At 60.1% G+C, this 228,604-nt stretch carries 204 protein-coding genes, 1 tRNA gene, 2 pseudogenes and 1 riboswitch (2 of these 208 cut by a window edge); of the genes and pseudogenes, 131 read left to right on the top strand and 76 right to left on the bottom strand.

The window, feature by feature from the left end; translation table 11 throughout:
• The 36 genes from rpoC to ACX3M4_RS02025 all read left to right on the top strand — a co-directional run.
• Positions 1-2,781: the 3' portion of a DNA-directed RNA polymerase subunit beta' gene (gene rpoC, locus ACX3M4_RS01850; protein ID WP_459356902.1), read on the top strand. It extends 1,419 nt beyond the left edge of the window; only the last 2,781 of its 4,200 coding nucleotides appear in the window; its start codon lies off the left edge, out of view; it ends in the stop codon at positions 2,779-2,781.
• Positions 2,782-2,857: 76 nt separating this feature from the next.
• Positions 2,858-3,151, top strand: coding sequence for a regulator (locus ACX3M4_RS01855; RefSeq protein WP_459356903.1), 294 nt, complete (start codon positions 2,858-2,860; stop codon positions 3,149-3,151).
• 662 nt (positions 3,152-3,813) lie between these two features.
• Positions 3,814-4,185 (top strand): 30S ribosomal protein S12, encoded by a 372-nt coding sequence (gene rpsL, locus ACX3M4_RS01860; RefSeq protein WP_006936459.1) that lies wholly within the window; start codon positions 3,814-3,816, stop codon positions 4,183-4,185.
• A 12-nt stretch (positions 4,186-4,197) separates the two neighbouring features.
• On the top strand, positions 4,198-4,668 hold the full coding sequence (rpsG, locus tag ACX3M4_RS01865) for a 30S ribosomal protein S7 (RefSeq protein WP_459356904.1): 471 nt from the start codon (positions 4,198-4,200) through the stop codon (positions 4,666-4,668).
• A gap of 25 nt (positions 4,669-4,693) precedes the next feature.
• Positions 4,694-6,769 (top strand): elongation factor G, encoded by a 2,076-nt coding sequence (gene fusA / locus ACX3M4_RS01870; RefSeq protein ID WP_459356905.1) that lies wholly within the window; start codon positions 4,694-4,696, stop codon positions 6,767-6,769.
• A gap of 47 nt (positions 6,770-6,816) precedes the next feature.
• A complete protein-coding gene (gene tuf, locus ACX3M4_RS01875; RefSeq protein ID WP_459356906.1) occupies positions 6,817-8,007 on the top strand; it encodes an elongation factor Tu in 1,191 nt (396 codons plus the stop codon).
• Between the two features lie 72 nt (positions 8,008-8,079).
• Entirely contained in the window at positions 8,080-8,388 is a 309-nt protein-coding gene (rpsJ, locus tag ACX3M4_RS01880; RefSeq protein WP_006936455.1) for a 30S ribosomal protein S10, read from the top strand.
• Between the two features lie 21 nt (positions 8,389-8,409).
• On the top strand, positions 8,410-9,120 hold the full coding sequence (gene rplC / locus ACX3M4_RS01885) for a 50S ribosomal protein L3 (RefSeq protein WP_459356907.1): 711 nt from the start codon (positions 8,410-8,412) through the stop codon (positions 9,118-9,120).
• The gene (rplD, locus tag ACX3M4_RS01890) at positions 9,120-9,740 is read left to right on the top strand and encodes a 50S ribosomal protein L4 (RefSeq protein ID WP_459356908.1); all 621 of its coding nucleotides are present in this window, start codon (positions 9,120-9,122) and stop codon (positions 9,738-9,740) included. Before rplC ends, rplD begins: the two co-directional genes overlap by 1 nt.
• Positions 9,737-10,030 (top strand): 50S ribosomal protein L23, encoded by a 294-nt coding sequence (locus ACX3M4_RS01895; RefSeq protein WP_459356909.1) that lies wholly within the window; start codon positions 9,737-9,739, stop codon positions 10,028-10,030. The genes rplD and ACX3M4_RS01895 overlap by 4 nt, the downstream gene beginning before the upstream one ends.
• Positions 10,031-10,048: 18 nt before the next feature.
• Positions 10,049-10,882, top strand: coding sequence for a 50S ribosomal protein L2 (rplB, locus tag ACX3M4_RS01900; RefSeq protein WP_459356910.1), 834 nt, complete (start codon positions 10,049-10,051; stop codon positions 10,880-10,882).
• A 12-nt stretch (positions 10,883-10,894) separates the two neighbouring features.
• On the top strand, positions 10,895-11,173 hold the full coding sequence (rpsS, locus tag ACX3M4_RS01905) for a 30S ribosomal protein S19 (RefSeq protein WP_029061775.1): 279 nt from the start codon (positions 10,895-10,897) through the stop codon (positions 11,171-11,173).
• Positions 11,174-11,175: 2 nt separating this feature from the next.
• Positions 11,176-11,556 (top strand): 50S ribosomal protein L22, encoded by a 381-nt coding sequence (gene rplV / locus ACX3M4_RS01910; RefSeq protein ID WP_094071098.1) that lies wholly within the window; start codon positions 11,176-11,178, stop codon positions 11,554-11,556.
• Positions 11,556-12,284: a 30S ribosomal protein S3 gene (gene rpsC, locus ACX3M4_RS01915; protein ID WP_459356911.1), complete on the top strand. Its 729-nt coding sequence runs from the start codon at positions 11,556-11,558 to the stop codon at positions 12,282-12,284. Before rplV ends, rpsC begins: the two co-directional genes overlap by 1 nt.
• Positions 12,285-12,331: 47 nt before the next feature.
• Positions 12,332-12,745 carry a 50S ribosomal protein L16 gene (gene rplP / locus ACX3M4_RS01920; protein ID WP_459356912.1) on the top strand — a complete coding sequence of 138 codons (414 nt, stop codon included), beginning with the start codon at positions 12,332-12,334 and terminating at the stop codon, positions 12,743-12,745.
• A 21-nt stretch (positions 12,746-12,766) separates the two neighbouring features.
• Positions 12,767-12,967 (top strand): 50S ribosomal protein L29, encoded by a 201-nt coding sequence (gene rpmC / locus ACX3M4_RS01925; protein WP_006936445.1) that lies wholly within the window; start codon positions 12,767-12,769, stop codon positions 12,965-12,967.
• A 10-nt stretch (positions 12,968-12,977) separates the two neighbouring features.
• A complete protein-coding gene (gene rpsQ / locus ACX3M4_RS01930) occupies positions 12,978-13,208 on the top strand; it encodes a 30S ribosomal protein S17 (protein ID WP_459356913.1) in 231 nt (76 codons plus the stop codon).
• Between the two features lie 69 nt (positions 13,209-13,277).
• Positions 13,278-13,646, top strand: coding sequence for a 50S ribosomal protein L14 (gene rplN, locus ACX3M4_RS01935; RefSeq protein WP_006936443.1), 369 nt, complete (start codon positions 13,278-13,280; stop codon positions 13,644-13,646).
• A complete protein-coding gene (gene rplX / locus ACX3M4_RS01940; RefSeq protein WP_459356914.1) occupies positions 13,646-13,963 on the top strand; it encodes a 50S ribosomal protein L24 in 318 nt (105 codons plus the stop codon). The genes rplN and rplX overlap by 1 nt, the downstream gene beginning before the upstream one ends.
• The gene (rplE, locus tag ACX3M4_RS01945) at positions 13,956-14,513 is read left to right on the top strand and encodes a 50S ribosomal protein L5 (protein ID WP_459356915.1); all 558 of its coding nucleotides are present in this window, start codon (positions 13,956-13,958) and stop codon (positions 14,511-14,513) included. Before rplX ends, rplE begins: the two co-directional genes overlap by 8 nt.
• 21 nt (positions 14,514-14,534) lie before the next feature.
• Entirely contained in the window at positions 14,535-14,840 is a 306-nt protein-coding gene (gene rpsN, locus ACX3M4_RS01950; RefSeq protein WP_459356916.1) for a 30S ribosomal protein S14, read from the top strand.
• Between the two features lie 12 nt (positions 14,841-14,852).
• Positions 14,853-15,251, top strand: a complete 399-nt coding sequence (gene rpsH, locus ACX3M4_RS01955; RefSeq protein ID WP_459356917.1) for a 30S ribosomal protein S8 — start codon at positions 14,853-14,855, stop codon at positions 15,249-15,251.
• Between the two features lie 41 nt (positions 15,252-15,292).
• The gene (gene rplF / locus ACX3M4_RS01960; protein ID WP_459356918.1) at positions 15,293-15,826 is read left to right on the top strand and encodes a 50S ribosomal protein L6; all 534 of its coding nucleotides are present in this window, start codon (positions 15,293-15,295) and stop codon (positions 15,824-15,826) included.
• A 12-nt stretch (positions 15,827-15,838) separates the two neighbouring features.
• A complete protein-coding gene (gene rplR, locus ACX3M4_RS01965) occupies positions 15,839-16,201 on the top strand; it encodes a 50S ribosomal protein L18 (RefSeq protein WP_459356919.1) in 363 nt (120 codons plus the stop codon).
• A 41-nt stretch (positions 16,202-16,242) separates the two neighbouring features.
• Positions 16,243-16,809 carry a 30S ribosomal protein S5 gene (gene rpsE / locus ACX3M4_RS01970; protein WP_459356920.1) on the top strand — a complete coding sequence of 189 codons (567 nt, stop codon included), beginning with the start codon at positions 16,243-16,245 and terminating at the stop codon, positions 16,807-16,809.
• Positions 16,810-16,850: 41 nt separating this feature from the next.
• On the top strand, positions 16,851-17,048 hold the full coding sequence (gene rpmD, locus ACX3M4_RS01975) for a 50S ribosomal protein L30 (RefSeq protein ID WP_459356921.1): 198 nt from the start codon (positions 16,851-16,853) through the stop codon (positions 17,046-17,048).
• Positions 17,049-17,071: 23 nt separating this feature from the next.
• Positions 17,072-17,539, top strand: a complete 468-nt coding sequence (rplO, locus tag ACX3M4_RS01980; protein ID WP_459356922.1) for a 50S ribosomal protein L15 — start codon at positions 17,072-17,074, stop codon at positions 17,537-17,539.
• Between the two features lie 47 nt (positions 17,540-17,586).
• Complete coding sequence (gene secY, locus ACX3M4_RS01985; RefSeq protein WP_459356923.1) at positions 17,587-18,918, top strand: preprotein translocase subunit SecY; 1,332 nt, start codon at positions 17,587-17,589, stop codon at positions 18,916-18,918.
• A complete protein-coding gene (locus tag ACX3M4_RS01990) occupies positions 18,915-19,511 on the top strand; it encodes an adenylate kinase (protein ID WP_459356924.1) in 597 nt (198 codons plus the stop codon). Before secY ends, ACX3M4_RS01990 begins: the two co-directional genes overlap by 4 nt.
• Positions 19,512-19,691: 180 nt before the next feature.
• Positions 19,692-20,060 (top strand): 30S ribosomal protein S13, encoded by a 369-nt coding sequence (gene rpsM / locus ACX3M4_RS01995; protein WP_459356925.1) that lies wholly within the window; start codon positions 19,692-19,694, stop codon positions 20,058-20,060.
• A gap of 71 nt (positions 20,061-20,131) precedes the next feature.
• Complete coding sequence (rpsK, locus tag ACX3M4_RS02000; protein WP_006936427.1) at positions 20,132-20,521, top strand: 30S ribosomal protein S11; 390 nt, start codon at positions 20,132-20,134, stop codon at positions 20,519-20,521.
• An 88-nt stretch (positions 20,522-20,609) separates the two neighbouring features.
• Positions 20,610-21,632 (top strand): DNA-directed RNA polymerase subunit alpha, encoded by a 1,023-nt coding sequence (locus ACX3M4_RS02005; protein ID WP_459356926.1) that lies wholly within the window; start codon positions 20,610-20,612, stop codon positions 21,630-21,632.
• Positions 21,633-21,709: 77 nt separating this feature from the next.
• Positions 21,710-22,135, top strand: coding sequence for a 50S ribosomal protein L17 (gene rplQ / locus ACX3M4_RS02010; RefSeq protein ID WP_459356927.1), 426 nt, complete (start codon positions 21,710-21,712; stop codon positions 22,133-22,135).
• A gap of 186 nt (positions 22,136-22,321) precedes the next feature.
• Positions 22,322-24,499 (top strand): methyl-accepting chemotaxis protein, encoded by a 2,178-nt coding sequence (locus ACX3M4_RS02015; protein ID WP_459356928.1) that lies wholly within the window; start codon positions 22,322-22,324, stop codon positions 24,497-24,499.
• Between the two features lie 124 nt (positions 24,500-24,623).
• Positions 24,624-26,084: a DegQ family serine endoprotease gene (locus tag ACX3M4_RS02020; RefSeq protein WP_459356929.1), complete on the top strand. Its 1,461-nt coding sequence runs from the start codon at positions 24,624-24,626 to the stop codon at positions 26,082-26,084.
• Positions 26,085-26,097: 13 nt separating this feature from the next.
• Complete coding sequence (locus ACX3M4_RS02025) at positions 26,098-27,402, top strand: replication-associated recombination protein A (protein WP_459356930.1); 1,305 nt, start codon at positions 26,098-26,100, stop codon at positions 27,400-27,402.
• Between the two features lie 166 nt (positions 27,403-27,568).
• Here the strand turns inward: ACX3M4_RS02025 and ACX3M4_RS02030 are convergent.
• Positions 27,569-28,408 (bottom strand): annotated as a pseudogene (locus tag ACX3M4_RS02030) (adenylate/guanylate cyclase domain-containing protein); the annotation flags it as partial.
• 467 nt (positions 28,409-28,875) lie between these two features.
• Between ACX3M4_RS02030 and ACX3M4_RS02035 the strand changes: the two are divergent.
• The 6 genes from ACX3M4_RS02035 (at position 28,876) to ACX3M4_RS02060 (ending at position 35,500) form a co-directional block, all read left to right on the top strand.
• Positions 28,876-31,287, top strand: a complete 2,412-nt coding sequence (locus ACX3M4_RS02035) for a patatin-like protein (protein WP_459356931.1) — start codon at positions 28,876-28,878, stop codon at positions 31,285-31,287.
• Positions 31,288-31,420: 133 nt separating this feature from the next.
• Positions 31,421-32,200: a sterol desaturase family protein gene (locus ACX3M4_RS02040; protein ID WP_459356932.1), complete on the top strand. Its 780-nt coding sequence runs from the start codon at positions 31,421-31,423 to the stop codon at positions 32,198-32,200.
• Positions 32,200-32,979 carry a sterol desaturase family protein gene (locus ACX3M4_RS02045; RefSeq protein WP_459356933.1) on the top strand — a complete coding sequence of 260 codons (780 nt, stop codon included), beginning with the start codon at positions 32,200-32,202 and terminating at the stop codon, positions 32,977-32,979. The genes ACX3M4_RS02040 and ACX3M4_RS02045 overlap by 1 nt, the downstream gene beginning before the upstream one ends.
• 59 nt (positions 32,980-33,038) lie before the next feature.
• Positions 33,039-33,827, top strand: coding sequence for a sterol desaturase family protein (locus ACX3M4_RS02050; RefSeq protein WP_459356934.1), 789 nt, complete (start codon positions 33,039-33,041; stop codon positions 33,825-33,827).
• Between the two features lie 144 nt (positions 33,828-33,971).
• Positions 33,972-34,355, top strand: coding sequence for a fluoride efflux transporter CrcB (crcB, locus tag ACX3M4_RS02055; RefSeq protein ID WP_459356935.1), 384 nt, complete (start codon positions 33,972-33,974; stop codon positions 34,353-34,355).
• A gap of 125 nt (positions 34,356-34,480) precedes the next feature.
• Positions 34,481-35,500 (top strand): RluA family pseudouridine synthase, encoded by a 1,020-nt coding sequence (locus tag ACX3M4_RS02060; RefSeq protein ID WP_459356936.1) that lies wholly within the window; start codon positions 34,481-34,483, stop codon positions 35,498-35,500.
• 16 nt (positions 35,501-35,516) lie between these two features.
• On the opposite strand, the gene ACX3M4_RS02065 is transcribed toward ACX3M4_RS02060, so the two are convergent.
• The 4 genes from ACX3M4_RS02065 to ACX3M4_RS02080 form a co-directional block, all read right to left on the bottom strand.
• Positions 35,517-36,011 carry an AAA family ATPase gene (locus ACX3M4_RS02065; RefSeq protein ID WP_459356937.1) on the bottom strand — a complete coding sequence of 165 codons (495 nt, stop codon included), beginning with the start codon at positions 36,009-36,011 and terminating at the stop codon, positions 35,517-35,519.
• Between the two features lie 5 nt (positions 36,012-36,016).
• Positions 36,017-36,187 (bottom strand): hypothetical protein, encoded by a 171-nt coding sequence (locus tag ACX3M4_RS02070; protein WP_459356938.1) that lies wholly within the window; start codon positions 36,185-36,187, stop codon positions 36,017-36,019.
• 72 nt (positions 36,188-36,259) lie between these two features.
• Positions 36,260-36,868, bottom strand: a complete 609-nt coding sequence (locus tag ACX3M4_RS02075; RefSeq protein ID WP_459356939.1) for a hypothetical protein — start codon at positions 36,866-36,868, stop codon at positions 36,260-36,262.
• Between the two features lie 96 nt (positions 36,869-36,964).
• Positions 36,965-38,242 carry a DUF2778 domain-containing protein gene (locus tag ACX3M4_RS02080; protein WP_459356940.1) on the bottom strand — a complete coding sequence of 426 codons (1,278 nt, stop codon included), beginning with the start codon at positions 38,240-38,242 and terminating at the stop codon, positions 36,965-36,967.
• Between the two features lie 401 nt (positions 38,243-38,643).
• On the opposite strand from ACX3M4_RS02080, the gene ACX3M4_RS02085 reads away from it, so the two are divergent.
• Together ACX3M4_RS02085 and ACX3M4_RS02090 are read left to right on the top strand one after the other, a co-directional pair.
• Positions 38,644-39,324 carry an HAD-IA family hydrolase gene (locus ACX3M4_RS02085; RefSeq protein ID WP_459356941.1) on the top strand — a complete coding sequence of 227 codons (681 nt, stop codon included), beginning with the start codon at positions 38,644-38,646 and terminating at the stop codon, positions 39,322-39,324.
• Positions 39,324-40,097 (top strand): ATP12 family chaperone protein, encoded by a 774-nt coding sequence (locus ACX3M4_RS02090; protein WP_459356942.1) that lies wholly within the window; start codon positions 39,324-39,326, stop codon positions 40,095-40,097. Before ACX3M4_RS02085 ends, ACX3M4_RS02090 begins: the two co-directional genes overlap by 1 nt.
• A gap of 83 nt (positions 40,098-40,180) precedes the next feature.
• On the opposite strand, the gene mgtE (ACX3M4_RS02095) is transcribed toward ACX3M4_RS02090, so the two are convergent.
• From mgtE (ACX3M4_RS02095) to ACX3M4_RS02120, 6 genes are all read right to left on the bottom strand, one after another.
• On the bottom strand, positions 40,181-41,605 hold the full coding sequence (mgtE, locus tag ACX3M4_RS02095) for a magnesium transporter (protein ID WP_459356943.1): 1,425 nt from the start codon (positions 41,603-41,605) through the stop codon (positions 40,181-40,183).
• An 89-nt stretch (positions 41,606-41,694) separates the two neighbouring features.
• The gene (locus tag ACX3M4_RS02100; RefSeq protein ID WP_459356944.1) at positions 41,695-42,426 is read right to left on the bottom strand and encodes a peptidase; all 732 of its coding nucleotides are present in this window, start codon (positions 42,424-42,426) and stop codon (positions 41,695-41,697) included.
• Positions 42,427-42,498: 72 nt separating this feature from the next.
• Entirely contained in the window at positions 42,499-43,323 is an 825-nt protein-coding gene (locus ACX3M4_RS02105; RefSeq protein ID WP_459356945.1) for a transglutaminase family protein, read from the bottom strand.
• Positions 43,324-43,351: 28 nt separating this feature from the next.
• Positions 43,352-44,302 (bottom strand): alpha-E domain-containing protein, encoded by a 951-nt coding sequence (locus ACX3M4_RS02110; RefSeq protein ID WP_459356946.1) that lies wholly within the window; start codon positions 44,300-44,302, stop codon positions 43,352-43,354.
• Between the two features lie 9 nt (positions 44,303-44,311).
• Positions 44,312-45,736: a circularly permuted type 2 ATP-grasp protein gene (locus ACX3M4_RS02115; RefSeq protein WP_459356947.1), complete on the bottom strand. Its 1,425-nt coding sequence runs from the start codon at positions 45,734-45,736 to the stop codon at positions 44,312-44,314.
• 109 nt (positions 45,737-45,845) lie between these two features.
• Positions 45,846-46,850: a hypothetical protein gene (locus ACX3M4_RS02120; protein ID WP_459356948.1), complete on the bottom strand. Its 1,005-nt coding sequence runs from the start codon at positions 46,848-46,850 to the stop codon at positions 45,846-45,848.
• A gap of 279 nt (positions 46,851-47,129) precedes the next feature.
• Here ACX3M4_RS02120 and ACX3M4_RS02125 point away from each other — a divergent pair, with 279 nt between their 5' ends.
• Positions 47,130-48,662 carry an acyl-CoA carboxylase subunit beta gene (locus ACX3M4_RS02125; protein WP_459356949.1) on the top strand — a complete coding sequence of 511 codons (1,533 nt, stop codon included), beginning with the start codon at positions 47,130-47,132 and terminating at the stop codon, positions 48,660-48,662.
• 95 nt (positions 48,663-48,757) lie between these two features.
• Here the strand turns inward: ACX3M4_RS02125 and ACX3M4_RS02130 are convergent, their stop codons facing one another.
• From ACX3M4_RS02130 to ACX3M4_RS02140, 3 genes are all read right to left on the bottom strand, one after another.
• Positions 48,758-49,078 (bottom strand): hypothetical protein, encoded by a 321-nt coding sequence (locus ACX3M4_RS02130; RefSeq protein ID WP_459356950.1) that lies wholly within the window; start codon positions 49,076-49,078, stop codon positions 48,758-48,760.
• Between the two features lie 206 nt (positions 49,079-49,284).
• Positions 49,285-49,755 (bottom strand): hypothetical protein, encoded by a 471-nt coding sequence (locus ACX3M4_RS02135; protein WP_459356951.1) that lies wholly within the window; start codon positions 49,753-49,755, stop codon positions 49,285-49,287.
• 120 nt (positions 49,756-49,875) lie between these two features.
• Entirely contained in the window at positions 49,876-50,352 is a 477-nt protein-coding gene (locus ACX3M4_RS02140) for a hypothetical protein (RefSeq protein ID WP_459356952.1), read from the bottom strand.
• 223 nt (positions 50,353-50,575) lie between these two features.
• Between ACX3M4_RS02140 and ACX3M4_RS02145 the strand changes: the two genes are divergently transcribed.
• From ACX3M4_RS02145 to ACX3M4_RS02175, 7 genes are all read left to right on the top strand, one after another.
• Positions 50,576-52,588 (top strand): acetyl-CoA carboxylase biotin carboxylase subunit, encoded by a 2,013-nt coding sequence (locus ACX3M4_RS02145; protein ID WP_459356953.1) that lies wholly within the window; start codon positions 50,576-50,578, stop codon positions 52,586-52,588.
• A 106-nt stretch (positions 52,589-52,694) separates the two neighbouring features.
• A complete protein-coding gene (locus ACX3M4_RS02150) occupies positions 52,695-53,345 on the top strand; it encodes an HAD family hydrolase (RefSeq protein ID WP_459356954.1) in 651 nt (216 codons plus the stop codon).
• Between the two features lie 51 nt (positions 53,346-53,396).
• Positions 53,397-53,570: riboswitch (FMN riboswitch) on the top strand.
• Between the two features lie 87 nt (positions 53,571-53,657).
• A complete protein-coding gene (locus tag ACX3M4_RS02155; RefSeq protein ID WP_459356955.1) occupies positions 53,658-54,548 on the top strand; it encodes a DMT family transporter in 891 nt (296 codons plus the stop codon).
• Positions 54,549-54,620: 72 nt separating this feature from the next.
• Entirely contained in the window at positions 54,621-54,908 is a 288-nt protein-coding gene (locus tag ACX3M4_RS02160; protein ID WP_459356956.1) for an acylphosphatase, read from the top strand.
• A gap of 145 nt (positions 54,909-55,053) precedes the next feature.
• A complete protein-coding gene (locus ACX3M4_RS02165; RefSeq protein WP_459356957.1) occupies positions 55,054-56,274 on the top strand; it encodes an NAD-dependent epimerase/dehydratase family protein in 1,221 nt (406 codons plus the stop codon).
• A 10-nt stretch (positions 56,275-56,284) separates the two neighbouring features.
• Complete coding sequence (locus ACX3M4_RS02170; RefSeq protein ID WP_459356958.1) at positions 56,285-57,151, top strand: glycosyltransferase; 867 nt, start codon at positions 56,285-56,287, stop codon at positions 57,149-57,151.
• Entirely contained in the window at positions 57,151-58,011 is an 861-nt protein-coding gene (locus ACX3M4_RS02175; protein ID WP_459356959.1) for an NAD-dependent epimerase/dehydratase family protein, read from the top strand. The genes ACX3M4_RS02170 and ACX3M4_RS02175 overlap by 1 nt, the downstream gene beginning before the upstream one ends.
• 229 nt (positions 58,012-58,240) lie before the next feature.
• On the opposite strand, the pseudogene ACX3M4_RS02180 reads toward ACX3M4_RS02175, so the two are convergent.
• Together ACX3M4_RS02180 and lipB are read right to left on the bottom strand one after the other, a co-directional pair.
• Positions 58,241-60,052: pseudogene (locus ACX3M4_RS02180) on the bottom strand (methyl-accepting chemotaxis protein); the annotation flags it as partial.
• A gap of 373 nt (positions 60,053-60,425) precedes the next feature.
• A complete protein-coding gene (gene lipB / locus ACX3M4_RS02185; protein ID WP_459356960.1) occupies positions 60,426-61,133 on the bottom strand; it encodes a lipoyl(octanoyl) transferase LipB in 708 nt (235 codons plus the stop codon).
• 97 nt (positions 61,134-61,230) lie between these two features.
• Between lipB and ACX3M4_RS02190 the strand changes: the two genes are divergently transcribed.
• From ACX3M4_RS02190 to mgtE (ACX3M4_RS02210), 5 genes are all read left to right on the top strand, one after another.
• Positions 61,231-61,497: a FliM/FliN family flagellar motor switch protein gene (locus tag ACX3M4_RS02190; protein WP_459356961.1), complete on the top strand. Its 267-nt coding sequence runs from the start codon at positions 61,231-61,233 to the stop codon at positions 61,495-61,497.
• 142 nt (positions 61,498-61,639) lie between these two features.
• Positions 61,640-61,726, top strand: a tRNA-Leu gene (locus ACX3M4_RS02195).
• A 242-nt stretch (positions 61,727-61,968) separates the two neighbouring features.
• The gene (locus ACX3M4_RS02200; protein WP_459356962.1) at positions 61,969-62,553 is read left to right on the top strand and encodes a hypothetical protein; all 585 of its coding nucleotides are present in this window, start codon (positions 61,969-61,971) and stop codon (positions 62,551-62,553) included.
• Positions 62,554-62,657: 104 nt separating this feature from the next.
• Positions 62,658-65,402, top strand: coding sequence for a DEAD/DEAH box helicase family protein (locus ACX3M4_RS02205; RefSeq protein ID WP_459356963.1), 2,745 nt, complete (start codon positions 62,658-62,660; stop codon positions 65,400-65,402).
• Positions 65,403-65,933: 531 nt separating this feature from the next.
• Positions 65,934-67,349 (top strand): magnesium transporter, encoded by a 1,416-nt coding sequence (gene mgtE, locus ACX3M4_RS02210; RefSeq protein ID WP_459356964.1) that lies wholly within the window; start codon positions 65,934-65,936, stop codon positions 67,347-67,349.
• A gap of 170 nt (positions 67,350-67,519) precedes the next feature.
• Here the strand turns inward: mgtE (ACX3M4_RS02210) and ACX3M4_RS02215 are convergent, their stop codons facing one another.
• A complete protein-coding gene (locus ACX3M4_RS02215) occupies positions 67,520-68,305 on the bottom strand; it encodes a MarR family winged helix-turn-helix transcriptional regulator (RefSeq protein ID WP_459356965.1) in 786 nt (261 codons plus the stop codon).
• 143 nt (positions 68,306-68,448) lie between these two features.
• Between ACX3M4_RS02215 and ACX3M4_RS02220 the strand changes: the two genes are divergently transcribed.
• From ACX3M4_RS02220 to ACX3M4_RS02285, 14 genes are all read left to right on the top strand, one after another.
• Positions 68,449-68,874 (top strand): organic hydroperoxide resistance protein, encoded by a 426-nt coding sequence (locus tag ACX3M4_RS02220; RefSeq protein ID WP_459356966.1) that lies wholly within the window; start codon positions 68,449-68,451, stop codon positions 68,872-68,874.
• A gap of 143 nt (positions 68,875-69,017) precedes the next feature.
• Complete coding sequence (locus ACX3M4_RS02225) at positions 69,018-69,440, top strand: VOC family protein (protein WP_459356967.1); 423 nt, start codon at positions 69,018-69,020, stop codon at positions 69,438-69,440.
• A 54-nt stretch (positions 69,441-69,494) separates the two neighbouring features.
• Positions 69,495-70,205 (top strand): glycoside hydrolase family 25 protein, encoded by a 711-nt coding sequence (locus tag ACX3M4_RS02230; protein WP_459356968.1) that lies wholly within the window; start codon positions 69,495-69,497, stop codon positions 70,203-70,205.
• Between the two features lie 90 nt (positions 70,206-70,295).
• Positions 70,296-70,703, top strand: coding sequence for a MerR family transcriptional regulator (locus ACX3M4_RS02235; RefSeq protein WP_459356969.1), 408 nt, complete (start codon positions 70,296-70,298; stop codon positions 70,701-70,703).
• Positions 70,703-71,146, top strand: coding sequence for a PaaI family thioesterase (locus tag ACX3M4_RS02240; RefSeq protein ID WP_459356970.1), 444 nt, complete (start codon positions 70,703-70,705; stop codon positions 71,144-71,146). The genes ACX3M4_RS02235 and ACX3M4_RS02240 overlap by 1 nt, the downstream gene beginning before the upstream one ends.
• Before the next feature lie 4 nt (positions 71,147-71,150).
• Positions 71,151-71,597 carry a GNAT family N-acetyltransferase gene (locus ACX3M4_RS02245; RefSeq protein WP_459356971.1) on the top strand — a complete coding sequence of 149 codons (447 nt, stop codon included), beginning with the start codon at positions 71,151-71,153 and terminating at the stop codon, positions 71,595-71,597.
• Positions 71,598-71,617: 20 nt separating this feature from the next.
• Positions 71,618-72,790: an isovaleryl-CoA dehydrogenase gene (locus tag ACX3M4_RS02250; protein WP_459356972.1), complete on the top strand. Its 1,173-nt coding sequence runs from the start codon at positions 71,618-71,620 to the stop codon at positions 72,788-72,790.
• A 21-nt stretch (positions 72,791-72,811) separates the two neighbouring features.
• Positions 72,812-73,201: a cupin domain-containing protein gene (locus tag ACX3M4_RS02255; RefSeq protein WP_459356973.1), complete on the top strand. Its 390-nt coding sequence runs from the start codon at positions 72,812-72,814 to the stop codon at positions 73,199-73,201.
• Between the two features lie 189 nt (positions 73,202-73,390).
• Positions 73,391-74,008, top strand: coding sequence for a TetR/AcrR family transcriptional regulator (locus ACX3M4_RS02260; protein WP_459356974.1), 618 nt, complete (start codon positions 73,391-73,393; stop codon positions 74,006-74,008).
• Between the two features lie 27 nt (positions 74,009-74,035).
• The gene (locus tag ACX3M4_RS02265) at positions 74,036-74,998 is read left to right on the top strand and encodes a VOC family protein (RefSeq protein ID WP_459356975.1); all 963 of its coding nucleotides are present in this window, start codon (positions 74,036-74,038) and stop codon (positions 74,996-74,998) included.
• A 148-nt stretch (positions 74,999-75,146) separates the two neighbouring features.
• Positions 75,147-75,734 (top strand): GNAT family N-acetyltransferase, encoded by a 588-nt coding sequence (locus tag ACX3M4_RS02270; RefSeq protein ID WP_459356976.1) that lies wholly within the window; start codon positions 75,147-75,149, stop codon positions 75,732-75,734.
• A 14-nt stretch (positions 75,735-75,748) separates the two neighbouring features.
• Positions 75,749-76,153: an ACT domain-containing protein gene (locus tag ACX3M4_RS02275; protein WP_459356977.1), complete on the top strand. Its 405-nt coding sequence runs from the start codon at positions 75,749-75,751 to the stop codon at positions 76,151-76,153.
• A 111-nt stretch (positions 76,154-76,264) separates the two neighbouring features.
• Positions 76,265-77,122 (top strand): adenylate/guanylate cyclase domain-containing protein, encoded by an 858-nt coding sequence (locus tag ACX3M4_RS02280; protein ID WP_459356978.1) that lies wholly within the window; start codon positions 76,265-76,267, stop codon positions 77,120-77,122.
• A gap of 182 nt (positions 77,123-77,304) precedes the next feature.
• Positions 77,305-77,919, top strand: coding sequence for an ATP-dependent Clp protease proteolytic subunit (locus ACX3M4_RS02285; protein ID WP_459356979.1), 615 nt, complete (start codon positions 77,305-77,307; stop codon positions 77,917-77,919).
• A 64-nt stretch (positions 77,920-77,983) separates the two neighbouring features.
• Here ACX3M4_RS02285 and ACX3M4_RS02290 read toward each other — a convergent pair whose 3' ends face one another.
• The 3 genes from ACX3M4_RS02290 to ACX3M4_RS02300 form a co-directional block, all read right to left on the bottom strand.
• Positions 77,984-78,388, bottom strand: a complete 405-nt coding sequence (locus ACX3M4_RS02290) for a globin family protein (RefSeq protein ID WP_459356980.1) — start codon at positions 78,386-78,388, stop codon at positions 77,984-77,986.
• Positions 78,389-78,634: 246 nt separating this feature from the next.
• Positions 78,635-79,600: a GGDEF domain-containing protein gene (locus tag ACX3M4_RS02295; protein WP_459356981.1), complete on the bottom strand. Its 966-nt coding sequence runs from the start codon at positions 79,598-79,600 to the stop codon at positions 78,635-78,637.
• Positions 79,593-80,117 (bottom strand): methanogen output domain 1-containing protein, encoded by a 525-nt coding sequence (locus tag ACX3M4_RS02300; RefSeq protein ID WP_459356982.1) that lies wholly within the window; start codon positions 80,115-80,117, stop codon positions 79,593-79,595. Before ACX3M4_RS02300 ends, ACX3M4_RS02295 begins: the two co-directional genes overlap by 8 nt.
• Positions 80,118-80,479: 362 nt before the next feature.
• Between ACX3M4_RS02300 and ACX3M4_RS02305 the strand changes: the two genes are divergently transcribed.
• Complete coding sequence (locus ACX3M4_RS02305) at positions 80,480-81,277, top strand: YdcF family protein (RefSeq protein ID WP_459356983.1); 798 nt, start codon at positions 80,480-80,482, stop codon at positions 81,275-81,277.
• A 111-nt stretch (positions 81,278-81,388) separates the two neighbouring features.
• Positions 81,389-82,636, top strand: coding sequence for an adenylate/guanylate cyclase domain-containing protein (locus tag ACX3M4_RS02310; RefSeq protein WP_459356984.1), 1,248 nt, complete (start codon positions 81,389-81,391; stop codon positions 82,634-82,636).
• Here the strand turns inward: ACX3M4_RS02310 and ACX3M4_RS02315 are convergent.
• The 3 genes from ACX3M4_RS02315 to ACX3M4_RS02325 form a co-directional block, all read right to left on the bottom strand.
• Positions 82,555-83,277, bottom strand: coding sequence for a DUF599 domain-containing protein (locus ACX3M4_RS02315; RefSeq protein ID WP_459356985.1), 723 nt, complete (start codon positions 83,275-83,277; stop codon positions 82,555-82,557). The genes ACX3M4_RS02310 and ACX3M4_RS02315 overlap by 82 nt on opposite strands.
• A 472-nt stretch (positions 83,278-83,749) precedes the next feature.
• Positions 83,750-84,304 (bottom strand): hypothetical protein, encoded by a 555-nt coding sequence (locus ACX3M4_RS02320; protein ID WP_459356986.1) that lies wholly within the window; start codon positions 84,302-84,304, stop codon positions 83,750-83,752.
• A gap of 112 nt (positions 84,305-84,416) precedes the next feature.
• Positions 84,417-85,301 (bottom strand): NAD-dependent epimerase/dehydratase family protein, encoded by an 885-nt coding sequence (locus ACX3M4_RS02325; protein WP_459356987.1) that lies wholly within the window; start codon positions 85,299-85,301, stop codon positions 84,417-84,419.
• A 121-nt stretch (positions 85,302-85,422) separates the two neighbouring features.
• Between ACX3M4_RS02325 and ACX3M4_RS02330 the strand changes: the two genes are divergently transcribed.
• Complete coding sequence (locus ACX3M4_RS02330) at positions 85,423-85,857, top strand: DUF1489 family protein (protein WP_459356988.1); 435 nt, start codon at positions 85,423-85,425, stop codon at positions 85,855-85,857.
• 175 nt (positions 85,858-86,032) lie between these two features.
• Here ACX3M4_RS02330 and ACX3M4_RS02335 read toward each other — a convergent pair whose 3' ends face one another.
• Positions 86,033-86,638 carry a TetR/AcrR family transcriptional regulator gene (locus tag ACX3M4_RS02335; protein WP_459356989.1) on the bottom strand — a complete coding sequence of 202 codons (606 nt, stop codon included), beginning with the start codon at positions 86,636-86,638 and terminating at the stop codon, positions 86,033-86,035.
• 79 nt (positions 86,639-86,717) lie between these two features.
• On the opposite strand from ACX3M4_RS02335, the gene ACX3M4_RS02340 reads away from it, so the two are divergent.
• From ACX3M4_RS02340 to ACX3M4_RS02355, 4 genes are all read left to right on the top strand, one after another.
• Positions 86,718-87,362: a DUF2306 domain-containing protein gene (locus ACX3M4_RS02340; RefSeq protein ID WP_459356990.1), complete on the top strand. Its 645-nt coding sequence runs from the start codon at positions 86,718-86,720 to the stop codon at positions 87,360-87,362.
• A gap of 95 nt (positions 87,363-87,457) precedes the next feature.
• Positions 87,458-88,198, top strand: a complete 741-nt coding sequence (locus tag ACX3M4_RS02345; protein WP_459356991.1) for a vWA domain-containing protein — start codon at positions 87,458-87,460, stop codon at positions 88,196-88,198.
• Positions 88,199-88,307: 109 nt separating this feature from the next.
• Positions 88,308-89,573 (top strand): hypothetical protein, encoded by a 1,266-nt coding sequence (locus ACX3M4_RS02350; RefSeq protein WP_459356992.1) that lies wholly within the window; start codon positions 88,308-88,310, stop codon positions 89,571-89,573.
• Positions 89,574-89,721: 148 nt separating this feature from the next.
• The gene (locus tag ACX3M4_RS02355; protein WP_459356993.1) at positions 89,722-90,429 is read left to right on the top strand and encodes a DnaJ domain-containing protein; all 708 of its coding nucleotides are present in this window, start codon (positions 89,722-89,724) and stop codon (positions 90,427-90,429) included.
• A 17-nt stretch (positions 90,430-90,446) separates the two neighbouring features.
• Here the strand turns inward: ACX3M4_RS02355 and ACX3M4_RS02360 are convergent, their stop codons facing one another.
• Entirely contained in the window at positions 90,447-92,117 is a 1,671-nt protein-coding gene (locus tag ACX3M4_RS02360) for a D-alanyl-D-alanine carboxypeptidase (protein ID WP_459356994.1), read from the bottom strand.
• A gap of 606 nt (positions 92,118-92,723) precedes the next feature.
• On the opposite strand from ACX3M4_RS02360, the gene ACX3M4_RS02365 reads away from it, so the two are divergent.
• The 6 genes from ACX3M4_RS02365 (at position 92,724) to ACX3M4_RS02390 (ending at position 98,362) form a co-directional block, all read left to right on the top strand.
• A complete protein-coding gene (locus tag ACX3M4_RS02365) occupies positions 92,724-93,056 on the top strand; it encodes a phasin family protein (protein WP_459356995.1) in 333 nt (110 codons plus the stop codon).
• Between the two features lie 398 nt (positions 93,057-93,454).
• The gene (gene clpS, locus ACX3M4_RS02370) at positions 93,455-93,787 is read left to right on the top strand and encodes an ATP-dependent Clp protease adapter ClpS (protein WP_459359353.1); all 333 of its coding nucleotides are present in this window, start codon (positions 93,455-93,457) and stop codon (positions 93,785-93,787) included.
• A 12-nt stretch (positions 93,788-93,799) separates the two neighbouring features.
• A complete protein-coding gene (gene clpA, locus ACX3M4_RS02375) occupies positions 93,800-96,244 on the top strand; it encodes an ATP-dependent Clp protease ATP-binding subunit ClpA (RefSeq protein ID WP_459356996.1) in 2,445 nt (814 codons plus the stop codon).
• Between the two features lie 192 nt (positions 96,245-96,436).
• Complete coding sequence (locus tag ACX3M4_RS02380; protein WP_459356997.1) at positions 96,437-97,141, top strand: SDR family oxidoreductase; 705 nt, start codon at positions 96,437-96,439, stop codon at positions 97,139-97,141.
• A gap of 88 nt (positions 97,142-97,229) precedes the next feature.
• Positions 97,230-97,991, top strand: a complete 762-nt coding sequence (locus tag ACX3M4_RS02385) for an AzlC family ABC transporter permease (RefSeq protein ID WP_459356998.1) — start codon at positions 97,230-97,232, stop codon at positions 97,989-97,991.
• Positions 97,991-98,362, top strand: a complete 372-nt coding sequence (locus ACX3M4_RS02390) for an AzlD domain-containing protein (protein ID WP_459356999.1) — start codon at positions 97,991-97,993, stop codon at positions 98,360-98,362. Before ACX3M4_RS02385 ends, ACX3M4_RS02390 begins: the two co-directional genes overlap by 1 nt.
• A 51-nt stretch (positions 98,363-98,413) precedes the next feature.
• On the opposite strand, the gene ACX3M4_RS02395 is transcribed toward ACX3M4_RS02390, so the two are convergent.
• Positions 98,414-99,052, bottom strand: coding sequence for a hypothetical protein (locus ACX3M4_RS02395; protein ID WP_459357000.1), 639 nt, complete (start codon positions 99,050-99,052; stop codon positions 98,414-98,416).
• Positions 99,053-99,419: 367 nt separating this feature from the next.
• Between ACX3M4_RS02395 and ACX3M4_RS02400 the strand changes: the two genes are divergently transcribed.
• On the top strand, positions 99,420-100,070 hold the full coding sequence (locus ACX3M4_RS02400; RefSeq protein WP_459357001.1) for a glutathione S-transferase family protein: 651 nt from the start codon (positions 99,420-99,422) through the stop codon (positions 100,068-100,070).
• Between the two features lie 65 nt (positions 100,071-100,135).
• Here the strand turns inward: ACX3M4_RS02400 and ACX3M4_RS02405 are convergent, their stop codons facing one another.
• The 4 genes from ACX3M4_RS02405 to ACX3M4_RS02420 all read right to left on the bottom strand — a co-directional run bounded on the left by ACX3M4_RS02405 (position 100,136) and on the right by ACX3M4_RS02420 (position 104,118).
• Complete coding sequence (locus tag ACX3M4_RS02405; RefSeq protein WP_459357002.1) at positions 100,136-100,564, bottom strand: HIT family protein; 429 nt, start codon at positions 100,562-100,564, stop codon at positions 100,136-100,138.
• Positions 100,565-100,658: 94 nt separating this feature from the next.
• Positions 100,659-102,116: a S1 family peptidase gene (locus ACX3M4_RS02410; protein WP_459357003.1), complete on the bottom strand. Its 1,458-nt coding sequence runs from the start codon at positions 102,114-102,116 to the stop codon at positions 100,659-100,661.
• A gap of 22 nt (positions 102,117-102,138) precedes the next feature.
• On the bottom strand, positions 102,139-103,572 hold the full coding sequence (locus tag ACX3M4_RS02415) for a S1 family peptidase (protein WP_459357004.1): 1,434 nt from the start codon (positions 103,570-103,572) through the stop codon (positions 102,139-102,141).
• A gap of 198 nt (positions 103,573-103,770) precedes the next feature.
• Complete coding sequence (locus tag ACX3M4_RS02420; protein ID WP_459357005.1) at positions 103,771-104,118, bottom strand: ArsR/SmtB family transcription factor; 348 nt, start codon at positions 104,116-104,118, stop codon at positions 103,771-103,773.
• 38 nt (positions 104,119-104,156) lie between these two features.
• On the opposite strand from ACX3M4_RS02420, the gene ACX3M4_RS02425 reads away from it, so the two are divergent.
• The 4 genes from ACX3M4_RS02425 to ACX3M4_RS02440 all read left to right on the top strand — a co-directional run bounded on the left by ACX3M4_RS02425 (position 104,157) and on the right by ACX3M4_RS02440 (position 108,607).
• Positions 104,157-105,524, top strand: a complete 1,368-nt coding sequence (locus ACX3M4_RS02425; RefSeq protein ID WP_459357006.1) for a pyridoxal phosphate-dependent decarboxylase family protein — start codon at positions 104,157-104,159, stop codon at positions 105,522-105,524.
• A gap of 143 nt (positions 105,525-105,667) precedes the next feature.
• Entirely contained in the window at positions 105,668-106,864 is a 1,197-nt protein-coding gene (locus ACX3M4_RS02430) for a diaminopropionate ammonia-lyase (protein WP_459357007.1), read from the top strand.
• A complete protein-coding gene (locus ACX3M4_RS02435) occupies positions 106,854-108,023 on the top strand; it encodes a M24 family metallopeptidase (protein ID WP_459357008.1) in 1,170 nt (389 codons plus the stop codon). The genes ACX3M4_RS02430 and ACX3M4_RS02435 overlap by 11 nt, the downstream gene beginning before the upstream one ends.
• Before the next feature lie 134 nt (positions 108,024-108,157).
• A complete protein-coding gene (locus tag ACX3M4_RS02440; RefSeq protein ID WP_459357009.1) occupies positions 108,158-108,607 on the top strand; it encodes an Lrp/AsnC family transcriptional regulator in 450 nt (149 codons plus the stop codon).
• An 88-nt stretch (positions 108,608-108,695) separates the two neighbouring features.
• On the opposite strand, the gene ACX3M4_RS02445 is transcribed toward ACX3M4_RS02440, so the two are convergent.
• From ACX3M4_RS02445 to ACX3M4_RS02455, 3 genes are all read right to left on the bottom strand, one after another.
• The gene (locus ACX3M4_RS02445) at positions 108,696-112,115 is read right to left on the bottom strand and encodes an acyl-[ACP]--phospholipid O-acyltransferase (RefSeq protein ID WP_459357010.1); all 3,420 of its coding nucleotides are present in this window, start codon (positions 112,113-112,115) and stop codon (positions 108,696-108,698) included.
• A gap of 98 nt (positions 112,116-112,213) precedes the next feature.
• Positions 112,214-112,495 (bottom strand): YiaA/YiaB family inner membrane protein, encoded by a 282-nt coding sequence (locus ACX3M4_RS02450; RefSeq protein WP_459357011.1) that lies wholly within the window; start codon positions 112,493-112,495, stop codon positions 112,214-112,216.
• A gap of 15 nt (positions 112,496-112,510) precedes the next feature.
• Positions 112,511-113,209 carry a PspA/IM30 family protein gene (locus ACX3M4_RS02455; protein ID WP_459357012.1) on the bottom strand — a complete coding sequence of 233 codons (699 nt, stop codon included), beginning with the start codon at positions 113,207-113,209 and terminating at the stop codon, positions 112,511-112,513.
• Between the two features lie 104 nt (positions 113,210-113,313).
• Between ACX3M4_RS02455 and ACX3M4_RS02460 the strand changes: the two genes are divergently transcribed.
• Positions 113,314-113,901, top strand: a complete 588-nt coding sequence (locus ACX3M4_RS02460; RefSeq protein WP_459357013.1) for a TetR/AcrR family transcriptional regulator — start codon at positions 113,314-113,316, stop codon at positions 113,899-113,901.
• A gap of 9 nt (positions 113,902-113,910) precedes the next feature.
• Here ACX3M4_RS02460 and ACX3M4_RS02465 read toward each other — a convergent pair whose 3' ends face one another.
• The 3 genes from ACX3M4_RS02465 to ACX3M4_RS02475 form a co-directional block, all read right to left on the bottom strand.
• Positions 113,911-115,986 (bottom strand): M13 family metallopeptidase, encoded by a 2,076-nt coding sequence (locus ACX3M4_RS02465; RefSeq protein WP_459357014.1) that lies wholly within the window; start codon positions 115,984-115,986, stop codon positions 113,911-113,913.
• Positions 115,987-116,218: 232 nt separating this feature from the next.
• Complete coding sequence (locus ACX3M4_RS02470; RefSeq protein ID WP_459357015.1) at positions 116,219-117,700, bottom strand: protein adenylyltransferase SelO; 1,482 nt, start codon at positions 117,698-117,700, stop codon at positions 116,219-116,221.
• A 143-nt stretch (positions 117,701-117,843) separates the two neighbouring features.
• On the bottom strand, positions 117,844-118,491 hold the full coding sequence (locus ACX3M4_RS02475; RefSeq protein ID WP_459357016.1) for a TetR/AcrR family transcriptional regulator: 648 nt from the start codon (positions 118,489-118,491) through the stop codon (positions 117,844-117,846).
• 385 nt (positions 118,492-118,876) lie between these two features.
• On the opposite strand from ACX3M4_RS02475, the gene ACX3M4_RS02480 reads away from it, so the two are divergent.
• The 3 genes from ACX3M4_RS02480 to ACX3M4_RS02490 all read left to right on the top strand — a co-directional run bounded on the left by ACX3M4_RS02480 (position 118,877) and on the right by ACX3M4_RS02490 (position 122,811).
• Entirely contained in the window at positions 118,877-119,395 is a 519-nt protein-coding gene (locus ACX3M4_RS02480) for a peroxiredoxin (RefSeq protein ID WP_459357017.1), read from the top strand.
• 347 nt (positions 119,396-119,742) lie between these two features.
• A complete protein-coding gene (locus ACX3M4_RS02485) occupies positions 119,743-121,050 on the top strand; it encodes an HlyD family secretion protein (RefSeq protein WP_459357018.1) in 1,308 nt (435 codons plus the stop codon).
• Between the two features lie 132 nt (positions 121,051-121,182).
• Positions 121,183-122,811, top strand: coding sequence for a DHA2 family efflux MFS transporter permease subunit (locus ACX3M4_RS02490; protein ID WP_459359354.1), 1,629 nt, complete (start codon positions 121,183-121,185; stop codon positions 122,809-122,811).
• Between the two features lie 226 nt (positions 122,812-123,037).
• Here ACX3M4_RS02490 and ACX3M4_RS02495 read toward each other — a convergent pair whose 3' ends face one another.
• Positions 123,038-126,721, bottom strand: coding sequence for a vitamin B12-dependent ribonucleotide reductase (locus ACX3M4_RS02495; protein WP_459357019.1), 3,684 nt, complete (start codon positions 126,719-126,721; stop codon positions 123,038-123,040).
• Between the two features lie 639 nt (positions 126,722-127,360).
• Between ACX3M4_RS02495 and ACX3M4_RS02500 the strand changes: the two genes are divergently transcribed.
• Complete coding sequence (locus ACX3M4_RS02500) at positions 127,361-128,074, top strand: response regulator (RefSeq protein ID WP_459357020.1); 714 nt, start codon at positions 127,361-127,363, stop codon at positions 128,072-128,074.
• A 204-nt stretch (positions 128,075-128,278) separates the two neighbouring features.
• Positions 128,279-128,665: an NADH:ubiquinone oxidoreductase subunit NDUFA12 gene (locus tag ACX3M4_RS02505; RefSeq protein WP_459357021.1), complete on the top strand. Its 387-nt coding sequence runs from the start codon at positions 128,279-128,281 to the stop codon at positions 128,663-128,665.
• Between the two features lie 223 nt (positions 128,666-128,888).
• On the opposite strand, the gene aat is transcribed toward ACX3M4_RS02505, so the two are convergent.
• The 5 genes from aat to ACX3M4_RS02530 form a co-directional block, all read right to left on the bottom strand.
• Entirely contained in the window at positions 128,889-129,560 is a 672-nt protein-coding gene (aat, locus tag ACX3M4_RS02510) for a leucyl/phenylalanyl-tRNA--protein transferase (RefSeq protein ID WP_459357022.1), read from the bottom strand.
• A 54-nt stretch (positions 129,561-129,614) separates the two neighbouring features.
• Positions 129,615-130,961, bottom strand: a complete 1,347-nt coding sequence (gene accC, locus ACX3M4_RS02515) for an acetyl-CoA carboxylase biotin carboxylase subunit (protein WP_459357023.1) — start codon at positions 130,959-130,961, stop codon at positions 129,615-129,617.
• 15 nt (positions 130,962-130,976) lie between these two features.
• Positions 130,977-131,450 (bottom strand): acetyl-CoA carboxylase biotin carboxyl carrier protein, encoded by a 474-nt coding sequence (gene accB / locus ACX3M4_RS02520; RefSeq protein ID WP_459359355.1) that lies wholly within the window; start codon positions 131,448-131,450, stop codon positions 130,977-130,979.
• A 292-nt stretch (positions 131,451-131,742) separates the two neighbouring features.
• Positions 131,743-132,531: a DsbA family protein gene (locus tag ACX3M4_RS02525; protein ID WP_459357024.1), complete on the bottom strand. Its 789-nt coding sequence runs from the start codon at positions 132,529-132,531 to the stop codon at positions 131,743-131,745.
• Positions 132,532-132,592: 61 nt separating this feature from the next.
• Complete coding sequence (locus tag ACX3M4_RS02530) at positions 132,593-134,005, bottom strand: M48 family metalloprotease (RefSeq protein WP_459357025.1); 1,413 nt, start codon at positions 134,003-134,005, stop codon at positions 132,593-132,595.
• Positions 134,006-134,227: 222 nt separating this feature from the next.
• On the opposite strand from ACX3M4_RS02530, the gene ACX3M4_RS02535 reads away from it, so the two are divergent.
• Positions 134,228-135,391 carry a pyridoxal phosphate-dependent aminotransferase gene (locus ACX3M4_RS02535; RefSeq protein WP_459357026.1) on the top strand — a complete coding sequence of 388 codons (1,164 nt, stop codon included), beginning with the start codon at positions 134,228-134,230 and terminating at the stop codon, positions 135,389-135,391.
• Between the two features lie 114 nt (positions 135,392-135,505).
• Here ACX3M4_RS02535 and ACX3M4_RS02540 read toward each other — a convergent pair whose 3' ends face one another.
• The 5 genes from ACX3M4_RS02540 to ACX3M4_RS02560 form a co-directional block, all read right to left on the bottom strand.
• Positions 135,506-136,099, bottom strand: a complete 594-nt coding sequence (locus tag ACX3M4_RS02540) for a L,D-transpeptidase (protein ID WP_459357027.1) — start codon at positions 136,097-136,099, stop codon at positions 135,506-135,508.
• Positions 136,100-136,477: 378 nt separating this feature from the next.
• Positions 136,478-138,115, bottom strand: a complete 1,638-nt coding sequence (locus ACX3M4_RS02545; RefSeq protein ID WP_459357028.1) for a fumarate hydratase — start codon at positions 138,113-138,115, stop codon at positions 136,478-136,480.
• Between the two features lie 142 nt (positions 138,116-138,257).
• Complete coding sequence (locus ACX3M4_RS02550) at positions 138,258-138,815, bottom strand: YceI family protein (RefSeq protein ID WP_459357029.1); 558 nt, start codon at positions 138,813-138,815, stop codon at positions 138,258-138,260.
• 40 nt (positions 138,816-138,855) lie between these two features.
• Positions 138,856-139,440 (bottom strand): cytochrome b, encoded by a 585-nt coding sequence (locus tag ACX3M4_RS02555; RefSeq protein ID WP_459357030.1) that lies wholly within the window; start codon positions 139,438-139,440, stop codon positions 138,856-138,858.
• 50 nt (positions 139,441-139,490) lie between these two features.
• Entirely contained in the window at positions 139,491-140,075 is a 585-nt protein-coding gene (locus ACX3M4_RS02560) for a YceI family protein (RefSeq protein WP_459357031.1), read from the bottom strand.
• A 418-nt stretch (positions 140,076-140,493) separates the two neighbouring features.
• On the opposite strand from ACX3M4_RS02560, the gene ACX3M4_RS02565 reads away from it, so the two are divergent.
• From ACX3M4_RS02565 to ACX3M4_RS02575, 3 genes are all read left to right on the top strand, one after another.
• Positions 140,494-141,213 (top strand): glycerophosphodiester phosphodiesterase, encoded by a 720-nt coding sequence (locus tag ACX3M4_RS02565; protein WP_459357032.1) that lies wholly within the window; start codon positions 140,494-140,496, stop codon positions 141,211-141,213.
• 339 nt (positions 141,214-141,552) lie between these two features.
• Positions 141,553-142,503, top strand: coding sequence for a FecR domain-containing protein (locus ACX3M4_RS02570; protein ID WP_459357033.1), 951 nt, complete (start codon positions 141,553-141,555; stop codon positions 142,501-142,503).
• 91 nt (positions 142,504-142,594) lie between these two features.
• Positions 142,595-145,348 (top strand): EAL domain-containing protein, encoded by a 2,754-nt coding sequence (locus ACX3M4_RS02575; RefSeq protein ID WP_459357034.1) that lies wholly within the window; start codon positions 142,595-142,597, stop codon positions 145,346-145,348.
• Between the two features lie 17 nt (positions 145,349-145,365).
• On the opposite strand, the gene ACX3M4_RS02580 is transcribed toward ACX3M4_RS02575, so the two are convergent.
• From ACX3M4_RS02580 to ACX3M4_RS02605, 6 genes are all read right to left on the bottom strand, one after another.
• Entirely contained in the window at positions 145,366-146,823 is a 1,458-nt protein-coding gene (locus ACX3M4_RS02580; RefSeq protein ID WP_459357035.1) for an NAD-dependent succinate-semialdehyde dehydrogenase, read from the bottom strand.
• 299 nt (positions 146,824-147,122) lie between these two features.
• Positions 147,123-147,476: a helix-turn-helix domain-containing protein gene (locus tag ACX3M4_RS02585; RefSeq protein WP_459357036.1), complete on the bottom strand. Its 354-nt coding sequence runs from the start codon at positions 147,474-147,476 to the stop codon at positions 147,123-147,125.
• A gap of 229 nt (positions 147,477-147,705) precedes the next feature.
• Positions 147,706-152,055 carry a translocation/assembly module TamB domain-containing protein gene (locus tag ACX3M4_RS02590; protein ID WP_459357037.1) on the bottom strand — a complete coding sequence of 1,450 codons (4,350 nt, stop codon included), beginning with the start codon at positions 152,053-152,055 and terminating at the stop codon, positions 147,706-147,708.
• Between the two features lie 5 nt (positions 152,056-152,060).
• Positions 152,061-154,043: an autotransporter assembly complex protein TamA gene (locus ACX3M4_RS02595; RefSeq protein ID WP_459357038.1), complete on the bottom strand. Its 1,983-nt coding sequence runs from the start codon at positions 154,041-154,043 to the stop codon at positions 152,061-152,063.
• A 222-nt stretch (positions 154,044-154,265) separates the two neighbouring features.
• Positions 154,266-155,177 carry a bifunctional methylenetetrahydrofolate dehydrogenase/methenyltetrahydrofolate cyclohydrolase FolD gene (gene folD, locus ACX3M4_RS02600; protein WP_459357039.1) on the bottom strand — a complete coding sequence of 304 codons (912 nt, stop codon included), beginning with the start codon at positions 155,175-155,177 and terminating at the stop codon, positions 154,266-154,268.
• A gap of 116 nt (positions 155,178-155,293) precedes the next feature.
• Positions 155,294-156,490: an AGE family epimerase/isomerase gene (locus ACX3M4_RS02605; RefSeq protein WP_459357040.1), complete on the bottom strand. Its 1,197-nt coding sequence runs from the start codon at positions 156,488-156,490 to the stop codon at positions 155,294-155,296.
• Between the two features lie 236 nt (positions 156,491-156,726).
• Here ACX3M4_RS02605 and ACX3M4_RS02610 point away from each other — a divergent pair, with 236 nt between their 5' ends.
• From ACX3M4_RS02610 to ACX3M4_RS02630, 5 genes are all read left to right on the top strand, one after another.
• A complete protein-coding gene (locus ACX3M4_RS02610) occupies positions 156,727-157,857 on the top strand; it encodes a polysaccharide biosynthesis/export family protein (protein WP_459357041.1) in 1,131 nt (376 codons plus the stop codon).
• Positions 157,858-157,950: 93 nt separating this feature from the next.
• Positions 157,951-159,282 (top strand): capsule biosynthesis protein, encoded by a 1,332-nt coding sequence (locus ACX3M4_RS02615; RefSeq protein ID WP_459357042.1) that lies wholly within the window; start codon positions 157,951-157,953, stop codon positions 159,280-159,282.
• A complete protein-coding gene (locus ACX3M4_RS02620; protein ID WP_459357043.1) occupies positions 159,266-160,588 on the top strand; it encodes a capsule biosynthesis protein in 1,323 nt (440 codons plus the stop codon). Before ACX3M4_RS02615 ends, ACX3M4_RS02620 begins: the two co-directional genes overlap by 17 nt.
• A complete protein-coding gene (locus ACX3M4_RS02625; protein ID WP_459357044.1) occupies positions 160,585-162,318 on the top strand; it encodes a capsular polysaccharide export protein, LipB/KpsS family in 1,734 nt (577 codons plus the stop codon). The genes ACX3M4_RS02620 and ACX3M4_RS02625 overlap by 4 nt, the downstream gene beginning before the upstream one ends.
• Positions 162,319-162,338: 20 nt before the next feature.
• A complete protein-coding gene (locus ACX3M4_RS02630) occupies positions 162,339-163,160 on the top strand; it encodes an SDR family NAD(P)-dependent oxidoreductase (RefSeq protein WP_459357045.1) in 822 nt (273 codons plus the stop codon).
• Positions 163,161-163,194: 34 nt separating this feature from the next.
• Here ACX3M4_RS02630 and ACX3M4_RS02635 read toward each other — a convergent pair whose 3' ends face one another.
• The 3 genes from ACX3M4_RS02635 to ACX3M4_RS02645 all read right to left on the bottom strand — a co-directional run bounded on the left by ACX3M4_RS02635 (position 163,195) and on the right by ACX3M4_RS02645 (position 174,070).
• Positions 163,195-164,550, bottom strand: a complete 1,356-nt coding sequence (locus tag ACX3M4_RS02635; RefSeq protein WP_459357046.1) for an aminotransferase class I/II-fold pyridoxal phosphate-dependent enzyme — start codon at positions 164,548-164,550, stop codon at positions 163,195-163,197.
• Positions 164,551-164,576: 26 nt separating this feature from the next.
• Positions 164,577-172,178 carry an SDR family NAD(P)-dependent oxidoreductase gene (locus ACX3M4_RS02640; RefSeq protein WP_459357047.1) on the bottom strand — a complete coding sequence of 2,534 codons (7,602 nt, stop codon included), beginning with the start codon at positions 172,176-172,178 and terminating at the stop codon, positions 164,577-164,579.
• A 353-nt stretch (positions 172,179-172,531) separates the two neighbouring features.
• A complete protein-coding gene (locus tag ACX3M4_RS02645; RefSeq protein WP_459357048.1) occupies positions 172,532-174,070 on the bottom strand; it encodes a trimethylamine methyltransferase family protein in 1,539 nt (512 codons plus the stop codon).
• 328 nt (positions 174,071-174,398) lie between these two features.
• Here ACX3M4_RS02645 and bmt point away from each other — a divergent pair, with 328 nt between their 5' ends.
• Both bmt and ACX3M4_RS02655 read left to right on the top strand, forming a co-directional pair.
• Positions 174,399-175,424, top strand: a complete 1,026-nt coding sequence (bmt, locus tag ACX3M4_RS02650; RefSeq protein WP_459357049.1) for a betaine--homocysteine S-methyltransferase — start codon at positions 174,399-174,401, stop codon at positions 175,422-175,424.
• Between the two features lie 163 nt (positions 175,425-175,587).
• The gene (locus ACX3M4_RS02655) at positions 175,588-176,931 is read left to right on the top strand and encodes a ferredoxin reductase family protein (protein ID WP_459357050.1); all 1,344 of its coding nucleotides are present in this window, start codon (positions 175,588-175,590) and stop codon (positions 176,929-176,931) included.
• 49 nt (positions 176,932-176,980) lie between these two features.
• Here the strand turns inward: ACX3M4_RS02655 and ACX3M4_RS02660 are convergent, their stop codons facing one another.
• Positions 176,981-177,979 (bottom strand): hypothetical protein, encoded by a 999-nt coding sequence (locus ACX3M4_RS02660; RefSeq protein WP_459357051.1) that lies wholly within the window; start codon positions 177,977-177,979, stop codon positions 176,981-176,983.
• 121 nt (positions 177,980-178,100) lie between these two features.
• Here ACX3M4_RS02660 and ACX3M4_RS02665 point away from each other — a divergent pair, with 121 nt between their 5' ends.
• On the top strand, positions 178,101-178,559 hold the full coding sequence (locus ACX3M4_RS02665; protein ID WP_459357052.1) for a PaaI family thioesterase: 459 nt from the start codon (positions 178,101-178,103) through the stop codon (positions 178,557-178,559).
• A 15-nt stretch (positions 178,560-178,574) separates the two neighbouring features.
• On the opposite strand, the gene ACX3M4_RS02670 is transcribed toward ACX3M4_RS02665, so the two are convergent.
• A complete protein-coding gene (locus ACX3M4_RS02670) occupies positions 178,575-179,783 on the bottom strand; it encodes a GGDEF domain-containing protein (RefSeq protein WP_459357053.1) in 1,209 nt (402 codons plus the stop codon).
• Positions 179,784-180,110: 327 nt separating this feature from the next.
• On the opposite strand from ACX3M4_RS02670, the gene rplM reads away from it, so the two are divergent.
• From rplM to ACX3M4_RS02685, 3 genes are all read left to right on the top strand, one after another.
• Positions 180,111-180,578, top strand: a complete 468-nt coding sequence (gene rplM / locus ACX3M4_RS02675; RefSeq protein ID WP_459357054.1) for a 50S ribosomal protein L13 — start codon at positions 180,111-180,113, stop codon at positions 180,576-180,578.
• A 2-nt stretch (positions 180,579-180,580) separates the two neighbouring features.
• Positions 180,581-181,057 carry a 30S ribosomal protein S9 gene (gene rpsI / locus ACX3M4_RS02680; protein WP_459357055.1) on the top strand — a complete coding sequence of 159 codons (477 nt, stop codon included), beginning with the start codon at positions 180,581-180,583 and terminating at the stop codon, positions 181,055-181,057.
• 215 nt (positions 181,058-181,272) lie between these two features.
• A complete protein-coding gene (locus tag ACX3M4_RS02685) occupies positions 181,273-182,670 on the top strand; it encodes an MATE family efflux transporter (protein ID WP_459357056.1) in 1,398 nt (465 codons plus the stop codon).
• Here ACX3M4_RS02685 and ACX3M4_RS02690 read toward each other — a convergent pair.
• Together ACX3M4_RS02690 and ACX3M4_RS02695 are read right to left on the bottom strand one after the other, a co-directional pair.
• Complete coding sequence (locus ACX3M4_RS02690; RefSeq protein ID WP_459357057.1) at positions 182,640-183,260, bottom strand: hypothetical protein; 621 nt, start codon at positions 183,258-183,260, stop codon at positions 182,640-182,642. The genes ACX3M4_RS02685 and ACX3M4_RS02690 overlap by 31 nt on opposite strands.
• Positions 183,261-183,318: 58 nt before the next feature.
• On the bottom strand, positions 183,319-183,786 hold the full coding sequence (locus tag ACX3M4_RS02695; protein ID WP_459357058.1) for a helix-turn-helix domain-containing protein: 468 nt from the start codon (positions 183,784-183,786) through the stop codon (positions 183,319-183,321).
• Positions 183,787-183,855: 69 nt separating this feature from the next.
• Here ACX3M4_RS02695 and ACX3M4_RS02700 point away from each other — a divergent pair, with 69 nt between their 5' ends.
• On the top strand, positions 183,856-185,079 hold the full coding sequence (locus ACX3M4_RS02700; protein WP_459357059.1) for an MFS transporter: 1,224 nt from the start codon (positions 183,856-183,858) through the stop codon (positions 185,077-185,079).
• 33 nt (positions 185,080-185,112) lie between these two features.
• Here ACX3M4_RS02700 and guaD read toward each other — a convergent pair whose 3' ends face one another.
• The 3 genes from guaD to ACX3M4_RS02715 form a co-directional block, all read right to left on the bottom strand.
• Positions 185,113-186,417, bottom strand: a complete 1,305-nt coding sequence (gene guaD, locus ACX3M4_RS02705; protein ID WP_459357060.1) for a guanine deaminase — start codon at positions 186,415-186,417, stop codon at positions 185,113-185,115.
• Positions 186,418-186,657: 240 nt separating this feature from the next.
• Positions 186,658-187,581, bottom strand: coding sequence for a hypothetical protein (locus tag ACX3M4_RS02710; RefSeq protein ID WP_459357061.1), 924 nt, complete (start codon positions 187,579-187,581; stop codon positions 186,658-186,660).
• A gap of 137 nt (positions 187,582-187,718) precedes the next feature.
• A complete protein-coding gene (locus tag ACX3M4_RS02715; protein ID WP_459357062.1) occupies positions 187,719-188,657 on the bottom strand; it encodes a cation diffusion facilitator family transporter in 939 nt (312 codons plus the stop codon).
• A gap of 284 nt (positions 188,658-188,941) precedes the next feature.
• On the opposite strand from ACX3M4_RS02715, the gene speB reads away from it, so the two are divergent.
• Positions 188,942-189,904 (top strand): agmatinase, encoded by a 963-nt coding sequence (gene speB / locus ACX3M4_RS02720; RefSeq protein WP_459357063.1) that lies wholly within the window; start codon positions 188,942-188,944, stop codon positions 189,902-189,904.
• Positions 189,905-189,925: 21 nt separating this feature from the next.
• Entirely contained in the window at positions 189,926-190,567 is a 642-nt protein-coding gene (locus ACX3M4_RS02725; protein WP_459357064.1) for a hypothetical protein, read from the top strand.
• Positions 190,568-190,582: 15 nt separating this feature from the next.
• Here the strand turns inward: ACX3M4_RS02725 and ACX3M4_RS02730 are convergent, their stop codons facing one another.
• Positions 190,583-191,143 carry a DUF6653 family protein gene (locus tag ACX3M4_RS02730; RefSeq protein ID WP_459357065.1) on the bottom strand — a complete coding sequence of 187 codons (561 nt, stop codon included), beginning with the start codon at positions 191,141-191,143 and terminating at the stop codon, positions 190,583-190,585.
• A gap of 395 nt (positions 191,144-191,538) precedes the next feature.
• Between ACX3M4_RS02730 and ACX3M4_RS02735 the strand changes: the two genes are divergently transcribed.
• The gene (locus tag ACX3M4_RS02735; protein WP_459357066.1) at positions 191,539-193,836 is read left to right on the top strand and encodes a putative bifunctional diguanylate cyclase/phosphodiesterase; all 2,298 of its coding nucleotides are present in this window, start codon (positions 191,539-191,541) and stop codon (positions 193,834-193,836) included.
• Between the two features lie 71 nt (positions 193,837-193,907).
• On the opposite strand, the gene ACX3M4_RS02740 is transcribed toward ACX3M4_RS02735, so the two are convergent.
• Positions 193,908-195,713 (bottom strand): PHA/PHB synthase family protein, encoded by a 1,806-nt coding sequence (locus ACX3M4_RS02740; RefSeq protein ID WP_459357067.1) that lies wholly within the window; start codon positions 195,711-195,713, stop codon positions 193,908-193,910.
• A gap of 341 nt (positions 195,714-196,054) precedes the next feature.
• Here ACX3M4_RS02740 and ACX3M4_RS02745 point away from each other — a divergent pair, with 341 nt between their 5' ends.
• From ACX3M4_RS02745 to ACX3M4_RS02800, 12 genes are all read left to right on the top strand, one after another.
• On the top strand, positions 196,055-196,318 hold the full coding sequence (locus ACX3M4_RS02745; protein ID WP_459357068.1) for a hypothetical protein: 264 nt from the start codon (positions 196,055-196,057) through the stop codon (positions 196,316-196,318).
• A 162-nt stretch (positions 196,319-196,480) separates the two neighbouring features.
• The gene (locus ACX3M4_RS02750; RefSeq protein ID WP_459357069.1) at positions 196,481-197,716 is read left to right on the top strand and encodes a GGDEF domain-containing protein; all 1,236 of its coding nucleotides are present in this window, start codon (positions 196,481-196,483) and stop codon (positions 197,714-197,716) included.
• 281 nt (positions 197,717-197,997) lie between these two features.
• Positions 197,998-199,215, top strand: coding sequence for an LL-diaminopimelate aminotransferase (locus ACX3M4_RS02755; RefSeq protein WP_459357070.1), 1,218 nt, complete (start codon positions 197,998-198,000; stop codon positions 199,213-199,215).
• A gap of 21 nt (positions 199,216-199,236) precedes the next feature.
• On the top strand, positions 199,237-200,559 hold the full coding sequence (locus tag ACX3M4_RS02760; RefSeq protein WP_459357071.1) for a homoserine dehydrogenase: 1,323 nt from the start codon (positions 199,237-199,239) through the stop codon (positions 200,557-200,559).
• Positions 200,560-200,607: 48 nt separating this feature from the next.
• Positions 200,608-201,603: a class II fructose-bisphosphatase gene (glpX, locus tag ACX3M4_RS02765; protein WP_459357072.1), complete on the top strand. Its 996-nt coding sequence runs from the start codon at positions 200,608-200,610 to the stop codon at positions 201,601-201,603.
• Positions 201,604-201,613: 10 nt separating this feature from the next.
• A complete protein-coding gene (gene recJ, locus ACX3M4_RS02770; protein WP_459357073.1) occupies positions 201,614-203,431 on the top strand; it encodes a single-stranded-DNA-specific exonuclease RecJ in 1,818 nt (605 codons plus the stop codon).
• Positions 203,432-203,515: 84 nt separating this feature from the next.
• Complete coding sequence (locus ACX3M4_RS02775) at positions 203,516-203,707, top strand: hypothetical protein (RefSeq protein WP_459357074.1); 192 nt, start codon at positions 203,516-203,518, stop codon at positions 203,705-203,707.
• An 84-nt stretch (positions 203,708-203,791) separates the two neighbouring features.
• Positions 203,792-204,682: a nitrilase-related carbon-nitrogen hydrolase gene (locus ACX3M4_RS02780; RefSeq protein WP_459357075.1), complete on the top strand. Its 891-nt coding sequence runs from the start codon at positions 203,792-203,794 to the stop codon at positions 204,680-204,682.
• 114 nt (positions 204,683-204,796) lie between these two features.
• Positions 204,797-205,282, top strand: coding sequence for an NUDIX hydrolase (locus ACX3M4_RS02785; protein WP_459357076.1), 486 nt, complete (start codon positions 204,797-204,799; stop codon positions 205,280-205,282).
• A 147-nt stretch (positions 205,283-205,429) separates the two neighbouring features.
• On the top strand, positions 205,430-206,938 hold the full coding sequence (locus ACX3M4_RS02790; protein WP_459357077.1) for an inorganic phosphate transporter: 1,509 nt from the start codon (positions 205,430-205,432) through the stop codon (positions 206,936-206,938).
• A gap of 122 nt (positions 206,939-207,060) precedes the next feature.
• Positions 207,061-207,546 carry an NUDIX hydrolase gene (locus ACX3M4_RS02795; RefSeq protein WP_459357078.1) on the top strand — a complete coding sequence of 162 codons (486 nt, stop codon included), beginning with the start codon at positions 207,061-207,063 and terminating at the stop codon, positions 207,544-207,546.
• 120 nt (positions 207,547-207,666) lie between these two features.
• Positions 207,667-209,157, top strand: coding sequence for an inorganic phosphate transporter (locus ACX3M4_RS02800; RefSeq protein ID WP_459357079.1), 1,491 nt, complete (start codon positions 207,667-207,669; stop codon positions 209,155-209,157).
• Positions 209,158-209,169: 12 nt separating this feature from the next.
• Here the strand turns inward: ACX3M4_RS02800 and ACX3M4_RS02805 are convergent, their stop codons facing one another.
• The 6 genes from ACX3M4_RS02805 to ACX3M4_RS02830 all read right to left on the bottom strand — a co-directional run bounded on the left by ACX3M4_RS02805 (position 209,170) and on the right by ACX3M4_RS02830 (position 216,555).
• Positions 209,170-209,886, bottom strand: coding sequence for an endonuclease/exonuclease/phosphatase family protein (locus ACX3M4_RS02805; RefSeq protein ID WP_459357080.1), 717 nt, complete (start codon positions 209,884-209,886; stop codon positions 209,170-209,172).
• A gap of 72 nt (positions 209,887-209,958) precedes the next feature.
• Positions 209,959-211,320, bottom strand: coding sequence for an HD-GYP domain-containing protein (locus ACX3M4_RS02810; RefSeq protein WP_459357081.1), 1,362 nt, complete (start codon positions 211,318-211,320; stop codon positions 209,959-209,961).
• A 93-nt stretch (positions 211,321-211,413) separates the two neighbouring features.
• Positions 211,414-211,989 carry a sarcosine oxidase subunit gamma gene (locus ACX3M4_RS02815; RefSeq protein ID WP_459357082.1) on the bottom strand — a complete coding sequence of 192 codons (576 nt, stop codon included), beginning with the start codon at positions 211,987-211,989 and terminating at the stop codon, positions 211,414-211,416.
• Entirely contained in the window at positions 211,982-214,984 is a 3,003-nt protein-coding gene (locus tag ACX3M4_RS02820) for a sarcosine oxidase subunit alpha family protein (protein WP_459357083.1), read from the bottom strand. Before ACX3M4_RS02820 ends, ACX3M4_RS02815 begins: the two co-directional genes overlap by 8 nt.
• Complete coding sequence (locus tag ACX3M4_RS02825) at positions 214,981-215,286, bottom strand: sarcosine oxidase subunit delta (protein WP_459357084.1); 306 nt, start codon at positions 215,284-215,286, stop codon at positions 214,981-214,983. Before ACX3M4_RS02825 ends, ACX3M4_RS02820 begins: the two co-directional genes overlap by 4 nt.
• Before the next feature lie 15 nt (positions 215,287-215,301).
• Positions 215,302-216,555 carry a sarcosine oxidase subunit beta family protein gene (locus tag ACX3M4_RS02830; RefSeq protein ID WP_459357085.1) on the bottom strand — a complete coding sequence of 418 codons (1,254 nt, stop codon included), beginning with the start codon at positions 216,553-216,555 and terminating at the stop codon, positions 215,302-215,304.
• A 394-nt stretch (positions 216,556-216,949) separates the two neighbouring features.
• Between ACX3M4_RS02830 and ACX3M4_RS02835 the strand changes: the two genes are divergently transcribed.
• The gene (locus tag ACX3M4_RS02835) at positions 216,950-218,062 is read left to right on the top strand and encodes an S-(hydroxymethyl)glutathione dehydrogenase/class III alcohol dehydrogenase (RefSeq protein ID WP_459357086.1); all 1,113 of its coding nucleotides are present in this window, start codon (positions 216,950-216,952) and stop codon (positions 218,060-218,062) included.
• A gap of 104 nt (positions 218,063-218,166) precedes the next feature.
• Positions 218,167-218,994, top strand: a complete 828-nt coding sequence (fghA, locus tag ACX3M4_RS02840; protein ID WP_459357087.1) for an S-formylglutathione hydrolase — start codon at positions 218,167-218,169, stop codon at positions 218,992-218,994.
• 62 nt (positions 218,995-219,056) lie between these two features.
• Here the strand turns inward: fghA and ACX3M4_RS02845 are convergent, their stop codons facing one another.
• The 5 genes from ACX3M4_RS02845 to ACX3M4_RS02865 all read right to left on the bottom strand — a co-directional run bounded on the left by ACX3M4_RS02845 (position 219,057) and on the right by ACX3M4_RS02865 (position 224,880).
• Positions 219,057-220,133, bottom strand: coding sequence for a lysophospholipid acyltransferase family protein (locus ACX3M4_RS02845; protein WP_459357088.1), 1,077 nt, complete (start codon positions 220,131-220,133; stop codon positions 219,057-219,059).
• Positions 220,130-221,560, bottom strand: coding sequence for a cytochrome P450 (locus tag ACX3M4_RS02850; protein ID WP_459357089.1), 1,431 nt, complete (start codon positions 221,558-221,560; stop codon positions 220,130-220,132). The genes ACX3M4_RS02845 and ACX3M4_RS02850 overlap by 4 nt, the downstream gene beginning before the upstream one ends.
• 57 nt (positions 221,561-221,617) lie before the next feature.
• A complete protein-coding gene (locus ACX3M4_RS02855; protein ID WP_459357090.1) occupies positions 221,618-221,995 on the bottom strand; it encodes a DUF423 domain-containing protein in 378 nt (125 codons plus the stop codon).
• 67 nt (positions 221,996-222,062) lie between these two features.
• Complete coding sequence (locus ACX3M4_RS02860; protein WP_459357091.1) at positions 222,063-224,105, bottom strand: M3 family metallopeptidase; 2,043 nt, start codon at positions 224,103-224,105, stop codon at positions 222,063-222,065.
• A 166-nt stretch (positions 224,106-224,271) separates the two neighbouring features.
• Positions 224,272-224,880 (bottom strand): pyridoxamine 5'-phosphate oxidase family protein, encoded by a 609-nt coding sequence (locus tag ACX3M4_RS02865; protein WP_459357092.1) that lies wholly within the window; start codon positions 224,878-224,880, stop codon positions 224,272-224,274.
• A 482-nt stretch (positions 224,881-225,362) separates the two neighbouring features.
• On the opposite strand from ACX3M4_RS02865, the gene ACX3M4_RS02870 reads away from it, so the two are divergent.
• From ACX3M4_RS02870 to ACX3M4_RS02880, 3 genes are all read left to right on the top strand, one after another.
• Positions 225,363-226,709, top strand: coding sequence for a substrate-binding protein (locus tag ACX3M4_RS02870; RefSeq protein ID WP_459357093.1), 1,347 nt, complete (start codon positions 225,363-225,365; stop codon positions 226,707-226,709).
• An 89-nt stretch (positions 226,710-226,798) separates the two neighbouring features.
• On the top strand, positions 226,799-227,827 hold the full coding sequence (locus ACX3M4_RS02875; protein WP_459357094.1) for a branched-chain amino acid ABC transporter permease: 1,029 nt from the start codon (positions 226,799-226,801) through the stop codon (positions 227,825-227,827).
• Positions 227,828-227,830: 3 nt separating this feature from the next.
• Positions 227,831-228,604 carry the 5' portion of a branched-chain amino acid ABC transporter permease gene (locus tag ACX3M4_RS02880; RefSeq protein ID WP_459357095.1) on the top strand. The gene runs 363 nt beyond the window's last position, so only the first 774 of its 1,137 coding nucleotides appear in the window; the start codon lies at positions 227,831-227,833; its stop codon lies beyond the right edge, outside the window.

The raw sequence follows: 228,604 nt of genomic DNA on the forward strand, positions 1-228,604 counted from the left end.
CTGTCGCTGGAAGCCCAACTCGAAGCGCGTACGCTGATGATGTCCACGAACAACATCCTGCATCCGGCAAACGGTGGCCCGATCATCGTTCCGTCCCAGGATATCGTTCTCGGCCTCTACTATCTCTCCATCATGGCAGAGGGTGAGCCGGGCGAGGGCATGGTCTTCGGCAACACGGGTGAGATCCACCACGCGCTGGCCAACAAGGTCATCACGCTGCACACCAAGATCAAGGGCCGGTTCAAATCCGTCGATGCCGACGGCAATCCGACCTCCGAGATCAACGAGACCACTCCGGGCCGCATGCTCATTGCGGAGCTTCTGCCGAAGCACCACGAAGTGCCGTTCGAGGTCTGCAACAAGCTGATGACCAAGAAGGACATCTCCAAGATGATCGACACGGTTTACCGTGCCTGCGGTCAGAAGGAGACGGTTATCTTCTGTGACCGGATCATGCAGCTCGGCTTCAAGAATGCCTGTAACGCCGGCATTTCCTTCGGCATGGACGACATGGTCATCCCGGACACCAAGCACAAGCTGGTGGCCGAGACCTCGTCGCTCGCGACCGAATACGAGCAGCAGTACAACGACGGTCTCATCACCCAGGGCGAAAAGTACAACAAGGTTGTCGACGCCTGGGCGAAGTGCACCGACAAGATCGCCGACGAGATGATGGCCCGCATCAAGGCGGTCCAGATCGATGAGGAAACCGGACGCCAGAAGCCGATGAACTCGGTCTACATGATGTCCCACTCCGGTGCCCGTGGTTCGCCCCAGCAGATGAAGCAGCTGGCCGGCATGCGCGGCCTGATGGCCAAGCCGGACGGTTCCATCATCGAGAACCCGATCATCTCTAACTTCAAGGAAGGCCTGTCGGTTCTGGAGTACTTCAACTCCACGCACGGTGCTCGTAAGGGTCTGGCCGATACCGCTCTGAAGACCGCGAACTCCGGTTACCTGACACGTCGTCTCGTGGACGTCGCCCAGGATTCGATCATTATCGAACCGGATTGCGGCTCTACTCGCGGCATCACCGTGGCCCCGATCGTCGATGCTGGTAACGTCATCGCCTCTCTCGGCATGCGCGTTCTCGGCCGCACGACCGCGGAAGATGTCTTCAACAACCAGACCGGAGAACTGCTTGTCGCCAAGGGCAAGCTGATCGACGAGAAGGACGTTGACGCCATCGAGGCCGCCAAGGTGCAGCAGATCAAGATCCGTTCGGTTCTGACCTGTGAAACCGAAACCGGCGTCTGCGCGACCTGCTACGGCCGCGACCTTGCTCGCGGTACCCCCGTGAACATGGGCGAAGCTGTTGGTGTTATTGCCGCACAGTCCATCGGTGAACCTGGCACTCAGCTGACCATGCGTACCTTCCACATCGGCGGTACGGCGCAGGTTGTCGACAGCTCGTTCATCGAGTCCAACGTCGACGGCACGGTCAAGATCCGGAACCGCTCGGTCAACCGGGATACGGAAGGCAACCTGATTGCCATGGTCCGCAACATGTCCATCGTTGTCATCGACAGCGACGGCAACGAGCGTGCCGTGCATCGCGTGGCCTACGGCTCCAAGCTGCATGTGGACGAAGGCGATGCCGTCAAGCGCGGCCAGCGGATCGCGGAATGGGATCCCTATACCCGTCCGATGCTGGCTGAAGTCGACGGTATCGTGGACTTCGAGGACCTGGTCGACGGTGCGTCCGTTCAGGAAACGGCCGACGAGGCGACCGGCATCACCAAGCGTGTCGTCATCGACTGGCGGTCTTCCCAGCGCGGTCAGGATCTCAAGCCTGCGGTCGTCATCAAGGACGCCAAGGGTGCGATCTCCAAGACCGACCGTGGTTCCGATGCCCGCCTGATGCTCTCCGTGGACGCGATCCTGTCGGTCCAGCCGGGCGCATCGGTCAAGGCCGGTGACGTTCTGGCCCGTATCCCGCTGGAAAGCGCCAAGACCAAGGACATCACCGGTGGTCTGCCGCGCGTTGCGGAACTGTTCGAGGCCCGCCGTCCGAAGGATCATGCGATCATCGCCGAAATCGATGGCACGATCCGCTTCGGCCGCGACTACAAGAACAAGCGCCGCGTCATCATCGAGCCGGCGGAAGAGGGCGTCGAGCCCGTCGAATACCTCATCCCGAAGGGCAAGCACTTCCATCTGCAGGAAGGCGATGCCATTGAAAAGGGCGAGTATATCCTCGACGGCAACCCGGCTCCGCACGACATTCTGGCCGTCAAGGGCGTGGAGGCTCTCGCAGCTTACCTCGTCAACGAAATCCAGGAAGTCTACCGCCTGCAGGGCGTGACCATCAACGACAAGCACATTGAAGTGATTGTCCGCCAGATGCTGCAGAAGGTCGAGATTACCGATCCGGGCGATACGGAGTTCTTCTCCGGCGAGCAGATCGACAAGATCGACTTCGAGGAAGCCAACCAGAGGGCTATCGATGCTGCCCGCGACCCGGCCAAGGGCGTGCCGGTTCTGCTCGGTATCACCAAGGCCTCGCTGCAGACACGTTCGTTCTTCTCCGCCGCCTCCTTCCAGGAGACGACCCGTGTCCTTACGGACGCTGCGGTCAACGGCAAGATCGACCCGCTGGTCGGCCTCAAGGAGAACGTCATCGTCGGCCGCCTGATCCCGGCCGGTACCGGCGGGGTCATGAAGCGGATCCGCCAGATTGCGACGCATCGCGACGACCTGATCCAGGAAGCGCAGCGCCAGCAGTCTTCGGACAGTGCCGCCGAAGGCCTTCTGGAAGACATGACCGGAGCTGCCGAATAAACGGCAACTTCATGAAGCAATCGAAAGGCCGCCTCCGGGCGGCCTTTCTGTATGATGAGCGAGAAAGGATCGCGCCATGAACGACAATGAAGAAGAACTCGATCCGGTGGTCTATATCGTGATCGGCCGGGTCTGGCAGGATGAGGATGCCTCGCCGGAAGATGCCATCATCATCCATGCTCTGCTGAAGGCACCGGATGATGACGATGCCGTCCGCCGGACATTGGAGTCGCTGTCCTCGCAGGGGTTCGCAGAAGCCGAGCTGGAGCAGATCGGTGTGATGGACGGCGAGCCGGACGATCCGACCTATGAAGGCGCATACCAGGATGCGCTTGCCGGCAACGTCGCGATCGTCACCTTCGCGGAATAAGGTGGTCTGATACGCGTGGAAGGGCAGGGCGGTTGCCCTGCATTTTCCGCATGGCCGACCGCCGGAAAACGGAGGGCTTTCCGTTGGCCGGGAAGGAAGCCTCGCATTCGCGCGAATCCTTCCGGAAAATCAGGGAGACTCGCCATGCCGTATGCTTGCGGCCGGCCCCGGTTCTTCCGATTTTGACCCACCGGATAAAGGCTTGATTCATTTCTTTGCAAAGAAGTGGAATCGGCCTCGGAAATAAAATTTCAAAACTTGCGCCAGAACATTCCTGAAATTGGCGTAAGGTGCGGAAATCATGTCGAAAATTCAAATGACCGATCTGTAATCGGCGGAAATGCGGTTTTTTCGACAAAGCACTTGACGCAACAGGTGCATATGAGTAGTTTTCGCGCATCCCAAGGGCAGGCGGTAAGAGTGAACCCGTCCAGCGCCACCAAGGCGCAGGACCCAATCCTCTTAAACGCTGCCGGGTTACATAGGCGAATACGCGTCGATTGCATGACCGCGGGGCAACTCGTGGTCCTCTGGTTTTTCGCAGCGCCGGCCGCTCCTTGAGAGCGCGCGGGCGCGATTTCGTATGTCTTGTCGACATGTGAAGTCAGCGGGGGACTGCAGTTGCATACGAATTTTTGGATGGACAAGGTAAAGGGCAAAGAATGCCGACCATCAACCAGTTGATCCGCAAGCCGCGGAAAGATCCGCCGAAGCGGAACAAGGTGCCGGCCATGGAGGCCTGCCCCCAGAAGCGTGGTGTTTGCACCCGCGTTTACACGACGACGCCGAAGAAGCCGAACTCGGCTCTGCGTAAGGTGGCCAAGATCCGCCTCACCAACGGCTTCGAAGTCATCGGCTACATCCCGGGTGAAGGTCACAACCTTCAGGAACACTCGGTGGTGATGATCCGCGGCGGCCGCGTCAAGGACTTGCCGGGTGTGCGCTACCACATCATCCGTGGTGTGCTCGATACCCAGGGCGTCAAGGATCGTAAGCAGCGCCGGTCTAAATACGGCGCCAAGCGGCCGAAGTAAGGAGCACATAAGATGTCCCGTCGTCACCGCGCTGAGAAACGCGAAATCAACCCGGATCCGAAGTTCGGGGATATTGTCGTCACCAAGTTCATGAACTCGATCATGTACGACGGCAAGAAGTCGACTGCAGAACGCATCGTCTACGGTGCCTTCGACGTCGTCGAGAACAAGACCCGCGAGAACCCCATCGAAGTGTTCCACGCTGCTCTTGAGAACGTCATGCCGCAGGTTGAAGTGCGCTCCCGCCGTGTTGGTGGTGCGACCTACCAGGTTCCGGTTGAAGTTCGTTCCGAGCGCCGTCAGGCGCTGGCAATCCGCTGGCTGATCACCGCAGCCCGCAACCGCAACGAAACCACTATGGTTGACCGCCTGTCCGGCGAACTGCTCGATGCAGCCAACAACCGTGGTACCGCAGTTAAGAAGCGCGAAGACACGCACCGGATGGCAGACGCCAACCGCGCATTCTCGCACTATCGCTGGTAATAAGTGACTTCGAAGGGCTGACGCTATGGCGCGCACGCATAAAATCGAGGACTACCGCAACTTCGGCATCATGGCTCACATCGATGCCGGCAAGACGACTACGACCGAGCGGATCCTCTTCTACACCGGCAAGAGCCACAAGATCGGCGAAGTCCATGACGGCGCAGCCACCATGGACTGGATGGAGCAGGAGCAGGAGCGTGGCATCACGATCACCTCTGCTGCGACGACCGCTTTCTGGAAAGAAAAGCGCCTGAACATCATCGACACCCCGGGCCACGTCGACTTCACCATTGAAGTCGAGCGTTCGCTCCGCGTGCTCGACGGTGCCGTCGCCCTTCTCGACGCCAACGCCGGTGTCGAGCCGCAGACCGAAACTGTCTGGCGTCAGGCCGACAAGTATCACGTCCCGCGGATGATCTTCGTCAACAAGATGGACAAGCTGGGCGCGGATTTCGACCGCTGCGTCAAGATGATCAAGGAACGCCTTGGTGCGAAGCCGCTGGTCATGCAGCTGCCCGTCGGTGCCGAAAGCGAATTCGCCGGCTGCGTCGACCTTCTGGAAATGAAGGCTCTGATCTGGCAGTCCGAAAACCTGGGCGCTGCCTGGGACGTCGTCGACATCCCGGCCGATCTGGCTGACCGTGCACAGGAAGCACGCGATGCCCTGATCGAGACCGTTGTCGAAATCGACGAAGCGGTTATGGAAGCCTATCTGGAAGGCGAAGAGCCCTCCAACGAGACGCTGAAGAAGCTGATCCGCAAGGGCACCATCAGCACCGAATTCGTTCCGGTGTTCTGTGGCTCCGCGTTCAAGAACAAGGGCGTTCAGCCGCTGCTCGACGCCGTCGTCGACTACCTGCCGAGCCCGGTCGAAGTGCCGGACATCAAGGGTATCGATCCGAAGACCGAAGCAGAAGTCCTGCGCAAGTCTTCCGACGAAGAGCCGCTCGGCCTGCTGGCGTTCAAGATCGCCAACGACCCGTTCGTCGGCTCCCTGACGTTCTGCCGCATCTATTCCGGCGTTCTGAACAAGGGCGTGTCCCTGCTGAACACCGTCAAGGACAAGCGCGAGCGCGTCGGCCGCATGATGCAGATGCACTCCAACTCCCGCGAAGACATCGATATTGCCTATGCAGGCGACATCGTTGCTATCGCAGGCCTGAAGGACACCACGACCGGCGACACCCTGTGTGATCCGCTGAAACCGGTGATCCTGGAGCGCATGGAATTCCCGGAGCCGGTCATCGAGATCGCCGTCGAGCCGAAGACCAAGGGCGACCAGGAAAAGATGGGCCTCGCGCTCAACCGCCTGGCAGCCGAAGATCCGTCCTTCCGCGTGAAGACGGACGAGGAATCCGGTCAGACCATCATCGCCGGCATGGGCGAACTTCACCTGGACATCATCGTCGACCGCATGCGTCGCGAGTTCAAGGTGGAAGCCAATATCGGTGCGCCGCAGGTTGCCTACCGCGAAACCATCACCAAGACCGCCGAAGTGGACTACACCCACAAGAAGCAGTCCGGTGGTTCGGGTCAGTTCGCCCGCGTCAAGCTGGTCATCGAGCCGGCCGAGGCGAATGCAGGCTTCGTGTTCGAGAGCAAGATCGTCGGTGGTACCGTTCCGAAGGAATATATCCCGGGCGTTTCCAAGGGTATCGAGAGTGTCATGTCTTCCGGTCCGCTGGCAGGCTTCCCGATGCTCGACATCAAGGCAACCCTGATCGACGGTGCCTACCACGACGTTGACTCCTCCGTCCTCGCCTTCGAAATCGCCGGCCGTGCCGGTTTCCGCGAAGGTATCGCAAAGGCCGGCCCGAAACTGCTCGAGCCGATCATGAAGGTCGAGGTTGTCACGCCGGAAGACTACATGGGTGACGTGATTGGTGACCTGAACTCCCGCCGCGGCCAGATCGCCGGCACGGAGAACCGGGGCGTCGTTACCGTCATCACCGCAATGGTCCCGCTGGCCAACATGTTTGGTTACGTGAACAACCTGCGTTCCATGTCTCAGGGCCGCGCACAGTACTCGATGGTGTTCGATCACTACGAGCAGGTGCCGCAGGCTGTCGCCGAAGAGGTTCAGGCGAAATACGCCTGATCCCGACCTCTTAACGTCAAGAAGAAATAGAGAAACGGAGTAATCCGATGGCGAAAGAAAAATTTGAGCGCAATAAGCCGCACGTTAACATTGGCACGATTGGCCACGTTGACCATGGCAAGACGACGCTGACCGCAGCAATCACGATGACCCTGGCTGAGACCGGTGGCGCTGTTGCTAAGGCTTACGACGAAATCGACGGCGCGCCTGAAGAAAAGGCACGCGGCATCACCATCTCCACGGCACACGTTGAGTACGAGACGGAAAACCGTCACTACGCTCACGTCGACTGCCCGGGCCACGCCGACTATGTGAAGAACATGATCACCGGCGCTGCCCAGATGGACGGTGCGATCCTGGTGTGCTCGGCCGCTGACGGCCCGATGCCGCAGACCCGTGAACACATCCTGCTCGCCCGCCAGGTTGGCGTGCCGGCTCTGGTCGTGTTCATGAACAAGGTTGACCAGGTCGACGACGAAGAGCTGCTCGAGCTCGTCGAAATGGAAATCCGCGAGCTGCTGTCTTCCTACGAGTTCCCGGGCGACGACATTCCGATCGTCAAGGGCTCTGCTCTGGCAGCCGTTGAAAACCGCGACCCGGCCATCGGCCGCGATGCGATCCGCGAGCTGATGTCTCAGGTCGACGCCTACATCCCGACCCCGGACCGTCCGAAGGACCTGCCGTTCCTGATGCCGATCGAAGACGTGTTCTCGATCTCCGGCCGCGGTACGGTTGTGACCGGCCGTGTCGAGCGTGGCATCGTCAAGGTTGGTGAAGAAGTCGAGATCGTCGGCATCAAGGACACCAAGAAGACGACCGTTACCGGCGTTGAAATGTTCCGCAAGCTGCTGGACAGCGGCGAAGCAGGTGACAACATCGGTGCTCTGATCCGCGGCGTGGGCCGTGAAGAGGTTGAGCGCGGCCAGGTTCTTTGCAAGCCGGGTACCGTTACCCCGCACACGAAGTTCAAGGCTGAGGCTTACATCCTCACCAAGGAAGAAGGCGGCCGTCATACCCCGTTCTTCACCAACTACCGCCCGCAGTTCTACTTCCGTACCACGGACGTGACCGGTGTGGTGTCCCTGCCGGAAGGCACGGAAATGGTGATGCCGGGCGACAACGTCTCCGTCGACGTTGAGCTGATCGTGCCGATCGCCATGGAAGAAGGCCTGCGCTTCGCTATCCGCGAAGGTGGCCGTACCGTCGGCGCCGGCGTCGTCGCATCCATCATCGAATAATCGACAGCCGGGCCTGCCGGCAGCTTTGAACAAAACGCGGGCAGGCCCGCAGTCTTATTGGGAACAACAACAATGAACGGTCAGAATATCCGGATCCGCCTCAAGGCGTTTGACCACCGTATTCTCGACGCCTCCACCAAGGAGATCGTCAATACGGCCAAGCGGACCGGTGCTCAGGTACGGGGTCCCGTGCCGCTGCCGACGCGGATTGAGAAGTACACCGTGCTTCGCGGCCCGCATATCGATAAGAAAAGCCGCGATCAGTTCGAGATGCGGACGCACAAGCGTCTTCTCGACATCGTTGATCCGACGCCCCAGACGGTGGACGCGCTCATGAAGCTCGACCTGGCCGCTGGTGTCGACGTCGAGATCAAGCTTTAAGGCGGGCGAAGGGGACAGATCATGCGTTCTGGAGTGATCGCTCAGAAAGTGGGCATGACCCGCATCTATAACGATGCAGGCGAACATGTTCCGGTCACTGTTCTGCGGCTGGAAAACTGCCAGGTGGTTGCCCACCGGACTGACGAAAAGAATGGTTACAATGCGCTGCAGCTCGGCGCGGGTACCCGCAAGGTAAAGAATACGCCGAAGGCGCTGCGCGGCCATTTTGCCGTCGCACAGGTCGAGCCGAAGCGGACTGTTGCCGAGTTCCGCGTCACCGCGGACAACATGATCGACGTTGGCGCGGAAATCACCGCTGACCACTACGTCGAAGGCCAGTTCGTCGACGTAACCGGCACCTCCATCGGTAAAGGTTTTGCCGGTGTGATGAAGCGCCACAACTTCGGTGGTGGCCGTGCATCTCACGGTAACTCGGTCTCGCACCGTTCGCACGGTTCCACCGGTCAGTGTCAGGACCCGGGCCGCGTGTTCAAGGGCAAGAAAATGGCCGGTCACATGGGCGATGTCCGCGTGACCACGCAGAACCTCAAGGTTGTGCGCACTGATGTTGAGCGTGGCCTGATCATGATCGAGGGCTCTGTTCCGGGCGCCAAGGGCGGCTGGATCCTGGTCCGCGACGCGATCAAAAAGGCGCTGCCGGAAAACGTTCCGGTTCCGGGTGCATTCAAGGCATCCGAAGCGACTGCGGCCGCCGGGAAGGAGAGTGAGTGATGGAACTCCAGGTCAAGACCCTCGAAGGCGGGGCGGCCGGTTCGATCACGGTGTCAGACGAGATCTTCGGTCTCGAGCCGCGCACCGATTTGATCCACCGCGTGGTGCGTTGGCAGCTGGCTAAGCGCCAGGCCGGCACCCACAAGGCCCTGGGCCGTTCGGAAGTTTCCGGCACGACGAAGAAATTCGTCCGCCAGAAGGGTTCCGGCGGCGCACGTCACGGCAACAAGAAGGCCCCGCAGTTCCGCGGTGGTGGCAAGGCATTCGGCCCGGTCGTTCGTGATCACAGCCATGACCTGCCGAAGAAGGTTCGCGCCCTCGGCCTGAAGCATGCTCTGTCGGCGAAAGCCAAGGCAGACAGCATCATTGTCGTCGAAGACGCAAAGGCAGCCGAAGCAAAGACCAAGGCACTGAAGGCACAGCTCGCAAAGCTTGGCCTCACCAGCGCCCTGATCATTGACGGCGCCGAAGTCGACAACAACTTCGCACTGGCCTCCCGCAACATTCCGCATCTGGATGTGCTGCCGGTTCAGGGCATCAACGTTTACGACATCCTGCGCGCCAACACCCTGGTGTTGACCAAGGCAGCGGTGTCCGCACTTGAGGAGCGCTTTAAATGAGCAATCTTCCTCACTACGACACGATCGTCGGCCCGGTGATCACCGAAAAGTCGACGATGGCTTCCGAAGAGAACAAGGTTGTCTTCAAGGTTGCGGGTGACGCGACGAAGCCGGAAATCAAGGCCGCAGTCGAAGCGCTGTTCGGTGTCAAGGTCACGGCTGTGAACACCCTGGTCCGCAAGGGCAAGGTGAAGCGCTTCCGCGGTCGCCTTGGCCGTCAGTCCGACTACAAGAAGGCCGTCGTAACGCTGCAGGAAGGTCACGCCATCGACGTGACCACCGGGCTCTAAGACGGGGACTGAAGAACAATGGCACTTAAGACATTCAACCCGACGTCCCCAGGCCGCCGTCAGCTGGTTCAGGTTGACCGGTCGGGTCTGTGGAAGGGCAAGCCGGTCAAGACCCTGACCGAAGGCCTGTCCAAGAGCGGTGGCCGTAACAACAACGGCCGCCTGACCTCCCCGAACCGCGGTGGTGGTCACAAGCGTTCCTACCGTCTTGTGGACTTCAAGCGCCGCAAGTGGGACGTGCCGGCAACGGTCGAGCGCCTGGAATACGATCCGAACCGGACCGCATTCATCGCTCTGATCCGTTACGAAGACGGTGAGCTGAGCTACATCCTGGCGCCGCAGCGCCTGGCAGCCGGCGACACTGTCATTGCCGGTGAATCCGTCGACGTGAAACCGGGCAATGCGGCGCCGCTGGCACGCATTCCGGTCGGTACGATCGTGCACAATGTCGAGCTGAAGCCGGGCAAAGGCGCCCAAATCGCTCGCTCTGCCGGTGCGTTCGTCCAGATCGTTGGCCGCGACCAGGGCTACACCACGCTTCGCCTGATGTCTGGCGAACAGCGCCGTGTGCTCGGCACCTGCATGGCTTCCATTGGCGCCGTGTCCAATCCGGACCACGCCAACGTGAACCTGGGTAAAGCAGGCCGCTCCCGCTGGCTTGGCATCAAACCGCATACCCGCGGTGTTGCCATGAACCCGATCGACCACCCGCATGGTGGTGGTGAAGGCCGGACCTCCGGCGGTCGTCATCCGGTTACTCCTTGGGGTAAACCGACCAAAGGTAAGCGCACGCGGCGCAATAAGCAGACTGATAAGTTTATCGTCCGCAGCCGCCACGCGCGTAAGAAGTAAAGGGCAAGGATCGTGGCACGTTCGATCTGGAAAGGTCCGTTTGTCGACGGGTATCTGCTGAATAAAGCGGACAAGGTACGTGAGTCCGGCCGCAACGAGGTCATCAAGACCTGGAGCCGCCGCTCGACGATCCTGCCGCAGTTCGTCGGTTTGACCTTCGGCGTCTACAACGGTCAGAAGCACGTTCCGGTGCTGGTGTCCGAGGAAATGATCGGTCACAAGTTCGGCGAGTTCTCGCCGAGCCGGACCTATTATGGCCACGGCGCCGACAAGAAGGCGAAGAGGAAGTAACGATGGGCAAGCCGAAGAGTGAGCGGACGCTCGCTGACAATGAGGCTCGGGCGATGACGCGGATGATCCGCGTTTCCCCCCGCAAGCTGAACCTCGTTGCGGCCTCGATCCGTGGCAAAAAGGTCGGTTCCGCGATTGCGGACCTGACATTCTCCCGCAAGCGCATCGCGCAGGACGTCAAGAAGACCCTGATGTCCGCCATTGCGAACGCGGAAAACAACCATGACCTGGACATCGACAACCTCGTGGTTGCCGAAGCACATGTCGGCAAGGCATTCGTGATCAAGCGCTTCCAGGCCCGTGCACGCGGACGCGTCGGCCGGATCGAGAAGCCGTTCTCGAACCTGACGATCGTCGTGCGCGAAGTTGAGGAGACTGCCTGATGGGACACAAAACTAATCCGATCGGCATGCGCCTCGGGATCAACCGCACCTGGGATTCCCGCTGGTACGCGAACAAGAACGAATACGGCACTCTTCTGCACGAAGATTTCCGCATCCGTGAGCTGCTGCTGAAGGAACTCAAGCAGGCTGCCGTCTCCAAGGTTGTCATCGAACGCCCGCACAAGAAGTGCCGCGTGTCCATCCATTCCGGCCGTCCGGGTGTGGTCATCGGCAAGAAGGGTGCGGACATCGAGCGTCTTCGCAAGAAGATCGCCGACATCACCAATTCCGAAGTGCACCTCAACATCGTTGAAGTGCGCAAGCCGGAGATCGACGCGACCCTGGTTGCCCAATCGATCGCTCAGCAGCTGGAACGCCGTGTTGCCTTCCGCCGCGCCATGAAGCGGGCCGTTCAGTCCGCCATGCGTCTCGGCGCCCAGGGCATCCGGATCAACTGCGGCGGCCGTCTCGGCGGTGCAGAAATCGCGCGTATCGAATGGTACCGCGAAGGCCGCGTGCCGCTCCACACCCTGCGTGCCGACATCGACTACGGTGTGGCAAGCGCTCACACGGCTTATGGCGTGTGCGGTGTGAAGGTCTGGATCTTCAAGGGTGAAATTCTGGAGCATGACCCGATGGCGTCCGAACGCCGTGCGACGTCTATCTCCGAAGGTAACCAGGGTGATCGCGGCGGACGCCGGGATCGGGGCCGCGAGCGCGCAGCTTAATTCAAGCTGCCAGACGCTCGTAAGACAAGAGAGACGAGAGAAGAACGATGCTGCAACCGAAGCGCACAAAGTTCCGCAAGCAGCACAAGGGCCGCATCCACGGCTTGTCGAAGGGAGGCACCGACCTCAACTTCGGCGCGTTCGGTCTGAAGGCTGTTGAGCCGGAGCGTGTTACCGCACGCCAGATCGAAGCGGCCCGTCGTGCTATGACCCGCCACATGAAGCGTGCGGGTCGTGTATGGATCCGTATCTTCCCGGACGTCCCGGTTTCCTCGAAGCCGGCCGAAGTCCGCATGGGTAAGGGTAAAGGTTCCCCGGATTTCTGGGCTTGCCGTGTCAAGCCGGGCCGGATCATGTTCGAAATCGACGGTGTGCCGGAAGACATTGCGCGTGAAGCAATGCGTCTTGCCGCCGCCAAGCTGCCGATCAAATGCCGCTTCGTTCAGCGTATCGGCGAGTAAGGCAGGCGAGGAGTTATTGCCATGAAGGCGACCGATGTACGGGCTAAGACCCTCGACGAGCTCCGCAGTGAGCTAGAAGGCCTGAAGAAAGAGCAGTTCAACCTGCGCTTCCAGCGGGCTACGGGTCAGCTTGAAAATACTGCGCGTGTCCGGCAGATCCGCCGCGACATCGCGCGCATCCAGACGATCATGCGCGAAAAGCGCGTGTCGGCGAACGCGTAAGGAGACGGCCATGCCGAAGCGTATATTGCAGGGCACCGTTGTCAGCGACGCCAATGACAAGACGGTGACGGTGAATGTGGAGCGCCGCTTCACGCACCCGCTGCTGAAGAAGACTGTGCGCCGGACCAAGAAGTACCGCGCACACGACGAAAACAACCAGTACAAGGTTGGCGACATTGTTCAGATTGAAGAATGCGCGCCGATCTCGAAGAACAAGCGTTGGACCGTGGTCACTCAGTGACCGCGATCCACTAGGTGAGCATCAGGCGCCCGTGACCCGAGCGCCAAGAGAAGAACAAGGCAGCCAGTCATGATTCAGATGCAAACAAACCTCGACGTCGCGGATAACTCCGGCGCGCGTCGTGTCATGTGCATCAAAGTGCTCGGCGGCTCCAAGCGCAAATACGCCCAGGTCGGCGACATCATTGTCGTTTCGGTCAAAGAGGCTATTCCGCGGGGCCGCGTCAAAAAGGGCGACGTGATGAAGGCTGTCGTCGTGCGCACGGCAAAGGATATCCGCCGTCCCGATGGCAGCGTGATCCGGTTCGACCGCAATGCGGCCGTGCTGGTCAACAACAACAAGGAGCCGATCGGCACCCGTATCTTTGGTCCGGTGCCGCGCGAACTCCGTGCAAAGAACCACATGAAAATCATTTCGCTCGCGCCGGAGGTGCTCTGATGGCTGCGAAAATTAAAAAAGGCGACACGGTGGTCGTGCTGACCGGCCGTGACAAGGGTAAGTCCGGCGAAGTCATCCAGATGCTGACCAGCGACAACAAGGCCCTGGTCCGTGGCATCAACATGGTCCGCCGTCACCAGAAGCAGACCCAGACGCAGGAAGCTGGCATCGTTGCTAAGGAAGCACCGATCCACCTGTCGAACATCGCGCTGGCCGATCCGAAGGACGGCAAGGCGACCCGCGTCGGCTTCAAAGTGCAGGACGATGGCACCAAGGTCCGTGTGGCCAAGCGTTCGGGAGACCTGATCGATGGCTGAGACCACTTATGTGCCGCGTCTGAAGACGCATTATGACGAAGTCGTGCGCAAGCAGCTTCTCGAGAAGTTCCAGTACAAGAACGTTATGCAGGTTCCGCAGCTGGAAAAGATCGTTCTGAACATCGGTGTCGGTGAAGCCGTCAGCGACTCCAAGAAGGCGCGCACCGCAGCAGACGACCTGGCCCTGATCGCCGGTCAGAAGCCGGTCATCACCAAGGCAAAGAAGTCCATCGCGACCTTCAAGGTCCGCGAAGGCATGCCGCTTGGTGCCAAGGTGACCCTGCGCCGTCAGCAGATGTTCGAATTTCTCGACCGTCTCGTCACCATCGCGCTGCCGCGCGTTCGTGACTTCCGCGGTCTGAACCCGAAGAGCTTCGACGGACGCGGTAACTACGCCATGGGCATCAAGGAGCACATCGTGTTTCCGGAAATCGAGTACGACAAGGTCGACCAGATCTGGGGCATGGACGTGATCATCTGCACCACGGCGCCGAATGACGACGAAGCGCGCGAGCTTCTGCGCGCGTTCAACTTCCCGTTCACGAAGTAACGGGCAAGGAAGGGAACGACGATGGCGAAGAAGAGCGCAATCGAGAAAAACAAGCGCCGCGAGAAGCTTGTAAAGAAATACGCTGAGAAGCGCGCAGCTCTGAAGGCTCAGGCAAAAGACGAAAGCCTGTCCCTGGAAGAGCGCTATTCCGCACGCCTGAAGCTGGCAAAACTGCCGCGGAACTCCGCGCCGAACCGCATTCGCAACCGTTGCGAAGTGTCCGGCCGTCCGCGCGGTTTTTACCGCAAGCTGAAGATGTCGCGTATTGCGCTTCGTGAACTGGGCTCCCTGGGTAAGATCCCGGGCCTGGTCAAGTCGAGCTGGTAAGGAGAAACTCCGATGGCAATTTCTGATCCGTTGGGGGATATGCTGACCCGCATTCGCAACGCCCAGATGCGTCGCAAGAACAAGGTCAGTTCACCAAATTCCAAATTGCGCGCACATGTACTTGATGTGCTCGCAAAAGAAGGATACATCCGTGGCTACACCACGGTTGAATACGAGGGCGGTAAGTCCGAGTTGGAAATCGAGCTGAAGTACTTCGACGGTGAACCGGTTATCCGCACGCTTGAGCGTGTGTCCAAGCCGGGCCGCCGCGTGTACTCGTCGGTGAAAAACATCCCGCATGTCTCCAATGGCCTGGGCGTGTCGATCATTTCGACCCCGCGCGGCGTCATGAGCGACCATCAGGCGCGGGAAGAAAACGTAGGTGGTGAGGTTCTTTGCCGCGTCTTCTGATGCGGCATCCTCGCTTTTGAAACAACGACAAGGTTGGTCAAATGTCTCGTATTGGCAAAAAGCCAGTCCCCGTGCCTAGCGGGGTAACGGCATCGATCGACGGTCAGACGGTTACGATCAAGGGCCCGAAAGGCGAAAAGTCTTTCGTGCTCAATGAGCTCGTTCTGGCCGAAATGACGGATGGTGGGATCAAGATTGATCCGCGCAACGACACCAAGCCGGCGCGCTCCATGTGGGGCATGAGCCGGACCATGGTGTCGAACCTGATCATGGGTGTGACCGAGGGCTTCAAGAAGGACCTCGCCATCACCGGTGTCGGTTACCGCGCACAGGTCCAGGGCAAGAACCTTCAGCTGGCGCTCGGTTTCTCCCACGATGTCATCTACGCGATCCCGGAAGGTATTGACATCGTGTGCCCGAAGCCGACGGAAATCAGCATCACCGGTACCGACAAACAGCGCGTCGGCCAGGTTGCAGCTGAGATCCGCGAATTCCGCCCGCCGGAGCCCTACAAGGGCAAAGGCGTTCGTTATGCGGGCGAGTTCATCGTTCGCAAAGAAGGCAAGAAGAAGTAACGGACCCAGATCATGGCGAACAGCAAACAAGCTTTCGAGCGCCGCCGCGATCGCGTGCGCCGTTCGATCCAGAAAGCCGCGAACGGTCGTCCGCGCCTTTCTGTCTTCCGCTCGTCGAAGCAGATCTACGCCCAGATCATCGACGATGCGAAGGGACATACCATTGTCTCTGCCTCTACGATCGAAGCAGATCTGAAGGGCAGCCTGAAAACGGGCGCCGACGTTGCTGCAGCCGCAGCCGTTGGCAAGCTTGTTGCCGAGCGTGCAGCCGCCGCCGGCGTCAAGCAGGTCGTGTTCGACCGTGGCGGGTATCAGTATCATGGGCGCGTCAAAGCGCTTGCTGATGCAGCCCGCGAAGGTGGACTTGAATTCTGACCAGCGCCCGTTGGCGCTCTTAAGAACGGAAGACGTATAAAATGGCGAGACAGGAAAATCGCGATCGCGAAGAGCGAGACAGCGAATTCGTCGACAAGCTCGTTCACATCAACCGCGTGGCGAAGGTGGTCAAGGGTGGCCGTCGTTTCGGCTTCGCAGCCCTCGTCGTGGTTGGTGACCAGAAGGGCCGTGTCGGCTTTGGACATGGCAAGGCACGTGAAGTGCCGGAAGCCATCCGCAAAGCAACCGAAGCTGCAAAGCGCACCATGATCCGCGTGCCGCTGCGCGAAGGCCGGACTCTGCATCACGATGTGGAAGGCCGTCACGGCGCAGGCAAGGTTCTGCTGCGTGCCGCACCGGCCGGTACCGGTATCATCGCCGGTGGTCCGATGCGTGCAGTTTTCGAAACGCTCGGTGTTCAGGACGTTGTGGCCAAGTCGCTGGGGACTTCAAACCCCTACAACATGGTCCGCGCTACCTTTGCCGCGCTGACCAAGGAAGACAGCCCGCGCTCCGTCGCTGCCCGCCGTGGCCTCAAGGTCTCGGTTCTGCAGTCCCGGCGTCGTGACAACACCGATGAGGCGGCTCCGGCTGCCGCTGAGGCTTGACCTTGGCGGCTCCGGCCCCCAGCTGAAAGAGGGTAGGTTCCATGGCGAACACCGAAAAGACTGTAACGGTCGAACAGATCGGTAGCCCGCTGCGCCGTCCGAAGGACCAGCGCGCGACGCTCATCGGTCTCGGCCTGAACAAGATGCACCGCCGTTCCACACTGAAGGACACTCCTGAAGTGCGCGGCATGATCAATAAGATCCAGCATCTCGTTCGCGTCGTCGAAGACAACGCGTAAGGACGGGGTGAGGAGTAAAGAACATGAAGCTCAACGAACTTCGTGACAACGAAGGTGCCACGAAAGACCGCATGCGCGTCGCTCGCGGCATCGGGTCCGGAAAAGGCAAGACCGGCGGCCGTGGCGTCAAGGGTCAGAAGTCCCGTTCCGGCGTTGCCATCAAAGGCTTTGAAGGCGGTCAGATGCCGCTTCACCGCCGTCTGCCGAAGCGCGGTTTCACGAACATTTTCGCCAACGACTACAACACTGTGTCCATTGGCCGTGTTCAGAAGGCGATCGATGCAGGCAAGCTGAACGCGTCCGAGACGGTCACCGTCGAAACGCTGAAGGCCGCAGGCGTTGTCAAGCGGGTCCGCGACGGTGTGCGCATCGTTGCCAACGGCGAGCTCACTGCAGCCGTGGCCTTTGAAGTTGCCGGCGCCTCCAAGGGTGCTGTTGCAGCGATCGAAAAAGCAGGCGGCAAGGTAGCCGTTCTTGGAGCTCAGGCTTAACAGCCTGGGCTTCACCCATTTCCTGGGCAAGCATTCCGGAGTAGGGCATGGCATCCGCCGCCGAGCAACTGGCGTCAAATCTCAATTTCTCAGCTTTCGCCAAGGCTGAAGAACTCAAAAAGCGCATCTGGTTCACACTGGGGGCGCTTTTGGTTTATCGACTGGGCACTTACATTCCGCTGCCCGGCATCAACCCCGAAGCCTTTGCGCAGGCCTTCAACCAGGCCCAGTCCGGCATCGTCGGCATGTTCAACATGTTCGCCGGTGGTGCCGTTGAGCGCATGGCGATCTTCGCGCTTGGCATCATGCCGTATATTTCCGCCTCCATCATCATGCAGCTGATGACGACCGTCGTGCCGTCTCTGGAGCAGCTGAAGAAGGAAGGCGAGCAGGGCCGCAAGGTCATCAACCAGTATACCCGCTACGGCACGGTCATTCTGGCCGCGTTGCAGGCCTATGGCATTGCCGTCGGTCTGGAAGGCGCGTCCAACGTGGTCGCCGATCCGGGCTGGTTCTTCCGCGCCTCGACGGTCCTGACCCTCGTTGGCGGCACCATGTTCCTGATGTGGCTGGGTGAACAGATCACCTCCCGCGGCATAGGCAACGGTATCTCGCTGATCATCTTCGCCGGCATTGTCGCCGGGCTGCCGGTCGCTCTCGTCAACGTGCTTGAGCTCGGCCGTCAGGGGTCTCTGTCGACGATCCTTATCCTCGGCGTTCTGATCCTGGCTGTCGTCGTGATCGCGCTGATCGTCTTCATGGAGCGGGCGCAGCGCCGTCTGCTGATCCAGTATCCGAAGCGGCAGATGGGCAACCGCATGTTCGAGGGCAACACCTCGTTCCTGCCGCTGAAGCTCAACACCGCTGGCGTCATTCCGCCGATCTTCGCGTCGTCGCTGCTTCTGGTTCCCGCAACCATCGGCGGTTTCAGCGCTGGTTCCAGCAACGAGTGGATCACCTACATCACGGCGGCGCTCGGGCATGGCCAGCCGCTGTTCATGGTGTTCTACGCGGCCATGATCATCTTCTTCTGCTTCTTCTATACGGCGATCGTCTTCAATCCGAGCGACACGGCCGACAATCTGAAGAAGCACGGCGGCTTCATTCCGGGTATCCGTCCGGGCGAGCGGACCGCGCAATATATCGACTATGTGCTGACCCGCATTACGGTGGTGGGCGCCATTTACATCACCGTCGTTTGTCTATTACCCGAATTCCTCATTTCGGCCACGGGCGTTCCGTTCTATTTCGGGGGCACCTCTTTGCTGATTGTCGTAAGCGTGACAATGGATACCGTGTCACAGATCCAGGGACACCTGCTTGCGCATCAGTATGAAGGCCTGGTGAAAAAAGCGAAACTGAGGGGGAAACGTAGATGAGGCTTATTCTGGTAGGACCGCCAGGAGCGGGGAAGGGGACACAAGCCGCGCACCTCGTTGCGAAATACGGGATCCCGCAGCTCTCCACGGGAGACATGCTGCGGGCCGCGGTGGCCGCCCAGACCCCGGTAGGCCTCAAAGCCAAGGAAGTCATGGATGCAGGCGGACTGGTGTCGGACGAGATCGTCGTCGGCATCATCCGTGACCGGATTGCCGAGGACGATGCCAGGAAGGGCTTCATCCTCGATGGCTTCCCCCGCACGCTGGCCCAGGCCGAAGCTCTGGACGAGATGCTGGAAGCAAGTGGATTGAAGCTGAATGCGGTGATCGAACTGCGTGTCGATCAGTCCAAGCTTGTCGATCGGATCATGAAGCGGGCCGCCGATGCGGAAGCTGCAGGGCAGCCGGTGCGCAAGGACGACGACCCCGAAGTCTTCAAGCAACGCCTTGAAGCTTACAACCGCGATACCGCAGTTGTTGTTCCCTATTACGAGAACACCGGCCTGCTTTCCGTCATCGATGGCATGCAGTCAATCGATCAGGTCACGGCGTCCATAGATTCCGTTCTTCAGGGACTTGACGAAAAGGTTTAGAGCCGTTAAACGACCCGCTCTACCTTACAGTTGAGCCGGTTCCATGTAAGTGGGGCCGGCTATCTCTGTGCCGGGGCTGCCCCGGCATTTTCGTACCCGCAGGGGCCGGACTCCACCGGACGCGGGCATTACCCACTGCGGCAAGGCATCAGCCGAACCGCTCCAAACATGGAGACGAACGTGGCACGTATTGCTGGCGTTAACATCCCGACGAACAAGCGCGTCGTTATCGCGCTTCAGTACATTCACGGCATTGGCCCGAAATTCGCCCAGGAAATCATCGAGAAGAACAACATCGATGCTGCCCGCCGCGTGAATGAACTTTCCGACGCTGAAGTTCTGTCCATCCGCGAAACCATCGACCGCGATTACATCGTGGAAGGCGACCTTCGCCGTGACACCGCCATGAACATCAAGCGTCTGATGGACCTTGGCTGCTACCGCGGCCTGCGTCACCGCCGCGGCCTTCCGGTTCGCGGCCAGCGGACGCACACGAACGCCCGTACCCGCAAGGGTCCGGCTAAGCCGATCGCAGGCAAGAAGAAATAATCATCCAACCGCGATTGGTGGTGGAGCTGCCGGCATTACGGCAGTGACGAGATCAAAACAAGGATAAGAGAATGGCTAAAGACACGACGCGCGTGCGTCGCCGCGAGCGCAAGAACATCTCTTCTGGCGTTGCGCATGTGAACTCCACGTTCAACAACACCATGATCACGATTACCGATGCACAGGGCAATGCGATCTCCTGGTCGTCCGCCGGCGCACTCGGTTTCAAGGGCTCCCGTAAGTCCACTCCGTATGCGGCCCAGGTTGCTGCGGAAGATGCTGCGAAGAAAGCTGCCGAACACGGCATGCGCACCCTGGAAGTGGAAGTGCGCGGTCCGGGTTCCGGTCGCGAATCCGCTCTGCGTGCCCTGCAGGCTGCCGGTTTCCTGATCACGTCCATCCGCGACGTGACGCCGATTCCGCACAATGGCTGCCGTCCGCGCAAGCGCCGCCGCGTCTAAGGCTTTCCGGCTTTAGGTACTTGTTTCTCCAAATGGCAAAGCATGGCCTGGCCCTGGTGCCAGGCGGGATAGCCGAAGGGACGAAAACGTGACCATTCAAAAGAACTGGCAAGAACTGATCAAGCCGACCAAACTCGAGATCAAGCCGGGTGAAGATCCGCGCTTTCTGGCGACCGTCGTCGCCGAGCCTCTCGAGCGTGGCTACGGTCTGACCCTTGGCAACGCGCTGCGCCGTATCCTGCTGTCTTCTCTGCAGGGCGCTGCCGTGACCGCGGTTCAGATCGATGGGGTGCTGCACGAGTTCTCGTCGATCCCGGGCGTTCGGGAAGATGTCACCGACATCGTGCTGAACATCAAGGAAATCGCCATCCGTATGGAAGGCGAGGGCCCCAAGCGCATGGTCGTGCGCAAGCAGGGTCCGGGCGTCGTCACTGCCGGCGACATCCAGACCGTCGGCGACGTCGAGGTTCTCAATCCGGAGCTGGTGCTCTGCACGCTGGACGAAGGCGCTGAAATCCGCATGGAATTCACCGTCAACACCGGCAAGGGCTACCATTCCTCCGACCGGAACCGTCCGGAAGATGCGCCGATTGGCCTGATCCCGGTCGACAGCCTGTACTCCCCGGTCAAGAAGGTCTCCTACAAGGTGGAAAACACCCGTGAAGGCCAGGTTCTTGACTACGATAAGCTGACCCTGACCGTCGAAACCGATGGTTCCGTCAAGCCGGATGATGCCGTGGCTTTCGCAGCGCGCATTCTGCAGGATCAGCTCTCCATCTTCGTCAATTTCGAAGAGCCGCAGCGCGAAGTCGCCGAGGACAGTGTCCCGGAACTGGCGTTCAATCCGGCCCTTCTGAAGAAAGTCGACGAGCTGGAACTGTCTGTCCGGTCTGCAAACTGCCTGAAGAACGACAATATCGTGTATATTGGCGATCTCATTCAGAAGACCGAAGCAGAAATGCTGCGGACCCCGAATTTCGGCCGCAAGTCGCTCAACGAGATCAAGGAAGTTCTCGCTCAGATGGGTCTCCATCTCGGCATGGAAGTCGCCAACTGGCCGCCGGAGAACATCGACGATCTCGCCAAGCGCTACGAAGACCATCAGTATTAAGGGGCGTACGCGTCCCTACGGATCAACCGGGCAAGTGCCGCGACAGGCAGACGACCCGATAGAAAAAGGAGAGGGCAATGCGCCACGGTAATTCCGGCCGCAAGCTCAACCGGACCTCTAGCCACCGCAAGGCTATGTTCGCAAACATGGCAGCGTCGCTGATCAAGCACGAGCAGATCGTCACGACCCTGCCGAAGGCCAAAGAAATGAAGCCGATCATCGACAAGCTCATCACCCTGGGCAAGCGCGGTGATCTTCATGCACGCCGCCAGGCCATCTCGCAGATTCGCGACACGGCCATGGTTGCCAAGCTGTTCGACACGCTCGGTGAGCGTTACAAGGACCGCGACGGTGGCTATTCCCGCGTGCTGAAGGCTGGTTTCCGCTACGGCGACAATGCTCCGATGGCTGTCATCGAGCTGGTCGACCGTGACCCGGAAGCCCGCGGCGCTGAAGATCGCGCTCGCGTCGAGGCTGAAGAAGCTGCTGAAAACGCAGCATAAATTTTTGCCACTAGCGGTAAACGGGAAGGCGGGCAATTTGCCCGCCTTTTTTGTTGCCGCGGAGTTTAATCACTCTTAGTTAATTGTGCCGAATACTGAGACCGGCGATTATCAATGATTTAAGGAAAACTTCCTAGCTTTGGAGCATGCCGCCTGGAGATGTGGGCGAGGCTGGGGAGAATTACTGTGATTGGCAAAACGAAACCGGGAACCCAGAAGAGAACAGCCTCTCTTCGTCTTTCCTTCGTCATTCCGGCACTGATGATCGTAATCACGGTTGCCGCCTGTGCCGCTGTCGGCGTGATCGGCTATGTCACCGGACGCGATGGTCTTGAAAAGGCCTCCACGGCCGAACTCGGTATGGTCGTGTCGGCGCGCTCTGCCTTGTTGAACTCGGTTCTGAGATCGGCCGAAGATGAGGTCATCAACCTGGCTTCCAGCGTTTCGGATCCGCTCAGCAACCTCGGCAACGCCACGATGAACCTTGCCAAGGAAAAGGACGAGATCCTCGGACTGTTCCAGAAAGGGGCGACGCCTGAAGAGAGGGCCGTCGAAACCGGCAAGGAACAGAAGACGATGTATGCCTGGCGCCACACGGAAGCGCACCCGGCGATGTTCAACATCTGGAAAAGCGGCGGCTATGCCGACGTCTACCTGATCGATCCGGCCGGCCTTATCCTTTATTCTGTCACCAAGGATGACGAATTCCTGACCAAGCTGGGCGAGGGCAGTGTTGCCGACAACACGGGGCTGCAAACTGTCTTCTCCGAGGCGATGAAGCTGGAAATCGGCCAGGTCGCCGCAAGCGGGTTCGAAACCTATGCGCCGGCTGACGGCAAGGGGTCGATGTTCCTGGCATCCCCTGTGTTTCTGAACTCCTTCGGAACGATCAGCATCAGCGGTGTTGCCGTCATTCGCATCGACTCCGATTTTCTGAACAATGTCGTCGCCAGCCGCGACAATCTGGGTGAAACCGGCCAGGTCTATGTTGTTGCCGAGGACGGAACGGTTCTGAGCGACATGCCGCTTTCAGGTGAACCGACTGCCCTGATTGCAAAGACGAGCGCGGAACCGGCCCTGACGGCTGCCAGCGGCACCGAAGCGGCTGCGATCGTGACTGCCGAAAGTGGTGTCGACAACCTGGTCGTTGCCAAGCCGATCAGCTTCCAGGGCCATCACTGGGCCATTGTTGCGGAAAAGAGCGTCGAGGAAACACTGTCTGCCGTCACCCACATGCGGGACCAGATGTTCCTGTGGTCGCTGGCGACCATTGCGGTTGCGGCCGTGATCGCGCTGTTCTTCTCCCGCTCCATTACCGGACCGCTGACGACGCTCGTCGGCGCGCTCAACGCGATTGCCGCTGGTGATCTTGGTGCGGAGATCAAGGCGGCCAAGCGCAAGGACGAGATTGGCGACATCGGCCGGGCTGTCCTGCAGATCCGCCAGAATGCTGCTGAGGAAAACGAGCGCCGCGCCGCCGAGGAAGCCGAGGATACCCGCCGCCAGACCGAGCAGCGCCAGGAAATGCTGGCAAGCCTTGCGGGGGACTTCGAGGCAACCGTCGGCAAGGTGGTCGACAAGGTGGCGCACACGGCTGCAACCTTGCGCGAATCCGCCAACAAGATGCGCAGCATGACCGATATCGCCGGCGAGACGTCTGCAAACGCCGCCACCATGTCGGAAGAAACGCTGGCGGAAGTGGAATCGATTGCAGCGGCCTCCGATCAGCTGTCGAGCTCGATCCAGGAAATCTCCACCCTGATCGAACGCTCTTCCAGCGTCGCTGCCGAAGCAACGAAGCGTGCAGAGACCACCAACGATACGGTGCGGTCGCTGGCTGAAGCCGCAAACCGCATCGGCGAAGTGGTGACGCTGATTTCCGACATCGCCGACCAGACCAACCTGCTTGCCCTCAACGCCACCATCGAGGCGGCGCGCGCGGGCGAAGCCGGCAAGGGCTTTGCGGTCGTTGCCTCCGAGGTCAAGGACCTTGCGTCCCAGACCGGCAAGGCGACCGGTGAAATCCAGCAGCAGATCGACGCCATTCGCGGTGCCACCGACGATGCCGTCGGTGCGATCGGCGATATCCAGAAGACCATCGACGAAATCACGCGGTCGGTGAGCGAGGTCGCGGCTGCCGTGACCGAGCAGAGCTATGCGACGCAGGGCATTGCGGAGAATACCCAGCGGGCGGCCGGTGGTACCTCAAAGGTGACCGAAGACATCCGCAACGTTTCCGCGCTTTCCAACGACACCAACATGGCGGCCCAGAACTTCTCAGAAGAAGCTGCCGACATGGCGACCAAGGCCGAGGAACTCGACCGCGAGGTGCGCAGCTTCCTGACCCAGGTTCGATCGGCCTGAACTCGAAAAACGTACTGAAAAGGGCCGCCGGATCTCCGGCGGCCCTTTTGTATTTGCCTCTTTTCCTCCCTATCTGCCATGTATCGCCATTGAGAAAAGAAGATTCGAACAAGAGGCACCTGTCATGCGTCTGGCTCCCTCCAGAATTTACAGAACCCTGATCCTCGCCGGCATTGCCGGTTTGATAGGTCTCAGTCCGGTTTACGCACAGACCTCCGAGGCCACTCCGGCGGATCTCAGGCTCGTTCCCCAGTCCGATGCGCAGATCAAACTGTCTTTCGCACCAATCGTGAAGAAGGTCGCGCCGGCAGTGGTCAACGTCTATGCCAGCCGCAAGGTTGTGCAGCAGCGCCGGCAGGTGTCGCCCTTCTTCGACGATCCATTTTTCCGGCGCTTCTTCGGCCAGCCGGGTGGCGGCGGTTTGGACCAGCCGCGGCAACGCGTGGAATCTTCGCTCGGCTCCGGCGTCATCATTTCCTCCGAAGGCACCGTCATCACCAACCATCACGTGATCAAGGACGCGGACGATGTCCGGGTCGCGCTGAACGACCGGCGCGAGTTCGATGCCGATATCGTGCTGATGGACGAACGCACGGACCTGGCTGTCCTGAAGATCCGGGGCGAGGGGCCGTTCGAGAGCGTCGACTTCGCCGATTCCGACGGTCTTGAGATTGGCGATATCGTGCTGGCCATCGGCAATCCCTTCGGTGTCGGCCAGACCGTGACCCAGGGCATCGTCTCGGCAACCGCGCGCACACAGGTTGGGGTGACCGACTTCCAGTTCTTCATTCAGACGGATGCGGCGATCAACCCGGGCAATTCCGGTGGAGCGCTGGTCGACATGTCGGGCAAGCTGGTCGGCATAAACACGGCGATCTTCTCCCGCTCCGGCGGTTCCAACGGCATTGGCTTCGCAATTCCGGCACACATGGCCCGGTTCGTTGCCACGGCGGCCGACCACGGTGGCAAGGTGCAGCGGCCCTGGCTGGGGGCGACCGTGCAGCTGGTCAATGCGGAAATCGCCGAAGCGCTCAGCCTCGACCGGCCGCGCGGCGTTCTCGTGACAGCTGTCTTCGAAGGCTCGCCTGCCTTCGAGGCCGGTCTCAAGGTGAGCGATCTGGTGATCTCGGTAGACGACAGGGAAGTCTCGGATCCGAACTCCTTCGGCTACCGCTTTGCCACAAGGATGATCGGCGAAACCAGCACCTTCGTGGTGCTGCGCGACGGCCGCGAGGAGACGGTCACCGTCAACCTGAAACCGGCACCCGAAACCGTGGCGCGCGATACGCGCGAATTGAAGGACTATTCGCCCTTTGAAGGCACCACCGTGATGAATCTGTCGCCTGCCGTTGCAGAAGAGGTCGGACTTGAAGGCCTGTTCGAAGGCGTCGTCATTTCGGAAGTCCGTCGCGGCAGCACGGCAGACAGGGTGGGCCTGCGTCCGGGCGATATCATTCGCGGCGTGAACCGGCAAACCATCGAAAGCACGCGCATGCTGGAGACGATCACCCGGACACCGCCCCGGGTCTGGCAGCTCGATATCGAGCGCGACGGCAAGGTGTCGCAGCTCATTCTGCGCGGTTAGGACGGAACGGGGCGTGAGCGACCTATTTGAAGCGTCCGGTCTCGGCAAATCCGGTCCGAGGCCGCTTGCAGACAGGATGCGGCCAGCGAAGCTGGCGGACGTCGTCGGGCAGGACCATTTGCTCGGGCTGGACGGCACGCTGTCGCGCATGCTGAAGACGCGCACGCTCGGCTCGCTGATCTTCTGGGGACCGCCGGGAACCGGCAAGACCACCATTGCCCGCCTGCTGGCGACGGAGACAGATCTCGCCTTTGAGCAGATCTCGGCTATCTTTTCCGGTGTCGCCGATCTGAAGAAGGTGTTCGAGGCGGCGCGGGCCCGGCGCATGAGCGGGCGCTCGACACTGCTGTTCGTCGACGAGATCCACCGCTTCAACCGGGCCCAGCAGGACAGTTTCCTGCCGGTCATGGAAGACGGCACGATCACGCTCGTCGGGGCGACAACCGAAAATCCGTCGTTCGAGCTGAACGCGGCTCTTCTGTCGCGTTCGCACGTGATGACCTTCCAGTCGCTCTCCACCGAAGCGATCGAGAGGCTGCTCGCCCGGGCGGAGGAAACGGAAGGCCGCAAGCTGCCGCTCGACGAAGACGCCCGCCAGGTGCTGATCCGCATGGCGGACGGGGACGGGCGCTCGTCTCTGACGCTGGCCGAAGACGTCTGGCGCGCGGCTTCCGAGGACGAGGTCTTCGATGCAGTGCGGCTGCAGGAGATCGTTCAGCGGCGCGCACCGATCTACGACAAGAGCGCGGACGGTCATTACAATCTGATCTCCGCCCTGCATAAATCCGTGCGCGGCTCGGACCCGGATGCGGCGCTGTACTGGTTCTGCCGGATGCTGGATGGCGGCGAGGATCCGATGTTTCTGGCCCGGCGCCTCATCCGCATGGCGGTGGAGGATATCGGTCTCGCCGATCCGCATGCGCTGGTGCAGGCCAACGCGGCGCGGGATGCCTATCAGATGCTGGGATCGCCCGAGGGCGAACTGGCGCTTGCCCAGGCGGTGATTTATCTGGCGACCGCACCGAAATCCAACGGTGCCTATGTTGCCTACAAGGCCGCCATGCGTGATGCCAAGTCAAGCGGCTCTCTGCTGCCGCCCAAGCACATCCTGAACGCGCCGACCAAGCTGATGAAGCAGGAAGGCTATGGCGACGGCTACCGGTACGATCACGATGCGCCGGACGGCTTTTCCGGCCAGGACTATTTTCCGGAGCAGATGGGCCGCAAGACCTATTACGACCCGCCGCAGCGCGGATTTGAGCGGGACCTGAGAAAACGCCTCGAATACTGGGACAAGCTGCGCAAGGAGCGGGGCTGAGTTTCCGTCCGGAAACCCGGGGGACCAAACACTCCCTCATCCTGAGGAAGCGCGTGAGCGCTGTCTCGAAGGATGGGCGGCAAACTCCGGAACAAGTGGCCCACCCTTCGAGAGGGACCTGATGGTCCTCCTCAAGATGAGATCGCAGAGTTGAAATTGAAGGTGTTTAGGAAACCTCAGGTGCTTCCAGCCTGTCGAGTGCGCTGCGAAGCGAGGAAACGAGCCGGTCCCGATCTTCGGCGCTCATGGCTTCCGGAAGATTGAGGAGCTGCTGGGAGACCGCCGACAGATCCGCCTTTGGTTTCGGTGCCTCTTCCTTCAAGCCGACCACCTCGTAGGTGGTGACGGGATAGGCGATGCCCTTGACGCTGACTTCGCCATTTTCAGCGCAGTTGATGTGCTCCTTCACCTGGGAATAGGTTTCGAAGGAAACGAGGATGGATCCTGGCGTAGCTAGGCTCTCCAACCGGGAAGCGGTGTTCACGCCCCGGCCGATAATCGTGTAGTCGAGCCGGTCCTCGCTGCCGAAATTTCCGACCGTGCAATAGTCCGTGTGGATGCCCATGCGGCACTTGAGCGGTTTGGAGATACCGGCTTCCTGCCAGGCGCCTTGCAGTTCGGTCATGCGGGCCTGCATTTCGATCGCCATGCGCACGCAGGCAAGAGCATCTTCCGTGACGCCGCGGGATTCCGGGTCGCCAAAGAAAATCAGGATCGCGTCGCCGACATACTTGTCGATCGTCGCGCCGTGTTTCAGCGCGATGTTCGACATCTCGGTCAGGTACTGGTTGAGAATGGCGGTCAGTTCTTCCGATTCCAGCCGGTCCGCGGTTTCGGTGAAATCGGCGATGTCGGAAAAGAAGACGGTCAGCTTCTTGCGGGTGGAGGCAATCTTGACCTCCTGTCGGCCCTCGAAGATCGATTTGTAGACCTGGGGCGACAGGTATTTCGCAAGCTGACTGGAAAGCTGCTCTAGCCGGGTCGACTGGTCCGCAAGTTGATCCTCGACCGCTTCGCCGTGCTCGATGGTGGCTTCGTAAAGGACACGAAGGTCTTCCAGTTCCGAACGCAAGCTTTCGTTCTCTGCCTGAAGTGCCAGCTGTGCAGCTTTCTGGTCCGAAGTCATGTGTTCCGCAGCAGGCTGCACTGTCCTTTTGACGCTTTTTCCCATTTGATCCGCACGATATTGATCACGGCACCTGCGCAGGCTTGCTGTCACAAGCTTTTCAGGAATCACCTTTGGTTGTTCCGCCTATCTTAGCGGAATATTGCAGGTAAAGAGGGGAAAAGTGTATCGCTTTGTGCCAACCGCGGTTCGCCAGACAAGTTGAAACGGCACTGGAATGAATGCCCGGAGCTGCATGAGACGCCGCATTTGAGCGAGTACATGGCCGCGCGAAAAAACATAGACTTATAAAGAATGTAGCCACGAATCCGTGTTACGACTTTAGGACTCATCGCGGCGGTGGCACCATGAAGGAAATCGAACTCAGACTGGCGCTCGTGCTTTATGGCGGCGTTTCGCTCGCGATCTACATGCATGGCGTGAGCCGGGAGATCCTCAATCTGGTGCGCGCCTCCAGCTTCCGTCTCGACCGGAAAACAGCGAATCCAGTGCGCGAGGAACAGGAACAGGACCTGCCGCCTGTACAGGGTGCCTTCCGCGATCTTCTGGATCTCTTGTCGTCTGTGGCCGATATCCGCGTGGTGGTCGATGCGATTGCCGGGGCGTCCGCCGGCGGTGTCAACGGCATCATGCTGGCGCGGGCCATCACCCACGATCTGCCGCTCGACAGCCATAGCCGGATGTGGCTGGAAAATGCCGATGTCACCCGTCTGGCACGTCCGCAGACGGGTTTTTCCAGGTATCTGAAGATCTCGATTTCGCCGGTCCTCGACCAGTTGGTCTCCTCAAGGTTGGCAAAACAGATTGAAAGCGCCGAAACGCGGGAGAAGTTGCGTCTGTTCATGCAGGCACGCTGGTTCACGCCGCCCTTTTCAGGCGAGCGCTTCATCAGCTGGATGCTGGACGCCTGCAAGAAGATGGACAAGGAAGCGGTCCCGGGGCGCAGTCTGATACCGCGTGGACAGACGCTGGATCTGTTTGTCACCATCACGGATTACAACGGCATCAAGCGGCGCATTCATCTGGATGATCCCGACTATGTCGAAGAGTGGGACCATCGCCGCATCCTGAACTTTCACGCCGCACATCGCACGCCCGGATTCATCGACAGCCAGTTCGATACCGACGCCATTCCGGAGCTCGTTTTTGCCGCCAGGGCGACCTCGTCTTTTCCCGGCGCCTTTCCGCCCGCGACCGTTGCCGAAATGGAGCGAGTGCTTGTCGAACACAAGATGACCTGGCGGAACCGGGACAGCTTCCTGTTGCGGGGGTTCGATCTCAATCCCGAAACTGCCGGCCGGCATTGTTTTGTCGACGGCAGTGTGGTGATGAACAAGCCGTTTGCGCCCGTGATCGAGGTGATACAGGACCGTCCGGCAACGCGCGAAGTCGCGCGGCGCCTTATCTATGTCGATCCGGCGCCGGTCGAACCGGTGGAGCTTGAAGATGCGGTTGCCGATCTGCCCGGGTTCTTCCGGGTCATCCTGGCTTCGCTGGCGCATATTCCGCGCAACGAACCCATCGGCGACGATCTGAAGGAGCTGGAACAGAACAACCGGCGCAGCCGCTGGCTGGCGCAATTAATCGATGATGCCGGACCGATGGTCGAAAAGGCTGTTGCAAGCCTGCTGCCGCGCCGGCGGCTGGTGACGCCGGACATGCTTTCCCAATGCCGGAAACAGGCAACCACCGCGGCTTTCGAGCAGGCAGGCTTTGCTTTCGTCAATTACCAGTCGCTGAAACTGCATTCCCTGGCCGAGCGCCTCGCCCGGCTTGCCGCGATGCTGAGTGAGGTAGAGGGTGCGCGGGGCCTGGAAGAACCGATGCTCGGCCTCTTCACGGATCATTTTTCCAAGCTGACGACCCAGAGCAAGGATGTGCTGGGCAGAACCGATCCGCATGTTGTCGCGATGCTGCGTGGTCTTGACGTGGACTACCGCATTCGCCGGTTGCGCTTTGCGGTGCGCAAGCTGAACGGCTTTTATCACTATGTTCCGGGGACCTCGGACCTCCCGCCACCGGACACCGAAGCGCTCGATCATATGAAGGGCATGCTCTACGAACAGATCGATCATATGGGATGGCGCTGGAACGAACGCTTCTTCGGTGGCCGGAGCAGGGATCAGGCGAAACTCTTCGTCAATGCGGTTGCCGCCGGAGACCCAGCAGCAGCCGACCATGTCGAGCCTTTGTTGAAATCGCTGACCCAGATGATGGGACTGGCCGATCTCGACCGGTTACAGGATGAACTGTTTTCGGAAACCGCTCGCGATCTTCTCGACAGGGATCGGCACAACTCGCTGATGGGCACCTATATTGGTTTCGGGTTCTTCGACTTGATCACGTTCCCGGTCCTGCAGCGGAACGACTTTTCCGAAGTCACGGAGATCCTGGTCGACCGGATCAGCCCGACGGACGCCACAAGCCTTTATACGGAAGGATTTGATCTCAAGGGCAAGTCACTGAATACTTTCGGCGCCTTCTTCAACCGCGGCTGGCGGGAACATGACTACCTTTGGGGGCGACTGAACGCTGCCGACCGCCTCGTCAGCATCGTCTTGTCCGCCGCCGGCGGGCAGGCGTTGCCACAAGCTCAGGTGAACCAGGCCCAGGTAAACCAGGCACGGGCCCGGATCTTTCTGGCAATCCTGGAAGAGGAGCGGGGCAAATTGACGGAAATCCGCAGGGAACTGGAGCGTGTCGACCGGCTGGTGCGCGAGACCTATCCCGATTTTGCGCATGTGGCCGAACAAGTCTAACTTACGCGCGACCGAGAGGCGTATAGAGCCTGAACCTCAGAAAATCCGGAATCCGGCGAGACCTTTCTTGACGTGGTACCGGCTCTTTCGCTACGCACAATAGTGTGGGGCAAAGCACGCGGATTTTGGCTTTATGGATTTTGTTGCAGGACTGACCGGGACAGGGCCGGAGGCGTTTCTGGCGCTCTTTGCGGTTCTTTATGCCGCCAGCCTTGTCGTGCTGTTCGCCACCGGTCTTGTGATGACGGCATTGAACCGGCGCCATCCGGACAGGAAGATCCAGAAGCGCGCGCCGACCCATGAAGCGGTGCGGGACATCAAATCCTCCTCCAAGCAGCTGATGATCACCAGTTGCTGCCTGGCCATCGGACTTTATGCCCAGATGCGTGGCTGGACCCTGTTTGCGCCCGTGCCGCTCTCCTGGTGGTCGGTGCCGCTGTTTTTCCTTCTGTCGCTGGTGCTGCACGACACCTGGTTCTACTGGGGCCACCGGATCCTGCACACGAAACTCTTCTACCGCTTCCACAAGCCGCACCACATGACCGTGACACCGACGGTGTGGTCCAACGATGCCGGTTCCAGCGTCGATACGCTGTTTGCCCATTCCTACTACGCGCTGGTGCTTTTCGTCGTGCCGATACCGGTGCCGGTCTTCCTGGCGCATCGGCTGTTCGACCAGGTTTCGGCCGCCGTCGGCCATTGCGGGTATGAGCATTTCGCGAGCCGGAGTGCGCGCAAACCCTGGCCGATGCTGTGTACGCTCTATCACGACCAGCATCACCAGTATTTTGTCTACAATTACGCCAACTACTTCTCTTTCTGGGACCGGTTCTGCGGCACCATCCATCCGACCTATGACGAGAAGGTGGAAGGGTTCGAGGCGCTTTATGTGAGCGAGCGGGACAAGGCGTGATGGCGCTTCTCACCGACTATCTGATTGTTCTCGTGCTGACCTATGCAGCGATGGTCGCAGTCTATTTCGCGACCGGTTTCACGGTGATCGCAATCAATGCCCGTCATCCGGACCGCCGTATCCAGAAGTACCGCGACGGCCTGAAGCGTCAGGCAGAGGAAATCCGGGCATCCATGAAGGCGCTCGCGACCTCGTCCGTGCTGCTGTCCGCCGGATATTTCGCACAAGGGCAGGGCTGGACGCTGTTTGCGCCGCTCGAGCTGTCCTGGTGGTCTTTCCCGCTGATGTTTGCCGTCTGCTTCGTGCTGTTCGATGCCTGGTTCTACTGGGGCCACCGGATCCTGCACCTGCCGGCGCTCTACAGGTTCCATGTGCCGCATCACCGTTCGATCGCGCCAACAGTGTGGAGCAACGACAGCTCGACCACGGTCGATACGCTCATCGAGCATTCCTTCTATCTCGTCGTCTGGTTCGTGCTGCCCGTGCCGGCACTGAGCGTGTTTGCCCTCAGGCTCTTCGACCAGATTTCCGGCATGGTCGGCCATTCGGGCTTTGAGTATTTCGCCTCGAAATCCTCACGCTTCCCGTCGCCGCTGATCTGCACAACCTTCCATGATCTGCATCATTCGCAGTTCCACTATAACTACGGTAACTTCTTCTCGTTCTGGGACCGGGTTTGCGGCACAGTGCATCCGAAATATGATGCGCTGGTGCAGGCCATGGAAGAAACCGGCGAGATCCCCGACAGCGAAGAGACCAAGGTCAAGGCAACCGGGTAGCCAAAGCAGGTCCTTTCGGGACGTGTCCGCCAACCTGACGATTGGATGTTTGTTTCGATATGTTCGACAAGGCGCTGACAGTTCTGCTTGAGTTTCTGCCCATCTATGGCGCAGTCTACGGGATCAATCTGTTTCTTTACTTTGCGACGGGCTGGGTGCTGGTGCAGATCCAGAACCGCCATCCCGAGCGGCGTATCCAGCAGAACCGGCGCGGCGAGAAACGCAGGGCCAAGGAAATCCGAGCCAGCGTGATTTCCCTCACCGTAACCGGCGGCTGTCTTGCCGGCGGCATCTTCCTCTCGATGAAGGGCTGGACATTGGTCGCACCGCTTGAGCTGACCTGGTGGTCGGCCCTCCTGATGTTCGCCGTTTCCATCGTCGCATTCGATGCGTGGTTCTACTGGGCCCATCGCTTCATGCACACGAAGCTGATGTATCGGTTCCACGCCGAGCATCATCGCTCGGTCGCGCCGACGGTCTGGAGCACCTATTCGGACGACCTGGTCGATGCCTTCGTGATGCAGAGCTACTATCTGTGGGCGGTGATCTTTCTGCCGATCCCGATCCCGGTGCTGATCGTTCACCGGCTGTGGGATCATTTCAACGGCACCATCGGCCATTCCGGTTTCGAGTTCTGGGCCTCGCCCATGTCGCGGATGCCCTCGCCAATGGTCTGTGTCACTTTCCACGACCAGCATCATTCCAGGTTCCGCTACAACTTCGCCAATTTCTTCTCCTTCTGGGACCGGCTCTGCGGCACGATCGATCCGAAATATGACGAGCAGGTCAAAGTGTTCGAGCGGATGGGGCAGGGGCAAGATGCGAAGTCCGCGGCGCCGGGGGAATAGGCCGAAGCAGTGCAGGCCGAAGCGGCAGAACAAGGCCCCGTAATCCGGGACATTGGCGGCGCCAATTGTTACACATTCAAATTGTTTTTCCGGCTCCAGGCTGCGCTTGGCCGGGATGAGATGGACTGGAAACGGGGCATTCGTTTGAAACATCTACTTCTGGTCATGCTGGGCGGCGGTTTCGGGGCAGGCGGGCGGCACCTGGTGTCGTTGATGGCGCTGCGGCTGTTCGGGCCGGGGTTTCCCGTCGGAACGCTGACCGTCAATGTCGTCGGCTCGCTTGTCATGGGGCTTTTCATCGGCTGGCTGGTGAAGCATGAGACCGGCAATCTGCAGGACCTGCGCTACCTTGTGGCGACCGGCTTTCTCGGCGGCTTCACGACTTTTTCCGCTTTTTCCCTCGACACGTCCGTTTTGTGGGAGCGGGGCGACACGCATCTCGCCATGATCTACATCCTGGCTTCCGTCGTCCTGTCGATCCTGGCGGTCTTTGCCGGCCTTATGATCATGCGCCAGGTGGCAACCTAAGAATCCCTTCCCTTTGGGGGAGATTCCGCCTATACGCAGCGGAACGATTTGCCCGGGGTTCTGATCGCCGTGGCTGCAGGATGCGCGGGACAGGTGACTGCCCGCGCCCGAATTTTGAGAAAAACATGTCCGCGATTGAACAGAAACAAGTGTCCGCCGACGAGGCGGGCATGCGCCTCGACCGTTGGTTCAAGACCCATTATCCGGGGCTGGGCTTCGGTCATCTGCAAAAGCTGCTGCGCACCGGTCAGGTGCGTGTCGACGGCAAACGGGCGGAAACCAACACGCGCATTGCCAAGGGGCAGACCATTCGCATCCCGCCGCTCGGCGTGGAACTGCCGGCCGACGACAAGAAGAACGCCAAGCCGAAATCGACCAAGCTGATCGCCGACGACCGCAAGGCCATCGAGGAGATGCTTCTATTTGAAGACAGCCAGGTGATGGTGCTGAACAAGCCTGCCGGGCTTGCAGTGCAGGGCGGCTCGGGTCTCAAGCGCCATCTCGACGGCATGCTGGACGCCTATACGGACCGGAAGGGCAACAAGCCGCGCCTGGTACACCGCCTCGACAAGGAAACTTCGGGCATTATCCTGGTCGCACGCACGCGCCAGGCGGCGCAGGAGCTCACCAAGGCCTTCCGCCACCGCAACACCCGCAAGATCTATTGGGCAATCCTGGCAGGCGTTCCGAAGCCTTTCCAGGGACGTATCTCGACCTTCCTGGCGCGCAACGAAGGTGAGGAGCGCATGCAGATCGTGCGCCAGGGCGAAGACGAGGCCCAGCACGCGGTGTCGCTTTATTCGGTGTTTGAAAAGTCGGGCCAGAAGCTATCCTGGGTGACGATGAAGCCGGTGACCGGCCGTACGCACCAGCTGCGCGCTCATGCCGCCCATATCGGCCACCCGATCATCGGCGACGACAAGTATTTCAATATCGAGAACTGGGAACTGCCTGGCGGCATCCAGAACCGATTGCATCTGCTGGCACGCCGGATCGTGATCCCGCATCCGTCGGGTCATGGCACGATCGACGTTTCGGCGCCGCTGCCGCCACACATGCAACAGACCTGGAACCTGCTCGGCTTCGATGCGTCGGACTATGATCCGGAAGTCGATGATCCGGACGATGCCCTGAACAAGCGGTGACAGTCCCGGCAGGACTTCAATCCGTTTCGAGGTAGATCTTCAGATTGGACCCCTCGTCTGCCGAAGGCGGCTGGAAGTGACCGGTAATCCGGTCGAAGTCGGCTTCGGTGACCGAGAATTCATGCTGTCCCGTCGCGTTGCGATGCTTAAGCCTTTGCCTGCAGGTGTCGTCGGGGATATCGAGAAAGTGCAGCAGGTGACGGCAGCCCGCCGTCTCCGCCAACTCCCGCATCCAGCGCCGGCTGTCTTTCGTGTTGGCCTGGAAATCCAGAACCACAGACATGCCGGATCGAAGCAGCGCGACGATGTGCGGCGCAATCGTCTGTCTCAGCCGGGCGGAAAACCGGACATAATCCGATATGGATCGAAGGTCTTCGGCAAACAGACCGGAAAGCCAGGCGTCTTCGCTGATAACAACGGTCCTGGGCTGGGCGGCAAGCCGGGCAGCCAAAGTCGATTTGCCGGAAGCGATCTTGCCGCAAAGCAGGTGCAGGGTCGTGTCGGTCTGCATGACCCTCAAAACCCCTGGAACAAGGCCGTGACAACTACCGATGCGAAGGTGACGCAGACCACTGCCGCAACCAGTTTCCAGGCATCGGACCGCTTTTTCAGTCCCGGCCAGCCGAGCGGCTTTATGACCTGAATGGCGGCGACCAAAAACAGAAAGAATATAAAGATCTTGGTCAATGGCTTACCCGAAACGAGACTGATTTGACGGTTTTTTTTAGTGCCGGCTATCGTCAAAGTCGAGCCGGTAAGTCACGGCGTCGGCAGATCCAGCGCGTTCGGCCACTCATAGAGGATTGAGGTTTCGATTTCCTGCCCGCCGGTGAGGGTTTTCATTTGCCGTTTGACCGGAAGAGAAGTGACCGGGTCGACCCAAAAGGTGACTGTTGATACCGATTCAACCGGGACCGTTGTTTCCTGGACATACGTGTAGGTGCTGAGGTCCTTGCCGCCGACCTGTTCGCTCCCACAGGCCACATCCTTGATCGTGGCGCGCGTTTCCTCGTTACGTTTGAGGGTTTCCGTCAGCCAGGCTGGATCGCGTTTTTGACCGGCCGTCCAATTGGTGCCATCGCTCGACGTAAATTCCTGGTCGCCAAGCACCAGCCAATGCACGCCCGTTTGCTGGACGATGTGATAGAAGTGGCTGTAATCCTTATAAAGTTGCTTGCTGTTCTGAAACACTTGACCGCCCATGCTCAGTTCAACCACAAGAACGTAGTTCTCATCGGTTTCACCGGCTTTCATGATTGCCTGAATTTCCGACTTGCAGTCGGCAAGGGCTGGCTGAGCAGCGAAAACGGAAATCGACAGGGTGGTGGCAAGAATAGTTAGTGTTTTGGAAAAACGAAGGGAATACACGCGGTCCTCCAGTTAAAACTAACGGGTTAAACACCCGACAGTAACATGGAAGACCGGCAGGTAAACCGCCTGCACGGCGTCAGGATAGTACTCGTGTCAGGCGCCTGCACCCCTTTCCAGCTTTGCCATATAGGTGGGGACGTGCCGCATCGACGGGACGACGATCATCGTCTTGACCTTGCCGGCTTTGAAAGCGTTCAGGAACTTGTTGTAGTCCTTGAAGGCAACGCAGCCATGGGAGCCTATGGAATTGCGGAGCAGACGCGTATGGGTCAGCATGCCGTCACGGCCCTTCATGGCAGGAACGTCATGCGGCAGCATGCGGATTGCTTCGACACCATGGAAACGGCGCTCGCGCATGCGCAGGGTGTAGACATTCGGAGGCGTCGGTCCAAGCATCTTCACGTAGGCATATTTGGGATTGTCCATGCGGTGGCCAATGCCAGAATGAGCTTCCAGCTTGCTGCCGTCCGGCATGTGCACGGTCGCGGAGCTGATGTCATAGATGGCGACCTTGCTGCCGGGGCCGGGCATGCCTGCCTTGCCGCCGCCGAAGAGTTTGCCGATCCCGCCGAAGACGCCGTTCTCGTCGTCTTCAGGTGTTCCCGGCGTGGCGTATGCGAGGACCGGAGAGGCTTCGTCGTCCTTGCTCTTGTTCTTCGGCTTGTCTTTCGTGTGCTCCGCGCTGGCAGGCGCGCTGCGACGCGGTGGTTCCGGCTTGAGATCGGGAATACGCGGCATGATCGCACCGGGTTTGACCGGCACGGCCGGGTCGATGCTGGCGACTACAATTTCCTGCTGTCTCGCGACGACGTCGGTTTCTGCTGCCGCGGTGGCGCCCACGGCCTGCAGTGCTGCGACCACGATCGTCGGTTCAATCGCCGGCTCAGGTTCGTCCTGGGCGAGCACTGTGCCACGACTTGATATTGCCTGCTGGGCAAGAAGCGTTCGGGCCAACTGCTGACGGGCGAGTTTGGCTGCCAAAGCGACCTTGGCGGCTTTCTGGGCTTCAGCTTCGCGGGCGGCCTTCAAGGCGTTCGCTTCGGCCTCAGCGGTGAGCGAGGGCGCTGACTGATCCGGTTGCGAGGCCTTTGCAGCCGCAGTTGCAATCATTGCCCGGGGAGGAACTGCCTCGACGGGCGCCAGGCCGAGAGACGCGGCGACCGGTGGAACCTGCACCAGCGTCAGTTGATCAGGGACAGCCTTGGCGGCGGTCAAATGGGTCGAGGAGATCGACGTTCCAAGAAAAACAGCGGTTGCTGCAAGACCGGACAGGATCAGTGTCGCTCCAGCGAGCGCCGCATACAAAGTCCGGTCGTTTTTCCGGCGGGAGGCGTTTTCCGCCCGGCCGACCTTCTGTTTCTTCTGAAGCATTCAGACAAAACCACTCTTGAGCGCTGACCTTACGGCCGCGTTTCGATACCCGTATGTTTTGGTGACAAGCTTGCCCCAAACGTTCATGCCCACCCGCTCGCGCCAGTATCGTTGATCATGGTAACCAAGTTCTTTACGGCCTGGACGCGACCGGTCATGGGAGCCATAAACACCTTAAAGAGGCAATTTTCGGGCGCTTTTCCAAAATGAGCGATATCCAAAGTTTGTCGGACACTTTGCCGCTTCCTGTGGAAGTCTTTGCCTACTGACAAAAATACGAGTGATTGACGCAGAGGAGGTTGGATTCAACGTTTTGGAGGGAAAACACGGGCCGCTCTTGACCCCTGCGCGAAAACCCGGCACATGCGGGTCACATTCACTCACGCGCCTGGCGAGCCCCCATGTACCTGATCGTTTTCGATGTCGACGGCACGCTTGTGGACAGCCAGGACACCATCATGCACGGTTTGCAGGTGGGCTTCGAAGCTGCCGGTCTGCCGCTTCCCGACCGGCAGACGGCGCTGTCGATTGTCGGCCTGTCGCTACACGAAGCTTTCCAGACACTTCTGGCCCCCGAGTTTCACGACAAGATCCCGCTCATGACGGAGACCTACCGGCAGGCAAAGGTTTCACGCCGTCAGGCGGGCCTTGACAGGGATCCGCTTTATCCAGGTGCACGCGACGCGATCGACCGGCTGCACGGCCGCGAGGAAGTGTTGCTGGGCATTGCGACGGGCAAGGCCCTGCGCGGGGTCAAGCATCTGCTTGACTGCCACGACCTGCATGGACGCTTCCTCACCATCCAGACCGCCGATACCTCGCCCTCCAAACCGGCTCCGGACATGATCCTGAGAGCCATGGCGGAAACCGGTGTGGAGCCGGAAAGGACGCTGATGATCGGAGATACCGGCTTCGACATGCAGATGGCCAAGTCTGCTGGCGTGCGGGCGCTCGGTGTCTCCTGGGGCTATCACGACCCGGTCCGGCTTGCTGCCGGGGGAGCTGAGAAGATCATCGACACCTACGCGGAGCTGGATCAGGCTGTCGCGGAAATGCTTAATTTCGACAGGGAAACAATCTGATGCGTGATTTTCTTGAAGTCCTGCAGGAAGATGCAGCCAAGGATCCGGAACAACGCGCCCGGGAACTCTCCCGCCGCGAATTGCCGAAACGCTTCTACAAGGAAGCGGGCTTTGCCGCTGCCGAGGGCGGCTTTGCGATCCATCTGGACGGGCGCCCGGTCAAGACCCCGGGAAAGACGACTCTGCTCCTGCCGGTTGAGGCCTTGGCTGCCGCCGTCGCGGCCGAATGGCAGGCACAGGAGAAGGAAATCAACCCGGCGACCATGCCGCTGACACGCATTGCCAATTCGGCGCAGGATGCGGTCAGCATACGTTTCGACGAAGTTGCCGACGAGATCACGCGCTTTTCAGGCAACGACGCGCTTTGCTACAGGGCGGACGATCCACAGAGCCTGGTGGACACGCAGCGGCGTCTCTGGGACCCGGTGGTGGACTGGGCCGGCAACCTGCTTGGCGGCCGATATGTAATGATCGAGGGCGTCATCCATGCGGACCAGCCGGAGAACCTGCACGCAGCCTACCGGGCACGGATCGGCAGCGAGAGCCCGCTGCGCCTGTCGGCACTCCACACGGTGACTGTCCTGACAGGCTCTGCACTGCTCGCGCTTGCGCTCGCCGAAGGCTATCTGGATGCGGACAGCGTCTGGACGGCTGCGCATGTGGAAGAAGATCACAACATCGAACGCTGGGGCGAAGACGCGGAAGCGGCCCGCATCCGTGCCTACAAACGCAAGGAATTCGATGCGGCGGTTTTGATCCTGAAGGAGGCGTGATTGCTGGTATCTTGCTCGTCTTCGCGGTGTTAGCTGAGTGAAGTCAATTACTTCTCAATAACATTCATCTTCCAAAGCCACCTTCACCCCAGATAGAACGTCGTTGCCATCAGGAAGAAGATGAGCACGCCCAGGACGTCATTGGAGGAAGTGATGAAGACGCCGATGGCCATGGCGGGATCGATCCCGATCTTGTCGAGGAGAATGGGCACGGTGGCACCGACCATGGCGGCGAGTGTGGTGACGCATAGCAGCGAGAGGGAAGTGGCGAGCGCCAGTTTCATTGGCGCTTCCAGCGGTACGACGAGGGACGCGAGCAGCACCAATGCACCCAGGATCGTGCCGGCGATGGCGCCGTTGAAGAGTGCGGCAAGGAGTTCCTTCATCAGCCGGTAGAGGATATCGCCCGACCAGAGCGCGCCGGTCGCGAGCCCCTGGACGGCAACGGCCGAGGCCTGCAGGCCGGCGTTGCCGGCCATGGACATCGTCACTGGAATGAAGGCGGCGAGGATGGCGGCTTCCGCCAACTGGTCCTCATAGGAGCCGACGACGGTCGCCGCGACGCTGGCGCCGACAAGGCCGGCCAGAAGCCAGGGCAGGCGGCCCTTGACGATCCTGAACACCGTGTCGTCCGAACGCGCCTCCGCCGAGACGCCGCTCATCAGCAGCATGTCCTCGTTGGCCTCGTCCGAAGCGATACGGGTCAGCTGTTTCGGCGTGATGCGACCGATCAGATGCCCCTCTCCACTGACGACCGGCACAGTGCGCATGTCACGCTTGCGAGCAAGACGCAGCACTTCTTCCTGGTCCGTATCTGCGGAAACGGCAATGACGTCCCGGTTCATGATGCTCGAAAGCGGCGCATCGGCGGGTGCAAGCAGCAACTTGCCGACTTCCACTGTCCCGGTCAGCCTGCCGCCGGCGTCGGTGACATAAACGGTGAAGACCTTGCGGATGCGGCTCGCTTCTTCGCGCATCTGGGTGACGGCTTCGCCGGCGGTGCAATCTTCCGGAAGGGCAACGAATTTGCGCGCCATGACCCGGCCTGCGGTGTCATCCGCATACGAGCCGAGCGTGGCGATGTCTTCCACATCGGGAAGCCGCGCGATCAGTTCGTCGGCGACGTCGTCCGGGAATTCGTTGAGGATTTCCGTGGCGTCTTCCGGATCGAGGCCGGCGAGAATGTCGCGGAACTGCTCGAGGGTCGATTCCTCCATCAGGATGGACCGGAATTCCGGCCGGAGTTCCGCGATGACCTTGATGGACGGATTGGCCGGCAGCCACTGGAACAGCTTGCGGGCGTGTTTCAGCCGCAGCCGCGTCAAGAGCTGCATGACGTCGACCGGGTCCCAACGCTTCAGCAGTTCCACAAGCTGATTGCGGCGGCCGTCGCGGATCATGTCACGCACGGCCTTCAGGGCACCATCATTGATTTCCAGCGGTTCCTGTGCCGGTTCGCGGGTCCAGGTCACGGTGTCGAGCTCGGCAGAGGCGCTGGGATTGCTCATGGGATCTCACTTTCCGGAAGCCACCGGACCGCTTCTACCGGCCGAATGTGACGGTTGCCTGACAGCGTCGCACCACGTCAGAAAGGTCGCTAGACCTCGAATTCTTCAATATCGGCAAAGGCCTGGCGCAGCTTGTCGGACCAGCCGTGGGACAGCTTCTGGAAATAGGGATCGTCCTGCTGAATACGGACCTGGCGTGAGGTGGAGAACGTGTCCGTATTGTAGAGCAGCATGTCGATGGGCATGCCGACCGACAGATTGGACCGCAGCGTGCTGTCGAAGGAGAGCAGAACCAGCTTGGCCGCTTCTCCGAGACGCATGTCGGCACGGGTGACCCGGTCCAGAATCGGCTTGCCGTACTTGTGTTCGCCAATCTGCAGGTAGGGCGTGTCGTCGCCGACCTCGATGAAATTGCCGGCCGCATAGACCTGGAAGAGGCGCGGAGCCTCGCCCTTGATCTGACCGCCGAGAATGAAGGTGACGAAGAAATTCTCGGCGCTGGCAGCCAAGGCCTCGCCGTCGATCGCCTTGACCTCGCGCACCGCGCTGCCGACGAGACGGGCAACCTGAAACATGGTCTTGGCCGTCATCAGGGTTGCACGGTCGTTTTCGGCGGAATGGATATGCTCACTCAGAAGAGAAACCACGGCCTGGGTGACAGCGAGGTTGCCTGCGGAGAGGAGGGTAATCACCCGCTCACCGTGTTCTTCCCAGACATGAAGCTTCTTGAAGGTCGATATGTTGTCGACACCGGCATTGGTGCGCGTGTCCGCGGCGAAGACAAGCCCGCGGTCCAGTTTGATGCCGACGCAATAGGTCATTCCCCAACCCTTCAGGCTGCTGCTTACACGGTTGCCGGAGGGAAGCGCTGTTCGCGGCGCCCGGACGGGATCCTACTGCTGTTGCTGCTGCTGAAACGCCGCCTGGACGACATCCACCTCAACCTGCAGATTTTCCTCAAGCCCGCCGAAGCGGATCCCCCTGATCGGGGCAGCAGAACGGGAATCGAGGCCAACCGTCAAGCGGATATATCGGTCGGTCGGGCACATTGCGTTGGATATGTCGAACGCTGTCCAGCCGAGGCCGTTTATGAAGACCTCGGCCCAGGCGTGATGGGCCTCCGAGGCCTGCTCGTCTTCCAGCAGCAGATAGCCGGAGACATAGCGCGCCGGTACACCGATCGAGCGGGCCGCGGCAATGAATATATGGGCATGATCCTGGCAGACGCCTTCGCCCGCAGCGAGGACCGCTGCTGCCGGCGCATGGGTTTCCGTCACGCCGACCTTGTAGTCGACCTTGTCTCGGATGGCATGCATCAGAGCATGGAAGCCGGCAATCTTGTCGTGGTCCTCTGCCAAGGTGGCCAGTTTGCGGATGGCCTGGTTGGACTGGGTCAGCGGGGTTACGCGCGTGTAGATGCGTGTCGGTGCACCGGCATCGGGTTCGTGGCCAAGAACGCCGCTGGTGTCGATTGTATCAACAACGCCGGTGGCGACGATTTCCACATCCTCGATAGGCTCGCTGCGCGAAACCATGTGCACCTGGTTGCCGAAAGCATCGTGATAGGTGGTCGCGCGTTCGATGCCGGGCGCGTCGATCGACCAGTTGACGACCTTCTGCGCCGGACCGTCTTCTGGTGTGAGCCGCAACTGCTGCATGGCGTTTGCCAGTGGTGTTTCGTAGCGGTAGCGGGTTGTGTGTTTGACAGTCAGTCGCATGCGTCACCGGTTGAGCGGGGTTCCAGGATCAGGCGAAATTGTAGTCTTCGCACAGCTGATGGGCGAACAGGTTGTTCTTGCCGATGAATTCCGTCAGGAAGTCATGCAGGCCCTGCTGGTAGATCTCGTCCATCTGTTTTTCGGCCAGGTCGCGGGCGATATCGGCAGCCATGTCGAGACTGGGCTCGCGCGAGCCATAAAACTGAGCGAGATCTTCGGCCGTTTCGGCCATCCAGTCGTAGCAATGGGCGAGCGAACGAGGCATTTCCGTTCTCAGGATCAGGAACTCGGCGATATTGAAGGCCTTCAACCGGGCGTTCGGATAGGCGAAGCGGTAGCTGCGGCGGCCGGAGAGTGCGCGCAGGATCGCCGACCACTGGTAGCGGTCGATCGAGCCGTCTTCGACAATGTCGTTGTCAGGCAACAGCGTCCAGTAATGCGTGTCGAGAATGCGGGCAGTGTTGTCCGCCCGTTCGACGAAATTGCCCATCTGGCTGAAGAAATAGCCGTCGTCGCGCAGGATGGTATTGAGGAGCGCGCCGCGGAAGAGATGCGCCCGCTGGTTCACAAAGGCCAGGAAGTCGGGAAGTTTTTCCTGGGTCACGGACTGCGGATTGACATCCGTGAACTCGATCCAGGTGGTGTTGATGGCTTCCCAGAGTTCGGCGGTGATGCCGGTGCGCACGGCCCGGGCATTGTTGCGGCCGAGTTCCAGGCAATTGCGGATGCTCGACGGGTTGTCCTTGGAAAAGACCAGGAAGTTCGTCAGGTTCCGGGCGTTCAGTTCGTCGAATCTTTTCTGGAAATCGTTTTCGCATCCCGAGCAGGTCAGCGCAAAGGTCCAGTGCGTACCGTCCTCCTGGCCGGAATGGGAGATGATGGCACCCCGGCAGGCAACTTCCAGAAGGCGGGAAACATTCTGGGCGCGCTCGAAATAGCGCGACATCCAGAACAGAGAAGAGGCGGTTCTTCCGAGCATATGGTTCTCTCAGTCCTCGAGTACCCAGGTGTCCTTGGTGCCGCCGCCCTGGCTGGAATTGACGACGAGGGAGCCTTTCTTGAGCGCGACCCGGGTGAGGCCACCTGGGGTGATGCGCACCTGATCGCCGATCAGCACATAGGGGCGCAGGTCGACATGGCGCGGGGCCACACCGGAGGCCACATGTGTCGGGCAGGCCGAGAGCGCCAGGGTCGGCTGGGCGATGTAGTTGGAAGGATTCGTTTCAAGCACCTTGCGGAACTCGGCAATTTCGCGCTTGGACGCGGTCGGTCCGATCAGCATGCCGTAGCCGCCTGAGCCATGCACTTCCTTGACGACGATATCTTCCAGATTGTCGAGCACGTAGGCAAGGTCGTCCTTGCGCGAGCAATTCCAGGTCGGAACATTGTTCAGGATCGGCTTCTGACCGGTATAGAACTCGATGATGTCCGGCACATAGGCGTAGATGGCCTTGTCGTCGGCAATGCCGGTGCCCGGCGCGTTGCAGATGGTGACATTGCCGGCCCGGTAGGCATCGAAGATGCCCGGCACACCCAGCATGCTGTCCGGATTGAAGGTGAGGGGATCCAGGAAGGCATCGTCGATGCGCCGGTAGATGACGTCGACGCGCTTGGGTTCACGCGTCGTGCGCATGTAGACATGGCCGGCATCGACGAAGAGATCGCGGCCTTCAACCAGTTCCACACCCATGGAGTCGGCCAGGAAGGCATGCTCGAAGTAAGCCGAATTGTAGATGCCCGGCGTCAGCACGACAATTGTCTGTTCCGACTTGGACGGGTCCGGGGCGACGCTCTCGAGTGTCTGCAGCAGGCTTTCCGGATATTGCTCCACGGCTGCCACATGATGCGTCTGGAACAGCTCCGGGAAGAGCCGCATCATCGTTTCCCGGTTCTCCAGCATGTAGGAGACGCCGGACGGTGTGCGGGTGTTGTCCTCCAGCACGTAGAACTCGTTCTCCGAAACGCGCACGAGGTCTGTACCGATGATATGGGCATAGACCTTGCGGGCCGGGGTGAAGCCGGCCATTTCCGGAAGGAAGGCCTCGTTCTGGAGAATCAGATCGGCCGGGATGCGGCCGGCCCTCAGGATTTCCTGGCGGTGGTATATATCGTGCAGGAAAGCGTTGAGTGCGCGCACCCGCTGGTCGATGCCGGCGGAGAGGCGCCGCCATTCGGCTGCGGAAATGATGCGCGGGATCGGGTCGAAGGGAATGAGCCGTTCGGTGGCTTCTTCAGCGCCATAGACCGCGAAGGTAATGCCGAGGCGGCGGAAAATCGTTTCCGCGTCCCGGCTTTTCTTGGACAGGAAGTTGGGGGGCTTGTCGTCAAGCCATTTGGCGAGCCGGGCATATGCCTGGCGAGGCTTCCCAGCCTCGTCGAGCATTTCATTGAAGAAAGTGCGTGCGTCCGACATTGCCTCCCCTTCGCCTATGCTACCTTTGTGAGCAATCATGGCAAATTTCTGAAAGGTGTCAAAGAGCAATGTCACGGCGGACGTGCCTAGTCTTTGGGCGTATCCGTCTTTAGTCGCGGTATCCCGACGTTCCGTCCACCTTGGTGAAGCGGCCTTTGGCGTCAACGTGAACGGTCATCGTGTCGTCCGCGGACCAGTAGGGATAGTTGGTGAACTCGAAGATCCGCGGATAAATCGTAAGCTTGCCGTTTTTCTGAACTTCCTTCGTTTCAGTCACGGTAAGCATGCCGGCTTCACTGCGTCCTGCGGGTTGCAATTGGCTGAGATTTATTCCCGGCTCGGTGTTCTGGTTATGGCTCTGGTACAGCTCGCCGCTATAGACTGCACATTCGATGTGCAGATTGCTGCGGCCGACTCGGGGTCCGGATGGGGTTTGTGCCCAACGAATGTTCGGATCGATCGACAGCCATTCGTCGACACCGAAGCCGAGATGCACGGTCGAGCCATCCTTCATCGGAATGTCCTTCATGCGCATGTAGATCCCGCCCGACCGGTTCTCGACCGCGTATTTGGGCGAGATGTAGTTCCAGCCGATCTTGCCGTCGAGCACATGCAGCGTCTGCCACTCGTAGAAGATGCCGGCACCTGCGGAGAGGGAGACGGGGGTGGGAAGCAGGTTGAACTGCCGCCCGGGCTGGACGACGCCGAGGTCGCCGACAATATACTGGGCCAGCCGCTTGCCGCTTTCGTTCAGGGCCCATTCGCCGGATTTCTTTCCGGCCGCTTTCATCACTTCCTTGAAGAGCTTGGCTCCGGTCTTGACGGCTGCGTCCGCATCGCCGCCAAAGGAAAACTCCCAGTCGATGCCGGAAGAGGTAATGCCGTCCATTTCCGTGTCCGTGCGGCAACCTGTTACGAGCAGGATTGCCATTGCCGTACCGACTTCCGCCATGACACCGGCTCTCTTGCCTGTCACCAGAACCTGGACGGGCAGGCGCTTGGTTCCCATGTTCCAGAGATCGAACTGGAACACACTGCCTCCGGCGAGAATGGATCCGGAAAAACCTCCACCAAGCAGAGCCATCCAAGTGGTGTCGGGACTATATAACGTCATTTCAAACCTCCCAGCCGGCAATTCGGAACTTCGATTTATACAATTGGCTTGATGATCACCCGAGCATATTACGTTGCGGCATGGATCGGAAAGCCAAGTATGCTCATTGGGCAATACTAATGTGAAATTCCGATGGGAACTGTGTTGCAGATCATAGATTTCCGTTTGGAAATCTGAGTCCGCTGCCTATTGGTGTCCCCCCATAAGCCCATGTGCTGACTAGGCGCTCAAGGGGCATCATGGTAGGCCGTGGTCCAAGAGATTTTTTGGGAGGTCCCGATGAAAGAAGTTCTGGCCGAATTGGAAAAGCGCCGCGACACGGCTCGGCTGGGCGGCGGGCAGAGGCGCATCGATGCCCAGCACGCCAAGGGCAAGCTGACGGCACGCGAGCGGATCGAGATCCTGCTGGATGAAGGCTCCTTTGAAGAATTCGACATGTTCAAGCAGCACCGCTGCACCGACTTCGGCATGGACGAACAGCATATACCAGGTGATGGCGTCGTCACCGGCTGGGGCACGGTCAACGGCCGGACGGTCTATGTCTTTTCCAAGGACTTCACCGTCTTCGGTGGTTCGCTTTCCGAAACACATGCCGAAAAGATCACCAAGCTGCAGGACATGGCGCTGCAGAACCGCGCACCGATCATCGGCCTGTTTGATGCTGGTGGTGCCCGCATCCAGGAAGGCGTCGCGGCGCTGGGCGGGTATGGCGAGGTTTTCCAGCGCAACGTGCTGGCTTCCGGTGTCATTCCGCAGATCTCCCTGATCATGGGACCTTGTGCAGGAGGGGACGTCTATTCTCCTGCCATGACCGATTTCATCTTCATGGTGCGTGACACCTCCTACATGTTCGTCACCGGCCCGGATGTGGTGAAGACCGTCACCAACGAGACCGTGACCGCCGAGCAGCTCGGCGGGGCTTCGATCCACACCACCAAATCGTCCATCGCGGACGGCGCCTTCGATAACGATGTCGAAGCCTTGCAGGAAATGCGCCGGCTGATCGACTTTCTGCCGATGAACAACCGGGCGGATCTGCCGGAGCTGACCAATTTCGACGATCCGGAACGGATCGACACCAGCCTGGACACACTTATTCCGGACAACCCGAACAAGCCCTATGACATGAAGGAACTTGTCCTGAAAACGCTGGACGAGGGCGATTTCTTCGAGATCCAGGGCAGTTTTGCCGGGAATATCCTGACCGGTTTCGGCCGAATGGAGGGCCGCACGGTCGGGATCGTCGCCAACCAGCCGATGGTACTGGCCGGCGTTCTGGATTCAGATGCCAGCCGCAAGGCGGCACGGTTCGTGCGTTTCTGCGACTGTTTCGGCATTCCGATCGTGACCTTCGTCGACGTTCCGGGTTTCCTGCCGGGCACCTCGCAGGAATATGGCGGTCTCATCAAGCATGGGGCGAAGCTGCTGTTTGCCTATGCCGAGGCGACTGTTCCGAAGATCACCGTGATCACCCGCAAGGCCTATGGCGGAGCCTATGACGTGATGAGTTCCAAGCATATCCGTGGCGACATCAACTATGCCTGGCCGTCGGCGGAAATCGCCGTGATGGGAGCCAAGGGCGCTGTCGAGATCCTCTATCGCTCGGAACTGTCCGACAAGGAGAAGATCGCCAAGCGCACCAAGGACTACGAAGACAGGTTCGCAAATCCGTTCGTGGCGGCAGAGCGCGGGTATATCGATGACGTCATCCGGCCGCACTCGACCCGCCGCCGTGTCACGAAGGCACTGGCGCTGCTGCGCTCCAAGCAGGCGGACATGCCGTGGAAGAAACACGATAACATTCCGCTCTAGGCTTCAAGCCGCTTTATGCAGTTCTGGCCGGCAGGACGGCGTTATCGGTCGCCGGCCTTGTTTGCAACGGTAGGCGCCAACGCTGATTTTCGAGTTCAATCCCAACGGTTGAAACCGCCGCGCGGAAACAGAGGTTCCTTGCATTCGAAGGCGACAGGGCACCGGCGGGCATCCCGCGTTTGACCGTATTGTGTGAAGAGAACCTGATTGTAGTCGCAATAACTCATGTTCGAGACAAACATGGAATAGGTGTACTGGCCGGTCGTAAACACGACCGCACCGTGTTGTCGCACCAGATTCTGGGCCTGGGCGCAGGTCATCTTGCGCAGGTCGGGTCTGTTGGAGGCTTCGGCCGCACCACTTGCAACGATGCCTGCAAACACAAATGCTGCGGTGAGCAGATGATTTTTCCGCATGTTGGTCTCCTGACATTCAGGTGTTGTTGGGGCTCACACCCCGCAGTACCCCGGACCTCTCCAGAATGCGCCATGAAACGCGCAAGGGAAAGCGTTGCGGGTGACATCAGCTGGACTATGCACCCAATGCGGCCGCGGAACTGTGACGCCCGACACGCGCCGGACTGATTTCAGGATACCTGGCGTCAGGAAGCCGGGGTGCCGTTCTACTGGAGGCTCTGTGCGACCTGGCTGGAACAGACTGCATGAGGCGTAATGTTCCTGACGCCGCGCAGGGAAAAGCCGGCGTAGCGCCTGTCCTCGAACTGGACGGCGAATTTCACCGACGAGCGCATCCGGTGCCAGAAGTAGGTGAGATTATCGGCGCAAGCATTGCAGTCATTGTGGATGAAGCCGTCTGAGCCAGCCCGAAATTTGATGAGCGTGTGGTCAAGCTCGATCCGCACGAGAGTATCCGGATCGGGGCGGCGGCCCTTGATGTCGATACTGATCAAAGCATCTTGCGCCCGATGGCTTGGCGGACACCAGATGGTGAAACGAGCACCTGAGCGGCTTTCCGTCCAATAGCGTTCATAGCCGTGTGCCTTATCACTGTGCCATCTGCCCGGGTCTGCCGCCAAAGCTGCGACCGGCATCAACATAGGCAAGATCAGGGCGGTAAATACGGTAAGGCGCATCGGATCGGTTCCGCAATTCATCAATGATGAAATTTACAGGGTGTTTGTTAATGCAGGCTTAATCAAGATGGCGAAATTGAGTTCGCCTCATCGTGGCAGCATGAGCTGTCGCACTCCTCATCACGAGCGCGGATGGCTCTTCTGCCAGTCGGTTGGGCAAACGGGTCCGGGAATGATTTCCTGGGCGCCGCGCAGGGAGAACCCGGCGTAGCTGTTGTCCTGATATTTCACCGCCAGCGTGTGCGAGGAGCGCAATTTGTGCCAGACGTAACCGAAACTGTCGGAACAGGTCGGGCAGCCGCTGTCGACATACCCATGGTCGTTGATCGGAAGTTCCAGGATCTCCCGGTCCATGATCAGCTTGATACGGGTGTTGGGCTTGGGTGTTTTGCCGCCGATCTCCACATGCAGCAACGTGCCGTTGATCTTGCGCTGCGGATGGCACCAGATGACAAAGCTCGCGCCGTCGCTGTTGGTGGTCCAATAGCGTGTAAAGCCATCGACATCTCCACGGTTCCACTTGCCGATCGTATCGGCGGTGGCTGTCCCGGAAAGTATCAGTCCCGCGAGCATTGCTGCGCCAAGGCGACTTTTCATAAGGATGAATCCTTCTTGCCTTGGTAATTTCTGCAATAGTTTTGTTAACAATCAGATAAACGGGTCCGACTTCAAACCGACACCATTTGCATTGCTGAAATTCAGAAGCCTGCAATTGGGCAGATCTTTTCGTTGGCAATGACACGTCTCGCCCTTTGGATAAGTTGCGCGGCCTGATGGCGGGGCCTACAAAATGGGAAACGATCCAGCTGGGTGGAAATTCATGTTCTCGAAAATTCTAGTCGCCAATCGGGGTGAGATTGCCTGCCGCGTCATCAAGACAGCGCGCCGCATGGGTATCAAGACCGTAGCGGTCTATTCCGACGCCGACCGCGACGCGCTGCATGTGGAAATGGCCGATGAAGCGGTCCATATCGGGCCGGCGGCGGCGGCTGAGTCCTACCTCGTCGCGGACAAGATCATCGCGGCCTGCAAGGCGACCGGCGCCGAGGCCGTGCATCCGGGGTATGGCTTCCTGTCCGAGCGGGCGAGCTTTCCTGCGGCGCTGGCGAAGGAGGGGATCGTCTGGATAGGTCCGAACTCCCGCGCCATCGAGGCCATGGGTGACAAGATCGAATCCAAGAAATTCGCCAACGAAGCCAAGGTCAGCACCGTTCCGGGGTACCTCGGCGTCATCGAGAGCCCGGACCAGGCAGTCGAGATTGCCGGCGAGATCGGCTACCCGGTGATGATCAAGGCTTCCGCAGGTGGCGGCGGCAAAGGCATGCGTATTGCCTGGAACGACGCGGAAACTCGGGACGGCTATGCCCGCTCCAAGTCGGAGGCGGCGTCCTCTTTCGGCGACGACCGGGTCTTTATCGAGAAGTTCATCGAAAACCCGCGGCACATCGAAATTCAGGTCCTGGGCGACAAGCACGGCAATGCGATTTATCTCGGCGAGCGCGAATGTTCCATTCAGCGGCGCAACCAGAAGGTCATCGAGGAAGCGCCGTCTCCGCTGCTGGACGAAGAAACCCGCCGCAAGATGGGCGAGCAGGCCGTCGCTCTCGCCAAGGCTGTCGACTATGACAGCGCTGGCACGGTGGAATTCGTCGCCGGTCAGGACAAAAGCTTCTACTTCCTGGAAATGAATACCCGCCTGCAGGTCGAACACCCTGTCACGGAACTGATCACCGGTGTCGATCTCGTTGAGCAGATGATCCGCGTTGCCGCCGGCGAAAAACTTGAGATGAGCCAGGCGGACGTCAAGCTGAACGGTTGGGCGGTCGAAAGCCGCATCTATGCGGAAGATCCCTACCGCAGTTTCCTTCCCTCGATCGGCCGCCTGGTGCGCTACCGGCCGCCGGAGGAAGCGGCATCCGGCGGCGTCACCATCCGCAATGACACCGGCGTGGTCGAAGGCTCGGAAATTTCCATGTTCTACGACCCGATGATCGCCAAGCTGATCACCCACGCGCCGACACGCGCGGAAGCTATCGACGCGATGAGTTCGGCTCTCGATGCCTTCTATGTCGACGGCATCCAGCACAATGTCCCGTTCCTGACGGCGCTTATGAACCATCCCCGCTGGCGCTCCGGAGAACTCGCCACCAGCTTCATTGCGGACGAATATCCGGACGGCTTTTCACCGGCAGTCCCGGATGAGGCAGCCTATGGCGTGCTGGCGGCCGTCTCGCTTTCCATGGGCGCGTTGCAGCGCGAACGTCTCGATCATCTGCCTGGCCGCCTCCGGCCTCATTCCGGCGCCGTCCGCGAAAACTGGGTGGTGAAGCTGGACAAGACCTATGTTCCGATCCGGCTGGCTGCCGGCTATCCGGGAACGCCGGTGGAACTGGATGTCGCGATCGGTGATGGCCCGGTGATGAATGTGGAATCCGATTGGGCGCCGGGCGATCCGCTCTGGTCCGGCAAGGTCGGTGGACGTGACGTGACGGTTCAGGTGCGGCCGGTGAAGGGCGGTTACCGCCTCGACTGGCAAGGCTTCTCGGTGATCGCCCGCGTGATGACGCCGCGCATCGCCGAACTGGACGAACTGATGCCGGAAAAGCTGCCGCCGGATACATCAAAGATGCTGCTCTGCCCGATGCCGGGGCTCGTGGTTTCCATCGCCGTTGCCGAAGGGCAGGAAGTCAAGGCGGGCGAACAGCTTGCCGTGGTCGAGGCGATGAAGATGGAAAACGTGCTGCGCGCCGAACGCGACTGCACGGTCACTGCCATCAAGGCCGCACCGGGCGACAGCCTTGCCGTCGACGCTGTCATCATGGAGTTTTCCTGATTTCCGGAACAGGCACTGATTGACACCTGTCGGCGGCAGCCGATATGCAACGGCCCGCGACCTCAAGGTCGCGGGTTTTTCAATTTCAATTGCTCCGTGAGGTCTCATGGCGATTTCGACTGTCCTGTTCGATCTGGATGGCACCCTGACGGACCCCTTCGAGGGCATTACCCGATCGATTCAGTACGCGCTGGAAAAGATGGGGGCCGAGGTGTCCGAGACTTCAACCATGCGCTGGTGCATCGGCCCGCCGCTCTGGGAAAGTTTCCGGGTCCTGCTGGGGACGGAGGACAAGGCGGAGCTGGACCGCGCGGTCGCTTTTTACCGCGAGCGCTATACGGTCACGGGACTTTTTGAAAACAGCCTGATCGACGGCATTCCGGACCTTCTCGCGGACCTCACCAGTGCGGGTCTGAAGCTACATGTCTGCACATCAAAGCCTCATGCCTATGCCGGGCGCATCGTCGAGCATTTCGGCTTGATGCCTTATTTCGGCAAGGTCTATGGCGCAGAACTCGACGGGACGCGTTCGGCCAAGGCGGAGCTGATCGCTTATATCCTCGCAAAAGAAGAGATTTCTGCGTCTGAAACCATCATGATTGGCGACCGCAAGCACGACCTCATCGGTGCAAATGCCAACAGTGTCGCCGGCATCGGCGTCCTGTGGGGCTATGGCAGCCGCGAGGAACTTGCAGCGGAGAAGCCTGTCCTGATCGCGGAGATGCCGTCAGATATTTCAGTATTACTGAAAAAGTAGGCGATTTCCCGTTGTCTACCTGCGTTGGCCGGCGTAAATACCTGTCTTGAGAACAGTTCTCGGGGCGGGGTGAATTTCCCCACCGGCGGTATCAGGGAGACCTGGAGCCCGCGAGCGCTCTGGACGCGAAGTCCGGAGGTCAGCAGATCCGGTGAAATGCCGGAGCCGACGGTTGAGGTGGCATCAATTGATGGCACCCGAAAGTCCGGATGAGAGAGAACTTGGCTGCGGTTTCCTGCAAGGGACCGGCAGACGTGTGTCTTTTGAGACTGTTCTGGCGTGAAACGGAACGGACCGCAGAAAGGGCACACCATGTCTTCAAGTTCCAGAAATTCTCTTCTTGCCGCACTTGCCATGATCGGGGCAGGGGCATCATTTGCGCTCGTGAACGGCGCACTGCAGGCGTCCACCATGCAGCTGGGCGTGCCCTCCACCTCAGCCGCTTTCTGGCAATATGCGCTGGGTCTTGCCGTCGGACTGCCATTTGTGCTCCGGCGCGGCCTCTCGGCGCTGAAGACCAACCAGATCGGCTGGCATCTTGCGCGCGGCGGACTTGCCGTGATCGGCATCCAGATGTGGGTGGCCGGTCTTTCCAAGGTCGAAATCTGGCAGGCGATCGCCCTGGTGATGACCTCGCCGTTTTTCGTGATTATCGGCGCGAAGCTGTTCTTCCGCGAAAGGGTTGGCTGGGTGCGCTGGATGGCGACGCTTGCCGGCTTTTCCGGCGGCATGGTGATCCTGGAGCCCTGGACTGAGGCTTTCAGCTGGGCCGCGCTTCTGCCGGTCGGGGCAGCGGCCTTCTGGGCGGGAACATCGCTGGTGACGAAGAAGCTCACCGCCACTGAAGACGCCGATTCGATCACGGTCTATCTGCTGTTGCTGCTGACGCCGGTCAATGCCGCGCTGGCATTGGGGGAGGGCGGCATCTTTCCGTCCGGGCCTGCACTGTGGCTGCTTGTGGGGGCAGGCGCGATGACCGTGCTTGCCAATTATCTGCTGACGCTTGCCTATCAGATGGCGGATGCCGCGTTTGTCCAGCCGTTCGATCACCTGAAGCTGCCGCTGAACATTGCCGTCGGATTCTTTGCTTTCGGTTTCGCTCCGTCCGGTGCCTTTTGGCCTGGCGCACTGGTGATTGTCGGTGCTTCGCTCATGGTGATGCTGGACGAACGCAAACGCGGTGCCGAAGTGTCCACAGCCTGAGACAGATACGGGCATTTGCGAACCCGGCAACTTGGCATAAGCTTTTGCAGTGCCGCGAACCGGGAGAACCTGATGACCGCCGATCCATTGACCGTGCATGTGCTGATCGAAGGCCGGGTCCAGGGCGTTGGCTATCGGGCCTGGTGCGCCGGTGAGGCGGAGGCGAGGGAGCTCTCCGGCTGGGTACGCAATCTCACCTCCGGTGGTGTCGAGGCTGTCTTTTCCGGACCCTCCGATACGGTCGTCGACATGCTCGATGCACTCTGGCACGGACCGTCGCTCGCGCGCGTCAATATGGTTCGCGATCTGGAGCCGGTCACGCCATCAATCGGTGCCTTTGAAGTCCGCGACACCGTCTAAACAACTGTCGCGAATTGTCTTTTCTATATCAATCCGGACATTCGAAGTTGAGTTGTCACGGAAATATCGCAATGATCTGGTCTTTCAAATGAAACAATCGGGGCGCGCCGGCGTTTCCCGATCAGCGTAACCCGGGAGATTTTCAGTGAAGATTGCGATACTTGGCGGTGACGGTTTTGTCGGTTGGCCCACATCCCTGCATCTGTCCGATCAGGGGCACGAAGTTCACATTATCGACAACTTGAGCCGCCGGTGGATCGACGCTGAGCTTGGCGTCCAGTCTCTGACCCCGATGGATTCGATCCAGGAACGCACCCGGATCTGGAAGCAGGAAACCGGCAACACCATCCGCTTCCACCTGATCGACATCGCCAGGGACTACGAGGTCTTCAAGTCCTGGCTCGCCGAGCACAGACCCGATGCCATCATCCATTTTGCCGAGCAGCGCGCAGCGCCCTATTCGATGAAATCGGACCAGCACAAGAATTACACGGTCAACAACAACGTCAATGCCACCCACCACCTGCTGAACGCCATGGTCGATCTCGACCTCGATGCGCATCTCGTTCATCTCGGCACCATGGGCGTCTATGGCTATTCCAGCGTGGGGGCGGCGATCCCGGAGGGGTATCTCTCCGTCGATGTGGAAACGCTCAGTGGCGGCAAGGCGGCGCAGGAAATCCTCTATCCAGCCAATCCCGGTTCGATCTACCACATGACCAAGTGCCTGGATCAGCTGCTCTTCCAGTTCTACGCCAAGAATGACGGACTGCGGATTACCGACCTGCATCAGGGCATCGTCTGGGGCACCCATACGGAGCAGACGCTGCGCCACAAGCAGCTGATCAACCGCTTCGACTATGACGGCGACTATGGCACGGTTCTGAACCGCTTCCTGATCCAGGCGGCGATTGGCTATCCGCTGACTGTGCATGGTACCGGCGGACAGACCCGCGCCTTCATCCACATTCAGGATTCGGTGCGCTGCATCGAGCTGGCCCTGAAAAACGCGCCGAAGAAAGGCGACCGGGTTAAGGTCTTCAACCAGATGACGGAAACGCACCGGGTGCGGGATCTGGCCGAATTGATTGCCAGGCTCACCGGCGCCAAGGTCGCCTACCTTCCGAACCCGCGCAAGGAAGCGGCCGAGAACGATCTGGTCGTCGAGAACAAGCAGTTGCTGGAGCTGGGCCTCAATCCGATCACCCTGGAAGACGGTCTCCTTTCCGAGGTGGTGGATGTCGCCAAGACCTATTCCTACCGGGTGGACCGCAGCCGCGTTCCGGCCGTCTCAGCCTGGACGAAGGAGATCGCCGGCGAGATCGAGCGCGATCCGGAGCATCCGCGGCTGAAATCCGTCTCCTGAGGCAGGTAACATGCACGACGCACCCGAGTTCGACAGGGCGCCCGCGGCCAGCACTGCCTATGTGACACTGGTGTCCAACCGGGATTATGTGCTGGGGGCGAGCGCGCTTTTGCGCTCGCTCCGGCGCACGGATACGCAAGCCGATCTTGTGGTGCTCTTCACGCCCGGTGTCGACGAGGAAGACCTGAAAATGCTTGCGGCATTCGCGCCGCGGCTCGGCAAATGCGAGCGCCTGCCGACTTCCGACAGATTCAACGAGCGCCACGAACGCGGCCGGCTGCACACGGCAGCCCCCTTCACCAAGGGAGGCAAACCGGTGTTCCACACGCCGCTGGACAATTTCGTCAAGCTGCGGCTGTGGCAGTTGTCAGACTACGACCGCGTGGTCTTCATCGATGCCGACGCTCTGGTGCTGAAGAATTGCGACAAGCTGTTCGCCTATCCCGAGTTCTGCGCCGCGCCCAATGTCTATGAGAGCCTGCAGGACTTTCATCGCCTCAACAGCGGCGTTTTCACCGCGCGGCCGAGCGAAGACACTTATCAGGCGATGCTGGCAAAGCTGGATCGGCCCGACGTCTTCTGGCGGCGCACGGACCAGACTTTCCTGGAAAGCTACTTCCCCGACTGGCATGGCCTGCCGGTCTTCTACAACATGCTGCAATATGTCTGGTTCAATCTGCCGGATCTCTGGGACTGGAAAGAGATCCATGTTCTGCATTACCAGTATGAAAAACCCTGGCAAAGCGACAACGACAAGGCCGACCGCCTGCGGCCGTTGATCGATCTCTGGCAGGCCTTTGCCAGCGGTGAGGGCATTCCTGACGTCATCTCGGATCTGCCCGGACCGACGGACTGGGCCGCCCGGCAGGCGTCCTGATGCATGTACTTCTGACAGGCGCGAGCGGAACCGTCGGACGTTTCATTCTGGCGCGACTGCTCAGCGACGGATGCAAGGTCACGGTTCTGGGCAGGAAGCCGGTTGAAGGTTTCAAGGCACCCTTTCGGCAATACGACCTTGCTGATCCAGCGCCATCGCTTCCGTCGGCCGATGCCCTGGTCCACTGTGCTTTGATGCATGAACCTGGAAAATTCCGGGGCGGCGAGGGGGAGGATCCGGGCCGGTTCAAGGCCCTCAACGTGGAGGGCACGCTGCACTTGTTCCAGGCAGCTCGGGCTGCGAGGTGCCGGCATGTGGTCTTTCTGTCCAGCCGGGCCGTTTATGGCGATCATCGGGGTGGCGAGGTGCTACGTGAAACCGATCCGCCGGAACCGGACACGCTTTATGGCGAGGTGAAGCTGGCAGGCGAGGAGGGCCTCAAGGCGCTGTGTTCAGAAAGCTTTCGGGGGACGTCCCTGCGGGCAACTGGCATTTATGGCGTGCCGCCGGGTTTGGCGGAACACAAGTGGTCCGGCCTCTTCCAGGATTTCGAGCAAGGCAAGCCGAGTGCAGCCCGGAAAGGAACGGAAGTGCATGGCGAAGATCTCGCCTCGGCCGTTGCGCTTGTGCTGAAGAACGCAAGTACCGAGCCGTTCCAGGTCTTCAATGTCTCCGATATCCTGATCGACCGTCGGGAGTTGCTGCGGCTCTATTCGCTGGAGCGAGGTCTGGATCTGGAACTGCCGGAGGCGGCTGAGACGACGCCGGGTGAGATGGCGACGGACCCGTTGCGGGGGCTTGGATGGATGCCGGGTGGATGGGAGAAACTCAGGATGTTTCTGCGGTCTCCGCTTTCATGAACTTCGTTTGCTACCCCACGCCTTCCCACCGTCATCCCGGGCGGAGCGCAGCGAAGACCCGGGACCGGTGAGCCCAGGAGCTCTCCATAAAATTGCTGCTTCTGTCGCACATGGCTCCCCGGTCCCGGCTCGCGCTTCGCTTGGCCGGGATGACGGCGGTGAGGTGTGGGGTTTCATTCAAACAAAAAAGGCGGGCCGATTGGCCCGCCTTTTCTTCTCGTCCGGCAGCTTAAGCGGCGCGGATTTCGTTGAAGAATCTCTCGACCTTGGATTTCAGGCTTGAGGACTGCGAGGTCAGGGATTCGGCCGTCGACAGAACGTCTGCAGCGTTGCGGCCGGTCGACTGGGCACCGCTGGAGACCTGGATGATGGTCTCGGAAATCGCGTCGGTCCCGGTCGAAACCTCGTTGACGTTGCGCGAAATCTCGTTGGTCGCCAGGCTCTGCTGTTCGACGGAAACGGAGATGTCCTTGGAAATCTCGGACATGTCGCCGATGACGTTGGCGATGTCCTTGATGGCATCGGCCGCCTCCTTGGAAACCGACTGCATCGCCTGGATCTGGGTCGCGATTTCTTCCGTCGCCTGGGCCGTCTGGTTGGCGAGCGACTTCACTTCCGACGCCACGACTGCAAAGCCCTTGCCGGCTTCGCCTGCGCGTGCAGCCTCGATGGTGGCGTTGAGCGCAAGCAGGTTGGTCTGGGCGGCGATATCGTTGATCAGGCTGACGATCTGGCTGATGCGGTCCGTAGTAGCGACCAGGCTCTGCACAGTATGATCGGTCTGGGCGGCCGCATTCGATGCACGTTCCGAAATGCCGGCCTGTTCCTCAACGCGGCGGGCAATCTCGGCGATGGAGGAAGTCAGCTCTTCGGAAGCCGCGGCAACGGAGCGGACATTGGTGGCGGTGTCGCCGGTGGTCCGGGCAGCCGATTCCGCATCCGTGGAGCTCTTCTCCGACGTTTCCGCCAGTTCGCGCGCGGTGCGCTCAAGTTCATCCGTCGCGGCGGAGACGGTCTCCAGGACGGTCCGGATTTCCTGGTTGAAACCACCGAGCAACTGGTCGACGGTCGCCGCCCGGCGCTGCTTGGCTTCCTGCTCTGTGGCGCGTTCGGCTTCCAGCCGGCGCTGTTCCTTGCCGTTGGTCTTGAAAACCTCGACCGCATTGGCGATCGAGCCGATTTCGTCGTTGCGATCCAGACCCTGGACGGGCGTGTCGAGGTCGCCTTCAGCGATCGCCGCCATGGAGCCGGTGACGGAGGCGAGCGGACGGGCAAGCAGGGCCTGGAAGAGCGTGCCGAGGATCGCGAGCATCAGCACAGTTGCGATGACAGTGGCGATGATCGCCGAATAGCGGAAGCTGGTCAGGCTGGCGAAGGCAGCATCACGGTCGACGGAGAGGCCGATCTGCCAGTCGGCGGGCAGGCCTGTTACCGGCACGAACTGCACGATCCGTTCGCCATTGGCGCTGGATGCATATTGCGGTTCCGCGCTCACCTTGACGGCGTTGTGCGGGAAGAGCTCGCTGAGCGGTTTGGAGATCATTTCGCCATCCGGATGCACCAAGATGGTGCCCTTGGAATCGGCCACGAAGACATAACCGAGGCCGCCCATGTCGGAATCGGCCAGCATGTTGGCAAGCGTGGTGATATCGAAGTCGCCGCCGACGACACCCGACAGTGCGCCGCCGATCTTCACCGGCGTTGCCGCGGTCACGATCAGGTTGCCGCTGGAGGCGTCCTGATAGGGGGCTGTAATCACCGAGCCGCCCTTGGCGACCGCGTCCTTGTACCAGGGGCGCTTGCGCGGATCATAATCCTTCGGCAGGTCCGCCTGCGGCCACATGTTGAAAGCGCCGTCCTTCTCGACGCCGTAATAGGTGGCGCTGAAATTGCCGGTCAGGGTCTTCAGGTTGAAGAAGTCCGGGGTCACGTCCTGCTGCAGGGCGACGCGCTCCGCGGTTTCCTCCATCAGGAGCAGGCGGGCTTCAAACCAGTTGCGGACGATATTGACTTCCGACCTGCCGACGCCGGTCATGTAATCGCGGACTTCGTCGGTTTTGGCGTTGCGCTGCAGCGTGTCGTTGAAGAGGCCGAAGCCTGCGAAAATCAGAACGATCACACCGGCGGCAGCCAGAAGGATCTTGGTAATCACGCTTTTGCGCGAACGAATGGAGAGAGCCTGGGTCACGAACTTACATCCCAACGGTGACGGTATTTGCTTCTCTATTGGCGCAACTGAATGAAGGAACACTAAATGCGGTGGCGTTCGCAGCGCAAATTTCGAAATAAAAACGGAGTTTTGCCGATACCGAGTGCGTCAATGCGCAAAATTCGCAATGAATTTCTTGCAGGTTGTTTTGGTCGGAAATTTCAATCAAGGAGGGTGCGTGTGGCGCAGTTGCGGAATGTGCCGTTCAGGGCGCAATTGTTGGGCCGAAGATCTTCTCGAACTCCGCCCGAAGCACGCTGTCGTTCTCTGCCATCGTGACCGGAATGCCGAGATCGACGAGGCTGGTGACGCCATGCTCCGTGATGCCGCAGGGGACAATGCCGGAAAAATGCTCCAGTTCAGGCTCCACGTTGAAGCTGATGCCGTGGAACGTGACCCATTTGCGCAGGCGGATGCCGATGGCGGCGATCTTGTCCTCCACCGCGACGCCGCGATCCGGCCGGCGCACCCACACACCCACCCGGTCTTCACGGCGCTCGCCTCGGATGTGATAGTGCCAGAGTGATGCGATCAGCCAGGCTTCAAGCGCCGACACAAAGGCGCGCACGTCCTGCTGGCGCCGTTTCAGGTCGAGCATGACATAGGCAACCCGCTGGCCCGGTCCATGATAGGTGTGCTGGCCGCCGCGGCCGGTGCGGTGGACCGGAAAGCGGTCGGGAGCGACGAGATCGTCGTCCCTGGCGCTGGTGCCGGCGGTATAGAGCGGCGGGTGTTCCAGCAGCCAGACCAGCTCGTCCGCTTCACCTGCAATGATTCTCTCGACCCGCTGGTCCATTTCGGCAAGCGCCGTCTCATAGCAGACGAGATTGTCCGAAATCCGCCATTCGACCGGAGGAGAGCCGGTTTCCGGCAGGAATCTCAAGGAAAGCGAGTCTCTTTCGGCGGGTGACATGTGGATGACACTTCTTTGTTTTTTGAGCTGGCGGGCCGGGACGTGGTATGGTTAAGCGCTGGCGGGTGTTCGCCCTATTTAAGGATCAAGGCGTCTCATGACCACCTTTGATGATATCAAAGTCGATATTTCCGTCGTGCTCGGCGAGAACGAAATGCCCGTGCATCAGCTGCTGCGCATGGGCCGTGGTGCGGTGATCGACCTCGATGTCTCCGAAGACGACGACGTGAAGATCTACGCCAACAACACTCTTGTCGCCAAGGGGCAGGTGGTGCTTCTGGGCGAGCGGATCGGCATCTCTATCACGGAAGTCCTGATGCGTCCGCCAGAAGCCCGGCCGATGCGCACCGAGGGGCCGCTCTAGCCGTTTTTCCTGCGCTAAAGCCAACCCGGCAAAGAAAAATCGCCTCCCTGTGAATTATTGCAAAAAGGCCTCTTGCGCCCCCAAATTTCCTTTGCTACATGGGGCGCCTCGACGCTGATAGGCGCCGGGAACAATCGAATATGCGGTCGTGGCGGAATTGGTAGACGCGCAGCGTTGAGGTCGCTGTGGGGTAAAACCCGTGGAAGTTCGAGTCTTCTCGACCGCACCATATTCGAAGCATTTCTACCGATGCTTCCTCAAAAGGCTGCCCCTAAGGGCGGTCTTTTTGCTTTTCTGGGCAGCGTTCACATCGAGGCCGCATCGACGCCTGAAGTTCAATGGCCTGCTGATCCCGAGTAAATCGGATTTTGGTCCACATTGATGGCAGGCAGGTGCTTTTCTCCCGGCCCTTGTGCATTATCAGCAAGAGCCGATTCACCACGCCGAGACATAACTTGCCGGAGGACTTCCATGCAGTCGCTTTCACGCCGTTTGACGGCCCTGAGTGTCCTTGCAACCCTCTCCGCTGCAACGGCCTTTACCGGCGCGATCGCAGAGGAAGCACTGGTTTCCGCAGCCGGGATTGCAGGAGCGGAGACTGTTCAGGTCGATGGCGACATCTACCGCTACCGCGCCATCCTTGCCGAAACGGAAGAGGGGGCGGATCTTTATATTTTCACCGACGCGGGGGACGGCTGGAAACAGGCGGTTCATGCCAGGGATATTGTCTGGCGGGGTGGCATGTACGGGCAGGAACCATCGCTGGAGGCGCAGGAACACGGCTCTTTGAAGGTCCTTTCGGAGAACTCGGCCATCGGCCGAAATCGCTGGGAACAGGTGCTTACGATTGCCTATCGCGGTGGTGAATTCCGCGTCGCCGGTTACACCTACAGCTATTACGACACGCTCGATCCGGACGCTAACGGCCTTTGCGACGTCAATCTTCTCACGGGTAAGGGCGAGCTCAACGGCAAGCCCATCAAGACGACACTCGGTGCGTTGCCAGCCCAGAGCTGGACGATGGACACTCGTCCACCGGAATGTGCGGTGGATTAGGCAGAAGACCCTGAAACTCTGAGTATTGGGGTGCGCTTGCTGTTATCAAGCCGCGACGGGCAACGATCCTTGCCGATTCCCCTGACCGATCCGCCGGATTGAGCGTGAAAGACCTGAAATTCAAAATTTCTTGGCGCAGCTACCAGCAGCGTGTCCTGGATGAGCTGGACGGCCATCTTGACGATGCGCAACTTCATGTCGTGGCCGCTCCGGGATCCGGCAAAACGGTGCTTGGTCTGGAAGTCATGCGCCGGCTCGGCCGGCCCGCCATCGTGTTCGCTCCTTCGCTGGCGATCCGCAACCAGTGGCGAACCCGGCTGCTTGAGCTGTTCCTGCCCGAAAAGGCGGACCACAGCTGGATTTCGATGGATATCCGCCGGCCCGGGCAGGTGACCATCGTCACCTATCAAGGGTTTCATGCCGCACTGAGCGGAGACCTGAAGGAGGACGGGGCCTGTCAGGGCGCTGGTCAGGGCGGCGCCGAAGGGTTGGCAATCCTGAAGCGGATCAAGGAGCAGAATGTCGGGACGCTCGTCTTCGACGAGGCACATCATTTGCGCAAGGAGTGGCATCAGGTCCTGCTGAAGTTGCGGGAGTTTCTTCCGGGCGATGTGCACACCGTTTCTCTGACAGCGACCCCGCCCTATGACACGGATGCGTCCGAGTGGGACAATTACGAAACACTGTGCGGGCCGATCGACTGTGAGATTTCCGTTCCCGAACTCGTCGCGACGGGCGATCTCTGCCCGCACCAGGATCTCGTCTGCTTTTCGGCACCGACCGAGAAGGAAACCGCCTTCATCGATGCCTTTGCGCATAATCTCAACGCATTTGCCTACGACCTTTTGCACGACGATGCTTTCCTGACATCGCTTGCGGAACTGCCCTGGTTCACCGTGCCGCGTTTTCACGAGGACCAGATCTTCAGGAACCCTGCTTTTGTTCTTGCCGCCCAGGTGTTTCTGAAGGCTGCAGGACGCGCCGGCCATCCGGAAATCCTGGCTCTTTTCAACCTGGAAGCGGATGCCTCGCCACCGCTTGACCGGACTTTTCTGGAGAACGTGCTCGAGGGCGTTCTCGCGGGCGAAGCCAGAGACTGGTTTCAACCTGATCTGCGCAGGCAGCTTCAGGGAAAACTTCGGTCCTTCGGTGGTTTGAAGGGCAGCCGTCCGGTAATCGCCAATCTGGAAAGCATCGACCGCCTGCTCCGGAACAGCCTCGGCAAGATCGAGAGCATCCGAAAAATCGTCGCTGCCGAAAGCTCCGGTCTCGGTGACGCACTGCGCATGGTCATCCTGACGGATCACATCCACCGCGAACTGACGTCGTCTTCAGGGCAGGCGGTCTATGAGCCGGTCAAGATCGGCGCTGTGCCCTTGTTCGAGGTGTTGCGCAAAAAGGGGATGTACCGGTACGAGGTCGGCTTGCTGACGGGATCGCTGGTGATCCTGCCGCGCGGTGCGATCGCAAGCTTTCAAGAAGCCGCGGCAGCAAAGGGGATCGGGGCGAAGGATATTCGCCTGCGTCCACTGCCGCACGATGCGGCCTATTTCGAGGTCGATCTGGCCGCATCCGCCCGGCATGAAATGGTGCACCTCGTCACGGAGGTATTTAGCTCCGGTGCGGTCAGTGTGCTGGTCGGAACCCAGTCGCTGCTCGGCGAGGGCTGGGACGCTCCCTGCATCAATTCGCTGGTGCTGGCGAGCACGGTCGGGTCCTTCATGCTGTCCAACCAGATGCGCGGCCGTGCCATCCGCAAGGACCCGGAGCAGCCTTGCAAGACCGCCAACATCTGGCATCTGGCCTGTGTCAGCCTGCCTGAGCGAAGGGAACTTCTCGCAAACCTGCCTATTGCCGAACAAGCCCATTCCGGGTTGCGCCGCGCCGGGCTGTTGCCGGCGCCCGCCTGGGAAGATCTTGGCCAGGACGCCGCGTTACTGACGCGCCGTTTCAGGGCGTTTGAGGGGCTGGGCGTTACTGAGCCACCGGTGATCGAAACCGGGCTTGCAAGAATGGGATTTGCGCAAGCCGACTGGTCCACTGATGGCATTGAGAGGCTGAACGGAGCCGCCTTTGCCCGCAGCGCCGACCGCAACCTCTTGGCGGACAGCTGGAAAGCGGCGCTTTTGAAGAGCCCGTCGACTGCAAGGCTGCGGCCGATGGTGAAGGCGCAGCGGGTACCGCAGGGCTGGGTCTACCGGCGGACTGCACTTTCCCTCGGACTGGCGGCAGCAAGCGGGCTTGTTCCGCTGGCTGGTTTTTTCTGGGGGCTTTGGGCCGCCAGCCTGCCTGTCATCGGCGTCTCGGCGGCCCTGGCGACCGCCTTCGTCCTTGGCGTCAGAAAGTCTCGACTTTTAAAGTCGGCGGCCGGGCTTCTTCGCAACAGGACGGTTGACCGCAATCTGCTGCAAGTGGCGCGCGCCGTTCTGGAAACCCTTGCGCAAACCAGGCAGCTGCAAACACCGCTCGACCAACTGACGCCGGAAGTCGTCCGCCACGACGGCGGGTACCTGTGTACGTTGGAAGGTGCCCGGCCGAAGGAAACGGCGCTGTTCCTCACCGCATTGAGCCAACTCCTCGGTCCGGTGGACAATCCGAAATATCTGCTGGTCCGGCGAAGCCGTTTCCTGGGCCGGACGCAGATTGATTACCACCCGGTTCCGGAAGCCTTTTCGGCGCAAAAGGCGGATGCCAGGATGTTTCTGGCATACTGGGAGGCGCTCGTCTCGGAAGCGGACCTGGTGTCGATGCGCTCGCAGGAGGGCCGCAAGATCTTGCTGCAGGCGCGGGCGGCGGCCTATTCGAAGCAGGCGGTGCCGTCTTCCGAGCGTCTTGGCAGATGGCAATAGGGCGAGGGCTTTACATGACTGGTCAACGTCAGGGGAAATGCGGGTGCCGCGCACCGACGCTATATTCCGCCACTTTCCTTCTGCTCCTTTGCTGCCTTCCGGCCGAAGCCCAGACACTCTCCGTCAACCCCGGCCGCTTCGGCGCCATGACTTGCCAGCAGCTCTGGTACACGGAGCAGGAGGTCCTTGCAGAGGGCAGGGTGTGCCTTGCGACGGAGCGGGCCCGACGGGCTTTCCGGCGAGCGGATCACTGTATCTCCGCTGACGAAACGATCCTGCCCCAGAAGACGCAGGACTATCTGGAGACGTTGCGCAGGGTGGCGCGGGACAAGGGGTGCACCGGATTCTGAGCCCGGCGGCAGGACGGAATGTGTTCAGCGCCCGCTGACGATCCATCGGCAATTTTCACATAAGCCTGTGGACCTGTTCTGCTTTTGCTGTGGCGCTTTCAAGCCGCAAACGCTAGTTCTGGTGATGAGTGCCCGGCAGCGCTGCCGGAGGGGACGACGCGTGAGAAGGGGGAGGCGCCGGATGAGCGAAGCAGCTGAGCTTGAACCGACCGCCACAATTGATCCTGCCATTCCGGTTCGCGACGAAGACGAACATCTCAATCCCGACTTCATCAATGCCGTCGAGACGGCGATCGAGGCAAACGACCAGTTCACGCTTCGTGAGTTGGCCGCCAATCTGCATGAAGCCGATACCGGCGACCTTCTGGAAACGCTCGGCGCTGAAGATCGCGCGAGCTTCGTTCGCCTGCTCGGCGAGGATTTCGATTACACCGCGCTGACTGAAATCGACGAGGCGGTACGTCTCCAGCTACTGGAAGACCTGCCGACCGAAGTCATCGCCGAAGGTCTTGGCGAGCTCGATTCCGACGATGCCGTCTACATTCTGGAAGACCTCGATGAGGACGACCAGGCCGCCATCCTGGAAGAGCTCCCTTACGCGGACAGGGCCCAGCTGCAAAAGGCGCTCGATTATCCGGAAGAGAGCGCCGGCCGGCGCATGCAGAACGAGTTCATCGCGGTCGCGCCGTTCTGGACTGTGGGTCAGACCATCGACTACATGCGCGAAGCGCGCGATCTTCCGGACAGTTTCTACGAAATCTACGTGGTCGACCCCACCTTCAAGCTGCTCGGCTCCGTGCACCTGGACAAGATCCTGCGCACCAAGCGGGACGAGAAGGTCACCTCCATCATGCAGGAGAACCGCCAGGCGGTGCTGGCGACGGAAGACCAGGAAGAGGTCGCCCGCCGCTTCGAGCGCTACAACCTCGTATCCTCCGCTGTTGTCGACGAGAACGAACGCCTGGTCGGTGTGCTGACGGTCGACGACATCGTCGACGTCATTCAGGAAGAGGCGGAAGAGGACCTGCGCGCTCTGGCCGGTGTCGGCGACGAAGAGATTTCAGACAACGTCATGACCATCGCCCGCTCGCGCCTGACCTGGCTGGTGGTCAATCTCGGTACGGCCGTCCTTGCCTCCGTGGTGATCGCGCTATTCGAGGATACGATCGAGGCGATGGTGGCGCTCGCCGTCTTGATGCCGATCGTCGCCTCCATGGGCGGCAATGCCGGTACCCAGACAATGACTGTGGCCGTTCGAGGTATCGCAACTCAGGAACTCGGTGCCCGCAACCTCTTGCGCGTTCTCAACCGCGAAATCCTTGTGAGCGTCTTCAACGGGGTTGCTCTTGCGATCCTTATCGGCGTGACCGCCTGGTTGTGGTTCGCCAGTCTTGGTCTTGGCGTCGTCATCGGCGGAGCAATCGTCATCAACATGCTGTTTGCGGGCCTGTCAGGGTTGCTCATTCCCATCGTGCTCGACAAGGTCAATGTCGATCCGGCGATCGCTTCCAGCGTTTTCGTGACGACGGTCACCGATGTCGTCGGCTTCTTCGCTTTCCTCGGCATTGCCGCACTCTGGTTCGGTCTGCCGTTCTGATCTGTCGGCTTGTTCCTGAGGTCGTTCTCTCCCAGGAAATTGGCCTGAAAAGGCGCTGCAAATAGAAAGCGGCCGCCGACCCGGTTCATCGCCGGGATACTGACAGCTTGGCCGGCACACTGGCACAAAGGTGAGCGCGGAGAGGCGATGGGCCGCCTCTCCAAAGAGGCTCAGGCGTCGAGACCCGCCTCGCGCAGATTGTCGCGCAGGCGCATGACCTTCTGCTGCAGATCCATGACTTCCTCCAGCTTCAGGCCGGTGGAAGACAGGATGCAGGAACTGAAATGCTCGGTCTTCTTCTGCAACGCGCGGCCCTTGCGGGTCAGCTTCAGGATCACCTGGCGCTCGTCCTTGATATTGCGCGTGCGCGTCACCAGTCCCATGGCTTCCAGCCGCTTTAAAAGCGGAGTCAGCGTATTGGTGGCGAGCTGCAGTTTCGACGTGATCGCGCCGACAGGAACGTTGTTGGTTTCCCAAAGAACGGTCATGGCCAGGAACTGCGGATAGGTGAGGCCGGCTTCCTTCAGGAGCGCCTTGTAGACACCGTGCATGGCATGGTTGGCGGAATAAAGCGCAAAGCACAGGAACCGGTCGAGCGGCAGCGCGTCATTTGCCCATTCTGGCAGATCGGCATCTGCCAGCGTATCATCTGCCAGACTCTCGGCATCGGAAGCTGCTTCTGGCAGGTCTGGTGGTGCTTCTGCCTGTGCTTCGATTTCAACCGAAATCGGGTTGGCGGCCGATGCTGCTTCAACTTCCGCATCTGCGGCTTCGTCACTGGACGCGGGCTCTGCGTCCTTAGCTGCCTCGGCGGTCGCTTTGGCGGCCTTCTTGCTCGGCTTCTTGTCAGACTTTTCGGCCTTGGCCGGTTTGTCTTTCTTGGGGGTCTTGGTCACTTCGGGCGTGGAAAATCCGATCGCATCGAGAAGGGACATCTGGTCGGTGGTCTCTGTCATGGGCTCGTTATAAATCGCGCGCGATATGGTCGCAACCAGTTGACGTTTCGCCGGTGTGTGTATATGTGAATAATATATATCGCAGACGATATAAACTGATGCGATATAAATTGTTCGACCAACCCCAGCAAAGGAGCCTGCAGATGGCTGTCGATGTGAAGTATGAGACCAAAGCAAAGGCGACCGGCGGCCGGGACGGCGCGGCTGAGACTTTAAGCGGATCGTTGAAGGTGAAACTCTCGACCCCGAAGGAACTCGGTGGTGCAGGCGGTGAAGGCAACAATCCGGAAGAGCTGTTCGCGGCCGGTTATGCAGCCTGCTTCATCGGCGCGATGAAATTTGTCGGTGGACAGGAAAAGATCGCCGTTCCGGCAGACACCTCCATCACCTCGACCGTCGGTATCGGCCCGCGCTCCGAAGGCGGCTTTGGTCTCACCGTTGCGCTGGAAGTCTCCCTGCCGGGTCTCGACAAGGCTGTGGCGGAGAGCCTGGTCGCCAAGGCGCATCAGGTTTGCCCGTATTCCAACGCCACCCGCAACAACATCGACGTCAAGCTGACGGTTGTATGATCTGTTTCCGGATCGGCGTATTGCGCGCCGATCCGGAGCTCAATTGACGACCCAGCTGCCGGCCACTCCAAGGTCGACACAGCCGGTGAGCCGGTTATTCTGGTCTGCAGAGTGACTCCTTCTGGAAAACGGCAGGGACCGGTATGCGGCCGAAGCTGGACGGCATCTTGGAGACAGCGGTCTATGTCGACGACATGGAGGCGGCGCATGAATTTTATTCCGGCGTTCTTGGCCTGAAGCGCATGGTCGCGGGCGAAAGGCTTTATGCCTATGACGCCGGTCCGGCTCAGGCCCTGCTCGTGTTTCACCGGGGGCATACGGGTGAGGATGTCGAGACGCCGGGCGGGACAGTCCCAGGTCACGATACGCAAGGTCACAGCCATTTCGCCTTTCGTGTTGCGGCAGGAGAACTCCAGGCCTGGCGAACCCATCTGGCAAATGAGGGCGTTGCCATCACCAGTGAGGTGACCTGGCCGGCCGGTGGCACAAGTCTCTATTTCAACGATCCGGACGGGAATGTGCTGGAACTGGCGGCTGCGCCGCTCTGGCCGAACTTCCTATCGTGAATTTTAACGGTTTTTGGGCAGGATGCCTGCGTTTCTGAGCGATCGGGTGGCGGTATGAAATTCCTGCAAGCAATCCTGCGGACCCTGTTCTACGTTGTGGTCGGCGGGGTGATTTCCATTGTCGGAGCGGCGTTTTTCTTCATGAACTGGGAACCTGACCGGAACGCTTTTCCCATTCGCGGTATCGATGTGTCCCATCATTCGGGCGACATCGACTGGGCACAGGTCGCGGGTGACGATGTTGCCTTTGTCTATATGAAGGCGAGCGAGGGTGGCGATTTCAAGGACGGCGCCTTTGCCCGCAACTGGGCCGGAGCGGGCAGTGCCGGGCTTGCCCGTGGGGCCTATCATTTCTTCAGCCTCTGCCAGCCGGGCAGCAAGCAGGCTGAAAACTTCCTGGCGGTGTTGCCGCAGGACAGCACGATGCTGGCGCCGATGGTGGACCTGGAGTTTACCGGCAATTGCGCAAGACGGCCGCCGGTGGAAGAAGTCCTGCGCGAGGTCAGCGAATTCGCTGCAGCGGTCGAGAAGGCGCGGGGCAAGCAGGTGATTTTCTACGCGCCGGAAGACTTCTATCTGCAATACCTCAAGGGCAACGGCCTCAACCGGCGCCTCTGGGCCCGCTCCCTCTGGCATTCGCCCGCCTATGGCTCGAAATGGGTGCTGTGGCAATATCACGACAAGGGGACGATTAAGGGCATTGCGGGCAATGTTGATCTCAATGTCCTGCATTCGGAATCGAGTCTTGATAGTCTCAAGATGTGATTTGATAACCTGTTGTAATGTAAATCATAAAACAGACGTGTTGACTTTAACGTAAAAAGGCGAAACTGTGCGCTCGAACAAGGAGCGGGCATGCAGCGCTATTACACCATCACCCAGCTGACGCAGGAATTCGACATCACCACGCGGACCTTGCGGTTTTATGAAGCGCAGGGGTTGGTGGCGCCGACCCGTCGTGGCCGGCAAAGGCTCTATACGCCCGGTGATCGTACGCGCATCAAGCTGATCCTGCGCGGCAAGCGGCTCGGCTTTTCCCTGAACGAAATCAAGGAAATGATCGAGATGTATGGCAGTGCGCCGGGAGAAACCGGCCAGTTGCGCCTGCTCCTCGACAAGATCGCCGCCCGCCGTGCGGAGCTTCTGGAAAAGCAGCGCGACATTGAGCTGACACTACTGGAACTGGACGAGGTGGAGGCCGGTGCCAAGGCGCGCATTGCTGAACTCAGCACGGGATCCGTGCAGACGTCGGAGGAAGCCTGATGGACCTGTCGCCCCGTGATCCCGATTGGGAGACCCGCGTTAGAAAGAGTTTTGCGGCGCAACAGTTCATGGACCATCTAGGGGCCAAGATGGTGCATGTCGCGCCCGGCGCGGTCGATCTGGAACTGACCATGCGACCGGAGCTCACCCAGCAGCATGGTTTCTTTCATGCGGGTGCGACATCTTCCATTGCCGACAGCGCCGCGGGCTATGCGGCCCTGACGCTGTTTGCGCCAGGCGTCGGCGTGCTCACCAGCGAATACAAGATCAACCTGCTCAATCCGGCGAAACAGCAGATACTGCTGGCGCGGGGCAGGGTGGTGAAGCCCGGACGCACGCTGACAATTGCCAAGGCGGATGTCTATGGCCTCGATGACGGCTTGCAGGTGCATGTGGCAACGGGTCTCTTCACGCTTGTGAGCGTGTCGGGCGTGAAGGATTGAACCTATGAACGCGATCGAGATCCGGCCGCTCCGGCCTGAGGACAAGGAGGCCTGGCTGGTTCTGTGGCAGGGCTATCTGACCTTCTATGAACAGGAACTAGCACCTGAGATCACCGAAGATCTGTTCGCGCGCCTGCTTTCCGGCAAAGGCCATAACGCCCTGGTCGCTGTCAGCGGCGGTGTTCCGGTCGGCCTGGTGCACTACCTCTTTCACGACAGTTCCTGGTCGACCCGATCCGTCTGCTACCTGGAAGACCTTTACGTGAGCGAGGACCTGCGCCTCTCGGGTGCCGGCCGCAAACTGATCGAGGCGGTCTATGCCGCCGCCGATGCCGAGCCAACCGCCAATGGCGAGGTCTATTGGCAGACCAAACAAGACAACGCGCGCGCCCGGCAGCTTTACGACCGGGTCGGCGTCCTGAGTGAATTCATCCGCTACGACAGGCCCTGAGAGCCTTGGGAGGTATCCAAATGATCCGCAACGATTTTCCGGGTTTCAATTTCGATCTCGGCGAGACCGCCGACATGCTGCGGGACACCGTTCGGTCCTACAGCCAGGACCGGATTGCGCCACTCGCCGAAAAGATCGATCGCGAGGACTGGTTCCCGCGCGAACTCTGGCCTGAAATGGGTGAACTCGGCCTGCACGGCATCACCGTTGAAGAGGAATGGGGTGGTTCCGGCCTTGGCTATCTGGAACACTGCATTGCCATGGAAGAGGTCAGCCGGGCCTCGGCTTCCATCGGTCTCAGCTACGGTGCCCATTCGAACCTTTGCGTCAACCAGTTGCGCCGCTGGGGCAGTGACGACCAGAAGAAACGTTACCTTGGCAAGCTGGTGACCGGCGAGCATCTTGGCGCACTTGCCATGTCCGAGCCGGGTGCCGGGTCCGACGTCGTCTCCATGAAGCTGCGCGCCGACAAGAAGGGCGACCGCTACGTCCTCAACGGCTCCAAGATGTGGATCACCAACGGCCCGTCCGCCGACACCATGATCATCTATGCCAAGACGGATGTGGATGCCGGCCCGAAAGGCATCACTGCCTTCCTGGTGGAGAAGGACTTCAAGGGTTTCTCTGTCGCCCAGAAGCTCGACAAGCTCGGCATGCGCGGCTCCGAGACCGGCGAGCTGGTGTTCCAGGACTGCGAGGTGCCGGAAGAGAACGTGCTCGGCCAGGTGGGCAAGGGCGTCAACGTGCTGATGTCCGGCCTCGACTACGAGCGTGCGGTTCTGGCTGCCGGTGCCGTCGGCATCATGCAGGCGGCGATGGATGTGGTCATCCCTTACATCCATGAGCGTGAGCAGTTCGGACAGCCGATCGGTTCCTTCCAGCTGGTCCAGGGCAAGGTCGCGGACATGTATGTCTCGATGAATGCGAGCAAGGCCTATGTCTATGCCGTGGCGAAAGCCTGCGACCGGGGAGAAACGACGCGAGAAGACGCGGCCGGAGCAATCCTCTATGCTGCCGAAAACGCGACCAAGCTGGCGCTCGATGCCATCCAGCTCCTTGGCGGCAACGGCTATATCAACGAGTATCCGACCGGCCGCCTGCTGCGCGACGCCAAGCTCTACGAGATCGGTGCCGGCACCTCGGAAATCCGCCGCATGCTGATCGGCCGTGAAATATTCAACAAGACCGCCTGACAAGGTGTGTGGGGACCGGAAATGAAACAGAAGCGCCTGCCGGAAGAAGCGGAAGCAAAATCACCGGCAGGCGCCGATATTTCGTTCCTGATGGATGGGCCAACCGGCAACATGATCCACGCGCTGGTGCCGGCCGGCCAGATCAACCGCGCGACCCGGCATGGTACGGTGCATGAATTCTGGTACGTCCTGGAGGGAAGGGGCCAGATCTGGCGCTCCCTGGATGGAGCCGAGGCCATGACGACGCTGGAACCCGGGGTTGCCATCGACATTCCGGCGGGCACTGCGTTTCAGTACCGCAATACAGGCCCCGATCCGCTGAAGTTCATCTGTGTTTCGATGCCACCCTGGCCGGGTGACGGCGAGGCGGAGTTCGTCGACGGGCCGTGGATGCCAACACTATCGACATAGGGGCGCGAGAGAGTGTTGGCGCGGGTCTGCCTGATTCCTGCAGGCAGACCGGATGCGGATCTCTAATGATTGCCGCATACACCTCAGCCGCCTTCCAGACAATTCCAGAACGTATTTGCGACAGGTGCCCGAACGGTTGTTCAATTTTTCGAAGTTGACAACATACCAACTGGTCGGTATTCATATTGCATGAGCAAGGAACCTGCAAAAACCAGAAAGCCCGATGCGCGCGTAAAGCTGCTGGATGCGGCGCTGCGCGTGATCCGCATGAAGGGCTACACCGCGACGACGGTCGACGATCTCTGCCGCGAGGCAGGGGTGACCAAGGGCGCCTTTTTTCATCATTTCAAGTCCAAGGACGACCTTGCGGTCTCTGCCGCTGATCATTGGTCGGAAGTCACAGGCGCTCTCTTCGCACAAGCGCCTTACCACCGGCACGCAGATCCGCTGGACCGGGTGCTCGGCTATGTGGATTTCCGAAAAGAAATCCTGCGGGGCGAGGTGTCCGAATTCACCTGCCTCGTCGGCACCATGGTGCAGGAGGTCTATGACACAAGTCCGGCCATCCGGGACGCCTGCAACCGCAGCATAACCGGTCATGCGGCGACGCTCGTTGCCGATATCGAAGCGGCGGCGCTTGAGAGGGACGTGGAAGTTCCGGGCGGAGCCGGGGCGCTGGCGCTTTACACCCAGGTCGTGCTGCAGGGGGCCTTCGTGCTGGTGAAGGCCAGCAACGATGCGTCGATTGCCGAAAACAGCATCGACCATCTGAAACGCTACATCGAACTGCTGTTTGCGCGCGATTGAAACGCGGCGTTAAGGAGGGAGTGCGTGATGAGCAAGGTTGAGATCCGCAAGGAAGGACTGACGCTGGAGCTGGTCAGGGAGATCTCTGCACCTCGAAAGGCCGTCTGGCATTGCTGGAGCGATCCGGAGCTTCTGAAACTCTGGTTCTGTCCCAAACCCTGGTTCGTGTCGGAGGCACAGATCGACATGCGTCCGGGCGGACGGATGAACACGGTCATGAACGGACCCGATGGCGAACGCTTTGAAAATGTCGGCATGATCCTCGAAGTGGTCGACGGACGGCGCCTGACCTTCACCGACGCCTTTTCGGAAAACTTCACGCCAAGAGAAAACGGGTTCATGACCGGTTATGTGGAATTGGTCGACCTTTCGGGGAACGGAACCCGCATGGTCTGGGGGGCGCGCCACGCCAATGAAGCAGCCCGGGACAAACACCTGGAAATGGGTTTCGAAGTGGGCTGGAAAGCAGCCTCCGCCCAACTCGATCTGTTGGCACGTTCTATCACCCTCGACGGTTTGGGCGAGGTCAGGGATTTCGATGCGAAGGTTCGGACCTGCCTGTTCTTCCGGGAGAACGGAGAGGAAGCGGCCAACTATTATACGTCCCTGTTGCCGGACAGCGAAATGGGAACGGTCTACCGTCCGGATCCCCGCGGCCCGGTGCTGGTTGCCGAATTCACGCTCGCGGGAACGCCCTATATGATCCTCAACGGCAATCCGGATGTGCAGCCGAGCCACCTGACGTCCATTTCGGTCCTGACCGAGGATCAGGCCGAGACGGACCGGCTCTGGGCGGCGCTTCTGGCCGACGGCGGAGAGGAAGGCCAGTGCGGCTGGTTGAAGGACCGCTATGGCGTTCACTGGCAGATCGTGCCGAAGGTGCTGCCGCGTCTTATGCATTCGGGCAATCCGGAACGGGCCGGCCGGGTTACCGCGGCTCTGATGAAGATGCGCAAGATCGACATTGCCGGTCTCGAAGCTGCTGCCTGAGCCCGCCAAGCCGGGGTTTCGCCGAAAAGGCAAACAAGAGACGCCGCCTGCATGGGCGGCGTTCCCGTTTGTCCATGTCCGAACAAACAGTGCCATTGCCGCCGCCACACATTCCATGTTCTTGTTTTCCGGGAGAGGAGAAGATCGAATGAGCGAAACGTCGCTTCAATTTCACCCGGCAACTGCGGACCGCTGGAACGATCTCGTCGACCTCTTCGGGCCGGAGCGCGGGGCCTGCGGCGGATGCTGGTGCATGTGGCCGTTTCTGCGTGCCAGGGACTGGCAAGCCATGGCGCGCGATGAGCGGCGCGATGCGCTCAAGGCCAAGGTGAACGAGGGGTTGGAGCCCGGCCTGCTTGCCTACCGAGAGGGTATCGCAGTCGGGTGGGTCGCCTTCGGCCCGCGCGAGCGCTATGTCCGTTTTCAGCTCAGCAGAACGACAAAACCTCTGGAGGCGGACAGCGAAGACCTCGTCCGCGCGACACATGCTGTGACCTGCTTCTATGTTCGCAGCGGACACAGGAAAGCGGGCCTGATGGACAAGCTCCTCGGAGCCGCGGTTGACCGGTCGCGTCAAAACGGGGCGAAATGGCTGGACGCCTGTCCGATCGAATCGGACAAGCCCCTGCATTGGAGCGAGGGGTTCGTGGGCTTCACGCCGGTGTTCCGTCGCACCGGATTTGAAGAAATCGCCCGCCGGAGCCCCAGGCGCCCCTTGATGCGAATGTCCCTGTAACGGCGGGAGCCTGCATGACCGGTGAAACCGACCTTGACACCCTGATCTCGCACATGCGCCCCATGCTGGATCCGGAGCCTTATGTCTTTTGTACTTTTGCCGCCAAATCGCTGACTGAGCTCGCGGAATATGAGCCGATCGGTCTTTTCACCGAAACCGAGGGCGTAACTGCAATCCTGCCGGTGGAGCGGGCGCGAGAGTTGGGCCTGGCCGAGGCCGAATGGTTCCGTCGGATCACCCTGACCGTTCATTCGTCGCTGGAAGCCGTCGGCCTGACCGCCGCCATTGCCAATGCGCTTGCTGCCAGGGGTATCTCGGCCAATGTCGTCGCCGCCTTTTTTCACGATCATGTCTTCGTGCCCGAGGAACGGGCGGAAGAAGCTCTGGAAGCTCTGCGCGTGCTTGCAGGAGATCTTTGACAGCCGAGCTTCCCGCCGCAACTGCTGACACGGTGCGATTTCAGTGGATTTTTCCTTGCAATTTGCAGGACGCCTTCCCATTCCTAAACGGGAGTAAGCGGGGTTGAAAGCATGCTACGGGTAAAGCGGCGTCTGGCGGCAATCATGTGCGCGGATGTTGCACAATATTCCAAGCTCATGGAGCGGGATGAGGACGGAACGCTGGACAGGCTCAAGGCCTACCGGACGGTCATGTCCGCCCTGACGGAGCGCCACAACGGCCGCATCGTCAACACCTGGGGCGACGCAGTCATCATTGAGTTCGTCTCCGTCATGGAAGCCGTGCAATGCTCGGTCGATATCCAGAACGAGCTTTCCCTGCGCAATGCCGAGCTTCCCGATCTCAACCGGATGGAATTCCGGATCGGCATCAATCTCGGCGACATCATGGTCGAGGGCGACGACATTTACGGCGACGGCGTCAATGTGGCCGCGCGGCTGCAGGAAATCGCCCCCCGCGGCGGCATCATGCTGTCCCAGTCGGTCTATGACCAGGTCAAGACCAAGATGGCATTGGGGTTCGACCCGCTTGGACCTCAGCACGTCAAGAACGTCACCGATCCGGTGGAAACCTATTCGGTTCGGCTTGGCGGTCGCAATGCACCAGAAGAACCGGACATTGCCGGCGCGCAGGAAGCGCAGAAACCGGCAAGTCCGGGTTCGGCGGCAAAGCCGGAATGGGACCGAGATACGCAAGCGATCGCCAACGGTTTCGAGCAGTCACGGCGCTGGCTGCGCGCGCAGCCGCGCCGGGTGCGAGGCTGTGTCTTCATGATCGGCTTCTTCTTTGTGCTCAACCTGCTGACGTCGGGTCTTGGAACCCTGTGGTTCGTCTGGCCGTCGCTGCCCTTTGCCGCAATGCTTGTCTGGCATCTTTTGGTCGGGCGGCGCGAAAAGTCTCTGCAGCGTCATCCCCAGCAGGGGGAATGACATTCGAACGCCGGCGCGTTGCCAATCTGATAACTCTTTTCGCGCTAATGGGGATCTCATGATTTGCGAGTGCCGGTGACTTCGCTTACACATGGACCAACGCCGGGGTGGCGGATTGCTTCGCCCTCCGTTGAAACTGCCGGCCAGCCCGGCCCAACAGCAAAGGGAGCTTAATCCTGCGCATGAAAAATTATTCGACCACGGTGCCTGCACGCCTCGACGATGACGAGGACGACAAAACCAAGAGCCAGCCGTCGATCCAGGTCGACAAGCATCTGTTCGAAGCGCGCACGGTGCTGATCACCGGACCGGTGAGCCAGGACATGGCCCGCGACGTCTGTGCCCGTCTGCTTGCGCTGGCGCAGGTCTCCAACGATCCGATCACCGTCATCGTGTCGTCTCCGGGCGGTCATGTCGAATCGGGCGACATGATCCACGACACCATCAAGTTCATTTCACCGGAAGTCCGCATCCTGGGCATGGGCTGGGTCGCAAGCGCCGGTGCGCTGATCTATGTCTCCGTGCCGAAGGAAAAGCGCTTCTGCACCCCGAACACCCGCTTCCTGCTGCATCAACCGTCCGGCGGTGCCGGCGGCATGGCCACGGATATCGAAATCCAGGCCAAGGAGATCATCAAGATGCGCGATCGCCTCAACAAGATTTTTGCGGATGCGACCGGACAGCCGATCTCTCGCATCGAGAAGGATACCGACCGCGACTACTGGATGGGTCCGGAGGAGGGCATCTCCTACGGTCTTGTCGGCAAGGTGGTGACGCGCGTTGACGAACTGGGCTGATCCAGCCCAAGGACGAAATGAAACGCCGGCCTCGTGCCGGCGTTTTGCGTTTCCGGCACCGGGATCAGGCGCTCAGCCGGTCCGGATCGACGGAATAGACCAGCACCGGGGCTGCGGGTTTGGGATCAAGCACCTGGGGCTGCAAGCGCTGCATGAGCGCCCGGAGATCCGCTTCGTCGGCTGCGAGCGCATTGCCGCCGAAGAACACCGCAACGAGGTGATCGACGAAGCGTTCATACACATCCACGCAGGTACAGATCGGCGACAGCAGCGCCGATACGGGCTTGCCGTCGTAAAACGGAGCGCCGCCAAAGAGGAAAGTGAGGAATTCCGTGAGGTCGTCGGACCGCTCGAATTCCTGCCGGAAGCCGGCGAGGTCGAAACACGGATCCTGTTCCAGGCGTGCCTGCAACCTTGGCATCGCTCGCATGATCGCCTTGCGTCCGCCGAGTTTCATGTAGAGTGTCATCTGGCTCACCTCGATAGTGCCGTCGATTGAATGCGGACACACTGCCGCATCCCGGGCCCAACCCCTGTGACTGCGATCACGGAACGTTTCTTTGCAGAATTGACAGGTCGCATGGCCACAGCGGCATTCCCTTGAACCGCCGGCGCATGCCTGTCCGGTTCGCGGCGCAAGATGTCGGTAAATTATGGCAGTGGCATTACAGGAGCGTTTGGAAGAGAGGCTTGACCAATTTCGCCGCCGGGAAGGTCACGCACCGGTGGCATAGGCTGTATCGGCTTGCGAGGCGAACTCTTCATATTCGCCGTCCTTGACGACGCAGGCCCGTCCGGCGTCCTTCGCCGCATAGAGGTTTTTGTCTGCCCGCAGGAAAAGGCTTTCCGGCGTGTCGCCACGTTGCACGACGCTAAGTCCGGCACTCGCCGTATAGGGATACCGTTTGCCGCCGGATATGAGCGGCGTTTCGTTGATGAGGTTGAGCATTCTGGTAACGACACCGCCGGCAGGGCCCAGGCCTGTTTCCGGCAGGATCAGCGCGAATTCCTCTCCACCGATCCGGCAAAAGACATCGGTCTGACGCACGTGCTCCAGGCAGCGGTTGGCGAAATGCACAAGGATCTCGTCTCCAAGCTGATGGCCATGTGCGTCATTGATAAGTTTGAAATGATCCAGGTCGATCAAGGCGACACAAAAGGTGTGATCGTAGCGGCTGGAGCGGCTGAACTCTTTTTCCAGTTCCTGGTCGAAGCCGCGACGGTTGTAGACTTCCGTCAGTGCGTCGGTCAGGGCCAGATTTTCAAGATGGGTCTTTTCCCGTCCGAAGTATCTGATCTTGTTGGTGAGGGAAGCAATGTCATCGTTTAGGGATGCGAACTTGCTTGAAAGGCTCAGGCCTTCGTCGAAGCGGATCATCACGGCACCGTCGATACCGGTATCCGGCACGGCCAGCCTGTGGCCGAAGGCGATGCAGTCGAACCCCGACTTCAGTTCCAGCCGGGTGGGCAGGGGCGTTGTCGTCGAGTGGCAGAGTTGGAAAAACATCCTCGCCTTGTTCAGATCGACCGCCTGGTTTGCAAATGGCGCACCGACCAGGAAACCTGCCTTGACACATGCCGGAGAGTTGGCCAGAGCGACAGCCCCCGTTGCATCGAGAACGACGATCGGCTGGGGCATGGTCTGGATTATGGCGGCGATGACGGCAGCGGATTTAGGCACCCTGGCGGACCTTGTAGAACTCCCTGCCGCGGTCATCCGGTTCGGAGGACTGGGCAAGGTGGATGATTACCCTGCAGTCGCTGTCGCCTTTCGCAAGCGCCCGGTCGATTGTAACGCGCGCATAACCGGCACTGTCAGCGGCGAGGCGCCCGAAGACATTTGCCGTCATCATGCACAGGGAAGGCCGGCCTTTGACCTTGTCCCCGAACGGGCAGGTGCTGTTCCGCAGAATCAGGACACTGTGATCCTCGTATTCCACGGTGAATTTGCCACCGATCCGGCGCTTGAGATCGGTCAGCACATCTGACAGCATCTCCTTTGGAATTGTGTCCAGGCTCAGCGCGTTCCTGTAGTCCCGGTTGATGGTGTCGCCGATCCGGTTGGCGACAAGGGCGATAAAGCCTTCCGCTTCGTTCAGGCCGACAATGTCCTGCAGGGCACCAGTGAGTTCCCGGACAATCTGATTGAAGAAGTCCGTGGATTCGAGAGGGATCGAGACCTCCTCCAACAGAGGCATCGCACGACTTTGTTCGACCGGCGGACTCATTGTCGATCCTCTTAAGGTTGTAATCTTACGTTGGGTGAACTTTCTTTCTATTCCATTAAAATGTTGAAATACTGACAGAATTGACACAACCTCGGTACATGAAACAAGTTCAATCGAACGGTTCATTAACGGAACCCTGTCAGAATTGCCACGGTCTCCGGTGGATATATTTCAAACGTTGCGGAGCCAAGGCTTCAGTCGGACAGGAAAACGCAAGGTCATACCTAGTTTTTGGGCGAAGTCTCTCCGCCGATGCGAAATCGCCGCGGCCTCAAAAAAGTCCGCTTCGCGCTGTCCGGTCACTCTATTGAAGCAGCGAGTCGGATTTTCACATGTATGTCGTCCTCTCCAAGATCGGCGGTTTCCTTATTCTCCCGTCCAATTTCCTGATCATTATGACCCTGTTGGGTCTGCTGCTTGCTGCCATGACGCGCTGGCGCCGTACGGGAAGGGTGCTGAGCTGGGCGGGTGCGCTGGGGCTCGCCTTCTGTGCCTATTCGCCGGCGGCGAACTGGCTGATCCTGCCACTTGAGGACCGCTTTCCCCGTCCGGAGAGCCTTGAAGGCTATGACGGGATCATCGTGCTTGGCGGGGCGGTGGATACCGTCGTAACGGGTGGACGCGGCGACACGGCGCTGACCATGTCGGCAGAGCGCATCACGATCACCGCGCGGCTGGCGAAACTCCTGCCGGAGGCGAAAGTCATACACACCGGCGGGCAAGGCATCATTGTCGCTTCGCAGGCCACCGAGGCGGAAGGGGCGGCACGGCTGTTTGAGGACTTCGGCATCGTGCCAGACAGGGTCATCCTGGAGGACGAGTCACTGAACACCTGGCAGAACGCCGTCTATGCGAAAAGGCTGGTGGATCCCAGGCCTGATCAGAAATGGCTGCTGGTGACGTCCGCCTATCACATGCCGCGGGCCATGGGTGTTTTCGAAAAGGCCGGCTGGACCGGGGTAACGGCCTATCCGGTCGATTACCGCACCAGAGGCATTGCCGACAGGGGGCTGGGCTTCGACGGGGCCTCGAAGGGCCTGCGCCGCTTCGACATTGCCTTCCGGGAATGGCTGGGTCTGGCGGTCTATGGCGCGCTTGGCCGGAGCACGGCGTTCTTTCCCGGGCCATAAGTCAGGAAAATGCTTTCATCATGTGCAGACTTTTGAAATTCAGGCTCTTTTACTGATCCTGGCCGGATACCATATAGTGGTTTCATTCAAGGATTCGAAAGGACGGGGCTGATGGTCCTCGAAGCGCCGCTGGTCGCAGCAGACGTCGTTCAATGGCTTTACAGCGATGCACCGCATCTGAAGGGTACGCTGGAAATCGTCACCGAGATGGCTAAACGCCTGCGCGCCGGCAAGGTTCCCGTCGACCGGGTCACCACCGGCATCTGGGTGGTGCATCCGAACGTGCGCGCGGAAAGTTCCATCTGGTTGAGCGACAAGGCGCCGGAGCTGCGGCTGCACACGGCCGACAACAAGTCCCAGGACGAATACCAGAAAAGTCCCATCAAGCTTGTGCATGAGACCAAGGGACCCGTGCGCGTGGAAATCGAGCGCAAGGCAGGGGCGGCGGACGCGTTTCCGATCACGGTCGAATTGCGCGATGACGGGTTCACGGACTATATCTCCCTGCCGATGCCGTTTTCCGACGGCTCGGTCAAGGTGGCGAGCTTTGCCACAAGAGCGCCGGGCGGGTTTTCCTCCTCTCATCTCAGCGTGTTTGAGTCGCTGATCAGGCCTCTGGCACTGGTGTGTGAACTGAAGACCCTGCGCCGGACCGCAGAAACGGTTCTGGACACCTATGTCGGGCCACGGGCGGGGCTGAAGGTTCTGGACGGTACCACGCGGCGCGGCGAGGGCGAATGGATCAAGGCGATTGTCAGCTTCGCCGACATTCGCGGCTTCACGCGCCTTTCCAACACGCTTCCGGCCGACAAGATCATCATCTTCCTGAACAAGTATTTCGGGGCAATGACGGCCGCGGTTGAAGCCCATGGCGGCGAGGTGCTGAAATTCATCGGCGACGAAGTCATGGCGATCTTCCCCTATGAGACGGAGGAAGAGGCGCGCGACGCGGCCATGCGGGCGGTGTTGGCCGCCAAGGAAACGTTGAAGCGGATCGAGGAGATCAACTCGGCACGCACCTGCATGGTGACGCCGGATATGAGCGTTGGCATCGCATTGCATGCGGGCGACGTCTTCTACGGCAACGTCGGCAGCGAAACGCGGCTGGATTTCACGGTTGTCGGGCCGGTGGTGAACCTGGCTGCCCGCATTGCCGAGCTTGCCAAGGATCTGGAGCGCCAGCTTCTGGTGTCGGATGCGATCGCCGATATCATGGGCTGCCGCTCCGGCCTCTTCGGTCACTACCAGGTGAAGGGTTTCGACGATCCTGTTTCGGTCTATTCGCCGGATCTCTCCGGCAATCCGGAAATAGGATATTGCCCCAAGAGCACCGCGGCTCTGGCCCTGGAAGCGAACTGACGCCGGAGCAGCACCAGCAGAACCGCCAGGGTTGTCGCAGCAAAGACGTAAGGGCCGGCGAACCAGCCCAGAAAGCCTATGGAAAAGAAAAAGGCACGCTGGCCGCGATTGAAATGGCGGCCGGCGAGCACGTTGAGTTCGCCCGCCTGCAACGCCATCCTGCGGATGCTCTCATCGTCCGACATGTCCTTTTGCGGCACTGCACCCATGACGATGCTGGCATAGTTGAACAGCCGGTAGGCCCAGCCGAACTTGAAGAATCCATACGCAAAGATCAGCGTCAGTCCAAGCACCTTGATCTCCCATAGTGCGCGGCTTTCGGCGACCGGAATGGAAAGATCTCCCGCAATTTGAAGAATGCGTTCGGTCGCGTCGAGCAGCGCAAAACAGCCGCCGATCGCCAGCAGCGACGTGGAAGCAAAGAAGGCCGTGCCCTGTTGCAGGCCCGACAGGATCGCCGTGTCCATGATACGTACGTCCCTGTCGCACATTGCGATCATCCAGTTGCGGCGATAGCCGTCCATGGCGCTCGACAGGGTCTTGTTGCGCAAGGGGCTGAGGTCGACGAGTACGTTGAAACCGAACCAGGCTGTCAGAAACCAGATGGCTGCGGCAAGGTCCAAATCCGAAAGCGCGTGCATCGCGGCCCCTTCAAAAAATCAGGCCTTCGAATCCGGCCCGAAAGTGTCTTAGCAGAGTTTTCCTCAGTGTCTAAGTGACGCAAACGTAAGGCTTAAGCCCTTGACAAATCGCGAGGTTCCGAGCCTTGCAAAAAAGTGGGATCAGCTGCTCTATTTTTGCGCTTGCGAAAAGGTAAGGGATCGTTTACCTCCTCGCCTCAATGGCGCCATATTCGAGGTCGGTGGGACCCAGGTGCCGCAAAACAAGATGTAGGGTTTTTATGGACGAAAACGTGCAGAAATCCTGTTGGAGCGTCACTCTTTGGACTGTCGCTGCAGTAGGCATCGCATTGTCGATGGTTCTTCTGTTCAACGATGTTGAAAGTGCTCAACAAGCCGTCGCCGTCGCTCAATAAGCCAACGGGACGCAGGGAACAAAGGCGCAGCATCTGCTGCGCCTTTTGCCGTTCAAGGAGCTGATTTTCCGGTTGTTTTACGGTCGGCGCTCAGACGAGGCGTCACCCGGGAGCGGCACGCCGGGACGGTCGGAATGCCCGTAAGCCTGACGGAACTCCATCTGCCGCACGACTGTCTTGCTGCCGGGGTGACTGATCAGAAAACCTGAATAGGCCTTCTCGCCAATTGGCAGCAGCACCAGTTGCACCTTGCCGGAACCCGGCCAGTCGAGATTTGCACCCCAGGCCGGCACATCTGCCGGCTTTTCCTTGCCGAACAGGGCAACGATATCGATGCCGTGCAAGAGACCTGTGCCGTTGGCATCCCAGGCAAGTGCGGCCAATCCCTGGTCCAGCGGGAAGAGACGCATTCCGGCGCCGTTGATTTCCACCATCAGGCTGTCGTCACTGTCCAGTTCGATCCTGGCCGTACCCTCGCTCATGTCGGTTTCCAGCGGTTGGCGCACGCCGTCCTGCTGCACGAAACCTTCCGTGTTCACAACCTTGAAAAGGCCAAGGGGAAGGTCGCTTGCCGCCTTGAGCGGAAAACTTAAAAGGAAAAAGACAAGCAGCGAAATGAGTGTTCTAGACACGCCCGGCCCCTGAATTGCGCTCGTGCCTGATCATATTCGGCTAAAACTTTAGAAAGTCTTTGTTCGGTTGAAGAGAAGGGGCGCTAAGACGCTCAAATTTCAAGATTATCGTCTATTTTGACAGGGAGACGACAAGATCCTCGATCGTGGAATGCTCCGGCTGCCATCCTGTCGCGCGTTGGGCATGGCCTATATCGACGGACTGGGAGAGCCCGTAGCCGGCCGCCCAGTCAAGATCGGCCTCAACGCCTTCGGGGACAGGCAGCGTCCGGATCTCCAGCGGCAGTCCATGGCGCGCCGAAATGTGGGAGGCAAGATGGCCGACGGCGATGCCCGGAATGCAGCTTGCAATCAGCGACATGCGGAAGCGGGACTGTTTCAGCGCCAGCGCATAGAGCGCTGCCAGGTCATGTGTCTCCACCAGCGGCCAGATGGTCGCGGTGGCTGCCCGCGTTTCGAACGGCCTGCCTTCCTTCAGCGCGGCCGTCATCTCGGCGATCGGACCGGCGGTGCGGCTGCAGGCAAGGGCGGGATGCACGATCGTCAGGTTGAGATCCGTGCCGTTGGAGAGGGTCCGGATCGTCTCGGCCATGTAGCGGAAGGCAGGCAGGGGGGCGAACTGGGTCTTCTCCGTCAGCGGCTTCTCCAGGCCGTTTGCCGGGTAGAGCCAGATCCCGCCGGTGTAGACCACCTTCAGGGGTTGTTTCTTGTGCCTTGCCGCCTTTTTCAAGGCCAGCATGCTCTGCCGGTCGACCCGGCCCATGTCGTCGGAAAAGGTTGCGCCGGCATGGATCACCGCCTCGCAGGAGGCGGCACGGCCGACCCAGCTCTCCGCGCTGCGCAGATCGCCCGGATAGGCATTCGCCCCAAGGGCACGCAGCCTGGTGGACGAGGCATCGGAGCGCGCGAGGCCGATAACCCTGGCGCCGTCCTGAACCAGCCGTCTCACGATGGCGGAGCCGATCTCGCCGGTGCCACCTGTTACAAACACATCCATCGCCAAAGAGAACCCTGTTCAGGGGGCGGGCGCAAGCGGGCGCGGGGCAGGGTCGTTCAAATTCCACCGGCTATTTTGTGGCAGCTCTTGACCTTGCCGGCAGGGCTGGTAGGTCAGATCCATGACCTTGCATCTGGTAAAGCTGTGTGTGGGCGCGGACAGCGTCGAGTCCCTGCAGGCCTGGATCGATTTCCGGGTCGACAATGCCCGCAAGTCGGGACTAGCGGCCGTGACGACGCATACCACCCGCATGGTGCCGACCCGCAAGGACGAACTTCTCGACGGCGGCTCGCTCTATTGGGTGATCAAAGGCAAGATCCAGGTGCGCCAGCACCTCGTCGACATCCGCCCCTTCACCGACGAGGCGGGCATCAAGCGTTGCGACCTCGTCATGGAACCGCGGCTGATCCTGACCCAGTATCAGCCGAAACGGCCTTTTCAGGGATGGCGCTATCTCAAGGCAAAGGACGCGCCGGCGGATCTGCGACTGGGCGGCAGCGCCCAGGCCATGCCGGAAGACATGCGCCGCGACCTCACCGAGCTTTGCCTCCTCTGACAGAAATTGCTAGTGGAGCGAATTTGACATTTGTGTCCCGCTCGCGGCTAGGCTGATGCTCAAATGTCAAATTCAAAAGCTCCACTAGAATCATATATTTATCTAGTGGTTCTTATGATTCTGACATTTGCTCCAGCGCTAGCCGCAGGGGGATGCAAATGTCAGAAGCGAACCACTAGGCCTTGTACGTCAAGGCGTTCTTCAAGTGCACCAAAAGGCTTTCAAGCGGTGGCCAGCCGCGCTGAAGGTTGGGATTGTCCTTCTTTCGCGTCATCGCAAGATGCGCATATCCATGCACCAGCGACCAGACCAGGATCTCGATCTCGTCGGGGGAGGTTCCCTGCGGAACCAGCGGCGCACAGGTCTCCCGCAGGATTCTGTAGGCTGCCGCGGAATGATGGCTGAACTCCGCATCGTCCTGATTGAAGCTCTGGCCGGAAAAGATGAACAGAAACAATTCCGGATAAGTGGTCGCGTAGTCCAGGTAACCCTGGCAGATCGCTTCGAGCCGGTCGAAGGGCGCTGATCCGGCGGTCCCGAGACGCGACTCCATCGCCTCGCAGAACAACTGGAAGCCGCGGGTGGCAATCGCGGTGGAAAGTCCGGCCAGGTTCTTGAAGTGGTAGGCGGGCGCGGCGTGCGAGACGCCGGCCATGGACGCGCACTCACGAAGCGACAATCCATCGGGTCCACGGGCGCGCAGAAGCTTAACCCCGGCATCAACCAGAGAGGTTCTCAAAGTGCCGTCGCGCTTTCTTTTTGAAGGAGCGGAATCGGTCATGAATTTGTCATCGGCGATTTGCTTGACAGTGTCAAGTTTTCACTTATCTTGACAGTGTCAAGTAAAGAGGGAGGTGGTAATGCGACGCATTGGAACATGGGCCGGTGGAATGGCCTTCTGGACGGCAGCTTTCTTGTCGGTGCTGATCGCGCTGGTATCTTTCCGCTTCCTGCTGCAGGGTGTCGAAGCGTCGATGGAATTCGTTGCACATAATCTGGACGGCAACGCTCTGGCGCTTTACGCGCATATCGGCGTTGCCCCCATTGCGCTTGCCCTGATGCCTTTCCAGTTTATGGCCGGCCTCCGCAATCGGCGCCCGGCATTGCACCGCTGGGTAGGTCGCGTCTACGTCCTCGCCATCCTGGTCTCGGGACTTGCAGGCTTGCAACTGGCCTTTCATTCCAACGCGCAACCGATAGCCGCCGCCGGCTTTGCGGCGCTTGCCGTCCTCTGGCTGGTGACAACCGGTGCCGCATTCGTCTTTGCGATGCGTCGCCAGTTCCCAAGGCATCGCGCCTGGATGCTGCGGTCGGCTTCTCTGACCTTCGCCGCAGTCACGCTCAGGCTCTATCTGGGACTTTCCATGGCATCTGGCGTTGATTTCGACGTGGCTTACACGATCATCGGCTGGGCCTGCTGGGTCCCCAATCTTTTAGCGGTCGAGATTTATCTCGCAGCGACCCGCCGCCGGTTTCCGTCACGTATTGCAACGAAACCCGCATGAGGCCGGGACAAGACGCAGAACCGGTCCCAAACCTTGCCAAACGTCACGAGCGGTCCCACACTTTGTGACAGATATGCATGGAGGGATGGAGCGGAATGTCCAAGACCGGCAATCGTGTAAATGATCCGCTTGTCCGGCAACAGCAAGGAAGCGTGCCCTCTGCGGAGAAGGACGTCAGCAGCTTCCTTCAGAAGGCCGCCGAAATGAAGCCGCAGCCGGACAGCGGCGGTCGGCTGATCTTTGCCCTTGATGCCACCATGAGCCGTCAGCCCACCTGGGACCAGGCCTGTCAGATCCAGGGCGAAATGTTTCAAGAAGCGGGCAGGATCTCCGGGCTGCGGATCAAGCTGGTCTATTTCCGCGGCTTTGGCGAATGCCGGGCTTCGCGCTGGTTTGCGAGCGGCACAGAGCTTGCCCAGGCAATGAGCCGGATCGCCTGTCAGGGCGGGCGGACGCAGATCCGCAAGGTTCTCGCCGCAGCGCTCTCTGCGGCCAACAAGGAAAAGATCGCGGCGCTCGTTTATGTCGGCGACTGCATGGAAGAGGATGTCGACATCCTGTGCGACCGGGCGGGCCAGCTTGGCCTGCTGGGCGTGCCGATGTTCCTGTTTCAGGAAGGCCATGACGGCGTCGCGGAACGAGCCTTCCGGGAAATGGCCCGGCTGACCAAAGGCGTTTATTGCCGCTTCGATGCCGGTTCGGCGCAACAGCTTGCCGATCTCCTGAAGGCCGTTGCCGTCTTTGCCAGCGGTGGCCGTAATGCGCTGCAGCTTCTGGAAAAGCAGGGAGGCCACGGCGCGCGCCTGCTCCTCAGCCAGTTGCCGCCAGGGGGGTAGCCCGGCAAGCGTCGATTGCAGTCGATATCTTCCTGCCGGATGCGTTCAGTGCGCTGTGAACAGAGAGAAGACGCGATTGATTCTTGAGGCCTGTCGGCGATAGTGGGGCATGGACAGTCCTACCTCCCGCAGAAACTGGCGCCTCATCCTGTTTCAGGGCCTCTTTTATTCCCTGAAGCGCAGGCTGGCGCCGCCGAAAGTCTTCCTTCCCTTTATCTGTGTCGCCGCCGGTGCGCCGGTTTTCCTCGCTGCCCTAGTGGTGCCGCTCTTTACATTCGCCGCCCGGACCTCGGAGCTCGTTTCCGCGCCACTCGTATCGGGCGCCAGGCAGCGCAAGACCTACGTCATTTCCGGCATTGTCGGCATTGCGATCGGGCTCCTGATCGCGATTGTCGCCATCGAATCGAGGTCCGCGCTCGTGACCACGATCTGCATGGCGGTGGCGGCGATTGTCATCGGCATCGGGCGCGGGATCGGCAGTCTTGCCTATTCAACCTTGCTGCCGAGCCTTTTCGGCAAGGAGGGGCGGGGACATCTTCTGAACCTCGAGGGCGTCCTCAGCGCGCTTGCCTCTATGGCGATTGCGGTCGCCGCCTTCTCTGTCTTCAGGAACAGCGATCCGCTCCACAGCCATATCGCGCTCGCCTGGCTGGCCTTTCTGGTGGCTATCCCCGCTGTCATTCTGCTGCTGCCGGTGAGGGAGCCTGAACGTCCGTCGCTTGCCGTGAAGAGGTCCGATCGTTCAGGCGAACGCGGATTTAACGGCGTTAAACGCCGGTTCCTCTATTGCTGGCAGATTGCCGGCTTCAGGAAGTATCTCACCGCCCGCATTCTACTGTTGTCGGTGACCCAGGTGATGCCCTTCTACGCGATCCATGCGGCAAGTCTGCACAAGGACCAGTCCGGATCCTATGCGGGCTTTGTCATTGCCATGAGCGTCGGCGGCATCCTGAGCGGACCGATCCTCTATCGACTTGCCGGCCGTTCCACCGCTGTCAATCTGGCAACCGCCATCGGCGCGTCCATGCTGGCGGCTCTTCTGGCGCTGTGTGAAGATCTTGCCCTGACCGGTCCGCATTTTCTGCTTTACGTGCCTGTTCTGGTACTTGTCGCGCTCGCCGCCCAGATCGCGACCGTGGCGGTGACGGTCTATCTCGGCGAGATCGGTTCGGATGGCGACCGTGAATATTTCGTCGCCACCAGCCGCTTTGTCAGCGGTGTTATCGGCACGGCGGTTGCGGCCATTCTCGGTCTGCTGGCCCAGCTCCATGACGAGGCCATCCCCATTGCCATTATTCTGGCCGCCAATGCAGCCGCACTGGCCGTTGTACTGCTGGTTCTGCCGGAACAGCCGGAAGGCAACAAGGCTGAGTAGCGCGTCTGCAGCCGCCCGCAGGCCTTACACCCTTTGCATTGGCACCGGTCCTGTCTACATAATCGGTAAGTTGCAGCAGCTGTCAGGATCGAAAAGACAATCCAGGCAGCACTGAAGGTTTGAGCTCTGAGCGGAAAATGTCTGCGGTATGATCTATTTCATTATCGGCCTTCTCGTGCTGACAGCACTTCTGGCCTTCGGCAACCGCTTCGTTTCGGCCAATCCCGCGGTGCTTGCGAAGAACCTGAAGACCCTTTCGGGCGTCTTCCTGCTTCTGCTGGCGGCCGTTCTGGCGGTGACAGGGCGTTTCGTGTTTGCGCTGCCTGCTCTCGGGCTCGGTCTTTCGGTCCTGGGACTGACCGGGCTGAACCAATTGTCGGGCGGCTACAAGCCGAAAAAGACCTCCGGGCAGAGGTCCCGGGTGCGCACGGCGATGGTGGAAATGGAGCTGGAGCACGATACCGGTGTCATGACCGGACTGGTTCTTGCCGGCGGGTTTCAGGGCCGCCGGCTGGACGATCTGAGTGATGGCGAACTGGAGACCTTCTGGCGGGAAACCGCCCAGGACAGCCAGAGCCAGAAACTAGTCGAAGCTTATCTCGACCGCAGGCTTGCCAGCTGGCGTGAAGACTTCGAGCCGAATGGAACAGAGCGGCAGGGAAGCGCGGCGAGCTCGGGCCCCATGACAGATGAGGAGGCCTACCAGATCCTGGGGCTTTCGCGCGATGCCGGGGACGCGGAAATTCGAGCCGCGCACCGCAGGCTTATGATGCGGGTCCATCCCGACCAGGGAGGCTCCGGTTTCCTCGCGGCGAAAATCAACGAGGCTAAAGACACGCTTCTCAGAAGACATTGACGGCATCCGTTACGCGGTTACTGATAGATGGCGAAGCAGGCGTATTTGGCCTTCTTCAGGCTTTTGCAGGCATTCCAGGCTGCAGTTTTGGTGTCGAAGCCGACGAAGCGCGCCCGGTATAGGGTCTGGCCATCGGTTTCGACGGGTTCGGTGTAGGGAACGCGGCCCTTGAGCGCTGCGCCGGTCCGTTCCTTGGCGGACTTCAGCATGGCGATCGCCTGGTGCTCCGACTCGGTTGCGGCGATCTGGACCTGCCAGCCCGGCTCGATATCCCTGGTATCGCTGGTGGCAACCGTGACGCTGTCGTCCTCGGAGCCCTCGTCAATGCCTGCAGCAGAGGCGACTTCCGGAGCTGCAACGGTCTCGACCGGCTGCGGAGATACCGAAATGGTTTCCACGTTGACCAGCTTCGTCGGGGCCGTTCTTACCGGCTGCTGCTTCTGGGGAACGATATCCGCACGGGCCGCTTCAAGAAGCTGGGACTTGGATATCGAATTGGTGGACAGCGACGAGTCGGGGCTTTCCGGCGGGATCGGCGGCAGGGAGGTTGCAACTGCAAAGGTCGCGTCGAAGCGCTGCTTCACGGACTTCGGCGGAAGCGGAACCTCTGTGCCGAAACCTGGAACGGAGAGCGGAGCTTCTGCCTGCTGCACCGGAGCGGCTTCCTGGACCGGCGAGGGCGCAGGCGTGGGAATGGCGGCCGGGTCGGACGTGAAGGCGAGGACCATCGGCGCGCCTGTCGCCGGGGCGGCCGGTTCGCTGCCGGGCTTGGCATTGGGCAGCGGCGGATTTTTCAAGGCGACGGCGACAAATTCCGGTTCGGTCTTGCGCTGAACGATCAGCGGAGCCGATTTTGCGCCGCGACTTGCCTTCGACAGATAGCCGTTGATCAGCTTGGTCATCTGCGCGTTGCGCGAGGCGCCCGTCCTGCCACCGATGACGACAGCGACGATCTGGCGGCCGTCCCGGTTGACGGACGTTACCAGGTTGAAGCCGGAGGCCCGGATATAGCCGGTCTTGATACCGTCGACACCCTTCACACTGCCAAGCAGCTTGTTGTGGTTGCCGTAGGTGCGGCCCTTGTAGGAATAGGAGCGTGTCTTGAAGTAGCCATAATACTGCGGGAACCGCTCCTGGATGGCGATGCCGAGCGTCGCCATGTCTCGTGCCGTTGTACGCTGGCCACTGTCAGGCAAACCATGCGGGTTGCGGAACGTCGTCTTCGACATGCCGATCTGGCGAGCGGTCCGCGTCATGCGCTCGGCGAACTTGCGTTCCGAGCCGCCCAGATTTTCGGCGACGGTGGACGCGACATCGTTGGCCGACTTGGTGACGAGGGCGAGGATCGCATCCTTGACCTTGATCGTGCTGCCCGGCTTCAGACCCAGCTTCGACGGCGGACGCTGGGACGCATAGCTGGAAACGGACAGATTGCTGTCCAGGGACAACCGGCCTGCCTCAAGTTCCTCAAAGACGATGTAGAGCGTCATGATCTTGGTGAGCGAGGCGGGGTACCGGTAGGCATCCGCGGACGATTCATAAAGGGTCTTGCCCGTCTTGGCATCGACGACGATGCCAGAATATTGAGGGTTGGCCAAAGCCGTTGCCGGCGCCCCCAGAAGCAGGCCGCCGAGGGTCAGAATCTTTGCTGTACGGGCGAGAGCCCGAGCATTGCGAAACAAACGCATCCCAAACACAATTACTATCCCATTCCGGGTCACGTGGTTCGTGTCAAGGGCTGGCGGGTTGGATCTAACCCCCGTGCGATTCAAGCCGTCGCCCCGTTGTTCTGCTGAACATTTGATGGAATCACGGTTACGAATGAGTAAATGAATGACCGAAAAACCACTTTAAAAAATAGATTTTTGTTAGAGTTAATCTTTGGTTAATCTGGCGATTTGTGAATATTTGAAGATAATACATGATGTCTATCGATTAGAACTTGGTTCTTGCGGTTAATAAATTGTTTCTTTTGCCTTTTGTAGTGTTTCGCGGCATTTGTTCCGTAATAGCCCTGTCAAATTTTCTTGGGTTAGGAACGTCGAGTACATGATGAGCCTTTCGCGTCTGCGCAAAATCGCGGACAGAGGCTCACGTGGGGTGCGTTAATCTGACGCTGCGTGAGAATGGGGAATTGCTCGCAATGGTTGTTTTTGCGCTGCAAAATCACCTTGACACTTTTTGTGCGGTGCATTATCACGAAATCTCGTTAGGTAACGCGATGCGCGCGCCGATCCGCCCGGGTGAGCCAATGGACTGGCTTCAGGGCAGGGCCGCCGGATGAGGGCAGTGAAATGATGAACAGCTTTGACGACTTCCAGAAAATGAGCAAGGACAACATGGACATGGCCATGGAATCCTTCGGTTCCTTCAGCAAGGGTTTCCAGGCGATTGCCGCCGAGGTTGCCGACTATCAGAAGAAGTCCTTCGAAGAAGGCACTGCAGCCGTCGAGAAGCTGGTTGCCTCCAAGTCACTGGACAAGGCTTTTGAAGCTCAGGCCGATTACGTCAAGTCCGCTTACGAAGGTTTCGTCGGCGAGATGACCAAGATCGGTGAAATGGTCACGGATCTTTCCAAGGATGCCTACAAGCCTTACGAAGGCGTTATGGGCAAGATGGCCAAGTAAGCCTGAAATCACGCCGTTGCGGGACGGCGGAGTTTTGGAACCCGGCTCGTTCGAGCCGGGTTTTTTCATATATGCACAGTTTTGCCGGACTTGCCGGTCGAAGACCCTCCTTTCGCAGGGGGTGTCGAAATGCCTTCACTTCCCATCTTTTATTCAGATTTAGGAAACCTACATTCAGGTTAACCGGCAGCGCTGCCCTTGCAAATGCGCTGTTGTCCAAAATGTTGATGAAATCGACCATTGCGCGAGCGCGGCTTGCGCGGCAGGATTATCTCCGAAGAATGACTTGTCGCGATGCGGAGCCGTATTGCGGAAAGCCCCGGGCCAGCTGCACAGGGTAGCGGTCCGGAATTCGGAACTTGGTGATGGCCGGAGTGATAGAGGTAATAGAAACGGCAATGTCGGCGGGCTCTGAATTTGACAACGATGGTGGCGACACCGGAACGGTTGTTGTCACCCGTACAAAAACGGTAACGAAGCGGCCCAATCTCTATCGCGTGCTGCTTTTGAACGACGACTACACGCCGATGGAGTTCGTCATTCACGTTGTGGAGAACTTCTTCCAGAAGAACCGCGAAGAGGCGACCCGCATTATGCTGCATGTTCATCACCACGGCGTCGGGGAATGTGGAATCTTTTCCTACGAGGTCGCGGAGACCAAGGTCACTCAGGTGATGGATTTTGCCCGCAAGCACCAGCACCCGCTGCAATGCGTCATGGAAAAAAAGTGAGGACAATCGCACGTGCCTTCCTTCTCACGCAGTCTTGAAAAAGCACTCCACCAGGCTCTGGCATTCGCCAACGAGCGCCAGCAGGAATATGCGACGCTTGAGCACCTGTTGCTGGCCTTGCTGGACGACCAGGACGCGGCGGCAGTCATGCGGGCTTGCAACGTTGACCTGGATACGATCCGGCGCAACCTCCTGGAATATATCGAAACGGAACTCGACAATCTTGTCACCGACAGCGACGAGGATTCCAAGCCGACCGCCGGTTTCCAGCGCGTCATTCAGCGCGCCGTCATTCACGTGCAGTCGTCCGGCCGGGAAGAAGTGACGGGCGCCAACGTGCTCGTTGCGATCTTTGCCGAGCGTGAAAGCCACGCGGCCTATTTCCTGCAGGACCAGGACATGACCCGTTACGACGCGGTCAACTATATTTCGCACGGCATTGCCAAACGTCCCGGCATGTCCGAGGCCCGTCCAGTCGAAGGGGCGGATGAAGAAGATGTGATGCCCGGAGCTGAAACCGAGAAGAAGTCCGGTCAGAAGACGGACGCTCTTGAAGCTTACTGTGTCAATCTCAACGAAAAGGCGACCAAAGGAAAAATCGATCCTCTGATCGGCCGCGACAGCGAGATCCAGCGGACGATCCAGATCCTGTGCCGCCGCTCGAAGAACAACCCGCTCTTCGTCGGCGACCCCGGCGTGGGCAAGACGGCGATCGCGGAGGGCCTCGCCCATCGCATCGTCAACGGCGATGTGCCGGATGTCCTGAAGGACGCCACCATCTTTTCGCTCGACATGGGCTCGCTTCTGGCGGGCACCCGCTATCGCGGCGACTTCGAAGAACGCCTGAAGCAGGTGGTCAAGGAGATCGAGGACTATCCCGGTGCGGTGATGTTCATCGACGAGATCCACACGGTGATCGGCGCGGGCGCGACCTCGGGCGGGGCAATGGATGCCTCCAACCTCCTGAAACCTGCGCTTGCCTCGGGTGCGATCCGCTGCATCGGTTCGACCACCTATAAGGAATATCGCCAGTTCTTCGAAAAGGACCGGGCGCTGGTCCGTCGCTTCCAGAAGATCGACGTCAACGAGCCGTCGATTCCGGATGCCATCGATATCCTGAAGGGCCTGAAGCCTTATTTCGAGGACTTCCACAAGGTCCGCTACACCAACGATGCCATCAAGGTGGCGGTGGAACTGTCGGCGAAATACATTTCCGACCGCAAGCTGCCGGATAAGGCTATCGACGTTCTCGACGAGACCGGTGCCTCGCAGATGCTGGTTCCCGAAGCCCGCCGCCGTAAGACCATCGGCGTCAAGGAGATCGAGAACACCATCGCGACGATGGCCCGCATCCCGCCGAAATCCGTCTCCAAGGACGACGCGGAAGTGCTGGAGAACCTCGGCAAGGACCTGAAGCGGGTGGTCTATGGCCAGGACGCGGCCATCGAAACGCTGGCGTCTGCCATCAAGCTGGCCCGTGCGGGCCTGCGTGAGCCGGACAAGCCGATCGGCAGTTACCTCTTCTCCGGCCCGACGGGTGTCGGCAAGACCGAGGTGGCGCGTCAGCTGGCGTCGTCGCTGGGCGTGGAGCTGATCCGCTTCGACATGTCCGAATACATGGAGCGGCACACCGTGTCGCGCCTGATCGGTGCGCCTCCGGGTTATGTCGGCTTCGACCAGGGCGGTCTTCTGACCGACGGGGTCGACCAGCATCCGCATTGCGTGCTGCTGCTCGATGAAATCGAAAAGGCCCATCCGGACCTCTTCAACATCCTGCTGCAGGTGATGGACCACGGCAAGCTGACCGATCACAACGGCAAGCAGGTCGATTTCCGCAATGTCATCCTGATCATGACCACCAACGCGGGCGCCGCGGACATGGTCAAGATGCCAGTCGGCTTCAATCGCGTGAAGCGGGAAGGCGACGACGCGGAGGCGATCAACAAGCTGTTCACGCCGGAGTTCCGCAACCGCCTCGATGCCGTCATTCCCTTCGGCAACCTGCCGATGGAAGTTGTCTACCAGGTGGTCGAGAAGTTCGTCATGCAGCTGGAAGTCCAGCTGGCTGATCGCGGCGTGACCTTCGAGCTGACCGAAGATGCGGTCAAGTGGCTCGCCGACAAGGGCTATGACAGTCAGATGGGCGCCCGTCCGCTTGGCCGGGTGATCCAGGAGCACATCAAGCGGCCGCTGGCCGACGAAGTGCTCTTCGGCAAGCTCAAGAAGGGCGGCATGGTCAAGGTCAGCGTCTCCGAGGACGGCAAGGGCCTGCTGCTGGAAAGCATCGAGGAGCGGGCAACGCCGCAAAAGCCCAAGGCGAAGGCAGAGGCCAAACCGAAGCCGAAGCGCCGGCGCAAACCCGCCGTCAAGGCTGCCGCCAAGGATGCCAAACCGCCGGTGGCCAAGGGCGGCACGTCGAAGAAGAGCCTGGTTCCCAAGGTGCCGCTTGCCGATTGAGGGGTGGACTTGAAACGGAAAGCCCCGGAGAGATCCGGGGCTTTTTGTTGCCTGCTATTCCGGTTCCTCCGCCTAGGTGACGCGTTTCTGACGGTTTCATTCACATTTGGAATTGAAATCATTCAGCAAAATCATTTGCCGCCCCCGCTGTCTGACCCTAGCTATGCATCAGACAGGTTCGGGAGAATGCTCATGAACGACGAGAAGGTGGCCCTGATCACCGCCGGTGGATCCGGCATGGGGGCGGATGCAGCACGGCGGCTGGCGGCGGAGGGGTTCCGGGTGGCGATCCTGTCGTCTTCCGGCAAGGGGGAAGCACTGGCCAGGGAACTCGGCGGCGTCGGCTTTACCGGTTCCAATCTGATCGCTGAAGATCTAAAGTCCTTTGTCAATAAGGCATTGGAAGCTTTTGGCCGAATTGATGTTCTGATCAACTCCGCCGGCCATGGGCCCAAGGGCGACATCCTGGAAATTTCCGACGAGGATTGGCATCTCGGCATGGACTGTTACCTGATGAATGTCATCCGGCCGAGCCGTCTGGTGGCGCCGATGATGGCGGCGCAGGGCGGTGGCACGGTCATCAACATTTCCACCTTCGCCACCTTCGAGCCGGACCCGATGTTCCCGACGTCCGGCGTCTTCCGCGCAGGCCTTGCCAGCTTCACCAAGCTCTTTGCCGACAAGTTCGCGAGCCAGAATGTGCGCATGAACAACATCCTGCCGGGCTTCATCGACAGTCTGCCGGAAAAGGAAGACCGCCGCAGCCGCATCCCCATGGGCCGCTACGGCCGCTCCGACGAGGTCTCCAGCCTGATAGCCTATCTCGCCAGCGACGAGGCGGCCTATATCACCGGCCAGAATATCCGCATCGATGGCGGGCTGACGCGGTCGGTATAGCGTACCAATCCACCCTTCGGTGCACTGGACAGCTTTTTTGCAAAAAGGTAAGGCTACCTTACTAACTGCCGAGAGATGAGTCAGCTTGATGACGGCTTCAGACCGGTCCGTACCCGACAATCTGCCGCAAGAACCAACGCTCCCTTCCAGGGTCTGGATGGCGCGTGGTGCGCGGGCGGCGGTGTCCATTCCGGCATTTATCCTGACGGCCGCCTTTGTCGGTTATGCCGGCCTCGCACGCGAGACCGGGTTGACGCTGGTTGAGACACTTGCCATGACCGGCTTCGTCTGGGCTCTGCCGTCGATCGTGGTTCTGACCGGGGCGATTTCCTCCGGCATGGGGCTGATTCCGGCCGGGATCGCGGTGGCGCTGGCCTCCGTGCGCCTGATGCCGATGACCATGGCGCTGATGCCGATCATCAAGGTGCCGGGAAAAACGAAGACCTGGCAGCTCTTGATCGCTTCGCATTTTGTCGCGGTAACCGCCTGGGTCTTTGCCATGAAGAACCTGCCCGACCTGCCACGGGAAGGACGCCTGCCATTCTTCATCGGCTTTGGCGGGGCGGTGACGAGTTTTGTCTTCTGCATGACCGGCGTCTCCTATCTGCTGGTGGAGAGCATGCCGGGCATGGTTGCCGGGGCACTGTTCCTGCTGACGCCGGTCTATTTTCTGTGTTCGCTGTGGGGTGCGGCGCGGCTGAATGCGGATCGGGCGGCGATGGTGGCGGGCCTGCTGCTTGGGCCGGTCTTCTTTGTTCAACTGCCGGGGCTGGATCTCCTGTGGACCGGTCTGGTCGGCGGCTCGCTTGCCTATCTCGGGACGCGGATCATGCGCAGGGGGCTGCGCTGATGGCTGAAACGACAGGATCGCTCGTCCTCGAAACCTGGTGGCCTCTGGTGATGATCCTAGTCGCCGGCTGGCTTGCCACGGACGTCTGGCGCTGGCTTGGCGTTTTTGCCGGTGGCAGGCTGCGTGAGGACGGCGAACTGCTGATTTGGGTGCGCTGCGTGGCAACCGCACTGGTTGCGGGCGTCATCTCCAAGCTGATCCTGTTTCCGCAAGGGGCGCTTGCCGAAACGCCCCTGTGGCTGCGGCTGGCGGCTGCCGGTTTCGGCTTTGCAGCATTCTTTGCAACAAAGCAGCGGGTCTATGCGGGTGTCCTGGCGGCTGAAGTTTTTCTGGTCGCGGGCTGGCTTGCCCTGGAAGCGCTTGCCTCTTAGGAGCAACCGCAGCGGTCCGGCCCGAAAGGGCCGGTGGACCACTTGTGAAAATTAGCGGCTGTAACGCTCGTAGGCCGGGAACTGCTCGCGCAGATGTTGGCGATAGGCCAGCACACGATCGCCAGCTGCGCCCATTCCATAGCGGTTGAATATCTGCCAATCTTCCATGAAGACAAGATTGCGCTGTTCCTGGCTCAACGCTGCAAAAGCGCGCCGGCGCCCGCTGCCGGGGGGATAACTGATGCCACGATAGGAGGCGTAGTAGATGCCCGCCTGCAGTTCCACACCTGCAATTGCCTGAAACCCGCTTCCTCCGGCCACCATGGCAGCTTCGATATTGCTGATGGTTCCAATGCAAGATCCCACCGGGCCTGAGGCCGACATGAGCAGAAAGCGGCTGACCGAGGCGTAGCTGTTCATGGCCAGGAAGGTGAACACCTTCACATCCGTGTCCGCGATAAGGCCGGCTGCAACGCTGTGGACGACAACAGGACCGGCGAAGGTCTCAGCCGAAACGATAGATCCAGCGGGCCCCTTATAGACGTTGGACCCCCAGGACTGCATGCTTTGAGTGGAAAAGGAACCACTGAGGGGCAGGGGATTGGCGTCCAGGGAAACCCCCGCATTGAGACCGCTCAGAATGAATTTCGCCCTCTGGCTGGTTCCCTGTTCTTTGATAAAGAGGTTCATGGCACCGCCTCCGGCGGTCGCTTGCAAGCCGATGCCCACGTCCACTTCGACGTCTGCGTGGGACAATCCGTCAAATGTCCAGGATGTTCTGTGAAACATGATCGCAACTCCTTCTGCTGCGTCCGGTTTACCCGCAGAGCCGCATCGGATGCGTGATCGCCGTCACGCCTGACAAAAGCGTTATTGAGCGTGAGGTCCGGGCAACGCCGGCGTGACTTTTCGTGATGTCGAAGGATGGGGCCAGGCGCGACCGGAGGCGCTTTCCACGAAGTGCCTGGGAAGACACTTCGTTCCAGTGGAAGCTCCTGTTGCGATGCGCTAGCTTGAAGGAGGCGGGGTCTGTAACCCCGAACTCTGGGAGGAGACAATGGCGGATCAGGTTGAACTTTTTTATGCCCCGCAAACCCGGGCATCCGGTGTGCGCGTGCTCCTTGAGGAACTGGGCGCACCCTACAAGCTGAATGTCCTCAACCTGAGGCTCGGCGAAAACCGGCAACCTCACTATCTCTCTGTCAATCCGTCCGGCAAGGTGCCGGCACTGCGCGTCGGCAATGCGGTGATCACCGAGCAGGTCGCCGTCTACATTTATCTCGCCGATCTTTTTCCGGAAAAGGGCCTGACGCCGGCGCTCGACGATCCGCGCCGCGGGCCGTATCTGCGCTGGTTCGTTCATATGGCATCGTGCTTCGAGCCGGCGCTTGTCGACCGTGCCCTCAAGCGTGAGGAGCCGCCGATTTCCATGTCGCCCTATGGCTCCTTCGACACGGTGATGGAAAATATGCGCGCCCAGCTTGCCAAAGGGCCCTATGTGCTCGGTGAGCGCATGACAGCCGTTGATGTACTCTGGGGAATGGGACTGCGCTGGGGCATGATGTTCGGCATCGTGCCGGAGCTGGACGAATTCAAGGAATATGCCGCCCGGTTCGGCGAGCGGCCTTCCGTGGTGAAGGTCCTGCAGGAAGACCAGAACATGATCAAGGAGCAGGAAGACGCCGCCATCCAGGCCGGGATTGCGTGAGCCGGCCCGTCAGCCGTTAAGGATGAACTTTCCCGCCTTCTCCAGCGGGCAGCAGTGGCCCGTGATCAGGCCAGTGCTGCCCGGATCTTCTCCGCCTGCGCGGCCAGAAGGTCGTTGTCCGCCATCGTGCCCGTATGCGGTTTCAGCGACACGCCTTCGAAGCGCGGTATGACATGGACATGGGTGTGAAACACCACCTGGCCGCCGGCAGGTTCGGAAAACTGCTGGATCGTGGTGCCGTCGGCATCGAAGGCCTTGATCACCGTGCGCGCCATCTTCTGCACCGTTGCCATCACCGCGTTGAGATCGGCCTCGGCAATGTCGAGGATGTTGCGGGAAGGGGCCTTCGGAATGACAAGGATGTGGCCGTCGCCACGCGGCATGATGTCCATGATCACCAGAGTCTTGTCGTCCTCATGGACCCGGTGGCATGGCAGCTCGCCGCGCAGGATCCTGGCGAAGACGTTCTGGTCGTCATAGGCGGACGTGGTCATGATCGGTCTTCCTCGTTTATGCAGAGCCCGGCGGCAATCCGAAGCCCTTGTCAGGGAGCCTGCCGGTCGAAGTTGTGGCGTGGTTCTGTTGGTATCAGTTTCCGTCTCTCATGCAAGCGATCGGAAAGGCGAAGCCGTTGATGAAATCCGCCATTCGTTCCGGATCCATCAGCGGCGTGTCCTTTGCGCGGACAGGTGTAACGCCGTTCTGAAAGAGAAAGAGCTGCGCAATTTCACCGCTTACGGCGAAATTCACATTCTGGGGCAGGTCGCCGGCGATCTCGGAAATGCGTTTGGCGTCGAGCTTTTCGGCGATGACCCCGACGATTTCACCGTTGTTGTTGACAACGGGTCCTCCCTCCATGCCGGGCTGCACCGGAGCGGATATCTGCACCGTCACGCCCGTTCCAGCCAAACCCTTGAGAGATGTCACCGCGCCGCGGGTAACGTTGAAACCGCCAAGGAGACCGGAAAGGGGAAAGCCGCCAAGGGTGATATCCGAGTTGAGCGCGGCAGTCGCCGAGGCAAAGCTTGCGGCGGTATCGACAGCAATACCCGGGACGGTCAGAAGGAGCAGATCGAAATCCGGGTCAGTTGCCGCAATCGTCGCCCGATGACCGGCGACAGAGACATCGCTGCAACCTTCAAGCGCGTGCATGCTGGTGAGAACGCCGCCTTGCGTGGAAACGGCAAAACCGGAGGCGATTGACCTGGTGTTTTCGCTTGCCGGCATGGCTGTGGCATTTTGCGTGTCTGTCTCGGCGGTTTCCTGGGCGCGGGAAATGCGGTCCAGCTTGAGCACCATTCTGTCGACAGCCTTGTTGAGCCGGTCCGACATAGCGACCGGTTCCCTGTATCCGCGCGTGATGCTCGCCGTTACCAAGGCGAAGGCAAGCGCATCTTCGGGGGCGGCGTAGATGCCGATCGACGACCAGCGGCCATCATCCATGCGATGGGAATGAAGGTAGACCAGCCGTTCCCTGAAAGAGGCTTGTGTAATCCAAAGGTCCTCTTCCCTCAGTCTTTCAATGCCGGTGTTGTTCTTGGCATCCTTGGAGTGATGTCTCTTCATCTCCTGCTTGCTGCCTTTTGATATTGCGTAGACCAGCGAGGAATCCTTGTCGGTGAAGGAATTCTTGCTCTTTGAGAAATCGAGGTTTGCGAACGGGATCAGAACCGAGATCTTGAACAGGTCCAGATGATGGGTTGCCCAACGCCGGGAGCGGAATTCGGTATCCGTGTCGAATGCCAGATAGATTGCCACCCAGTTGAGAATGGGGCCGGCCATGTTGAAATTCCCGAAATACCGGTCGAAGGCCTCATGGCTTTCTTTGCTCCAGACACCATCCAGCTTGCCATCATAATCCGCGAACAGCACAAGGCCTGCCTGAAGGAATGTTCTCTCCGAAACCGTCAGCATGTCGGCGTCGAAGGGAGCGTTCAGTTCAAGCGAATCAGCCGCGTTCGCCGCCGGTACGAACCCGACAAGGCAGAAGAGGGCACAGCAGAGCCAGCGGCGCAGCAAGCTGAAATGGAGATTGGAATTCGGCAATTCTTCGTCCTGACTGCTGAACCTAGAAACACGAGATCAGAAAGGTGTAGTCGCTGAGGCGGGAGGCGATCTCTTCCGGAGCAAGGGGCTCGCCGCGCTCGGCCTTTTGCGGCGTGATGCCGTTCTGGTGGAGAAACAGCTGAGCGATGGTGCCTCGAACGGCAAAGTTGACGTTCTGAGGAATGTCGCCAATTGCCTCGGCGACCACCGCAGCATTCAGCTTGGAAACGACGACGCCGACCACCAGGCCCGAGGCGTTCACTGCCGGTCCACCCGAATTGCCCGGTTGCAGCGGGGCCGTGATTTGCATGTTGATGCCGCTGCCGCCGAGACCCTTGCGTGAGGCGACCGTGCCGCGCGTGATGTTCAGCCCGCCGAGCAAGCCGGTCAGTGGATAGCCGGCGGTCGTGATGTCGGAGTTCAATGCTGCGGGTGTGTCAGCGAAAACGGCAATTCCGGCCGGTTTCAGGTCGGGACTGTGGATCAGAGCCAGGTCGAAATTCTCGTCGCTGTCGACGATGAATGCCTGTTGCCCGCGAGCCTTCAGCCCCCGGCATCCTTCGACAACATGGGCATTGGTCAGAAGATAGCCGTCGGCAGTCACCGCGAAGCCGGTTCCCGTGCCGCGCGGGCCGTCTTTATCTTTCTCCCTTGCCGGAGCTGTGCCGCTTCCGTCGTCCTCACCCGGACGAGCCGTTTCGCCGATGTCCGGTTGGGTTCTATCGAACTCCTGCAAAAACACATCTGTCAGTCTGTCGAACCGTTCAGACGGAGAAATGGTGAGGGTAGTGTCTCGAAAAAGACCGGAAAAGATCACGTACATTCTGCCCGAATCTTCCCGTGTCGCTTGTATGGCAATCGTGTTCCATCTCGTGCCTCTCTTTTGGGAATAGACCAGGAAAACCGTGTCCTCGACGTCCAGAACGCTGGCCCATAGTCGTTCTTTCCTGCGGCTGAAAATGACGCCAACATCGACATCGTCATAGAAATGAGCTTCCTGCATCTCGGTATAGGATTGGACGATTGACTGAACCAGCATGTCGCCCATTCGAGCTTTGGCTCCTGCCTCGGTTTCGCTGCCTTCGACAAGATCCAGTTTTGGCGTCAACAGGTCCAAATCAACGCTGGAAAAGGTCGTTTTCGCCCAGCCCAGTTGCCTGAACTCGACGACCGTCGAGACGATCAGCAGCATCACGTCCGCGTTCGTCGGAGCATGATCCGCTTCCAGGTCCTGATTGATGAACTTTTGCAGGGCTTTTCTGCTGGTCGGTCCCCACAGCCCGTCTAGTGTGGCGATATAGTGCCGTTTGACGGCAAGGCCCATCTGCAGGAACCTGATTTCCTGACGCGTCAGCGAAGATGGGTTGAAGGGGGCGTCCGGATCGTTGAAATCCATGGAGAGCGCGTTTCCGGCGGCAACAAAGAACAACACAACCGAAAACAGAAACGAACGCATCCAGGAATCCATTGAGCAAATCGGCCTACATGGCGCGCTCACTATGGAGCATTTAAATCACAAGTCGCAATCGAATTGTGGCATGCGCGCCAGAGGCGAATGAGCTTGTCAGCGTCTTGCCAGGCAGTCTGCCGGTTTTCACGTTTGATACCTTCATCAGTGCAAGTTGCCGGGCTTCGTTCACAAGTGAACGGAAACTCAGCGTTGCTCACCAGGATCCGCCTCGGAAGCCTTTGCGAGAGCCAGTCCGAGACCTGACAGTCGCAGCCGGTCCGGCTTGTAAAACATCCAGTTGCCGATCCTTTTGCCCGTGACCAGGCCGGCTTCGGCAAGCTTTTTCATGTGGGAACTGACGGTCGGCTGGCTGAGCCCGACCTTGTCCGTGATGAAGCCGACACACACCCCGTCCGCGACAAGATCGCCGTCGCGCTGCGGCGGAAAGTGGGGACGCGGATCGAGCAGCCACAGGAGGATCTGCAGGCGGACGGGACTTGCGAGCGCGGACATCGCCGACGCGCTTGACTTCACATCTATATTGATATTCATCTATATAGAAACTCCTCGATATGGCTCGTGAGGCGACTATGCAGAATTCTTCTCTCCATGTACAGGCGGATGCTTTTTCCGACGGAGCGACGCGGGGTGCCCGCTACCTCAAGACCTTGCCCGCTCGGCAGGTGAACGCCAGAACCGACAGGCTCGGCCTGCTGGCTCTCGAATTGCCCAGGGCGGGCCTGGAAGTGGAGGCAATCCTGGACCTCATGGAAACCGTCGGCGGCGAGGGGACTGTCGGCTCGGCTGGGGGACGCTATTTCGGATATGTGCTCGGCGGTGCCTTGCCGGCAGCCTCGGCCGCACGGGCTCTGCTGTCGGCCTGGGACCAGGTCGCCGATGCTTTGACCGGACCCTCCGTGGTCCGCATGGAGGAAACGGCAATCCGATGGGCGGTCGAGTTGCTGGGACTGCCCGAGGGAACGGACGGCGCCTTCACCACGGGCGCTACCATGGCGAATATGACGCTGCTGGTCACCGCACGCGACGCGCTGCTTGCGCGGCAGGGCCATAACCGCGGCGCGGGTCTTCTGGGGGCTCCGAAAATCAGGATCGTTGCAAGCGCGGAGATCCACGCGACGGTTCTGAAGTCCGTGCGCATGGCGGGGCTTTCCACCGACGACATCGAGTGGGTGCCCGTCGACGATCAGGGACGGATGCATCTCGACAAGATCCCGTCGCTCGATGAGCGTACGCTCGTGCTCGCTCAGGCCGGAAATGTCTGCACGGGTGCCTTCGACCGTTTCGACGCCATCGGTGATCTTTGCCGTTCGGCAGGCGCGTGGCTGCATGTCGACGGCGCTTTCGGCCTCTGGGCACGGGCGGTGGATCCGCTGAATGCCGCCTTGAACGGACTGGAGAAGGCGGACAGCTGGGTCGTTGACAGTCACAAGACCCTCAACACCCCTTACGATGCCGGGCTTGCGCTTTGCCGCCATCCGCAGGAGATGCAGGCCTCCATGGCGATCGGCGCGGGCTATCTGCCGAGCGCGGACAGCAACCCGGCCCAAAGGTCGCCGGAATTCAGCCGCTCGGCACGGGGCGCAGAGACCTGGGCGGCGCTGTTGTCGCTCGGCCGGGACGGGGTCTCGGATCTGGTCGTCCGTTTCCATACCCACGCGGTCCGGATTGCGCGGGAACTGAGGGCGCTCGGCTTCGAGGTGCCGCATGAGGTGCATTTCAATCAGGTCTTCGTGACGTTCCCGGAGGCGGAGGACGCCTGTGCCTTGATTGCGGCCCATGTTCAGGCATCCGGAGAAGCCTGGTTCGGACAGGCTACCTGGCAGGGGCGCAAGGGGTTCCGGATCAGCGTCTCGAACTGGTCGACCACGGAAGCGGATGTGGACAGGCTGATTGGTGCCATAGCGAAGGCAAAGGCGGAAGTGCTGCAGCCTGCCTGAAGGCGGAAAAAGATCGCGGCTCCTAAATCCGGCGATGAAAATCGGACCAAATTTGGGAATTTTTGATGCCTGCCGCCGGAGAGGTTTCCTATGCTTTGCAAAGACAAGGTTTGAGACGATCCGTCTTAGCGAAAGGAAGCCCGATGAGCGACTTGATTCCGGCAGCGTCTCTTGGACATGTCCATGCGGCCAATCGCCAGGATGGCGACGCCGCCCTTCGTGTCCTGACGCGGCAAGCTTTCGACGACGCTTGCGACGAGATCATGCGCTGGGAAGGCTACGCCAAAACGCCTCTCCATGCCCTGGATGGTCTCGCCGCGAGGATCGGCATTGACGGGCTCTTCTACAAACACGAAGGCCCTCGCTTCGGGCTTGGCAGTTTCAAGGCCCTGGGCGGGGCCTATGCCGCGCAGCGCCTGTTGCAGGGGGAAGTCGCTCGCAGAACCGGGCAGATCGTTTCGCTGGAGGACATTCGCACCGGAAGGTTCGCGAACGAATGCGCCCGCATCACGCTTGTCTCGGCAACGGACGGCAATCACGGGCGCTCACTCGCCTGGGGATGCAAGCGGTTCGGGGCTGGTTGCCGGATCTACATCCATGCGGAAGTCAGCGAAGGCCGGGCGGAGGCAATGCGTGCGCTGGGGGCCGACGTCGTCCGGATCGAAGGCGACTACGACGCCTCTCTGGCGATCACGAAACAGGAAGCGGCCGAGAATGGCTGGTTCGTTGTTTCCGACACCTCCTGGCCGGGTTATACCGAGCCTGCCCGGGACGTCATGTCGGGCTACGGCGTCATGACCCGTGAAATCTGCGGGGACATGGATGCGCCGCCGACACATGTCTTCCTGCAAGGGGGTGTCGGCGGGCTTGCCGCTGCGGTCGCGGCAGGGCTGCGTCAGGTCTGGGGTGAAAACAGTCCACGTGTGATCATCGTCGAGCCTGAACAGGCGGCCTGTCTTTTCGAAAGCGCGAAGACCGGCAGGGCGACGACGGTCGCCATCGAGGCGGAAACGATCATGGCGGGCCTGTCCTGCGGCGAACCGTCGGAACTTGCCTGGGAGATTCTCGCCGAGGAAGCCTCCGACTATCTGACCGTTCCCGATGCTCTCGTTGCCCCTGTCGTGCGCCTTCTGGCGCGCCCGATCGGCGGCGATCCTGTAATCGAGGCGGGGGAAAGCGCTGTTGCCGGTCTTGCCGCCCTGATTGCGGCACGGCAAGACGCGGACCTTTCCGCCAGGCTTCGACTTGATAACAAGTCACGTGTGCTTCTCATCGGGTCCGAAGGGATCACCGACCAGGCAATCTTCGACAGCATCATGGAGGGGCGCGATGCTGCCTGAGGCTCCGGAACGCGGTTTTCCGGCATCGGAGTATGAAGCCAGGACAAGCCGGGCGCAGGCGCTGATGGCGTCTGCGGGACTTTCCGGACTGCTCTTGATGAGCGAGGCGGAAGTCCGCTATTTCAGCGGCTTTCAGACACTGTTCTGGCAAAGTTCGACCCGGCCGTGGTTCCTGTTCGTGCCGGCGAGCGGCAAACCGGTTGCAGTCATTCCGGAAATTGGCGCTGCCCTGATGCGCCGGACCTGGCTCGACGACATTCGGACCTGGAGTGCGCCGGCGCCCGATGATGACGGGATCAGCCTGCTGACGGACCTCTTGTCGCCGCTTGCAGGGGAGCGGGCGCATCTCGGCGTCCTCAAGGGTCACGAAACGTCACTGCGCATGCCTCTCGGCGACTGGGAGCGGCTGCTAGGCGCTCTGCCCGGCCTGCAGATCGCCGACGCCACAGGCATGGTGAAATCCCTTCGCATGGTCAAATCCGGGGCGGAGCTCAAAAAGCTGAAACATATCTGCGCGATCGGATCGGCCACCTTCAACCGTGTGCCGGAAATTGTTTCCGAGGGACAACCGCTTGAAGAAGTGTTCCGCGCGTTTCGTCTGGAAGCGCTTTCGCTTGGTGCCGACGACATTCCGTACCTTGTCGGCGCTGCAGACTTAGGCGGATATGCGGATGTGATCTCACCGCCGACGCGCGCTCCGTTGAAAACCGGCGACATACTGATGCTGGACACAGGAGCGGTCTGGGACGGCTATTTCTGTGACTTCGATCGCAACTGGGTGGTCGGCAAAGCCGGCGAGGCAGCACGCCGGGCCTATAATGTGCTCTGGAGGGCGACGGAAGCCGGCATCGAAACCGCGCGACCCGGAGCGACGTGCCGGGAACTGTTTCTTGCCATGGGCCGGGTGATCGGGGAGCTTGACACTTCAGGCGGCGATGTCGGCCGCCTCGGTCATGGCCTGGGCATGCAACTCACCGAATGGCCGTCCCTCGCGGCTTTCGATGAGACCGTGATCACCGAAAATATGGTGCTGACCCTGGAGCCGTCGTTGAGTTACGGCAACGGCCTGATGATGGTGCACGAGGAGAACATCGTCATTCGGGCTTCGGGCGCTGAACTGCTGACTGTCCGGGCACCTGTCGAGTTGCCAATTATCTGACTGAAAGACACCAGCAAAATAACATTCGATCCCGGAATGTGAGCATGGCTGCACCTGTCGAGCATGTCCCTGCAGTTCGGTGGGAAAAGCCGGCGAGTCGTTGCGTGGGCCTCAATTTGTGATCTTATCCGGACATGGACGATATCGATCTGGAAATCCTGAAACGTATGCAGGCCAATGCCCGGCTGACGGCCGATGCGCTGGCCGAAGACATCGGCCTGTCGCCCCCGGCCATCCAGAAGCGTCTCAAGAAATTGCGCGAAACGAAGGTGATCGAGAAGGAGATCGCTGTTCTGGCGCCGGAAAAACTTGGCCGGGAAATGACCGTCATCGTGCAGGTGATGCTGGAGCGGGAAAGCCGGCAGCAACTGGATGCCTTCAAGAAACGCATGCGCCAGTCGCCTGCGGTCCAGCAATGCTATTACGCGACAGGCGAAGCGGATTTCATCCTTATTCTCGTGGTGAAGGACATCAAGGAATACGAGGAATTCACGGAGGAATATTTCTTCGGTGAAAGCAATGTCAGCCGGTTCACAACGTCCATCGTGATGGACCGGGTCAAGGTGTCTCTCGATATTCTGTGACACCGGAACCTTAAGCCCCGATGCCGGAATGGTTCGATTGGAACCGGCCGCTTCATCCAAAGGTGTTGATGCGGCCGGTTGCTTTTTCTCATGCAGCTTGCTGGTGGTCCGTCTCGCCGTTCACCAGTCTGGCGACCCCGGCAAAATCCAGTTTGCCGCTGCCAAGCACGGGAACCTTGTCGACGATCCGGATTTCCGCCGGGATCATCAGGTCCTGGGCGCCGCGGGCTTTGGCCTCGGCGATGAAGGAAGAACGGTCGGCAGCCGGATTTTCCGTGACCAGCACCAGCTTCTCGCCCTTGCGGTCGTCCTTGATCGCAGCAACAGCCGAAAGATGCAGAGGCCAGATCTGCCCGGCGAGGGCCTCGACCGCTGCCAGCGACACCATCTCGCCACCGATCTTGGCAAAGCGCTTGGCGCGACCCTTGATGGTGATGAAGCCATCCGCGTCGATGTCGACGATGTCTCCTGTGTCGTGCCAGCCATCGACCAGCGGTTCGACCACGCCGGGATTGTCGGCCTTCAGGTAGCCGACCATCACATTCGGACCGGCAACATGCAGGCGGCCGCCTTCCTCCACGCCGGGGACGGGTTCCAGCCGCGCGGTCATGCCCGGCATCAACTTGCCGACGGTTCCGGCGCGGTTGAACATCGGCGTGTTCAACGCGATCACCGGCGCGGTTTCAGTGACGCCGTAGCCTTCCAGTACGCGCAGGCCGAAGCGATCCTGATAGACCTGCCGCGTCGACGGCTTGACGGGTTCTGCACCGGCAAAGCAATAGCGCAGGGAGCGGGAGTCATAGGCGTGGGCAACCCGCGCATAACCGTTCAGGAACGTGTCCGTACCGAAGAGGATCGTGGCGTTGGAGGCATAGATCAGCTCCGGGACGATCCGGTAGTGCAGCGGCGAAGGATAGAGGTAGACCGGCACGCCGGAGATCAGCGGCAGGATTGTGCCTGCCGTCAGACCGAAGGAATGGAACATAGGCAGAACGTTGAAGACCTTGTCGGACGGCGTGAAATCGATCCGCGCCGCAGCCTGGGTGGCGTTTGCCAGGATGTTCCTGTGGGTCAGAACCACCCCCTTTGGTGTCCCTTCGGAGCCTGAGGTGAAGAGGATCACCGCGGTATCGTCCGCACTGCGCCGGGCAATAGGACGGCTACGGGTCAGGAGACCAAGGATCTTGTCGGCAAAGCCGATCTCCGCCTTCACATCTTCCAGCCAGATGACCCGGACCTTTTCTTCCAGTTTCGCCGCCAGCGGCTCCAGCCGGGCCTGTTGGACGAAGGCCCGAGAAGAGAGCACGGTGCGTACGTCCGCCGTCCGGCAGGCGGACAGGACATTTTCCGCGCCGGCCGTGAAGTTGATCATGGCGGGCACCTTGCCGGCGGAGAGCGCCGCCAGAACGGTGACGGCGGCTCCGTTCGCGTTGGGCAGCATGATGCCGACCGCGTCTTCGCCCTTTGTCTGACCGGCGATCTTCCTGCCCAGAACAGATATCCCGGTCAGCATGCGGCCATAGGTCAGCTTTCCGGTGACCGGATCCTCGACGGCGAGGCTGCCAAACCCGCGTTCCTTTGTGGTGGCAATGACCCGGTCGACAATCGTGTCGTTGCCCGCAAGGCTGGTCTTGAACATCAGGTCCGACATGATGCCGTAGAGCTCTGCACCGGCGGCTGTACGACGCTGGCGGCCCTTCAGGGTCTCGGGCAGGGTGAGGCGTTTCGGTTCCATGATCGTCACCTTCACCTTCGGAAACAGGCGTTTGCGGATCTGGTCCGGCTTCAGATAGGAGAACGGCGTCTTTTCCAGGCCGTCGATCCGGATCGGCACGATCATGGCGCCGGTCTTGTCAGCCACCATCGCGGCGCCGTCATAGACCTTCATCAGGCTGCCGGTGACGGTCAGCCGGCCTTCCGGGAAGATCACCATCGGTTCACCCGAGTTGACGACCTTGATCAGGGCACGGGTCGCCATCGGGCGCTTGGGATCGATCGGCAGGGCATTTGCAAGCCGCAGGAAGGGCTTTACCCACCAGCGCCTGGCAATCTCATAGTCGATCGCAAAGGACGGCGTGCGGTCGGTGAGCGTCAGGGCAAGGCCCGCATCAAGGAAACTCACGTGGTTGAGGGCCAGGATCGGGTTCCCGCCGGCCTTTTCCAGATTCTCGAGTCCGGTGACCTCAAGACGGAAGACAGCCCGGTAGAGAATGGAGATTGCGTCGCGCAGCGGGTTGGTCGGCAACGCTTTCAGCATGGCTATTGCGGCAATCAGGTTCAAGCCGGCAAGCACCAGCAGGATTGCGGGGAGAGAGACACCCAGTTTCTGGGCAGCCGCAAGCGCCAGGCCGCCGGCCGTCATCAGGGCAGCGCCGATTGCGTTGGAGGCAGCGATCCTGCGGGCGCGGACTGCCGGCTTCGCCCATGTTTGCAGGGCGGTGAAGGTCGGCACGACAAGCAAGGCGCCGGATATGGCAAGACCGGCCATGTCGATGCTGAGACGCAGGACGCCTTGCTGACGGAGAAACTCCCTCAGGCCGTCTGCCGGAACGGCTGTGGGCAGGCCGGCAAGGGTCAGCGCCGTGTCCAGGCAGAAGAGGGCCAGAAACAGGGCGCCGACGGGAGCCGGCAACAGGACGACGCGGCCCGCCAGGAGCCAGGCGGCAAGAGCCGACCCGATGCCGATGAAAACGGCGAAGACGGCCAGGAAATAGGTGACGGCAACTTCACCGCCGCCCAGAAATGTCGTCACCATCAGCGGCAGGATCGCCAGTACCATGGCTCCGATGAGCCAGAACCAGGCATTCATCAAAGCCGCCCGGAAAAGGCGGCGGTCGGAGGCGAGATCCGCGATGGCCCGCCACGTAGAGGTAACGATGTTCCAGTCGATCTTCAGACCGGGATCGGCGGCGGGAGCAGCAGGGATGAAACGGCTGGAGGCGTAGCACGCCACAGCGAGCGCCATCATCGCCGGGGCGAACAGCAACGCGGAGGAGGCGCTCGCAAACAGCAGTCCGGAGGAAATGGTGCCGCCAAGGATCGCAAGAAACGTCCCTGCTTCGATCCAGGCATTGGCACGGGGCAGGGCCGCTGCCTCGAGGTGATCCGGCAACAGGCCGTATTTCACCGGGCTGAAGAGCGCCGACATCGCACCGAAGACGAAGAGTGCCGTAAAGAGCACAGGGAGGGAAGACAGCGCCATGCCGGTGACAGCAAGCGCAGCGCCGCCGACTTCCACCAGCTTCGTGATCCGGGCCAGCCACGCCTTGTCGTATTTGTCTGCAAGCTCACCGCCAAGGGCAGAGAGCAACAGGAAGGGCGCGATGAAGATTGCTCCGGCCAGCGCGATCAATGCGCCTGACCCGCCGGTTATGGCATCAAGGGCACTGACCTGGAAGAGCACCAGGAAAACCAGAGCGTTTTTCAGGAAATTGTCGTTGAAGGCGGACAGAAACTGGGTCCAGAACAGCGGCGCAAAGCGCCTCGCTCTCATCAGGGACATGCGCATGGGGTCCTCCCTCGGGGAAACCGGTCAGGCATTCCCCGTTGCGGTCGAGCAGGGCATCCGGGCGGTAGAGTGATCTTGCCGCCCGGTTGGGGATCAGGTCAGGCGTGTTCGGGCTTGTTGATGTCCATCAGCAGCTTCTCGGTTTTGGCGTCTTCCAGACGGTTGTGGAACTTCATCGCCTCTTCGCGGTCGCGCAGGGTCTTTGTCAAAGTCACGGCCGTATGCACCAGCATGATCGCGGACATGGCGTAGAAGCCCTTGGCGGAGAAGCTGGCTTCCAGGTTCCAGATGCCGAGCGCCATCATGATGGCGGCGACAGCGAAGCTGCCGACGGTGAAGATGGTCCAGTTGTTGGAATGTTTGATTACCGGTTCCTGCATTGTTCGATCCTCGGGTTAGCTGCTTTGTTCCAATAGAAGGGGAAGGTCTGATTTCAGGCGGGCGAGCACATCGTCCGCCCTGGTCCGCACCGGTGCACCGCATCCGGCTTCGCCGAGTTTCTCGATGAGGGCTTCCGGTTTGTCAGCTGCGGAAAGAGCGTTGAATTCCCGTTCCGCCAGCTGGTCGCGTTCCTGACGCCGCAAGATCCCTTCCAGTTGTTCCTCCGCCTGGGAAAGAGCGGACTGGCCGTTATCCGATCCGAGGGACTGGGCCATCTGTATCCGGTCGCGCACTTCCACCGTACGCTCCCCGCGCTTGAGGGCGCGAAGCCGGCTCTGGGCCCGATGCAGCGTCTCCGTCAGGCTGGCGAGGTCACGCTCAAAGGACTTGATTGCCGTCTGAAGGGCGGCTTTCTCGTCTTCAAGCAGCGCGATAGCTTCCGCGGCTTCCCGTGCAAGCGGCTCAAGGCCCTTCAGGAGAGCGTTCCTCGCGCGGTTTTCCAGGTCTTCAAGGGACAGGTCGATCTGCGACAACCGCTTGCGGTCTTGTAGCTGCTCCGCCTTGGCACGGGCGAGAGCTACCTGGGCAGATCGGACGGATGAAGCTGCCGTGCGCAGATTGAGGGAGAAGAGGGCCAGCGATTGACGGTCCTGGTTCTCCCCGGCACTGACAAGAAACAGCGCTTTCAGTTGATTGATGAATGGCTCAAACATTGCGCCTCCCTAAAAGTGAACAGTGTTCACTATTTGACAAAGCCACACCATTCGCGTTAGGTCAAGAAAAAAATGAACTCAGTTCACTTTTATAGGGAGCCTGCATGGCCGGCATTCAGAAGACGAAGAGCGAAGAGACCCAGCGCAGGGTCCTGGAAGCTGCGATATCCACGGTAGAGGCTGGGGGCATGGAGGCGGTCAATATAAGGAAGATCGCCGCCGATGCGGGCTATTCGGTCGGCTCGGTCTACAAGCATTTCGCCGATCAGGACGCACTGCTGATTGCGGTCAATTCCGTGACGCTTGGCCGCGTCAAGGATGTCATGCGGGCGGCCGAGCAGGGGACAGACCAGCCGCTTGACCGGCTCAAGGTTCTGGCTCAGGCCTATCTGGACTTTGCGCGAACCAACCGCAATCTCTGGACGATGCTCTTCAGCCACCGAATGCCGGAAGGCAAGCCGGTGCCGGAGTGGCACCTTCAGGAAAACATTGCGCTGCTCGGCTTCATCGCCGCGCCGCTAAGGGAATTGGACCCAAGCCTCACCGAAGAAACGCTTGCCGTGCGGACGCGGACTTGTTTTGCCGCGGTGCACGGTCTCGTCACGATCAGCCTGGAAGAGCGTTTCATCGGACTGTCGGGAGAGACGCTCGTCCGGGAAATGGATTTCCTCGTCGAGCGCCTTGCAGGTTAGGAAAGGCCACTACCAGGCCCGTACACGTTTTTCCGGCGGTAGCCACATCGGGTCGCCTTCCTTGATGCCGAAGGTCTCGTAAAAGGCGTCGACATGCTGCAAGGCGGCCACGGCACGATAAAAATCAGGCGGATGGCCGTCGCCGGCGACCAGCATGCGCAGGAACTGGTCGGAGCTTTTCGTGGTCCAGAACTGGGCCCAACCGACAAAGCAGCGCTCTGCCGGCGACATGCCGTCGATCTCGACATTTTCCTCGGGATGTTCGTCGAGGTATTCCATGAGCGCTTGATAGGCGAGGGTGATACCGCCGACATCGGCCATGTTCTCGCGCACATTCAATAGACCATTGGCGTTAAGTCCCGGCAGCACTTCGAACGCGTTTGCCTGATCGATCAGTTTTTGGGCTTCCGCGTCGAATGCCTTCGCGTCGCTTTCGGTCCACCAGTCGCGGAAATTTCCGTCGGCATCGTAGCGCCGTCCGCCACTGTCAAAGCCGTGGGTCATCTCATGGCCGATGACAGCTCCAATCCGGCAGAAACGAAGGGGGGCGTCCATGTCGTGTCGGTATGCCGGCGCCTGCGTGATTGCCGCGTTGATCTCGAAGCCGTTGATGGAGGGGGAGTAGGCAGCATTGATGACGATCGGCAATGTGGACTGGGTGTTGAATTCCTCATGTTCGACGGGATGTTTCACCTTTTCGGTCAGACGATTGATGGAGAAGGCGCCAAGGTTCATCATGTTGGCGACGGGGTCGGGCCCGATCTCGACAGAAGAGTAGTCTACCCAATTGTCCGGATAGCCAACCCGGTAATAGAAATTGTCGACCTTCTTGAGCGCTTCGGCCCGCGTTTCGTCCGACAGCCAGTCCCGTGTCTCGACGCGGGAGCGGAAGACAGCATGGATACGCTTCACCATGTCGAGGACTTCTGATTTGGTCTCATCTGGATAGAAAGCGTCGACATAGAGCTGGCTCGCCGGATGGCCGAGATTTTCCTTGAGCAGGTCGTACATGTGGTCTTCTCGAGGCCGGTCCGTGTGGGCGCCGATCAGCGCCCGTTCCAGATCGTTGGACGGCTCCTCGAACTTTGACGTCAGGAACGGCTTGTAATTGTCGATCACCCTGAAGGCCGCATAGTCCTTGAGGTCTTCGAGCGGGGTTTCCTTCAGCACCCTGTTGATGACCGGCAATGCCCTCGGTTCGAACATGTAGAGCGCATCGGGCTTCTGAAAGCCGATCGTTGAGAAGTAGAGGTCGAGATCCATTTCCGGGATCTCCGCCTGCGCGTCCTTGAAGGACTTGACCGAATACCTGTTGCGCGGATCGTTGCCTTCCTCCGGCGTCAGGATGCCGGAATAGAGGTCGATTTCGATCTTCAACGTCAGATCTGCAATCCGGGCGGCTTCGGCTTCCGGGTAGCCCGCGATTTTCATGACCTCCTCAACATAGGTGCGATAAGCCGGAACACGCGGATCACCTTCCTTGTTGCGCAGAAGTTCGAGGTGGTGTTCATCGACTGCAAAATCCGATCCGGCCGAGAACATGGCGTAACGGTTGCTGTCCGCGGGATCGGTGCTGGGGGCAAAAATGGCAAAGAGACCCGGGCCGGAAACGACAGCCTGCTCGGCAATGAACCGGGTCAGGTCGTCAAGCGTTTCAATTTCGGCAATCTTCTGCAATTGCCCGCGCACAGGATCTATCCTTGCTGCATCAATGGCCTCGACATTCATGTAGGCCTTGTAGAAGTCGCCAACGAGCTGGGTCGGACTGCCCTTTGGAGCATCTGCTGATTCATTTCCGGCTTTCGCTGCAACGGCCGCGAGCTGCTTTATCAGACGTTCCGCGATGATCGGAAAAACACCCCACCGCGCCTTGTCGACCGGCCGTTCCACCCGGTCGAGCCAATTGCCGGAGGCATAGCGGTAGAAGTCTTCGCCCGGGGCGACGGTCCGGTCCATGTTGTCGACGGAAAACAGGAGATCGTCGGCTGTCAGCGGGGAGAGGGTGATTTCCTGAGAGAGGGCGGTGCCAGATATGAGCAGAGAGGCAGCGGCTGTGCCAGCAAGAACGGAAAAAACGAATTTCATGACACAGCTCCTCGCATCAAATCCCAGTGTGGCCGCAGCCACCGACAAACCGGCTTGGATGTGCTTCGAAGTGGGGGTGTTCTCCACCCGATATCTACGTGTATTCCCTAAGGAAAGAATAGCGCGGAGGTTGCGCTGGGCAATGAAAAACGTGCACACGCCTGGACTTGAGTTAAGCCGCTGAACCGTGATGCTGGATGAGGACGACCGACCGCGCGAATTCGATTGTTGATCAGGTCCCGCAAAACGTCTGGTAAGGACCGAAGTCTTCCGGCGGGCCTTCGCCATAGGCTTCCTTGCCTTGCTTTTCCTCGAACGGATTGCTCAGCACCTCCAGCAAGGCCTTTGCCGGGCCGTAGTCGCCGGCTTCTGCCGCTGACAGAGCTTCTTCGACCTTGTGATTGCGCGGGATATAGATCGGGTTGACCCGGTTCATCGCCGCTTTGGTTTCTTCGCCTGAAACACCAACATCCTGGAGCCGCGCAAACCAACGCTTCAGCCATGGGTCGAGTTGCGTCGGATCGACAAAAAGATTGCGCAACGCGGACGGGTCGCCTGCGGCTGCCTCGCCAAGGCGCCGGAACACCAGGGTATAGTCGGCGCGCTGGGCTTGCATGAGGGAAAGTAGATCCTCAAACAGGGTCTGATCGTCTTCGGCTCCCGAACTCAGTCCCAGTTTTTGGCGCATGCCGCCGAGCCAGGCGCTGCGGTAGAGGTCTGGAAACCTGCCAAGAACGTCGCTCGCCAGCTCTACGGCCTTTTCGAGATCTTCCGGGTCGATCAGGGGGAGCAGGGTTTCTGCAAGACGGGCGAGGTTCCACTGGATGATCACCGGCTGCCGCCCGAAGGCGTAGCGGCCGCCGTGATCGATGGAAGAGAAAACCGCTGCCGGGTCGTAGGCATCAATGAAGGCACAGGGGCCATAATCGATGGTCTCGCCGGAAATGGTGGTGTTGTCCGTGTTCATGACGCCATGAACGAAACCCGCAAGCACCCACCTTGAGACAAGGGCGGCCTGGCGATCGACAACCTTGGCAAAGAGCTTCAGATAGCGGCCGTCAGCGTCTGTCAGATCCGGATAGTGACGGGCAATTGCGTAGTCGGCGAGCTGGCGGACTTTCTCCGTATCTCCGCGTGCGGCGAAATACTGGAACGTGCCGACGCGCAGATGACTTGCGGCGACGCGGGTCAGCACCGCACCCGGTTTCGGTCCGTCCCGGTAGATCGTCTCGCCGGTGGTGACGGCAGCCAGTGCCCGGGTTGTCGGGATGCCGAGCGCGTGCATGGCTTCACCGATGATGAATTCGCGCAGCACCGGGCCGACGACCGCCTTGCCGTCGCCACCACGCGAGAAGGGCGTCGGGCCGGAGCCTTTCAACTGGATGTCCCGGCGGCGGCCCTGCCGGTCGATGATTTCGCCGATGAGCAGCGCCCGGCCATCGCCAAGCTGCGGCGAGAAGCCGCCGAACTGATGTCCCGCATAGACTTGTGCCAGCGGGGAGGCACCGTCCGGCTGACGGATACCGGCGAAGATCTCCGCACCTTCCGGCGTCTCTAGCTGGTTCGCATCGAGGCCGAGTTCCCCGGCCAGAGCCCGGTTGAAGAGGACAAGAGCAGGTGAGGGAACCTTCGCCCCTTCCCAGGCGACGTAAAAGCCGGGCAGGTCCCGGGCATAGGAATTGTCGAACTGGAAGAGTGGAGGTCTGGCGGTCATGAAAGCTTTATCTCTTGCGGTGCTGCCTTGAAGGTGAATATAGGCCTTTCCTGAGCTGCCGCCAGAACGCACCAAGCCGGTTCCGGAGTGCAGCGGATTGAAGGAAATAGTTTGTCCGGAAATAATGCGGTCTTACTGGCTGGTCAGACGCCGTAAGCTGCCAGGAACACCTTCACTGCGGCGTCGATATTGGCCTCGGTCTCGGCTTCGTCCGGCGGCGGGCCGGCATTGAGCAGCATGCGGCGGAGAATACCGGCAACACAAAGGTCGAAGAACTGTCCGGCGGCAAGCTCGACGTCGCAGGGTTTCAGTTCGCCCCGGTTGACCCGTTCCTGGATGAAGGCGCCCATGTCTCGGCGTCCGCGGCAGGGACCAGCCTCGTAAAGAAGTTCGCCGAACTGGGGAAATTTCTCGGCGGCACCGATCACCATCCGCAGCGTCGACAGTTTCTCCGGCTTGGCCATCTTTTCCAGATAGTTGCGGCCGATGCGGCGCAGATCCGTTTCAACGTCGGCGCGGCTGACAAGAACCTCCTGCATGAGTTCGGCCTGGCCGTACCGCTCTTCCAGGATGAGGGCTTCGAAGAGAGCTTCCTTGCTGGCGAAATAGACGTAGAGCGTTCCCTTGGAAACGCCTGCCTCCTTGGCGATGACTTCCATGCTGGTGCCGTCGAAACCCCTGGCCCGGAACACCCTGCGCGCGCCGGTCAGGATCTGCCGCCGCTTGGCATTATCAGTCTTGTTTTCGGTGTCTTCGGCGGTTGCCGGCTTGTCCTGAATATCGACGGTCATCGCTTTTCTCGGATTAACTGACTTCTCTCAGTAGGGTGTCGGCCTGTTGCTGTCAAACGGACGACAACGCCCGTGGTCCGCTCCTGATATCCGCAGGGCTTCAAATGCGCTCCGCCTGCTGCGAGGACGTCATAACATTAGGGAAATGTCCGGGCCGTTCAATCGGCCACAGCCACAACCGATGTTGGTAATCGCTGTCCCGGCAAAGTGATGAAAAACCCTAGACTGCTGAGTTGAAAGAATTATTCCCGGTTTCTCGTTGTATCTTTCTCTGCGCTGAAAAAATTTCGCCGCCGTCACAGGCACGTTAAATAACGAGACCCGTGGGGCTTGGGAACTCAGAACCATTGCAACACACATTCAATAACAGAGGACAGGAGACGAATTGGATATATTGGAAAACAGGCTTGATGAGCAGCTTATTCCCTCGATCCTGCTTCATTCAACGGGCGGGAGTGCTGTAGATCTATCTCTGCTGTCGGGTCTTGCCGTCGTCTATGCCTATCCCCGAACCAGCCCGCCGGACAGTGCACCCATCGAGGGTTGGGACCAGATCCCCGGTGCACGCGGCTGTACACCGCAATGCCGCGGATTTGCGGCCCATTATCAGGCGATCCTGAGAGCAGGGGCGACGCATGTTTTCGGCCTGTCTACGCAAGAGACCGCCTATCAGGCCGAAATGAAGGCCCGCCTCGCACTACCGTTTGAAGTGTTGTCGGATGCGGCGCTGGAATTTTCCACCGCGCTCGGCTTGCCGACTTTTGAAGCTGGCGGCATGACGCTGCTGAAACGCCTCACCCTGATCATCGAGGCAGGCAGGATAAGGCAGGTGTTCTTTCCAGTCGAGGATCCTGCCGACAATGCCTTTGAAGTCCTGACCTATCTTCGCACGCCTGCCCACTGAACGGGCGGATAATGCGGATAACCGGTGCGCCGCGGTCACGTGACTTTGTCCAAATGATTGTCCCAAAACTATAATGTGAACCGCAGAGGAGGAGGCAACGCCTTTCCCTCTTTGCTGTCTTTTCGTTCAAATGGGATCTGACCCAGCCGCCTGAGACCGGCAGCAGTCTCGAATTCCGGTAAGCGGCGCCCTTGTCCGGTCCGCTTGACGTATCGCGAGAAAGGCTGCGCAGCAATATTTGCCTTTGCCCCCTTGCGGAAACGCCGGGGAAGAACATATAAAAACTTATTGACCGAACCGTTCAGTCAACAAATTGATGCTCGGCAATCAGGGCAAGGGACAAGATCGTGGCACTCAGGGACGGCCGCTCCGGTGGCGGCGCAATCGGCGGCGGGATGCAGGCCGGCACCCGCCCGGACAAGGACAATTCGCAGGACAACGGTTCGGCCTCAGGCAAGGCAGGTGAAGAGATCTCTGCCGTTCTGAAGCAGGAGCGGGAAGGGAAGGTTGAGACCCGGGGCGAAACAGGAACCAACACACCAGCGATCCGGACCGGCAGCGCTGAAGTTCCCCCGATACCCAAGAGAAAAGGCAAGGCAAAGCGCGTTCTTGGGCTTGTCCTGCTCGCGGGCCTTGCCTTCGGCGGCTACGAGGGCTTTCACTGGTGGACCGAGGGACGGTTTATCGCCAGCACGGACGATGCCTATGTGACCTCCGACATAACCGTGATCCTGTCCAAGGTATCCGGCTATGTCGACACTGTGGAGGTGGGCGACAACCAGCGGGTCAAGGCGGGAGATGTTCTGCTCAAGATCGACGATGGTGACTATCGCCTGGCCGTACAATCCGCAAAGGACACGATTGCCGGCGCCGAGGCGACCGTCGCCCGGATCGCCACGCAGATCGTCGCGGCGCAGGCGTCCGTCCTGCAGGCCGAAGCCTCCGTCGACGCCGCAAGAGCCCGGGCCGATGAAACTGCTGCCAATTTCGAGCGCCAGAAGAAGCTGGCGGACAACAAGTTTGCCAGCCAGGCGACGCTCGATACTGCCGAAGCCTCGCTCAAAGGCGCGCGTGCGGATCTGGAGAATGCCAACGCCGCCGTGACGCTGGCAAAGGCCAATATCGATGTCCTGAACGGTCAGAGGAAGGAAGCCGAGCAGGCTGTTGCAGCCGCCAGGACGGCGCTGTCAAAGGCAGAGAGGGATCTGGCCTTCACGGTTGTCCGGGCACCGGTCGACGGCATCCTCGGTAACCGTGCAGCGCAGGTCGGCTCGCTCCTGCAGCCGGGCAGCCGGGTTGCCGCGATCGTGCCCGTCGCCGACACCCATATCGATGCCAATTTCAAGGAAACCCAGCTTGAAGGCATTCGCCCGGGCGCGGAAGTGGCGATCCTTGTCGATGCCTATCCGGACCAGCCGATCCGCGGCACGGTAGAAAGCATCGCACCGGCGACCGGCTCGGTGTTCAGCCTGCTGCCGGCGGAAAACGCCACCGGAAACTTCACCAAGGTCGTTCAGCGCGTGCCGGTGAAGATCAAGGTGCCCGAAGAGGAAATCGTCAGCGGTCACTTGCGTGCCGGCATGTCGGTGGTGGTCGAGGTCGACACCCGCACCGGTGGCGGCGAGCCCCTTGTCACCCTGTCGGTCCTTCACTGATCCCGGCGCTTTATTGCGCCGGACACAATCTCCCCGCGGCCTCCAACCGCACACGACTGGTATCCGCATCCTGCGGATACCGCCCCTTTCCGGCTGCAATCGCCATGTCGCGAAGGTGCAGCCTCCAAATATCTGAACCGGTCGGCCGTCCGATCCGCAGGAGTATTCCCTGCGACGCTGGGCGAACCAAGGCATAGCCTCATGAGCGCGGCAGCACAGAGCCCTTCCATTGACGGACGCAAGTTGTTCACCTTCCTCTGCATGGTGTTCGGCATGTTCATGGCGATCCTGGATATCCAGATCGTATCGGCGTCTTTGTCGGAGATCCAGGCCGGGCTTGGTGCGTCCCAGGACGACATACCCTGGGTTCAGACCAGCTATCTGATCGCCGAAGTCATCATGATTCCGCTGTCAGGTTATCTCTCGCGCATGCTGTCGACCCGCTGGATGTTCGCGATTTCAGCGGCCGGTTTTACCTTCATGAGCCTCATGTGCGCGACCGCCACGACCATCGAGGAGATGATCGTCTACCGGGCCCTGCAGGGCTTTCTCGGCGGAGGCATGATCCCGGCCGTCTTTGCGACCGCCTACCTCATTTTTCCCCGCGAGAAATTCAATGTCATTTCGCCGGTGATCGGCCTTGTGGCGACGCTTGCGCCCACCATCGGCCCGACGCTAGGCGGTTATCTCACCGATTTCGGCTCCTGGCACTGGCTCTTCCTTATCAACGTCGTCCCCGGCATCCTGGTGACGCTCGCGGCCGTGCTGCTGATCGACTTCGACGAGCCTGACTTGTCGCTGCTTGATCATTTCGACTGGTATGGCTTTGCCGCAATGGCAATCTTTCTGGGGTCGCTGGAATTCGTTCTGGAAGAAGGCTCGGGCGAGGATTGGTTCCAGAGCGGGGAAATCGTCTTCTTCTCTGCCTTAACGCTGCTGGGGGCGCTGGCTTTTTTCTGGCGGGCCTTTACCGCGCGCGAACCCATCGTCGATCTCAGGGCCTTTGCCGACAAGAACTTTGCCATGGGATGCCTCTTCAGTTTCATCATGGGCGTCGGCCTCTATGGGCTGACCTATCTTTATCCGGTCTACCTAAGCGGTGTGCGCGGCTACACTTCTCTGCAGATCGGCGAGACCATGTTCGTCAGCGGCCTTGCCATGTTCCTGACCGCGCCGCTCGCGGGGAGGCTCATGTCGGTGCTGGATCCGCGTGCGATGATGGCGATCGGCTTTGCCGGGTTCGCCATCGGCACGTGGATGGTGACCGGCATCACCCATGACTGGGACTTCTGGGAATTGCTCTTGCCGCAGATCCTGCGCGGCTGCTCGCTGATGCTGTGCATGGTGCCGATCAACAACATCGCACTCGGCATGCTGCCACCGCAGATGATCAAGAACGCCTCCGGGCTCTTCAACCTAACGCGAAACCTTGGCGGCGCCGTGGGCCTCGCCGTGATCAACACGATCCTGACCAACCGACAGGACTTCCATTACGAACGTCTGGCGGAAACGGTGAATTGGTCGCGCCCTGTCGTCAACGAGACGCTCACCAACATGACCCACGCCTTTTCCGCGCTCGGCGAGAACGCGGAGACGGCGGCGCTCAAGACCTTGTCGGGGATCGTGACGCGTGAAGCCTTCCTGCTGTCGTTCTCCGACGTCTTCCTGATCCTGACCGGGCTCTTCCTGGCGCTCGTCGCAGCACTTGTTTTTGTCGAACGGCCGAAACCCGCGGTCGCCGGTGGCGGCGGCGGTCACTGAGGGAAGTTGGCTAAAATCTTGAGGTTTCCTGGATAAGGGTTGATCAGTGGGTGTTCCAAGCAAAAACCCGCCCGATCGTTTCCGATGGGCGGGTTTTTTAGTTGGGTGCCGGGAGCCGCGCTGTGGCCAGGGTGAGCCGGCCTGGGCGAACTCCCGGCGGAGCTCGTTTCAATCAATCGATCAACATTAAACCTCCAGCCGAAACCGGCTGGAGGTCTGTTGATCTTTAGCTGCAGCCGCTGGTGGAGCCGCAGGTGTCGCACTTCAGGCAGGTGCCGTTGCGCACCATGGTGAAGTTGCCGCATTCCGAGCAGCTTTCGCCTTCATAGCCCTTCATGCGGGCCTGGGCGATCTGCTGGGCCGCGGTCTTGACCTGCGGAGCCGGGGCGGTGGAGATTTCCACCGCGGCGGCTGTTTCCGCGCTGCGGGCAAAGGCCGTGGCGACAGCGGACGTCTGGGCAGAGACCGAAGCGCCGATTTCCATCTTCACCGTTTCGGTGATCTCGCCGGACGGTTCGTTGCCGGAGACGAGGCGGAAGCGTTCCGTCTGACCGCGGACGAGACCGTGGGAGACCACACCACCGGAAGACCCCTTGTCCATGTTCTTGACCGCCCCGGCGCTGGCCGTGCCGCTGAAGGCTTCCGGCGGGACGTGAGCGAGGTCGTGACGGCCGAGATAGGAGACCGCCAGTTCGCGGAAGACATAGTCGAGGATCGACGTCGCGTTCTTGATCGCGTCGTTGCCCTGGACCATGCCGGCCGGCTCGAACTTGGTGAAGGTGAAGGCGTCGACATATTCCTCGAGCGGCACGCCATACTGCAGGCCGAGCGACACGGAAATTGCGAAGTTGTTGATGAACGCCCGGAGCGCGGAGCCTTCCTTGTTCATGTCGAGGAAGATCTCGCCGAGGCGGCCGTCGTCATATTCGCCGGTCCGCAGGAAGATGGTGTGACCGCCGATCTTTGCCTTCTGGGTGTAGCCCTTCCGGCGGGTCGGCAGTTTTTCCTGCTCGCGCACCACGCGCTCCACGATGCGTTCGACGATCCGCTCGGCCACGATTTCGGCCTTTGCGGCCAGAGGCTTGGCTGCGAGGGCCTCGACGACGTCGTCCTCGTCCTCATCCTCATCGGCCAGAAGCTGGGCGTTGAGCGGCTGGGAGAGTTTCGAGCCATCGCGGTAGAGGGCGTTGGCCTTGAGAGCCAGCTTCCAGGACAGCATGTAGGCTTCCTTGCAGTCCTCGACCGTCGCATCGTTCGGCATGTTGATCGTCTTGGAGATCGCACCGGAGATGAACGGCTGGGCGGCAGCCATCATGCGAATGTGGCTTTCGACCGACAGGAAGCGCTTGCCGATGCGGCCGCACGGATTGGCGCAGTCGAAGACCGGATAATGTTCCTTCTTGAGGAACGGCGCGCCTTCAAGCGTCATCGCACCGCAGACATGGGTGTTGGCGGCTTCGATCTCGGCCTTGGAATATCCCAGGAAGGCAAGGAGATTGAACTCCGGATCTTCCATCTGCTCGGCCGAAACGCCGAGGGCCTTGAGCTGCTCGTCGCCGAGGGTCCAGCGGTTGAAGACGAACTTGACGTCGAAGGCGGACTTCATGCCGTCCTTCAGCTTGGTCAGGCTCTCATCGGTGAACCCCTTGGTCTTCAGGGCCGACGGGTTGATGCCAGGGGCCTGGTCGATGGAACCGTGTCCGACCGCATAGGCCTCGATCTCGCCGATCTCAGCTTCCGAGTAGCCGAGTTTGCGCAGGGCTTCCGGAACGGCACGGTTGATGATCTTGAAGTAACCGCCGCCGGCCAGCTTCTTGAACTTCACCAGGGCGAAGTCCGGTTCGATGCCGGTGGTGTCGCAGTCCATGACAAGACCGATGGTACCGGTCGGGGCGATGACGGTCGACTGGGCGTTGCGATAGCCGTTCTTCTCGCCGAGTTCCAGGGCGCGGTCCCAGGCCTTCTTGGCCCGTTCGACGATCACCTTGTCCGGGCAGGAGGCATGGTCAAGCGCGACCGGAGCCGTGTTGAGGCCTTCATAGCCATCCGCTTCGCCATAGGCGGCGCGGCGGTGGTTGCGCATGACGCGCAGCATGTGCTGGGCGTTCTTCTTGTAGCCCGGGAAAGCGCCGAGTTCGCCGGCCATTTCGGCGGATGTCGCATAGGCAACACCGGTCATGACGGCGGTCAGGGCACCGCAGAGGGCACGGCCTTCGTCGCTGTCATAGGGAATGCCGGAGGTCATCAGCAAGCCGCCGATATTGGCGTAGCCAAGGCCAAGGGTGCGGAACTTGTAGGAAAGTTCCGCAATTTCCTTGGACGGGAACTGCGCCATCAGCACCGAGATTTCGAGAACGACGGTCCAAAGGCGGACGGCATGCTCGTAGTTGTCGATGTCGAAGGAGCGGTCTTCCCGGCGGAACTGCATCAGGTTCAGGGATGCCAGGTTGCAGGCCGTATCGTCCAGGAACATGTATTCCGAGCACGGGTTGGACGCGCGGATCTCGCCGTCGGCGAGGCACGTGTGCCAGTCGTTGATGGTGGTGTGGTACTGCAGGCCCGGATCGGCGGACGCCCATGCGGCATAGCCGATCTGCTCCCACAGTTCCTTGGCTTTGACGGTCTTCAGAACGTTGCCGGTGCGGCGGGCCGTCAGGTCCCAGGTGCCGTCTTCGGTGACGGCATTGAGGAAGCCGTCGGTGACGCGCACCGAGTTGTTGGAGTTCTGGCCGGCGACCGTGAGATAAGCTTCGGAATCCCAGTCGGTGTTATAGGTCGGAAACTCGATCTTGGTGAAGCCCTGGCGAGCGAACTGGATGACACGCTGGATGTAGTTTTCCGGCACCATCATCTTCTTGGCGGCGCGGATTTCGCGCTTCAGGGCCGGGTTCTTTGCCGGGTCGAAGCAATCGCCATTGTCCGCCTCGCAGTTGACGCAAGCGCGCATGATGGCGGACAGGTGCTTCTGGCAGATCCTGGAGCCGGTGACGAGGGCGGCCACCTTCTGCTCTTCCTTGACCTTCCAGTTGATGTATTCCTCGATGTCCGGATGGTCGACATCGACCACCACCATCTTGGCCGCGCGACGGGTGGTGCCGCCGGACTTGATCGCACCGGCTGCCCGGTCGCCGATCTTCAGGAAGCTCATCAGGCCGGAGGACTTGCCGCCGCCGGAGAGCTTTTCGCCTTCGGAACGCACATAGGAGAAGTTGGAGCCGGTGCCGGAGCCGTATTTGAAGAGGCGTGCCTCGCGGACCCAAAGGTCCATGATGCCGCCTTCGTTCACCAGGTCGTCGCCGACGGACTGGATGAAACAGGCATGCGGCTGCGGATGCTCGTAGGCGCTTTTGGATTTGGTCAGCTTGCCGGTCTGGAAATCGACATAGAAGTGACCCTGGCCCGGGCCGTCGATGCCATAGGCCCAATGCAGGCCGGTGTTGAACCACTGCGGGGAGTTCGGCGCCACCTTCTGGGTCGCCAGCATGTAGCGCAGTTCGTCATAGAAAGCCTGGGCGTCTTCCTCGCGCTCGAAGTAGCCGCCTTTCCAGCCCCAGTAGGTCCAGGTTCCGGCGAGACGGTCGAAGACCTGACGGCCGTCGATTTCGGAGCCGAAGCGGTCCGCCTCGGGCAGGTCGGCGAGGGCAGCCTCGTCCGGCTCATGGCGCCACAGCCAGGAGGGAACGGTATTTTCTTCAACAGCTTTCAGTTTGGCCGGAACGCCTGCCTTCCGGAAATACTTCTGGGCGAGGATGTCGGAGGCGACCTGCGAGAACTGGGCCGGGACCTGAATGTTCTCAAGCCGGAACACAATGGATCCGTCCGGGTTCCGGATTTCGCTGGTCGCGTTCCGGAACTCTATGCTTGCGTAAGGCGATTGACCTTCCTTGGTATAGCGCCGCTCGATCCGCATTTTCTCAAGTCCCCTTTAAATCCCCGGCCGGTTCTCCCGAACCGGCTTTTACCGCACTCCATCCGGTCTGGCGTGGCCGCCTGCCTCTGTCCGGATGCCGCCTTGCTCAATACAGGCTTTGAACCTGTATGTAGCGTATCTTGTGGTCTCGTCCACTATATATAGTGGCAATCAACAGGTTTGTCACGATATGCGCCGCTGCAATCGGCACACAAAAACCCGTCTCCCGGCTTTTGCTGAAAAGACCCGGAGCGGTACGCTGGATACTGGTGGTTTGGATGACCGGAGTGCCCGGAAGGGCTCCCGACTACGCACATCGCAATGATTAGGAAACTAATGTAAACGAATTCTTAAGGTCAAGGTTTGAATGACAACAGCTAGTGCCTGGATTGTGGGCAAGCGCAAAATCTTGTGTGTCCGTGTGGATAATGGGGAGCGGCGCGGGGACAGCGTTTTGCTGAGGAAATTAGCGCTTGCTTTCCCGGCGAAGGAGTGCCCGCTTCAAGGGCAGCGATCCCTGTGGATGACGATAGACTGCATTTTATGAAAATTTGAAGAAAATGGCGGCCACCGATTTCAACCGGGTTTAAGCCGGGTCTGGTTTTATGCAGATGCGATAGGGATAAGGGTCCGCATTTCATGAAACATCACGCCGCTTTCGGTCTTGCGATGGAAGATATCGATGCTGTCGTCGTCGAGGACAGCAAGCCGATGCAGACGATTCTCAGATCGATCCTGCTCAGCTTCAAGGTGGCGCGGGTGCGCGTGTTCGATTCGGTCGACGAGGCACTCGAAGCCAGCCTCGCCGAACCGCCAAACGTGATTCTGACCGACTGGCGCATGGCGCCGACCTCCGGCTACCAGTTCCTGCGCCTTGTGCGGCACCGGCACATGGAGCCGCTCTGCTACGTGCCGATTCTCTTTATCACGGCTCATGGCACTCGGCCGCTGGTGGACAAGGCGCTAAGGGCAGGGGCGCATCATGTGCTCGTCAAGCCCGTCTCGCCCTCGACGCTCTACAAGCGCCTCAAATGGCTCCTGACGGACGATCGGCCGATGATCCTGGAGCATTCCGGCTTCTATAACATCTATGGCATCCAGAAGGCCATGGACGAGCAGGCGGAGAAGATGCAGTCGCTGGCGGGCGCTCGGCTGCACCACCGCATTGCCACGAAGAAGCGGGCCGAGGTGGAGGACGCAGTGGAAGCCGCCTTCGACAAGAAGGAACCGGAGCCGCCGAAACCCGCCTTTGCCAGCGTCAAGAAGGAGGCGCCGAAGAAGCGCCAGTCCGCGGCGACCAAGCATATCCGCGATGCCGGCTTTGCGCCCTTCAAAGGTCTGAAACTGCACTGAGGGTTCAGCCTGCGTTCTTCTTGAAAGAAGGACCGCTCCCGTCCGGCTGCGTCATTCGGACCAAGGGTACAAAATCCCGTTCTTTTGTGGGTCCTCAGGCTGGACAGACGCGGCTCTTGTCGCCATAGTCCGCGGAAATAGGCCCGGATGCCTCGTGCGTCCTGCGGCGATCCGTGACGTTAATCAAGGGACCTTTCAAGGGCCATGAAAACTTTGCTGCTTGAACTCTTCACCTGGTGGAACAGCCAGACCATGGGCACCCGCTTCTTCACCTGGCGCAAGGGGGAGTTTGTCGGCGAGGACGAGTTCGGCAACAAGTACTACAAGGAACGCGCTGGCAAGAAACGCTGGGTCATCTATAACGGCCTTGCGGAAGCCTCCAGCATTCCTCCGGGCTGGCACGGCTGGATGCATCACCGCGTCGACACGCCGCCGTCGGAAGAGACCTATCACGCGAAGCACTGGCAGCGGGAGCACAAGGTCAATCCGACCGGCACACCGGCTGCCTATCGCCCGCACGGCTCTATCCTGACCCCGGAAAAGCGCCCGGATGTGACCGGAGATTACCAAGCCTGGACGCCGGGCAGCTGAGTTTGCCGCAGGTTTGAGAGATTGGAAAAACCCCGCAAGGCGGGGTTTTTCGTTTTTTGAACCTATCAGATTGTGATCCCGGACGAAATGCAACGGAGATCCGGGATCGGTGAGCCACCGATGCGTTCTTAAATATCTGATTGATAGTTAGGCGGTTCCCCGGTCCCGGCTCGCGCTTTGCTTGGCCGGGATGACGACGGAATGGTCTTTGTCTGCCTTTAGCCTACCGCCCCTGCCAGCTCTCCAGCACTTCCTGGCCGCAGGCTTGCGGGGAGAGGGCGTAGAAATCCGTTTCCAGTTTCAGCGCTTCACTGAGCCGCTTGTTGTAATCAGCCTGGGTCACTTCCATGGTGCCGAATTTGGAGAGATGATCAGTGACGAACTGCGTGTCGAGCAGGGAATAGCCGCCGACAATGAGCCGGGCGACGAGGTGAACAAGGCATACCTTGGACGCGTCGGTGCGGAAGCTGAACATGCTTTCGCCGAAGAAGGCTCCGTTCAGGCTGACGCCGTAAAGGCCACCGACCAGTTCTCCGTCCTGCCAGGCCTCCACCGTGTGGCAATAGCCCATGTCGAAGAGTTCGCCGTAGAGGCGGCGGATCTCGCGGTTGATCCAGGTCTTCTGGCGGCCCGGCATGGGTTCGGCGCAGCCATCAATGACGCCCTGAAAATCCGTGCTGACCCGGATCTCGAAGAGGTCGGAGCGGATCGTCCGGCGCAGGCGCCGGGGCAGGTGGAAATTGTCGAGGGGGAGAATGCCGCGCCGCTCCGGTTCCAGCCAGAAGAGGCCGGGATCGTCTGCGCTTTCGGCCATCGGAAACAGGCCGCAGGCATAAGCTTTCAACAGCACCTGCGGCGTGATTTCCAATACGATATCGTCTTTGTAACCAGCCATCTGGCCTCACTTACCGGGCAGGAGGGAGCCTTAAGGCTCCATCCTCAATTCCGGTCAGCTCGACTTTTTCGCCAGATACTGTTCCAGCCAGTGGATGTCGTACTGACCGTTTGCGATATCCTGATTTTCCACCAAATCGCGGAAAAGCGGAATAGTCGACTTGATTTCGTCAACGACAAATTCGTCCAGGCAGCGGCGCAGGCGCATCATGCATTCCACGCGGTTGCGTCCATGCACGATGAGCTTGCCGATGAGGCTGTCGTAATAGGGCGGGATCTTGTAGCCCTGATAGACACCTGAATCGACGCGCACGCCCAGACCGCCCGGCGGGTGGTAATAGGTGATCGTGCCCGGGGACGGGGTGAAGTTGACCGGATCTTCCGCGTTGATGCGGCACTCGATGGCATGGCCTTCGAACTTGATATCGTCCTGGGTCATGTCCAGCGAACCGCCGGCGGCGATGCGGATTTGCTCGTTGACGAGATCGATGCCGGTGATCATCTCGGTCACCGGATGTTCCACCTGCAGGCGGGTGTTCATTTCGATGAAATAGAACTCGCCGTTTTCGTAGAGGAATTCCACCGTGCCGACGCCGCGGTATTTCAACTTGCGCATGGCGTCGGCGACGACTTCGCCGATCTCGTTGCGCTGGCTGGCGTTCAGGCTGGGGGACGGGGCTTCTTCGAGCACCTTCTGGTGACGGCGCTGCAGCGAGCAGTCGCGTTCACCCAAATGCACCGCGTTGCCCTTGCCGTCGCCAAGGACCTGGATCTCGATGTGCCGCGGCTGGCCGAGATACTTTTCCATGTAGAGCGCGTCGTCGCCGAAGGCAGCCTTGGCTTCGGAACGGGCCGTGGAAAGCGCCGTATCGAGCTCGGCTTCGGAGCGCGCGACCTTCATACCGCGGCCGCCACCGCCGGCAGCGGCCTTCACGAGAACCGGGTAGCCGATCTCGCGGGCGATCGCATGGGCGTCGTCGCTGGCGGTCACTGCGCCGTCAGAGCCCGGCACGACCGGGATGCCAAGATCCCTGGCGGTTTGCTTTGCCTGGATCTTGTCGCCCATGATGCGGATATGTTCCGCAGTCGGACCGATGAACTCGATGCCGTGCGCTTCGAGAATTTCCGCGAAGCGGGCATTTTCCGACAGGAAGCCGTAGCCCGGATGAACCGCATCGGCGCCGGTGATTTCACAGGCGGCCAGAAGCTGCGGGATGTTGAGATAGCTGTCGCGTGCTGCGGGCGGACCGATGCAGACGCTTTCGTCCGCAAGGCGCACATGCATGGCGTCGGCGTCGGCGGTGGAGTGGACCGCAACGGTCGAGATGCCCAGCTCTTTACAGGCGCGCAGGATGCGCAGGGCGATCTCGCCGCGGTTGGCAATCAGAATTTTGGAGAACATGGCCACAGCGGCTCCTTATTCGACGATAATGAGCGGTTCGCCGAATTCCACCGGCTGGGCGTCGTCAATGAGGATCTTCTTGACGGTACCGGTCTTGGTGGAGGGGATGTGGTTCATGGTCTTCATGGCTTCGATGATCAGGATCGTCTGGCCTTCGGTCACCTTGTCGCCGACCTGGATGAAGACGGGGGCGCCGGGTTCCGGCGAAAGGTAGGCAGTGCCGACCATCGGCGACGTGACGGGGGTGCCGGACTGGGCCGGTTCGGCCGCTGCAGGCGCGGCGGCAGGAGCAGCATTAGCGGTGGGGGCGGCAGCGGCAACCGGCGCGGGGGCAGCAACGCTGACGGGGGCGTGGACCGTCAACTGGCGGGCGACGCGGATGCGGGTGTCACCCTGTTCCAGTTCGATTTCCGAAAGATTGGTCTCGTCGAGCAGGACGGCGAGATCCCGGATCAGGGCCGTATCGAATTTCTTGTTATCATTACGCATCATGTTTGGCTCTCATACTCGGTCCGCAAATGCCTGTTCTGCACCCGGAACGACCGCTCCGCTTGTGCGGGGTCAGTCCCGTCCGGTAATACCTGGGCCGGCAGAACTTGCAATTTGCTCCGCCGGACTCCGGACGGACAAAGGTTTTTGGCCCGTCTCCGGTTGGAGGCGGGCCACGCTTCTTATAGGGATTCAATTGAAACAGGAAAACCCCCGATTTCTCATTGACATCGCGCTTCGGAGGTTTCCAACAGGCCAGGGGCCTCGAAAAGGGACTTTTTAGGGTCCCGCATCAGCAGGTGGTCTGTCCGCAGGACTGCATGGCCTTCAGTTTTTCGGACAATTCTTCATAGCCGACGGCGCCCATCACGACCTCGTTGCCGACGACATAGGACGGCGTGCCCGTGAGGCCGAGACGGTTGGCAAGAGAATAGACCTCCTCGATGGTCTGGTTGGCTTCGTCGGTTTTCATGGCGATCATGAGATCCTCTTCGGCAATGCCGACGGAAACCGCGGCAGCCAGCGCGCTTGCCTGGTTCGCCTGACCGCGGCTGAGAATCAGTTTCTCGTGGAATTCCGCATATTTTTCCGGCGCGACGGAATTGACGGCAACCGCCACGTGGGCCGCTTCCGCGGAGCCCTGGCCGAGAACCGGGAATTCCTTCAGGACAACCTTCAGATCCGGATTTTCTTCGAGCAGCTTGACCATGTCGCCGTGGGCGCGTTTGCAGTAGCCGCAATTGTAATCGAAGAACTCGACCAGCGTGACGGATCCTTGCGGATTGCCAAGCACCGCCTGGCGTGTCGAATTGAAGAGCACGTCGGCGCTGTCGGACAGGGCCTGAACGCGGGCCTGCTCGGCGGCTTCCTTCTCGCGCTTGTCCAGTTCGGTCAGCGCTTCGGCGATGATCTCCGGATGCTCGAGCAGATATTCCTTGATGATCTTCTCGACATCGCCGCGCTTCAGCTCCTGAGCATAGGCACTGCTTGCCAGGAGGGTGAGGCCGAGTGCGGCCGCGGACAGGATACGCAGCAAGACCGGCGGGCAAAGCTGCCGGGCGGATAGGATGGGGTGCGTCATTCGTTGCTCCTTGGGCGTGCCGGCCTTTCAGCTTCGGGCACCGCCATGATTGTCACGGGTGTCAGCGGCCATTTGGCAGATCAGGTGGTTTGTACGCTACAATATCGTCGGCTTGAAGCCATGCGGGCGTTCCGTGCTTCAAACTTTTTTGAGCGCGCGCGGCATAGCGCCGGGCCGCCTCGAAATCTCCGACCACCATAAGGCCTTTCGCAGTTGCCAGATCGGCCTCCGCACGCTCTCCCTGGCGCCCGTGAGCAATCGCCAACTGGCTGTAGGCGACACCGGAATTCCTGTCTCGCTGGATCGCCTGCTTCAGGACGCTCTCGGCTTCCGGCAGGTAGGATTTTTCGTTGGAAGCCACCAGCGCGTAGCCGAGCCAGGTGAGGAACTGGGGTTCGTTCGGCTTGAAGGAGAGCGCCTTGCGGAACGGCGCGATCGCCCCTTTCGGGTCGCCGCCTTCGATCAGTGCCTGGCCCTTGAGCTCATAATAGAAGGGATTGTTCGGCTGGGTGCGGATCAGCGCGTCGATTTCCTTGACCGCAGCCTTGCCGTTGCTCTTCATGGCCGCGATTGCTCTTGCATATTGTGCCGCCGGGCTCTTGTCGCTGCGCGGATAGGCGCGCAGCGTCGCCGACGGATGACTGGTGAAGGCAAAGAGCTTTGCCCGCACAAGGTCATGCCGGTATTGCAGCACGTAGTCGTCGGGTTGATCGAAATATTTCGACTGCTGCGCCTCGTTCAGAAGACTGTTGTACCGGTCCTGCGCCATCGGATGGCTCTGTGCATATGGATCGGCGAATTTCTTCGTGAACATCTGCTGTTCGGCCATGCGCTCGAATGTTTTCAGCATGCCGCGGGCGCTCTGGCCGGTGGCATTGAGATAGCGCAGCGCCGCCCGGTCCGCGGATGCTTCCTCGCTGCGCTGATAAGAAAGCAGCGACCGTTGACCGACGCCTCCGGCCCCCACGATGAGAGCGCCGCCACCGCTGGCGACCTGACCGGATCCACTTGCCGCGCCTGCGGCGGCCGCGCCAGCGCCGAGGATCATGCCGATCACCGAAATGATCTGGGCATTCGTGGCAGCCGTGCGCAGGCGCACAAGATGGCGGCCGGCGATATGGCCGGATTCATGCGCGATGACGCCAATGACTTCGCTCGGCGTTTCGGCCTCCAGCAGCACGCCTATGTTGATGAACATGCGCCGGCTGTCCGGCACGAAAGCGTTGAAGGTCTTGTCGTTGACCAGGATGATCTCAGGCTCGGAATTGGCAATGCCGGCCGCCTTGAAGATCGGCGCCGCGTAATCCTTCAGAAGATCTTCCGTCTCCGCGTCGCGCACCAGCGGCAAACTGCGGCCTTGCGCGGTGGCCGGGACGGCGGCCAGCGGCAGTACGAGAGCCACGGAACAGGCCAGGGCAACGGCCTTTTGAAAGAGGCCCGGGCGACGTCGTCTCAGCAGGGCAGAACCTGACACGGCTGCAAACCTCCAAACGGGAACGGGGTGTCTATCCACGCACATCAAACTGTGGCGAAGGTATGGAGAGGCGCGGTTCGGGTCAAGGAAGGCCGCATGACAAAAGCGTAAGGACCGCCAGAAGCACGGCCAGGAGTGCAAGGCGTTTCCGGCACGCGTTGCATCCGCCTGCAAAATCCGCGATAGGGTGTGGGCCCTTCACAGCCGGATCCCTTGAGCCTCATGACCGAAAACGCCTTTCAGCCGTCCCGTCGCAGCGACGTCGCTCCCTTCATCGCCATGGATGTGCTTGCCGAGGCTGCCAAGCTGGAAGCCGAAGGGCGCCGGATCATTCACATGGAGGTCGGTCAACCCTCCGCGCCGTCGCCGAAAGCGGCGCTGGAAAGCGCACGTGCGGCGCTGGAGCATGGCAAGCTGGGCTACACCGAAGCGCTCGGCATCCGTGCGTTGCGCTCGGCGCTTTCCAGCCATTACCGCAAGACCTATGGCGTCGAAGTTCCAGCGGGACGAATCATGGCGACCACCGGCTCATCCGCCGGGTTCAACCTTGCCTTTCTGGCGGCCTTCGATCCGGGCGACCGGGTGGTGCTGACGGCACCGGGTTATCCCGCCTACCGTAATATCCTGAAGGCGCTCGGGCTGGTGCCGGTGGAAATCGAGGTCGGCGAGGAGACCCGCTGGAGCCTCACGCCGGAGCATCTCGATGCGGCACAACAGCAGGGCCCGATAAAAGGCGTGCTTGTCGCCAGTCCGGCCAATCCGACCGGTACGATGATGACGCCGGAAGCGCTGGAAGACCTGATCCGATACTGTGACGAGGCCGGCATCTGGTTCATTTCCGACGAAATCTATCACGGCCTCAACTATGCCGGTGAACAGAAGACGGCACTGGAAACATCGCAGAACGTGATCATCGTCAACAGTTTCTCGAAATATTACTGCATGACAGGCTGGCGTATCGGCTGGCTTGTGCTGCCGGAAAAGCTGATCCGGCCGACCGAACGGATCGCCCAAAGCCTCTATATTTCTCCGCCGGAACTGTCACAGATCGCGGCCGGAGCGGCGCTGGATGCCGTGCAGGAACTGGAAGCGGTCAAGGCCGGCTATGCCGCAAACCGCACGCTGCTGCTGGACGGTCTGCCGAAGATCGGGCTCGACCGGCTGCTTCCCGTGGATGGTGCCTTCTACATCTATGCGGATATCAGCCGGTTCAGCTCCGACAGCCTGGCGTTCGCCCGCCGCATGCTGCACGAAGCCGGCGTTGCCGCGACGCCGGGCGTCGATTTCGACCCGGTTCATGGCCACGAGTTCCTGCGATTTTCCTTCGCCGGGGCGCATGAAGACATGAAAGCCGCCCTGGAAAGACTGTCGGGATTTCTGTCCTGAAGAGCGCTGTTTCGGCTTGTCCCGGCAATCACTCGCTGAGTTTCGGTGACTGCATAGCAAATGAGCCGGGCAGGGCCCGGCTCACATAACCTCTACGATAGGAAGCGCGCCGGATCAGCGCGTGACGACGACCGTCGCCCCCACCGTGACGTTGTTGTAGAGGTGAATGACGTCTTCATTGGCAAGACGAATGCAGCCGGAGGAAACGGCGGAGCCGATCGTCCAGGGTTCGGTCGTGCCATGAATGCGGTAAAGGGTCGAGCCGATATACATGGCGCGTGCGCCCATCGGATTGTTCGGACCGCCCGGCATATAAGCCGGCAGGATTCGGCCCTTCGCACGTTCGCGGGCGCGCATCTGCGCCGGCGGGGTCCAGCTCGGCCATTCGGCCTTGCGGGTGATCTTGTGCTTGCCGGCCCACTGGAAGCCGTCCTTGCCGACGCCGACGCCGTATTTCATCGCCTTGCCACCCGGCAGGATGTGATAGAGGCGGCGCTCGGACGTGTCGATGACGATGGTTCCCGGCGAATAGGGGCCATCATACCGCACCCGCTGGCGCTTCACCGGAGACGGGCCGCCAGGATGATATTTTGGCGTATACCAGGTTCCGGTGCTGTGGTCGAAGAAGCCATGCCGCGGGTTGGCCTGCACCGTCAGCGCAAACGTTCCCGCGAGAATTGCTACCATTACAAATAAAAACTTTTTCATTCCGATCCCCCATCAGCACCGGGCTGACGCCATAACGGTGCGATCTACAATCGTTGTGACGCTACGAAAATCACGTTGCCGCTCGGTTAATAATCATGTCGCAAAAATGGAGACAATCCTATCTCGCGTTCGTTCACGACCGTGTCAAATCGAGCAAATGTGTTGAATTTGCAACGGAAATCTCGTGAAATACGGGTCTCTCATGCCAGATCCCGTCAAAGTTGCCGTTACGTCCTGTTCCTAGTGAACCTTGCCCGTTCAGACCTTGTCAAGAGTGAGCCGCTTCCAGGCGAATCGCAAAAACGGGAAGGGGCCTGGGTTGTCAAAGATGGCTCGCGACTTTCGCCGCGAGCCTGACGCTGACGCAGGCATCTGGCCTCAGCCCAGATTCAGTTCCTTGAAAAAGTCGTTGCCCTTGTCGTCGACGACGATGAAGGCCGGAAAGTCGACAACTTCAATCCGCCAGACGGCTTCCATGCCGAGTTCCTCGAACTCGACCACTTCCACCTTCTTGATGCAGTCCTGGGCGAGGCGCGCGGCGGGGCCACCAATGGAACCGAGATAGAAACCGCCATGGGCCTGGCATGCCCGGCGCACCTGGGCGGAGCGGTTGCCCTTGGCCAGCATCACCATCGAACCGCCGGCAGCCTGGAACTGGTCGACATAGGCATCCATGCGGCCGGCCGTGGTCGGGCCAAAGGAGCCGGACGGCATGCCTTCGGGCGTCTTGGCGGGGCCGGCATAGTAGATCGGGTGGTTCTTGAAATAGTCGGGCAGGGGCTCACCGCTTTCCAGCCGGTCGCGCAGCTTCGAATGGGCAAGGTCACGGGCGACGATCAGCGGGCCGGTCAGGGAAAGGCGGGTCTTGATCGGATGTCTGGAGAGTTCGCCCAGTATTTCGGACATCGGCCGGGTGAGGTCGACCTTGACGACGTTGTCCGAGAGGTGGTCGTCGGTAACCTCGGGCAGATACTTCTCCGGATGCATTTCCAGCTGTTCCAGGAAGATCCCGTCCTTGGTGATCTTGCCGACGGCCTGCCGGTCGGCGGAACAAGAGACAGCAAGGCCGATCGGCAGCGATGCACCGTGACGCGGCAGTCGGATGACGCGGACATCGTGGCAGAAATATTTGCCGCCGAACTGGGCACCCACACCGGTTGCCTGGGTCAGCTTGTGGATCTCCGCTTCCATTTCAAGGTCCCGGAAAGCGTGGCCGAGTTCGGACCCGGCCGTCGGCAGACCGTCGAGATAGCGTGCGGAAGCGAGCTTTGCGGTCTTCAGGTTCATTTCCGCCGAAGTGCCGCCGATAACGATCGCCAGATGATAGGGCGGGCAGGCCGCGGTGCCGAGCGTCAGGATCTTTTCCTTCAGGAACTCGATCATGCGGTCATGGGTCAGAAGTGACGGCGTTCCCTGGAAAAGGAAGGTCTTGTTGGCGGAGCCGCCACCCTTGGCCATGAACAGGAACTTGTAGGCATCCTCGCCCTCGGCATAGAGCTCGATCTGCGCCGGCATGTTGTTCTTGGTGTTCTTTTCCTCGAACATGGAAATCGGCGCGAGCTGGGAATAGCGCAGGTTCTTCTTGAAATAGGCGTCTCGGGAGCCTTCGCCAAGCGCAGCTTCGTCAGAGCCATCGGTCCAGACGCGGCGGCCCTTCTTGCCCATGATGATCGCCGTGCCGGTGTCCTGGCACATGGGCAGCACACCATGCGATGCGATATTGGCGTTTTTCAGAAGGTCGAAGGCGACGAACTTGTCATTTTCCGTCGCTTCTGGATCATCCAGGATCTTCTTCAGCTGTTCCAGATGCCCGGGACGCAAATAGTGGTTGATGTCCTTGAAGGCTTCCTCGGCCAGAAGGCGCATGCCTTCCGCTTCCACCACCAGCACCTCTTCGCCGTTGAACTCGGCGGTCCTTACGAAATCCGAGGTCAGCTTGCGATAGGGGGTCTGATCCGCGCCTTGCGGGAACAGGGCGCTGTGCTGATAGTCGGGAGGGGTGAGCGGAGCGTTCATGGGACGGCTTTCCTGATCTGGCTGTCTCCGGGCAGGAGCACCGGAAACGCTGGAACGTTGAGTGCTGATCTCTTACGGCAAAAAGGCCGCGCTCGCCAAGAGCCGCGGCCTATCAAATGGTCTCAATCGCAGTCCTGCCGTCTCAACGGATGGCGGTGAGGTCCAGCGTCACGGTGACGATGTCGCCGACCGTATCGGTGCCGACTCCGCTGCCGAGCTGATAATCGAGGCGGTTAAGGATCGCGGTGCCCTTGGCTGTCGCGGTGTCGCCTTCGATGTCGAGCGTGAAGTCCAGTTCGACCGGCTGCGAAATGCCCTTAATGGTCAGCGTGCCTTCCGCCCGGTAGCTGTTGCCCTCCACCAGGGTGACCGAGCCGGATCTGAATTCCGCCGACGGGAAGTCACCGGCATTGAACCAGTCCTTGCCCGGCAGCGTTCCGTCGAACTGGGCGTTGCCCGTGGCGGCGCTTACCGGTTTGATCTCGGCGGTAATCTTTGCAGTTTCCGGGGCATCCGGGTCGAAGTCGATATCGGCTTCCCAGGAGGCAAAGACGCCGGTCAACGTGCCGCCGCCTTGCTTGACCTCAAAGCCGAGCTTGCTCTGGTCCGGGTCAACTTTCCAGGTGTCGGCGAAGGCCGGTGCCGTGAACGTCGTCGCAGACAGGACTGCGACGGCGGTGGTGAAGTGTTTCAGTGTCATCGTGCAAGGTTCCAGTTGAGGCTCAGCGTCCGGCCCGGGGTCATGAGTTGGCCCGGGCGGGGGAGGTCGACACCATGCGTTTCAGCGTGTTGTCGCGGGCGATGATGTGGTGTTTCAGCGCGGCCGCAACATGCACGACGATCAGCGCAATCAGCAGATAGGCCGCATATTCGTGCAGCATTTTGAAGAAACTCTCGGCCTGCTCCTGCGTCCCGAGGCCTGCCGGGACAGGCAGATGCGGTACCGGCAGCGCGTTGAAGAGGACCGTCGGGATGCCCCAGGGCGATGCGGACACCATGAACCAGCCGGTGAACGGCAATAGGAAGAGGAGAGCATAAAGACCTGCATGGCCCAGATGCGCGCCTGCTCTTTCCAGCGGGTGCATGCCGTCCGGCAGTTTGGGAGACGGGTTGACAAGACGCCAGGCGATGCGAAAAGCAGCCAGCACCAGCACCACAAACCCGATGGATTTATGCAGCTGATAGAGCTCGAACGTTGCCTGTTCCGTTGGCGGCAGGCTGGTCATATAGAGGCCGAGCGCCAGCATGGCAAAGATCAGGAGAGCCATCGACCAATGGAAGAGAATGGCGATCAGGCCGTAACCGGTTGATGTGTTGCGCAGCATGGCGGATCCCGAAAGGGGAGGCCGCGGCTGCGGCCTCCGGAAACAAGCGGTCAGTTGGTGGCGTCCGCTTTCAGCGTTTCAGCGTGGAACGTGACGGTGACCTCGTCTCCAACATAGGGAACATACATGTCCATTCCATAGTCAGAGCGCTTCAGGACGGTGGAAACCGAGAAACCGGCGGCGTCCTTCTTGGCCATAGGATGCTCGCCAAGGGCGGTCACGTCGACGGTCAGGGTCACCGGCTTGGTGATGTCCTTGATGGTCAGGTCACCGGTGACGGCCAGCTGGTTGTCGCCGGTTTTCTCGACCTTGGTGCTCTTGAAGGTCGCAGTCGGATACTTGGCCGAATCGAAGAAATCGGGGCTCAGGAAGTGAGCGTTGCGGTCGGGGAAGAACGTGTCGAGGCTGGTGATGTCGATGGTGAACTCGATGGAGGACTTGGACGGATCGTCCTTGTCGATCAAAAGCGTGCCATCCCAGTTGCCGAAGCGGCCCTCGGTCGTGGAATAGCCGAGGTGGTTGTAGGAAAATGCCAGGTTGGCATGGGACTTGTCGAAGTCATAGGCGACGGGCTCGGCAATGGCAGTGCCCGCGAGGAGGGAAAGGGCAAGCGCACCGGCTGCAAGACGGATCATGATCAAACCTCGTAGATGTTATCAGGAGCGTTCGCTCATGAACGCTGCGGCAGGAACATAGGGACGATTGAGGCGTATGCAATTTGACTGACTGTTCTCAAAGAATGAACAATGATCCGATTAGGTGGATTTACGTCCAAGGTTACACAGGCGAAAAATCGGAAGGCCCCGGAAGATCCTTTGCCGGAAAACATCCATGTCCGGAGAATCAGCAGCTTCGGCCGCGTGGCGCGAACACTTCAAGAAAGTACAATTGGTGGTTGCTTCTTGCGATAAGGCGATGAAATAGCACTCAAAGTTGGAATGTCATCATTTTATCAAGAATTTCAGGCACCTGATTGAGACCTTCCTTCCGATGCGGTCTATGGTTGGCCAACATGCTCCCGGCGAGTGGCTTGGAGACACAGGAGATTTAGACGTGAAAAAAGCGGTCATTGTGTGCCACAGGGGAGCCAGTCTCCAGGCTCCGGAAAACACGCTGGCATCCCTTGAAGGCGCGATCGCCATGGGCGCGGGTGTCGTCGAGTTCGACGTGCGGCCTTCGAAGGACGGCGTGCTTTACGTGTTGCACGATCCGACTGTGGACCGGACGACGGACGGCAGCGGCCGCATCTCCGACATGGTATCCGCAGAGGTCGACGCGCTTGATGCGGGTGGCTGGTTCGGGCCGGACTTCGCCGGCCAGAAAGTGCCGCGGCTCGAGACCTTCCTGGACGCCTGCCGTGGCCGGATCGCGACCTATGTGGAAATCAAGGAAGGCGATCCGGGAGAAATCCGGGACATGCTCGCGGTTCGGGGCATGTTGAAGGATGCCTGGACCTTCTCGTTCGATCAGGCGATCCGGGCCGAGGCGCGGGCGCGGGTTCCCGACCTCAGGCGCATGGTCCTGTTCATGCATGTGGGCTCGGTCGAGCGGGCCGTGGCTCAAGGTGCTCATATCCTGGAATTTCACGAGGACAATCTCACCGCGGAGCTTGTCGGCGAAGCTAAACAGGCGGGCCTTGTCACCCAGATGTTCTATGCCGGATCGGACAGGGAAGTCTTCGAACGTGCCGTGCGCTGCGGCATCGAGCAGATGAATATCGACCATGTCGAAGTGTTCCGGTCGGTCGAAAGGGAGTTGCTGGCTCCGGCGTGAGACCTTTCATGTCTTGAGGTTGTAGAATTCATCTTTAAGTAGGTGCTTGATCCCGCCAAGATTACCAATCTTAGTTGAGCTCTATAAATTTTAGATCATCGGTAAAACAGCGAAGTTATCTTACTATTAATCATCGATTTTCACCTTAGGTTAAGTGAGCGTCTGGTACGTTCCAGCGATCTTGTCTGGACAGGTGACGCGAAAATGAGCGCATGCGCGCAAATAAAGTGGGCCAGGCTTAAAAGACGTCTGGGGGGAAATGCTTTGAATCTTGGCGCGGTCTACGCGTTCAGAGCGTCTGCTTTGCTGTTTCTCTTCATCTCGGTCTTGTGCGCGCAGATGTCGTCTGCCGCCGCAGACGACTGGGTTGTCAAGCGGGTCTCGGGCATCGTCTACTTTGTGGCGCCGGGTGTCGAAGCCTACCGGGTAAAGAAGGGAATGGTCTTTGAAAAAGGCCTGACGATCGGAACACGCGCGGGTGCGCGAGCACTGATTGCGCGCGGAAACGAAAGCATTTCCGTCGGACCAAATACAACGTTTGCCTTGTCGAAGTACCGCAGCGATGGGACCAATACGACGCTCCTGCAGCGCAAGGGGACTGTCGAAGTCGATGTTCAGAAGCGGCAACGCCCGCATTTCACGGTCGAAACGCCATTCTTCGCAGCAGTTGTCAAGGGAACGCGTTTTGAGGTCGATGTGCGGCAGGGGCAGGCCCGTGTGTCTGTCGAGCGCGGTGTTGTCGGGGTCGAAGACTTTGCCTCCGGGGACCGGGTCGACCTAACCGCCGGACAGCATGCCTCCAGCGCGCCGTCGCGAAATGTCGGTCTTTCGGTCGGCGGGCCAACCAAACCATCAGTCCAACCTGGCCCCAAACGAGCGCCGGTCTTCGAGACGCCACCGGTCAAAAATGTGCCGACGAATGCAGCCTCTGCAGCATCGTCCAATGCTGCCTCAAGTAGCAAAAGCAATAACGGCAAAGGCAATTCCAGCGACTCAAGCAACGGCAAATCCGGCGACAGCAATGCCGGTGGAAACGGCAAAGGCAACTCCGGCGGTAATGGAAATTCCGGCGGCAATGGCAATGGAAATTCCGGCGGCAATGGCAACGGCAATTCCGGTGGCAACGGCAACGGCAATTCCGGCGGCAATGGCAATGGAAATTCCGGCGGCAATGGCAACGGCAATTCCGGTGGCAACGGCAACGGCAATTCCGGCGGCAATGGCAACGGCAACTCCGGCGGCAACGGCAACGGCAGTTCCGGTGGCAATGGCAAGGGAAAAGACAAGTAGCAGCGGTGTGAGGCGGTGAAGTGGGAGACACCGCTAAGCAGGAAACGCGTTTTCGTCACAGTATCAGGCGGTGGGTTTGCAGATCAGGCGAATGCAATTCGGAAAGCGTCTTTTGAACGCCGGTCTGCTCGCGGTCTTGTTGATCGCGGGCGTCGCCGGTTTTCGCGCTGCGGGCCTAAGCACTTCCTTTGACAGGTTCCTGTGGGAAAACAGGTTCGGTCTCGATCAGCGTCCCGTTTCGGGTGAAATCGTCATTGTCGATATCGACGCACGTAGCTTGAGCGAACTGGGCGTCTGGCCTCTGCCTCGGAAAATGTTTGCGAAGGTGACCGACGTACTGGCTCAGTCCGGGGCGCAAGAAATCATCTACGACGTCGATTTCTCCTCTGCGTCCAATGCATTGGACGATCAGCTGTTTGCCGATGCGATCGAGCGGGCCGGAAATGTCAGTCTTGCAATTTTCCAGCAGGCGGCAACTTCCGGCGATGCTTCGCGGATCGTCGTCAACAGACCCCTGGATATGTTCCTTGATGCTGCTGCCTGGCCGGTTGTTGTCATGGTACCCATGGAGAGCGACAGCCGCATTTGGCGCAACCTCTATGGTTATACCATCGACGGCACTTCGGAAATCTCGGCCGCAGCCTATATGGGCGATTTCTCCGGTGCCACGGCAGGCGCATTCGGCATCGATTACAGCATTGCCATCGATAGTCTGGCGCGCGTGTCGTTGGTGGACGTTCTGCAGCAGCAGATCGAGCCGGAGCTCTTCAGTGGCAAGAAGGTCATTATCGGCGCGAGTGCTCAGGAACTCCGGGATCTTTTTCCCGTGCCTGTCTACGATATTCTTCCAGGAAGTGTCATTCAGGCGCTTGGGGCGGAAACACTGCTTCAAGACAGGGCCATGAGTGTTGCCGGGGAGACCGAAACCGTTCTGCTGGCGCTGTTCATCTTCCTTCTTCTGATGATGACCAAGATCGATGGCTGGGCGCTCAAGGTCACAATCCTGGCCTTGTCGGCGGTTGCGCTTGAACTGATCGCTTTCGTTATCCAGAAGTCCGTCCCGGTGCTTGTGCCGACGGCGAGTGCCCATATCCTGTTGCTGCTTGCGGCTTCCTGCATCGTTTTGCGCGAACTCGGCTTCCACAAGCTGCTGTCTCACCTGGCAACTGTCGGCAAGAGAAACAGCGAGCGCATGCTCGGCCTCGTCTTCGACGACAGTTTCGACGCCATCGTCGTGATGACGCGCGAGGGACAGATCACGGCGGCGAGCCGGACGGCGAGGGTCCTTTTTGCCAGCGAGGCGCTGGTCGGCAAGACGGCGCGTTCCGTGCTGCCGGAAGAATTGGTTCTGGAAGCCTTCACCGTCCTGGAAGGTCCGGCAGACAGGCGGCCCATCCCGAAGGTGATGGTTGTGCCAAGCGCGAACGGAAAACGCCAGTTCATCGAATATGTGGTGACACGGTCCGAGCGGACAATCGTGCCCTCGAAGCGGCGCAAACAGACAGAGACCCAGTTGGTCGCCTGTCTGACCTGCCGGGATGTCACGGAAGAACGGGAATCGGCGGAGCGTCTGGAATACCTGGCCAGGTTTGATCCGATTACTGGCCTCCTGAACCGGGGGGGCTTTGAGGAGGAGCTTGCGCGTCAGGTGGCGACGTTGCGCCGCGGCGGGCAGGAAGTGTGTCTGCTGCAATTCGCGATTGCCAATCTCGATCAGATCATTGCGTCGCTCGGGTTCTCCTATGGCGACCAGGTGCGGCAGTCTGTTGCGACGCGCTTGAAGAGCCATCTTTCGACAAAGGCAACATGGTCGGCGGTCACCGCCGATGTGTTTGCCGGCTTCTTCCCCTGTGAACCGGACCAGGACCTGGAAATGGTCGAAGCGCTGCAGCATGTTATCGGCGAGGATTACAAGATCGAGGGCGCCAGGATCTCGGTCCAGCTCAAATTCGGCTATGTCGTTTCCGACGGGCAGATCACACCGGACAATCTTTTAAAGAAGTCCGGCAATGCCCTGGCAAAGGTCCGCCGCGATGCCCGAGCACCGGTGCTGGCTTTCCGGCCGGAAATGGACGCCGCCCTGCAACGGCGCCGGCAGCTGGAAACGGAACTCTTCAAGGCCATAGTCCGGGATGAATTGCACATGGCCTACCAGCCGCTGGTACGGCTCTCGGACCGGTCCATCTTTGGTGTCGAGGCGCTGCTGCGCTGGGATCACCGGGAGCTCGGCCCGATCTCTCCGGCCGAATTCGTACCGATCGCGGAAGAGAACGGTTATATCGTGGAGCTGGGTGCCTGGGCCCTGAACCGGGGCATGAAGGAAGCGCTTACCTGGGCTGCACCGCTGCGCTTGTCCATCAATATTTCCGCCATCCAGTTTAGCCGCGGAAATCTGGTTGGAACCGTGGCAGAAGCGCTGGAGCGCACCCGGTTCCCGTCAGAACGTCTCGATCTGGAAATAACGGAATCGCTTTTTATCGACGAGAGTCTCGATCTCAAATTCTGCATGGAAGAGCTGAAGGCGCTCGGGTGCAGCATTTCACTCGACGACTTCGGTACCGGTTATTCCTCGCTCGGCTATATCCCGAAATATCCCTTTTCCAAGATCAAGCTCGACAGGTCCTTTGTCCGGCAGACCATTTCCAGCAAGCAGGATGTCGCCGTCATCGAGGCGGTGCTGCATCTGGCGAGAGGATACAACATGTCGGTGATCGTGGAAGGTATCGAGACCGCCGATCAGGCGGCCAGGTTGCTTGAACTCGGTTGCCAGCAGGGACAGGGCTACCTGTTCGGCCGGCCGATGAGCTCGGCCAATCTGATGGCGTTGCTCCTCGACGCGGCCTGAACGCGTCTATTCCGGCCTTAAAGCCCGAGACCGCCGATGCAGCTGTACTTCACGTTGAGATAGTCATCGAGGCCGTATTTGGAGCCCTCGTTGCCCATGCCGCTGTCCTTGACGCCGCCGAAGGGGGCGACTTCCGTTGTAATCACGCCTTCGTTCACGCCGACGAGCCCGTACTGAAGCTGTTCCATGACCCGGAAAGTCCGGCCGAGATCGCTTGAATAGAAATAGCAGGCAAGACCGTACTCGGTGTCGTTGGCAAGCCGGATAGCTTCTTCTTCCGTCTCGAAGCGGAAAAGCGCCGCGAGGGGACCGAAGGTCTCTTCATGGGCGACCGCCATCTCCGCGGTCGCACCGGTGATCAGGGTCGGCTCATAGAAGCTGCCGGGGCCCTCGGGCCGCTTGCCGCCGGTGACCAGCGTGCCGCCCTTGGCAAGCGCGTCGGCAACATGGGCGGCGACTTTTTCCACCGCTGCCTCGTTGATGAGCGGGCCCTGGCTGACGCCATCGGCAAGTCCGTTACCGACCTTGAGCTGAGCAGCCATGGCAGCCTTCAGCTTCGCGGTAAAGGTATCGTAGACACCGGCCTGGACATAGAGACGGTTGGCGCAGACGCAGGTCTGGCCGGAATTGCGGAACTTGCTGGCGATCGCACCCTCGACGGCCCGGTCGAGATCCGCATCGTCAAAAACGATGAAGGGCGCGTTGCCACCGAGTTCCATCGAAATCTTCTTCATGTTCCTGCCGGCATTGCCCGCCAGCAGCTTGCCGACCCGGGTGGAACCGGTGAAGGTCAGTTTTCTCAAGGCGGGATTTTCGCACATTTCCTCGCCGATTGCCGGTGCGTCGCCCGTGACGATGTTGACGACACCGGCCGGAAGACCGGCCTTTTCCGCCATCACGCCATAGATAAGCGCCGAGAAGGGCGTGAACTCGGCCGGTTTCATCACCATGGTGCAGCCGGAGGCCAGGGCGGCGCCGAGCTTGCGGGCAATCATGGAATTTGGAAAGTTCCACGGTGTGATCGAGCCGACGACGCCGACCGGTTCTTTGGTTACCAGGATGCGCCGGTCCGCCCAGGGGGAGGGAATGGTATCGCCATAGATGCGTTTGCCTTCTTCGGCGAAGAAACGGATGTACTTGACGCCTAGGGCAATTTCACCTTTCGCTTCGGCAAGCGGCTTGCCCATTTCCGTCGTCAGCAACACGGCGAGGTCGTCCAGATCGGCCATGATGGCATCGCACAAATTGTGCATGTGGTTGGCCCGGGCCTCGGCCGTGAGCTTCTTCCAGGCCGGCAGGGCCGCCGCCGCCGCGTCAATTGCCCGCGCGGTTTCGGCACGGCCGCAGAACGGGATGGTCCCGACCGTTTCCCCGGTTGCCGGATTGGTGACGGCAATGGTCTGGCCGCTGTCCGCATCCTGCCACGAGCCGCCGATAAACACTTTTTCCTTCAAGAGTGCAGCATTCAAAGACATGTGGAGTTTCCTGAACCATGTGAGGAGAGACCGGTCGGTCCGATTTGGTTTCTAGTGATAGGAGGCGGAGGAAGGCTCTGGCAAGCGCTTTTCCCGGCAAAGCTTGCCTGGGTACGGCGGAAGGAAGGCCAGGATCAGGGCGCGATGCCCTGTCGGTTTCAAAGTCGCGGCCGTGCTTCAGCTTCGTCCGCGCGAAGGCGTGCCATGTTCATTCTGACTGACGTAACCAGAAAATCTCACAATGCGCGGACTGTCGCCGATGCATTGTGAGATTTGCTGTTGTGCTGTGGAGGGGAGGTTCACGCTCCGTCGAGCCGGTCCTGCAGGGTTGCGATCTCGTCGGCAAGGGCCTGTGCCTGGCGCTGGACCCGGTCGAGGGCGATGCGCATGCTGTCGAGGTCGGAGGTTTCCGCCTGTTCATTGATCGGCGGTGTGCCCCGGCCGACAAGCAGCCAGGTCGGGCTGACATTGAGGACGCCGGCAAGAAGCACCAGCTTGTTGGAGCGCGGTTCGGAGCGGTCGCTTTCCCAGCTTTGCAACGTGGAGGTCTTGATGCCAAGGCGGCGCGCGAGCTGGGCCGTCGACAGCCGGGAAGCATCCCGCGCCTTGCAGATCCGCTCACCAAGGGTGTAGTCGCTGCTGTTCGTGGACATGATTGAGCTCCCGTTATCGCCGGCTGGCTCCGCCACCGGATAAACGGTTTCCTCCGGATGGGACGGAGTGTTTCTTCTCATGATTTTCGTCATGGGGCGCACCCTCGCATGAAGGCAACGCGGACCGCAACCACTGGCGGGCAATTTGTCGCAATAAGGTCGGGGAAGGGCGCACCTGCATTCCCAGCCTGTAAAAAATAACGGGTTTTGTGGAAACTCGAGAGCCGGCCTAATATTCCCGCTCGAAGAAGATACCGGCCTTGGAAGAGCCATCTGCCCCGACTTCACCGCGTACCTTGAGACCCCGGTCAAGATCGATATCGACCTTGACCCGGCTCGAGCCCGAGCCGGTGCCCTGTTCGACGCCGACATAGATGTTATCGTTGATGTATTTTCCGACTGCGACGGACGGGCCGTCGTCGCCATCCGTATTGATGTCGATGGCATCCAGCCCGAGCGACTTGCGGATTTGCGCCAGGGGGCCGTTGTCGCTGCCACCAGTGAGGGTCGCGATGGCGGCCGCCAGGCGGGCAACCTGCGTCGGCGAGAGATTGCCGACACTCTTGCCGAAGAGGAGCAGTGCAAGAACCTCGTCCTGGGGCAGTTCCGGCGAAGAGCTGAAGGCAATGTCCGGATCGTCTGCTTCACCGCTTACGCTGACGGTGATGGTCGTCTCGCTGACGGTGGTCGAGGCGGCAAAATCGAGGATCGGCGTCAGCGATCCCTCGAAAGTCGCGTTGCCGCGCGAGAAAAGAAGTCGCCGGGTCAGGATATCGAGCTGACCGCGCTTCAGGTTGAAGGCACCGATCGCCTGCGGGGAGGCTGTCGTTCCGACGATCTTGAGCTGACCCTGAAGTTCCGCATCGAGGCCGCGTCCGCGAATGAAGATCCGTCCCGGTGCCTGTAGCAGAATGTCCAGCCGTGGCGGGAAACTTCTCTGCTGTGCCTGGGACGTTGCCGCCCCACCACCGAGATCCGCGACCTGCTGCCGAACGGCAGCCGGCGCATTGACGTGACGCACATCGACAGGCGGAATGGCGCCCGGCAGATATTCAGGGATCGAGACATCGGCCTTGTTGATCGACACAGTGCCGCTGATCAGCGCGGACGAGGACGTCGAGGCGAGCGGGCCTGCCACCTTCAGGTCGGCATCGACTTCGGCGGACACGAGGCCGGGGTCGACATAGCGGCCCTTGTCCAGCTTGAGCGAAAGGTCTGCGGGAAAGCCGTCCTTCATGCCGACTGTGCCGGAAGCCGAAAGCGCTCCTCCGGTCGCAAGATCGCCGGCAATGCCGTTGAGGGACGCCTGATCCTGCGAGACGGACGCGGTGCCGCGCACATTCTGCACGGTGAGCCCGGTGGACAGGCTGGTGATCTTCAGGCCTGATGGCGTCGCGGTGATCTGATAGGTCGGTGCCGTGGCGGAACCGCCGACACTTCCCTTGAGCCCAATAGCGCCTTCACCGCGCAGGCCCGCCTCAAGCATCGGCCGCCGCAGCGCAGCCGTCGGCACGGTTCCGTCGAGCGTCAGTGCGAGCTGATTGGGCTGCTGCAGCCCGACCGTGCCGGAGGCCGACAGGTTCAGACCATTGGGATCGCTGACCTTGGTTGTCTGGTTGATCTGGTTGTTCTTCAGGGAGCCCGTGCTTGCAAGGGAGAGGGCCGACAGACCGTTGTTGCGGAGTTCCGCCGCGGTGAGGCCGTTGCCGTTGATGGTCCAGCTCGCTTCCGGTGCCGAGCTGCTGCCGGCCGCCGAGATCTTGCCCGAGAGGCTGCCGCCAAGTCCGAGCGATGGCGCAAAGGCGTTGGCGAGGTTCAGCGGGACCGAATTCAGTTCCGCGGACAGATCGAGCGTGGTTCCGGCCTTGCCGGAAAGTGCCAGTGAGCCATTGCCGAGCTGCAGCTCCAGCGGTTCGATCGTGGCTTCTCCCGCGGCATAGGTCACCTTGGTTGGTTGCTTCAACTGGCTGGAAAGCCCCTGGTAACGCATGGCAAGCTCGGCCAGAGCAACCACATAGGTGCCGGTGTCCGGTTCGCTGATATTGGCATTGAACGTCAGTCCGTCCTTGCCGGATTTGTCCAGCTTCACGTCCGCGGTCACTGCCGTGCCGCCATTTTCCGGCCGGGCCTGAAAACTGACAGCATGAACCGGGGTCGCATCCGTCAGGATGTCGCTGAGATCGATATCCGCCGAAACGGTTTCCGGCGCATAGGGTGCAGCAAGGTTGGCCTTCAGTTTCAGACTGCCCAGGGTCAGCGAAGGGACTGAAATATCGCTACCGGTGATATCCAGGGCAAGTTGCTTCTTGTCCGGATCGGCTTTTGCCGTTCCGACAATGCGACCGCTGATTTCCGTCAGAAGCAGGGGCGACAGGGACGCAAGATCGGGCGCGTCGATCTGCAAATCGCCCCTCAGGGTTTCGACCGGATTGTTGAGATCGCTCAAGGACACCGTGCCGGTGACCGTGTTGCCTGCGAGCTTCACAGAAAGCGGATCGATGCTGGCGCCGCCATCCGCACTGGTGAGGTCCACATCAACGGCAATCGGCTGGCCGTTGAGGCTGGCACTGCTGATGATCTTGGCCGTCGGCGCGGCCGGATCGGCAGTCGCATCCGCGGTGAACTTGAGATTTTCCAAGGGCGTTCCCGCAAGCAGGATCTTGTCCGAGGACGCTTCGGCCTGAACCTGTAGCGCACCGACGGGCCCGGACGTGCTAGCACTCAGATCAACGCTGCCTTCCAGCTGCGGGTCGATCCTGGCAAGATCGGCCAGCGAAGCGGTCAGATCCGAGGTCAGTTCGCCCTGCTGGTAGCGGGCGTCGCCTTTCACTTCCAGCGCCTTGTTCCCGATTGCAAGGCTCTTCACCGTGATATCGTCTGCGCCTGCAAGGGCGAGCACGGCGTCAATCCGCGTCTCGCCCGTCAGCAGTGCATCTGCCTGGGCTACACCGGTCTGAAGGTCACGGGTGACGAGTGCCGTTTCTGCCGTTCCGGAAAGTGTGGAGACGTCAAGGTCGGCCGAAAACGTGCCGGAAACGCTGCCGGCAAGTTCCCGGCCGGCTAGACCGGACAGACGCGTCAGGTCAGCAAGGGACAATTGGCCCTGGCCTTTGAAGGTATCCGCGGAGACATCCGCATCGGAGAGTGCAAGGTTTGCAATGGCTGTCGTCAGGGTCAAGTCCTTTACCTCGGCAGCTTGCGCGGCGAGGTCAACGACACCATTAGATTTTAGCGATAGCGGACCGCTCAAGGGCTCCAGTTGCGGTGTCAGGCCTTCCAGTCCACTGACAGCCAGCGCCAAAGCGAACGGCGCGGTCATTGCACCCGGCGACAGGTCTGCACCATCGCCGCTTGCCGTCAGCCGAATTGCACCGGATCGCAATTCGGCAGTCTGGAGGGACGACAGGTTCGCGGTTGCCGACCAGTTTGCGGCGGCACGTTGGCCGCTGACCTTGAGGACGCTGGAAAGGGCTCCAAAAGCCACTCGCCGGTCGCCCAGATCAAGCGCGATCAGGGTATCGTTGCCTGCAGCGACAGATAGATCTGCAGAAACATCGACGGCCTCTGCGCCGAGTTCGGCAGTCGCGGCGAGATTTACGGTCTGTGTCTTGAGTGCCAGATCCGCCGCCCGGGGGGAGAAGTTTGCAGCAAAAACAGCCTTGCCTTTAGCATTCGTCGTACCGAGCAGGAATGCATGTGCCGCGGGAGGCGCAAGTGGAGCAAGGTCTCCATCGAGATCGAAAGTCAGGTGCCGATCGGAGGAAACTTCAACCAACCAGGCCGACCCGGTGACCGTCGTCCTGCCATCGACTGCAAGCTTCAGGTTTGCAGTCCAGTCGGTCAGCGGGCCATTGCCGTTCAGATCTAGCTTCAGAGCAGGAAGGTCTGGCACGTCGAGAAGCCTGGCGGCCAGACCACCTTGAGGTTCCGACGCGGTGATGTCGAAGGCTAGCCGTTCTGCTGCGGGTTCGAATTCCGCCCTCGCAGTCAGTCCGGCATCGACACCATCGATGCGATGAATGTCGAGTTCGACCGTGATCAGAGCGGGATCGAGGGCAAAGTCACCGGACCCTGAGGCGGTGAGCGAGATAGGCGCACCAAGAAGGGGCTCGCCGAGATTGATCTCTCCCAGTGAAAGCTTGTCGAGTTTGACGTTGAACGGCAGTGCAAGGCCACTGGATTCGCTCTCCCCGGCATTCGTTTCGGACGCTGTGGCCGCAGAGGCTGGTGCAGGTGGGCGATCAAGGGAAATCTGTGCGGCAGAAAGAGTGGATACGTTTATGTCGCCTGTCAGGATCGAAAGCGGATGCCAATCGAAAACGATTGTTTCGGCACTCAGCCAGGTGCCGACTTTGTCCGAAAGCTCGACCCTATCCACAGCGGCATTCAGACCGAAACTGAGATAAAGCCCTTCGATTTTGACGGCCAGATCTTCGGACGAGGCGAGGGAGCTGACCACACTTGAGACGAAAGTGCGGCCGGCAGGCACCTGCATCGCACTGATCGCAAGCACGGGAACAGCGACCGCGATTGCGATCAGGAATCCGAAGATCCGCAAAGTAAGATTGATAAAACGCATCTGCGTTAAAACGCCTGGCTCAAACCGACATAAAGGGCGAAATCCGGGTCATCCGGTCCCGGTTCCAGCGGGACGGCCGCATCGATACGAAGCGGTCCTATGGGAGTAAAGTAGCGCAGACCGGCGCCGACGCCCACCTTCAGGCTCTCAGAAAAGTCGGGAATGCTGTCTTCATAGGCATTGCCGGCGTCGACGAAGCCGACGACGCCTATGGTTTCGGTCACCTTGACCCGCACTTCGCCGGACAGTTCAAGGATAGAGCGTCCGCCGGTGACTTCACCATTCACCCGCGGCCCGACATTGCGATAGGCGTAGCCGCGGATCGAGCCGCCGCCGCCGGCAATGAAGCGCCGGCTCGCCGGGACCGATTCGACAGACGGCGCCACGATGGAACCGGCGGAGACCCGGCCGGCCAGGATGAAGCGCTTGGCTTCGTCGAGGGCGTAGTAGCTCGACACCGTGCCTCGCGTGAAGGCCATCGCATTGGAATTCAGAGCGTCATAAGCCGGCTCCGCAACGAGTGCCGCAAAGATGCCCTTGGACGGGTTGAGCTTGTCGTCGCGGTTGTCGTAGATCAGACCGGCAGGCAGCCCCACCAGCAGGTAGTCGCCCGTCCCGAACGCGTCTTCCTCGTGGGCAAAATAAACTTCGCCGCCGATGCGTCCCTTGAGCTGTTCGGAAAACTCACGATTGAGGTAGGCATCAAAGGTGATCGAGCGGCTCTTGTAGGCGTCCGGGTTCTCCTGCTTTGCGCCAAGGCTGGTTGAAAAGCTCGTCAGCGGTCCGAACACGCCGGGTTTTTCGAAAGCGATCCGGGTGGAATATTCCATATCCAGGACACTCTCGTTGCCGATGCGTCCAACCGACCCTTCGACGGACAGGAGTTCGCCGCGTCCGAAAAGATTGCGCCGCCGCCAATAGGCCTCCACGCCGAAGCCTTCCGTGCTGGACCAGGAGGCACCGGCGCCGATCACGTGGCGCTTGCGTTCGCTGACTTCGATGGTGACGGGCATGGTGCCGTCCGGGCCGGCAATGTCGCCTTCGACCAGCCGGATGGAAGAGAAAATGCCAAGTTCGTTAAGCCGCTTGCGGGCGCGTGCTAGGTCCTCGGGCGAGTAGATCCCGCCCTCCGGCAGCATGGCTTGTTTCGCCACGAAATCGGGATCGGTGACCTTGGTGCCCTTGACCGAAACGGTGCCGAACCGGGCTTGCGTTCCGGACTCGGCAATAAGGGTCACGTCCAATGTCTTGGTGCTGTGATCTGCGGTGATGCGTCGTTCGGCAATTCTGGCTTTGGGATAGCCGCGGCCGCGAAGCACGGTCACCATCTGCTTTTCGGCAGAAAGGATCTTGCCGGAAGCGGCGACATCACCCTTTGCAAGCCCCCAGAAGGACGGGTCGGTGGACAGATCGCTGCCTTGGGCCGAGACGGAAATATCGCCAAATGTGAAAGCCGGTCCAGGATTGACGAAGATTGCAACCTTGACCGGACGTTTGTCAGGCAGGTCTGCCTGTTCAAGGGCGGTTTCAAGCGGAATGCCGGCAAGCGTGATGTCCACGGTGCCGCCATAGCGGCCTTCGGCATAAAGTTGGGCGACAAGTCTTTCGCGATCCGACAAGGCTCTCGCAATCAGGCCGGCTTCACCGGAGGGAGGCGTTCCCTGCTGCTGGATCAGCAGCGAGGCTTCCTTCAATTGCTTGACGCGTTCGTCCGTGTCGCCTGAGACGGACAGCTCTGCCTCATAGGGCAGGGGATCAGGCACCGCGTCGGCCTGGTCGTTCTCGGATTCGAAGAATTTCCAGCCGAAGATTTCAAACGAATAGGCAGGCGGCGACTGCGCGACAAGGAGAAGGCCGGCCATACCGGCGAGAGCCGGGCGGGAGACACGACAAAGGGCACCGGTCGCCTTTCGGGCCGCCAGCGAAGACAATGCGCTGAAACGCATTCCGGCGAGAACACCGGAATTCCAGGACGGTAGACCCTTCACTCACTGCCGCCTGACGGATTGGCAGAGCCCGATTGCCCAAGCTCATCCTGACGCAATCCGGCCCACTTCATTACAGCCCCTACGTTAGCCAACTTACGGTGCCATGGTTAAACGAATGCAAACACGATAGACCATGGCACCGAAGCGAGTGCAAGAGAGAAGCTGCGCCGGAACTTTGGCATCGTGAGCAGAGTCAGCGGTTTGATCTGCTCACAGACCGCCTCAGAACAGCGCGTCTTCTTCAGGAAGACCGAGGAGACGGCGGGCTGCGGTCAGCGTGTTGACCATGAGCATGGCGATGGTCATCGGTCCCACTCCGCCGGGCACCGGCGTGATCGCTCCGGCAACTTCCACAGCTTCCTTGAAGGCAACGTCACCCACAAGACGGGATTTGCCTTCGCCGAGATCCGGCGCAGGAATGCGGTTGATGCCAACATCAATGACCGTTGCACCCGGACGGATCCAGTCACCGCGGATCATTTCCGGCCGGCCGACAGCAGCAACAACGATGTCTGCCGCCCGTACGACGTCCGGCAGGTCTTTCGTCCGGCTGTGGGCGATCGTCACGGTGCAGCTTTCCTGCAGAAGCAGACTTGCCATTGGCTTGCCGACAATGTTGGAGCGGCCAACCACAACGGCGTTCTTTCCGGAGAGCGTGTCGCCAAGTGTCCGTTTCAGGAGGACGAGACTGCCGGCAGGGGTGCATGGCACGAGAGCGCTGTTGCGCTCGCCGGCGGTCAGGAGACCCACATTGACCGGATGGAAACCGTCGACATCCTTTTCCGGACGGATCAGGCGCAGCACCTTGCTCTCCTCGATATGGCCGGGCAGGGGGAGCTGCACCAGAATGCCATGAATGTCCGGATCGTTGTTCAGCTGATCGACCAGGGCCAGGACGTCGGCTTCGCTGGTGTCGGCGGAAAGCGTGTGCTTGACGGAGTGAAACCCGCAAGCCTCGGCGGCACGGTCCTTGTTGCGCACATAGACCTGGCTCGCCGGATCTTCGCCAACCAGCACAACGGCAAGACCGGGGCGTTTGCCGCTGGTTGCCAGCAGCTTTGCCGCCCGGTCGGTGATTTCCTGCCGGACACTGTCTGCGATGGCCTTGCCATCAATGATTTGAGCCTGGGGCATCTGGCCTCCTCGTTGGTCCCATCCCGTCGCGAATTCGGCGTCAAGCTATAGAATGAGAGGCGCTGGTGAAAAAGGCCGATTGCGTCTTTTCCTGCTCTGGTTTCGCCATCCGGCGGTCAAAGCGTTTTTGCGAACGAATCCAGCTCTGATATCGCGCAGACGATGTGGTACAGCGAACTGGCCGGTGCGGGTTCGTCCTTGAGGCTGCCGTCCGCAGCCATCTTGTCACGCCAAAGACCGGCCGGTGCAGCCTCCAGATAGAGCTTGAGAGCCTGAACTGCATCGGGAATATCGTTGAGATAGGCATCGCGTTCGATGCCCGTGGATATTTCGGCAAGCGCAATGGCCGCCTTGATCCATTCCGTCTGGCCCCAAAGGCGCGCGATCGGGTCGCGGACGGTGAAATCGTCATTGAGTGCCATGAAGGTCACGCCACGGTTCTCGTCGATGCCGTAGGTCCAGGCGATATCGTATAGCCTGCGGGCCGCCGTCAGCGCTCCGGCATCGCCGCGTGAGCGGCCCCAGCGGGCAAGGAGCCACGCCCATTCAAACTGGTGACCGGGTTCCATGACGCGTCCTTTGCCCCTGTCTCCGTCGCCGCTGAACGGCGTCCAGTCGAGATTGAAGAATTCGCGCAGCCCGCCTGAAACCGGATCGATGAAACGGGTCAGGGCAAGTTCAGCGATTTCATCGGCGAGGTCCCGCCAGACCGGGTCTGGAGAGACTTCCTCCCAGGCAAGGCTTGCTTCGAAGAGATGCATATGCGGGTTCGAGCAGAGCGGCGTCTTGTCGGAAACCGCTTCGCGGAACCCTGCTTCCTCGTGTGCATAGACCTCGACAAGGTGATTTAGCAGGGCCGTCGCCTGTTCGGTGGCGCTCGCTTGGTGATCAGGCAGGGACGCTGCGATCGTGGCAAAGCCAAACAGTGAAAAGGCCTGATTGTAGAGATCGAACTCCGGATCAGCGATGATGTTGTTCATGTCGACAGCGGCCGCAAAGTGCCCGTCCGCCGTCAGATATGTGCTGATGTACCAGGCATGGAGCCTCTCGGCGATGGCAGCCGCGGGCCCTGACCAGCCGAGTTTTGCTCCTTCCAGGAAGGAATAGATCTGCCTGGCCACAACGCGGGCTCGCCGTGGTCCGGAAAGTCCTTGCAGGGATGTCAAATCGATCGAATCAAAGCAGGAGCCGTCGGTTTGAACGAAGCCGGCTTCGGACCAGAGCGGCAGTGCCTCGTTAACAAGCCATCCTGTCATTTCCAACGAGCAGATTCGAATGGATTGCAACGCATCATTGCGGCTGTCGGTGTTCATGCAGACCCCCGGTGCTCGTGGTTCGGACAGGATTGGTTGGACGGCAGATCGACGATGCCGTCTCTTCAGACTGAAGTCGATAAACGGAAATTAATCAATTCACTAGGAAAAACAGGTTTACTGTTACAGCAAAGTCACAGCCGGGAGCTTTCTCGGTGGGGAATGGGCGATGTGTCTTGGACATCCGGAGGGTCGGATGGTACCAGACTGTCAGCTATTGGGTGGATTGGGTACTAATGCGTTTTTTGCCAGTGTTCGTCACTGCGGGGGTTTTGTTCGGATGCGCGGCTTTGCCGGGCGACGGTCCCGGTGCGATAAATATTACTTCTCAAGACGTCGAGACCAACGCCCAGGCCGGTGACTACACCGTCGTTACAGTGGACCCGGTGAATATCGACATCATCAGGAAGTACCGGCCTTTGGCCTTTGCCAACCAGTTCCAAGGTGTCGGAAGCGGCGGTTCTCCCACGCTACTGGGGGTGGGCGATACACTGACAGTGTCCATCTGGGAGGCCTCTCCGGACGGTTTGTTCTCTGGTGGTGAAGGCGGTTCAAGTCAGATCCCGTCCGTGGTGGACGAAAGCGGCCATATCTTTATTCCCTATGCCGGACGTGTTCGGGCTGCCGGGTTGAGTATCGAAGGTCTGCGTCAATCGGTTCAGCAAAAGCTGGTTGGCAAGGCCGTAGAGCCACAGGTCCTCATCACTCTTAAGGACAAGTTGAGTTCGACCGCCGTAGTGGTTGGCGATGTCGCCAAGCCCGGGGTCTATCCGCTTCCCTTGCGCAACACGCGGCTGCTTGACCTGGTCGCGCAGGCTGGCGGTGCTCGCGAAGCGACATATGAAACCGTCGTCACGCTGAAACGCGGCAACCGGGCAGGCACCACCCGGCTTGAAGACCTGATCGATTATCCGGAAAACAATATTCTGGTCGCGCCTTACGACAATATCCTGCTGTCTCACCGGCCTCGCACATTTTCAGCTTTTGGAGCTGTCAAAGCGAATCAGCTGGTGCCGTTCAAAACGAAAACCGTCACGATGGCGGAAGCTCTTGCGACGGTTGGCGGGCTCCGGGACGAACGTGCAGACGCAAATGGGGTATTTCTGTTCCGCTTCGAAGATGCGGCGCTTGTTCGCGGTCTGAAACCCGAACTTTCGCACAAGATCGTTGGCGAGGAAGGGGTGCCTGTGGTCTACAGGCTCAGCCTTCGTGATCCCAAGGGCTTTTTCCTCTCGCAGCATTTCGAGATGCGGGACAAGGACATTCTTTACGTTTCGAACCATCCGACGGCGGAACTCGGCAAATTCCTGCAAATCATTGCCCCGTTGATCAGCAATTACTCGACCGTACAGAGAATTGCAGATTAAAGATTGGTCTGAAACGAACGCGGTGACTTACCCGAAGCGCCCAAGGTGCCGAAGCCTGCGGATTGGCAGATTGCGATGGGTTCAGACGGCTCAATGGTTGTACTCTTTCTGCAGGGACCACCTGGCCTCTTTGCCAGGACAATTGCGGACAGTCTCGAACGTCTCGGAGCATCCACCCGTCGTGTAAACTTGTGTATGGGCGACTGGCTCGGCTGGCACGACCGGCGATGCGTGTCCTACCGCGGCCGTCTCGAAAACTGGCCGGTATGGCTCAAGGCCTACTGCCTGGAACACAAGGTCTCGCATATCATCTATTACGCGGACCGGATGCCCTATCACGTCGCGGCGGCCGAGGTGGGGGCAGAACTCGGGATCACATGCCTGACCTTCGAAAACGGGTATTTGCGGCCTGACTGGATCACGCTCGAACACGTCGGCATGTCAGCGCATTCTCGTTTTCCGGATGATCCGGATCTCATCCGGCGTGTGGGTGCTCCACTTCCTGAAATTGACCGGCAGCCGAAATACCGTTTTCCCTTCGTCAACGAAGCGGTCAACGAAGTCACATACAACATGGCCAACGTGGTCTTCGCACTCGCATATCCGGGCTATGTGCGTGACAAGCTGTATCATCCGTTGATCGACTATCTGAGCAACATACCAAGAATATTGCTGGCAAAGAGGCGCAACCGTCAGGCCTATCACGTCATCGACAATATCATTTCGACGAACCTGCCCTACTATGTGTTCCCGCTTCAGCTTCAAGCGGACTACCAGCTACGCTACAATTCCCAATACGGCCATATTGCCGAGGCGGCTGAAGAGGTCATGCGGTCGTTCGCAAAGAACGCGCCCGCCGCGGCTCTTCTGGTTTTCAAGGTCCATCCACTCGACAACGGAATGGAACCGTGGGCGAAGATCCTGCGCGTTGCGGCGCGCAAATATGGCATCAAGAAACGGGTTCATCTTGTCGATGGCGGAGACCTTGACCTTCTTCTGACCCATGCCGCCGGATCGCTGACGATCAACAGCACCACCGGCCTTCACTCTCTGCGGGCCGGTTGCCCGACCAAAGTGCTTGGCATAGCGCTCTATGATATTCCGGGTCTCACCTGCCAGAAATCCCTGGATGAATTCTGGCGACACGGGAGCAGACCGGACGAAGCGCTGCTCGATGCACTTGAACGTCTCCTGGCTGCAACCATTCAAGTGAAGGGCTGCTTCTACACCAGGGAGGGCCGTGAAGCTGCAGCTGACCAGATTGCCGAGCGCGTGGTCGCAGACACGGTGAACCTGCCGCAGGCACTATGCGATTACCCACCACGGCTTGAAAGGGCCAGGCAACGAGGGATTTCGACGACGTTTGCGGAACAGATATCTACACGAGGACGCACCGAGCGGTGGACGCATGTCTGGCGTGGCTGACTCTGGAAAAGCGCCGGGTTCGCCTCTGCCCGGCGACAGGCGTGTCCTTTTTCTCCAGGGACCGTTGTCACCGCTTTTCAGGAAAATCGGTCAGGTCCTCAAATCAGAAGGCTTCGCCGTCCACCGGATCAACTTCTGTGCAGGCGACTGGCTTCACTGGCCTGGCAGCGACTGTTTCGCCTTCAAGGGAACTCCTCAGGAATGGCCGGATTTTTTCGAGGGGTTTCTGCGCGAATACCAGATAACGGATCTGGTACTTCATGGGGATCAGAGGGTCTATCACCGCATCGCAATCGAGAAGGCACGGGTGCTTGGCATTTATGTTGCCGTTACCGAGCTCGGAGCGCTGCGGCCCGGCTGGATGACCCTTGAACGCAACGGCCTGTCGACGCTCAGCCACTTTCCATCTGATCCTGTAACCATACGCGAGATTGCCTTGAGGGCGGGTGACGTGGATCTCAGTCCGCTCTACCCTTCGACCTTCTGGCTGCAGACGGCGCCCGACGTGATCTACAATCTGAGCAACGTTCTACTGAGGCCGCTTTTTCCTCACTACGAACGCCATACGATCTATCCGCCGGTCCTGGAATATCTACGCGGTGCTGCTCGTCTGCTTGGCCAGAAGCAGAGAAACGCTGAAGCGGAACTTACGATCCAGGATCTGCAATCGACAGGCAAACGCTATTTCGTTCTTCCGTTGCAGCTCGAGGGTGACTTTCAACTGCGCCGCCATTCTCCCTATCAGAGCTTTGCACAGGTACTGGATGACGTTCTCCGGTCATTGTCAGAGCAAGCGCCGGGAGACACCCATCTTGTTCTGAAGAGCCATCCGCTCGACGTCGGATTTGAAGCCTGGCCGGTGATCGCGGCAGACCTCGCCACCCGGTATGATATGACCGGCAGGGTACACTTTCTGGACGGCGGCGGGCTCGCGAAACCTTTCGAGAAGGCGGCCGGCGTGGTGACGCTCAACTCGACCGCGGGACTGGAAGCTCTGCAGGCGGGATTGCCGGTCAAGACCCTGGTGCCAGCCTCCTACGACATCGAGGGTCTGACACATCAGGGCGATCTCGCGAGCTTCTGGCTGGGTCCTGCCGGACCGGACCCAGACTTTCTGGATGCCTATATCCGTGCTCTTGCGGCGACGACGCAAGTCCGTGGATCGATCCACAACAGGGACGGGGTGGATGTTGCCGCGCGAAACATTGCGGACCGTGTAGCAGCGCGCTGCCTCAATCCGCTCGGTGCATTCGTCGACCCACCCCCGCGGCTTCAGCGGGCTCGAGAGCTTGGAGTGCCATTATGAGGGCGCGGCGGGTGAATGTGAAGCTTGCGGATCCGTCACTACGGCCGATTGCTGTCCGGATCCTTGATGCGCTCTCTTCTGGGCATTTGCCGGAGGTCAGCGCCGGCCGCTCCTACCTGGCCGCGGGGCCGGGTGCCTTGCCGCAGTTGCTGGACCAGCGTTCAACCGATCATGTACCGCTTCTGGTGCTGGAAGGACCGACACCGCGCACTGCTCTCCGCGTGCCTGCAAGTCTGGTTCTGGTGCCTTTCGACAGCGAAACAGTTTCAGACCAGCTGTGCGGAAAAGATGGAGCCGAAGGGGCGCTTGTTTCCCTGTTCCGTCAGACTGAAGGGCTTGACCTGAAGAGCCGCACTGCCGTCGCCGGATGGCGCGCCTTGGGCCTGCAACCCGCCTCGGCCGGAGAAGCTTCGGTGCCAGGAGATGCAGGAACAGACCTTGCAGATTTTTTTCAAGGCAAGACCGCAGACCGGCCGAAGAGTTCGTTCTGGCAGCGTGTCCAGGAAGCATGTTCTTCTGCAAATATCTCCTTTGAGGATCTGCAATCGCTGCTCCTGGCAACGCGCACCGCGTGGTTCTCGCCCTATACCGGCAAACCTCTCCCGGCCGCAGAAGCCATCGAGGTCTATGCCCTAATCCGGGATCAGTGGCAGGAAAACGATGTGCCGTCTCATTGTTACGGTGCGCAATACTGGAACCATCCTTCGATTGGCGCGACTTTTTCAGGAATGGGTGGAGCCACGGTTTTTCACGAGACCTGGCCGGAGACCGTTTCGGCAGCTCAGAACGACGGCGGCCGGATCCTGTCCTGGGCAGGCCGTACTGAGACAGCGTTTGAAGTTGAATGCAGAGACAAGGAAATACCGCTTGCTCGGATCGAGGACGGTTTTCTGCGCTCCGTCGGTCTTGGCGCGGGCCTTGCGCGGGGGGCGATGCTGGCCGTCGATGACCTCGGCATCTATTACGACCCGTCACGGCCGAGCAGGCTGGAGATCCTTTTGAAGAACTATGAGGTTACGGATGAAGAACGTGCGCGCGGGCAGCGGCTCATCGACCTGATTACGGCGGCGAGGGTCAGTAAGTACAATTTTGGGAAGGTGCGTGGATTCGATTTTCCCAATGACAGACTGAAAATCCTGGTTCCGGGGCAAGTCGCCGACGATGCCGCAATCCGGAAATCCAAATCGGAGACAATCGACTGCGCCCATACGCCCAACGTCAATTTGGACCTTCTGCGTCTGGCGCGCGAACGTAATCCGGACGCATTTCTGGTCTTCAAGCCGCATCCGGATGTCGAAACGGGACTGCGCAAAGGAAGCGTTCCACGTGAGACCGCACACGCATATGCTGATGTTTACGCGAGCGATGCCAACATCATCGACCTGATCGATGCGGTCGATGCGGTCGAGACATTTTCGTCGCTTTCCGGCTTCGAAGCCCTCTTGCGCGGAAAAGCGGTAACCGTCCATGGGGCACCGTTTTATGCCGGATGGGGTCTCAGCGAAGATCTGACAGCGATCGCGGGCAGGGGACGTCGACGCAGCCTGCCGGAACTGGTTTATCTGGCGCTGGTGCAATATGCCCGAACTATCGACCCGGTTTCGATGCTGCCCTGTTCTCCGGAATTTCTGGTCCATCGGCTCTCCGAGCAGCGAAAAGACCGGAAGCACCTGCTGGTGACTTCGATCAAACGGCGGGCTTCATGGCTCGGGCGGAAGCTGGGACTCTGACCAAGATGGGAAAGGCTGCCATGGACGGGGAAACGCGTAAAGTCATCGTGCTTACCGGCGCCAGCGGCGGGATCGGCCAGGCGCTTGCCCGTGAATACGCGGCTCCGGGGATCTACTTCGCCCTGATAGCACGCGACGAGACACGGTTGCGGCCGTTGCTTGATGAATTGCGAGCGGTTGGTGCAGAGGGCGAGTTCCAGGCCATCGATATTCGCGACCGCGACAGGCTGCATGAGTATCTTGCGGACCTCGACCGCCGGCACCCTGTCGATCTTGTCTTTGCCAACGCAGGTGTCACGGCTGGCCTCGGGCCGAACCGGACCCGCGAGGCCGACGCGGACAGTGACCGGCAGATCGATGTGAACTATCGCGGCGTGGTCCACACGGTTAACGGGATCGTCGATGCCCTGCAGACGCGGCGGCGGGGGCAGATCGTGCTGATCTCTTCGCTTGCGGGCCTGCGGCCCCTGCCGGACATGCCGAGCTACAGCGCCACCAAGGCTGCGATCATCGCTTACGGCCATTCCCTAAGGGGCTGGCTGAAGCCCTTCGGTGTTTCCGTGACCATTATTTGTCCAGGTTTCATTACCTCGCCGATGTCCGCCCGACACAAGGGTTCAAAACCCCTCGAAATGCCCGCGGACAAGGCTGCCCGGTTGATGCGCCGTGCCGTCGACCGGAAACGGGCTTTTTACGCCTTTCCGTTTCTGCTCGGTTTTGGCATCTACCTGCAGAACCTGTTGCCGACACGGATTGGCGACTTGTTCATGCGCGGCTTTGGTGTGGAAATCGAACAGGACCCGCGGTATGGCGATCCGCGCAGGGAAGAAAAGCAGCGGTAAGCCGCGGCTTAACCCAGCCTTCCCGGCGCTTGCGTTATCTCGTTGCCTTGATCAACCTGTCGACGGCTGTTCCGTCCGCCCGCATCGCGTCCATTTCGCTTGCTGTGGTTTCCACAGCGCGTCTGATTTGCTCTTCTGTATGTTCGCTGGTGATGAAGAAACGGATACGCGCAGATTTTTCCGGGACGGCGGGGAAAATGATCGGTAATGCGTTAATTCCTTTTGCAAGCAAACGGTTGGAAAGCATTGCAGCACCTGCGGAATCGCCGACAATCACCGGCACAACCGCATAGCCGGCGCTCGGTCCGGTGTTCAGGCCGGCCTCTTGTGCAAGCTTCAGGAACAACGCACCATTTTGCTGCAACCGCCCGACCCGCTCCGGTTCCTGTTCCAGCAGTTCAGTAGAAGCAATCGCAGCACCTGCTAGAGCGGCGGAAAGGCCCACGGAAAAGACGAAGCCCGGCGCTGTCACCTTCAGATAGTCGCACAGGACCTTTGAGCCGGCGATATAGCCGCCGCAGGACGAGAAGGTCTTGGAAAGGGTCCCCATCCACATTTCGACTTCCGCCGGATCGATGCCGAAATGCTCGGCAATGCCTTTACCGGTCTTGCCAAGAACGCCGATGGAATGGGCTTCATCCACCATCAGCCAGGCGTCATACGCCTGCTTCAGTTTGACGATGCGCCTGAGGTCCGGGAAATCGCCGTCCATCGAATAGAGGCCTTCGACGACGATCAGCACGCGCTCGAACTTGTGCCGGTGATCTGACAACATCTTTTCCAGGGCGTCGAGATCGTCGTGCGGAAAATTCATACGGGTGGCGCCGGAAAGACGCACCCCTTCAGCGATCGAGTTGTGCACGAAGGCGTCGGTTAGAACCAGATCGCCTTTCTGCATAAGATTGCCGATCGTCGTCACGTTGGTCGCGTGGCCCGAGACCATGACAATGGCGGATTCCACGCCATGAATGCGGGCGAGGGCTGCTTCCAGTTCGCCGTGGAACGGACGTTCGCCTGCAACGATTCGGCTGGCGGAGACGCTGGTGCCGTACTGGTCGATATAGGCTTTGGCCTTTTCAGAGACTTTCGGATGACCGTTGAGCCCCAGGTAATTGTAGGAGGCGAAGTTGTCGTAGGTGCTGCCGTTGATAAGACTGGTGCCTGCCGCAAGAGCGTCATGCGGCCGAAAGAAGGGGTTTTCAATTCCCATCATGTCAGCGGCAGCACGGTGCATCTGCAACTGCTTGACCTGAGGCAGTTCCTTGAAGTCGAAAACCTTGCGTTTCGGTGCCGTTTTCGGGCGTTCCGCTGGTGTGGCGGCGCGTCCGCGGGCGGAATGCCGGTTTGCCTTCAAGCTGTCCATCAGCTTGGCGCGATCATCTGCGCCCATGCATGTTATTCCCTTGTTTGATCCGCCTACAGGAAGGAACCGAGTTCACGGCTCTTGTTCTCCACTTCAGCTGCGACGTCCGAAAGATCTTCCGTTTGCGGTCGCTCGTCATCCATATGCAGGCTGGCAAGCTGCTTGGTTTCATCCGAAATTCCGGACGCGACTTCGTCACCCAGAACACGATTGGCGACGCGGCCGGACAAGTCAATCAGCGTCGCGCCATTCGCGAGTGACATCAGCGGAATATCAATACCGAGCTGACGTTCCGCACTCATCCTCAGTTCCAATGCCATCAGGGAATCCATGCCGATATCCGACAGAGGCTTGTGCGGGTCGATTTCTTCCGGTGCAATCCGCAGAATCTTGCCGATTTCAGCAGCAAGCAGTTTGGCAACCGTATTTGCTGCAGTTACCTGGTCCATGCCTTCCAGCATCGCTGCCAGATCAATCGCACCGTCTGCACCGGCATCGTCCTCGTCGCCTAGACCAAGCAGACCGACCAGGGGAGTGCCGACCAGGGCGAGATCCTTGCGGGCGGCCTGCCAGTCGATCCTGGCATAGCCGAGTGCCGCTTGGCTTACATTGCTGCTGTCCGGCAGGGCTATCAACGCCATCAGGCCGTCAAGAGCCTCCCGGGCCGTCAGAGCATGCCGGCCGAGCTTGCGCGACAGCATCTCGTTGACGTCCTCGTTGCGGGCTAGATAGCCGGCGTCTGAAATAGCTCCCCAGGCGACGGCGAGTGCGGGACGTCCTTTTGCACGGCGGCGGCGGGCCAGCCCCTCCAGATAGCCATTGGCAGCTACGTAATTGGCCTGGCCCGGGTTGCCGACAAGCGTGGTGGCCGAGGAATAGAGCACGAAGTGATCCAGCGGATCGTCAGCCGTCAGCCGGTCGAGCAGTTCCGCGCCCCGGATTTTCGGTGCCAGGACCTTGGTAAGGCCGCCATGATCCATGTTGGCGATCAGAACGTCGTTCAGCACCATGGCGGTGTGGAAAACACCCTTTATCGGTTTGCCTCCGTCGCGGATAGCGACAAGCGTCTTCTTTACGGCAGCTTCATCGGTGATGTCGCAGGCATAACCGGTGATCGCGACGCTGCGTTCTTTCAGTTGGCCGATGACCTCCTGCGCCTCTTCGCTGGCATCGCCCCGGCGGCTCAGAACGGCCAAGTGGCGCGCACCATGGTCGGCAAGCCGGTGCAGCAGTGCCGCGCCAAATCCGCCGAAACCGCCTGCAATCAGGTAAACGGCGTCGCCGTCAAAACAGATCTCCGACCTTGCCGGTAGGCTTTCCGGCACTGCGGGGGGGCGGATAACTATCTTGCCGATATGGCCGGCCTGCTGCATCAGCCGGAATGCGTCCACCACGTCTGCAGCCTCGAAGACGCGATGCGGCAGCGGCCGCAATGTTCCGTCTTCGAACAGCTCCACCAGCTTGACGAACAGATCTTCCGCCAGCTTTGGCTGGCGGGTCAGCAACTGATCGGCATCGATCCCGAAATAGGTCAGGTTCTGCCGGAACGGCCGGAGCCCGATGCGGGTGTTGCCGTAGTAGTCGCGCTTGCCGAGCTCCAGGAAACGGCCGAACGGTTTCAAGACCTCGATGCTGCGTTCCATGGCTTCGCCAAAGAGCGAGTTCAGCACCACGTCAACACCTTCACCGCCGGTTTCCTGCATCACCGCATCGACGAAGGCGAGGCTGCGCGAGTCCAGTACGACATCGGCGCCGAGCAGTTTCAGCGTGTTGCGCTTGTCTTCCGATCCCGCGGTCGCAATGATCTTGGCCCCACGCCACTTGGCGATTTGCAACGCTGCCAGACCGACACCACCCGCACCTCCGTGGATCAGCACGGTTTCGCCTTGCGAGAGGGCGGCTAGATGCACCAGGGCATAATAGGCGGTGAGGAAGGTCACCGGGATGGTTGCAGCCTCCTCGGCCGACACGGTACTCGGCATCGGGGCACAGCCGCTCTCGTCCACGGTCACATGTGAAGCGAAGCAGGCTGGGGCAAAGGTGATGACCTTGTCGCCTGGCTGGAAACGGGTCACGCCCGGCCCGACGCCGGTCACACGCCCGCAGCATTCCATACCTAGGGTCGGGCCGGCAAAACCGTCTTCCAAAGCTTCTTCCGGAAGCAGGCCAAGGGCCCACATCACATCGCGGAAATTGAGGCCGCTGGCCTCGACGGCGATTTCGATATCCTTTGCCCCGAGCGGTTTGCGCTCGACGACCTGCCAGGACAACTGGTCGAGGGAGCCCTGGCGCCGGATATCGAGCCGCATTGCCGCCTCGGCGCCTTCGGGAAGGGTGGCGTCGGAGAGGACGCCGCCCTTAACGAGACGGATACCGGAACGGGTTTTGCTGTCGAGCACGATTTCGCGTTCGCAATTGGCGACCAGGATCTCCTCCGCGACCCTGGCCGCGGCGATCCCGGGTTCCAGGTCTGGCGAAACGTCGATCAACTTCAGGCTGGCATCGGGATATTCGTTCATCACGACGCGGCCGAAGGCCCATATCGCGGCCTGTTCGGGCGCTGCCGCCTTGCCGCCGGCAATGTCCTGTGCCCCTGCCGGTGCAAGAAGGGTGATTTCACCACCGTCAGCATCAAGCGCTTTCAACAGGACCATCAGGCTATGAGCTCGGGTGTCCACCGACGTCAGGGCGTTGTCCCGGGTGGCATAGGCACCGAGGAGGTGCACGATCCGTCCCCGATGAGCGGCAATCAACTGCCGCAACGCTTCGTCGGCGCCGTCAGTTTCCCCTTCTACGCCGAGCGCGGCGCTCCAGATGCCGTCTCCGAGCTCCTCGGTGACTTCGCCGGGAACGAGCAAAGTGGCGGAGTGTCCCTGCTGCGCAAGGCACGCCTTGAGCCCTTCGGCCAGCCGGTAGGCCGGTCCTTCGGTTTCCGTCAGCAGAAGATAGTTTTTGTTCTCCGTTTCGTCCTCGGCGGCAACATCCTCGACAGAGCTTGCCGGCACTTCGGCCATTCGGGCACAAACGAAGTCTGCTTCGACGAGCGTACTGTTCAACGGTACGGTTTCAATTGCTGTGAGGCCTGCAGCCTCGAGGGTTCGGGTCCAATCAGATTGCTGTTTTGAGAGCGGAAATTCAGCGGTCGCCGTCGCATCCCACCAACTCCTGCCTACGCCCATGATGAGATCGGTGAGCGGATGCGGCAACGCCTCTGCACACAGAACCAGGCCGCCGGGAACAAGGGACCTGACAAAGCGTTTCAGAGTGTCGGGGTCGATCTCGGCGAGCGAGGTGTCAAAAAGGACGAGATCGAAATATCTTTCGTGCTCGAATTCTCCTTCCGACGGATCGGCAAAACTGGTGGCGGAGCTTCCCTGCCAGAGACGTTCACCGCGGCCGACTGCGGCTGGATTCGCATCCGTGACAGTCAGTTCCATGTAGGTCGGATCGATCCTGGTGTCGATCGCCGCTGCCAGACCGCTGGCAGCTCCTACCAGCAGAATGCGCAGCGCCTGATCTTTCGGCCAACCGGCCGTCAGGCTTTCAGCGGCTGCGCGCAGCCCGCCGGACAGAGCCCGTTTCGCCGGCGAAGAGGTTCGGTAGGCTTCGAACAGGCTGGAAGAATATTTCTCGCCGACCGTATTCACCAATCCGGTTTTTAGTATCTCAGGCAAGCCCGTCAAAAGCCTTGCCAGCAGAGCCGCTTCGGCAATGTGCTCGCCGCCGACCTCTGTCAGGGCCTGCAGTAACACGGCAGCAGAGGGATTGCCGGAAGGATCAGACAACAGGTAGCCATCATCACTTTCGTCGCACAACCCACTGCCTCTCAACCAGCCCAAAAGGCTCGCGGCAAGCGGAACGGCGCTTTCATCCAGCTCTCCCGTGGCAACGAGGCCCGGCAAATCAATGCGCCGGTCGCCAAAGAGATCGAACAATGTCTGGTGTGCAATGGTTCGTCCAAATGCCTCAATCAGGACACGGCTGTCATCCAGCTCCAGATCTTCTGACCCCAGAAGGCCAAGCTCTTCTGCAAAGTCGCGGAGCCCTTTGAAGCTCGCCCGAAGAGGCGACACTCGGTCCTTCTCCGGGAGGATGGTCGCGATCTGCCGGTAAACGAGATCGTCTGGGCGGGTGAAATGGCCTAGCGTTACGGCCTTGAAACGGGCCTTGGTAAGACGCGCGATCGTAAGGCCTTCCGCATCCAGGTACTCAAAGCTTGCCTCTATTGAGCGTGGCGAGGCCTTTGTTACTTCGATGCGGACTGCCGCCGGCTTCGCTTCGGGCATCAACAGGCGGAACGTACCGACGCGGATCGGCAGGAAGGAAGTGTTCTGCGGTACATCCTTCACACCGTCCAATAGTGCGAACAGGCCGTGGAAACCGGAATCCACAAGGGTTGGACACAGCGCGAAACCGATCTCTGAAACGCTTTCGTCCTGGGCCAGCAACTTGACCGTGGCAGAGGTGTCAGAGTGCTTTTCGACCTTGTCCACCCGGCGGAAAACCGGCCCGTAATTCAGGCCGAAGCTTCTTGTAACCTGGTAAAGCGTATCGTTGTCGAGCACGGAAACGGTGTCAGTCCCCTGGTGCAGCCAGGGCTGCCTGGAGGACGTCGACGGTGTCAGGAAGGTGCCACGGGCATTGAGCGACCAGTCGTTGTCGGAAAGGCGGGGCCGCGACAGGACTTCGACAACGCGGTCGTCCGGCGAAATGCGGACCTGCGTTTCCCACACCTCGTCACCTTCGATGACGAGCGGCCTCAGGATGTCGAAATCGCGCAATTCGATCTGGTCGCCCAAGTTCCAACGCAACGCAGCGCGCAGGCTCATTTCGAGATAGCCGGCTGCCGGGAACACGACACTGTCCTCGACCTTGTGGTCCTGGAGGAAGGGAAGGGATCCGCTGTCGATGTGATTGAACCATTCAGCCGTATCCTGACGCAGCCGGTATCCGAGCAGCGGCCAGGTCTGGCCGAACATGAAATTAACCTGCTCCGGGCTGTTCTCCGGGCGATATTCGGAATTTTGCCAGGGATAGGTGGGCAAAGACACCAGACGCGCAGGCCGCTTGCCGACAAACCGGTCGAGATCTGTCTGACCTCCGTGGGCGAGAATGGAGGCGGCAATCCGGTCAAGCGGGTTGCCTAACGGTACCGAAGCCGTTTTCTTTGAGGGTTCCTTGAGCGTTTCCAGAACCTTCGCCTGCTTGCCCTTGGCGCGCAGGAGGTCATTCACATAGGTGCCAAGGACTGGCTTGGGGCCGATTTCGACCAGAACAGCGAAATTCTCGGCTGCCATATTCTCCATGGCTGCAGCAAAGAGGACCGGTTGGCGGACATTTTGCCACCAGTAATGTGCGTTGACCTCAACGTTTCTGTTGTCCGGTGTGACCGTCGAAAAGAAGGGCAGGGAAGGTTCGGAGCACGACAGGCCATTCAAGGCGGCCATAAGCGGCTTCTCGATTGGATCGACCAGTGCACTGTGGAACGGATAGGCGAGGTTGAGCCGCCGCATGGCCCATTTCTTCTGGCGCGCAAACTTGGAAAAGGCGTCCAGACTGTCGCTGTCACCGGAAATGGTGACGCTGCGAGGGCTGTTGTCCGCAGCCAATTCCAGCCGTGGCAGGCCGCTTTCCTTGATCGCCGCAATTGCCTGGTCGGCAGGCCGGAGCAGAGCTGCCATCGAGCCGAGGTCGCGGACAACCTCCTGTTCACTGGACCGGGCCCGGATGACACGAACGGCTTGTTCGAGATCGAGGGCACCGGCACACCATGCCGCAGCCACTTCTCCGACCGAATGGCCCGCGGTGCCGGCGGCCGTGATGCCACGTTGCCCAAGCGCTTCGACTATACCGACCTGGATCGCAAAGAGCAGTGGCTGGGCTATTTCCGACCTTTCCAGGTCAGCCTCGAGCTCTTCCGCAAACAAAGTCGTGACGAGCGACCAGCCGCTCAGCCCCATGAAGATCTTGTCGACCTTGTCGAAGGCTTTGCGAAATGAAGTATCGGCCTGATAGGCTTCCTGTCCCATTCCTGCCCACTGGGAGCCGTTGCCGGAAAATACAAAACCGACCTTCGCATTCGGCTTGATGATGTTTCCGGTTATCGTGTCAGGCTGTTCTTCGCCCGTTTCGGCGAATGCGCGCAGGGCAGCTGTTTTTTCAGGCGTCGATTTGCCAAGAACGACCAGCCGCTCTGATAGTAGATCCCGGCTGTGGACGCTGGAGGCTACAAGGCTACCTGCCACGTCGTCGATTTCTTCCAGGCGGTCGGCAAATCTTCCGGCCAGCTCTCGCAAGGCTTCCCGGGATCTGGCACTGATGACAAGCGGTGCATCGACCGGCGCATCCGCCTCAGCAATGGTGACCGGATCCGGGTCGCCGATCACGGCGTGGGCATTTGTGCCGCCAAAGCCGAAGGAATTGATCCCTGCAAGCCGCCGGTCAGCTCGGCGCTCAAGTGCCACCGCCTCGCCGGCGACCTTGAGATTGAGATCTTCAAATGGGATGTCCGGATTCGGGGTCTGGAAGTGTAGCGATTTCGGGAGCAGGTCTTCCTCGAGCGCCATTACTGATTTCAGAAGGCCGACCAGACCGGAGACGGGCTCGAGATGGCCCACATTGGTCTTGACGGAGCCGATCGGCAGGGCGGCCTCGCGCTTTTGTCCGATTACTTTTCCGAGTGCATCGGCTTCCGCCGGATCGCCCACGCGGGTGCCCGTGCCGTGGGCTTCCACAAAAGCGAGATCGGATGGAGGGATCTCCAGGCCTTCATAGATCTCGCGAAGCAGGTCCGCCTGGGCATAGGGAGAGGGAAGGGACAGACCGACGGTGCGCCCATCGGCGTTGATGCCGGTCGCAAGTACTTTTCCGTGACTTCTGGCACCGTCAGGGATACCGGCACGGGCTGCGCGCAGCACGATGACGGCACCGCCCTCGGAGCGCACATAGCCATCGCCATTGGCATCAAAGGCCTGGCAAAGACCAGTGGGCGACAGCATTGTGGCACGGGAGAACCCGACAAAGGCGAAGGGGCTGAGCAGCAGGCTGACCCCACACACGATCGCGGTATCGATCTGGCCACTTTCGAGGGCCGAAACGGCTTCGTGAAGGGCTACAATGGATGACGAACAGGCCGTGTCGACCGTGAAGCTTGGACCGCGAAGGTCATAGATGTACGAAATGCGGTTGGAGACGATCGACAACGTGTTGCCGGTCATGAACTGCATGTCGGCCATGGCCGGGTCGACCAGGAACCGGTGATGGTAATCGAGCGACGAAGCGCCGACATAGACGCCGGTGGAAGTACCGGCGAGATCACTCGGCCGGATGTTGGCGTGTTCCAGCGCTTCCCAGACGAGTTGCAGTAACAGTCTTTGCTGCGGATCCATCTGCACGGCTTCGCGCGGGGAAATACCGAAGAAGGCTGGGTCGAAGCCCCAGACATCGTCCAGTTGACCGGCGGCCCAGGTATAGGACTTGCCGGAGGTGCTCTGTAGAGGATGGCCGAAGCGCGAAAGCGGCCAGCGGTCCTTGGATACGGACGTTACGGCGCAATCGCCGTTTTTCAGCAACGACCAGAATGCGGCGTTATCTTTTGCTCCGGGAAGACGGGTCGAAAAGCCAAGAATATCGATATTTGATGTAAGCGACGCCACAGAACAACCTGCTTTTAAGAGTTGATGCTGATCAAGTTGTTGTTATTATTGATTAAATCAAGAAATGCAGATGGCCATACCTTCTTGCTCCCTCAAATAGAAAACCCACCTGGCCAAGTTTTTCCCGCGACGCCAAAATTCAAGTCTAACGCATGCCCAAATGCCTTTCCAGCTGTCACGGGTGCATAGGGCCGGCAACCCTTAGCTCATGCTGCGCGTGCGTGGAAGGCGTGTTACCCGAAAAACGTGATTTTTCGATGTCGCTTCGGCAAACTCAAAAATGAAACAATATTTGCACCTGTAAACAAAAAACGCCCTGCCGAAGCAGGGCGTTCCATATGCTGATAGACAGATCAGACGTTGCTGTCGGGGAACGACGCCTTCCGTTCGGCCATGAAGGCCAGAAGGGCTTCATCGATAGCCGGGTCGAGTTCGGGACCTGTATAGGCCCTCAATTGCTCCTTCCAGCGCGCGTTTGCCCGTTGCGCCGCGTCCAGCTTGCCGTCAGCCAGCCATTGCTCATAGGAATTGTTGTCGGCGATCGACGAGCGGAAAAAGGCGCTTTCGAAATTGCGCTGGGTGTGGGCCGCTCCAAGGAAATGACCTCCGGGACCGACTTCCTGCAGGGCGTCCATCGCCATTGATTCATCTGAGATGTCGATGCCTTTGGCCAGGACATGCATCATGCCCAGCTGGTCGGCATCCATCACGAATTTCTCATAGGAGGAACACAGACCGCCTTCCAGCCAGCCTGCGGCATGGAGGCAGAAATTCACACCCGATTGCAGAGTTGCCAGGATCGTCTGGGCCGATTCCTGCGCCGATTGGGCGTCCGGCACCTTCGAAGCGGTGAAGGATCCGCCGGAACGGAACGGCAGGTTCAATCTGCGCGCGAGCTTGGAAGCCCCGTTCAAAAGCAGCGAGCCTTCCGGGCTGCCGAAAGTCGGTGCACCTGATTGCATCGAAATCGAGCTGACGAATGCGCCGAAGACCACCGGGGCGCCCGGGCGGATCAACTGCGTCAAGGCGCAGCCGGCGAGAGCTTCCGCCAGAACCTGGGAGAGCGTGCCGGCGACAGTGACCGGGCTCATGGCGCCTGCCAGAATGAACGGCGACACGATGCAGGCCTGGTTGTGGCGGGCGTAGACCTTTAGCGCACCGAGCATGGTGGCATCGAAGACAAGCGGCGAGTTGGCGTTGATCAGCTGGATCATGACGCAGTTCTGGTCGACGAACTCCTCGCCGAAGGTGATCTGCGCCATCTTGACCGAATCTTCGGCCCGTTCCGGCGCCGTCACAGAGCCCATGAACGGTTTGTCGGAGAACTTGATATGGGAATAGACCATATCGAAATGGCGCTTGTTGACCGGCAGGTCCACCGGTTCGCAGACCGTACCGCCGGAGTGGTGCAGCCAGGGCGAGATATAGGCCAGCTTCACGAAATTCCGGAAGTCTTCGATTGTTCCGTAGCGGCGGCCCTTGTCGAGATCCGTGACGAAAGGTGGGCCGTAAACCGGAGCCAGCACGAGGTTGTTGCCGCCGATTTCAACGTTGCGTGCAGGGTTGCGTGCATGCTGGGTGAATTGGGACGGTGCCGTCTTCACCAGTTCCTGCAGCATCCCCTTCGGGAAGCGCACCCGTTCGCCGTCGATCTCGGCTCCGGCCTGCTTCCAGATGGCGATCACTTCCGGGTCGTCCCGGAATTCGATGCCGATTTCCGAAAGGATGCGATCTGCCTGAGCTTCAATCCGCTCAGCGCCTTCGTCGCTCAGAACGTCGTAGAATGGTATATTCCGCGAAATATAGGGGACGGCTTGCCCGCCGGGCCCTGCCTGCCGGCGTTCCCGCCTGGCGCTTCTTCCTCGACGGCCGGATGTGGCGGCGTCTGACATCATGTGGCTCCCAAGATGATTTTGGTTGCGCGTAGTCTTGATCAGGAGCCCTTGCTACCCGGCTCCAGATCCGTCGCACAATACCGTAAAAGCGTCATGGCGCTTTGTTGCGCCATTTCTGCCGGAAAGTCCACCGGCAGCTTTGTCCGGAACGGAATTGGCAAACGGCGGTCAGAAGATATTTTCCGACGCCCGAAGACACTCGCGGACGTTTGAAATCGCTAGGTTTTGCTGGAAACCTCCAGCGAGGGCGTTCACGAGAATGGACATCCCGGCGGGGTCTGCTATTGCAGATTTCAAAGACACCACAAAGACGAAAGACTGCAGAATGTCCAAGCTGGAAACACTTCTGGCCAAAAACGGCGCGCTTCTCGCCGATGGCGCGACGGGTACCAACCTTTTCGATATGGGGCTCCTCTCGGGAGATGCTCCTGAACTGTGGAACACGGACGAGCCGGCAAAGATCAGGGCGTTGCACCAGTCCTTCGTTGATGCAGGTGCCGATATCATCCTGACCAACACTTTCGGCTGCAACAGGCACCGGCTGAAGCTGCACAAGGCCGAGGGCCGGGTGAAGGAATTGAATGTCGCTGCCGTCAAGCTGGCGCAGGACGTTGCCGGAACCGTCGAGCGCGAAGTGCTCATCGGTGGGTCCGTTGGCCCGACCGGCGAATTGTTCCAGCCGCTAGGCGCGCTCAGCTACGAGGATGGGGTCGCCGCATTCCGGGAACAGATGGAAGCCCTCGTCGAAGGCGGCGCAGATATCCTCTGGGTCGAGACCATGTCGGCCGTTGAAGAAATGAGGGCAGCAGCCGAGGCGGCACAGGGCCTTGGCCTGCCGCTGGTGATCACCGCGAGCTTCGACACGGCCGGCAAGACCATGATGGGTCTTTCGCCGAAAGGCCTTGGCGACCTGCAGGCACAGTTTTCTTGCACGCCGGTGGCGATCGGCTCCAATTGCGGTGTTGGAGCTTCCGACCTTTTGGCCGCGATCCTGGACATCACCGAGGCCTATCCCGACGCCATTGTCGTTGCCAAGGCCAATTGCGGTATCCCGCAAATCCGTGGCGACGAAGTCGTTTACACCGGAACGCCGGACCTGATGGCCAAATACACCCATATGGCACTGAATGCGGGTGCACGCATCATCGGTGGCTGCTGCGGCACCTCGCCGGTGCATCTGGCGGCCATGCGCGGGGCGCTGGACGCCCATGCTGCAGGTATCCGGCCAACGCTTGACGAAGTCATCGCAGAAATCGGCCCGCTGGTATCGCCGCCGAACAAGGAAGCGGATGCTGCACGGGCGGAGGGCGGCGACGGGGCCGGCCGCCGCCGTGGCCGCCGGCGCGGTTGACCGACCGCAAATTCCCTAAACCGAAGTTGTAAAAGGCGCCCCGTGGCGCCTTTTTCTTGAAAAAAGAGCCGTCAAGTATTGCCTCTGTCACACAAGACCTCTAACCCATCCCGAACTTTTCTTTAGATCCGCTTCACGTCGAAGCCTGAAATGGAATGAAGTCTTGCGCCTTACCGGTCTTGTCCTGATCGCCCTTGCCACCCTTGCCCCCGTTTACTGGTTTGCACCTATTGCGGCCGTGAGAGATCCTGCTGCCGTGTTCAGCCAGTATCTGGGCGTTGCGGCCTTGATCCTGATGGGAATCAACCAGTTTATTGCCACCCGTACACCGGGGCTCGAGACGGTATTCGGTCCGCTCGACCGGATCTATGTACTGCATAAGTGGCTGGGCATCATTGCGATGGTGTGCCTGGGCCTCCACGACATAATAGATGCGGAAATGGACGGATTGCGCGGCGGACTGCTTTCGGGCGCCGCCGAAGATGTCGGCGAGGTGAGCCTCTACGGACTGCTGATCCTGGTACTTGCTTCCGTCATCACCTTCATTCCCTATCACCTGTGGAAATGGAGCCACCGGCTAATCGGGGTCTTCTTCTTCCTCGGAGCATTCCACTTCTTCTTCATCGAAAAACCCTTCTCGAATGCCGATCCGCTTGGGCTTTATGTCTCTGCCTTCTGCGTGCTGGGCCTTGCCAGCTATGTCTGGATGTCGCTGCTGCGGCCGATGGCCCCGCGCGGTCACGGCTACAAGGTTGCCTCCGTCTCTCATCTCGGCGGATTGACGGAAGTGGTGCTGAAGCCAAAGGGGCGGGGAATGAAGCACAAGGCGGGTCAGTTTGCCTTTTTGGCGATAAAGGGAAGCGGCCTTTCCGAGGAGCATCCTTTCACGTTAAGTGCCGCGCCGAGCGACGGTCGCACCTTGCGTTTTTCCATCAAGGATCTCGGCGATTATACGCGCCGTCTGCGCCGGGAATTGAAAGAAGGCATGGAGGCAACCGTATCCGGTCCTTTCGGGCATTTTTCCATGCCGAACAGCCGCGACCCGCAGGTCTGGATTGGTGCCGGCGTCGGCATCACGCCGTTTCTGGCTTTCGCGGAAAGTTTGAAGACCCGTGCAGCGGGACCGGTCAAACTCTATTATTGCGTTCGCGAGCGCGACGACATTCCCTATGCGCTCGATCTGGAAAGGATCGCCGAAGAGGCCGACGATCTGGAACTGATCATCGTCAATTCGGTAGAGGGCGTGCGGCTCTCGCCGGATCGGATCGAGGCCGATCTCGGTGGTTCCTTGCGCGATGCACATGTCTTCTTTTGCGGCCCGGCAGCAATGCGCAAGAGCCTCAAGGGAGCGCTGGTGCTGAAGGGGCTGAGAGCCAGCCGGTTCCACTTCGAGGAATTCCAGATGCGAACGGGCGTCGGCCTCAACGCTCTGGCGGCCTGGCTTTGGGATCAGGGCATCTACGCAATCGAAAAACGCCGGGCGGCAGGAACGCAGCCGGCCGAGTGAGGCCTTCCGAGCGTGCGGAAGACCCCGGGCTTATTATGTGCGTGCCCGTCTACCGCAGCCAGGGCGCGGACGCGCTCCAGAAGATGATGTCGACGCCGAGATAACCGGTCGCGAAATCGATGAATTCACCCCGGCTAAAGGTCTTGCCTGTTTCCGGATTGATATATTCCAGGGTCGGTTCCTGGATCGCCATGGCGATCAGAGGGAGTTTGTCCTGGTAGTCATGGAAGAACGGGTAGGAGTTCTTCATCTGCGCCTTGCGGAACGGGACGATGTCCGGGCCGCCGAGGCCGATGCCAAGCTCGGCCGCCTTGTCAAAGCTGCGCTTCATGTAGCCTTCGCTGTTTTCCCATTCGCAAGGCCAGAAATTGACATACTGAACGACCGCGGACTTGTGGAAGGCATTGCGCGCAAAGGTCATGTTTTCGAGCGTCGCTTCGAAATAGGCGTCGCAGGTAAAACCGGTTCCGTCCTTGCTCCGATCGATATCCATCGAACTTTCCGGCAGGTTAATGCCTTCGATGCGGCCGTCGAACTGTTCAGCCAAAGCGCTCAGAAGTTCCTGGTAGCGTTTGCGGACGGCCGGGTTCCACTGCACCGTGACCCAGCCTTCGGGTGTCGGATTAGCCGCTTCCGAATCGTCGACCTGACGGGCGAGACCTCCGGCATATTCCGGATCTTCCAGGAGATAGTCCGGCACGTAGCGTGCGCCTTCCCAGAAGAAGCGGTCCTGAAGCTGCAGGAAGAAGCCTTTACCGTGTGCCTCGGCATGAGCAAGGTGGCGCTCGATGACGGAGAAATCGTAGCGGCTCTTTTCCGGCTCAAGCATTTTCCAGTTGTAAAGGATCTGGACACCGGTGAGGTCCGGATTGTCCAGGAGGGGGCGTTTTTCCTCGAACTCGCCGGCGCTCGTATAAAGGTAATGCCTTACGTCCGCCTGGGCTGCATGGGGCAATCCGGCTGCGGCAAGAAGAGCCGGAAGCAGAAGAAGGCGACGCAGACCGTGAACGAAATACGGTTTGCTTGGGGCTGCGTTCAGTCTGGTCAAAAGTTGGATCCTTATCTCAAAAACGACTTCGCGACTGACGGCTTCAAGTGAGGCACTTGTGTGACCGGATTTTCTTTTGCCCAATTTTCAGATTGACGTTCGCGTAAGATGAAATCAGTTTGTGAATTTAAATGAAGGCAATAGGGGGAAGCTGATGACGCCGGTGATGACTGCTGATCAGGTGATGGACCTGCTCGACAAGGAATTTCCTCAGATCCATGCCGGCGGGCGGGTCTATGCGATCGACAGTGTTTCGTCCGGCGAGGCTGTCGTGCGTCTGTCGGCGAACGATCTTCACCTGAGACCTGGCGGAACGGTGTCGGGGCCATCGATGATGGCGCTTGCAGATCTCGCCGCCTATGTGGTGATCCTGGCCCATATCGGTCCGGTCGCTCTGGCGGTGACCACCAGCTTCAACATCAATTTCCTGAGAAAGCCGGAGCCGGGCGACCTCCTGGCCACTTGCCGTCTTTTAAAGCTCGGCAAGCGTCTCGCTGTCGTCGACTGCGCCATTGCCGGGGAGGGACAGGAAGACCTGGTTGCCCATGCGACGGCGACCTATTCGGTGCCGCCCAGATAAGCATGGAGCCCCCGGTCAGGCCGATTGTTTCGCGGCATCCTGCTTGAAAAGGCCTTCCAGGACGTGCGAATACTCCACCACCTGGCCGCGGCCGCGCCGTTTGGCGGCGTAGACGGCAAGGTCGGCCCGATGCAAAGCCAGTTTCTCGCTGTCGCCCGGGGCGGTCAGGTAAGCGCCTACGCTGAGGCTTGGAACATAGCTTTTGTCCTCATGCCGGCACGGGGTCTTGGCGCCTTCCATGACCCGGCCATAGAGCTTGCGGAAGTCCTCGATTGAAATGCCCGAAGCGAGGATGACGAATTCGTCGCCGCCGAAACGGCCGACGATGTCATCTTTGCTTCGGGTGCTGGCTTTCAGGATGCCAGCAATATGCTTGAGCAAAATGTCGCCGCAAGCATGACCGTACTGGTCGTTGACCTGCTTGAAATAGTCGACATCGATGAAGAGAACGCCGAGGCCTGCCGCGTCTTCTGGAGACTTGAATTTCTCCTTCAGAAGATCGGAGATCGAATTGCGGTTCAAAACGCCGGTAAGCTGATCGTAGCGGGTGAGTTCCAGAAGGCGCTGGTCTTTCCGTCGCAGCTGACGCGTCCGCTGCACATAGGCGGCGGCCGGAATTGCCAGAAGCAACGTGGTGCCAAGGATCAACACCCAGCTGATCTGCTGAAACGCATATTCCAGCGCACTTTTCAGCGGACTGACGTCGACATAGGTCTCAATCGTCCCGATGCGTCGACCGTCTGGTGTAACCGCCGGGACATAGGCTTCAACGAAGGCGTCCGGATCGCCGAGATGCTCGGCTTCTTCGTCATGGAGAAAGTTGAAATGCGGTTGGCCCGTTCGGAACACTTCCAGTGCCTTTGGGCTGCTGGGCTCATCGTGTTCAAGACGTGACGCATCGGAGATGAAGGTTCGATGGCCATGTTCGTCGAACAATTCGAAGCGGACGACGTCGATCATTGCAAAGGATTCGACCAGATGCGTGAGGTTGGCAGGTGCTACTGCGCCTTTGACAAACATTTGCTCTGCATTCGGAACATTTTGAAAGAAGCGGTCGGACCAGGTAACGGCCTTGATTTCCGCGTTGTGCCGGATCGAGGCTCCAACCTGCCAGTCGAGAAGCATGTGAACAGCGCCGGCAACACCGCTGATCAGAACCAGTCCTGCAAGGCCGGCAATCGTCGAGGTTTTGTTGAACCAGGTCTTAAGGTTGGTGAGGGGCATCGGCGTGGGCTCGCTTCTTGTTTCCGGCGGCAGTCTGCGCAAATGAGCTTAAGTTGACGTAAAATCGGGAGCCCGAAATCGGCAGGTTGCGCCACCAATTTGGAAAGATCCTGCTGGAGAAACACCGAAAATGATGCGGTATCTGGATACCGTTTTTTTAAGTTATTGATTTTAATATTTAATTTTGTGCAACTGGGAAAAATGGGCGCTTGACGGTCTCCGGGGGCAGGCGTATAAGCGCTTCCGAACGAATACAGGGTCCGTTCGCTGGCTTAGGTATCTGGCCGCGCGGACCCTTTCTTTAACCGCTTAGTACGGATCAAACTCATGAAGACCTTCTCTGCCAAGACGGCTGAGGTCGAGAAAAAGTGGATCTTGATCGACGCAGAAGGCATGGTTGTCGGCCGCCTGGCCGCCTTCATCGCCAATCACCTGCGCGGCAAGCATCTGCCGACCTATACGCCTCATATCGACACTGGTGACAACGTGATCGTCATCAATGCCGACAAGGTGGTGTTCACCGGCCGCAAGTACGAAAACAAGAAGTACTACTGGCACACCGGCCACCCGGGCGGTATCAAGGAGCGCACCGCGCGTGCAATCCTGGAAGGCCGTTTCCCGGAGCGCGTCCTGGAAAAGGCCGTGCAGCGCATGATGCCGGGCGGCCCGCTGTCCAACAAGCAGCTGAAGAACCTCAAGGTCTACGCTGGTCCGACCCACCCGCATGAAGCTCAGACGCCGGAACTCGTCGACGTCAAAGGCCTCAACGCAAAGAATGACGGCAAGAGGGCTTAAAGATGGCTGAGCTGCAATCCCTGGAAGAACTGGGCGGCGCGGTCGGTACCGCAGCCCCCGAAGCTCCGGTCCACGTCCAGAAGCTGGACGCCAACGGCCGGGCATACGCAACCGGCAAGCGTAAGGACGCGATCGCCCGCGTCTGGATCAAGCCGGGCACCGGCAAGATCGTGATCAACAAGAAGGACTACACCGAGTATTTCGCTCGTCCGGTTCTTCAGATGATCCTTCAGCAGCCGATCATGCTGACCAACCGTGCTGGCCAGTATGACATCATCGCAACCGTGACCGGTGGCGGTCTGTCCGGTCAGGCCGGCGCTGTGCGTCATGGTCTGTCCAAGGCTCTGACCCATTACGAGCCGGAACTGCGCGCAGTTCTGAAGAAGAACGGCTTCCTGACCCGCGACAGCCGCGTCGTCGAACGTAAGAAGTTCGGTAAGCGCAAGGCTCGCCGGTCGTTCCAGTTCTCCAAGCGTTAATCGCCGGAGCTGGATACCAGTTCAGAAAACCCGCCGGAGCAATCCGGCGGGTTTTTTGTTGCCGACAAGGCTGCCGGCCGTTTTTCTGAACAGTTGGACCGGTTTTCCATTTCGCACCTAGTTACGAGTTGTCCGCGAAACGAATCCGGTCAATGTGACGACTTGCGACGGTCCTGTCCCGGGCCGGAAGAATACGGAACGGATTTCGGCCACGCATGCAACAGGCGACATTCCTCACCGGCAGTCTCTTCCGCCATGTCACGGTCATGTCGCTGACTGCCTCGGTCGGGTTGATGGCGATCTTTGCGGTCGATTTTGTCGACATGATCTTCATTTCGATGCTGGGCGAGGCCGAACTGGCGGCGGCTGTTGGCTATGCCGGGGCAATCCTGTTCTTCACCACGTCGTTCAATATCGGTGTCGCCATTGCCGCCGGGGCCCTTGTGGCGCGAGCACTCGGGGCAGGGGACAGGGAGGCAGCACGCCAGCAGGCGTCCAATGCGCTGAGTGCGGGCGTGCTGTTCAGTTCGCTCTTCGCGCTTGCCGTCTGGCTGGCGCTCGATCCGCTGGTGACGCTGATCGGGGCGGTCGGCAGGACCCACGATCTTGCCGTGCACTACCTTGCGATCATCGTGCCGACGCTGCCGCTGCTGCTGCTCGGCATGGCCGGCGGCGCGATCCTCAGAGCTCATGGCGATGCCCGGCGGGCGATGATGTCGACCATCATCGGCGGTGTCGTGAATGCGGTGCTCGATCCCATCCTGATCTTCGGCCTGGATCTCGATCTCACCGGTGCGGCGCTTGCCAGTGCAGCCTCGCGCGTCGCCATCGCCATTTTCGCGATTGCGCCGATCTTCCGTTATCACGGCGGTCTCAGCCTGCCGCGGCCTCTGGTCCTTTTCCGCGACCTGCCGCCGATTGCCGCCATTGCCTGCCCGGCGATCCTGACCCAGCTGGCAACTCCGATCGGTCAGGCATGGGTCACCCGTTCCATGGCGGAATTCGGCGAAGGCGCCGTTGCCGGGATGGCCGTGGTCGCGCGCATGACGCCACTTGCCTTTGCCACCATCTTTGCGCTTTCCGGCGCCGTCGGACCGATTGTCGGGCAAAATTACGGGGCGGGGCAGTTCGACAGGGTGCGCGGAACCCTGCGAGAGGCTCTGATATTCACCGCGATGGTCGTTGGCCTCGCCGCCCTTGCGCTGTTCCTGCTGCGGGCTCCGATTGCGCAACTGTTCGAGGCGGAGGGTGTCGCGCTGACACTGATCTACCTCTTCTGCGGCCCGTTGGCGCTGGCCTTCTTCTTCAACGGTACGCTCTTCGTTGCAAACGCCTTTTTCAACAATCTGGGGCGGCCCTTCTATTCGACCTGGATGAACTGGGGACGCCACACGCTCGGCACAATCTCCTTTGTCTGGCTCGGCGGAATGCTCTATGGAGCGCCGGGTGTGTTGATCGGACAGGCCATTGGCGGTGTCCTCTTCGGCGTGGCTGCAATCGTCATCGTTCGCGGCGTGATCCGCTCCGTCGAAGAACATCACGAGGAGCCGAAAGCGCCGGGTCTCTTCCAGCGCCAGGCGCGTCAGGTCGTATTGTTTTTCTCAAGAAGATAGGCGTTTTGTGCAATTCTTTGCTTTTCGGCCTGCTTCGCGGTTTTCACCAGTTTCTGCAATACCTTGATTGCTGCAGCCTCGCACATGGGAGGCTGCATGGCGTGTCCTGCCGGGTCGGATTGAGAGTATGGAAACGGTAGAAACTGCGCGCAAAGCATCGGGCCGATAATCCGAGGATTGCGGTATCGGAGCCAACCCGGCTTCTGGGTTGCACGGGCTTCCGCCAGCAGATCGCCGCTATGTAGGTCTATAAGATAACCATGAACGGTAACGGAAGGTCTGATGAAAATTGGTAAGAAAAAATCCGATCCATTGATTGAGTCCAAACACCCTTTACGAAGATCAATGATTGCGAAGTGAAACAGTTTGTCGCCAAAGCGGGGCGGCAGTTCTTCTTCCGATAACCGGGGTAATCCGAGCGCGTTGGCAAAATGCTCCTGCAGAATTTCAGGGGACGGCTTATCTGCCCATGTGTAGTGGAAACCGTCACTGAAAGCGCTGAGGAGGTTCCATTCCAAATGCATTTGGACATCGCCAAGAAAAATTGTCGGCGGTTTCTTTCTGCGGAACAGCCAGTTCCAAAACGACATGCAAGCTCCACTTCGAAAAATCTAGCCAGTCGGCACAGTTCCCAATTGAGGCACTCAGCTATTTCGACTTAGGAGTTTTCCGGGTCGATTGGAAGCCATCGGTGGCCAGAAACGCCGAATGTTTTTCACCACGCTTCTTGCGCCCACTGATCCGGATCATCTGCTGAAACTTCGGACATTCCATATGCGAAGGTGCCGGGCACTCGGCGACATGGCGGATCATGTCGCGCAGGGTTTCCAGCCGGGAGATCTGGCGGTCGAGTTCGTCGGCGCGCTGGTGGAGGCCGGGGCGTGACAGGGCGGGGCGCCCGTCCGGGCCGAACATAGCCCTGATCTCCTCAAGCGAAAATCCTCCCGTCTTGCCAAGGGTGATCAAGGCCAGCTGGTCGATGACTTCCGGTCCGAACAAACGCTTCAGGCCGCGCCGGCCGACCGACGTGATCAGCCCGGCCTCTTCGTAATGCCGCAGGGCGGAGGCGGCGATACCGGTCTGCTTCGCCACCTCGGAAATATCCATGAATTTCATCTCTTGACCTCAAGTCGACTTGAATTTGTAGGCTGTGCTTCAGTTGCAGAAAAAGCAAGGAAAAAGCACATGTCTTCTCCATCAGCTCCCTCAAACAGGCCTCTGTGGCTGGAAACGGCGGCGATCGCGCTGCTGATGACGGCAACCCTGAAAATCATGGCCAATGCCACAATCAGCCCGGCGCTTCCCGCACTGGCGGCAAGCTTTCCGGAAGACCCGGCCGCGGATTATCTGACCCGTTTCCTGGTAGCCGCCCCGTCGCTCTCCGTCGTGTTCATTGCGCCCTTTGCCGGTCTCGCCGCAGACCGGTTCGGTCGCGGACCGTTGCTGCTCGCCGGCGTCTTGCTGTTTGCGCTTGCCGGCAGCGCAGGGGTGTATCTGCCTGATCTGAAATCGATTCTCGTCAGCCGGTTGCTGCTGGGTGTTGCGGTTGCCCTCACCATGACGGCCCAGGTGGCGCTGGTCGGCGATCTCTTTTCGGGCCCGCGCCGCAACGCCTTCATGGGCTGGCAGACAGCGGCGATCAATTTCAGCGGGTTCATGTTCATCGGACTGGCCGGATGGCTGGCCGGATTGTCGCCCCGCCTGCCGTTCCTGGTCTACCTGCTGCCGGTCCTTCTGGTTCCCCTGCTGCTGCCTTTGCTGCGTCAGGAGCGCAGTGAGCGTCGAGATGGAAAGGCAACGGCGTCAAGACCCATTGCAAGAACGGAGACCAAGGGATGGCTTGCACCTTCTCTGGTGGTCGGGCTGCTGACGCTGGTCACCGTCATGCTGTTCTTTCTGATGCCGAGCCAGTTGCCGTTCTATCTGGCGGGCAACGGTTTCGACAGCGCCTCCGGCACGGCCCTGGGCCTTGGGGCGCTGACGCTGACTGGTGGCTTCGTTGCCATCGCCTACAAGCGCATCAACGCCGCGCTGGGTCTCGCCGCCTCCTTCGGCATCGGCTATGCGCTGATGGGGGCGGGCTTTGCTGTGCTCTCCATCGACGCCATTTGGCCGTTGATCCTTGGCGGCGCGGCTCTGGTCGGGGCAGGGTATTCGCTGGTGCAGCCGTCCTTCCTGCTGCTGGCGCTGCAGGTCGCGCCGGAAGAGCGGCGGGGCAGCGTTTCGGGGATTGTCACGACAGCCATGTTCCTTGGCCAGGTCGTCTCGCCGCTGCTGCTGACAGCACCGATCCAGACCTTCGGGTTTCCGGTGGTCTTCTGGGGGACGGCGATCGCGCTGTTTGTGTTCGCGTTGGCGGGTTTCTCCCTGATGGTGCTGCGTCCTTTCAGGGTCGGACAGGTCGGCTGATATGCTGGGGGCGGCCGGATCCTCTCCGGCCGGTCAGCCTTTCCGGGGGACGCCTGCGGTGTAGGTCTGGACCACGGCGCGGTCGTCTCCAAGGGTCTGCAGAACGAACAGTTCTTCGGACAGGGTGCCGGCGGTTTCCATGCGCAGGGCCATTGGCTGGGTCGCCCTGGCATCCAGCACAACCAGATCGGCGTCGGTTCCTGCGTCGAGCGTGCCTATCCGGTCGGCGAGGGAGAGCGCTTCGGCATTGCCCCGCGTTGCCCAATAAAACCCGGTCAGCGGATGCATGCGCTGGCGCTGCAGCTGCAGGATCTTGTAGCCTTCGTCCAGCGTGCGCAGCATCGAATAGCTTGTACCGCCGCCGACATCTGTGGCAATCGCGGTGCGGATACCGGTGCCCTCCAGCCCGGCCTTGTCGAACAGGCCACTGCCGAGAAAGAGGTTCGACGTCGGGCAGAAGACGGCAACCGACCCGGTCTCCCGCAGCACGGACTTTTCCCGAGCATTCATATGGATGCAGTGGCCGAGAAGCGTCTTCGCACCCAGCAATCCGAAGCTTTCATAAACACCGAGATAATCCGCCGCGTCCGGGTAGAGCTCGCGGGTGAAGGCGATCTCATTGTGGTTCTCGTTGATATGGGTCTGCAGGTGGCAATCCGGATGTCCCTTCAGCAGCGCTCCCGCGGCTTCAAGCTGTTCCGGGGTCGAAGTGATGGCAAAACGCGGCGTGATGACGTAATGCGCCCGACCACGCCCGTGCCATTTTTCCATGAGGGCCTTGCTGTCGTCATAGGCGCTCTGTGCCGTGTCGCAGAGCCCGGCAGGCGCATTGCGGTCCATCATCGTCTTACCGCCGAGCATCAGCATGTCGCGGCCTTCCGCCTCTCCAAAATAGGCGTCGACGGAAGCCGGATGACTGGAACAATAGGCAGAGGCGGTCGTCGTCCCGTGCGCCAGCAGCGCGTCATAGAAAGCGAAGGCTATGCGGGCGCCATGAGCCGGGTCGGCAAACTTCATCTCCGCCGGGAACGTATAGTCGTTCAGCCAGTCGAGAAGCTGATCGGCCCAGGAGGCGATCACCTGCACCTGCGGGAAATGAATGTGGGTATCGATAAAGCCCGGCAGGATCAGATGCGGCCGGTGATCGATCGTCACCGTGCCTTCCGCTGCAGCTGATTGAATCTCGGCAAAGGACCCGCAAGCGGCGATCCTCCCCCCTTCGATCAGCAGCGCGCCATCCTCGATATAGGTGTAAGCGCCGGTGTCCTCCGGTCCTTCGGGGGCTGCCGAAAAGGTGAGCAGTCTGCCGCGCAGGAGGGTCGGGGTCTGGTTTGCCACGGCAGGAAATCCTTGTTCCGGTTGACCAATTGGCGTCGATACGACCCCTGTTTTAGTCCTGCCCCGGATCTGCGGCAACGGTAGAACGGACACTGTCCATAGGCGGGCGGTGCGTCGCCTCAATCAAGGATTGGATAAAGTTGCAAAAGCTTTGCGAATACAAGGTCCGGCGGAAGGGCTCGGTTCAATGTCTCGGTTCAATGGCCGGGTTGGGGCCGGGACAGGGGCCCCGATCGGCGGCTACCACTTTCGCGGAGTCAGAAGCTTCTGCTGAAGCTGATTGAAGAACCCGGAAGGCTTGTTGTAGATCTGCCGGATCTCGGTGTCGCTGGCTGGCCTGCTTGCCGTTGCCGTTCTTGTGTTGAAGCTCTGCAGGGCCTGTCTGTCAACTTGGGCCTGGGCAAAGGCGGGGACCGCCTGAGTGAGGAGCAGGGCCGGGCTGCGATAGGGGGCGGTCCCGGCCGTTTCGACGTAGGAAGATCGCTCTCCGCCGACTTCCAGAAAAACTTCGCCGTTGATCCGCCCGCTGTCGGAAAGGGCCGTGAATTCGAACAGACCCGTGCCACCGGCGGCAATCGCCTGAACTTGCTGGTAGGCCTGGTTGCCATTTCGATCATGGAACGACACCTTGACCTCGACTGGTATCGCGAGGTCGTTCCGGATCGGGATCATGGCGACGTCGACCGAATTGCCGGCCAGGAGAAACACTCCGGCGTCGGAGGAAGCGACCTGCAGGCTGCCATTTAGAAGGGAACTCGTCCCGCCGGCGGCTTCCGCAGGCTTGCCGCTTTGCAGCGGCTGATAGGGCGTGACGGTCATGATGGCGGCTATGACGCCGGCACCAACCGCGAACCCTGCACGGCGGTTGACCGGTTGGAAAACGAAGCACAGGAGAACGCCCAGCACGACGATGGCGGCAAAGATATAGAGCGGCTGTACGGCAAGGTTGAGGTGGCGCGCCGATATGGTTGTCATCTTCAGGACGGCTGAGGCCTGTTCCTTTTGCACCAGATCGGCAATGGCAGCGATGGTTCCACCGATCGCCGCGCAAATATAGATTGTGACCATCGTCGACGTTCCGAGCGATCGTGCGGATTTTTTCGGTGTGTCGTTCTGGTCCGGTGCTGCTGGATCCTGCGCCCGGGCCTCCTGAAAATCAGACATCCTGCGCCCTCCAAATGAGATGCCTAACCTAACGTAATTTAGGCAAAAATTCAATCTTAAAGGGATCGGCTGTTCATGATCGCGCATAGGTAGAATACGTGGGTGTATCGCGGGGCTGAAAGAAAAAGTCGGGAAGTTCAGCCGATCTCGATGGTCACATGGCCGATGCCATGCCGGTCCTTCAAGCGTTGGCGCATCTGTTGCAGAACGATTTCGGGCGCTCTGTCCGCGGCGATCACGGCATGCATGGTCGCGTTCACCCGGCCTTCCGCCAGAGACCAGAGATGAATGTGATAGACATCCGAAAGGCCGGCGATTTCGTTCAGGAGATCGGCCTTCAGATTGTCCCGGTCGATGTCCGCCGGTGCGCCTTCAAGCAGGATATGCGCCGACTGACGTAGCACCGAGACCGCCGAGCGCACGATCAGAAGCGCGACAAAGACCGAGAGAAGCGGATCGATCGGATACCAGCCGGTGAAATAGATCACGACGGCGGCCACGATCGCCGCGACCGAGCCGAGCAGGTCCCCCAGAACATGCAGGATGGCCGAACGCATGTTGAGCGACCCGTCGCCCCCTTGCTGCAGGATGAAGAAGGCTCCGATATTTACCAGGAGACCGATGACGGCGATGATGAACATCGGGCCGGCCAATACGGTTTCCGGTTCGACGAAACGGCCGGCTGCCTCCACGCAGATCCAGGCCGTCACCACCAGCAGGAAGATCGCATTGGCAAACGCGATCAATACCGGCAAGCGGTCGCGGCCGTAGGTGAGGCGGGCATCCGCCGGTTTCCTGGATTGCTGGAAGGCCCACCAGGCAAGGCCGAGGGAGGCGGCATCCGTCACCATGTGCACGGCATCGGCCATAAGCGCCAATGACCCGGCGAGCCAGCCGCCGATGAGTTCCGCAAACATGAATGCTGCGATCAGCAGGCCCGCCAAGGCCACCGCCTTGGCATTGCGGTCGGTCACCTCCGGCGTGTGATCGTGCCCATGGTCATCAGCAGCGCCATGAGCGTTGGAATGCACATGGGCTTCGCCTTCGGCGTGGACATGCGGTCCGTGGTCGCTCATGACGGGATCTTTCTTGCGGGACGGGAGTTGCGCGCAATCTTTCGACAGATCGCTTTGATTTTCAAGGACCAATTCCTGTTTGGTCGCTCCCGGAAACCCTGTTCGGCAGAGCTTGCTCAGCGGCGTGTGCCGACCGGGATTGGCGCGGCACCGCATCACTGGTAAAACCGGTGTCGACAAACCGTCCTCGGGTGTCCGGTCAATGACACACCCGGCAGCCAGCGCCGTTCCATTCCGGCCGGCGCGCCATCCCACCTGCCACAAAACACTTCAAGGAAATTGTCATGACTGCAGAATTGCCGCGGGAAACCGACAACGCATTTCTGGGAAATTCCGTCAAGGGCGGCTCGCATGAGCCGACCTATGGCGGTGCTCTGTCCTTCATGCGCCGCCGCTATAGCCGGGACCTGACGGACATCGACCTTGCCGTCTGGGGCATTCCGTTCGACGCATCGGTCTCCAACCGGCCGGGCGCGCGCTTCGGCCCGCAGGGAGTGCGCCGGGCATCGGCTATCTTCGACGGCGATCCGCAATATCCCTTCCACATGGACCCGTTCGGGGATCTCGCCTGCGTGGACTATGGTGACTGCGTCTTCGATTACGGCCGAAACGCCGACATCCCTGGCCACATCCAGGCTCAGGCGGCCGATATTCTGTCCATGAGGACCCATCTCTTTTCCATCGGCGGCGATCACTTCGTCACCTATCCATTACTGAAAGCGCATGTTGAGCGGCACGGGCCGCTGGCACTTGTCCAGTTCGATGCACATCAGGACACATGGCCGGATCTCGGCGACCGGATCGACCACGGCACCTTCACGGGTCGGGCAGTACGCGAAGGGCTGATCGACCCAAGCCGGTCCATCCAGATCGGCATCCGCACCCATGCACCGGAAACCTGCGGCCTGGACATCGTCTTTGGCCATGAGATGGATACGCTCGGCATCACCGGTGTCATCGACCGCATCAAGGCACGGGTGGGCGAGGGGCCGGCCTACATGACCTTCGACATCGACTGCCTGGATCCGGCTTTCGCGCCGGGCACCGGCACGCCTGTTGCCGGCGGCCTGTCGTCGCGCGAGGCTCTGGCTATCCTGCGCGGTCTTGGATCTGTGAATTTCGTCGGCGGCGACGTCGTCGAAGTTGCACCGGCCTATGATCATGCAGACATCACCTCGATCGCCGGCGCCAGCGTCGCCCTGACCTATATCGGGCTGCTGGCGGAACGAAAGTCACAGGCGCGCTGACTAGGTGAGGAAAGGTTGGCCATGTCGGACGGACTTTTCTTCCGCTTCGTGAAAACCCCGGGCAACATCTCGCTGCCCGCGGGTATTTCCAGGCAATACCAGGTCTTCCAGGGTGCGGGAGCGCCGGAAGGGGACGCGGCGTTCGTTTTCGATCTTGAAGCCTCACATATGCGTGGTCTCACGCATGTCCGGCAAAGGTCCGGCAAGGCTGGCCGGCTGGTGTGCCAGTCGAATGCCGGAGGAGGCTCCTGGACCCTCGTCACGGCAGAGGGTGAAAGTCTCGCGCGCCTCTCGGGACCGGGACTGCTTGCAAGCAGCTGGAAACTTGAGCGGACGGATGCGGGTGCCGACCTTGAATTGCGCGACCCTGCGGGCCTAGGAAAACAGATCGTCAGGACAATGTTGAATGGCGATACGGAAGGATTGGCGCTGCTTCAAGACGGCGTGCCCATAGGGGCAATTTCCCGCCGTCATCGCGAAGAGGCAAAAGGCGGTGGAGGATTGTTCGCAGGCCTGAAGCGCTTTGTCGTCGGGCGGGACTGGGTTCTGAGCTTGGCCGGTGCAGATACGCCAAGCGATCTCGTCACAGGTGACGGTGCATTGGCTCTTGCGGCTTTTTCCATGACCGCAATCGTGGGTCTGGAACTGAGTTCGGCGGATTGACGGCGAGGCGCTTGCTCAAAGACGCGTTCGCTGTGCCTGCACATTCCTGAAATTGTCGTTTCCCGGCTCGATAGTCCAGAAGCGGTAGAGCGGGTTCCTGTCCTTCATGATGCGATAGAGATCGATCAGCTTGCCGAACCAGACGAACTGGGCGGTGTAGGCGACCAGAAGCCCGGTTGCCGACAGGAGGGGCAGTGCCGTCAGACTGCCGGTAACGGCTACCAGAACACCAGCACAGAAAACGGCATAAAGGGTTGTGAGCCTGTAGTTGATGCCGGCGGGAACCGGCAGCAACAGCCTGTTGAGCCAGATCTTTTCTCCGTAACCGACCTGGTTGGCCCAGCCGATTTTCCGGCCGGAACCGCGAAGCAGCCTCGTCAGACCAACCATGGCGGCAAACGCGGCGATACTAAGCAGCATGGCTGCGATCGTGCCGATCCAGATATGGGTCCACAGCAAGCCTGTCAGCATTGCAGGCGTCAGGATCTTGATAAAGGCCGTCGCCGCTGGTGCCGGATGCCTTGCTCCGCCGTTCAGAAGCGGAACGGGGCTTTTCGGGCCGGCAGTCTTGTTCAATGCCGGTCCGGCAGAGTTTGTGGAAGGGCGCTGGGACGTTTGCATGGAGCGAGGCCGCTGGTTCAGTTATCCAGCGATCATACTCGCCTTGAAGGCAGGTTGGCAAATGTCAAACTGGCGCACAACTGAATGTGTACTGTAAAAAATATCAATGAAATCCGCTGAAGAATGTAAGTAGTTATTATATTAAATACTGAGAATGATAGATAAATCTGGGATAATGAAGCCATGTTTGTGTTGCATTGAATCAAAGAATGAAATGTTAATGCAGGAATTGGTGTCTTCCTTGGCGAGTTCATTGTTTTTTAGCTTGAAATCGGCAAAAATAACCAACTCGTTGAAGGTGATGAAAATCGAATTCGGGCTGTAATATGGTCTTAGGGAAAAGCCAGGAAGTGCAAGACGTCACCGGTTCAGAACTCGTTACATCCCTGGCCTCCGAGCTTGACCGGCTCAATCGTCTGAACCAGATGGGCAAGGACGACGAGTTGCGTCTCACCGGCGACTGGCTGCAGACGCTCATCAACGCCATTTCCGACTATATTTTCGTCAAGGACCGGAACTCGCGCTTTGTCATGGCCAACCGGCAGGTTGCGCTTGATATGGGGCTGGACGACGTCTCGCAACTTATCGGCAAAACCGACCTGGAACTGCATACGACGCAGACGGCCGAACGATTTTTCGCGACCGAGCAGGAAATCATGGCCGCGAACATACCGCGGATAGATTTCGAGGAATTGATGGTTCTGGAGAGGGGGCGGCGCAAATGGTTTGCCTCCTCAAAGTACCCGGTCGCCAATACTGAGGGCGAGGTGGTCGGCATTGTCGGTATTTCCCGGGACATCACAGAGCGCAAGCGTGCGCATTTGCTGCAGCAGGGTCAGAACAAGGTTCTGCAGAAGATCGCCGATGGAAAACCTCTGGAGGACGTGCTTACAACGCTTGTCCTGACGATTGAAAACCAGCTCGACGGCGTCATGGGCTCCGTGATGCTGGTCGACGACGAGGGTACCACGCTCCATTCAGCCGCTGCACCAAACCTGCCTGAAGACTATGTGGCGATGACCGAAGGCATCGGGGTCAGCCCGAAAATGGGATCCTGCGGCACGGCGGTCTATAGGCGTGAGAGCGTGATCGTTGAGGATGTGCTCAAGGACGAATTGTGGGAGGATGTACGCGAGGCCATTCGGCCATTCGGTTTTCGCTCCTGCTGGTCGGTTCCCTTTTTTGGCAAGGATTCCAAGGTGCTGGGCACCTTCGGCCTCTACACGAACGAAGTCCGCAGTCCAACAGATCATGACCTGAAGCTGGCGCTTGAGGCGGCCCGTCTTGCGGCCGTTGCCGTCGAGCGCGACCGCGCCGAACGCAAGATCCGGTTTCTTGCCAATCACGATGTCCTGACGGGCCTGCCCAACCGGCAGGAGTTCAAGTCGAAGCTGGAGGAAAAGGTGGCCGCCAGCGACAGCAGCGGCAAGCCGGTTGCCGTGGTTTTTGTCGACCTCGACAATTTCAAGTTCGTCAATGACAGTTTCGGTCATGCCATTGGCGATCAGGTTTTGATGATCATCGCCGAGCGGATCATGGCGACGCATGGCGGCGCCCATCTCGCGATCCGGTTCGGCGGTGACGAATTCGTGCTCATCGTCGAGGACGAGACCGCACACAAACCAGCGCTGCGGAGCTTCATGGCGAACCTGCGCGACGAGATCATCAAGACAATCCAGATCGGCGACCTGTCATTCCACGTGACCTGCAGCATCGGTGCCGCCTGCTATCCGCTCGACGCGGAGAACCCGGCGCAGCTCCTGCGCAATGCGGACAAGGCCATGTTCGAAGCCAAGTCTTCGGGCCGTGACAGCTACAAGGTCTACGAACACACGCGGCCGGAGCGATCCGTCAACAAACTGACGCTTCTGGAAGAGATGCGCAGTGGCATAGAGAATGGCGAGTTCTTCCTGGAGTACCAGCCGCAATACAATCTTGTCAGTGGCCGTATCGTCGGTGCCGAGGCGCTGGTGCGCTGGCAGCATCCGGCACTTGGACGGCTTATGCCGGGCGAATTCATTGCGCTGGCAGAGGAAAGCGGACTGATCGTGCCGCTTGGCCGCTGGGTGACGCGCGAAGCCTGCCGCCAGAACAGGGAATGGCAGAATATGGGCCTGTTGCCGATCACCGTCGGCGTAAACGTGTCCGCCCGCCAGTTCCGCGATGCCGGCCTGATTTCGGATGTGCGCGCAGCGCTCGACGAAACCGGCCTCCCTGCCAATTTCCTTGAGCTGGAGCTCACCGAGAGCCTCCTGATCCAGAATTCGGACCAGGCCATCGAGCTGATGGACGATTTCCGCCGTATCGGCGTCAAACTCGCCATCGACGATTTCGGCACCGGCTATTCAAGTCTCGCGGCGCTGAAAAGCTACCCGCTGACCCGGCTGAAGATCGACCGCAGTTTCATCAGCGATCTCGACTTTGACGAAAGCGACCGCAGCATCGCCAAGGCGATCATTTCGCTCGGACGGGAGCTAGGGCTCTGTGTGGTGGCCGAGGGGGTCGAGACTGCGAAGCAGCAGGCCTTTCTGGCAAGCTGCCGTTGCGAGATCGTCCAGGGCTTCCATTTCGGCCGGCCGATGGCCGCAAAGAAATTCGGCAAGCTTCTTGCGATGACCCTGACACCCCTGGACGCGCATTTCGGGTAAGAAATCTCTGGCACCCTATTAGACGGCGAAAGGCCGGATAGGGTGCTCCGGCCTTTAAAAAACTTCTCTAATCACACCTTCATCGTCACATATGACCCCGGCGCGTCTTCCAGAACCTTCATCCGGTTCGCCCCGGGCTTGCGCGCCTTGACCTTGCCGCCGTCATGGGAGCGGATCCACTCGTCCCAATAGGGCCACCAGGAGCCCGGATGCTCCTCGGCATTGTTCAGCCAGTTTTCCAGAGTGCCCTTGGCCGGTCCGCCTGTCCAGTACTGGTACTTGCCCTTGGCGGGCGGATTGACGACGCCGGCAATATGGCCGGAACCGGCAAGGACGTAGTCGACCGGACCGCCGAAACAGCCGGAACCCAGGAACACCGATTTCGGCGGGGCGATATGGTCTTCGCGGGTGGCGAGGTTGAAGATAGGGATCGTCACCTTGGAAAGATCCAGCCGTTCGCCGGCAATCTCCATCTCGCCCTTGGAGAGCTTGTTGTCGAGATAGCAGTTGCGCAGGTAGAACGAATGGTTCGCCGCCGGCATGCGCGTCGAATCCGAGTTCCAATAGAGCAGGTCGAACGGGAAGGGGTCCTGGCCCTTGAGATAGTTGTTGACCACATAGGACCAGATCAGGTCGTTGGAACGCAGCATGTTGAAGGCCGACGACATTTTCGAGCCGTCCAGATAACCGTGTTCGGCCATGCGTTTTTCCAGGATGGAAATCTGCTCTTCGTCGACAAACACCTTCAGGTCGCCGGCGAAGGTGAAATCCACCTGGGTGGTGAAGAAGGTCGCCGTCTTGATCCGCTCGTCGCCGATCCTGGCCATGTAGGCGAGAGTGACGGCGAGCAGCGTGCCGCCGATGCAATAGCCGATGGCGTTGACCTCTTCCTGGCGGGTCGCCTTTTTGATCACGTCGAGCGTGTTGAGGATACCTTCCTTCATATAGTGCTCGAAGCTCTTCTGGGCCTGGCGCTCGTCCGGATTGACCCAGGAGATCACGAACACGGTGTGGCCCTGGTCGACGGCCCATTTGATGAAGGATTTTTCGGCGTTCAGGTCGAGAATATAGAACTTGTTGATCCAGGGCGGCACGATCATCAGCGGCCGCTTGAGCACTTCCTCGGTCGAGGGATCATACTGGATCACCTGGCAGACGTCGTTCTGCGCAATCACCTTGCCGGGTGTCATGCCCAAGTTCTCGCCGAGCTTGAATTTCGACGGATCTGTCTGGCGGATCTTGAGTTCACCCTTGCCGGTCTTCAGATCCTCCACCAGATGTTGCATGCCCTTGACGAGGTTCTCGCCGTTGCTTTCCAGCGTCAGGCGCAGGAGCTCTGGATTGGTCAGCACGAAGTTCGACGGCGACACCGCGTTGGAGATCTGGGTGACGTAAAACTCCGCCTTATGGCGGGTGTGTTCGTCCAGACCCTGGGCGTCGTGGACCATGTCCTCGGCCCATTTGCTGGTGATGAGATAAAGCTGCTTGATGAAGTCGAAGAACTGGTTCTTCTCCCAGTCCGGATCGGCAAAGCGCTTGTCCCGCGGCGGTGTCTGGATCGCGGGCGTCGAGGGTTCACCCATCATGCGCTTCAGCGAGGAATTCCACAGGTCGATATAGCCACCCCAGAGACGGGACTGTGCCTCGATCGCCCGTTGCGGATCGGACGCCCAGTATTCGCCGACCTGGGCGAGTGTCTTGACGACCCCTGTCAATTCGTCGGTGGAATCATGGGTGATCTTGCCCTGTTCCCGGGGTTCGATATAGGCCGCGAGGGCCTTGCCGGCCTGCTCAAGCGTCTTGGCGAGATTCTGGGCAAACGCCTCGGGATTGTTGATTATGTACTGCAACATGGGATGCTGGCGGTCATCAGCCATAGGCAGGAATTCCCTCCGGTTCATACTGCCCCATTCGGCCCGGGAAGGCCTGAGGGCCTTTGTTGTTCAAACGCGTTATCTCGTTATTTTTGCGCTGATATTTTGAACTATCAGATATTTATGACACAAGGTAACGTGTCCGTCGATTGGATTTCAATCCTCAGTCAGGCCTCGCTCCGGTGCAGGTTCAAAGGGCGGCGCAACACCCATTTGGCCGGGCGGTCGAAGCATTGGAGCGGCTTTCCCAAGAGGGCAAATCGACTGCACAAGGAGAGGACGCCGCCTGTTGCATGGGTTATATAGGGCGCTTGATGGGTATTGGGGCCGCGGAGGAGGCGTGCTTGAGGAACGAGAACGAGGTGTGGGGCCGGATCGTCTGTCTGGCGATGACTTTGGCTCTCGCATTGGGACTTTCGGCCTGTGCCGTCGGTCCGGGTACGCCGCTGATTGACGCGTTAAAAACCAATCCGGGCAAGGGCAATTCGAACGTCCCGGCACCCAAAGGCTATGGAGCGCCGGTCAATCCCGGTGAATCCTCGGGTCTCATCAACCCGAAGGAGCGGAAAGAGACTGAGGACTACCTGAAGTCGCTCGCTGGTGAATAGGCCTGGACGACCAGTCAGGATTTCAAGGTGAAACCTCGTCAGAATTTGCAGGACCCGGCGCCGGCAAACGGCCCGGGTAGGCAAAAAGTGCCTTAGTCCTAAACATTCCTTTACGAGTGCTGTCCTAACTTGCGCCCATATTTTCCGCAGGTTATCATTTAGATGATGCTCGACACGCCAACGCTGTTTACTTGTATCATGGTTGCCGAGTTTGCCGGCAGCGCTATCCTGTTTCTGTTCTATCTCTTCTGGCCGGGGCGCTCCGGAGCCTGCGCGCGCAGCCTGGCGCTTTGGTCGGCCGGCATGCTGCTCGCGGGGTTTGGGACGGTGCTGCTCGCGATGCGGGGCGGAATTCCCGATGTCTTCAGCATTGTTGCAGCCAATTTCCTCGTGATCCTTGGAACAGGCATGCGCCGCAGCGGTTTTGCCGTGTTTCTGGGACGCCGCAGCCATGTCTGGGTGTTTGCCGCCTTGGCTTTGAGCTGGCTGGTCTTCTGCACCTTTCCCCCGTTCTACGAGAGCTTTTTGTCCAGGGTGAACTACGTGCAGGGTGTGCTGATCCTGAGCGGCCTCTGGGTTATCTGGATGGCGTTCTATGAGAACCGGGAAAAGCTCTATTCGGCGCGCATGCTGGGCCTGACGACGCTGGTCGAAACGGCCGGGTTCATGTGGTTCACGACCCATCAGAACCTGCTCCAGTTCCCAAGCTTTCAATCGGCCTTCCCGGAAGGCTTCATGAAGATCTATCTGCTGACGATCCTCTTTGCGATCATCATGACGATCGTGCTGCCTGCCTCGATGGTGATTGAGCGCACGCTGCTTGGTTTCAAGGAAAAAGCCCTTCAGGACGATCTCACCGGCCTGTCCAACCGGCGTGCATTTCTGCAGGAAGCCGAGAATTGGCTTCAGGAGCATGGCGCACGGGACAATCGCTACAGCGTGATCTTGTTCGACCTGGACGATTTCAAGGCAGTGAACGAACGGTTCAGCCAGGCGATGGGAGATGCGCTGCTGCAATTGTTCGCGCGCATCCTCAAGGACACGCTTGGCGAAGGAGCGGTGCCGAGCCGCATCGGCGGCTCCGAATTTGCCGTGTTTCTACCAGAAAGCGACAAAGAACTGGCTCATCTTACGGCGCAAAGGATTTGCAGGCGCTTCGGGGTGGAGTGTCAGGAGGCGTCCGGTGGCAAGCTTATGGTGACGGCGAGCGTCGGCCTCGTCACGGCAAATGCCGGAACATTGCTTGAGCGGGCCATGGAAGCTGCTGAGCGTGGTCTCCAGAAGGCCAGGAAACAGGGCTGCGCCCAGGTTGTCGGCATGGACCTGGCACCGAACGGCCGCCTCATCAAGGAAGCCAAGCGGTCGGGGTTCTCTGTCTTGCGCAAGAAGGCCGCCTGAGGGCGCCGCAGCTTCACGATTCGAAAATTCAGCATAGGGAAACCGCCAGGCTACTGACGGCATCTGCCGGAATTGTCGGACATTTCTTCCCTCAGCCTTCCTGAACAAACCGGTCGTCGCCGCCGGAGATTTTCTTTCCAACAATCGCTGCAAATTTAGTCGGCTAGCCTCGCAAAGACGGATGCGCATTTTGATCCGGACTGCTAAAAGGGCCCCGCTGCACCGTCGCCGCGCCTGGGACGGTGGGCAGCTTGTAATGTCAACTCACAAGGATTCGCCCCATGGAGGAATTCCATAAGATCAAGCGGCTGCCGCCGTATGTGTTCGAACAAGTGAACCGTTTGAAGGCGAAGGCGCGCGCGGCGGGGGCGGACATCATCGATCTTGGCATGGGCAATCCCGACCTGCCGACGCCAAAGCACATCGTCGACAAGCTGACTGAAGTGGTGCAGGACCCGCGGACCCATCGCTACTCTGCCTCCAAGGGCATTCACGGCCTGCGCAAGGCCCAGGCTGCCTATTACGGCCGCCGTTTCGGCGTGAAACTGGACCCGGACACTCAGGTCATCGCCACGCTCGGCTCAAAGGAAGGCTTCGCCAACATGGCCCAGGCTATTTCCGCGCCGGGCGACGTGATCCTGAGTCCCAATCCGAGCTACCCGATCCATACCTTCGGCTTCCTGATGGCCGGAGCGTCGATCCGCAACATTCCGGCCGAGCCGGGCACGGCCTTTTTCGACGCGCTGGAACGGGCGGTCATCCATTCGGTGCCGAAGCCGATCGCCATCATCCTGTGCTACCCGGCAAACCCGACCGCCTATTGCGCCGATCTCGACTTCTACAAGGACGTCGTCGCCTTTGCGCGCAAGCACAACATCTTCATCCTGTCGGACCTGGCCTATTCGGAGATCTATTTCGGCGCCACACCGCCACCGTCGGTGCTGCAGGTGCCGGGCGCCATGGATGTCACCGTCGAATTCACCTCTCTTTCCAAGACTTTCTCCATGCCCGGCTGGCGCATGGGATTCGCGGTCGGCAACGAGCGTCTCGTCGCTGCGCTTTCGCGCGTGAAGTCCTATCTCGACTACGGCGCCTTCACCCCGATCCAGGTGGCTGCGACCGCAGCGCTGAACGGTCCGGACGACTGCATCCGGGAGACGCGCGAGATTTACAAGAAGCGGCGCGATGTCGTCGTCGACAGCTTCGGCCGGGCCGGATGGGAAATACCGGCGCCCGAAGCTTCCATGTTCTGCTGGGCGCCGATCCCGGAGAAGTTCCGATCGCTTGGCAGCCTGGAATTTTCCAAACTGCTCCTGGAGCGGGCGGAGGTGGCGGTGGCACCGGGGCTCGGTTTCGGCGAGCACGGCGACGAATTTGTCCGCATCGGGCTGGTGGAAAACGAGCAGCGCCTGCGCCAGGCTGCGAGAAATATCCGCCGCTTCCTTGAAACTGCGGAGCAAAAGCTGCACAACGTCATCCCGCTCGGGACCTCTGTCTGATAAAACCGGATCCAATTCCATATGGCTGAAGCATTGAAGGTAGGCGTCGCTGGCCTTGGCACTGTGGGGGCGGCCGTGGTGCAGCTCCTATCGAAACATGGCGGTCAGATCGCCCGCAAATCAGGCCGCGCCGTGAGCGTGACCGCGGTCAGTGCCCGCGACAGAACGCGGGATCGCGGCGTCGACGTGTCAGGCATGGAATGGTTCACCGATCCGGTCGAAATGGCGGAAAAGGCGGACATTGACATCTTTGTCGAACTGATCGGCGGCGACAGCGGCCCGGCGGAGCAGAGCGTACGCGCAGCACTCCGCCGCGGCATTCATGTCGTCACCGCCAACAAGGCGCTGCTCGCCCGCCACGGCGTCGATCTTGCCGCAGAGGCCGAGACCCACGATGCCTGCCTCAACTACGAGGCGGCGGTGGCTGGCGGCATTCCGATCGTCAAGACCTTGCGCGAATCCATGTCCGGTAACGATATCAGCCGGATCTACGGTATCCTGAACGGCACCTGCAATTATATCCTGACGCGGATGGAGGCTGACGGCATCAGCTTCGAAAACTGCCTGGCCGACGCGCAGCGGCTCGGCTATGCGGAAGCCGATCCGACCTTCGACATCGAAGGCAATGATACCGCCCACAAGCTGGCGATCCTGACGAGCCTGGCGTTCGGCACGGAGATTGCCAGCGACGACATCTACATCGAGGGCATCACCTCGATCACCACGGCCGATATCCAGGCGGCGGATGAACTTGGCTTCCGGATCAAGCTTCTCGGTGTTGCGCAGCGCACGGAAACAGGCATCGAGCAGAGGGTTCATCCGACCATGGTGCCGAAGTCCTCGGCCATTGCTCGTATCGACGGCGTCTTGAACGCTGTTGCGGTCGACGGCGATTTCGTCGGCGAGATCGTGCTGGTCGGTCCAGGTGCCGGCGGCAATGCCACGGCTTCCTCCGTCGTTGCCGACATTGCCGACATCGCCCGGGGCGACGAGACACCTGTCCTTGGCATGCCCGCAGCGGATCTGAAACCCTATCAGCGTGCCCGCATGCGGTTGCATGAGGGCGGCTACTACATCCGTCTGTCCGTGTTTGACCGGCCGGGAGCATTTGCCGAAATCGCCAAATGTATGGGTGAGGCCGGTATTTCGCTGGAATCCATCGTCCAAAAGCGCCATGCAAAGGATGACGTACCGGTGAAATTTAATGCGGACATGCCGCAACCTGTCATCTTGATCACCTATGAAACAACCGAGGTCGCGATCAAGGAAGCGCTTGACGTGGTGATGTCCAAGGGGGTCGTTGCCGAAAAGCCGCAGATGATCCGGATCGAAAAACTGAACTGAACTGCGAGTGCCCGCCCAGGCGTCTTGCTGGGGAGACTGGAGATGTTGATGTCCAATATTGAAAAAGAACCGTCGAGCGGTCTCGATCGCATTCTGACGCTCGAACTGGCGCGTGTCGCAGAAAGAGCGGCGGTTTCCGCAGCACGGCTTCGTGGCCACGGCGACGAAATGGCGGCGGACCAGGCGGCAGTGGACGCAATGCGGCGCGAACTCAATCGCCTGCCGATCGACGGAACGGTCGTGATCGGCGAAGGCGAGCGCGACGAAGCCCCCATGCTCTATATCGGCGAGAATGTCGGCACCAAGCAGGGGCCGAAGGTCGACATCGCGCTGGATCCGCTGGAAGGCACCACAATCTGCGCCAAGAACCTGCCGAACTCGCTGGCCGTGATCGCGCTGGCGCCGGAGGGCGATCTTCTGAACGCACCGGACAGCTACATGGACAAGATCGCCATCGGCCCGGGCTACAAGCCGGGGCTTATCGATCTGGACGCGCCGATCGCCGAGAACATTGCCGCAGTCGCCAAGGAGAAGGGCGTCAAGATCCATGAAGTCACGGCCTGCGTTCTCGACCGTCCGCGCCATGCCCGCCTGATCGAGGAAATCCGGGCAACCGGCGCTGCGATCCGCCTGATCGGCGACGGCGATGTGGCCGGTGTCATCCACACCACCGATCCGGACGAAACCGGCATCGACATCTATGCCGGCATCGGCGGTGCACCGGAAGGCGTGCTTGCCGCAGCAGCGCTCCGCTGCATTGGCGGTCAGATGCAGAGCCGGCTGGTGATCACCCGCGACGAGCAGGTCGAACGCGCCCACCGCATGGGCATCGAGGACATCAAGAAGAAATATACGCTTGAGGAAATGGCCGGCCCGGACGTGCTTTTTGCGGCAACCGGCGTCACCGACGGCAACTTCCTGCAAGGTGTCCGCTTCGGCCGTCATCACATTACCACACACACCGTGGTTATGCGTTCGTCCACCGGGACGGTGCGCTACATCAAGGCCCAGCATACGGATCTTGAAAAATTCCATCTGGACTGATTGGCACTGAATGCTGGGACAATCCGGGGAAGACGACAGGCGGCTCGTACTTGGGGTCGCCCGTTCCGCAAATGACAATGCCTGGCGTGAACGGCTGACGGCTTCCGAGACGCGCGCCGCCATGGCCATCTCGCAGCAGCACGGCCTGCCGGACGTGCTGGCGCGGGTCATGGCCGCCCGCGGCGTGGAGCCGGACGATGCCCAGGCATTCCTCGACCCGTCCCTGAAACTACTGATGCCCGATCCGTCCCGGCTTGTGGACATGGATGCGGCTGTCGCGCGTGTCGCCGATGCCGTCGTGGCCGGCCGCAAGATCGCTATCTTCGGCGACTATGATGTCGACGGGGCGACTTCGTCGGCGATCTTTGCCAAATACCTGCAATGGCTGGGGCTTGATCCGGTGATCCACATCCCGGACAGGATCATCGAGGGTTATGGTCCGAACGGTCCTGCCATCGAACACCTGCGCCAGGGTGGGGCAGAGCTGCTCGTCACGCTCGACTGCGGCAGCACCTCGTTCGAGGCTTTCGAGACCGCCAAAAAACTCGATCTGGATGTCGTGGTGATCGACCACCACCAGGTTGGCGAGACGCTGCCTGCTGTCCGGGCGCTGGTCAATCCCAACCGACAGGACGATCTGTCAGGGCAGGGGCATCTTGCCGCAGTCGGCGTTACTTTCCTGTTCCTCGTGGGCTTGAACCGCGAGCTGCGCCAGCGCGGCGCTTTCCAGAACCGGCAGCAGCCGGACCTGATGGCGTTGCTTGACCTGGTTGCCCTCGGCACCGTCTGCGATGTCGTTCCGCTGCAGGGGCTCAACAGGGCCTATGTGACACGCGGTCTCGCCGTCATGCATCAACGCCGCAATTACGGCCTGACAGCGCTTTCCGATGCCGCCCGGGTCAGCGGCAAGCCCGCACCCTATCACCTCGGTTTCCTGATCGGTCCGCGCATCAATGCAGGCGGGCGTATTGGCGATGCCGCGCTTGGGGCACGTCTTCTGACGACGGAAGACCCGCATGAGGCGCGGGCGATTGCCGAGCGTCTCGATCAGCTCAATACCGAGCGCCAGGCGATGGAAGCGGTGATGCTGGAGCAGGCGGGTGCCGAGGCGGCAATGGCCATCGAGGCGCGCGACCCGGCCGTGCTTCTGACCGGTTCTGACGACTGGCATCCGGGCATCGTCGGCCTCATCGCCTCCAGGCTCAAAGACGCCCACAGACGGCCGTCCTTTGCCATCGCCTTTGACGAGACCGGCAAGGGTACAGGTTCCGGCCGCTCGATCCCGGGCGTCGACCTTGGCAAGGTGGTCCGGCAGGCGGTCGAGGACGGTCTTCTGGAAAAGGGCGGTGGCCACGCAATGGCGGCGGGTCTGACCGTTCGCAAGGAAAAGACAGCGGATCTTGAGGCCTTCTTCAACGCAGCGCTGAAGGACGATGTCGAGGCTGCGAGCGCCAACCGCGAGCTCAAGATCGATGCAGCCCTGACCGCAACGGGAGCAAACCTCGACCTGATGGAGCTTCTGGAAAAGGCCGGGCCGTATGGAGCCGGGCATGCCGAACCGGTCTTTGCCTTTCCTGCCCACCGGATTTCCTTTGCCGATGTGGTCGGCAAGGGACATGTTCGGGCGACAATTTCTGGCGGAGACGGTACGGGTCTGAAGGCGATCTGCTTCAAGGCGGACGACAAGCCCCATGGCCGGATGCTGCTGGAAGGCAGGGGGCGGTCGCTCCACGTTGCCGGTACGCTGTCCATCGACACCTGGCAGGGAACACCAAAGGTCCAGCTTCGCATTCTCGACGTCGCGGATCCGCAAAAAACCAGGCTATGATCAGCGATCTGTGCATGTGCTATTAACGAAACTCTAAGGGGCAGCAATTACGCTGATGTCACGAAGGAATCGTGAGGATCAGGCATGCGCGCTCAGAATGAGCTTTCGCCCTATTTCGCCGAAATCGACCAGCGTACGGACCGTGCCCTGAAGGGTATCCGTGAGGTCCGCCGCTCTGCAAAACTGCGGGCATTGCCGCAGGAGCCGAAAGGTCTCTTCCTCGGCACAGCGTTTCTGGTGGTGCTGGCCGCTTTTGTCGGCCTTTTCATCAAGTAGTCGTTTCCTGTCTCTTTCAGGCTTGCGCCCGATCGGAGCCTGTCATTTAGTCTGGCGTCATTCCTGCAAACGACTCGGGACGCCATGACCGACTATTCCCTTGCCCTGTGGTCTTACAATCTGAGCCGCGCACCGGTCTCGGTTGCCGCTTTTGCGGCGGAAATCGAAGACGGATTGCGCCGGGCATCGGAAGCCGGTGCAAAGCTCCTGATGCTGCCGGAATATCTTCCTGAATGCTGCCTGGCCTTCAAACCGGAAGGCTTGCGGCCGGATCAGGAAATGGCGTTCCTGGCCGATATATGCGTTGAGCTGTTGCCGCAGCTGGCCCCTTTGCCGGCAAAATACGGCGTTTCGCTGCTGGCAGGATCCATGCCCGTGAAGACACGCGGCGGTATCACCAACACGGCAGTTCTGTTGACGGCGGACGGGCGGGAAATCCGTCAGGACAAGCTGTGCCTGACGCCGTTCGAGCAGGACCCGGATGTCTGGCACCTGACGCCGGGATCCGAATTGAAGGTCTTCGACCTCGACGGCCTGAAAATGGCGATCCTGATCTGCCTGGACGTGGAAATGCCGGCGCTCAGTAGTCTGCTTGCACCTCAGCGTCCCGATCTTCTCCTGGTGCCGTCCATGACCGAGAAGCTGTCCGGCTATCACCGGGTCTTCGGCTGTGCCAAGGCGCGGGCGGTGGAGCTCATGTGCGCGGTCGCCGTCTGCGGTGTGGTTGGAACCTCCAAGGGCACGACGCAGAACGACACCAACGTTTCCGGAGCCGCGCTTTATCTGCCCTGTGAAGAAGAGTTCGGCTATTCAGGAGTAGCAGCGGAAATCGCGCCGACTCAGGGGCAAAATGGTGAAGAACCGTTCCTGGTCGCAACCATTCCGGTGGCTCAATTGCGGGATTTGAAGTCCGGTAAGGCAGAAGTCTGGCCTGGCGCCTGGACGGCGGATCACGTAACGATTCAAACAGCATAGGCTGGTAGTATCCACATCTGCAACGCTGCCATGTGCGCACAAAGTGCACATTGATCTGGACGAACCCTACGGAAGTCTCTATACAGCGGCTGTTCTCTGATAACAGGTGTGGAGATGGCGGTCGCCAAGGCAATTTCAGCGCAGAATTTTTCGTGGCTGCACGGTTTGGCAGGCTTGTTCATCAAGCCGCCCCGTCTGCAGATCGCGGCTCTGTGCTACCGTCTTGGCGGCAAGGAGACGGAAGTGCTTCTGGTTTCCACCCGGGATACCGGGCGCCTGATCCTGCCCAAGGGCTGGCCGGAAAACGACAAGCCCGCATTCGAGACCGCGCTTGTTGAAGTTTATGAAGAGGCCGGTGTCATCGGCACGGCCGATCCGCGCGCGATCGGCAGTTTCCGGTCCTTCAAGGGGCTCGCCGACGGTCTCAAGATCCGCACCAAAGTGCTGGTCTTCAAGGTTCGCTTTGAGAAGCAACTGAAGGACTTCCCGGAGATCGGACAGCGTGAGCGTGTCTGGCTGCCGCTGTCGGAAGCCATCGATGCAGTGGACGAACCGTCCTTGAAGCGCTTTTTGCGCCGGCATCGTCAGGACATCCGTTAGTCCGCCATAAGCACATCGAAATCTGGGTATCGTTGCTGCCTGCATGTCATTGCCTCGTGCAAGCTTCTCCAAAAAAGCCGATGATCCGGCTAAGGGTACCCGTATTCAGGCCACATCGGATCCACCGGGGGAGAAAGGCGTAAGGGATTGCTGACAAACAAGAACCTGAAACAACAGGCTCTGGACAAGGATCTCGACAGGATCGGATTTGTCAGCGATGCCGCGGAAGCCATGGGACGGCGTTTGGCCGGGCCCGGGCTGGCGCTTGTCTTTCTCGTCATCTGCGCGGTCGTGGCCGCTTTTCAGGTTTCTTCAAGTGGTGTTTCCGACGCAATCATTCTGATCGCCGCGAGCGCCATCGGCGGCTATATGGCGCTCAATATCGGTGCGAACGACGTTGCCAACAATGTCGGTCCGGCGGTCGGGGCCCGTGTGATGAGTCTTACCGCCGCGCTGCTGATTGCTGCCGTCTGCGAGAGTGCCGGCGCGCTGCTTGCCGGTGGTGACGTGGTCTCCACGGTCTCGGGAAATATCATCAGTCCCAGTGACATGCGCGACAATTATCAGTTCATCCAGGCGATGCTGACCGCCATGGCGGCCTCCGCGCTCTGGATCAACTTCGCGACGCTGATCGGTGCGCCTGTTTCCACCACCCATTCCATCGTCGGCGGAGTGGTCGGGGCAGGGATTGCCGCAAGCGGATTTGCAGCCGTCAACTGGACGACCATTTCCACCATTGCGGCCACCTGGGTGCTGTCTCCAGTGCTGGGTGGGCTCATCGGTGCTGCGCTGATGGCCTTCATAAACCGCTATGTGGTCTATACGCCGGACCGTTTGAAGGCGGCGCGGCTCTGGCTACCCATCCTGCTCGGCCTGACCGGTGCGATTTTTACAGGCTACGTCCTTCTGAAGACTTCGGACAGGCTCATTTCTGTCCCCGAATGGCTGGCGATCTGCCTGTCCTTCGTTGTCGGCGGTTCTGTCTGGAGCTTCTATAGGCGTGTTGTCTTCAAGCAGTCGCTGACGCTGGAAAACAGTGCCCGCAGCCTGCGCAATCTTTTTGCCGTGCCTCTGATGGTGACGGCGGGCCTGCTGTCCTTTGCCCATGGCGCCAATGACGTTGCCAATGCCATTGGTCCGCTCGCTGCCATCGTGTTCAGCCAGTCGCAGGATTTTCCGGATCTTGTCTTCTGGTACCTGGGCTCCCTGAACCCGGAAATCCCGCTCTGGGTGAGCGCAGTCGGGGCATTCGGCATCTCCGCAGGCCTGCTCCTGTTCGGCCGCCGGCTGGTGACGGTGGTTGGAAAGAAGATCACCAAACTCAGTCCCGTACGCGCCTTCTGTATCACGCTGGCAACGGCAACGACCGTGCTGGGAGCCTCAGCCTTCGGCTTGCCTGTCTCCTCCACCCATATCGCGGTCGGTGCGCTGTTCGGGGTCGGTTTTTTCCGGGAGTGGTACCGCAACCGTTATGTTTCGGAAGGCGGGGTGATGAAGCCGCGCAAGATGATGAAAAACAGGGAGGAACGCCGCCGCCGACTGCTGGTGCGCCGTGCCAACCTGATCACAATCGTTGCCGCCTGGGTCGTGACCGTGCCGGCCTCAGCCATGTTGTCGGCGGGCCTTTTTCATCTTCTGCAGGCCACATTCTTCTAAGGCGCATTCCTGCTGTGCTCTTCGTTTAGCGGGCTAATAAACTGCACCAAGTGCACTTTGTGTGGACATGGACCCGGTTGAGACGTACGCTTGTTCCGTTGTTCAATCAGCGGAAGCGACTCATGACCTTTCTCAGTTCGGCCGCCGACTACCGTCCGTCCCTGCTCCAGAGCCTGCTGCTGATGTTCCGCCGGCCCTCACGCTTGCAGATCGCGGCACTTTGCCAGCGAGAGCGGAACGGCGAACGGGAAGTTCTCATGGTGACGACGAAGTCGAGCCACCGGTGGATCCTGCCGAAAGGCTGGCCGGTCATGTCTCTCAAGGCACACCGTACCGCTGCGATCGAGGCTTTTGAGGAAGCCGGCGTAATCGGCACGGCGCACGAAACGCCCTTTGCCAGCTTCCATTCTTACAAGGGCGGGGAAGCGGGATTGAAGCTTCGCACCGACGTTCTGGTTTATCTGGTGGATGTGCAAAGCACGACTGATGCCTTTCCGGACAAGAGCGAACGGGACGTACGCTGGCTCCCGGTGAAGGAAGCCATCAGGATTTGCAACGATCCCGGCCTGATCCAGGTGCTCAGGAAGCTTCAAAACTTACCCAGCTAACAATTTTCGTCCAATTTTTCCTGTTTCGGTTGACCTTTGCAGCCGAATGTATAAGGCAGGCGCGAACCATAGGCTGCCGCTTGGGGAGTGGCACGCCAGGACACCGCCACAGGACCACCCATGCCGAATTTGAAGAAGCCGACCCTCGACAAGGATCTCGACAAGCTCAGCTACATGGAAGAGGCGGCAGGGTCGCTCGGGCGCGGCCTGATAGCACCTGGGATAGCCCTGGTTTTTATCGTTCTGTGTGCCCTGGGGGCTGGTGCTTCCATGTCCGGTGCACCCGGGGCGGTCATCATCGTCGCGGCTGCCGCGATCGGAGCCTATATGGCGCTGAACATCGGTGCCAACGACGTCGCCAACAATGTCGGGCCCGCGGTCGGTTCACGCGCGATGACGCTGGTGACGGCCTTGATCATCGCGGCGGTCTTCGAAAGTGCCGGGGCCCTGATCGCCGGCGGTGAGGTGGTCGGCACGATTTCGAAGGGCATCATTGACCCGAACTCGGTTGCAGACGCCAACGTCTTCATGGCCGCCATGATGGCGGCGCTTGTCTCTTCGGCGCTCTGGATCAACCTGGCGACCTGGATCGGCGCGCCCGTATCGACGACGCATTCCATTGTCGGTGGTGTGATGGGGGCGGGTATTGCCGCGGCGGGTTTCGGTGCAGTTAACTGGCCGACCATGGGCGGTATTGCGGCCAGCTGGGTTATTTCGCCTTTCCTCGGAGGTCTGATTGCAGCGGCGTTCCTCGCCTTCATCAAGTCCTTCATCATCTACCGGGACGACAAGATCGAAGCCGCGCGGACCTGGGTGCCGGTGCTGATCGGGGTCATGTCCGGCACGTTTGCAAGTTATCTTGCCCTTAAAGGCCTCAAGCACCTTTTCAAGATCGACCTGCCGACTTCCATCATGTTCGGCACAGTCTTCGGTTTTGTGGTCTGGCTCCTGGTGCGTCCCCTCATCCGGCGTCAGTCCGAGGGACTTGAAAACCGCAACCAGTCGCTGCGCGTGCTTTTTTCCGTGCCGCTGGTCTGCTCCGCCGCGCTGTTGTCCTTTGCCCACGGCGCCAATGACGTTGCCAATGCAGTGGGGCCACTGGCGGCTATCGTGCATACGGCGGAACTCGGCGATGTCGCCGCCAAGGTCAGCATTCCGCTCTGGGTGATGGCGGTCGGTGCCTTCGGCATTTCCTTTGGCCTGCTCTTGTTCGGGCCGCGACTGATCGAAATGGTCGGTCAGCAGATCACGAAGCTCAATCCGATGCGGGCCTATTGCGTGTCGCTGTCGGCCGCGATCACCGTGATCATTGCCTCCGGTCTCGGCCTGCCGGTGAGTTCCACCCACATTGCGGTTGGTGCAGTCTTCGGCGTCGGTTTCTTCCGGGAGTGGTACACGGAGCGCTCGAAGCGGCGGCTGGACTATGTGAACAAGCGGCAGTCCGGCGACAATGTCGTCAGGCCGGTGCGCAATCGCGAAGAGCAGGCGCGCCGCCATCTGGTGCGCCGGGCGCATTTCATGACCATCATCGCCGCCTGGATCGTTACCGTACCGGCTGCGGCTGTCCTGTCGGCCGCGCTTTATTTCGTCATGGTCAAACTGATCGCCTGACGGTGCGCTGCATTACCGGGGCAGATGCCCGGCCGGTTCCAGGGTCAGCGTCGCCCAGACGGGCAAATGGTCCGAGGCGACACGTGCGGTCTTCGATTTGTGCACGCCGGCCTGGCGGACGACGAACTCCGGACTGGTGATGATCCGGTCCAGGCTGCCGACGGGCAGGGGACTTGGAAAGCTCTTGCCCGGCGTCGTCACTTCATACCGCTTTTCCAGGAGGCGGATGCTGCCGGCGGTGTCGCGCCATTCGTTCAGGTCGCCGATCAGGACGGTTGGCAGATAGTCCAGGTGCTCGTGTAACTGGTGCATGAGCGAGGTGATCTGCTTCTTGCGGAAATGACCCACCAGGCTCAGATGCATCGCCGCGACGCGGATCTTTTCTCCGGCGACATTCAGGTCCACTGCCACGGCACCGCGCGGTTCCAGAGTTGGCAGGTCTATCTTGCGGTGATCCAGAATGCCGATTGTGCTTCGGACAAGGATGGCGTTGCCGTGCCAGCCAAGGCTCTTGCCTGGCGTGCCGAATGGAACCGGACGGTAGTCGGTTTCCGCCATGATCATGTCCACATCGAGCGTGCTTTCCCGCGGTCCGAACCGCTTGTCGGCTTCCTGCAGGGCGAGGATGTCGCAATCGAGTTCCCGGATTACCTTCAAGGTCCGGTCCGGACGCCGTCTGGCATCAACGCCGATGGATTTCTGGATGTTGTAGGAACCGATCTTCAGCATGGAGGCAGATTTGCGGGGTTCCGCGTGGTTATGCAAGTGCAACGAGGCACTTGAAGGATTACTGCGACCAATTTAGGCAGCTTCGATCTGGTCCATGCGCTCCGTTGCCCGTTTCAAGGCAGCGAAGCACTTGGCATCGATGGCGGTTCCGGTCTCACTTTCCATGATGCCGAGGGCCTTGGGCAGCGGCATCGGGCCGCGATAGGGGCGCTCTGCTGTCAGAGCGTCGAATATGTCTGCCGTCGTGACAATACGTGTTTCCATGGAAATCCGGCTTTCGGTCAGCCCGTCCGGATAGCCGCGGCCGTCCAGCTTCTCGTGGTGGCCTCTGGCAATCGGGGAGAGGTCCTTGAACGTATCGATCCGTGACAGGATCTCGTCCGAGTAAACGGGATGCATGCGGATCTGTTCCCATTCCTGGTCGTCGAGTTTGCCGGGCTTGTCGAGCACGGAGTTGCTGACGCCAAGTTTGCCGATATCGTGCAGGAGAGCAGCCCGCTTGAGAAGCTGCCTGTCGCGTTCGCTGTAACCCATCTCTTCGGCGATCATGTCGGCATAGAGCGTCACACGCTCGCTGTGACCGGCGGTGAAAGGGCTTTTGGAATCGATCACCAGTGCGAAGCCGTGGGCGATGTCGTCGAGCTGGTCTTCATCGGCAAAGCGCATGTTCTGTGCCGGTTCCAGGCCGTAGACAATCTGATCGAGCCTGTCAGAGCGAAGCGTGTTCCAGAATTGCGGGACCTTGGCAACGGCTTCTGCAGCGACCACAAGCGACGGGTCGAACCATCCTCCCGCGCGCTCGCGCAACTCCCGCATCGCTGCCTGCTTGCCGGAGTTGATCTGGAAAACGTCCATTACTTGGGCCAGCAAAGCGATCTGGGAAAAGAGCGGGATACCGGCTCCAATGAGGCCATGGGGACGGCCCTTGCCGTTCCAGTGTTCGTCGAGACTGTAGATGCCGGAGACCACGGCTTCGGAAAAATGCATCTGCCGGGCGATATCCGCCCCGCGATGACATCTTGTCTCGATCATTTCCGAGGCGATTTCGCCGCCATTTTGCAGAATGTTGACGATTGCCCGCACCCGTTCGGCAAATCCGTGCTTCAGACCGGTATGTGAGAGCACGAAGCGAAGCGCCGCCGGCAGGCTGGAGCTGATCGTCTTGTAGTCGTGTTTGAAGGTGAGATCGTCGGTGAGATAAAGCTCACAGATCCGCGCCGCATTGCTGGAGCAACCGAGGTCTTTCAGCAGCAGCGTGTAATAGAGATCGCTGAGTTCTGCGTCGCTGAGGCCGAGTTGCCGGCCGACATGAACCCCGATCCAGCAGCAGCGCACGCAGTGACCGCGCGGCTGGCCCTCGGTGATGTCGAGCGCATGACTGAGTGCGCCGAGCAGTTCCGCAAGACGGAGCTGTTTTGGAGTCTGGTCAATCATGCAACGACCCTTCAAGACACTTGGTGCCGTGAAGGGTCGCAGAGCTTCGTTAAGATCACGTGTTACGTAGATCCAGGTGTGAGGCGTCAGCTGTCAGGCGGCTTCCAGTTCTCCGGCTGACTGTACCAGCAGGCCGGAGACATAGTTCATGAAAGAAACCCAGGCCTCGACAACGAACGTATCCGCGCCGGTGCGCCAGATCAGGACCGGAGACTTGTGGAAGATCGTCCGTGTGACGGTTCCAACGGGGAATTTCTCAAGCGAGAAATCCATGAAGATCCCGGTATTGAGCAACCAGGCCGCCTTGTCGCCGCTGACGATCACGGCTTCGGACCGGTCGGAGATATCGACAAGCGCATGCGGCTGGCCTGACAGTTTCGCTTCGATACCGTCGAAGACCGCCCGGAGCTCTTCTTCCGGAGCGAGAAGCGTCCATTCGTCCGGTCCCAGCCAGAAGGCGGCCCGCTTGGACGCAACAGCGCTGCCAAGTGGCTGGTTCGGCAGGTCGACGCCATAGGCCGCTCCCGCGTCCTTCAGTGAAGCTTCACGGCAACGCAAGGAAAGGCGCGTGACCGGTGCGGCTTTCAGGATGGATACGGACGCCAGGCTGAGGAGCGGGGCTTCGCCCGCATCCGGCGTGATCAGGTCGCTGGCCAGAAGATCAGACATTGATCCGTGCTCCTTCCTTGTCATAGAACACCGTGCCGGTCACTTCGACCGGAATGCTGCCGTTCGGCATCGGCACGTAGAGCGTCTTGCCTTCCAGCGCATGGCCATTCTTGACGATGGCAAGTGCGATGGTGCGGTCGAGCGCCGGGCTGTAATAGGACGAGGTCACATGGCCTTCCGCCGGTGTGCCCGTTGCCGGGTTTTCCGCGGTCGTGATCTGAGCCCCTTCCTCCAGTTTCACCTTCGGATCCCTGGTCAGGAGACCGACGAACTGTTTGCGGCCCTCGGCCTTGAGGTCCGGGCGTTCCAGACCGCGCTTGCCGACGAAGTCGAACTTGTTCTTGCCGATGGCCCAGGCCATGCCCGCATCGTGAGGCGTAACGGTCCCGTCCGTATCCTGGCCGACGATGATGTAGCCCTTTTCGGCGCGCAGGACGTGCATGGATTCCGTGCCGTAAGCAGTGCCGCCATGCTTCTCGATTTCCTTGGCGAGCGTCTCCCACATCATCTTGCCATGGCGGCGCGGCACGTTGATTTCAAAGCCGAGTTCGCCGGTGAACGAGATGCGGAAAAGCCTGCAAGGCACGCCGCAGAAGGTGGCTTCCACCACGCTCATGTGCGGCAAGGCTTCGGCGGAGAGATCGACGCCCTCGATGAAGGGGGCAATGACCTCGCGGGCCTTCGGACCTTGCACGGCCGCGACTGCGTATTGTTCGGTCGTGGAGGTGATCCAGACATCGAGATCCGGCCATTCGGTCTGCAGATAGTCTTCCATGGTGGCAAAGACGCTCGGCGCGCCGCCGGTGGTCGTCGTCACATGGAAGCGGTCTTCCGCAAGGCGGCCGATAACGCCGTCATCGGTGATGAAGCCGGCATCGTTCAAAAGAAGCCCGTAGCGGCAGCGGCCGGGAGCCAGCTTCTTCCACGGGTTGGTATACATCCGCTCCAGGAACTCGGCGGCGTCCGGGCCGACCACCTCGATCTTGCCGAGGGTGGAAGCATCGAAGAGGCCGACGCTTTCGCGCACGGTCTTGCACTCACGGGCAACGGCCGCGTGCATGTCTTCGCCGTTCTTCGGGAAGTACCAGGTGCGCTTCCACTGGCCGACATCCTCATAGACACCGCCATTTGCCGCAACCCAGTCGGCGGACGGTGTCAGACGAACCGGATCGAAGAAATCGCCGCGGGAGACACCGGCAAAGAGACCGAAGGTCGTCGGGGTATAGGGCAGCCGGAAGGTGGTGAGACCCACATCCGTCACCGGCCTCTGCAGTGCGCCTGACGCGATTTCTAGCGCGTTCATGTTGGACAGGCGGCCCTGGTCGGTTGCCATGCCGGTCGTGGTGTAGCGCTTGATGTGCTCGATCGACTGCATGCCTTCACGCACAGCCAGCTTGACGTCCTTGGCGGTAACGTCGTTCTGGTAGTCGACGAAAGCCTTGACGCGGGAGGCGTTGCGGTCGTGCGGCAGGGCGCCGAGCGTGCCGCCGGCCCCGGCTTCACCGCCGGTGGCAACCGCATGGGTCACCTTGGCGGACTTGCCGGTTGCTGCCTTGGCGGCTTCCTCGCCAGCGGCATAGCCGTCGGCGAGGGTTGCCTGCAGGCCGTAGAGCCCCTTGGAGGCACCAGCAGAACGTTCGTTCTGGACGGACTTGCCCGGGACATAGGCGCCCTTGTCCGCATCCCAGACAACCTTGCCGCGGGACTGGGAATAGAGGCTGACCGTCGGCGTCCAGCCACCGGACATCAGCAGCGCATCGCAGTCGATCTGGCCGCCGGAGGCGACCTGACCGGAAGTCATCAGGCGGCCGAGCAGGGCGCCCTTGATGCGCTTGCGGCCGAGCGTGCCGGTGACGACGCAACCGGCTTCGACGCGGATGCCGCGGGCGGCCGCGATGGCAATCAGGTTTTCCGGCGGATTCTCGCGCATATCGGCAATTGCAACCACTTCGACGCCATGGTCGGCGAGATCGAAGGCGGCCTGCCAGGCACTGTCACAGGCAGTAGCCACAAGCACCTTGTGGCCGACCTTGACGCCGTAGCGGTTGAGATAGGTCCGGCCGGCGTCTGCCAGCATGATGCCGGGACGGTCGTTTTCCGGGAACACCATCGGACGTTCGATGGCGCCGGCGGCGATCACCACTTCCTTGGCACGGACCTGCCACAGGCGCTCGCGCGGCAGCTTCGGATCCGGATGGGAAAGATGTTCGGTCACACGTTCGGCCAGCGCGATGAAATTATGCGCGAAATAGCCGAAGGCCGTGGTGCGCGGCAGCAGCGTGACATTGTCCATGGCACCGAGCTTGGCGATGGTCTCGGAGACAAAGACGGAGGGGTCCTTGCCGTCGATGCTGGCGCTGACTTCGGACAGCAGCGAGCCGCCGAATTCCGCCTGTTCGTCCACGAGCATGACCTTGGCGCCGGCCTCTGCGGCTGCAAGCGCGGCTGCCAGACCTGTCGGGCCGGACCCTACCACCAGCACGTCGCAATGGGCGTAGATGTTGCCGTAGAAATTGTGGTCAGGGTTCTTCGGCGGTTTGCCGAGACCGGCTGCTGCGCGGATGATCGGCTCATAGACCCGGTCCCAGAAGGCGCGCGGCCACATGAAGGTCTTGTAGTAGAAACCGGCCGGGAACAGCGGCGACAGCAGGTCGTTGACCGCGCCGACATCGAAACCGAGCGAGGGAAACCGGTTCTGGGAGATTGCCTGCAGGCCCTGGTAGATCTCGACCTGGGTCGCCCGCAGGTTCGGGGTCTGGTCACCGTTGCGGTAGACGCCGACGAGCGCGTTCGGCTCTTCGGAGCCGGCCGTCAGAACGCCGCGCGGGCGGTGATACTTGAACGAGCGGCCGACCAGGTGAACGCCGTTGGCGAGCAGGGCTGAGGCCAGGGTGTCGCCCTTGTGGCCCTGCATCTCTTCGCCGTCAAAGGTGAAGGTGAGCAGCCCGGCGCGGTCGATCCGGCCGCCTTTTTCAGTACGGAATGGCTGGCTCATTTGCCGGCCTCCTTGGCGATCGCGTCAAGATCCGGCTTCGGTTCACCGGCCTTGTAGATTTTCAGGAACCTGTCGCTGACGGTGTCGCGGACAGCGTTGAAGAAGCGGCCACAGCCGTGGATGTGGCGCCAGCGCTCGGCAGCAACGCCCTTGGCATTGGTGCGCATATAGAGGAATTCGACCCAGTCCTCGTCGGTGGCCTGGCTCGGGTCGGCGGGGCGGGCGATATGCGCTTCGCCACGGCAGGAGAACTCGGTCTCCGCGCGCTCGACACCGCAATAGGGGCAATAAACCAGCAGCATTGTTGTGAACTCCCCCTAGTGGGCCACGGCCGCTGCCGCGGCTTCGTCGATGAGGCGGCCGGTGCGGAACCGGTCGATGGTGAAGGGCGCATTGATCCGGTGCGGTTCGTCCTTTGCGATCGTGTGCGCGAAGACATGGCCGGACCCCGGGGTCGCCTTGAAGCCGCCGGTACCCCAGCCGCAATTGACGTAAAGGCCCCGGATCGCCGTCTTGGACAGGATCGGCGAACGGTCCGGTGTCGTGTCGACGATGCCACCCCAGTTGCGCAGCATGCGCATGCGGCGGAAATGCGGGAAGAGTTCGCAGATCGCGTCGATGGTGTGGTTGGTTATGTGGATGCCGCCGGCCTGGGAATAGGACACGAACTGGTCTGTACCGGCACCGATCACCAGTTCGCCCTTGTCGGACTGGGAGATATAGGCGTGGATCGTGTTGGACATGACGACGCACGGGAAGGCCGGCTTCACCGGCTCGGAGACAAGAGCCTGCAGCGGGAAGGATTCCAGCGGCAGACGCAGGCCCGCCATGTCCATCACGACGGAAGTGTGGCCAGCGGCAACGACGCCGATCTTCTTGGCCTTGATGAAGCCCTTCACGGTTTCCACACCCTCGACCCCGCCATTGAGGCTGCGGCGGATGCCGGTGACGGCGCAGTTCTGGATGATGTCGACGCCGAGCGCATCCGCGCCGCGGGCATAGCCCCAGGCGACCGCGTCGTGACGTGCCGTGCCGCCGACCCGCTGCAGGGCAGCGCCCATAACGGGATAGCGGATGTTCTTGGAAATGTTCAGCGGCGGGCAGTATTCCTTGGCCTCTTCCGGTGTAAGCCATTCGTTCTGGACGCCTGCCAGACGGTTGGCGTGGATGTGCCGCTGTGCCACCTGGATGTCGTGAACAGTGTGCGCCAGCATCATCACGCCGCGGGCGGAATACATGACGTTGTAGTTCAGTTCCTGCGACAGGTTCTGCCAAAGGTCGATGGCGTGATTGTAGAGCCCGGCGCTTTCCTCCCAAAGATAGTTGGAGCGCACGATGGTCGTGTTGCGGCCCGTGTTGCCGCCGCCGAGCCAGCCCTTCTCGATCACCGCCACGTTGCGGATTCCGTGTTCCTTGGCAAGGTAATAGGCGGTCGCGAGGCCATGCCCGCCGGCACCGACGATGACGACGTCATATTCGGCCTTGGGCTCGGGTGAACGCCACTGGCGACCCCAGTTCTGGTGCGCGGAAAAGGCGTTCTTGGCCAGTTCCAGGAAGGAATATCGCTTCATCGAAGAGCGGCTCCGCACGTTGCCGGCCGACCGCCCGGAAGAACCGGTTTGCCTGCCGTCAGGTTCAAGTGTTGTCGGAACGCGACCTTACCGAAACCGGATCGGCCTCGTCCATTGTGGGGCATATTCGCGATTGCACCAAGGTTTGCGTATGCCGTTTCAGTCGCTTGCTTGTCAGAATGCGACATGGGTGTCCCCAGACCATCAACCATTCGCGGCAGGCTTGGGAAAGCATCCGGAAAACAACCGTTTGGGTGCATTTTGACCGGTGGCAAGCTTTTGCGACTTTTTGACATGATATCCGCAATCCCGACACGGTATGCCGCTTCGGTTCTTGCAATTGTAATCCCGGGCGGACACTCTCCCCCCAACAGTCAAATCAGGGAGATCCTCCATGGAAGTTCGCGCCGCCGTGGCCGTTGGGGCCGGAAAACCGCTCGAAGTCACCAAAGTCAAGCTGGAAGGCCCGCGTGCTTTCGAGGTTCTGGTCGAGATCAAGGCCACCGGCATCTGCCACACGGACGAATTCACGCTGTCCGGTGCCGATCCGGAAGGTCTCTTCCCGGCGATTCTCGGGCACGAGGGCGCTGGTGTCGTTGTTGAGGTCGGTCCAGGCGTGACCACGCTGAAACCGGGCGATCACGTCATTCCGCTCTATACGCCCGAGTGCCGGACCTGCGAATACTGCCTCAATCCGAAGACCAACCTTTGCCAGTCGATCCGCGCGACCCAGGGTCAGGGTCTTATGCCGGACGGCTCGTCGCGGTTCTCCACGCTGGATGGCGACCCGATCCTGCATTACATGGGCACGTCCACCTTCGCCAATTACACCGTCGTACCGGAGATTGCGCTGGCGAAGATCCGCTCCGACGCTCCCTTCGACAAGGTCTGCTACATCGGCTGCGGTGTTACCACCGGCATTGGTGCGGTGATCAACACGGCCAAGGTCGAGATCGGCTCGCGCGCCATCGTCTTCGGCCTAGGCGGCATTGGCCTCAATGTCATCCAGGGCCTGCGCCTTGCAGGTGCCGACCAGATCGTCGGCGTTGATCTCAATCCGGCGAAGAAGGAAATGGCCGAGCGCTTCGGCATGACCGATTTCGTCAATCCGAGCGAAGTCGACGGTGATCTGGTGCCGTACCTCGTGAACCTCACCAAGGGCGGCGCCGACTACACGTTCGACGCCACCGGTAACGTCAATGTCATGCGCACAGCGCTGGAAGCGGCCCACAAGGGTTGGGGCGAAAGCATTATCATCGGTGTCGCGCCGGCAGGCGCCGAGATTTCGACCCGTCCGTTCCAGCTTGTCACCGGCCGATCCTGGCGCGGCACGGCCTTCGGTGGCGCACGCGGACGGACCGACGTGCCGAAGATCGTCGACTGGTACATGGACGGCAAGATCGAGATCGATCCGATGATCACTCACACCATGCCGCTCGAAGACATCAACAAGGGCTTCGACCTGATGCATGCGGGCGAGTCGATCCGTTCGGTAGTGCTTTTCTGATCCTGTCTCGGACCTCGATCCGACCTTAATGACCAACTGTCATCCTCGCGAAAGTGGGAATGACAGTTGGGTCTGTTTTAAAGAGACCACAAAGGCATTTGCCGATGAAAACCCTTTCCGAAAACAAATCCTTCGGCGGCGTTCAGGGCGTCTACAGCCATATGTCGGAGGCATGCGGCGTCGAGATGACCTTTGCGGTCTACATGCCGCCCCAGGCCAAGGACGCCCCTGTGCCGTGCCTCTGGTATCTGTCGGGCCTGACCTGCACGCATGAAAACGCCATGACCAAGGCCGGCCTGCAGGCGCATGCCGCGGAATTCGGCCTCGCCGTCGTCTTTCCGGACACCAGTCCGCGCGGAGAAGGTGTTGCCAATGACGAGACTTACGATCTGGGGCAAGGTGCCGGTTTCTACGTCAATGCCACGGAGGCTCCCTGGGCGCCGCATTTCCAGATGGAAACCTATGTCGCCAGCGAATTGCGCGACCTGGTGACCGAAAAGTTCGCCGTTTCCGTCCACCATGGCATTACCGGCCATTCCATGGGCGGGCACGGGGCGCTGACGCTTGCGATGAAGTATCCGGGACACTACCAGTCGCTCTCCGCCTTTGCACCGATCGCCAATCCCGTCCGGTCTGACTGGGGGCGCAAGCAGTTCGGGGCCTATCTTGGAGCGGATGAAGCTGCCTGGGCAGCCCATGACGCGACCTTGCTTCTCAGGACCAGGGGCTGGGCCGGTGACATCCTGATCGACCAGGGCGGCGATGACCAGTTCTACGATCTCCTGACACCGCCGGCATTGGTCAGCGCTCTGACGGAAACGAAAACGCCGCATGCCTACCGGCTGCAGCCGGGCTACGATCATTCGTATTATTTCGTCTCGACCTTCGCGCGTGATCATGTCGCCTGGCACGCGGAGCGGCTGAAAGGCTAGATCTGCAGACGCACTACCGGGTTCGGTTGAGCGTCCCAAAGCTGATCGATCTTTAATATGCTCTAGGCTCTTCTGGCTTCCTTGTTTCGGGTCTCGAGGGCCTTGGAAAAAGGGCCGGTTTCGAAAGAATTCGGCAGGCGCAGCTCACTGAGCATGTACCATTCTTCGAGCCGGTCCAGGACGATCGGTTCGAAGATGTCGTTGAGCCTTGCGATAGTTTTCTCAAGGTCGTAGCGAGCGCCCGCGGAAGATGGTTCGATGGCAGACAGGATGATCATCCTGAAGCGAGCTGGGCCCGTCCGTATCAGGTATGTCGGTATCAACCTGCCACCGCAGGAATTCGCGACCTTTATTGCGACGGCTGCGTTTCCCTTTTCCGGCAGCTTGCGTCCGAAGCAGGGCAGATGCACCTGTTTTTCACGTACCTCATCAATGAAAATGGTCATCGAGTAGCGGCCGCTCGCCATCAGTCTGTGCAGCCTGAAGGCGCTCCGCTGTCCCGGCGGAAACAGATACTGGTTTCGTTCCTTCCGGATTGCATGAACGATCCGGTTCTTGAAGCGATTGGGTTCGGGCTGAAAGGGGCCAATGCTCGGGCCGGCAAGACCATCATGAATGGCGACGAACAACGCCTCCCAAGTGCCCAGATGCATCGATACAAAGATCGGTCTTTCGCCGGAACGGCGCACGGACTTCAGGTGCTCCAGCCCTTCAACTTCGATATGAGAATTCTTCCATAACCGATTGACGACACAGAACTCGGAAACGGTTCGGCCGATATTGTGCCACCACCGGTCCAACCCAGCTTTCAACTCCACTTCACCTGACCATCGTCCGACTGTCAGCGCTTCGAAATTTCTCGAAATCCGGTTTGGAAATACTTTGTCGCGATAGGACCAGCGCATCAGAGGTACCATCGCATTGCCAAAACCGGAGACGAAGGCAGGTGGGCAGTGTTTCAGGCAAGCCTGGAGCAAGCTGTTCGACACGCCATGACTTGTATGGCGTAGCCAATGAATACGGGCGGCCTCGCGTCTTATGCCTTCGGTGGAGAAAATGTCCCGGAAATCCGGTGTGGTAGGTTCGTCCGCGAGGGTCTCGGCAAATGGAATATCCTCCAGCCGTGTCTCTTTGCTCATGACCGGCGCGGATGAAGCGTCATCGGCAAATTGTCTCCTGGGCGCAATGTCAGGCGCGCGACCGGTTGAACGTCGGCACCTTCCCGAAGCCGGAGGTCAAAGTTCTGCGCGAGGATGGCCAGGCTCAGGATCGCCTCCGTCATCCCGAATTGCAGCCCGGCGCAAATGCGCGGCCCGATGCTGAAGGGCACATATCCGTATTTGTTCGGCTTCTTGGCCTTGGGATTGAGAAACCGCTGCGGATCGAAGACGTCCGGTTTTGACCAGAGCATCGGATTGCGATGCATCAGCCAGGGGACCACCAGGACCAGTGACCCCTTTGGTACCGGCTTTCCGCCGATGCTGGTGTCGGCCATCGCTTCGCGTGCCAGGATCGGTACAGGCGGATAAAGCCGCAGCGTCTCTTCGATGACGGCTTTGGTAAAGGGCAGGCTGGCAACATCTTGGAATGTCGGCGCGCGCCCGGCAAGGACGGTGTCGAGCTCTGCGTGTAGTTTCGTCCTGGTCTTTTCGCACTGGGACAGGAGGAACCATGCCCAGGCAAGTGTGTTAGCCGTGGTCTCGTGGCCGGCCATGAAAATCACGGCTGCCTCGCTGATGATTGCATCCCTGCTGAGGGGATTGCCGTCCTCATCGCGCGCTTCAAGAAGCCCGCCGATAACGGACGCTTCGCCTTGCTGCTTTTGAGCTTCATAACTCTCGATAATGCGATCGAGCACCGACATGATGCGCTGGACAGGCTTCCTGATGGCCCGGCCCCGGAACCTTGGCAGCCATTCCGGCAGACTGAACAGGGACAGGAGATCGATCTGGTCGATATGTCGCTGGTAATCGGAGAAGCCCTGTACGACTTCGGCGGCAAAGTCCTTGCCGAGCTGCCGGCCGAAGATCGTCCGGCAAATGATCTCGGCGGTGAGGTGCGCCATTTCCGCCAGCGCGTCGATGGCTGCGCCGTTGCCGAGGGCGGCCCATTCGGCCCGTTTCTCCTCGATCGTCTCGATCATGATGGGCGCAAAGCCCCTGACGCGCGATCCATGGATGATCGGGGCAACGATCTTGCGCCGTTTGGCCCAGGTTTCCGTGTCGCTAATGAAAAGACCGTCACCGAGCAGTGGTTCCAAGGCGTGCCGCATCTGCGGGCTCTTGCGCTGCAGGACCTCATGGTTCGTCTGGAACGCTTCGCGCACCACGTCCGGGCGATTGCAGATCACGAGTTCACGGGTGAAGATCTTCTTGCTGCGGAGCCGGCTTTGGAAATCGTCCTCTCCCCAGATCGACAGGAAATTCCGTTTTGCCATGCCGACGAGCGTCCAGACCGGCGGCATTTCCTTGTAGCGGAAGGGATAGGGGGGAACAAACTCTTCCAGCACGGGTTTTGGGGCAGCCACGGCAGGTAAACCTTCGGCATTGGGCTCGGCAACGGTCACTTAAAAATCCGCAGTCTCATTGGTCAGTTTTGAAATAAGAACTTTGCTGGTTTGTAGTCACTTGGGCCTTACACGTAAAGCGCTCAGCGCCAGCGACAGCCAACCCAGAATCAGGAGCAGGCCTCCGGTTGGCGCGGACATGGGAAACAGCCTTTGTTCCAGAAAGGACCGCATGAGCAGGTCACCGGAAAAAAGGCCGAGACCGCACGCGATCAGCACGAGCGTTGCCGGCAGCAACGGTGTCCTGCGGATCTGAGCCAGAAGCCCTATCCCAAGAAGCACCGGAGCGTGAAACAAAAGCATCTGAGCCGCTGTTTCCAGAAGGGACGACGCGTTTTCGTGCGCAGCCAGAGCGAGGCAAACGACACCGAGACCACCGGCAAGTCCGGACAAGGCCATGCCCGCGCGCAGGAGGCTGGAGGTAGTTTCCACCATGGAGGTCCCTTTATCTGGTGCCTTTGGTTCGGAAGTTCCAGCGGCTGGTAGAAGCCGCCGCAGGAAATCAGGCGGCAAAGCCGCGCTTTTCCAGGAGCGCGTCGATGCGCGGCGGGCGGCCGCGGAAAGCCAGATAGGCTTGTTCCGGGTCCTGCCGACCACCGGCCGAGTAGATGTAGGTCAGGAGCTTGTCCGCCGTTTCCCGGTCGAAGACGTCGCCCTTTTCCTCGAAGGCCTCAAAGGCATCTGCATCCATGACTTCCGACCACATGTAGCTGTAATAGCCGGCGGAATAGCTGTCGCCGGAGAAGATGTGTTGAAAATGAGGGATGCGGTGCCGCATGGTGATGGCCCGGGGCATGCCGATCCTGTTCAGGGTTTCTTTCTCGAAGGCGACCGTATCCAGGTCCGCCGGGTCGCCGATCAGATGCAGCTCAAGGTCCACCAGGGCTGAGGCGGTATATTCGACCGTAGCGAAACCCATGTTGAAATTGGCGGCAGCAAGCAGCTTGTCGAGTAGCGCTGCAGGCATCGCTTCGCCGGTCTTGTAGTGTACGGCATATTTCGACAGCACTTCGGGCTGCGACAGCCAGTGTTCATAGAGCTGGGAGGGCAGTTCGACGAAGTCGCGGGCTACGCCCGTGCCGGATATCATCGGATAGGTGACGTTCGACAACAGTCCGTGCAGGCCATGGCCGAATTCGTGGAAGAGGGTCCGGGCGTCGTCGAAGGTCAGGAGTGCCGCTTCCCCGGGTGCGCCCTTTGAGAAATTCATAACGTTGACGATGATCGGCGTCACATCGCCATCCAGCTTGTGCTGGGAGCGGAAGGCGCTCATCCAGGCACCTGAACGCTTCGAGGTGCGGGCGAAATAGTCGCCGAGAAAGAGGCCGACATGCTTGCCGGTGCCGTCGAGCACTTCAAAGACACGCACATCCGGATGATAGACCGGCAATCCCTTCAACTCGCGGAAGGACAGGCCGAAGAGACGGCTGGCCGTGTCGAAAGCGGCCTGGATGATGTTCTCCAACTGCAGGTAAGGCTTCAACTCGGTCTCGTCGAGATCATGTTCAGCCTTGCGCACCTTCTCGGAATAAAAGCGCCAGTCCCAGGCTTCGATGTCGTGGTTCTCGCCGGCATTTTGTGCCATTTCAGAGAGTTTTTCGGCTTCCTGACGCGCCTGCGAAACGGCAGGTTCCCAGACCTTGGTCAGAAGACCGCGGACATTCTCTGGCGTCTTGGCCATGGTGTCGTCGAGTTTGAAGGCGGCATAGGTGTCGAATCCCAGCATTCGTGCCTTTTCCGCGCGCAGGCGCAGGGTCTCGGCAACGACCGCCCTGTTGTCGGAGCCGCCTCCGTTCTCCCCGCGGGCGGTCCAACCACGGAAGGCTTCCTCGCGCCGGGCCCGGTTGGTGGAAAACTGCAGGAAGGGCTCGATCGACGAACGTGACAGGGTGATCACATGCTTGCCTTCAAGGCCTCGTTCCCTGGCCGCTTCCGCGGAAGCTGCAAGCAGGAAGTCGGGCAGGCCGGCAAGATCCTCTTCCGTGTCCAGAACAAGCTGGAAATCAGATTCGTCCTTGAGAACATTCTGGGAGAAGCTTGTACCGAGCGTGGCGAGCCGCTGGGAAATATCGGCCATGCGGGCCTTGCCGGCCTCGTCAAGACCGGCGCCGGCGCGCTGGAACATCTTCTGGTAGCGTTCCAGCACCATCGCGTCCTCGTCGGTCAGGCAAAGGCTGTCGCGCCGGTCCCAGAGATCGGCAATCCGGCCATAAAGCTTTGCGTTCAGCAGCATGTCGGAGGAGTGCTTGGCGAGCTTCGGCGCAACGTCGCGCTCGATCCGCTGGATCGTCTCGTTGGTGTGCGCACCGGTGAGGTTGAAGAAGGTCCGCGCCACCCGGGTGAGTGTCTTGCCGGACGTCTCCAGGGCGATAATGGTGTTTTCGAAAGTCGGTGCCGTTTCCTGATCTGCGATCCGGTCACTCTCCGAACGGGCTTCCGCCATCGCGCGGTCAAAGGCTTCCTCGAAATGCGACGGTTCGATCGATGCGAAAGGGGGCAATTCGAAGGGTGTGTTCCAGTCGGAGAGCAACGGATTAGCGGTCATGAAAGCCTCGACGTGAATCTGAAATGTGTCTGCGAGATATGGCGCAGATTGCGACCCGTTCCAAGCGCTCAACCGGCATATTTCCAGGGACGCCGCGAAGAAATTGCAGGGGAGGACGTTTGTCCGGCTGGTGGCCAGGGACACGCTGCACGGAAATCAGCTTAGTTCACCACATGCTTTTTGCAGCCCGTTCCGGCCATTCCGCATCATATGTCTTGCCGTCGAAGCTGTCCTTGATCTCCTGCATGATCATGCCGGGTGACGGTAGGTCGCCTTTGGCGAGGCCGTTTTCGGAGTCCCAGAGACCAGCCCGCATGATTGCGCGGGCACATTGGAAATAGACCGACTTCGTCGTGATGACGATCACAGACCGGGGCAGGTGGCCCTCCATCTCGAAGGTGGCCAGCAGGTCCGGGTCGACGGAGATGACAGCTTCGCCGTTGATGCGCAGTACGTTGTTCCAGCCGTGTACCATGAACATCAGCGATACGCGTGGATCGCGCACGATGTTGCGCAGGGAATCGATCCGGTTGTTGCCGCGCCGATCCGGCATCAGTAGCGTGCGATCATCCTCTATGCGTACCACCATGCCGTCGTCGCCGCGGGGGGAACAATCAAGGCCTTCTGGACCGCACGTCGACAGAGCACAGAACCGCGATGCTTCCACGATGCGGCGATACGCCGGGCTCAGGTGATCAATTTCCTTGACGAGAGACGCCTCTCCGACGTCGCCATAATGCTGATGAAGTGCTTCCAGGGACGTCAGGACGGTCATGTTCGATTTCCGGGTCGGAGAAACTGGGGCAGGCGGTGGCGCGGAGCTTAGCGGTGTGGCCCGGCCGGGGTCAATTTGTCCCTTTGCGTCCGCATGGGCCCAAACCTCTTGCACTTTGGTCTAAGGCGTTGATCGATCGTCGGTTCGGACCATTACGTCAAGGGAACTTCGCATTGCACAAGGAGTGGTGTTCAACAAATTGGAATTAAAAAAGAAAAAATATATTGCGTTGCAATAAACACGATCGATCCGGAGTGTGTTTAGCCGGGATTACTTCGAAAGTCTAATGGGTTGGACGAAAGAAGCGCTCCGATAGTCGTATTGCCGGTTAGTCCTTGATTTTTTTACAGTCATTGCAGCTTGCAGTTTTGGCACGGAGGCGCCGGGCGACCGGACGGGGTAAGAGCCAGGATTGCTTGCGGCTGTACAGCTATCGCAGGCGCGTCCGAGGTGGACGCGCATCGCCTTTCTGGGAGGAAAGTATGAGCTTGATTCGTAAACCCCTCAATCGCCGTTCCATCTTGCGCGCTGGCGCAATGGGCGGTGTTGCCCTGGCAACGCCGACCATCTTTACCAGCCGGGCATGGTCTGCCGGTTACCTGAACGAGCCGACCGGCAGCGAAGTCGTTCTTGGCTTCAACGTGCCGCAAACCGGTGCCTACGCCGATGAAGGGGCCGATGAGCTGCGCGCCTATCAGCTGGCCGTGAAGCACCTGAACGGTGAAGGCGACGGTGGTCTTCTGAACACCTTCTCGTCGAAGGAATTGAAGGGTGGCGGCGTCAACGGCAAGAAGGTCACCTTCGTGACCGGCGACACGCAGACCAAGTCCGACGCCGCCCGCGCATCCGCCAAGCGCATGATCGAAAAAGACGGCGCCATCATGATCACCGGCGGTTCGTCGTCGGGCGTGGCCATTGCCGTGCAGTCGCTCTGCCAGGAAGCTGGCGTCATCTTCATGGCAGGTCTGACCCACTCCAACGACACCACTGGCAAGGACAAGCGCAAGAACGGTTTCCGCCACTTCTTCAACACCGAAATGTCGGGCGCTGCCCTCGCACCGGTGCTCAAGAACAACTACGGCACCGACCGCAAGGCCTATCACCTGACCGCCGACTACACCTGGGGCTGGTCGCAGGAAGAATCGATCAAGAAGTATACCGAAGGCATGGGTTGGGAAACGGTCGCAGCCGTTCGCACTCCGCTGGGCGCAGGCGACTTCTCGCAGTACATCACGCCGGTTCTGAACTCCGGTGCTGACGTGCTGGTCCTGAACCACTACGGCAAGGACATGGTGAACTCCCTGACCCAGGCCGTCCAGTTCGGTCTGCGCGACAAGCAGGTCAACGGCAAGGACTTCACGATCGTCGTTCCGCTCTATTCCCGCCTGATGGCACAGGGTGCGGGCGAAAACGTGAAGGGCATCTTCGGTTCCACCAACTGGCACTGGTCGCTGCAGGATGAGGGTTCCAAGGCCTTCGTGAAATCCTTCGGCCAGGAATACGGCTTCCCGCCGAGCCAGGCCGCCCATACCTGCTATGTCCAGGCTCTGCTTTATGCAGATGCCGCACAGCGCGCCGGCACCTTCGATCCCTGCGCGATCGCTGCAGCTCTCGAAGGCTTCGAGTTCGACGGCATGGGCAACGGTCCGACCCTCTACCGCGCTGAAGACCACCAGTGCTTCAAGGACGTTCTGGTCGTGAAGGGTAAGGAAAACCCGAGCTCGCAGTTCGACCTTCTGGAAGTCGTGGAAGTGACGCCGCGGGCCCAGGTCGAGTACCCGGCCGACATGCTTGGCGGCGAACTCGGCGCTTGCAACAACGGCGCATAAGCTCCTGAAAAAAGCAGCCGCCGGAGGAGTACCACCGGCGGCTGTGCTTTACTTACAGGGCGACAGGCTCACAAAACAGCGGCAAGACCATGGATGTGATTATTCTTCAACTGCTGAACGGGTTGGATAAGGGCGGCGCCTATGCGCTGATTGCCCTGGGCCTGACCCTGATCTTCGGGACCCTCGGGGTCGTCAACTTCGCGCATGGCGCCTTGTTCATGCTCGGCGCTTTCTGTGCGGTGTCGTTCAACAAGCTGCTGAGCCTTGAACTCATCACGACCGACCCCGACAAGACCACGGCCTGGGGAACACCGCTCGAGATCCGCACGCCCTACGTGGAAGCCTATCTCGGCGATTTCGGACATTGGATCCTCAACTACTCGGTGCCGGTGTCCATTCTGGTCGCCATTCCCGTCATGCTGCTGGTCGGGTTCGTGATGGAACGCGGCCTGATCAAGCATTTCTACAATCGTGCTCACGCCGACCAGATCCTTGTCACCTTCGGTCTTGCGATCGTGCTGCAGGAGATCATCAAGTCGATCTTCGGCGCCAACCCGATCCCGCAGACCGCGCCTGAAACGGTGCGCGGCGCGGCCGATATCGGCGCAGCGCTCGGGTTCGATCCCGGTGTGATTGTCTATCCTTACTGGCGTATGGTCTACCTCGCGTTCGCAGGCGCCATCATCGCCGCAGTCTTTGCCTTCCTGCAGTTCACGACTTTCGGCATGGTGGTCCGTGCCGGCATGGCCGACAGGCACACCGTCGGGCTGCTCGGGATCAATATCGAACGGCGCTTCACCGTCGTCTTCGCGATTGCGGCGGTCGTCGCGGGTCTTGCCGGTGTCATGTACACACCGATCCTGCCGCCCGACTACCACATGGGCATGGACTTCCTGGTTCTCAGCTTCGTCGTGGTCGTTGTCGGAGGCATGGGTTCGCTGCCCGGTGCCGTCGCCGCAGGCTTCCTGCTCGGCATTCTGCAGTCCTTTGCCTCGATGAACGAAATCAAGGCCATCCTGCCGGGTATCGACCAGATCATCATCTATCTCGTGGCCGTGGTCATCCTTCTCGTGCGTCCGCGCGGGTTGATGGGCCGCAAAGGCGTCATGGAGAATTAATCAATGTCTTCAAAAACATCTCCTGCGCGCGACTATATCTACTTCGCAATCTTTGCCGTCGCTGTGCTCACAATGCCGGTCTGGCTGGCGCCTGTTGGCGCGGGTTATCCCGACCTTCTGCAGAAGTTCGCGATCTTCGGTCTCTTCGCCACCGGCTTCAATATCCTGTTCGGCCTGACCGGATATCTGTCCTTCGGTCACGCCGCCTTTCTCGGGGTCGGTTCGTACACGGCGGTCTGGTCGTTCAAGCTGCTCGGCATGAACCCTATCCCCGCCGCAATCCTGGCGATCATCGCCGCCGGCATCTTTGCTCTGGCCATCGGCTATGTGTCGCTGCGGCGCTCGGGCATCTACTTCTCGATCCTGACGCTCGCCTTCGCGCAGATGTCCTATAACCTTGCCTATTCGGTGCTGACGCCGATCACAAACGGCGAGACAGGCCTTCGTGTCCTGCGCAGCGACCCGCGCCTGTTTGACAGCAACGACGGTTCTGAAGGGCCGCTCATTGCCAACATCTTCGGCTATGAGATGACGGGCTGGGGCGGCTTCTACTTCTGCGCGATCGTTCTTCTGATCGGCTTCTTCATCGCCCAGCGGATTTTCCGCTCGCCCTTCGGCATCATGCTGCGGGCCGTGAAGACCAACCAGAACCGCATGACCTATACGGGCCTCAATCCGCGCCCCTATACGCTGGCCGCCTTCGTGATCTCCGGCATGTATGCCGGGCTTGCGGGAGCCTTGCTTTGCATCACCGATCCGCTTGCTGGTGCCGAGCGC

Source organism: Roseibium sp. M-1, assembly GCF_054515675.1.

What these genes read in the sequence shown, in the direction of transcription:
- ACX3M4_RS01990 (WP_459356924.1), top strand. Translation starts at nt 18,915, where the DNA reads ATGAGGCTTATTCTGGTAGGACCGCCAGGAGCGGGGAAGGGGACACAA.
- ACX3M4_RS02810 (WP_459357081.1), bottom strand. Translation starts at nt 211,320, where the DNA reads ATGATTGACCAGACTCCAAAACAGCTCCGTCTTGCGGAACTGCTCGGC.
- ACX3M4_RS02110 (WP_459356946.1), bottom strand. Translation starts at nt 44,302, where the DNA reads ATGCTCGGAAGAACCGCCTCTTCTCTGTTCTGGATGTCGCGCTATTTC.
- ACX3M4_RS02265 (WP_459356975.1), top strand. Translation starts at nt 74,036, where the DNA reads ATGAGCAAGGTTGAGATCCGCAAGGAAGGACTGACGCTGGAGCTGGTC.
- ACX3M4_RS02725 (WP_459357064.1), top strand. Translation starts at nt 189,926, where the DNA reads ATGTCGGACGGACTTTTCTTCCGCTTCGTGAAAACCCCGGGCAACATC.
- folD (WP_459357039.1), bottom strand. Translation starts at nt 155,177, where the DNA reads ATGCCCCAGGCTCAAATCATTGATGGCAAGGCCATCGCAGACAGTGTC.
- rplQ (WP_459356927.1), top strand. Translation starts at nt 21,710, where the DNA reads ATGCGCCACGGTAATTCCGGCCGCAAGCTCAACCGGACCTCTAGCCAC.
- speB (WP_459357063.1), top strand. Translation starts at nt 188,942, where the DNA reads ATGACTGCAGAATTGCCGCGGGAAACCGACAACGCATTTCTGGGAAAT.
- ACX3M4_RS02160 (WP_459356956.1), top strand. Translation starts at nt 54,621, where the DNA reads ATGACCGCCGATCCATTGACCGTGCATGTGCTGATCGAAGGCCGGGTC.
- ACX3M4_RS02695 (WP_459357058.1), bottom strand. Translation starts at nt 183,786, where the DNA reads ATGAAATTCATGGATATTTCCGAGGTGGCGAAGCAGACCGGTATCGCC.
- ACX3M4_RS02145 (WP_459356953.1), top strand. Translation starts at nt 50,576, where the DNA reads ATGTTCTCGAAAATTCTAGTCGCCAATCGGGGTGAGATTGCCTGCCGC.
- ACX3M4_RS02575 (WP_459357034.1), top strand. Translation starts at nt 142,595, where the DNA reads ATGCAATTCGGAAAGCGTCTTTTGAACGCCGGTCTGCTCGCGGTCTTG.
- ACX3M4_RS02345 (WP_459356991.1), top strand. Translation starts at nt 87,458, where the DNA reads ATGTCCAAGACCGGCAATCGTGTAAATGATCCGCTTGTCCGGCAACAG.
- ACX3M4_RS02130 (WP_459356950.1), bottom strand. Translation starts at nt 49,078, where the DNA reads ATGCGGAAAAATCATCTGCTCACCGCAGCATTTGTGTTTGCAGGCATC.
- ACX3M4_RS02360 (WP_459356994.1), bottom strand. Translation starts at nt 92,117, where the DNA reads ATGCGTTTGTTTCGCAATGCTCGGGCTCTCGCCCGTACAGCAAAGATT.
- tuf (WP_459356906.1), top strand. Translation starts at nt 6,817, where the DNA reads ATGGCGAAAGAAAAATTTGAGCGCAATAAGCCGCACGTTAACATTGGC.
- ACX3M4_RS02420 (WP_459357005.1), bottom strand. Translation starts at nt 104,118, where the DNA reads ATGAATATCAATATAGATGTGAAGTCAAGCGCGTCGGCGATGTCCGCG.
- ACX3M4_RS02380 (WP_459356997.1), top strand. Translation starts at nt 96,437, where the DNA reads ATGAACGACGAGAAGGTGGCCCTGATCACCGCCGGTGGATCCGGCATG.
- ACX3M4_RS02170 (WP_459356958.1), top strand. Translation starts at nt 56,285, where the DNA reads ATGCACGACGCACCCGAGTTCGACAGGGCGCCCGCGGCCAGCACTGCC.
- ACX3M4_RS02100 (WP_459356944.1), bottom strand. Translation starts at nt 42,426, where the DNA reads ATGACCTATTGCGTCGGCATCAAACTGGACCGCGGGCTTGTCTTCGCC.
- ACX3M4_RS02175 (WP_459356959.1), top strand. Translation starts at nt 57,151, where the DNA reads ATGCATGTACTTCTGACAGGCGCGAGCGGAACCGTCGGACGTTTCATT.
- ACX3M4_RS02310 (WP_459356984.1), top strand. Translation starts at nt 81,389, where the DNA reads ATGGTCCTCGAAGCGCCGCTGGTCGCAGCAGACGTCGTTCAATGGCTT.
- ACX3M4_RS02800 (WP_459357079.1), top strand. Translation starts at nt 207,667, where the DNA reads ATGCCGAATTTGAAGAAGCCGACCCTCGACAAGGATCTCGACAAGCTC.
- ACX3M4_RS02635 (WP_459357046.1), bottom strand. Translation starts at nt 164,550, where the DNA reads ATGGGCGCAGATGATCGCGCCAAGCTGATGGACAGCTTGAAGGCAAAC.
- rplO (WP_459356922.1), top strand. Translation starts at nt 17,072, where the DNA reads ATGAAGCTCAACGAACTTCGTGACAACGAAGGTGCCACGAAAGACCGC.
- lipB (WP_459356960.1), bottom strand. Translation starts at nt 61,133, where the DNA reads ATGTCACCCGCCGAAAGAGACTCGCTTTCCTTGAGATTCCTGCCGGAA.
- ACX3M4_RS02555 (WP_459357030.1), bottom strand. Translation starts at nt 139,440, where the DNA reads ATGCTGCGCAACACATCAACCGGTTACGGCCTGATCGCCATTCTCTTC.
- ACX3M4_RS02785 (WP_459357076.1), top strand. Translation starts at nt 204,797, where the DNA reads ATGGCGGTCGCCAAGGCAATTTCAGCGCAGAATTTTTCGTGGCTGCAC.
- fusA (WP_459356905.1), top strand. Translation starts at nt 4,694, where the DNA reads ATGGCGCGCACGCATAAAATCGAGGACTACCGCAACTTCGGCATCATG.
- ACX3M4_RS02400 (WP_459357001.1), top strand. Translation starts at nt 99,420, where the DNA reads ATGGCGGATCAGGTTGAACTTTTTTATGCCCCGCAAACCCGGGCATCC.
- ACX3M4_RS02450 (WP_459357011.1), bottom strand. Translation starts at nt 112,495, where the DNA reads ATGCAGGAACCGGTAATCAAACATTCCAACAACTGGACCATCTTCACC.
- recJ (WP_459357073.1), top strand. Translation starts at nt 201,614, where the DNA reads ATGCTGGGACAATCCGGGGAAGACGACAGGCGGCTCGTACTTGGGGTC.
- ACX3M4_RS02755 (WP_459357070.1), top strand. Translation starts at nt 197,998, where the DNA reads ATGGAGGAATTCCATAAGATCAAGCGGCTGCCGCCGTATGTGTTCGAA.
- ACX3M4_RS02120 (WP_459356948.1), bottom strand. Translation starts at nt 46,850, where the DNA reads ATGACGTTATATAGTCCCGACACCACTTGGATGGCTCTGCTTGGTGGA.
- ACX3M4_RS02200 (WP_459356962.1), top strand. Translation starts at nt 61,969, where the DNA reads ATGCAGTCGCTTTCACGCCGTTTGACGGCCCTGAGTGTCCTTGCAACC.
- rplC (WP_459356907.1), top strand. Translation starts at nt 8,410, where the DNA reads ATGCGTTCTGGAGTGATCGCTCAGAAAGTGGGCATGACCCGCATCTAT.
- ACX3M4_RS02215 (WP_459356965.1), bottom strand. Translation starts at nt 68,305, where the DNA reads ATGACAGAGACCACCGACCAGATGTCCCTTCTCGATGCGATCGGATTT.
- ACX3M4_RS02805 (WP_459357080.1), bottom strand. Translation starts at nt 209,886, where the DNA reads ATGCTGAAGATCGGTTCCTACAACATCCAGAAATCCATCGGCGTTGAT.
- ACX3M4_RS02040 (WP_459356932.1), top strand. Translation starts at nt 31,421, where the DNA reads ATGGATTTTGTTGCAGGACTGACCGGGACAGGGCCGGAGGCGTTTCTG.
- rpsG (WP_459356904.1), top strand. Translation starts at nt 4,198, where the DNA reads ATGTCCCGTCGTCACCGCGCTGAGAAACGCGAAATCAACCCGGATCCG.
- ACX3M4_RS02505 (WP_459357021.1), top strand. Translation starts at nt 128,279, where the DNA reads ATGAAAACTTTGCTGCTTGAACTCTTCACCTGGTGGAACAGCCAGACC.
- ACX3M4_RS02445 (WP_459357010.1), bottom strand. Translation starts at nt 112,115, where the DNA reads ATGCGCATGTCCCTGATGAGAGCGAGGCGCTTTGCGCCGCTGTTCTGG.
- ACX3M4_RS02155 (WP_459356955.1), top strand. Translation starts at nt 53,658, where the DNA reads ATGTCTTCAAGTTCCAGAAATTCTCTTCTTGCCGCACTTGCCATGATC.
- ACX3M4_RS02435 (WP_459357008.1), top strand. Translation starts at nt 106,854, where the DNA reads ATGCTGCCTGAGGCTCCGGAACGCGGTTTTCCGGCATCGGAGTATGAA.
- rplX (WP_459356914.1), top strand. Translation starts at nt 13,646, where the DNA reads ATGGCTGCGAAAATTAAAAAAGGCGACACGGTGGTCGTGCTGACCGGC.
- ACX3M4_RS02045 (WP_459356933.1), top strand. Translation starts at nt 32,200, where the DNA reads ATGGCGCTTCTCACCGACTATCTGATTGTTCTCGTGCTGACCTATGCA.
- ACX3M4_RS02465 (WP_459357014.1), bottom strand. Translation starts at nt 115,986, where the DNA reads ATGAAATTCGTTTTTTCCGTTCTTGCTGGCACAGCCGCTGCCTCTCTG.
- ACX3M4_RS02440 (WP_459357009.1), top strand. Translation starts at nt 108,158, where the DNA reads ATGGACGATATCGATCTGGAAATCCTGAAACGTATGCAGGCCAATGCC.
- ACX3M4_RS02560 (WP_459357031.1), bottom strand. Translation starts at nt 140,075, where the DNA reads ATGATCCGTCTTGCAGCCGGTGCGCTTGCCCTTTCCCTCCTCGCGGGC.
- ACX3M4_RS02020 (WP_459356929.1), top strand. Translation starts at nt 24,624, where the DNA reads ATGCGTCTGGCTCCCTCCAGAATTTACAGAACCCTGATCCTCGCCGGC.
- ACX3M4_RS02750 (WP_459357069.1), top strand. Translation starts at nt 196,481, where the DNA reads ATGATGCTCGACACGCCAACGCTGTTTACTTGTATCATGGTTGCCGAG.
- rpmD (WP_459356921.1), top strand. Translation starts at nt 16,851, where the DNA reads ATGGCGAACACCGAAAAGACTGTAACGGTCGAACAGATCGGTAGCCCG.
- ACX3M4_RS02570 (WP_459357033.1), top strand. Translation starts at nt 141,553, where the DNA reads ATGTCGTCTGCCGCCGCAGACGACTGGGTTGTCAAGCGGGTCTCGGGC.
- ACX3M4_RS02365 (WP_459356995.1), top strand. Translation starts at nt 92,724, where the DNA reads ATGATGAACAGCTTTGACGACTTCCAGAAAATGAGCAAGGACAACATG.
- glpX (WP_459357072.1), top strand. Translation starts at nt 200,608, where the DNA reads ATGTCCAATATTGAAAAAGAACCGTCGAGCGGTCTCGATCGCATTCTG.
- ACX3M4_RS02875 (WP_459357094.1), top strand. Translation starts at nt 226,799, where the DNA reads ATGGATGTGATTATTCTTCAACTGCTGAACGGGTTGGATAAGGGCGGC.
- ACX3M4_RS02285 (WP_459356979.1), top strand. Translation starts at nt 77,305, where the DNA reads ATGAAAAATTATTCGACCACGGTGCCTGCACGCCTCGACGATGACGAG.
- ACX3M4_RS02550 (WP_459357029.1), bottom strand. Translation starts at nt 138,815, where the DNA reads ATGACACTGAAACACTTCACCACCGCCGTCGCAGTCCTGTCTGCGACG.
- rpsK (WP_006936427.1), top strand. Translation starts at nt 20,132, where the DNA reads ATGGCTAAAGACACGACGCGCGTGCGTCGCCGCGAGCGCAAGAACATC.
- ACX3M4_RS02830 (WP_459357085.1), bottom strand. Translation starts at nt 216,555, where the DNA reads ATGAAGCGATATTCCTTCCTGGAACTGGCCAAGAACGCCTTTTCCGCG.
- ACX3M4_RS02415 (WP_459357004.1), bottom strand. Translation starts at nt 103,572, where the DNA reads ATGCGTTCGTTTCTGTTTTCGGTTGTGTTGTTCTTTGTTGCCGCCGGA.
- ACX3M4_RS02615 (WP_459357042.1), top strand. Translation starts at nt 157,951, where the DNA reads ATGGTTGTACTCTTTCTGCAGGGACCACCTGGCCTCTTTGCCAGGACA.
- ACX3M4_RS02125 (WP_459356949.1), top strand. Translation starts at nt 47,130, where the DNA reads ATGAAAGAAGTTCTGGCCGAATTGGAAAAGCGCCGCGACACGGCTCGG.
- ACX3M4_RS02190 (WP_459356961.1), top strand. Translation starts at nt 61,231, where the DNA reads ATGACCACCTTTGATGATATCAAAGTCGATATTTCCGTCGTGCTCGGC.
- ACX3M4_RS02395 (WP_459357000.1), bottom strand. Translation starts at nt 99,052, where the DNA reads ATGAACCTCTTTATCAAAGAACAGGGAACCAGCCAGAGGGCGAAATTC.
- ACX3M4_RS02580 (WP_459357035.1), bottom strand. Translation starts at nt 146,823, where the DNA reads ATGTCTTTGAATGCTGCACTCTTGAAGGAAAAAGTGTTTATCGGCGGC.
- ACX3M4_RS02625 (WP_459357044.1), top strand. Translation starts at nt 160,585, where the DNA reads ATGAGGGCGCGGCGGGTGAATGTGAAGCTTGCGGATCCGTCACTACGG.
- clpS (WP_459359353.1), top strand. Translation starts at nt 93,455, where the DNA reads ATGTCGGCGGGCTCTGAATTTGACAACGATGGTGGCGACACCGGAACG.
- ACX3M4_RS02230 (WP_459356968.1), top strand. Translation starts at nt 69,495, where the DNA reads ATGAAATTCCTGCAAGCAATCCTGCGGACCCTGTTCTACGTTGTGGTC.
- rplV (WP_094071098.1), top strand. Translation starts at nt 11,176, where the DNA reads ATGGGCAAGCCGAAGAGTGAGCGGACGCTCGCTGACAATGAGGCTCGG.
- ACX3M4_RS02710 (WP_459357061.1), bottom strand. Translation starts at nt 187,581, where the DNA reads ATGTCTGATTTTCAGGAGGCCCGGGCGCAGGATCCAGCAGCACCGGAC.
- ACX3M4_RS02460 (WP_459357013.1), top strand. Translation starts at nt 113,314, where the DNA reads ATGGCCGGCATTCAGAAGACGAAGAGCGAAGAGACCCAGCGCAGGGTC.
- ACX3M4_RS02255 (WP_459356973.1), top strand. Translation starts at nt 72,812, where the DNA reads ATGAAACAGAAGCGCCTGCCGGAAGAAGCGGAAGCAAAATCACCGGCA.
- ACX3M4_RS02330 (WP_459356988.1), top strand. Translation starts at nt 85,423, where the DNA reads ATGACCTTGCATCTGGTAAAGCTGTGTGTGGGCGCGGACAGCGTCGAG.
- ACX3M4_RS02605 (WP_459357040.1), bottom strand. Translation starts at nt 156,490, where the DNA reads ATGAACACCGACAGCCGCAATGATGCGTTGCAATCCATTCGAATCTGC.
- ACX3M4_RS02740 (WP_459357067.1), bottom strand. Translation starts at nt 195,713, where the DNA reads ATGGCTGATGACCGCCAGCATCCCATGTTGCAGTACATAATCAACAAT.
- rpsI (WP_459357055.1), top strand. Translation starts at nt 180,581, where the DNA reads ATGGCTGAGCTGCAATCCCTGGAAGAACTGGGCGGCGCGGTCGGTACC.
- mgtE (WP_459356943.1), bottom strand. Translation starts at nt 41,605, where the DNA reads ATGAGCAATCCCAGCGCCTCTGCCGAGCTCGACACCGTGACCTGGACC.
- rpsJ (WP_006936455.1), top strand. Translation starts at nt 8,080, where the DNA reads ATGAACGGTCAGAATATCCGGATCCGCCTCAAGGCGTTTGACCACCGT.
- rpsQ (WP_459356913.1), top strand. Translation starts at nt 12,978, where the DNA reads ATGCCGAAGCGTATATTGCAGGGCACCGTTGTCAGCGACGCCAATGAC.
- ACX3M4_RS01855 (WP_459356903.1), top strand. Translation starts at nt 2,858, where the DNA reads ATGAACGACAATGAAGAAGAACTCGATCCGGTGGTCTATATCGTGATC.
- ACX3M4_RS02780 (WP_459357075.1), top strand. Translation starts at nt 203,792, where the DNA reads ATGACCGACTATTCCCTTGCCCTGTGGTCTTACAATCTGAGCCGCGCA.
- ACX3M4_RS02475 (WP_459357016.1), bottom strand. Translation starts at nt 118,491, where the DNA reads ATGACCGTCGATATTCAGGACAAGCCGGCAACCGCCGAAGACACCGAA.
- rpsC (WP_459356911.1), top strand. Translation starts at nt 11,556, where the DNA reads ATGGGACACAAAACTAATCCGATCGGCATGCGCCTCGGGATCAACCGC.
- ACX3M4_RS02405 (WP_459357002.1), bottom strand. Translation starts at nt 100,564, where the DNA reads ATGACCACGTCCGCCTATGACGACCAGAACGTCTTCGCCAGGATCCTG.
- ACX3M4_RS02280 (WP_459356978.1), top strand. Translation starts at nt 76,265, where the DNA reads ATGCTACGGGTAAAGCGGCGTCTGGCGGCAATCATGTGCGCGGATGTT.
- rpsL (WP_006936459.1), top strand. Translation starts at nt 3,814, where the DNA reads ATGCCGACCATCAACCAGTTGATCCGCAAGCCGCGGAAAGATCCGCCG.
- ACX3M4_RS02350 (WP_459356992.1), top strand. Translation starts at nt 88,308, where the DNA reads ATGGACAGTCCTACCTCCCGCAGAAACTGGCGCCTCATCCTGTTTCAG.
- ACX3M4_RS02645 (WP_459357048.1), bottom strand. Translation starts at nt 174,070, where the DNA reads ATGTCAGACGCCGCCACATCCGGCCGTCGAGGAAGAAGCGCCAGGCGG.
- rpsN (WP_459356916.1), top strand. Translation starts at nt 14,535, where the DNA reads ATGGCGAAGAAGAGCGCAATCGAGAAAAACAAGCGCCGCGAGAAGCTT.
- ACX3M4_RS02355 (WP_459356993.1), top strand. Translation starts at nt 89,722, where the DNA reads ATGATCTATTTCATTATCGGCCTTCTCGTGCTGACAGCACTTCTGGCC.
- ACX3M4_RS02245 (WP_459356971.1), top strand. Translation starts at nt 71,151, where the DNA reads ATGAACGCGATCGAGATCCGGCCGCTCCGGCCTGAGGACAAGGAGGCC.
- ACX3M4_RS02470 (WP_459357015.1), bottom strand. Translation starts at nt 117,700, where the DNA reads ATGACCGCCAGACCTCCACTCTTCCAGTTCGACAATTCCTATGCCCGG.
- rplD (WP_459356908.1), top strand. Translation starts at nt 9,120, where the DNA reads ATGGAACTCCAGGTCAAGACCCTCGAAGGCGGGGCGGCCGGTTCGATC.
- ACX3M4_RS02085 (WP_459356941.1), top strand. Translation starts at nt 38,644, where the DNA reads ATGTACCTGATCGTTTTCGATGTCGACGGCACGCTTGTGGACAGCCAG.
- rplF (WP_459356918.1), top strand. Translation starts at nt 15,293, where the DNA reads ATGTCTCGTATTGGCAAAAAGCCAGTCCCCGTGCCTAGCGGGGTAACG.
- ACX3M4_RS02525 (WP_459357024.1), bottom strand. Translation starts at nt 132,531, where the DNA reads ATGACGCACCCCATCCTATCCGCCCGGCAGCTTTGCCCGCCGGTCTTG.
- ACX3M4_RS02455 (WP_459357012.1), bottom strand. Translation starts at nt 113,209, where the DNA reads ATGTTTGAGCCATTCATCAATCAACTGAAAGCGCTGTTTCTTGTCAGT.
- secY (WP_459356923.1), top strand. Translation starts at nt 17,587, where the DNA reads ATGGCATCCGCCGCCGAGCAACTGGCGTCAAATCTCAATTTCTCAGCT.
- rplB (WP_459356910.1), top strand. Translation starts at nt 10,049, where the DNA reads ATGGCACTTAAGACATTCAACCCGACGTCCCCAGGCCGCCGTCAGCTG.
- ACX3M4_RS02670 (WP_459357053.1), bottom strand. Translation starts at nt 179,783, where the DNA reads ATGCCCCTCACCAACCTTAAGACCTGGTTCAACAAAACCTCGACGATT.
- rpmC (WP_006936445.1), top strand. Translation starts at nt 12,767, where the DNA reads ATGAAGGCGACCGATGTACGGGCTAAGACCCTCGACGAGCTCCGCAGT.
- ACX3M4_RS02500 (WP_459357020.1), top strand. Translation starts at nt 127,361, where the DNA reads ATGAAACATCACGCCGCTTTCGGTCTTGCGATGGAAGATATCGATGCT.
- rplM (WP_459357054.1), top strand. Translation starts at nt 180,111, where the DNA reads ATGAAGACCTTCTCTGCCAAGACGGCTGAGGTCGAGAAAAAGTGGATC.
- ACX3M4_RS02820 (WP_459357083.1), bottom strand. Translation starts at nt 214,984, where the DNA reads ATGAGCCAGCCATTCCGTACTGAAAAAGGCGGCCGGATCGACCGCGCC.
- ACX3M4_RS02105 (WP_459356945.1), bottom strand. Translation starts at nt 43,323, where the DNA reads ATGCGACTGACTGTCAAACACACAACCCGCTACCGCTACGAAACACCA.
- ACX3M4_RS02340 (WP_459356990.1), top strand. Translation starts at nt 86,718, where the DNA reads ATGCGACGCATTGGAACATGGGCCGGTGGAATGGCCTTCTGGACGGCA.
- ACX3M4_RS01895 (WP_459356909.1), top strand. Translation starts at nt 9,737, where the DNA reads ATGAGCAATCTTCCTCACTACGACACGATCGTCGGCCCGGTGATCACC.
- ACX3M4_RS02870 (WP_459357093.1), top strand. Translation starts at nt 225,363, where the DNA reads ATGAGCTTGATTCGTAAACCCCTCAATCGCCGTTCCATCTTGCGCGCT.
- ACX3M4_RS02080 (WP_459356940.1), bottom strand. Translation starts at nt 38,242, where the DNA reads ATGCTTCAGAAGAAACAGAAGGTCGGCCGGGCGGAAAACGCCTCCCGC.
- ACX3M4_RS02060 (WP_459356936.1), top strand. Translation starts at nt 34,481, where the DNA reads ATGTCCGCGATTGAACAGAAACAAGTGTCCGCCGACGAGGCGGGCATG.
- ACX3M4_RS02585 (WP_459357036.1), bottom strand. Translation starts at nt 147,476, where the DNA reads ATGTCCACGAACAGCAGCGACTACACCCTTGGTGAGCGGATCTGCAAG.
- rplE (WP_459356915.1), top strand. Translation starts at nt 13,956, where the DNA reads ATGGCTGAGACCACTTATGTGCCGCGTCTGAAGACGCATTATGACGAA.
- ACX3M4_RS02545 (WP_459357028.1), bottom strand. Translation starts at nt 138,115, where the DNA reads ATGAACGCTCCGCTCACCCCTCCCGACTATCAGCACAGCGCCCTGTTC.
- bmt (WP_459357049.1), top strand. Translation starts at nt 174,399, where the DNA reads ATGTCCAAGCTGGAAACACTTCTGGCCAAAAACGGCGCGCTTCTCGCC.
- ACX3M4_RS02815 (WP_459357082.1), bottom strand. Translation starts at nt 211,989, where the DNA reads ATGTCTGATCTTCTGGCCAGCGACCTGATCACGCCGGATGCGGGCGAA.
- ACX3M4_RS02865 (WP_459357092.1), bottom strand. Translation starts at nt 224,880, where the DNA reads ATGACCGTCCTGACGTCCCTGGAAGCACTTCATCAGCATTATGGCGAC.
- ACX3M4_RS02760 (WP_459357071.1), top strand. Translation starts at nt 199,237, where the DNA reads ATGGCTGAAGCATTGAAGGTAGGCGTCGCTGGCCTTGGCACTGTGGGG.
- ACX3M4_RS02620 (WP_459357043.1), top strand. Translation starts at nt 159,266, where the DNA reads ATGTCTGGCGTGGCTGACTCTGGAAAAGCGCCGGGTTCGCCTCTGCCC.
- ACX3M4_RS02630 (WP_459357045.1), top strand. Translation starts at nt 162,339, where the DNA reads ATGGACGGGGAAACGCGTAAAGTCATCGTGCTTACCGGCGCCAGCGGC.
- ACX3M4_RS02250 (WP_459356972.1), top strand. Translation starts at nt 71,618, where the DNA reads ATGATCCGCAACGATTTTCCGGGTTTCAATTTCGATCTCGGCGAGACC.
- ACX3M4_RS02855 (WP_459357090.1), bottom strand. Translation starts at nt 221,995, where the DNA reads ATGGTGGAAACTACCTCCAGCCTCCTGCGCGCGGGCATGGCCTTGTCC.
- ACX3M4_RS02715 (WP_459357062.1), bottom strand. Translation starts at nt 188,657, where the DNA reads ATGAGCGACCACGGACCGCATGTCCACGCCGAAGGCGAAGCCCATGTG.
- ACX3M4_RS02610 (WP_459357041.1), top strand. Translation starts at nt 156,727, where the DNA reads ATGCGTTTTTTGCCAGTGTTCGTCACTGCGGGGGTTTTGTTCGGATGC.
- ACX3M4_RS02335 (WP_459356989.1), bottom strand. Translation starts at nt 86,638, where the DNA reads ATGACCGATTCCGCTCCTTCAAAAAGAAAGCGCGACGGCACTTTGAGA.
- ACX3M4_RS02225 (WP_459356967.1), top strand. Translation starts at nt 69,018, where the DNA reads ATGCGGCCGAAGCTGGACGGCATCTTGGAGACAGCGGTCTATGTCGAC.
- ACX3M4_RS02325 (WP_459356987.1), bottom strand. Translation starts at nt 85,301, where the DNA reads ATGGATGTGTTTGTAACAGGTGGCACCGGCGAGATCGGCTCCGCCATC.
- accB (WP_459359355.1), bottom strand. Translation starts at nt 131,450, where the DNA reads ATGCGTAATGATAACAAGAAATTCGATACGGCCCTGATCCGGGATCTC.
- ACX3M4_RS02035 (WP_459356931.1), top strand. Translation starts at nt 28,876, where the DNA reads ATGAAGGAAATCGAACTCAGACTGGCGCTCGTGCTTTATGGCGGCGTT.
- ACX3M4_RS02220 (WP_459356966.1), top strand. Translation starts at nt 68,449, where the DNA reads ATGGCTGTCGATGTGAAGTATGAGACCAAAGCAAAGGCGACCGGCGGC.
- ACX3M4_RS02385 (WP_459356998.1), top strand. Translation starts at nt 97,230, where the DNA reads ATGACGGCTTCAGACCGGTCCGTACCCGACAATCTGCCGCAAGAACCA.
- ACX3M4_RS02050 (WP_459356934.1), top strand. Translation starts at nt 33,039, where the DNA reads ATGTTCGACAAGGCGCTGACAGTTCTGCTTGAGTTTCTGCCCATCTAT.
- ACX3M4_RS02315 (WP_459356985.1), bottom strand. Translation starts at nt 83,277, where the DNA reads ATGCACGCGCTTTCGGATTTGGACCTTGCCGCAGCCATCTGGTTTCTG.
- ACX3M4_RS02270 (WP_459356976.1), top strand. Translation starts at nt 75,147, where the DNA reads ATGAGCGAAACGTCGCTTCAATTTCACCCGGCAACTGCGGACCGCTGG.
- accC (WP_459357023.1), bottom strand. Translation starts at nt 130,961, where the DNA reads ATGTTCTCCAAAATTCTGATTGCCAACCGCGGCGAGATCGCCCTGCGC.
- rpsH (WP_459356917.1), top strand. Translation starts at nt 14,853, where the DNA reads ATGGCAATTTCTGATCCGTTGGGGGATATGCTGACCCGCATTCGCAAC.
- ACX3M4_RS02495 (WP_459357019.1), bottom strand. Translation starts at nt 126,721, where the DNA reads ATGCGGATCGAGCGGCGCTATACCAAGGAAGGTCAATCGCCTTACGCA.
- ACX3M4_RS02305 (WP_459356983.1), top strand. Translation starts at nt 80,480, where the DNA reads ATGTATGTCGTCCTCTCCAAGATCGGCGGTTTCCTTATTCTCCCGTCC.
- ACX3M4_RS02860 (WP_459357091.1), bottom strand. Translation starts at nt 224,105, where the DNA reads ATGACCGCTAATCCGTTGCTCTCCGACTGGAACACACCCTTCGAATTG.
- ACX3M4_RS02775 (WP_459357074.1), top strand. Translation starts at nt 203,516, where the DNA reads ATGCGCGCTCAGAATGAGCTTTCGCCCTATTTCGCCGAAATCGACCAG.
- ACX3M4_RS02135 (WP_459356951.1), bottom strand. Translation starts at nt 49,755, where the DNA reads ATGCGCCTTACCGTATTTACCGCCCTGATCTTGCCTATGTTGATGCCG.
- ACX3M4_RS02425 (WP_459357006.1), top strand. Translation starts at nt 104,157, where the DNA reads ATGCAGAATTCTTCTCTCCATGTACAGGCGGATGCTTTTTCCGACGGA.
- rpsE (WP_459356920.1), top strand. Translation starts at nt 16,243, where the DNA reads ATGGCGAGACAGGAAAATCGCGATCGCGAAGAGCGAGACAGCGAATTC.
- ACX3M4_RS02685 (WP_459357056.1), top strand. Translation starts at nt 181,273, where the DNA reads ATGCAACAGGCGACATTCCTCACCGGCAGTCTCTTCCGCCATGTCACG.
- ACX3M4_RS02430 (WP_459357007.1), top strand. Translation starts at nt 105,668, where the DNA reads ATGAGCGACTTGATTCCGGCAGCGTCTCTTGGACATGTCCATGCGGCC.
- ACX3M4_RS02235 (WP_459356969.1), top strand. Translation starts at nt 70,296, where the DNA reads ATGCAGCGCTATTACACCATCACCCAGCTGACGCAGGAATTCGACATC.
- ACX3M4_RS02275 (WP_459356977.1), top strand. Translation starts at nt 75,749, where the DNA reads ATGACCGGTGAAACCGACCTTGACACCCTGATCTCGCACATGCGCCCC.
- ACX3M4_RS02290 (WP_459356980.1), bottom strand. Translation starts at nt 78,388, where the DNA reads ATGACACTCTACATGAAACTCGGCGGACGCAAGGCGATCATGCGAGCG.
- ACX3M4_RS02300 (WP_459356982.1), bottom strand. Translation starts at nt 80,117, where the DNA reads ATGCCTCTGTTGGAGGAGGTCTCGATCCCTCTCGAATCCACGGACTTC.
- aat (WP_459357022.1), bottom strand. Translation starts at nt 129,560, where the DNA reads ATGGCTGGTTACAAAGACGATATCGTATTGGAAATCACGCCGCAGGTG.
- ACX3M4_RS02795 (WP_459357078.1), top strand. Translation starts at nt 207,061, where the DNA reads ATGACCTTTCTCAGTTCGGCCGCCGACTACCGTCCGTCCCTGCTCCAG.
- mgtE (WP_459356964.1), top strand. Translation starts at nt 65,934, where the DNA reads ATGAGCGAAGCAGCTGAGCTTGAACCGACCGCCACAATTGATCCTGCC.
- ACX3M4_RS02835 (WP_459357086.1), top strand. Translation starts at nt 216,950, where the DNA reads ATGGAAGTTCGCGCCGCCGTGGCCGTTGGGGCCGGAAAACCGCTCGAA.
- ACX3M4_RS02090 (WP_459356942.1), top strand. Translation starts at nt 39,324, where the DNA reads ATGCGTGATTTTCTTGAAGTCCTGCAGGAAGATGCAGCCAAGGATCCG.
- ACX3M4_RS02690 (WP_459357057.1), bottom strand. Translation starts at nt 183,260, where the DNA reads ATGTCGTTTTGGAACTGGCTGTTCCGCAGAAAGAAACCGCCGACAATT.
- ACX3M4_RS02825 (WP_459357084.1), bottom strand. Translation starts at nt 215,286, where the DNA reads ATGCTGCTGGTTTATTGCCCCTATTGCGGTGTCGAGCGCGCGGAGACC.
- ACX3M4_RS02260 (WP_459356974.1), top strand. Translation starts at nt 73,391, where the DNA reads ATGAGCAAGGAACCTGCAAAAACCAGAAAGCCCGATGCGCGCGTAAAG.
- ACX3M4_RS02065 (WP_459356937.1), bottom strand. Translation starts at nt 36,011, where the DNA reads ATGCAGACCGACACGACCCTGCACCTGCTTTGCGGCAAGATCGCTTCC.
- ACX3M4_RS02140 (WP_459356952.1), bottom strand. Translation starts at nt 50,352, where the DNA reads ATGAAAAGTCGCCTTGGCGCAGCAATGCTCGCGGGACTGATACTTTCC.
- ACX3M4_RS02590 (WP_459357037.1), bottom strand. Translation starts at nt 152,055, where the DNA reads ATGCGTTTTATCAATCTTACTTTGCGGATCTTCGGATTCCTGATCGCA.
- ACX3M4_RS02390 (WP_459356999.1), top strand. Translation starts at nt 97,991, where the DNA reads ATGGCTGAAACGACAGGATCGCTCGTCCTCGAAACCTGGTGGCCTCTG.
- rplN (WP_006936443.1), top strand. Translation starts at nt 13,278, where the DNA reads ATGATTCAGATGCAAACAAACCTCGACGTCGCGGATAACTCCGGCGCG.
- ACX3M4_RS02540 (WP_459357027.1), bottom strand. Translation starts at nt 136,099, where the DNA reads ATGAAAAAGTTTTTATTTGTAATGGTAGCAATTCTCGCGGGAACGTTT.
- ACX3M4_RS02115 (WP_459356947.1), bottom strand. Translation starts at nt 45,736, where the DNA reads ATGTCGGACGCACGCACTTTCTTCAATGAAATGCTCGACGAGGCTGGG.
- rplR (WP_459356919.1), top strand. Translation starts at nt 15,839, where the DNA reads ATGGCGAACAGCAAACAAGCTTTCGAGCGCCGCCGCGATCGCGTGCGC.
- ACX3M4_RS02845 (WP_459357088.1), bottom strand. Translation starts at nt 220,133, where the DNA reads ATGAGCAAAGAGACACGGCTGGAGGATATTCCATTTGCCGAGACCCTC.
- ACX3M4_RS02535 (WP_459357026.1), top strand. Translation starts at nt 134,228, where the DNA reads ATGACCGAAAACGCCTTTCAGCCGTCCCGTCGCAGCGACGTCGCTCCC.
- ACX3M4_RS02150 (WP_459356954.1), top strand. Translation starts at nt 52,695, where the DNA reads ATGGCGATTTCGACTGTCCTGTTCGATCTGGATGGCACCCTGACGGAC.
- ACX3M4_RS02240 (WP_459356970.1), top strand. Translation starts at nt 70,703, where the DNA reads ATGGACCTGTCGCCCCGTGATCCCGATTGGGAGACCCGCGTTAGAAAG.
- rplP (WP_459356912.1), top strand. Translation starts at nt 12,332, where the DNA reads ATGCTGCAACCGAAGCGCACAAAGTTCCGCAAGCAGCACAAGGGCCGC.
- fghA (WP_459357087.1), top strand. Translation starts at nt 218,167, where the DNA reads ATGAAAACCCTTTCCGAAAACAAATCCTTCGGCGGCGTTCAGGGCGTC.
- ACX3M4_RS02700 (WP_459357059.1), top strand. Translation starts at nt 183,856, where the DNA reads ATGTCTTCTCCATCAGCTCCCTCAAACAGGCCTCTGTGGCTGGAAACG.